At 65.0% G+C, this 227849-nt stretch carries 213 protein-coding genes and 1 tRNA gene (2 of these 214 only partly in view); 125 read left to right on the top strand and 89 right to left on the bottom strand.

Annotated features, from left to right (window positions below; translation table 11 throughout):
- The 8 genes from AC1DWU_RS01685 to odhB form a co-directional block, all read left to right on the top strand.
- Positions 1–528, top strand: partial view of an AprI/Inh family metalloprotease inhibitor gene (locus AC1DWU_RS01685; RefSeq protein ID WP_477148219.1) — the 3' portion only. It extends 78 nt beyond the left edge of the window; the window shows 528 of its 606 coding nt (coding positions 79–606); its start codon lies off the left edge, out of view; its stop codon occupies positions 526–528.
- A gap of 1 nt (position 529) precedes the next feature.
- On the top strand, positions 530–1678 hold the full coding sequence (gene zapE, locus AC1DWU_RS01680) for a cell division protein ZapE (RefSeq protein ID WP_477148218.1): 1149 nt from the start codon (positions 530–532) through the stop codon (positions 1676–1678).
- Between the two features lie 150 nt (positions 1679–1828).
- The gene (gene mdh / locus AC1DWU_RS01675) at positions 1829–2791 is read left to right on the top strand and encodes a malate dehydrogenase (protein ID WP_477148217.1); all 963 of its coding nucleotides are present in this window, start codon (positions 1829–1831) and stop codon (positions 2789–2791) included.
- Between the two features lie 154 nt (positions 2792–2945).
- The gene (gene sucC / locus AC1DWU_RS01670) at positions 2946–4139 is read left to right on the top strand and encodes an ADP-forming succinate--CoA ligase subunit beta (protein WP_477148216.1); all 1194 of its coding nucleotides are present in this window, start codon (positions 2946–2948) and stop codon (positions 4137–4139) included.
- A gap of 8 nt (positions 4140–4147) precedes the next feature.
- Positions 4148–4639 (top strand): DUF1579 family protein, encoded by a 492-nt coding sequence (locus AC1DWU_RS01665; RefSeq protein WP_477148215.1) that lies wholly within the window; start codon positions 4148–4150, stop codon positions 4637–4639.
- A gap of 9 nt (positions 4640–4648) precedes the next feature.
- Positions 4649–5557 (top strand): succinate--CoA ligase subunit alpha, encoded by a 909-nt coding sequence (gene sucD, locus AC1DWU_RS01660; RefSeq protein ID WP_477148214.1) that lies wholly within the window; start codon positions 4649–4651, stop codon positions 5555–5557.
- 160 nt (positions 5558–5717) lie between these two features.
- Positions 5718–8711, top strand: coding sequence for a 2-oxoglutarate dehydrogenase E1 component (locus AC1DWU_RS01655; RefSeq protein ID WP_477148213.1), 2994 nt, complete (start codon positions 5718–5720; stop codon positions 8709–8711).
- Between the two features lie 55 nt (positions 8712–8766).
- On the top strand, positions 8767–10131 hold the full coding sequence (gene odhB, locus AC1DWU_RS01650; protein WP_477148212.1) for a 2-oxoglutarate dehydrogenase complex dihydrolipoyllysine-residue succinyltransferase: 1365 nt from the start codon (positions 8767–8769) through the stop codon (positions 10129–10131).
- 101 nt (positions 10132–10232) lie between these two features.
- Here the strand turns inward: odhB and AC1DWU_RS01645 are convergent, their stop codons facing one another.
- Both AC1DWU_RS01645 and AC1DWU_RS01640 read right to left on the bottom strand, forming a co-directional pair.
- Positions 10233–10622: a hypothetical protein gene (locus AC1DWU_RS01645; protein ID WP_477148211.1), complete on the bottom strand. Its 390-nt coding sequence runs from the start codon at positions 10620–10622 to the stop codon at positions 10233–10235.
- 320 nt (positions 10623–10942) lie between these two features.
- Positions 10943–11164 carry a hypothetical protein gene (locus AC1DWU_RS01640; RefSeq protein ID WP_477148210.1) on the bottom strand — a complete coding sequence of 74 codons (222 nt, stop codon included), beginning with the start codon at positions 11162–11164 and terminating at the stop codon, positions 10943–10945.
- A 200-nt stretch (positions 11165–11364) separates the two neighbouring features.
- Between AC1DWU_RS01640 and AC1DWU_RS01635 the strand changes: the two genes are divergently transcribed.
- Both AC1DWU_RS01635 and lpdA read left to right on the top strand, forming a co-directional pair.
- Positions 11365–12123: an SDR family oxidoreductase gene (locus AC1DWU_RS01635; protein WP_477148209.1), complete on the top strand. Its 759-nt coding sequence runs from the start codon at positions 11365–11367 to the stop codon at positions 12121–12123.
- A 164-nt stretch (positions 12124–12287) separates the two neighbouring features.
- On the top strand, positions 12288–13694 hold the full coding sequence (lpdA, locus tag AC1DWU_RS01630) for a dihydrolipoyl dehydrogenase (protein ID WP_477148208.1): 1407 nt from the start codon (positions 12288–12290) through the stop codon (positions 13692–13694).
- A gap of 168 nt (positions 13695–13862) precedes the next feature.
- Here lpdA and AC1DWU_RS01625 read toward each other — a convergent pair whose 3' ends face one another.
- Together AC1DWU_RS01625 and AC1DWU_RS01620 are read right to left on the bottom strand one after the other, a co-directional pair.
- Complete coding sequence (locus AC1DWU_RS01625) at positions 13863–14855, bottom strand: DMT family transporter (protein ID WP_477148207.1); 993 nt, start codon at positions 14853–14855, stop codon at positions 13863–13865.
- A gap of 221 nt (positions 14856–15076) precedes the next feature.
- Positions 15077–16003 carry a tyrosine recombinase XerC gene (locus AC1DWU_RS01620; protein ID WP_477148206.1) on the bottom strand — a complete coding sequence of 309 codons (927 nt, stop codon included), beginning with the start codon at positions 16001–16003 and terminating at the stop codon, positions 15077–15079.
- Between the two features lie 178 nt (positions 16004–16181).
- Between AC1DWU_RS01620 and AC1DWU_RS01615 the strand changes: the two genes are divergently transcribed.
- The 3 genes from AC1DWU_RS01615 (at position 16182) to AC1DWU_RS01605 (ending at position 18356) form a co-directional block, all read left to right on the top strand.
- Entirely contained in the window at positions 16182–17168 is a 987-nt protein-coding gene (locus AC1DWU_RS01615; protein WP_477148205.1) for an omptin family outer membrane protease, read from the top strand.
- A 99-nt stretch (positions 17169–17267) separates the two neighbouring features.
- The gene (locus AC1DWU_RS01610; protein ID WP_477148204.1) at positions 17268–17621 is read left to right on the top strand and encodes a hypothetical protein; all 354 of its coding nucleotides are present in this window, start codon (positions 17268–17270) and stop codon (positions 17619–17621) included.
- 69 nt (positions 17622–17690) lie between these two features.
- On the top strand, positions 17691–18356 hold the full coding sequence (locus AC1DWU_RS01605; RefSeq protein WP_477148203.1) for a L,D-transpeptidase: 666 nt from the start codon (positions 17691–17693) through the stop codon (positions 18354–18356).
- Positions 18357–18416: 60 nt separating this feature from the next.
- Here AC1DWU_RS01605 and AC1DWU_RS01600 read toward each other — a convergent pair whose 3' ends face one another.
- Positions 18417–18899 carry a VOC family protein gene (locus AC1DWU_RS01600; protein WP_477148202.1) on the bottom strand — a complete coding sequence of 161 codons (483 nt, stop codon included), beginning with the start codon at positions 18897–18899 and terminating at the stop codon, positions 18417–18419.
- 127 nt (positions 18900–19026) lie between these two features.
- Here AC1DWU_RS01600 and AC1DWU_RS01595 point away from each other — a divergent pair, with 127 nt between their 5' ends.
- From AC1DWU_RS01595 to AC1DWU_RS01540, 12 genes are all read left to right on the top strand, one after another.
- Positions 19027–21195 carry a primosomal protein N' gene (locus tag AC1DWU_RS01595; RefSeq protein ID WP_477148201.1) on the top strand — a complete coding sequence of 723 codons (2169 nt, stop codon included), beginning with the start codon at positions 19027–19029 and terminating at the stop codon, positions 21193–21195.
- A 117-nt stretch (positions 21196–21312) separates the two neighbouring features.
- Entirely contained in the window at positions 21313–21774 is a 462-nt protein-coding gene (locus AC1DWU_RS01590) for a hypothetical protein (RefSeq protein WP_477148200.1), read from the top strand.
- A gap of 256 nt (positions 21775–22030) precedes the next feature.
- Positions 22031–22591 carry a F0F1 ATP synthase subunit delta gene (locus AC1DWU_RS01585; RefSeq protein WP_477148199.1) on the top strand — a complete coding sequence of 187 codons (561 nt, stop codon included), beginning with the start codon at positions 22031–22033 and terminating at the stop codon, positions 22589–22591.
- Positions 22591–24126, top strand: a complete 1536-nt coding sequence (gene atpA, locus AC1DWU_RS01580) for a F0F1 ATP synthase subunit alpha (RefSeq protein ID WP_477148198.1) — start codon at positions 22591–22593, stop codon at positions 24124–24126. Before AC1DWU_RS01585 ends, atpA begins: the two co-directional genes overlap by 1 nt.
- A 54-nt stretch (positions 24127–24180) precedes the next feature.
- On the top strand, positions 24181–25059 hold the full coding sequence (locus AC1DWU_RS01575; RefSeq protein WP_477148197.1) for a F0F1 ATP synthase subunit gamma: 879 nt from the start codon (positions 24181–24183) through the stop codon (positions 25057–25059).
- Positions 25060–25076: 17 nt separating this feature from the next.
- Positions 25077–26615 carry a F0F1 ATP synthase subunit beta gene (gene atpD, locus AC1DWU_RS01570; protein ID WP_477148196.1) on the top strand — a complete coding sequence of 513 codons (1539 nt, stop codon included), beginning with the start codon at positions 25077–25079 and terminating at the stop codon, positions 26613–26615.
- A gap of 61 nt (positions 26616–26676) precedes the next feature.
- The gene (locus tag AC1DWU_RS01565) at positions 26677–27099 is read left to right on the top strand and encodes a F0F1 ATP synthase subunit epsilon (RefSeq protein WP_477148195.1); all 423 of its coding nucleotides are present in this window, start codon (positions 26677–26679) and stop codon (positions 27097–27099) included.
- Positions 27100–27443: 344 nt separating this feature from the next.
- The gene (locus AC1DWU_RS01560; RefSeq protein ID WP_477148194.1) at positions 27444–29462 is read left to right on the top strand and encodes a methyl-accepting chemotaxis protein; all 2019 of its coding nucleotides are present in this window, start codon (positions 27444–27446) and stop codon (positions 29460–29462) included.
- A gap of 129 nt (positions 29463–29591) precedes the next feature.
- Positions 29592–31643 carry a methyl-accepting chemotaxis protein gene (locus AC1DWU_RS01555; RefSeq protein WP_477148193.1) on the top strand — a complete coding sequence of 684 codons (2052 nt, stop codon included), beginning with the start codon at positions 29592–29594 and terminating at the stop codon, positions 31641–31643.
- A gap of 254 nt (positions 31644–31897) precedes the next feature.
- The gene (locus tag AC1DWU_RS01550; RefSeq protein ID WP_477148192.1) at positions 31898–33709 is read left to right on the top strand and encodes a methyl-accepting chemotaxis protein; all 1812 of its coding nucleotides are present in this window, start codon (positions 31898–31900) and stop codon (positions 33707–33709) included.
- Between the two features lie 195 nt (positions 33710–33904).
- The gene (locus AC1DWU_RS01545) at positions 33905–36217 is read left to right on the top strand and encodes a methyl-accepting chemotaxis protein (protein WP_477148191.1); all 2313 of its coding nucleotides are present in this window, start codon (positions 33905–33907) and stop codon (positions 36215–36217) included.
- Between the two features lie 112 nt (positions 36218–36329).
- Positions 36330–38711 (top strand): methyl-accepting chemotaxis protein, encoded by a 2382-nt coding sequence (locus tag AC1DWU_RS01540; RefSeq protein ID WP_477148190.1) that lies wholly within the window; start codon positions 36330–36332, stop codon positions 38709–38711.
- 209 nt (positions 38712–38920) lie between these two features.
- On the opposite strand, the gene AC1DWU_RS01535 is transcribed toward AC1DWU_RS01540, so the two are convergent.
- The 17 genes from AC1DWU_RS01535 to AC1DWU_RS01455 form a co-directional block, all read right to left on the bottom strand.
- Positions 38921–39607, bottom strand: coding sequence for an aspartate/glutamate racemase family protein (locus tag AC1DWU_RS01535; protein WP_477148189.1), 687 nt, complete (start codon positions 39605–39607; stop codon positions 38921–38923).
- A gap of 54 nt (positions 39608–39661) precedes the next feature.
- Positions 39662–40186, bottom strand: a complete 525-nt coding sequence (locus tag AC1DWU_RS01530; RefSeq protein WP_477148188.1) for an RNA pyrophosphohydrolase — start codon at positions 40184–40186, stop codon at positions 39662–39664.
- On the bottom strand, positions 40186–41334 hold the full coding sequence (locus AC1DWU_RS01525; RefSeq protein WP_477148187.1) for a divergent polysaccharide deacetylase family protein: 1149 nt from the start codon (positions 41332–41334) through the stop codon (positions 40186–40188). Before AC1DWU_RS01525 ends, AC1DWU_RS01530 begins: the two co-directional genes overlap by 1 nt.
- A gap of 126 nt (positions 41335–41460) precedes the next feature.
- Complete coding sequence (locus tag AC1DWU_RS01520; RefSeq protein ID WP_477148186.1) at positions 41461–42819, bottom strand: S41 family peptidase; 1359 nt, start codon at positions 42817–42819, stop codon at positions 41461–41463.
- Positions 42820–42825: 6 nt separating this feature from the next.
- Positions 42826–44289 (bottom strand): murein hydrolase activator EnvC family protein, encoded by a 1464-nt coding sequence (locus AC1DWU_RS01515; RefSeq protein ID WP_477148185.1) that lies wholly within the window; start codon positions 44287–44289, stop codon positions 42826–42828.
- A 123-nt stretch (positions 44290–44412) separates the two neighbouring features.
- Positions 44413–44892: a 23S rRNA (pseudouridine(1915)-N(3))-methyltransferase RlmH gene (rlmH, locus tag AC1DWU_RS01510; protein ID WP_477148184.1), complete on the bottom strand. Its 480-nt coding sequence runs from the start codon at positions 44890–44892 to the stop codon at positions 44413–44415.
- Positions 44893–44910: 18 nt separating this feature from the next.
- Positions 44911–45237: a ribosome silencing factor gene (gene rsfS, locus AC1DWU_RS01505; protein ID WP_477148502.1), complete on the bottom strand. Its 327-nt coding sequence runs from the start codon at positions 45235–45237 to the stop codon at positions 44911–44913.
- A gap of 244 nt (positions 45238–45481) precedes the next feature.
- Positions 45482–46126, bottom strand: coding sequence for a nicotinate-nucleotide adenylyltransferase (locus tag AC1DWU_RS01500; RefSeq protein WP_477148183.1), 645 nt, complete (start codon positions 46124–46126; stop codon positions 45482–45484).
- A complete protein-coding gene (locus tag AC1DWU_RS01495; RefSeq protein WP_477148182.1) occupies positions 46123–47406 on the bottom strand; it encodes a glutamate-5-semialdehyde dehydrogenase in 1284 nt (427 codons plus the stop codon). The genes AC1DWU_RS01500 and AC1DWU_RS01495 overlap by 4 nt, the downstream gene beginning before the upstream one ends.
- Complete coding sequence (proB, locus tag AC1DWU_RS01490) at positions 47406–48542, bottom strand: glutamate 5-kinase (protein ID WP_477148181.1); 1137 nt, start codon at positions 48540–48542, stop codon at positions 47406–47408. Before proB ends, AC1DWU_RS01495 begins: the two co-directional genes overlap by 1 nt.
- Positions 48542–49585 (bottom strand): GTPase ObgE, encoded by a 1044-nt coding sequence (gene obgE, locus AC1DWU_RS01485; protein WP_477148180.1) that lies wholly within the window; start codon positions 49583–49585, stop codon positions 48542–48544. Before obgE ends, proB begins: the two co-directional genes overlap by 1 nt.
- On the bottom strand, positions 49582–50139 hold the full coding sequence (locus tag AC1DWU_RS01480; protein WP_477148179.1) for a GNAT family N-acetyltransferase: 558 nt from the start codon (positions 50137–50139) through the stop codon (positions 49582–49584). Before AC1DWU_RS01480 ends, obgE begins: the two co-directional genes overlap by 4 nt.
- A gap of 6 nt (positions 50140–50145) precedes the next feature.
- Entirely contained in the window at positions 50146–50790 is a 645-nt protein-coding gene (locus tag AC1DWU_RS01475; RefSeq protein ID WP_477148178.1) for a GNAT family N-acetyltransferase, read from the bottom strand.
- Positions 50790–51458, bottom strand: coding sequence for a Type 1 glutamine amidotransferase-like domain-containing protein (locus AC1DWU_RS01470; protein ID WP_477148177.1), 669 nt, complete (start codon positions 51456–51458; stop codon positions 50790–50792). The genes AC1DWU_RS01475 and AC1DWU_RS01470 overlap by 1 nt, the downstream gene beginning before the upstream one ends.
- Before the next feature lie 136 nt (positions 51459–51594).
- Complete coding sequence (rpmA, locus tag AC1DWU_RS01465) at positions 51595–51864, bottom strand: 50S ribosomal protein L27 (protein WP_477148176.1); 270 nt, start codon at positions 51862–51864, stop codon at positions 51595–51597.
- 12 nt (positions 51865–51876) lie between these two features.
- Positions 51877–52500 (bottom strand): 50S ribosomal protein L21, encoded by a 624-nt coding sequence (gene rplU / locus AC1DWU_RS01460; RefSeq protein ID WP_477148175.1) that lies wholly within the window; start codon positions 52498–52500, stop codon positions 51877–51879.
- 225 nt (positions 52501–52725) lie between these two features.
- Complete coding sequence (locus AC1DWU_RS01455) at positions 52726–53175, bottom strand: gamma-glutamylcyclotransferase family protein (RefSeq protein WP_477148174.1); 450 nt, start codon at positions 53173–53175, stop codon at positions 52726–52728.
- Between the two features lie 96 nt (positions 53176–53271).
- Here AC1DWU_RS01455 and AC1DWU_RS01450 point away from each other — a divergent pair.
- From AC1DWU_RS01450 to AC1DWU_RS01430, 5 genes are all read left to right on the top strand, one after another.
- Positions 53272–53361 (top strand) — tRNA-Ser (locus AC1DWU_RS01450).
- Between the two features lie 446 nt (positions 53362–53807).
- Entirely contained in the window at positions 53808–54797 is a 990-nt protein-coding gene (locus AC1DWU_RS01445) for a BMP family protein (protein WP_477148173.1), read from the top strand.
- A gap of 7 nt (positions 54798–54804) precedes the next feature.
- Complete coding sequence (locus tag AC1DWU_RS01440; protein ID WP_477148172.1) at positions 54805–56331, top strand: ABC transporter ATP-binding protein; 1527 nt, start codon at positions 54805–54807, stop codon at positions 56329–56331.
- The gene (locus tag AC1DWU_RS01435; RefSeq protein WP_477148171.1) at positions 56328–57407 is read left to right on the top strand and encodes an ABC transporter permease; all 1080 of its coding nucleotides are present in this window, start codon (positions 56328–56330) and stop codon (positions 57405–57407) included. The genes AC1DWU_RS01440 and AC1DWU_RS01435 overlap by 4 nt, the downstream gene beginning before the upstream one ends.
- A gap of 1 nt (position 57408) precedes the next feature.
- Complete coding sequence (locus AC1DWU_RS01430; RefSeq protein ID WP_477148170.1) at positions 57409–58347, top strand: ABC transporter permease; 939 nt, start codon at positions 57409–57411, stop codon at positions 58345–58347.
- A 684-nt stretch (positions 58348–59031) separates the two neighbouring features.
- On the opposite strand, the gene AC1DWU_RS01425 is transcribed toward AC1DWU_RS01430, so the two are convergent.
- From AC1DWU_RS01425 to AC1DWU_RS01390, 8 genes are all read right to left on the bottom strand, one after another.
- A complete protein-coding gene (locus tag AC1DWU_RS01425) occupies positions 59032–59238 on the bottom strand; it encodes a LacI family DNA-binding transcriptional regulator (RefSeq protein ID WP_477148169.1) in 207 nt (68 codons plus the stop codon).
- 11 nt (positions 59239–59249) lie between these two features.
- On the bottom strand, positions 59250–60185 hold the full coding sequence (locus AC1DWU_RS01420; RefSeq protein ID WP_477148168.1) for a TIM barrel protein: 936 nt from the start codon (positions 60183–60185) through the stop codon (positions 59250–59252).
- Between the two features lie 25 nt (positions 60186–60210).
- The gene (locus AC1DWU_RS01415; RefSeq protein WP_477148167.1) at positions 60211–61152 is read right to left on the bottom strand and encodes a sugar phosphate isomerase/epimerase family protein; all 942 of its coding nucleotides are present in this window, start codon (positions 61150–61152) and stop codon (positions 60211–60213) included.
- A gap of 56 nt (positions 61153–61208) precedes the next feature.
- Positions 61209–62381 (bottom strand): Gfo/Idh/MocA family protein, encoded by a 1173-nt coding sequence (locus AC1DWU_RS01410; protein WP_477148501.1) that lies wholly within the window; start codon positions 62379–62381, stop codon positions 61209–61211.
- Between the two features lie 94 nt (positions 62382–62475).
- Positions 62476–63381 carry a sugar phosphate isomerase/epimerase family protein gene (locus AC1DWU_RS01405; protein ID WP_477148166.1) on the bottom strand — a complete coding sequence of 302 codons (906 nt, stop codon included), beginning with the start codon at positions 63379–63381 and terminating at the stop codon, positions 62476–62478.
- Positions 63382–63413: 32 nt separating this feature from the next.
- Complete coding sequence (locus tag AC1DWU_RS01400; RefSeq protein ID WP_477148165.1) at positions 63414–64232, bottom strand: ATP-binding cassette domain-containing protein; 819 nt, start codon at positions 64230–64232, stop codon at positions 63414–63416.
- Positions 64232–65239, bottom strand: coding sequence for an ABC transporter permease (locus AC1DWU_RS01395; RefSeq protein WP_477148164.1), 1008 nt, complete (start codon positions 65237–65239; stop codon positions 64232–64234). The genes AC1DWU_RS01400 and AC1DWU_RS01395 overlap by 1 nt, the downstream gene beginning before the upstream one ends.
- A gap of 120 nt (positions 65240–65359) precedes the next feature.
- Complete coding sequence (locus AC1DWU_RS01390; protein ID WP_477148500.1) at positions 65360–66277, bottom strand: substrate-binding domain-containing protein; 918 nt, start codon at positions 66275–66277, stop codon at positions 65360–65362.
- A 195-nt stretch (positions 66278–66472) separates the two neighbouring features.
- Here AC1DWU_RS01390 and AC1DWU_RS01385 point away from each other — a divergent pair, with 195 nt between their 5' ends.
- Positions 66473–67501 (top strand): LacI family DNA-binding transcriptional regulator, encoded by a 1029-nt coding sequence (locus AC1DWU_RS01385; protein WP_477148163.1) that lies wholly within the window; start codon positions 66473–66475, stop codon positions 67499–67501.
- Positions 67502–68075: 574 nt separating this feature from the next.
- Here the strand turns inward: AC1DWU_RS01385 and AC1DWU_RS01380 are convergent.
- The 6 genes from AC1DWU_RS01380 to AC1DWU_RS01355 all read right to left on the bottom strand — a co-directional run bounded on the left by AC1DWU_RS01380 (position 68076) and on the right by AC1DWU_RS01355 (position 73497).
- Positions 68076–68456 carry a cupin domain-containing protein gene (locus tag AC1DWU_RS01380; RefSeq protein WP_477148162.1) on the bottom strand — a complete coding sequence of 127 codons (381 nt, stop codon included), beginning with the start codon at positions 68454–68456 and terminating at the stop codon, positions 68076–68078.
- Between the two features lie 18 nt (positions 68457–68474).
- The gene (locus tag AC1DWU_RS01375; RefSeq protein ID WP_477148161.1) at positions 68475–69566 is read right to left on the bottom strand and encodes a Gfo/Idh/MocA family protein; all 1092 of its coding nucleotides are present in this window, start codon (positions 69564–69566) and stop codon (positions 68475–68477) included.
- A gap of 3 nt (positions 69567–69569) precedes the next feature.
- Complete coding sequence (locus AC1DWU_RS01370) at positions 69570–70397, bottom strand: carbohydrate ABC transporter permease (RefSeq protein WP_477148160.1); 828 nt, start codon at positions 70395–70397, stop codon at positions 69570–69572.
- Positions 70394–71293, bottom strand: a complete 900-nt coding sequence (locus AC1DWU_RS01365; protein ID WP_477148159.1) for a carbohydrate ABC transporter permease — start codon at positions 71291–71293, stop codon at positions 70394–70396. The genes AC1DWU_RS01370 and AC1DWU_RS01365 overlap by 4 nt, the downstream gene beginning before the upstream one ends.
- 210 nt (positions 71294–71503) lie before the next feature.
- Positions 71504–72757 (bottom strand): ABC transporter substrate-binding protein, encoded by a 1254-nt coding sequence (locus AC1DWU_RS01360; RefSeq protein WP_477148158.1) that lies wholly within the window; start codon positions 72755–72757, stop codon positions 71504–71506.
- Between the two features lie 71 nt (positions 72758–72828).
- Positions 72829–73497, bottom strand: coding sequence for a GntR family transcriptional regulator (locus AC1DWU_RS01355; RefSeq protein ID WP_477148157.1), 669 nt, complete (start codon positions 73495–73497; stop codon positions 72829–72831).
- A gap of 154 nt (positions 73498–73651) precedes the next feature.
- Between AC1DWU_RS01355 and AC1DWU_RS01350 the strand changes: the two genes are divergently transcribed.
- A complete protein-coding gene (locus AC1DWU_RS01350; protein ID WP_477148156.1) occupies positions 73652–74851 on the top strand; it encodes a Tm-1-like ATP-binding domain-containing protein in 1200 nt (399 codons plus the stop codon).
- 9 nt (positions 74852–74860) lie between these two features.
- The gene (locus tag AC1DWU_RS01345) at positions 74861–75694 is read left to right on the top strand and encodes a phosphoenolpyruvate hydrolase family protein (protein ID WP_477148155.1); all 834 of its coding nucleotides are present in this window, start codon (positions 74861–74863) and stop codon (positions 75692–75694) included.
- A gap of 605 nt (positions 75695–76299) precedes the next feature.
- Here AC1DWU_RS01345 and AC1DWU_RS01340 read toward each other — a convergent pair.
- Positions 76300–77634: a dicarboxylate/amino acid:cation symporter gene (locus AC1DWU_RS01340; protein ID WP_477148154.1), complete on the bottom strand. Its 1335-nt coding sequence runs from the start codon at positions 77632–77634 to the stop codon at positions 76300–76302.
- A gap of 203 nt (positions 77635–77837) precedes the next feature.
- On the opposite strand from AC1DWU_RS01340, the gene AC1DWU_RS01335 reads away from it, so the two are divergent.
- On the top strand, positions 77838–78893 hold the full coding sequence (locus AC1DWU_RS01335; protein WP_477148153.1) for a cache domain-containing protein: 1056 nt from the start codon (positions 77838–77840) through the stop codon (positions 78891–78893).
- On the opposite strand, the gene AC1DWU_RS01330 is transcribed toward AC1DWU_RS01335, so the two are convergent.
- The 5 genes from AC1DWU_RS01330 to AC1DWU_RS01310 form a co-directional block, all read right to left on the bottom strand.
- Positions 78827–79426 (bottom strand): TIM barrel protein, encoded by a 600-nt coding sequence (locus AC1DWU_RS01330; RefSeq protein ID WP_477148152.1) that lies wholly within the window; start codon positions 79424–79426, stop codon positions 78827–78829. The genes AC1DWU_RS01335 and AC1DWU_RS01330 overlap by 67 nt on opposite strands.
- Positions 79423–80349 (bottom strand): sugar phosphate isomerase/epimerase family protein, encoded by a 927-nt coding sequence (locus tag AC1DWU_RS01325; protein ID WP_477148151.1) that lies wholly within the window; start codon positions 80347–80349, stop codon positions 79423–79425. Before AC1DWU_RS01325 ends, AC1DWU_RS01330 begins: the two co-directional genes overlap by 4 nt.
- A 47-nt stretch (positions 80350–80396) precedes the next feature.
- On the bottom strand, positions 80397–81227 hold the full coding sequence (locus AC1DWU_RS01320) for a carbohydrate ABC transporter permease (protein ID WP_477148150.1): 831 nt from the start codon (positions 81225–81227) through the stop codon (positions 80397–80399).
- Positions 81224–82048: a carbohydrate ABC transporter permease gene (locus AC1DWU_RS01315; RefSeq protein ID WP_477148149.1), complete on the bottom strand. Its 825-nt coding sequence runs from the start codon at positions 82046–82048 to the stop codon at positions 81224–81226. The genes AC1DWU_RS01320 and AC1DWU_RS01315 overlap by 4 nt, the downstream gene beginning before the upstream one ends.
- A gap of 174 nt (positions 82049–82222) precedes the next feature.
- Positions 82223–83488: an extracellular solute-binding protein gene (locus AC1DWU_RS01310; protein ID WP_477148148.1), complete on the bottom strand. Its 1266-nt coding sequence runs from the start codon at positions 83486–83488 to the stop codon at positions 82223–82225.
- 253 nt (positions 83489–83741) lie between these two features.
- Here AC1DWU_RS01310 and AC1DWU_RS01305 point away from each other — a divergent pair, with 253 nt between their 5' ends.
- Both AC1DWU_RS01305 and AC1DWU_RS01300 read left to right on the top strand, forming a co-directional pair.
- On the top strand, positions 83742–84794 hold the full coding sequence (locus AC1DWU_RS01305) for a LacI family DNA-binding transcriptional regulator (protein ID WP_477148147.1): 1053 nt from the start codon (positions 83742–83744) through the stop codon (positions 84792–84794).
- A 103-nt stretch (positions 84795–84897) separates the two neighbouring features.
- The gene (locus AC1DWU_RS01300; protein WP_477148146.1) at positions 84898–86553 is read left to right on the top strand and encodes a GMC oxidoreductase; all 1656 of its coding nucleotides are present in this window, start codon (positions 84898–84900) and stop codon (positions 86551–86553) included.
- A 22-nt stretch (positions 86554–86575) separates the two neighbouring features.
- Here AC1DWU_RS01300 and AC1DWU_RS01295 read toward each other — a convergent pair whose 3' ends face one another.
- From AC1DWU_RS01295 to AC1DWU_RS01270, 6 genes are all read right to left on the bottom strand, one after another.
- A complete protein-coding gene (locus AC1DWU_RS01295) occupies positions 86576–87418 on the bottom strand; it encodes a GNAT family N-acetyltransferase (protein WP_477148145.1) in 843 nt (280 codons plus the stop codon).
- Positions 87415–88107, bottom strand: a complete 693-nt coding sequence (locus AC1DWU_RS01290; protein WP_477148144.1) for an aspartate/glutamate racemase family protein — start codon at positions 88105–88107, stop codon at positions 87415–87417. Before AC1DWU_RS01290 ends, AC1DWU_RS01295 begins: the two co-directional genes overlap by 4 nt.
- Positions 88108–88932 carry an ABC transporter permease gene (locus tag AC1DWU_RS01285; RefSeq protein WP_477148143.1) on the bottom strand — a complete coding sequence of 275 codons (825 nt, stop codon included), beginning with the start codon at positions 88930–88932 and terminating at the stop codon, positions 88108–88110. It lies immediately after the preceding gene.
- A gap of 1 nt (position 88933) precedes the next feature.
- A complete protein-coding gene (locus tag AC1DWU_RS01280) occupies positions 88934–89791 on the bottom strand; it encodes an ABC transporter permease (protein WP_477148499.1) in 858 nt (285 codons plus the stop codon).
- A 232-nt stretch (positions 89792–90023) separates the two neighbouring features.
- Positions 90024–91319, bottom strand: coding sequence for an ABC transporter substrate-binding protein (locus AC1DWU_RS01275; protein ID WP_477148142.1), 1296 nt, complete (start codon positions 91317–91319; stop codon positions 90024–90026).
- A 26-nt stretch (positions 91320–91345) separates the two neighbouring features.
- On the bottom strand, positions 91346–92431 hold the full coding sequence (locus AC1DWU_RS01270) for an ABC transporter ATP-binding protein (protein ID WP_477148141.1): 1086 nt from the start codon (positions 92429–92431) through the stop codon (positions 91346–91348).
- Between the two features lie 268 nt (positions 92432–92699).
- Here AC1DWU_RS01270 and AC1DWU_RS01265 point away from each other — a divergent pair, with 268 nt between their 5' ends.
- Positions 92700–93428, top strand: a complete 729-nt coding sequence (locus AC1DWU_RS01265) for a GntR family transcriptional regulator (RefSeq protein WP_477148140.1) — start codon at positions 92700–92702, stop codon at positions 93426–93428.
- Between the two features lie 284 nt (positions 93429–93712).
- On the opposite strand, the gene AC1DWU_RS01260 is transcribed toward AC1DWU_RS01265, so the two are convergent.
- The 11 genes from AC1DWU_RS01260 to AC1DWU_RS01210 form a co-directional block, all read right to left on the bottom strand.
- Positions 93713–94648, bottom strand: a complete 936-nt coding sequence (locus AC1DWU_RS01260; RefSeq protein ID WP_477148139.1) for a hypothetical protein — start codon at positions 94646–94648, stop codon at positions 93713–93715.
- Positions 94649–94652: 4 nt separating this feature from the next.
- Complete coding sequence (locus AC1DWU_RS01255; protein WP_477148138.1) at positions 94653–95387, bottom strand: hypothetical protein; 735 nt, start codon at positions 95385–95387, stop codon at positions 94653–94655.
- A gap of 3 nt (positions 95388–95390) precedes the next feature.
- Positions 95391–96233, bottom strand: coding sequence for an N-acetylmuramoyl-L-alanine amidase (locus AC1DWU_RS01250; RefSeq protein ID WP_477148137.1), 843 nt, complete (start codon positions 96231–96233; stop codon positions 95391–95393).
- A gap of 345 nt (positions 96234–96578) precedes the next feature.
- Entirely contained in the window at positions 96579–98081 is a 1503-nt protein-coding gene (locus AC1DWU_RS01245; protein WP_477148136.1) for a DUF5060 domain-containing protein, read from the bottom strand.
- Positions 98082–98091: 10 nt separating this feature from the next.
- Positions 98092–99690, bottom strand: a complete 1599-nt coding sequence (locus AC1DWU_RS01240; protein ID WP_477148135.1) for a DUF5060 domain-containing protein — start codon at positions 99688–99690, stop codon at positions 98092–98094.
- Positions 99691–99751: 61 nt separating this feature from the next.
- Positions 99752–100573: an ABC transporter ATP-binding protein gene (locus AC1DWU_RS01235; protein WP_477148134.1), complete on the bottom strand. Its 822-nt coding sequence runs from the start codon at positions 100571–100573 to the stop codon at positions 99752–99754.
- Entirely contained in the window at positions 100570–101481 is a 912-nt protein-coding gene (locus AC1DWU_RS01230; RefSeq protein ID WP_477148133.1) for an ABC transporter ATP-binding protein, read from the bottom strand. The genes AC1DWU_RS01235 and AC1DWU_RS01230 overlap by 4 nt, the downstream gene beginning before the upstream one ends.
- Positions 101478–102392 carry an ABC transporter permease gene (locus tag AC1DWU_RS01225; protein WP_477148132.1) on the bottom strand — a complete coding sequence of 305 codons (915 nt, stop codon included), beginning with the start codon at positions 102390–102392 and terminating at the stop codon, positions 101478–101480. Before AC1DWU_RS01225 ends, AC1DWU_RS01230 begins: the two co-directional genes overlap by 4 nt.
- On the bottom strand, positions 102389–103390 hold the full coding sequence (locus tag AC1DWU_RS01220; protein ID WP_477148131.1) for an ABC transporter permease: 1002 nt from the start codon (positions 103388–103390) through the stop codon (positions 102389–102391). Before AC1DWU_RS01220 ends, AC1DWU_RS01225 begins: the two co-directional genes overlap by 4 nt.
- A 144-nt stretch (positions 103391–103534) precedes the next feature.
- Complete coding sequence (locus AC1DWU_RS01215; protein ID WP_477148130.1) at positions 103535–105442, bottom strand: ABC transporter substrate-binding protein; 1908 nt, start codon at positions 105440–105442, stop codon at positions 103535–103537.
- 379 nt (positions 105443–105821) lie between these two features.
- A complete protein-coding gene (locus AC1DWU_RS01210) occupies positions 105822–106664 on the bottom strand; it encodes a DeoR/GlpR family DNA-binding transcription regulator (RefSeq protein ID WP_477148129.1) in 843 nt (280 codons plus the stop codon).
- Between the two features lie 309 nt (positions 106665–106973).
- On the opposite strand from AC1DWU_RS01210, the gene AC1DWU_RS01205 reads away from it, so the two are divergent.
- From AC1DWU_RS01205 to AC1DWU_RS01190, 4 genes are read left to right on the top strand one after another with little or no spacing between them, the layout of a single operon-like run.
- Positions 106974–107726, top strand: a complete 753-nt coding sequence (locus tag AC1DWU_RS01205; protein WP_477148498.1) for a transketolase — start codon at positions 106974–106976, stop codon at positions 107724–107726.
- Entirely contained in the window at positions 107726–108694 is a 969-nt protein-coding gene (locus AC1DWU_RS01200) for a transketolase family protein (RefSeq protein ID WP_477148128.1), read from the top strand. Before AC1DWU_RS01205 ends, AC1DWU_RS01200 begins: the two co-directional genes overlap by 1 nt.
- On the top strand, positions 108691–110169 hold the full coding sequence (locus tag AC1DWU_RS01195) for an FGGY family carbohydrate kinase (RefSeq protein WP_477148127.1): 1479 nt from the start codon (positions 108691–108693) through the stop codon (positions 110167–110169). The genes AC1DWU_RS01200 and AC1DWU_RS01195 overlap by 4 nt, the downstream gene beginning before the upstream one ends.
- Positions 110170–110220: 51 nt before the next feature.
- Positions 110221–111201: a TIM barrel protein gene (locus AC1DWU_RS01190; protein WP_477148126.1), complete on the top strand. Its 981-nt coding sequence runs from the start codon at positions 110221–110223 to the stop codon at positions 111199–111201.
- Positions 111202–111259: 58 nt separating this feature from the next.
- On the opposite strand, the gene AC1DWU_RS01185 is transcribed toward AC1DWU_RS01190, so the two are convergent.
- Positions 111260–112096, bottom strand: coding sequence for a phytanoyl-CoA dioxygenase family protein (locus AC1DWU_RS01185; RefSeq protein ID WP_477148125.1), 837 nt, complete (start codon positions 112094–112096; stop codon positions 111260–111262).
- A gap of 89 nt (positions 112097–112185) precedes the next feature.
- On the opposite strand from AC1DWU_RS01185, the gene AC1DWU_RS01180 reads away from it, so the two are divergent.
- The 7 genes from AC1DWU_RS01180 to AC1DWU_RS01150 all read left to right on the top strand — a co-directional run bounded on the left by AC1DWU_RS01180 (position 112186) and on the right by AC1DWU_RS01150 (position 121049).
- Positions 112186–113019, top strand: a complete 834-nt coding sequence (locus AC1DWU_RS01180) for an AraC family transcriptional regulator (RefSeq protein ID WP_477148124.1) — start codon at positions 112186–112188, stop codon at positions 113017–113019.
- Positions 113020–113094: 75 nt separating this feature from the next.
- Positions 113095–114108 (top strand): LacI family DNA-binding transcriptional regulator, encoded by a 1014-nt coding sequence (locus AC1DWU_RS01175; protein WP_477148123.1) that lies wholly within the window; start codon positions 113095–113097, stop codon positions 114106–114108.
- A gap of 323 nt (positions 114109–114431) precedes the next feature.
- A complete protein-coding gene (locus AC1DWU_RS01170) occupies positions 114432–115352 on the top strand; it encodes an ABC transporter permease (protein WP_477148122.1) in 921 nt (306 codons plus the stop codon).
- Positions 115352–116314 (top strand): carbohydrate ABC transporter permease, encoded by a 963-nt coding sequence (locus AC1DWU_RS01165; protein WP_477148121.1) that lies wholly within the window; start codon positions 115352–115354, stop codon positions 116312–116314. The genes AC1DWU_RS01170 and AC1DWU_RS01165 overlap by 1 nt, the downstream gene beginning before the upstream one ends.
- A 77-nt stretch (positions 116315–116391) precedes the next feature.
- Positions 116392–117939 (top strand): DUF3502 domain-containing protein, encoded by a 1548-nt coding sequence (locus AC1DWU_RS01160; RefSeq protein ID WP_477148120.1) that lies wholly within the window; start codon positions 116392–116394, stop codon positions 117937–117939.
- A 70-nt stretch (positions 117940–118009) separates the two neighbouring features.
- A complete protein-coding gene (locus tag AC1DWU_RS01155) occupies positions 118010–118657 on the top strand; it encodes a YesL family protein (protein WP_477148119.1) in 648 nt (215 codons plus the stop codon).
- A 13-nt stretch (positions 118658–118670) separates the two neighbouring features.
- Positions 118671–121049 (top strand): glycoside hydrolase family 2 TIM barrel-domain containing protein, encoded by a 2379-nt coding sequence (locus tag AC1DWU_RS01150; RefSeq protein WP_477148118.1) that lies wholly within the window; start codon positions 118671–118673, stop codon positions 121047–121049.
- A gap of 24 nt (positions 121050–121073) precedes the next feature.
- On the opposite strand, the gene AC1DWU_RS01145 is transcribed toward AC1DWU_RS01150, so the two are convergent.
- A complete protein-coding gene (locus tag AC1DWU_RS01145; protein ID WP_477148117.1) occupies positions 121074–121961 on the bottom strand; it encodes a LysR family transcriptional regulator in 888 nt (295 codons plus the stop codon).
- 111 nt (positions 121962–122072) lie between these two features.
- Between AC1DWU_RS01145 and AC1DWU_RS01140 the strand changes: the two genes are divergently transcribed.
- From AC1DWU_RS01140 to AC1DWU_RS01130, 3 genes are read left to right on the top strand one after another with little or no spacing between them, the layout of a single operon-like run.
- Positions 122073–123263 (top strand): MFS transporter, encoded by a 1191-nt coding sequence (locus AC1DWU_RS01140; RefSeq protein WP_477148116.1) that lies wholly within the window; start codon positions 122073–122075, stop codon positions 123261–123263.
- Complete coding sequence (locus AC1DWU_RS01135; protein ID WP_477148497.1) at positions 123203–123634, top strand: cyclophilin-like fold protein; 432 nt, start codon at positions 123203–123205, stop codon at positions 123632–123634. The genes AC1DWU_RS01140 and AC1DWU_RS01135 overlap by 61 nt, the downstream gene beginning before the upstream one ends.
- An 18-nt stretch (positions 123635–123652) precedes the next feature.
- On the top strand, positions 123653–124669 hold the full coding sequence (locus AC1DWU_RS01130) for a zinc-dependent alcohol dehydrogenase family protein (protein ID WP_477148115.1): 1017 nt from the start codon (positions 123653–123655) through the stop codon (positions 124667–124669).
- Positions 124670–124738: 69 nt separating this feature from the next.
- Here AC1DWU_RS01130 and AC1DWU_RS01125 read toward each other — a convergent pair whose 3' ends face one another.
- Positions 124739–125428 (bottom strand): GntR family transcriptional regulator, encoded by a 690-nt coding sequence (locus AC1DWU_RS01125; RefSeq protein ID WP_477148114.1) that lies wholly within the window; start codon positions 125426–125428, stop codon positions 124739–124741.
- Between the two features lie 82 nt (positions 125429–125510).
- On the opposite strand from AC1DWU_RS01125, the gene AC1DWU_RS01120 reads away from it, so the two are divergent.
- The 11 genes from AC1DWU_RS01120 to AC1DWU_RS01070 all read left to right on the top strand — a co-directional run bounded on the left by AC1DWU_RS01120 (position 125511) and on the right by AC1DWU_RS01070 (position 135922).
- Positions 125511–126665, top strand: coding sequence for a mandelate racemase/muconate lactonizing enzyme family protein (locus tag AC1DWU_RS01120; RefSeq protein WP_477148113.1), 1155 nt, complete (start codon positions 125511–125513; stop codon positions 126663–126665).
- Positions 126666–126694: 29 nt separating this feature from the next.
- Positions 126695–127960 carry an ABC transporter substrate-binding protein gene (locus AC1DWU_RS01115; protein ID WP_477148112.1) on the top strand — a complete coding sequence of 422 codons (1266 nt, stop codon included), beginning with the start codon at positions 126695–126697 and terminating at the stop codon, positions 127958–127960.
- 28 nt (positions 127961–127988) lie between these two features.
- A complete protein-coding gene (locus AC1DWU_RS01110) occupies positions 127989–128924 on the top strand; it encodes a carbohydrate ABC transporter permease (protein ID WP_477148111.1) in 936 nt (311 codons plus the stop codon).
- Positions 128911–129825, top strand: a complete 915-nt coding sequence (locus AC1DWU_RS01105; RefSeq protein ID WP_477148110.1) for a carbohydrate ABC transporter permease — start codon at positions 128911–128913, stop codon at positions 129823–129825. Before AC1DWU_RS01110 ends, AC1DWU_RS01105 begins: the two co-directional genes overlap by 14 nt.
- A gap of 3 nt (positions 129826–129828) precedes the next feature.
- On the top strand, positions 129829–130161 hold the full coding sequence (locus tag AC1DWU_RS01100) for an L-rhamnose mutarotase (RefSeq protein ID WP_477148109.1): 333 nt from the start codon (positions 129829–129831) through the stop codon (positions 130159–130161).
- 9 nt (positions 130162–130170) lie between these two features.
- Positions 130171–131352: an aldose 1-epimerase family protein gene (locus AC1DWU_RS01095; protein ID WP_477148108.1), complete on the top strand. Its 1182-nt coding sequence runs from the start codon at positions 130171–130173 to the stop codon at positions 131350–131352.
- On the top strand, positions 131349–132113 hold the full coding sequence (locus AC1DWU_RS01090; protein ID WP_477148107.1) for an SDR family NAD(P)-dependent oxidoreductase: 765 nt from the start codon (positions 131349–131351) through the stop codon (positions 132111–132113). The genes AC1DWU_RS01095 and AC1DWU_RS01090 overlap by 4 nt, the downstream gene beginning before the upstream one ends.
- Before the next feature lie 17 nt (positions 132114–132130).
- The gene (locus AC1DWU_RS01085; RefSeq protein ID WP_477148106.1) at positions 132131–133324 is read left to right on the top strand and encodes a CaiB/BaiF CoA transferase family protein; all 1194 of its coding nucleotides are present in this window, start codon (positions 132131–132133) and stop codon (positions 133322–133324) included.
- A gap of 4 nt (positions 133325–133328) precedes the next feature.
- The gene (locus AC1DWU_RS01080) at positions 133329–134099 is read left to right on the top strand and encodes an enoyl-CoA hydratase/isomerase family protein (RefSeq protein ID WP_477148105.1); all 771 of its coding nucleotides are present in this window, start codon (positions 133329–133331) and stop codon (positions 134097–134099) included.
- Between the two features lie 69 nt (positions 134100–134168).
- Positions 134169–135185 (top strand): class I SAM-dependent methyltransferase, encoded by a 1017-nt coding sequence (locus AC1DWU_RS01075; protein WP_477148104.1) that lies wholly within the window; start codon positions 134169–134171, stop codon positions 135183–135185.
- A 68-nt stretch (positions 135186–135253) separates the two neighbouring features.
- Positions 135254–135922, top strand: coding sequence for a phosphatase PAP2 family protein (locus tag AC1DWU_RS01070; RefSeq protein WP_477148103.1), 669 nt, complete (start codon positions 135254–135256; stop codon positions 135920–135922).
- Position 135923: 1 nt separating this feature from the next.
- Here the strand turns inward: AC1DWU_RS01070 and AC1DWU_RS01065 are convergent, their stop codons facing one another.
- The 5 genes from AC1DWU_RS01065 to AC1DWU_RS01045 all read right to left on the bottom strand — a co-directional run bounded on the left by AC1DWU_RS01065 (position 135924) and on the right by AC1DWU_RS01045 (position 141797).
- Positions 135924–137390 carry a M81 family metallopeptidase gene (locus AC1DWU_RS01065; RefSeq protein ID WP_477148102.1) on the bottom strand — a complete coding sequence of 489 codons (1467 nt, stop codon included), beginning with the start codon at positions 137388–137390 and terminating at the stop codon, positions 135924–135926.
- 93 nt (positions 137391–137483) lie between these two features.
- Entirely contained in the window at positions 137484–139034 is a 1551-nt protein-coding gene (locus AC1DWU_RS01060; RefSeq protein WP_477148101.1) for an alkaline phosphatase family protein, read from the bottom strand.
- A 34-nt stretch (positions 139035–139068) separates the two neighbouring features.
- Complete coding sequence (locus AC1DWU_RS01055) at positions 139069–139410, bottom strand: hypothetical protein (RefSeq protein WP_477148100.1); 342 nt, start codon at positions 139408–139410, stop codon at positions 139069–139071.
- Entirely contained in the window at positions 139410–140801 is a 1392-nt protein-coding gene (locus tag AC1DWU_RS01050) for an L-serine ammonia-lyase (protein ID WP_477148099.1), read from the bottom strand. The genes AC1DWU_RS01055 and AC1DWU_RS01050 overlap by 1 nt, the downstream gene beginning before the upstream one ends.
- A gap of 51 nt (positions 140802–140852) precedes the next feature.
- Complete coding sequence (locus AC1DWU_RS01045; protein ID WP_477148098.1) at positions 140853–141797, bottom strand: MurR/RpiR family transcriptional regulator; 945 nt, start codon at positions 141795–141797, stop codon at positions 140853–140855.
- A gap of 233 nt (positions 141798–142030) precedes the next feature.
- On the opposite strand from AC1DWU_RS01045, the gene AC1DWU_RS01040 reads away from it, so the two are divergent.
- The 4 genes from AC1DWU_RS01040 to AC1DWU_RS01025 are packed head-to-tail and all read left to right on the top strand — an operon-like array spanning position 142031 to position 145371.
- Positions 142031–142378: a hypothetical protein gene (locus AC1DWU_RS01040; RefSeq protein ID WP_477148097.1), complete on the top strand. Its 348-nt coding sequence runs from the start codon at positions 142031–142033 to the stop codon at positions 142376–142378.
- The gene (locus AC1DWU_RS01035) at positions 142375–143553 is read left to right on the top strand and encodes a hypothetical protein (RefSeq protein ID WP_477148096.1); all 1179 of its coding nucleotides are present in this window, start codon (positions 142375–142377) and stop codon (positions 143551–143553) included. The genes AC1DWU_RS01040 and AC1DWU_RS01035 overlap by 4 nt, the downstream gene beginning before the upstream one ends.
- Positions 143550–144329, top strand: coding sequence for an SDR family oxidoreductase (locus AC1DWU_RS01030; protein ID WP_477148095.1), 780 nt, complete (start codon positions 143550–143552; stop codon positions 144327–144329). Before AC1DWU_RS01035 ends, AC1DWU_RS01030 begins: the two co-directional genes overlap by 4 nt.
- A gap of 40 nt (positions 144330–144369) precedes the next feature.
- Complete coding sequence (locus AC1DWU_RS01025; protein ID WP_477148094.1) at positions 144370–145371, top strand: Gfo/Idh/MocA family protein; 1002 nt, start codon at positions 144370–144372, stop codon at positions 145369–145371.
- A gap of 53 nt (positions 145372–145424) precedes the next feature.
- Here the strand turns inward: AC1DWU_RS01025 and AC1DWU_RS01020 are convergent, their stop codons facing one another.
- The 6 genes from AC1DWU_RS01020 to AC1DWU_RS00995 form a co-directional block, all read right to left on the bottom strand.
- On the bottom strand, positions 145425–145970 hold the full coding sequence (locus tag AC1DWU_RS01020; protein ID WP_477148093.1) for an AAA family ATPase: 546 nt from the start codon (positions 145968–145970) through the stop codon (positions 145425–145427).
- Between the two features lie 125 nt (positions 145971–146095).
- Positions 146096–147307: an amidohydrolase/deacetylase family metallohydrolase gene (locus tag AC1DWU_RS01015; protein WP_477148092.1), complete on the bottom strand. Its 1212-nt coding sequence runs from the start codon at positions 147305–147307 to the stop codon at positions 146096–146098.
- 81 nt (positions 147308–147388) lie between these two features.
- Positions 147389–148468: a Gfo/Idh/MocA family protein gene (locus tag AC1DWU_RS01010; protein ID WP_477148091.1), complete on the bottom strand. Its 1080-nt coding sequence runs from the start codon at positions 148466–148468 to the stop codon at positions 147389–147391.
- Between the two features lie 205 nt (positions 148469–148673).
- Positions 148674–149837, bottom strand: a complete 1164-nt coding sequence (locus AC1DWU_RS01005) for an ABC transporter substrate-binding protein (protein WP_477148090.1) — start codon at positions 149835–149837, stop codon at positions 148674–148676.
- A gap of 77 nt (positions 149838–149914) precedes the next feature.
- Positions 149915–150760 carry an ABC transporter permease gene (locus tag AC1DWU_RS01000; RefSeq protein ID WP_477148089.1) on the bottom strand — a complete coding sequence of 282 codons (846 nt, stop codon included), beginning with the start codon at positions 150758–150760 and terminating at the stop codon, positions 149915–149917.
- A gap of 7 nt (positions 150761–150767) precedes the next feature.
- Positions 150768–151586, bottom strand: coding sequence for an ABC transporter ATP-binding protein (locus tag AC1DWU_RS00995; RefSeq protein ID WP_477148088.1), 819 nt, complete (start codon positions 151584–151586; stop codon positions 150768–150770).
- A gap of 299 nt (positions 151587–151885) precedes the next feature.
- On the opposite strand from AC1DWU_RS00995, the gene AC1DWU_RS00990 reads away from it, so the two are divergent.
- From AC1DWU_RS00990 to AC1DWU_RS00950, 9 genes are all read left to right on the top strand, one after another.
- Positions 151886–152812, top strand: a complete 927-nt coding sequence (locus AC1DWU_RS00990; RefSeq protein WP_477148087.1) for a MurR/RpiR family transcriptional regulator — start codon at positions 151886–151888, stop codon at positions 152810–152812.
- A gap of 139 nt (positions 152813–152951) precedes the next feature.
- Complete coding sequence (locus tag AC1DWU_RS00985) at positions 152952–153341, top strand: hypothetical protein (protein ID WP_477148086.1); 390 nt, start codon at positions 152952–152954, stop codon at positions 153339–153341.
- Positions 153342–153606: 265 nt separating this feature from the next.
- Entirely contained in the window at positions 153607–154947 is a 1341-nt protein-coding gene (locus AC1DWU_RS00980) for an extracellular solute-binding protein (protein ID WP_477148085.1), read from the top strand.
- 66 nt (positions 154948–155013) lie between these two features.
- Entirely contained in the window at positions 155014–155898 is an 885-nt protein-coding gene (locus AC1DWU_RS00975; protein ID WP_477148084.1) for an ABC transporter permease subunit, read from the top strand.
- Between the two features lie 9 nt (positions 155899–155907).
- A complete protein-coding gene (locus AC1DWU_RS00970) occupies positions 155908–156825 on the top strand; it encodes an ABC transporter permease subunit (RefSeq protein ID WP_477148083.1) in 918 nt (305 codons plus the stop codon).
- 11 nt (positions 156826–156836) lie between these two features.
- Entirely contained in the window at positions 156837–157913 is a 1077-nt protein-coding gene (locus AC1DWU_RS00965) for an ABC transporter ATP-binding protein (protein WP_477148082.1), read from the top strand.
- 26 nt (positions 157914–157939) lie between these two features.
- Positions 157940–158854 carry a TIM barrel protein gene (locus AC1DWU_RS00960; RefSeq protein WP_477148081.1) on the top strand — a complete coding sequence of 305 codons (915 nt, stop codon included), beginning with the start codon at positions 157940–157942 and terminating at the stop codon, positions 158852–158854.
- Positions 158855–159080: 226 nt separating this feature from the next.
- On the top strand, positions 159081–159992 hold the full coding sequence (locus tag AC1DWU_RS00955) for a dihydrodipicolinate synthase family protein (protein ID WP_477148080.1): 912 nt from the start codon (positions 159081–159083) through the stop codon (positions 159990–159992).
- 330 nt (positions 159993–160322) lie between these two features.
- Complete coding sequence (locus AC1DWU_RS00950) at positions 160323–161438, top strand: NAD(P)-binding domain-containing protein (RefSeq protein WP_477148079.1); 1116 nt, start codon at positions 160323–160325, stop codon at positions 161436–161438.
- 69 nt (positions 161439–161507) lie between these two features.
- Here the strand turns inward: AC1DWU_RS00950 and AC1DWU_RS00945 are convergent, their stop codons facing one another.
- Positions 161508–162497: a substrate-binding domain-containing protein gene (locus tag AC1DWU_RS00945; RefSeq protein ID WP_477148078.1), complete on the bottom strand. Its 990-nt coding sequence runs from the start codon at positions 162495–162497 to the stop codon at positions 161508–161510.
- 446 nt (positions 162498–162943) lie between these two features.
- On the opposite strand from AC1DWU_RS00945, the gene AC1DWU_RS00940 reads away from it, so the two are divergent.
- From AC1DWU_RS00940 to AC1DWU_RS00920, 5 genes are all read left to right on the top strand, one after another.
- A complete protein-coding gene (locus tag AC1DWU_RS00940; protein ID WP_477148077.1) occupies positions 162944–163741 on the top strand; it encodes an ATP-binding cassette domain-containing protein in 798 nt (265 codons plus the stop codon).
- A 13-nt stretch (positions 163742–163754) separates the two neighbouring features.
- Positions 163755–164771 carry an ABC transporter permease gene (locus tag AC1DWU_RS00935; RefSeq protein WP_477148076.1) on the top strand — a complete coding sequence of 339 codons (1017 nt, stop codon included), beginning with the start codon at positions 163755–163757 and terminating at the stop codon, positions 164769–164771.
- Positions 164772–164953: 182 nt separating this feature from the next.
- The gene (locus AC1DWU_RS00930; RefSeq protein ID WP_477148075.1) at positions 164954–165907 is read left to right on the top strand and encodes a sugar-binding protein; all 954 of its coding nucleotides are present in this window, start codon (positions 164954–164956) and stop codon (positions 165905–165907) included.
- 89 nt (positions 165908–165996) lie between these two features.
- Positions 165997–167538: a sugar ABC transporter ATP-binding protein gene (locus AC1DWU_RS00925; protein WP_477148074.1), complete on the top strand. Its 1542-nt coding sequence runs from the start codon at positions 165997–165999 to the stop codon at positions 167536–167538.
- A 10-nt stretch (positions 167539–167548) separates the two neighbouring features.
- A complete protein-coding gene (locus AC1DWU_RS00920) occupies positions 167549–168547 on the top strand; it encodes an ABC transporter permease (RefSeq protein WP_477148073.1) in 999 nt (332 codons plus the stop codon).
- On the opposite strand, the gene AC1DWU_RS00915 is transcribed toward AC1DWU_RS00920, so the two are convergent.
- From AC1DWU_RS00915 to AC1DWU_RS00890, 6 genes are read right to left on the bottom strand one after another with little or no spacing between them, the layout of a single operon-like run.
- Positions 168548–169300 (bottom strand): SDR family NAD(P)-dependent oxidoreductase, encoded by a 753-nt coding sequence (locus AC1DWU_RS00915; protein WP_477148072.1) that lies wholly within the window; start codon positions 169298–169300, stop codon positions 168548–168550. It abuts the gene before it with no gap.
- The gene (locus AC1DWU_RS00910; protein WP_477148071.1) at positions 169297–170109 is read right to left on the bottom strand and encodes an SDR family NAD(P)-dependent oxidoreductase; all 813 of its coding nucleotides are present in this window, start codon (positions 170107–170109) and stop codon (positions 169297–169299) included. Before AC1DWU_RS00910 ends, AC1DWU_RS00915 begins: the two co-directional genes overlap by 4 nt.
- The gene (locus AC1DWU_RS00905; protein ID WP_477148070.1) at positions 170106–170924 is read right to left on the bottom strand and encodes a sugar phosphate isomerase/epimerase family protein; all 819 of its coding nucleotides are present in this window, start codon (positions 170922–170924) and stop codon (positions 170106–170108) included. Before AC1DWU_RS00905 ends, AC1DWU_RS00910 begins: the two co-directional genes overlap by 4 nt.
- Entirely contained in the window at positions 170921–171967 is a 1047-nt protein-coding gene (locus AC1DWU_RS00900; protein ID WP_477148069.1) for a Gfo/Idh/MocA family protein, read from the bottom strand. The genes AC1DWU_RS00905 and AC1DWU_RS00900 overlap by 4 nt, the downstream gene beginning before the upstream one ends.
- A 23-nt stretch (positions 171968–171990) precedes the next feature.
- Positions 171991–172773 carry an acetoacetate decarboxylase family protein gene (locus AC1DWU_RS00895; RefSeq protein WP_477148068.1) on the bottom strand — a complete coding sequence of 261 codons (783 nt, stop codon included), beginning with the start codon at positions 172771–172773 and terminating at the stop codon, positions 171991–171993.
- Positions 172770–173495, bottom strand: coding sequence for a FadR/GntR family transcriptional regulator (locus AC1DWU_RS00890; RefSeq protein ID WP_477148067.1), 726 nt, complete (start codon positions 173493–173495; stop codon positions 172770–172772). The genes AC1DWU_RS00895 and AC1DWU_RS00890 overlap by 4 nt, the downstream gene beginning before the upstream one ends.
- A gap of 156 nt (positions 173496–173651) precedes the next feature.
- Here AC1DWU_RS00890 and AC1DWU_RS00885 point away from each other — a divergent pair, with 156 nt between their 5' ends.
- On the top strand, positions 173652–174779 hold the full coding sequence (locus AC1DWU_RS00885) for a mandelate racemase/muconate lactonizing enzyme family protein (protein ID WP_477148066.1): 1128 nt from the start codon (positions 173652–173654) through the stop codon (positions 174777–174779).
- Here AC1DWU_RS00885 and AC1DWU_RS00880 read toward each other — a convergent pair.
- Complete coding sequence (locus AC1DWU_RS00880) at positions 174766–175446, bottom strand: SGNH/GDSL hydrolase family protein (protein ID WP_477148065.1); 681 nt, start codon at positions 175444–175446, stop codon at positions 174766–174768. The genes AC1DWU_RS00885 and AC1DWU_RS00880 overlap by 14 nt on opposite strands.
- 153 nt (positions 175447–175599) lie before the next feature.
- On the opposite strand from AC1DWU_RS00880, the gene AC1DWU_RS00875 reads away from it, so the two are divergent.
- Genes AC1DWU_RS00875 through AC1DWU_RS00840 form a run of 8 tightly spaced genes read left to right on the top strand, consistent with a single transcriptional unit; the run spans position 175600 to position 183164 of the window.
- On the top strand, positions 175600–176787 hold the full coding sequence (locus AC1DWU_RS00875; protein ID WP_477148064.1) for a sugar ABC transporter substrate-binding protein: 1188 nt from the start codon (positions 175600–175602) through the stop codon (positions 176785–176787).
- 60 nt (positions 176788–176847) lie between these two features.
- A complete protein-coding gene (locus AC1DWU_RS00870; protein WP_477148063.1) occupies positions 176848–178362 on the top strand; it encodes a sugar ABC transporter ATP-binding protein in 1515 nt (504 codons plus the stop codon).
- Between the two features lie 9 nt (positions 178363–178371).
- The gene (locus AC1DWU_RS00865) at positions 178372–179364 is read left to right on the top strand and encodes an ABC transporter permease (RefSeq protein ID WP_477148062.1); all 993 of its coding nucleotides are present in this window, start codon (positions 178372–178374) and stop codon (positions 179362–179364) included.
- Positions 179361–180089 (top strand): FadR/GntR family transcriptional regulator, encoded by a 729-nt coding sequence (locus AC1DWU_RS00860; protein ID WP_477148061.1) that lies wholly within the window; start codon positions 179361–179363, stop codon positions 180087–180089. The genes AC1DWU_RS00865 and AC1DWU_RS00860 overlap by 4 nt, the downstream gene beginning before the upstream one ends.
- Before the next feature lies 1 nt (position 180090).
- Positions 180091–180873: an SDR family NAD(P)-dependent oxidoreductase gene (locus AC1DWU_RS00855; RefSeq protein ID WP_477148060.1), complete on the top strand. Its 783-nt coding sequence runs from the start codon at positions 180091–180093 to the stop codon at positions 180871–180873.
- Positions 180874–180882: 9 nt separating this feature from the next.
- Positions 180883–181200, top strand: a complete 318-nt coding sequence (gene rhaM, locus AC1DWU_RS00850) for an L-rhamnose mutarotase (RefSeq protein ID WP_477148059.1) — start codon at positions 180883–180885, stop codon at positions 181198–181200.
- A gap of 21 nt (positions 181201–181221) precedes the next feature.
- Entirely contained in the window at positions 181222–182400 is a 1179-nt protein-coding gene (gene rhmD / locus AC1DWU_RS00845) for an L-rhamnonate dehydratase (RefSeq protein WP_477148058.1), read from the top strand.
- 17 nt (positions 182401–182417) lie between these two features.
- Entirely contained in the window at positions 182418–183164 is a 747-nt protein-coding gene (locus AC1DWU_RS00840) for an SDR family NAD(P)-dependent oxidoreductase (RefSeq protein ID WP_477148057.1), read from the top strand.
- A 35-nt stretch (positions 183165–183199) separates the two neighbouring features.
- On the opposite strand, the gene AC1DWU_RS00835 is transcribed toward AC1DWU_RS00840, so the two are convergent.
- Positions 183200–184666 carry a xylulokinase gene (locus AC1DWU_RS00835; RefSeq protein ID WP_477148056.1) on the bottom strand — a complete coding sequence of 489 codons (1467 nt, stop codon included), beginning with the start codon at positions 184664–184666 and terminating at the stop codon, positions 183200–183202.
- Between the two features lie 189 nt (positions 184667–184855).
- On the opposite strand from AC1DWU_RS00835, the gene AC1DWU_RS00830 reads away from it, so the two are divergent.
- Positions 184856–186148: a Gfo/Idh/MocA family protein gene (locus tag AC1DWU_RS00830; RefSeq protein ID WP_477148055.1), complete on the top strand. Its 1293-nt coding sequence runs from the start codon at positions 184856–184858 to the stop codon at positions 186146–186148.
- 51 nt (positions 186149–186199) lie between these two features.
- Here AC1DWU_RS00830 and AC1DWU_RS00825 read toward each other — a convergent pair whose 3' ends face one another.
- Both AC1DWU_RS00825 and phnF read right to left on the bottom strand, forming a co-directional pair.
- On the bottom strand, positions 186200–186349 hold the full coding sequence (locus AC1DWU_RS00825) for a hypothetical protein (protein WP_477148054.1): 150 nt from the start codon (positions 186347–186349) through the stop codon (positions 186200–186202).
- 25 nt (positions 186350–186374) lie between these two features.
- Positions 186375–187112 (bottom strand): phosphonate metabolism transcriptional regulator PhnF, encoded by a 738-nt coding sequence (gene phnF / locus AC1DWU_RS00820; protein WP_477148053.1) that lies wholly within the window; start codon positions 187110–187112, stop codon positions 186375–186377.
- Between the two features lie 81 nt (positions 187113–187193).
- Between phnF and phnG the strand changes: the two genes are divergently transcribed.
- The 12 genes from phnG (at position 187194) to AC1DWU_RS00760 (ending at position 197881) form a co-directional block, all read left to right on the top strand.
- Positions 187194–187643 (top strand): phosphonate C-P lyase system protein PhnG, encoded by a 450-nt coding sequence (gene phnG / locus AC1DWU_RS00815; RefSeq protein WP_477148052.1) that lies wholly within the window; start codon positions 187194–187196, stop codon positions 187641–187643.
- On the top strand, positions 187643–188233 hold the full coding sequence (gene phnH / locus AC1DWU_RS00810; RefSeq protein WP_477148051.1) for a phosphonate C-P lyase system protein PhnH: 591 nt from the start codon (positions 187643–187645) through the stop codon (positions 188231–188233). The genes phnG and phnH overlap by 1 nt, the downstream gene beginning before the upstream one ends.
- A gap of 3 nt (positions 188234–188236) precedes the next feature.
- A complete protein-coding gene (locus AC1DWU_RS00805) occupies positions 188237–189337 on the top strand; it encodes a carbon-phosphorus lyase complex subunit (protein ID WP_477148050.1) in 1101 nt (366 codons plus the stop codon).
- Entirely contained in the window at positions 189334–190212 is an 879-nt protein-coding gene (locus tag AC1DWU_RS00800) for an alpha-D-ribose 1-methylphosphonate 5-phosphate C-P-lyase PhnJ (RefSeq protein ID WP_477148049.1), read from the top strand. Before AC1DWU_RS00805 ends, AC1DWU_RS00800 begins: the two co-directional genes overlap by 4 nt.
- A complete protein-coding gene (gene phnK, locus AC1DWU_RS00795; protein WP_477148048.1) occupies positions 190209–191000 on the top strand; it encodes a phosphonate C-P lyase system protein PhnK in 792 nt (263 codons plus the stop codon). Before AC1DWU_RS00800 ends, phnK begins: the two co-directional genes overlap by 4 nt.
- A gap of 2 nt (positions 191001–191002) precedes the next feature.
- Complete coding sequence (gene phnL / locus AC1DWU_RS00790; protein ID WP_477148047.1) at positions 191003–191707, top strand: phosphonate C-P lyase system protein PhnL; 705 nt, start codon at positions 191003–191005, stop codon at positions 191705–191707.
- Entirely contained in the window at positions 191704–192315 is a 612-nt protein-coding gene (locus tag AC1DWU_RS00785; RefSeq protein WP_477148046.1) for a DapH/DapD/GlmU-related protein, read from the top strand. The genes phnL and AC1DWU_RS00785 overlap by 4 nt, the downstream gene beginning before the upstream one ends.
- A gap of 182 nt (positions 192316–192497) precedes the next feature.
- Positions 192498–193334 carry a phosphonate ABC transporter ATP-binding protein gene (gene phnC / locus AC1DWU_RS00780; protein WP_477148045.1) on the top strand — a complete coding sequence of 279 codons (837 nt, stop codon included), beginning with the start codon at positions 192498–192500 and terminating at the stop codon, positions 193332–193334.
- Between the two features lie 71 nt (positions 193335–193405).
- Complete coding sequence (phnD, locus tag AC1DWU_RS00775) at positions 193406–194320, top strand: phosphonate ABC transporter substrate-binding protein (protein ID WP_477148044.1); 915 nt, start codon at positions 193406–193408, stop codon at positions 194318–194320.
- A gap of 74 nt (positions 194321–194394) precedes the next feature.
- Positions 194395–195354 (top strand): phosphonate ABC transporter, permease protein PhnE, encoded by a 960-nt coding sequence (gene phnE, locus AC1DWU_RS00770; protein WP_477148043.1) that lies wholly within the window; start codon positions 194395–194397, stop codon positions 195352–195354.
- 12 nt (positions 195355–195366) lie between these two features.
- Positions 195367–196683, top strand: coding sequence for a phosphonate ABC transporter, permease protein PhnE (gene phnE, locus AC1DWU_RS00765; RefSeq protein WP_477148042.1), 1317 nt, complete (start codon positions 195367–195369; stop codon positions 196681–196683).
- Between the two features lie 70 nt (positions 196684–196753).
- Positions 196754–197881: an alpha-D-ribose 1-methylphosphonate 5-triphosphate diphosphatase gene (locus tag AC1DWU_RS00760; protein WP_477148041.1), complete on the top strand. Its 1128-nt coding sequence runs from the start codon at positions 196754–196756 to the stop codon at positions 197879–197881.
- 57 nt (positions 197882–197938) lie between these two features.
- On the opposite strand, the gene AC1DWU_RS00755 is transcribed toward AC1DWU_RS00760, so the two are convergent.
- A complete protein-coding gene (locus AC1DWU_RS00755) occupies positions 197939–198979 on the bottom strand; it encodes an ABC transporter ATP-binding protein (RefSeq protein ID WP_477148040.1) in 1041 nt (346 codons plus the stop codon).
- Between the two features lie 203 nt (positions 198980–199182).
- On the opposite strand from AC1DWU_RS00755, the gene kynU reads away from it, so the two are divergent.
- Complete coding sequence (gene kynU / locus AC1DWU_RS00750; RefSeq protein WP_477148039.1) at positions 199183–200403, top strand: kynureninase; 1221 nt, start codon at positions 199183–199185, stop codon at positions 200401–200403.
- A 61-nt stretch (positions 200404–200464) separates the two neighbouring features.
- Here kynU and AC1DWU_RS00745 read toward each other — a convergent pair whose 3' ends face one another.
- Positions 200465–200818: a hypothetical protein gene (locus tag AC1DWU_RS00745; RefSeq protein WP_477148038.1), complete on the bottom strand. Its 354-nt coding sequence runs from the start codon at positions 200816–200818 to the stop codon at positions 200465–200467.
- Between the two features lie 238 nt (positions 200819–201056).
- Here AC1DWU_RS00745 and AC1DWU_RS00740 point away from each other — a divergent pair, with 238 nt between their 5' ends.
- From AC1DWU_RS00740 to AC1DWU_RS00660, 17 genes are all read left to right on the top strand, one after another.
- On the top strand, positions 201057–201578 hold the full coding sequence (locus AC1DWU_RS00740) for a chemotaxis protein CheD (protein ID WP_477148037.1): 522 nt from the start codon (positions 201057–201059) through the stop codon (positions 201576–201578).
- A gap of 115 nt (positions 201579–201693) precedes the next feature.
- Entirely contained in the window at positions 201694–203208 is a 1515-nt protein-coding gene (locus AC1DWU_RS00735) for a methyl-accepting chemotaxis protein (RefSeq protein ID WP_477148036.1), read from the top strand.
- 20 nt (positions 203209–203228) lie between these two features.
- Positions 203229–204092 (top strand): CheR family methyltransferase, encoded by an 864-nt coding sequence (locus tag AC1DWU_RS00730; protein ID WP_477148035.1) that lies wholly within the window; start codon positions 203229–203231, stop codon positions 204090–204092.
- On the top strand, positions 204089–205135 hold the full coding sequence (locus AC1DWU_RS00725; RefSeq protein WP_477148034.1) for a protein-glutamate methylesterase/protein-glutamine glutaminase: 1047 nt from the start codon (positions 204089–204091) through the stop codon (positions 205133–205135). Before AC1DWU_RS00730 ends, AC1DWU_RS00725 begins: the two co-directional genes overlap by 4 nt.
- A 98-nt stretch (positions 205136–205233) precedes the next feature.
- A complete protein-coding gene (locus tag AC1DWU_RS00720) occupies positions 205234–205623 on the top strand; it encodes a response regulator (RefSeq protein ID WP_055046571.1) in 390 nt (129 codons plus the stop codon).
- Between the two features lie 262 nt (positions 205624–205885).
- The gene (locus AC1DWU_RS00715; RefSeq protein ID WP_477148033.1) at positions 205886–208408 is read left to right on the top strand and encodes a methyl-accepting chemotaxis protein; all 2523 of its coding nucleotides are present in this window, start codon (positions 205886–205888) and stop codon (positions 208406–208408) included.
- Positions 208409–208452: 44 nt separating this feature from the next.
- Positions 208453–211359, top strand: a complete 2907-nt coding sequence (locus AC1DWU_RS00710) for a methyl-accepting chemotaxis protein (RefSeq protein ID WP_477148032.1) — start codon at positions 208453–208455, stop codon at positions 211357–211359.
- 162 nt (positions 211360–211521) lie between these two features.
- A complete protein-coding gene (locus tag AC1DWU_RS00705) occupies positions 211522–213945 on the top strand; it encodes a methyl-accepting chemotaxis protein (protein WP_477148031.1) in 2424 nt (807 codons plus the stop codon).
- Positions 213946–214029: 84 nt separating this feature from the next.
- The gene (locus AC1DWU_RS00700) at positions 214030–214329 is read left to right on the top strand and encodes an antibiotic biosynthesis monooxygenase family protein (protein WP_477148030.1); all 300 of its coding nucleotides are present in this window, start codon (positions 214030–214032) and stop codon (positions 214327–214329) included.
- Between the two features lies 1 nt (position 214330).
- Positions 214331–214678, top strand: coding sequence for a DUF1801 domain-containing protein (locus AC1DWU_RS00695; RefSeq protein WP_477148029.1), 348 nt, complete (start codon positions 214331–214333; stop codon positions 214676–214678).
- A gap of 41 nt (positions 214679–214719) precedes the next feature.
- On the top strand, positions 214720–215082 hold the full coding sequence (locus AC1DWU_RS00690; protein WP_477148028.1) for a methylglyoxal synthase: 363 nt from the start codon (positions 214720–214722) through the stop codon (positions 215080–215082).
- Between the two features lie 146 nt (positions 215083–215228).
- On the top strand, positions 215229–216011 hold the full coding sequence (locus AC1DWU_RS00685) for an ABC transporter ATP-binding protein (RefSeq protein ID WP_477148027.1): 783 nt from the start codon (positions 215229–215231) through the stop codon (positions 216009–216011).
- Entirely contained in the window at positions 216011–216715 is a 705-nt protein-coding gene (locus AC1DWU_RS00680; RefSeq protein WP_477148026.1) for an ABC transporter ATP-binding protein, read from the top strand. The genes AC1DWU_RS00685 and AC1DWU_RS00680 overlap by 1 nt, the downstream gene beginning before the upstream one ends.
- Positions 216716–216722: 7 nt before the next feature.
- Entirely contained in the window at positions 216723–217724 is a 1002-nt protein-coding gene (locus AC1DWU_RS00675) for a branched-chain amino acid ABC transporter permease (RefSeq protein WP_477148025.1), read from the top strand.
- A complete protein-coding gene (locus AC1DWU_RS00670) occupies positions 217721–219013 on the top strand; it encodes a branched-chain amino acid ABC transporter permease (RefSeq protein WP_477148024.1) in 1293 nt (430 codons plus the stop codon). The genes AC1DWU_RS00675 and AC1DWU_RS00670 overlap by 4 nt, the downstream gene beginning before the upstream one ends.
- Positions 219014–219084: 71 nt before the next feature.
- Positions 219085–219627, top strand: a complete 543-nt coding sequence (locus tag AC1DWU_RS00665) for an MbcA/ParS/Xre antitoxin family protein (protein ID WP_477148023.1) — start codon at positions 219085–219087, stop codon at positions 219625–219627.
- On the top strand, positions 219624–220280 hold the full coding sequence (locus AC1DWU_RS00660) for an RES family NAD+ phosphorylase (protein WP_477148496.1): 657 nt from the start codon (positions 219624–219626) through the stop codon (positions 220278–220280). The genes AC1DWU_RS00665 and AC1DWU_RS00660 overlap by 4 nt, the downstream gene beginning before the upstream one ends.
- Here the strand turns inward: AC1DWU_RS00660 and AC1DWU_RS00655 are convergent.
- The 3 genes from AC1DWU_RS00655 to AC1DWU_RS00645 form a co-directional block, all read right to left on the bottom strand.
- Complete coding sequence (locus tag AC1DWU_RS00655) at positions 220277–220924, bottom strand: TetR/AcrR family transcriptional regulator (protein WP_477148022.1); 648 nt, start codon at positions 220922–220924, stop codon at positions 220277–220279. The genes AC1DWU_RS00660 and AC1DWU_RS00655 overlap by 4 nt on opposite strands.
- A gap of 31 nt (positions 220925–220955) precedes the next feature.
- A complete protein-coding gene (locus AC1DWU_RS00650) occupies positions 220956–221891 on the bottom strand; it encodes an SDR family oxidoreductase (RefSeq protein ID WP_477148021.1) in 936 nt (311 codons plus the stop codon).
- A 138-nt stretch (positions 221892–222029) separates the two neighbouring features.
- Complete coding sequence (locus AC1DWU_RS00645) at positions 222030–223238, bottom strand: ABC transporter substrate-binding protein (protein ID WP_477148020.1); 1209 nt, start codon at positions 223236–223238, stop codon at positions 222030–222032.
- Positions 223239–223464: 226 nt separating this feature from the next.
- Between AC1DWU_RS00645 and AC1DWU_RS00640 the strand changes: the two genes are divergently transcribed.
- The 5 genes from AC1DWU_RS00640 to pyc all read left to right on the top strand — a co-directional run.
- Positions 223465–224535 carry a glycine betaine ABC transporter substrate-binding protein gene (locus tag AC1DWU_RS00640; protein ID WP_477148019.1) on the top strand — a complete coding sequence of 357 codons (1071 nt, stop codon included), beginning with the start codon at positions 223465–223467 and terminating at the stop codon, positions 224533–224535.
- Positions 224536–224759: 224 nt separating this feature from the next.
- On the top strand, positions 224760–226268 hold the full coding sequence (locus AC1DWU_RS00635; protein WP_477148018.1) for a putative bifunctional diguanylate cyclase/phosphodiesterase: 1509 nt from the start codon (positions 224760–224762) through the stop codon (positions 226266–226268).
- Positions 226269–226287: 19 nt separating this feature from the next.
- Positions 226288–226737 carry a GNAT family N-acetyltransferase gene (locus AC1DWU_RS00630; RefSeq protein WP_477148017.1) on the top strand — a complete coding sequence of 150 codons (450 nt, stop codon included), beginning with the start codon at positions 226288–226290 and terminating at the stop codon, positions 226735–226737.
- 134 nt (positions 226738–226871) lie between these two features.
- A complete protein-coding gene (locus AC1DWU_RS00625; protein WP_477148016.1) occupies positions 226872–227282 on the top strand; it encodes a protein tyrosine phosphatase family protein in 411 nt (136 codons plus the stop codon).
- 85 nt (positions 227283–227367) lie between these two features.
- Positions 227368–227849: the start of a pyruvate carboxylase gene (gene pyc / locus AC1DWU_RS00620; protein WP_477148015.1), read on the top strand. 2959 nt of this gene lie beyond the right edge of the window; the window shows 482 of its 3441 coding nt (coding positions 1–482); its start codon is at positions 227368–227370; the stop codon falls past the right edge of the window.

Genomic DNA, 227849 nt, shown 5'->3' with positions numbered 1-227849 from the left:
AGCGGCGTAACCACGAGCAGCATCGCCTCGGCCGAGACTATCACCCCGATCCAGAACACGCCGGTGGCGAGTTCGGACCTTAACGCGCTGCCGGGCACTACCGTCCAGCCGGGCGCGATTGCCCAGCCGGCGCCGCTTGGTGCGCCGGGGCAGATCGGGCAGCCGGCGCAGGTGGCGAGTGCCGATGGTTCGTTCGCGACGCTGGGCTCGGTGCCGCAGGCGCCGGGGCGGGATCTCTCGACCGGGCTGACCGTCGAGAAGCTGCTGGGCGGCTGGACCGTGGTTTCGGGCGCCGAGCAGTGCAAGCTCAACCTTACGCAGACGGCGAAATCGGGCACGTCGCGCTATCGCGCCTCGACGCCGGGTTGCGCTCTCGCCGGCCTGAAAGTGGTGGCGAGCTGGCAGCTGGTGGGCAGCCAGGTGCAGCTGTTCGACGAGGCCGGTGACATCATCGCCTCGCTGATCCTCAGCGGTAGCCAGTTCATCGGCACTCTGGCCGGCGGCCAGGGCATCACGATGGTCGGCTAGCTTGGCTAGCCGGCGGCGGGGGCCTGCAGGCACACCAATCACCGACAAACTGAACGCGCTGACCAGGGGCGGCGCGCTCACTCCCGATCCATTGCAGTTCAAGGCAGCGGCGGCGCTCGATCGCGTGGCGGTAGAGTTTGCCGCCCAGAACGGCTCGCGCGGATTTCTCGGCGGGCTGTTCGGCGGGCCGGAGCCGGTGCGCGGGGTGTATCTCGTCGGGCAGGTCGGGCGTGGCAAGACCATGCTGATGGACTTGTTCTTCTCGCTGGCGCCGACGACAGAAAAGCGGCGGGTGCATTTCCATGAGTTCATGGACGAGATGCACGAGGCGATCGCGAAATTCCGCAAATCGGCGAAGGGCAAGGCGGATAGCGCCGACCCGGTCGCGGCGGTGGTGAAGCCGTTGCTGGACGAGGTGCGGTTGCTGTGTCTCGACGAGTTTCAGGTGCAGGACATCACCAACGCGATGCTGCTGGGGCGGCTGTTCGACAAGCTGTTCGCGGGCGGGGTGACGATCGTTGCGACCTCGAACACGCGGCCGGACGATCTTTACGAGAACGGGCTTAACCGGCAACTGGTGCTGCCGTTCATCGCGGAGTTGAAGCAGCACGCGGAGATCGTCGAGCTCGATGGGCCGACGGATTATCGGCGGCTGAAGTTCGAGGGCGAGGCGGTCTATCACTATGGGGGGGGGGCCGAGGTCGATGCGGCGATGGACCGGCTGTGGCTGAAGCTGACCGGTGGCGCCGAGGGTGAGCCGGCGGAGCTGCATTCGCTGGGGCGAGTGATACCGGTGCCGCGGGCGGCGATGGGGGCGGCGCGGTTTACATTCGCCGAGCTTTGCGAAGCGCCGCTTGGCGCGCGCGACTATCTGAAGCTCAGCCACGCCTACGAGGCGGTGATGATCGATCATGTGCCGCAGTTCGACCGGTTGAAATCGAACGCGGCGAAGCGGTTCATTCTGCTGGTGGACACGCTCTACGATCGTGGGGCGAAGCTGGCGGCGAGCTTTGCGGTGCCGCTCGATGAGCTTGGACAGGACGACAAGACGAAAGCCGAGTTCGCGCGCTGCGTATCGCGGCTAATCGAGATGCAGTCGGCGGAGTATCTAGCGGCGCCGCATCGCGGGGATGGGGCGGCGCTGCACTAAGTGTCGGACTCGTCAACTTGCCCAAGGAATGGGCAATTTCCGATGTGATGAAAACTCAGCCGGTAGGACGTACGGCTGACTTGCCCCCGTCACCCTCTAGGGTTAATAGGAGCGCGCAATTTCCAGCATAAGCAAAACGGGGTTCGGTGGATGGCGCGCAAGAAGATCGCTCTGATCGGTGCGGGACAGATTGGTGGCACTCTGGCTCTGTTGGCCGCGACCAAGGAGCTGGGCGATGTGATCCTGTTCGACGTGGTCGACGGCGTGCCGCAGGGCAAGGCCCTGGATCTCAGCCAGTCCGGCCCGGTCGAAGGCTTCAACGCCACCCTCAAGGGGACCTCGGAATACAAGGACATCGTCGGCGCCGACGTGGTGATCGTCACCGCTGGCGTGCCGCGCAAGCCCGGCATGAGCCGCGACGACCTGCTCGAGATCAACCTCAAGGTGATGGAGCAGGTGGGTGCGGGCATCGCGAAGTACGCGCCTGAGGCGTTCGTCATCTGCATCACCAATCCGCTCGATGCGATGGTGTGGGCGCTGCAGAAGTTCTCCGGGCTGCCGGCGAACCGGGTGGTCGGCATGGCGGGCGTGCTCGACTCGTCGCGCTTCCGCCACTTCATCGCCGATGAGCTCAAGGTTTCGGTGCAGGACGTGAACGCGTTCGTGCTCGGCGGCCATGGTGACACGATGGTGCCGCTGGCGCGCTACTCGACCGTTGCGGGCATTCCGCTGCCGGACATCGTGAAGATGGGCTGGATGAGCAAGGAAAAGCTCGAGCAGATCATCCAGCGCACCCGCGATGGCGGCGCCGAGATCGTCGGGTTGCTGAAGACCGGTTCGGCGTTCTATGCGCCGGCGACGTCGGCGATCGAGATGGCCGAGAGCTACCTTAAGGACAAGAAGCGCATCCTGCCGTGCGCCGCCTATCTCAAGGGCGAATACGGCGTGAAGGGCACCTATGTCGGCGTGCCGGTGATCCTGGGTGCCGGTGGCGTCGAGAAGGTCGTCGAGATCTCGCTGTCGGGCTCCGAGCAGAAGGCGTTCGATAAGTCAGTCGCGGCCGTGAACGGCCTCGTCGAAGCGTGCAAAAAGATCGCGCCAAAGCTGGCGTAGATTGTGCGGGGCCGGCTCAGTCGGCCCCCACCTGGTCCTCCCTGCAATGGCGCGGGGACTTCCGTTGAAAATCCACTCCACCATTGCGAGCATCCCGCGAAGCGGGGACGACCCGGCGGGTGGGAGAGCTTCCGACACAAGGCGGTAGGTAGACATGAACATCCACGAACACCAGGCCAAGGCGCTGCTGAAGACCTACGGGTTGCCGGTGGCCGATGGGGTGGCGATCTTTACGCCGCACGAGGCCGAGGCTGCGGCGCTGGAGCTGCCGGGTCCCCTCTATGTGGTGAAGTCGCAGATCCACGCCGGTGGGCGCGGCAAGGGCAAGTTCAAGGAACTTCCCGCCGATGCCAAGGGCGGCGTGCGGCTGGCGAAGTCGGCGGCGGAAGTCGCTGCCAATGCCCAGGAAATGCTTGGGCATACGCTGGTGACCAAGCAGACTGGCCCGGCCGGCAAGCAGGTCAACCGGCTCTACATCGAAGACGGCGCCGACATTGCGCGCGAGCTCTACTGCTCGCTGCTGGTCGATCGCTCCACCGGTCGGGTGTCGTTCGTGGTCTCCACCGAAGGCGGCATGGACATCGAGGCGGTTGCGCATGACACGCCGGAAAAGATCATCGCGGTCGATATCGACCCGACGGTCGGCGTCACGGCCAAGGACGTCGCTGAGATCGTTGCGGCGCTGAAGCTGGATGGGGCGGCCGCAGAGGATGCGAAGTCGGTATTCCCGGCGCTCTACAAGGCGTTCGTCGAGACCGACATGTCGCTGCTCGAAGTGAACCCGCTGATCGTGATGGCGAACGGGCACCTGCGCGTCCTCGACGCCAAGGTGAGCTTCGACAACAACGCCGCGTTCCGGCATGCCGAACTGGCGCCGCTGCGCGACCTCACCGAAGAGGATGCCAAGGAGATCGAGGCGTCGAAGTTCGACCTCGCCTACGTGGCGCTCGACGGCAATATCGGCTGCATGGTCAACGGCGCCGGCCTCGCCATGGCGACGATGGACATCATCAAGCTCTATGGCGCCGAGCCCGCCAACTTCCTCGACGTCGGCGGCGGCGCATCGAAGGAGAAGGTGACGGCGGCGTTCAAGATCATCACTGCTGACCCTGCCGTCAAAGGCATCCTGGTCAACATCTTCGGCGGCATCATGCGCTGCGATATCATCGCCGAAGGCGTGATCGCCGCGGTGAAGGAAGTGGGCCTCAAGGTGCCGCTGGTGGTGCGTCTCGAAGGCACCAACGTCAAGGAAGGCAAGGCGATCCTCAATTCGTCCGGCCTCAACGTGATCTCGGCCGACGACCTCGACGATGCCGCGCAGAAGATCGTCGCGGCGGTCAAGGGCTGAGCATCGCCATGAGCGCTTCCACGGCTTCCCTTGCCACAGGCCACGAGCGTCTCCAGGCGCTGGTTGGTGCATGGCAGGGCGAGGAGGAGATGTCTGCAACGCAGTGGGCACCGGCCGGCCTCGCGACCGCCGAGTTGGTGACCGAGCCGGATTGCGGCGGCCTTTACATCGTGCAGCGCTATCGCCAGGCGCGCGACGGCAAGCCGTCGTTCGCGTCCCACAACGTCTTCGCCTTCGACCGGACGGACGGGTCCTACAAGCTCTACCAGTTCGACTCGATGGGCTTCATGCCGGTGCCGGCTTCCGGTGCGTGGACGGGTGACGAACTCGTCATGGTGCGCACTTCCGAGCGCGGCTCGGCGCGCGTCAGCTACTTCTTTGACAGCCAGGACAGCTACCGCACGCGGCTTGAGTTCCGACCCGCTGGCGCCGCGGACTGGCAAGACATGGCGAAAGGCACGTTCCGGCGTGTTTCGCCTTCCTCTCTAACCATCTCGTAAAGGGCCGCAATGTCCATTCTCGTCAACAAAGACACCCGCGTTCTGGTGCAGGGGCTGACCGGCAAGACCGGGACGTTCCATACCGAGCAGGCGCTGGCCTATTACGGCACCAAGATGGTGGGGGGCGTGAACCCCAAGAAGGCCGGCGAGGTGTGGACCAGCGGGCTCGACGGCTCGGCGACACTGCCGGTGTTCGCGACCGTTGCCGAAGGCAAGGAGCGCACCGGGGCGACCGCATCGGTAGTTTATGTGCCGCCTCCGGGTGCAGCCGACGCCATCATCGAGGCGATCGACGCCGAGATCCCGCTGATCGTCTGTATCACCGAGGGCATTCCGGTGCTCGACATGGTGCGGGTGAAAGCGCGGCTCGACAAGTCGAAGTCGCGGCTGCTCGGGCCGAACTGCCCCGGCGTTCTGACGCCGGAAGAATGCAAGATCGGCATCATGCCGGGCTCGATCTTTTCGAAGGGCTCGGTGGGCATTGTTTCGCGCTCGGGTACGCTTACCTATGAGGCGGTGTTCCAGACCACCAATGCCGGGCTCGGCCAGACCACCGCGGTCGGCATCGGCGGTGATCCGGTCAAGGGCACCGAATTCATCGATATGCTCGAGATGTTCCTCGCCGACGAAGAGACCAAGTCCATCATCATGATCGGCGAAATCGGCGGTTCGGCCGAGGAAGACGCCGCGCAGTTCCTGATCGACGAAGCCAAGCGCGGCCGCAAGAAGCCGATGGCCGGGTTCATCGCCGGTCGTACTGCTCCGGCGGGCCGGACCATGGGCCATGCCGGCGCCGTGATCTCCGGCGGCAAGGGCGGCGCCGAGGACAAGATCTCGGCAATGGAACGTGCGGGCATAAAGGTGTCGCAGTCGCCTGCGAGGATTGGCCAAACCCTCGCGGAAGTTCTAAAAGGCTAACCCGAGGGCGACAAACCGATGATTGGGCGCGGGCAAAACCCCGCGCCTTAACGTCAAACAAAGGACTACACGGGCATCTAGGCCCGTGCTCGCGAGCCCGGTCGAGACCTCCCGGGCATTTGAGAAGGATGGCGGGGTCAAACGCCCCGCGACGCTGGATATGACCCGACAAGAAAAGAACGAACAGTTCTTGCTCTCTTCTTTCCTTTATGGCGGCAACGCCGATTACATCGAAGGGCTGTACGCCCGCTACAAGGCCGATCCGGCCTCGATCGATCCGACCTGGGCGTCGTATTTCGATCGGCTCGAGGATGCTCCCGCCGACATCGACAAGAATGCCGAAGGCCCGAGCTGGCAGCGCCGCGACTGGCCGCAGGCAGCGAACGGCGAGCTGGTCTCGGCGCTCGACGGCAACTGGGGCGAGATCCAGGTCAAGGTGCAGAAGGCATTGGTCGAAAAGGCCAAGGTCGAAGCGGCGCCGGCACCGACTCCGGTCGACGTGCTGCAGGCGACGCGCGACTCGATCCGCGCCATCATGATGATCCGCGCCTACCGCATGCGTGGGCACCTGCACGCCGATCTCGATCCGCTGAAGCTGAAGACCGACGATCCGGCGCCGGAACTGGAGCCGGCGGCATATGGGTTCAACCCGCACGACTATGCGCGCAAGATCTTCATCGACAACTATCTGGGGCTCGAATACGCGACCGTGCCGCAGATGCTGGAAATCCTCCGGCGGACCTATTGCTCGACCGTCGGCGTCGAGTTCATGCACATCTCCGATCCCGAAGCCAAGCAGTGGATCCAGGAGCGCATGGAAGGGCCGGACAAGGAGATCAAGTTCACGCCCGAGGGCAAGAAGGCGATCCTCAACAAGCTGGTCGAAGCCGAGGGTTTCGAGAAGTTCCTCGACGTCAAGTTCACCGGCACCAAGCGGTTCGGCCTCGATGGCTCGGAGGCGCTGATCCCGGCGCTCGAGCAGATCATCAAGCGCGGCGGCTCGCTCGGCGTGAAGGACATCGTGCTCGGCATGGCGCATCGCGGCCGGCTGAACGTCCTGACCCAGGTGCTGGCAAAGCCCCACCGGGCGCTGTTCCACGAGTTCAAGGGCGGGGCGTTCTACCCCGAGGAAGTCGAAGGCTCGGGTGACGTGAAGTACCACCTCGGTGCTTCGGCCGACCGTGAGTTCGACGGCAACAATGTGCACCTGTCGCTGACCGCCAATCCGTCGCACCTCGAGATCGTCGATCCGGTGGTGCTGGGCAAGGCGCGCGCCAAGCAGGACCAGCGTTCGGCGGTCGACGGGCGGTTCATCGCCGATACGCGCCAGACCGATCGCTCGGTGGTGCTGCCGCTGCTGCTGCATGGTGACGCCGCGTTTGCCGGCCAGGGCGTGATCGCCGAGTGCCTGGGGCTTTCCGGCCTCAAGGGGCACCGGACCGGCGGTTCGATCCACGTAGTGATCAACAACCAGATCGGCTTCACTACGGCGCCGATGTACTCGCGTTCTTCGCCGTATCCCACCGACGTCGCCAAGATGATCGAGGCGCCGGTGTTCCATGTGAATGGCGACGACCCGGAAGCAGTGGTCTATGTCGCCAAGGTCGCGACCGAGTTCCGGCAGCGCTTCGGCCGCCCGGTGGTCATCGACATCTTCTGCTATCGCCGCTTCGGCCATAACGAAGGCGACGAGCCGAGCTTCACGCAGCCGCTGATGTACTCGAAGATCCGCAGCCACGAGACGACGCTCGACATCTATTCCAAGCGTCTCGTCGGCGAGGGCGTGCTCTCGGGCGACGAAGTCGACAAGATGAAGGCGGACTGGCGCGCGCATCTCGAGCACGAGTTCGAGGCCGGGCAGGATTTCCGTCCGAACAAGACCGACTGGCTCGACGGCGTGTGGAAGGACCTGAAGCGCGCCGACGTAGAAGGCCCGCGCCGCGGCGACACCGGGGTGGATGTCCCCGATCTGGTCAAGCTGGGCCAGAAGCTGTCGACAGTTCCGGCCGGCTTCAACGCCCACAAGACGGTGAAGCGGTTCATGGACAACCGGCTCGCTTCGATCGAGTCGGGCGAAGGCATCGACTGGGCGACCGGCGAAGCGCTGGCGTTCGCGAGCCTGCTCGAGGAGGGCCACCCGGTCCGCCTGTCGGGCCAGGACGTCGAGCGCGGCACCTTCAGCCAGCGGCACTCGGTGCTGTACGACCAGGAGAAGGAAGAGACCTACACTCCACTCAACAACATCGCGGAACTGCAGGCGCGCTACGAGGTCATCAACTCGATGCTCTCGGAAGAGGCGGTGCTGGGCTTTGAGTACGGCTACTCGCTGGCCGAGCCGAAGACGCTGACGCTGTGGGAAGCGCAGTTCGGCGATTTCGCCAACGGCGCGCAGGTGGTGGTCGACCAGTTCATCTCGTCGGGCGAGCGCAAGTGGTTCCGCATGAGCGGTCTCGTGATGCTGCTGCCGCATGGCTATGAAGGCCAGGGGCCGGAGCACTCGTCGGCACGTCTCGAGCGCTATCTGCAGAGCTGCGCTGAAGACAATATGCAGGTCGCCAACTGCACGACGCCGGCGAACTACTTCCACATCCTGCGCCGGCAGATGAAGCGCGATTTCCGCAAGCCCTTGGTGCTGATGACGCCGAAGTCGCTGCTGCGCCACAAGAAGGCGGTGTCGGGGCTGGTCGAGTTCGGGCCGGAATCGACGTTCCATCGCCTGCTGTGGGACGACGCGGAAGCGCCGGGCGTGCCCAAGACCACGATCAAGCTGAAGCCGGATGCGGAAATCCGCCGTGTCGTCCTCTGCACGGGCAAGGTCTACTACGACCTGCTCGAGGACCGCGAGAAGCGCGGCATCGACGATGTGTACCTGCTGCGGCTGGAGCAGCTTTATCCGTTCCCGGCCAAGGCGCTGCTCGACGAGCTCAACCGCTTCCCGAACGCCGAGATTTTCTGGTGCCAGGAAGAGCCCAAGAACATGGGTGCGTGGGCATTCGTGCAGCCGTATATCGATTGGGTGATGGACCAGATGGGGCGTCCGGGCGACCGGCCGCACTATGTCGGCCGCGCCGCTTCGGCGGCAACGGCGACCGGGCTGATGCGCACGCATCTGCAGCAGCTGCAAGCCTTCCTCGAAGAAGCATTCGCCAAGTAGACTCGGCAAACAAACTCGCCAGACAAGCGGCAAAGAAAACTGAAGGACCAAACTGATGGCGACTGACATCCGGGTGCCCACGCTGGGCGAGAGCGTCACCGAGGCGACGATCGGCCAATGGTTCAAGAAGGTCGGCGACACCGTCGCGGCCGATGAACCGGTGGTGGAGCTCGAGACCGACAAGGTAACGATCGAAGTGCCGGCTCCGGCGGCCGGTGTGCTCGAGGCGATCACCGCCAACCCGGGCGACACGGTCAATGTCGGGGCGCTGATCGGCGCCATCGGCGCGGCTGGTGCGGCCGCCGCCGCGGCTCCGGCCGCTGCTGCCAAGCCCGCCGAAGTGCCGCAGCCGGCGGCGGTTGCCGCCGAGCCGGCACTGAAGGCCGGCAACGGCAGTGGTTCGATGGCTCCGGCCCCGAGCGCGCAGAAGCTGATGGCCGAAAGCGGCCTGTCGGAAACCGATGTCAGCGGCTCGGGCAAGCGCGGCCAGATCCTCAAAGAAGACGTGCTGGCGGCGATCGCCAAGCCCGCTGCTGCGGGTGCGACGGCGAGCGTCATCGCGATGCCGACGGCGGTCAGCGGTTCGGCGGCAGCGCCGATCCCGGCAGCGAAGCCCGCGCCGGCCCCGGTGGCTGCTCCGGCACCCGCCCCGGTGGCGAAGGCGGCTGAGCCCGCAGCAGCTCCGGCCCAGGTCCGTGGCCCGGTCAACGCCAGTGACGACGTGCGCGAGGAGCGGGTGAAGATGACCCGCCTGCGCCAGACGATCGCCCGGCGCCTCAAGGAAGCGCAGAACACGGCGGCCATGCTCACCACCTTCAACGAGGTGGACATGAAGCCGGTGATGGACCTGCGCAATTCCTACAAGGAGCTGTTCGAGAAGAAGCACGGCGTGAAGCTCGGCTTCATGGGCTTTTTCACCAAGGCGGTGACGCACGCGCTGAAGGAGATCCCGGCGGTCAATGCCGAGATCGATGGCGAGGAGCTGATCTACAAGAACTACGCCCATATCGGCGTGGCCGTGGGGACCGAGAAGGGCCTCGTGGTGCCGGTGGTGCGCGATGCGGACCAGATGTCGATCGCCGAGATCGAGAAGGACATCGCCCGGCTGGGCAAGCTTGCCCGTGACGGGCAGCTGTCGATGGCCGACATGCAGGGTGGTACGTTCACGATCTCGAACGGCGGTGTTTACGGCTCGCTGATGTCGACGCCGATCCTCAATGCGCCACAGTCGGGCATTCTGGGCATGCACAAGATCCAGGAGCGGCCGGTGGTCGTCGGCGGTGAGATCGTCATCCGCCCGATGATGTACCTGGCGCTGAGCTACGACCACCGCATCGTCGACGGCAAGGAAGCCGTGACGTTCCTGGTGCGGGTGAAGGAAAGCCTCGAAGCGCCGGAGCGGCTGGTGCTGGATCTCTGATCCGGCCTAGCAGGCAGTAAAGACAGCAAAGGGCTCGCCAATGGCGAGCCCTTCTGCTTTTGCCGACCGGCAGACGGCATCGGTCGCTTCTGCATGTTCGGTCAGGGATGGGCAGCCTGCAGCTTGGCGATGGTGGTCTTTTTGCCATCGAGGATGAAGGGCGCCTTGGTGCGCTTGGAGATGCCGAAGATGTCGCCCTGCTCGATACCGACGGCCTCGCGGACGAACTGCTTGACGTCGACGCATACCCTGACGAGCACTTTGGTGCCGCGTACCCCCGGCACGCGACCGGACGCTTCGGCAAGGCAAAGGATGGATTTGCCGGGCTCGGTAACGATGGTCCAGCGGGACTTCTCGACCCGCGACGAGCCGGTGCCCAACAGGTAGAGACTGCCGTTGCTGCGGAAATAGGCGATGGCGGTGCCGCCGCGACGGTCATAGTGCATCGCTGTCTTGCCAGCGAAATATTGCTGCAGCTGGTCGGCGCTCATTTTGTTGAGCGGTAACGCCTGACCCGCCAAGGCGGCGCCAGAAAGTACAATTAGAAAAAGTGCTGCGAGAAATGTTCTCATGATGGGACGCTTCCAAGCCTTGTTGTTTGATCATTGTTTTCGGCGGCGGCGTCATTACAGACCTCTCGGCCCGGGCAGAACCTATTGGTTCTCGGCAGTGGGTCAACGGGATGGTTAGCAAAGAGTAAACGGATCGGTGTTGCAGGCTCGCGCCAGATAAATCAGCAACGAGAAAGGGCTCACCTTGCGATGAGCCCTACGGAAGGAGCTTGCCTTTGCAGGCAGGCAGATCAGTCGCCTTACTTGACGTTCCACCACCAGGGCAGAGTGTCCTTTTCGCCGGCGGCCTGGGACTTGTTTTCGCCGACCTGCTCGCAGTAGCCGCCGGGGCGCTTGTAGGCTTCCGGGGCGTCGGGGCCGCAGAGCGCCGAAATCTGGGTGTCGACGGCGAAGGCCGGGGTGGCAATCGAGGCCGCGGAGATGACGGTGCCGAGCAGGGCCAGTGCGATGATCTTCTTCATTTATTTCGTTCCTGGGTGGGGCCATCCGAACGGACGGACCGGGGGTGGGAGGTTGCGTCTGCAACTGATGGCGGGCTTCTAGGGGCGGGCATTTGAACCGAGTTCGAACCGCGCGTTCAGAGGTGGTTCAGCCGAGTCGGGGTGGCGGCCGGGTGGCTTTTCGGGCCGCCCTCGCTAGAGTGGCGGCAACGGAGGAGACTATGGCGGACAAGGTTATCGTAGTGACTGGCGGCAGCCGCGGGATCGGGGCTGCGGTGTGCCGGTTGGCGGCGGCGCGGGGCTATGGCGTGGTGGTGAACTATGTCGGCAATGTCGCGGCGGCAGAAGCGGTGTGCGCCGATATCCATGCGGCCGGTGGCGAAGCGGTGGCCGTGCGTGGCGATGTCAGCAGCGCCGAGGACGTCGAGCATATCTTCAGCGCGGCGGACCGGATGGGGCGGCTGGCGGCGCTGGTCAACAATGCCGGGACGATTGCGATGTCGGCGCGCGTCGATGCAATGGACGCGGAGCGGATCAACCGGATCTTTGCGATCAACGTGACAGGATCGATGCTCTGCGCCGGTGCGGCGGTGCGGCGGATGTCCACCATGCATGGCGGGGCCGGCGGCGGCATCGTCAATGTCAGCTCGGCGGCGGCAAAGCTCGGGGCGCCGGGGGTGTATGTCGACTATGCGGCGAGCAAGGGGGCGATCGACACGTTCACCGTCGGGCTGGCGCTGGAAGTGGCGGCCGAGGGCATCCGGGTCAACGGGGTGCGGCCGGGGGTGATCGATACCGAATTCCACGCGACTGGCGGTGTGCCGGACCGGGCCCACCAGCTGGCGCCGAGCGTGCCGCTGGCGCGGGTGGGCACGGCCGAGGAGGTGGCGAGCGCCATCATGTGGCTGCTGTCGGACGATGCGGGGTATGTGACGGGGACGACGCTGGCGGTGACGGGGGGACGGGCGGCCTTTGCTTGAGGCGAGAGTGCAGTTTCGCCCGCATCGATTCATGCGCATTTCGCATAGGTCGGTCGTGTCGGGGGTTCCCTCCCCAACGCGGGTAGTTTAACCCGTTTGTCAGTCCTATATCGGCAGCGCGGGCGCCACTCCCTCAGGCGCCGCTTGAGCCTCTCGGAGACATCATGGCGGACACTTTCGACCTCACCGTAATCGGTTCCGGCCCGGGCGGGTACGTGGCGGCAATTCGGGCGGCGCAGCTCGGGATGAAGGTCGCGGTGGTGGAGAAGTGGCCGACCTTCGGCGGCACCTGCCTCAATATCGGCTGCATCCCCTCCAAGGCGCTGCTCCATGCATCGGAGCTGTTCGAGGAAGCGGGACACCAGTTCCGCCAGTTCGGCATCGATGTGACGCCGCAGCTGAATTTGAGGCAGATGCTAGTGCACAAGGACGATACCGTCACTGCCAACGTCTCGGGCATCGAGTTCCTGTTCAAGAAGAACAAGATCACCACCTTCCGCGGCACCGGCTCGATCCCCGCCGAGGGCAAGGTGCTGGTGACGCCGGAAAGCGGTGCGCCGCAGACCATTGAAACCAAGAACATCCTGATCGCCACCGGCTCGGTGCCGATCAGCCTGCCGGGCATCACCATCGACGAGAACAAGGTGGTGTCGTCGACCGGTGCGCTGACCCTTCAGGAAGTGCCCAAGCGTCTGCTGGTGATCGGTGGCGGCATTATCGGGCTGGAACTGGGTTCGGTGTGGGGCCGGTTGGGTTCCAAGGTGCAGGTGGTCGAGTTCCTCGACCGGATCCTGCCTGGGCTCGACAGCGAGGCGGCGCGGCAGACGCAGCGGAACCTGCAGAAGCAGGGCATGGAGTTCAAGCTTTCGACCAAGGTGACGGCGATCGAAAAGCAGGGCGACGGCTCGCTGCGCGCCAAGCTGGAGCCGGCGGCCGGTGGCGAGGCGACGTTCGCCGAGGCCGATGCGGTGCTGGTGGCGGTGGGGAGGAAGCCGTTCACCGAAGGGCTGGGGCTCGAGGGCGCCGGCGTGGCGCTCGACGAGCGCGGCCGGGTGCGCACCGACGCGCAGTTCAAGACCAATGTGCCGGGCATTTATGCGATCGGCGACGTGGTGGCCGGCGCCATGCTGGCGCACAAGGCGATGGACGAGGGCCATGCGGTGGCAGAGATCATCGCCGGGCAGCACCCGCATGTAAACTATGGCACCATCCCGTCGGTGATGTACACCAGCCCGGAAGTTGCGTGGGTCGGCAAGTCCGAGGACGAGCTGAAGGCGGCCGGGATCGAGTACAAGGCAGGCAAGTTCCCCTTCACCGCCAACGGCCGCGCCAAGGCGATGCTGGCGACGCAGGGCTATGTGAAGATCCTCGCCGACGTGAACACCGACCGGGTGCTCGGCGCGCAGATCATCGCCAAGAACGCCGGCGAGATGATCCACGAAATCGTGGTGCTGATGGAGTTCTCGGGCAGCGCCGAGGACCTGGGGCGCACGACGCACGCGCACCCGACGCTATCGGAGGCGGTAAAGGAAGCCGCGCTGATGTGCGGGGACGGCGCGATACATATCTAGGCCTCACGCGCCATGCCGCTGCGGGCTGGCCCGGTGGGCCAGTCCTCGCTGGTTCCCATGGGGCGCGCGCCGCGCGGGGTCCTCGCTTCGCTCGTCCGGCGCCAGTGCGTCGGTGAGTGCCTTCTCCCCTTGTGGGAGAAGGCAGGTCGGAGAGATTGGGGCCTAGCCTCAGGCCGTATTCTCCTCCAGCACTTTCACCCTCGGCTTTTCCTTCCTCGTGAACAGGAACACGCCGCCCAGTACCAGGGCGGTGCCGATGGCGTGGTAGAGGGTGAAGGCTTCGCCGAGGATGGAGATGGCGAGGCCAACCGTCACCACGGGCGAGACGTTGCCGATGATGGCGGTGCGTTCCGGGCCGATGAGGCCGATGGCGCCCGAGATGCAGTAGGCCGGCAGCACGGTTGAGACGGTGCCGATGGCGAGCATCAGGAGGAAGCCATTGCCGGTGACCGCCAGGTCGCTCACCGGGTGGGTGAAGAGGAAGTGCAGGATCACCGCCGGGCCGGCGCCGCTCATGGCGATCGAGGTGAAGAGCTGCGGGCCGAGCTTGTCGATCAGGGGCTTGGCCATGATCTGGTAGGCCGCGTAGGCGATGGCCGAGCCGAAGACGAGCGCCGCGCCGAGCAGCACGTTGTCGCCTTCGATCCTGAGGTCATGCCAGAAGATGACGCCGATGCCGAGGTAGGAAACGAGCAGGGCGACAACCATCGGCAGGGTGATCTTGCGCTTGAAGAAGATGGCGCCGAACAGCACGACGAAGAACGGATAGGTGAGGAGGATCAGCCGGTCGAACTGGGCGGTGATGTACTCGAGCGCCGAGAAATCGAGGAAGCTCGCGACGTAATAGCCGATGACGCCGACGCCGAGGGTCTGCGCCAGCACCGGCCAGGTGAGGACGGGCGGCGCGCCGGCCGGAGTGGCCGCGAGCGTCTTGCGATAGGTGATGATACCGACGGTCAAAAAGATCGGCACGGCGACGATCATGCGCCAGGTGAGCGTGGTGACGGAATCGATGCCTTCGAGCAGCGCCAGCTTGATGACGATGCCCTTGGTGGCGAAAAAGGCGGCGCCGGCCAGCGCCAGCACGATGCCGGCCCAGGCCATCTGCTTGAAGGCAGGGCGCGGGGCAATGGATGGGTTAGGCGCAGTGTCGGAAGACATTTGGCGGGTCCAGTTCTGGCCCTGCCATCAGATCACCGGAGAACCCGCGCCTGATGGCGGGGCCGGTGAGCATCGAGGGTCAAACAGCCGTCGCGTCCCGGTCCCCGGAGGGGATGAGGCAGGTTTTGCCAATAATTAGGATGCAAGCGGTCATGAGCGGATAGGTACGCGCTGGCCAGAGGACTGTAAAGTGGGCGGTTGGGTGAACGGTGCGTTCGCTGTCAGGCCCGCGGATGGGCCGCTCGATAGCTCTCCAGCAGGCGCTCCGTATCCACCGCCGTGTAGATCTGCGTGGTCGAGAGCGAGGCGTGGCCCAATAGTTCCTGGATGGCGCGGAGGTCGCCGCCGCGGCCGAGGAGGTGGGTGGCGAAGCTGTGGCGGAGGGCGTGCGGGGTGGCCGAGGGCGGGAGGCCGAGCGCGCCGCGCAGTTGCTGCATGCGCAGCTGGATGAGGCGGGGGGAGAGCGGGCCGCCTTTCTTGCCGCGGAAGACCGGTTCGTTCGGGCCGGGGTGAAACGGGGTCAGGCCGAGATAGGTGTCGATGGTCTGGCGCACGGGGGCGATGAGCGGGACGAGGCGGGTCTTGCCGCCCTTGCCGGTGACGCGCAACGCGCTCGATTCGAGATCGGCGGGGGTGAGGCCGAGGGCTTCGGAAATGCGGAGGCCGGCGCCGTAGCAGAGGGAGATCACTGCCATGTCGCGGGCCGCGACCCACGGGGTGTCCTCGAGCTCGTCGGTGGTGGTGATGGTGGCTTTCGCTTCGAGCACAGTAAGTGCCTTGGGCAGCGATCGCGGTTGCTTGGGGGTGCGGATGGTGTTGAGGGCTTCGGTGGCGAGGACGCCTTCGTGCTCGAGGAAGCCGAAGAAGCTCTTGATGGCAGACAGGGCGCGGGCGAGGGAGCGCGAGCCGAGGCTGTCGTTGCGGCGGGCGGCGAGGAAGGCGCGGATGTCGGCGGCGCGGAGATCGCGGAGCGTGGCGAGGGTCACCTCACCGCCGGTGTGGGCGGCGAGGAAGGTGACGAACTGGCCGAGGTCGCGGAGATAGGCTTCGAGGGTGAGCGGGGCGAGGCGGCGGACGGCGCCGAGGTCGCGTTGCCAGTTGGCGATGTGGGTCGCGAGGGCGGCATCGGTGAGGAGGGCGTGGGACATTGCCGAACTCTGTGCCGAAGCGGTTAGGATTCAGCAAACAACTTCGGCGTTAGTACTGCATTAAGTATAATTTGTCAGGTTGGCGCGGGTTCGACAGTAGATCGAATCTCGGGGCAATTAACGCATTTCACCTCCGACTTCGTGGGTCGGATTTTTGGATTTTCAGGGGGCATTTCAAATGAATACTCGCAATGGATTGCGGGGGCTGGCGCTTGCACTATCGCTGGGCGTGGCGCTGCCCGTCTTGGCGGCGGATCTCGGTGCCGAGGAGACGCTGATCGTCGACGAGCAGGGCATCGTGACGCTGTCGGGCGGTATTGGCATCGTATCGCTCGAAGCGAACGAATATGTCTACGCCGGACCTACTACCGACGTCCGGCTGAGTCACCTGATCTGGCAGAGCACCGCTCCAATGCTAACGGCGGGACTCGACGTGGCGTTACCGGAGGGCTGGACCTTCTCTGCGCAGGCGCAGGTTGCCATGGGCGGTGACAGCTACATGGAAGACTACGATTGGATCTTCCCCTGGGCGACCGGTACTGGCGACGACGACTGGTCGGATCGCTCGCAGCATGATGCGACTGACCTCGAGTGGTACTTCAATGGCTCGGTCCTGCTTGGCCACGACTTCGCCGTCAGCGACAATGTCATCGTCAATGTCAATGGCGGCCTCAAGTATACCGATGTCCAATGGTCCGCCTATGGCGGCGACTTTGTCTACAGCAGCGGTGGCTTCCGAAATGACATCTTCAGCGAAGCCGACAGCACGAAGATGATTACATATCGCCAGACTTTCCCGGCGTTGGTGGCTGGCATCGACGCTGAGGTGGTGGAGGGGGCCTGGACGTTGGGAGCGTCAGCCCACGCCGGACTCACGTTCTACAGCAAGGCTGACGACCAGCACTACCAGACCCTCGTTCCCACGCAGTTCATTGACCATCTTGGGTCGGCACCCTTGGTGTCGGTCGGTGCTTCGGCCACATATCAAATCGCCGATGGCCTCAACGTCTTCGTCTCCGGAACAGCTGAGAAGATCTTCACCGGGCGCGGCAATGAGTATGTCTACGATATGACTGACGGCAGCCTGGATCTGATCGCCCCAGACATGGGCGGTGGCGATCTGTTCGCTGCCACCCTGTCGGCAGGCCTCAAGGGCACGTTCTGATCTGACCAACCCCGTGGCGCAGGTCGACTGTTGCCGATCTGCACCACCACATCCTCGAACCCGCCCGTGCCCAACACACGGGCGTGAGGTGCCCTTTGCGTGCCGTATTTGCGGGGCTATCCGGACGGCATGCATCGGTTCACGGCCTTTTTGACGCTCTGCGTCGCGCTGCTCGCGCTGTTGAGCCCCAGCTTTGCGGCCGGGGTTTGCATCGCCAATGGCGGGCTGCCGTCGGTGAGCACCAGCCATGATGGCGGGCCGACGCAGTTGCCGAACCCATGCGAGATGCAGGGCGGCAAGCGGGTGATGCCAGTGCAGCCGGATTTCGGCAGTCACGCGCAGGTCGAAGTGCCGCGCGCGACGTCGGCGCAATGGGCCCTGGGTCTAGCCGACCAGCCGATGCGGCAGGGGCGGGCGACGCTGGCGGAACTGCCGCCGCCGCGACTGGGCTAAGCCCTTCCGACACCGTCACCTCCCTTTATGCCAACGCGGCCCCTCTCCGGCCGCCAACGAGATTTTGCCATGACTGAACTTATTATCGGCCGCCGGGCGCTGCTCGCCGGGGTGGCGAGCTTTGCGGCTCTTGCTCTGGCTGGCTGTGCCACCTCCGGCAGCCCGCGGCTCGAAGCCGAAACCACGCAGGTTCCAGCCGACGTGCTGGCAACCTATGCGGCGCTGCCGAACGAGCGCTTCCCCATCCCGGCGGCGCGAATCGACCTGGTCGATCCGCAATACTGGCGGCAGGTGGTGGGCGATCCGACCGGCGAACGGCCGGGCACCATCGTCGTCGATACCTCGACGCGCTTCCTCTACCTGGTGCTCGAGGGGGGCAAGGCGATGCGCTATGGCGTCGGCATCGGGCGCGACGGCTTCGCGTGGTCGGGCCGCGCCTATGTCGGCTACAAGCGCGAATGGCCGACCTGGACGCCGCCATCCGAGATGATCGCGCGGCAGCCGGAGCTGGAGCAGTATCGACACGGCATGGCGCCGGGGTTCGAGAACCCGCTCGGGGCGCGGGCGCTGTACATCTTCCAGGGCGGCAAGGACACGATCTATCGGCTGCACGGCAACCCGGATGCGACCTCGATCGGCAAGGCAGTGTCGTCGGGCTGCGTGCGGCTGCTGAACCAGGACGTGATTGACCTCTATGAGCGGGCGCCGTCGGGATCGCCGATTTTGGTGATCTGAGGCGGGGGTGACGCCGGTGGGCTGGGCGAGAAGGTGCGGGACCGGTAGGTCCCGCACACCTCAATGCTTCAGCGCTTCGACCAACGAGTGCTGGACGTAGTTCATCGGCTCGGACCAGCGCGGGTCGCTCCAGCGCTCCTGCATCTCTGTCTCCGAAACCTCTTCGACGCGCTGCTGCAGCCACCAGATGTTGCCGAGAGGGTCGCGGACGCGGGCGACGCGGTCTCCGAAGGCCAGAAGCGTCGGCTTCGTGACCTCGGTGGCGCCGGCTTCGAGGGCCTTGGCGAAGCCCTTCCGCGCATCGTCGACGAAGAGGCGGATGAAAGCGGGCATCGGGTCGATGCCGGCGGGGGCGTCGAAGGCCATCACCACGGCATCGCCGATGCGGATTTCGGCATGGCCGATGCTGCCATCCTCGTTCGGCACACGCGCCAGTTCGGTGCCATCGAAGGCAGCGACAAGGAAATCGATCAGTTGCGGGGTGTCGGCAGAAATGATCCACGGCGTGACGGTGGTGTAGCCTTCGGGAATCGTGCTGGGCATGGGACGCTCCTCATGTGGTTGGGCACGTATCGTATGAACCGAGACTGCTGACAGAACGCGGCAGGAGCCAAAGAGTTGGGGAATGGTCTTGCAATTCCCATCTCAGCCGTGAACAAAGCAGGCACAGATGGAAAAGTCCCCCGACATCGTGGCGGTGATGGTGAGCGTGTCGGTCGACGGACCGTACAGCTATCGCGTGCCGTATGGGATGGAGGTGCAGCGCGGCTCGATCGTGGCGGTGCCGCTGGTCGGGCGGTTGACGCTGGGGGTGGTCTGGGGGCCGCCCAAGGACAATTATGCGCACAACCGGCTGAAGGACATCGCGCAGGTCTACGACACGCCGCCGCTTTCGGAAGAGCTGCTGAAGACGGTCGACTGGGTGTCGAAATACACGCTGGCGGCGCCGGGGCTGGTGCTACGGAGCGTGCTGCGCTCGACCGAGGCGCTGGAGCCGGAGCGGCAGATCACGGCATTCCGGCTGGCTGGGGTGGAGCCGGAGAAGCTCACCAAATCGCGCGAGAAGGTGCTCGACCTGCTGATGGATGGGCAGGCCTGGGCCAAAGCGGCGATTATCGGGGCGGCGGGCGTTTCGGCTTCGGTCGTCGAGGGGCTCGAGAGGGCCGGGGCGCTGGAGCGGATCGAGATGCCGCCACCGCCGATCGCGCTGCCGCCCGATCCGGATGCCGATCCGCCGGTGCTCAGCGAGGAGCAGGCGGCGGCGCTCAAGCAGATCCGTGAGATCGATACGGCCACGTTCGGGGTGGCGCTGCTCGATGGGGTGACCGGCGGCGGCAAGACCGAGGTGTTCTTCGAGGCGGTGGCCGATACACTTAGGGCGGGGCGGCAGGCGCTGGTGCTGTTGCCCGAGATTGCGCTGACCAACACGTTCGTCGAGCGCTTCACCAAGCGGTTCGGCACGCGGCCGGCCGAGTGGCACTCGGACATGACGCCGGCGCAGCGGGCGCGGACATGGCGCAGCGTGCTCAGCGGCGACGTGCGGGTGGTGCTGGGGGCGCGTTCGGCGCTGTTTCTGCCGTTCCGCGAACTCGGGCTGGTGGTGCTCGACGAGGAGCATGACGGGGCGTTCAAGCAATATGACGGGGTGAACTACCACGCCCGCGACATGGCGGTGGTGCGGGCGCGGCTGGCCGATGCGCGGGTGATCCTCAGTTCGGCAACGCCGTCGGTGGAGAGCCGGAACAATGCCAATCTGGGGCGCTACAAGCATGTGCTGCTGACCTCGCGTTTCGCCGAGGCGGTGCTGCCGGACATCGTACCGATCGATATGCGCGAGGACCCGCCGGACAAGGGGCAGTGGATCGCGCCGCAGCTGGCACGCGAAGTGTTCGCGACGCTCGACCGGGGCGAGCAGGCGCTGCTGTTCCTCAATCGGCGGGGCTACGCGCCGCTGACGCTGTGCAAGGCGTGCGGGCATCAGTACCAGTGCCCGGATTGCTCGGCCTGGCTGGTCGAGCATCGGTTCCGCGGCGTCTTGATGTGCCATCATTGCGGACATGAGCAGCGGGTGCCGAAGAGCTGCGGTGCCTGCGGGGCGGTCGATTCGCTGACGCCGATCGGGCCGGGGATCGAGCGGGTGGCGGAGGAAGCGGCGGAGCGCTTTCCGGGCGCGCGGATGGTGATCCTCTCGTCCGACATGGGCTCGAACCAGCAGCTCAAGGAGCGGTTCGCCGAGATCGAGCGCGGCGAGTACGACCTGGTGGTCGGCACGCAGCTGGTGGCCAAGGGACACCATTTCGAGAAACTGACACTGGTCGGAGTGCTCGACGCCGATCTCGGGCTCGATCGCGGTGATCCGCGGGCGGCGGAGCGGACGTTCCAGATTTTGACGCAGGTGACGGGCCGGGCTGGGCGCGCCAACCGGGCGGGAAAGGCGTTCCTCCAGACCTATCATCCGGATCATCCGGTGATGAAGGCGATGGTCAGGGGTGACCGCGAAGCGTTCTACAAGCACGAGCTGCTGGCGCGCGAGGCGGGCGGGTTGCCGCCGTTCGGGCGGCTGGCGGCACTGATCGTTTCGGCCAACGAGCATGACCCGGCCTTCGCCTACGCCAAGCAACTGCTCAGCGTGGCGCCATTGGCCGAGGGGCTGAAGTTGTTCGGGCCGGCCGATGCGCCGATCTCGATGATCCGCGGCCGGCATCGGGTGCGGCTGCTGGTGCAATCGGGCAAGGATTTCGACCTCTCGGGCTATGTGCGGTTCTGGCTGGAGCAGGGGCCCAAGACGACGGGGAACCTCAGGGTGCAGGTCGATATCGATCCGCAGAGCTTTCTCTAGACCATCCCGTTGCGGCTTCTACTGATCAGGTGAAGCCCTGATTGTGTTGCCGTTCCGACCGGCCTCCTAGTCATCGTCCCGGATCGGGCGATCCGGAAGTGATTGGGGGATATCGGCATGGACTGGCTGAGCGGAAGCGCGCCTTTCGTGATGTGGGGCGCAATCATCGTATTCAACATCGCAATCATCCAACTGCTGCGGACGTGCCTGGTCGGCATCGATATCCAGGCGGCACTGAGCGAAAAGGGGCCGGTGGCGGTCGTCCAGACCAGCATGACGAAGCAGACCGTGCCAACCGATGCCGGTGGCCAGTTGCAGACGGAGGAAAAGAAGGAGAAGCAATCGACGCCCGGGCCGAGTGGCGAGACGAGCTACAGCCGCGTCTCGGGCATGGTTGGGGCTGTGGTTCTGGCCTGCTTCATCTGGGCGTTGGGGAACGTCGTGCTGTTCAAGGCCTTCACCGCGCCCGCCGAGGTCGGCACGATGCTGCAGGGATTGAGTGGTTTCTTCCTCGCTGGAGCGTCGCTGTTCGCACCCTATGCGTTCAACCAGCTGAGCGCTGCTTTCAAGCCTAACTAGCCCAAAGCGACGAGCCCTCGGACAAGGCGCACGCCGACCGCAATCGCAGCGGCCGGCGCTCGTGCTTTTCCCCTGCGACAAAACTCCCCGAAAGACTCGTGTCCCGGTGCCTTGCGATGCCCAAGATCGCATGTTAGAGGGGGCGCGAAATCCGGGGGGCTATCCGCTTTTCCCCGGCGAACAATCATAAGCGACAGCAGCCTCCGGCGCCTCTACTGGCCGGGTCCGGGTTGCGCAGCACGAGGGTGTCGGGGCATTGGCAGCGCAGAATTCAGTGCTTACCCAGATCGCGCGGCCGTATGCGTCGGCGCTCTACGATCTCGCCGCAGCCGACGGTTCCGTCGCAGCGGTTGAGCAAGGGCTGGTGAACCTGCTGGCACTGGCCGAGGAAAGCCCTGATTTTTCCAGGTTCCTCCGCTCGCCGGTGATCAATACCGAGGAAAAGGCGCAGGCGATCCACGCTGTGCTGGAGCGCGCCAAGGCGCACAGCACGGTGGGCAATTTCGTCAAGGTCGTGGCCCGCAACGGCCGGCTGTTTGCGCTGCCCGAGATCATCAAGGCTTTCCGCGAGCGCGCTGCTGATGCGCGCGGCGAAGTAACTGCAGATGTGACTTCGGCGACGGCGCTCAGCGCTGCGCAGATCAAGACGCTGGCCGATACGCTCAAGGCGAAGATCGGCAAGTCCGTCACGCTCAACCAACATGTCGATCCCAGCCTGATCGGTGGCCTCGTGGTCAAGGTCGGTAGCCAGATGATCGACAGCTCACTCAAAACCAAGCTCACGGCGATGAAGATCGCGATGAAAGAGGTCGGATAATGGATATCAAAGCCGCGGAAATCTCTGCGATCCTCAAGGAGCAGATTCAGAATTTCGGCCAGGAAGCGGAAGTTTCCGAAGTTGGTCAGGTTCTGTCGGTTGGCGACGGTATCGCCCGTGTCTATGGCCTCGACAACGTGCAGGCCGGTGAGCTCGTCGAGTTCCCGGGCGGCATCAAGGGCATGGCGCTGAACCTCGAAACCGACAATGTCGGCGTCGTGCTGTTCGGCAATGACCGCGGCATCAAGGAAGGCGACGTCGCAAAGCGTACCGGCGCCATCGTTGATACCCCGGTGGGCAAGGAGCTGCTCGGCCGCGTGGTCGACGCGCTCGGCAACCCGATCGACGGCAAGGGCCCGCTGAAGGCCAAGGAACGCCGCCGCGTTGACGTGAAGGCCCCGGGCATCCTGCCGCGGAAGTCCGTGCATGAGCCGATGTCGACCGGCCTCAAGGCCATCGACGCGCTGATCCCGATCGGCCGTGGCCAGCGCGAGCTGATCATTGGCGACCGCCAGACCGGCAAGACCGCCGTTATTCTCGACACCTTCCTGAACCAGAAGCCGGCGCACGCTTCCAACGCTCCCGAGAGCGAGAAGCTGTACTGCATCTACGTCGCCGTCGGTCAGAAGCGCTCGACCGTGGCGCAGTTCGTCAAGGTGCTGGAAGATGCCGGCGCGCTGGAATACTCGATCGTCATCGCGGCGACCGCTTCCGATCCGGCCCCGATGCAGTTCCTCGCGCCGATGACCGGCGCCGCCATCGGTGAGTATTTCCGCGACAACGGCATGCACGCCGTGATCGCCTATGACGATCTGACCAAGCAGGCCGTCGCCTACCGCCAGATGTCACTGCTGCTGCGCCGTCCGCCGGGCCGCGAAGCCTATCCGGGCGACGTGTTCTACCTGCACTCGCGCCTGCTCGAGCGCGCCGCCAAGCTCAACGAAGAGCATGGCTCGGGTTCGCTCACCGCGCTGCCGGTTATCGAAACCCAGGCGAACGACGTGTCGGCCTACATTCCGACCAACGTGATTTCGATCACCGACGGCCAGATCTTCCTCGAGACCAACCTGTTCTTCCAGGGCATTCGCCCGGCGGTGAACGTCGGTATCTCGGTGAGCCGCGTGGGTGGTAACGCCCAGATCAAGGCGATGAAGCAGGTTGCCGGCTCGCTCAAGGGCGAGCTGTCGCAGTACCGCGAGATGGCCGCGTTCGCGCAGTTCGGTTCCGATCTCGACGCTGCCACGCAGCGCCTGCTGAACCGCGGTGCCCGCCTGACGGAACTGCTGAAGCAGCCGCAGTTCTCGCCGCTGAAGCCGGAAGAAGAAGTCGCGGTGATCTTTGCCGGTGGCCAGGGCTACCTGGACGACCTGCCGGTCTCGGCGGTCGGTGCGTTCGAAGCGGGCCTCCTCGGTGCGCTCCGTTCGAAGCATGCCGACGTGCTGACGGCGATCGCCAAGGAGAAGGCGCTGTCGGATGATCTCCGCGCCAAGCTCAAGTCGGCGATCGACGGCTTCAAGAAGACGTTCCAGGCCTAAGGCCAATACTGGCGCGCGACCGTTCCGGTCGCGCATGGGGAGTAAAGTGGCCCGATGGCTTCGCTAAAGGACCTCAAGAACCGGATCGCCTCGGTCAAGTCGACCCAGAAGATCACCAAGGCCATGCAGATGGTGGCAGCGGCGAAGCTTCGCCGCGCACAGGAAGCAGCCGAGGCGGCGCGTCCCTATGCCGAGCGCATGGGGAACGTGCTGGCGGCGCTCGGCGCAGCCTATGCCGGCCGCGAGGACGCTCCGGCGCTGCTCGCCGGGACCGGCAAGGACCAGGTGCACCTGCTGGTCGTGGCGACGGGCGAGCGTGGTCTGGCCGGTGGTTTCAACTCGTCGATTGCGCGCCTGGCGCGTGAAACGGCGCAGAAGCTGCTCGGTGAAGGCAAGACGGTGAAGATCCTCACCGTCGGCCGCAAGGGCAACGACATCCTGAAGCGGACGCTCGGCGACAAGATCGTCGAGGCGGTCTCGTTCCGCGAAGTGCGGACGCTCGGCTATGCCAACGCTGCGACGGTCGGCGAGAAGGTCCTCGCCATGTATGCGGCGGGCGAGTTCGACGTGGCGACGCTGTTCTACGCGCGCTTCAAGTCGGTGATCGCGCAGATCCCGACTGCGCACCAGCTGATCCCGGCGAAGTTCGAGGCTCCGGCCGAGGGTGCCGCCGAGACGCTGAGCTACGAGTACGAGCCGGACGAGGAAGCGATCCTCGAGGACCTGCTGCCGCGCAACATCTCGGTGCAGATCTTCCGGGCGCTGCTCGAAAACAACGCATCGTTCTTTGGGGCGCAGATGAGCGCCATGGACAACGCGACGCGCAATGCCGGCGACATGATCAAGCGGCTGACACTGGTCTACAACCGGCAGCGCCAGGCCCAGATCACCAAAGAACTCATCGAAATCATTTCGGGCGCGGAAGCGCTCTAGCAGGAACGAGGTAAATCATGGCCCGCGCAGCGACTGCAGCAAAAGCCCCGGCGACCGACAAGGCTCCCGCCGCCAAGAAAGCCCCGGCCCGCAAGGCCGCTTCGACCACCGTGGTCTCGACCTCCGGCAAGCCGGTGGGCAAAGTCTCGCAGGTGATCGGCGCCGTGGTGGACGTGACCTTCGAGGGTCACCTGCCGGCGATCCTGAACGCGCTGGAAGTCGACAATAACGGCAGCCGGCTGGTGCTCGAAGTTGCGCAGCACCTCGGCGAAAACGCCGTGCGCACCATCGCGATGGACACGACCGAAGGTCTGGTTCGCGGCGCGCCCGTGGCCGATACCGGCGAGCCGATCTCGGTGCCGGTGGGCGACGAGACGCTGGGCCGCATCATGAACGTCATCGGCGAGCCGGTGGACGAAGCCGGCCCGGTGGTCACCAAGGCCCGTCGCGCCATCCACCAGGAAGCGCCGAGCTTCGTCGAGCAGGCTTCGGAAGCGCAGATCCTCGTCACCGGCATCAAGGTGGTGGACCTTTTGGCCCCGTACGCACGCGGCGGCAAGATCGGCCTGTTCGGCGGCGCCGGCGTGGGCAAGACGGTGCTGATCCAGGAACTGATCAACAACGTCGCCAAGGCGCACGGTGGTTATTCGGTGTTCGCCGGCGTGGGTGAGCGTACCCGCGAGGGCAATGACCTCTACCACGAAATGATCGAGTCCGGCGTGAACAAGGACCCGCACGAGAACAACGGCTCGACCGCCGGTTCGAAGTGCGCCCTGGTGTTCGGCCAGATGAACGAGCCGCCGGGCGCCCGTGCCCGCGTCGCGCTTTCGGGCCTGACCGTCGCCGAGCACTTCCGCGACCAGGGCCAGGACGTGCTGTTCTTCATCGACAACATCTTCCGCTTCACCCAGGCAGGCTCGGAAATGTCGGCTCTGCTCGGCCGTATTCCTTCCGCCGTGGGTTATCAGCCGACGCTCGCCACCGACATGGGCGCGCTGCAGGAACGCATCACCACGACCAACAAGGGCTCGATCACTTCGGTGCAGGCGATTTACGTGCCGGCCGACGACTTGACCGACCCGGCGCCGGCGACCTCGTTCGCGCACCTTGACGCGCAGACCGTGCTGAACCGCGCGATCTCCGAAAAGGGCATCTACCCGGCCGTGGATCCGCTCGACTCCAACTCGCGCATGCTCTCGGCCAACATCGTCGGCGAGGAGCACTACAACGTCGCCCGCCGCGTGCAGGAAATCCTCCAGCGCTACAAGTCGCTGCAGGACATCATCGCGATCCTGGGCATGGACGAGCTTTCCGAAGAGGACAAGCTGACCGTGGCGCGCGCCCGCAAGATCGAGCGCTTCATGAGCCAGCCGTTCTTCGTGGCCGAGGCGTTCACCGGTACGCCGGGCATCTTCGTGGCGCTCGAAGACACCATCAAGGGCTTCAAGGGCCTCGTCGATGGCCAGTACGACCACCTCCCGGAAGCCGCCTTCTACATGGTCGGCACCATCGAGGACGCGGTCAAGAAGGCCCAGAAGCTGGCTGCCGCAGCCTAAGCTTCACTGACGCACTCGGGTTCGCCTTCGGGCGGACCCTGATCATCGCAAAGGCAGGACCATGGCCGAAGGCACCAAACTCGAAATCGTCTCGCCCGAGCGGCTGCTGCTCTCGGAGACCGTGAAGTCGGTGACCGTGCCGGGCGCCGACGGCTATTTCACCGTGCTGGGCGACCACGCGCCGCTGATGACGACGCTGAAGCCGGGCTTCGTGACGGTGGTCCGCAATGACGGGATCAGCCACGTCTACTACGTGCGCGGCGGCTTCGCGGACGTCTCGCCGGAAGGGCTGACCATTCTCGCCGAAGAAGCGCAGGATATCGCCGAATTCGACCGCGCCAAGATCGAAGGGCTGATCGCCGCCGGGCTCACCGCCCAGCAGGCTGCGACCACCGCCGAGGACGAGATGCGGCTGCAGGCAGAAATCGATGGCTGGCGGAACCTCCTGCTCGACGCCTCGGTCGGGACCAGCACCGCGCACTGAGCGGACGGCAGATACCGAATTCAAACGGGCGTCCTCAGGGGCGCCCGTTTTGCTTTGCGGGCGGCCGCGACGACACCTCCGAGGAGGGGGCGCCCTCCAAATATGACTTCCCCTGTCCTAAATGCGCGTTCGGAATCTATTCACCAACCCTTAAGGCAAACTGCGTAATTGTCGGCATCGGGAATGCAGCAAGACTAACCGCGCCGGGGCCAGGACAGCCACGGCTAGTAGTGGAGCCGCGCCCAATTGATCACCAGTCCTAAGCCGTTCAGCGGAAGCGATTCCGAACGCGCTCAGTCGTGCCCCGTCGTCGTCCACTCCAGAATCAGAGCGAGCGCAGCAGAATGAAGATCCGGACCCGCCTTTTCCTTATCGTCGCCGTCATGGGCCTGGTTGTTTCAGTCATCGGCGGGCTCGCCCTGTTCGTGACGACGTCGTTCACCGAGCGCACGCAGCAGCTCGAGGCGGCGTCGCAGCGGGCGTTCAACGGCGAGCATCTCAATCGGCTGGTGACGGCCGTGGTGATGGACGCGCGCGGCATCTATGCATCGCCCAACGTCGAGAAGGCGGCGCCGTTCGCCGAGGGGCTGCTGAAGTCGCTCGACAAGATCGACGCGCACCTCGCCGAGTGGCAGCCGCTGGTGCCGGCGGCCGACCGGGCGGCGTTCGACCAGGTGGTGGCCCGCACGGCGGAGTTCCGCCAGTTCCGTGCCGAAACCGCGCGCCTTGCGACGATCGATCCGGCGCAGGCCAACGCGCAGGGCAACAACGACGCCAACCGCGCCAACCGCAAGGCCTACCAGGGCGAGATTGACGCCGTGGTGGAGAATGACCAGGCGCAGTTCGACGCGATCAAGGCCGATATCGGCAGCTTCGAGGCGCTGATCCTGCCGGTGGTGGCTGGCGCAACGATCCTCGGGCTACTCGCCGGTGTGGGCGCAGCGATCTATGTCGGCACGCGCTATGTGTCGCGGCCGCTGACGCGGGTTACCGAGACGATGGCACGGCTGGCCGGCGGTGACCTCAGCGTAGACGTGCCCTATGCCGGCGAGAAGAACGAAATCGGCCAGATGGCGGCCGCGGTGCAGGTGTTCAAGGAGAACGGCATCCGCGTTGCCGAATTGAACGAGGACGAGCGGACGCGGCATGAGAAGGCGGCCGAGCGCGCCGCGATGATGATGAGCTTCCAGAACGCCTTTGACGGGGTGGTGGCGGCGACGCTAAAGGGCGACCTGAAGCACCGCATCGACGCGCACTTCGCCGATGCCGACATCGAACGCATCGCCAAGAACTTCAATGGGCTGATGGACACCGTCGCGAGCGGTCTCAATGAAGCGGGTGACGTGCTCGAAGCGCTCGCTGACGCCGACCTGACCCGGCGCATGGACGGCAATTACGAAGGCGAGTTCGCGCGGCTGAAGCACAACACCAACACGGTGGCGGAGAAGCTGACCGATATCGTGACGCAGCTGAAAAAGACCTCGTTCGACCTGAAGACCGCGACCGGTGAGATACTGTCGGGCGCCAACGACCTCAGCGAGCGCACCACCAAGCAGGCGGCGACGATCGAGGAAACCTCGGCGGCGATGGAGCAACTCGCGACCACAGTGCTGGCCAATGCGCAGCGCGCAGCCGGAGCGTCGGAGAATGCCGGGCAGGTGACGACGACGGCGGAAGCCGGCGGGGCGGTGATGCTGAGCGCCAATGCGGCGATGGGGCGGATCACCGAGAGTTCGGCGAAGATCTCGAACATCATCGGGCTGATCGACGACATCGCGTTTCAGACCAACCTGCTGGCGCTTAACGCTTCGGTGGAAGCGGCGCGGGCCGGTGATGCGGGCAAGGGCTTCGCAGTCGTGGCGGTGGAAGTGCGTCGGCTGGCGCAGTCGGCGGCCAGCGCCTCGAGCGAGGTGAAGGCGCTGATCGAGCAATCGGCCAACGAGGTGCAGGGCGGCTCGCGGCTCGTGGCCGAGGCAGCGGCCAAGCTCGAGCAGATGCTGGTGGCGGTGCGCGGCAATCGCGAACTGCTCGAGGGTATTGCGCAGGACAGCCGGGAGCAGGCCTCGGCGATCGAGGAGGTCAATACCGCGGTCCGCCAGATGGACGAGATGACCCAGCACAACGCGGCGCTTGTCGAAGAAACGAACGCCGCGATCGAGCAGACCGAGGCGCAGGCCAGCGAGCTCGACCGGATCGTTGCGGTGTTCACCGTGGACGCCCAGGCCGAGGCGGTGGCGCCAGTGGTGGAACTGCAGCCGGCCCGCGGCGTCAAGGCGCTGGAGCAGCGCGTGAAGGCGGCGGCGAAGACCTATCTCAGCCGCGGCAACACCGCGATCAAGACCGACGACTGGGCAGAATTTTAGCCCCCGCCGGGGATTTCAACTACGCATTAACCGCTAGAGCGCACCTTTCGTTAACGACGGGACGCGCGCCGGCCGCGTGCGTTTTCCGGGCCGCCAGAAGGCGGTGGCGTCGGCCGACGGAACTTCAGAATGAAGAACAAGGGTACTGCCGGCGCGAAGACGACGACGCCGGAATACGGCGCGCCGACAAAGCCGCCAAACGGGGTCCGGCTCAGGACCCTGGTGTTCGGCCTGTCGGCTACGCTGATGCTGATCGGTGTCGTGGTGGCCGGAGCGAGCTTCTACGTCTCCGCCGAATTCAAGCAATCGGGGAAGACCTCCGAGACGATGATGACGTCGATGCGGGCGCATATGACCGCCGACATGCTGCATGACAGCATGCGCGGCATCGTGTTCCGCGGACTCTATGCCGGCGTCAGCGGCGACGTTGAGATGGCCAGGGACGCTTACAGCGAGGTGATGAGCTACGGCGCTTCGTTCCGGCAGGCGATCGACTCGCAGAACGCACTGGATCTGCCCGAGAGCATCAAGAACGCGCTCGATGAGGTGAAGGCGCCGCTCGATGCGTACATCAACGCGGCCACCGCACTGGTCGGCAAGGTCAACAAGCTCGACGTAGCCGGCGCCACGGCCGATCTCGCGGCGTTCGATGAGAGCTTCGAGACCTTGGAAGGCCAGATGTCGGCAATCTCGGATGCGATCGAGGCGGCCAATATCGCGCAGTTGCGCGCCGCGGAGCGCAATGCGCTGTTCTCGGACATCGCCACCTGGGGCGGCCTGGTGCTGATCCTCGGGCTGGCACTTGCCACGATGCTGCTGGCGCAGCGCTTCGTCGCCAAGCCGCTGGCGAACATGACCGACGGCTTCCGCCGCCTTTCCGAGGGCGATCTCGAGGTGACGGTGGACGCGAGCCATAGGGTTGCCGAGGTGAACGGGCTCGGCAAGGTGCTCGGGGTGTTCCGCGAAGCTCTGCGCAATCGCGACCTGCTGGCAGGCGAGGCGGCTGCGACAGCAAAGGTCAGCGTGGCGCGGGCCGATGCGGCTGCAGCACTGAACCGGGAGATCGGCGACGCTGTCGGCGCCGCCCTCGACGGCGACTTCAGCCGCCGGGTGAGTGACGAGTTTGCCGATGAGGACCTGAGGACGCTGGCGCACAGCGTGAACCAGCTGATCGAAACTGTGGATTCTTCGATCGGCGAGACCGGGCAGGTGCTTGGGGCGCTGGCGCAGGCCGACCTGACGCGGCGCATGGAAGGCAGTTATTCGGGATCGCTGAAGAAGCTGATGGACGACACCAATGCGGTGGGCGACCGGCTGACCGAGGTGGTGACGAACCTGCGCTCGACCTCGCGCTCGCTGAAAGTGGCGACGGGCGAAATCCTGTCGGGCGCCAACGACCTCTCGGAACGCACCACCAAGCAGGCGGCGACGATCGAGGAGACCTCGGCGGCGATGGAGCAGCTGGCGGTGACGGTGCTGGAGAATGCCAAGCGCGCGGAATCGGCGAGCAGCAACGCCGCCGATGTGTCGCGTACCGCGGAGCAGGGCGGCGAGGTGATGCGGGAGGCGACGGCGGCGATGGAGCGGATCACGCAATCGTCGGCGAAGATCTCCAACATCATCGGGTTGATCGACGATATCGCGTTCCAGACCAACCTGTTGGCCCTCAATGCCTCGGTGGAAGCGGCGCGGGCGGGTGATGCGGGCAAGGGCTTTGCCGTTGTCGCCGTGGAAGTGCGGCGGCTGGCGCAATCTGCCGCCAGTGCCTCGAGCGAGGTAAAGGTGCTGATCGAACAATCGGGGACGGAAGTCGCCGGCGGTTCGAAGCTGGTGGCCGAGGCGGCGGCCAAGCTCGGGGTGATGCTGGAGGGCGCGCGCACCAATTACGAGCTGCTGCAGGGCATTGCCGGCGAAAGCCGGGCCCAGGCCTCCTCGATCGAGGAGGTGAGCGTTGCCGTGCGGACGCTGGACGAGATGACGCAGCACAACGCGGCGCTGGTGGAACAGACCAATGCGGCGATCGAGCAGACGGAATCGCAGGCGGGCGAACTCGACCGCATCGTCGACGTCTTCACGGTGAGCGAAGCGAGCGTGGCGGCGCCGGTACCCCGGGCGACGGTGCGGCGCGCCTACCTCACCCAGGGCACCGCAGCGATCAAGGCGGACTGGGACGAGTTCTAGTGGCCCAATGAGCCTCGATAGTCGATGAAAGAGCGCCTTCCGGCGCTCTTTTTCGTCGAGCGGCGGAATATCACCCGACAGGCCGTCAAAGTACGCATTGGCCCGTATCTGAGCGATAACTGCTCTCCCTCCCCCGATAGGTAAACCTCATGGTGTACCGCGGGTTAATGCGCACCACCGGCTTGGAGGTTCTTCAAGCGGATTACGGTTGAAATCGCATCGATCGCAGAAGCGGTTTTTGGGGGCAGAAAGTCATGGGTCAATCAATTTTCGCCGGATTTTCCGGCGGTTCGCATTCGGACTACCGCAGCAAGGTCGACGCGATCATGCGAAGCCAGGCGGTGATCGAGTTCATGCTCGATGGCACCATCGTTACGGCGAACAGCAACTTCCTCGGCGCGGTGGGCTATTCGCTGGAAGAGGTGCGGGGCAAGCATCACCGGATGTTCGTCGATCCGGCGTTCTCGCAGACGGCGGAGTATGCTGAGTTCTGGCGGGCGCTGGGCGCCGGGCAGTTCCAGTCGGGCGAGTATCGCCGCTTCGGCAAGGGCGGCAGGGAGATCTGGCTGCAGGCCACTTACAACCCGATCCTCGACAAGGCAGGCAAGCCGGTCCGGGTGATCAAGTTCGCCGCCGACATCACCGAGCAGAAGAACCGGGCGGCCGACATGGCCGGGCAGGTGGCGGCGATCGGCCGGGCGCAGGCGGTAATCGAATTCAAGCTCGATGGCACCGTCATCACCGCCAACGAGAATTTCCTTGGTGCGCTGGGCTACCGGCTCGAGGAAATCCAGGGGCGGCACCACCGGATGTTCGTCGATCCGGGCTACGGCGCGAGCGCCGAGTACGATCAGTTCTGGGCGCGGCTGCGCGGCGGCGAGTTCATCTCGTCGGAGTTCAAGCGGCTGGGCAAGGGCGGTAAGGAGGTCTGGATCATGGCCTCGTACAACCCGGTATTCGATGCGGCGGGCAAGCCGATGAAGGTGGTGAAGTTCGCCTCCGACATCACCGAGCGAAAGCGGTCCGAGGCGATCATCGAGTTGCTCAAGACCTCGTTGGCGCGGATGGCCGAGGGCGACCTGGGCGGACGGGTGGATACCCAGTTCACCGGGCAATACGAGGGCCTGCGGCAGGCTTTCAACGCTTCGCTGGAGCGGATCACCGAGATCATCACCTCGCTGCAAACGACGTCGCGGGCACTGAAGACGGCGACGGGAGAGATCCTCTCGGGGGCTAACGATCTCAGCGAGCGCACCACCAAGCAGGCGGCGACGATCGAGGAGACGTCGGCCTCGATGGAGCAACTGGCGTCCACCGTCACCGAGAATGCCAAGCGTGCGGCCGATGCCTCGAACAAGGCGCAGGATGTCAGCAGGACGGCGACCGAGGGCGGCGCGGTGATGGAGAAGGCGACGGCGGCGATGGAGCGCATCACCACCTCGTCGGGCAAGATCTCCAACATCATCGGCATGATCGACGACATCGCATTCCAGACCAACCTGTTGGCACTGAACGCATCGGTGGAAGCGGCGCGGGCCGGCGACGCCGGCAAGGGGTTCGCCGTGGTGGCGGTGGAAGTGCGGCGGCTGGCGCAATCGGCGGCGAGTGCCTCGAGCGAAGTGAAGGCGCTGATCGAGCAGTCGGGCGCCGAAGTCGCCGGTGGCTCGAAGCTGGTGGCGGAGGCGGCGCAGAAGCTGGTTGCAATGCTGGAGACGGCGCGCGAAAGCTCGGCCTTGATCGAGGGCATCGCCACGGCGAGCCGCGAGCAGGCCGGCGCCATCGACGAGGTGAGCTCGGCGGTGCGGGCGCTCGACGAGATGACGCAGCAAAACGCGGCGCTGGTGGAACAGACCAATGCAGCGATCGAGCAGACCGAGGGCCAGGCCAACGAGCTCGACAGGATCGTCGACGTGTTCTCGATCGACGATGCCGGCGGCGCCATGGCGCCGGTGGAGATGCCGCGCGGTGGCTCGGTCAAGGCCCTGCAGCACAAGGTGAAGGCGGCGGCCAAGAGCTATCTCAGCAATGGTAACGCCGCGATCGCCAAGGACTGGGCCGAATTCTGATCGGTACAATGCCGGTCGCGGAGCGGCGCCCTCGTTGATCCATGATGACCCCGACCACGCAGGTGGCCGGGGTTGTGCTTTGTGGGCCGAGTTCCTCTGCCTATTTTTGCAGCAGATGCCATCGTGCTTGACCGTTCCTTAACGGCGCACCGCGTTCAATGCAGTAGAAGCACTACTCGGCAGGAGCCGTTCCGCATGCGCATTCGTTCCTTGTCCCTCAAAGTGGCTCTGATGGGGGGCGCCGCGCTTGCGGCGGTCTTCGCCATCGGCATGACCGTGCTGGTGCTGCAAGTCGGCGGCACGATCGAAACGCAGACCCGCCAGCTGCAGGCCCAGACGACTACCGGCATTGCCGGCGAGGTGAAGGCCGAGCTGATGCGCGGCGAACGGGCGGCCGAGGGGATCATCACGGCGCTCGAAGGGATGCATGCGGCCGGGGTCGTGGACCGCGCGGTCTACGATGCGACCATCCGCCAGTTCCTCGAGAACAACACGAACCTGCTCGGTGCGTGGTCGGGCTGGGAGCCCAATGCGCTCGACGGCAACGATGCGGCGGCGGTCGGCAAGCCGGGGCACGACGCGACCGGGCGCTACATCCCTTACTGGAACCGCGGGTCGGGGCAGATCGTCCTCGAGGCGCTGACCGGCTACGACCAGCCGGGCGCCGGCGACTACTACCTGAAGCCCAAGGAGCTGAACCGCGTCGTCGCCATCGAGCCCTACACCTACACGGTCGCCGGCAAGGACATGCTGATCATGTCGTTCGGCGGGCCGATCACATCGGGCGGCAAGTATATGGGCACCGGCGGCGTCGACCTGGCGCTGGGCGACATCAACACGCGCATGACCGACATCAAGCCGTTCGGCACCGGTCACATCATCATCGTCTCGGCGACGGGCATCGTTGTTGCGCATCCGGACGCGACGATGATCGGCAAGACTCTCGATCCGGCGGACCCGGTCAGCGTGATCTTTGCCAGCGCACTGGCAGACAATGCGGTCAAGGATGCGGACAGCACTGGCGCCGATGGCGTAGCGCTGCGCCAGACGGCGGTGCCGTTCAGTGTCGGTGGCACGGATGACCGCTGGGTGGTGATCGCCAGCGTGCCGATTGCGACGCTGGAAGCGGCGGCGACCGAAGGGCGCAACACCATTCTCGTGCTGTCGGCGCTCTGCGTCATCGTCGCCTGCACGATCCTGTTCCTGCTGCTCCGCATGCTGGTCGGCGGGCCGCTCGGCGCAATGGGCCGGACGGTCAAGACCATGGCGGAGGGCAACTACTCGGTCACGGTGCCGGAGACGGCGCGTGTCGACGAAGTGGGTACGCTCGCTCGCGCTGTCGAGGTGTTCCGCCAGAATGGCATGAAGGTCGCCGAGATGACTGAGGCCGAGGCGGTGCGCATCGTCCGCGACCAGGAGGCGCGCGTGCAGATGATGGCGGAGCTCCAGGGTGCGTTCGGCGACGTGGTGGATGCTGCGATCGACGGCGATTTCTCGAGGCGGGTCGCCGCGGAGTTCCCCGATGCCGAGCTCAACGCCTTGGCAGGGAGCGTCAACCAACTGGTCGAGACGGTGGATCGCGGGCTGAGCGAGACCGGCGAAGTGCTATCGGCGCTGGCACAGACCGACCTGACGCAGCGGGTCAACGGGCAGTACGGCGGCGCCTTCGCTCGTCTGAAGGATGATACCAATGCGGTGGCCGAGCGGCTCACCGAGATCGTCGGGCAGCTGAAGGGGACGTCGCGCGGGCTGAAGACGGCTACGGGCGAAATCCTCTCGGGCGCCAACGACCTCAGCGAGCGCACCACCAAGCAGGCGGCGACGATCGAGGAGACGTCGGCGGCGATGGAACAGCTGGCGTCGACTGTCACCGCCAATGCGCAGAACGCCCAGCAGGCCAGCGAGGCGGCGGGACGGGTGACGCTGGCGGCCGAGCAGGGCGGCGGCGTGATGCAGCAGGCGAACGCTGCGATGGAGCGGATCACCTCGTCGTCGGGCAAGATTTCCAACATCATCGGTATGATCGACGACATTGCGTTCCAGACGAACCTCCTGGCCCTCAACGCTTCCGTCGAAGCGGCGCGGGCCGGCGACGCCGGCAAGGGCTTCGCGGTGGTGGCGGTGGAGGTGCGGCGGCTGGCCCAGTCGGCGGCCGGCGCCTCGTCCGAAGTGAAGGCGCTGATCGAGCAGTCGGGGACCGAGGTCAGCACCGGGTCGCGGCTGGTGGCCGAGGCAGCGGACAAGCTCGAAGCCATCCTCGGGGCGGCGCGCTCGTCGAACCAGCTGATGGAAAAGATCGCGCGCGACAGCCACGAGCAGGCCTCGGCGATCGAAGAGGTGAACACCGCCGTCAGGACGATGGATGAAATGACCCAGCACAACGCGGCGCTGGTCGAACAGACCAATGCGGCGATCGAACAGACCGAAGCGCAGGCGTCGGAGCTCGATCGGATCGTCGAGGTGTTCAACGTGGCGGACGCCAGTCGGGGGATGCGGCGGGCGGCCTGAGGCCGGCCGTTGCATGTTTAACGCGCCCTTAAATTCGGATCCCTAAGGTATGGCTCGCGCAGCAGAAGGCGCGGGCCGCCTGGCGGTCAGGACAGAAGACCTCGGGGAAAAGATGAAGGCATTCACGATCTCGCGGAAGCTGCCGCTGGTGCTGCTGGCCTCGGCTCTGTTGGTGGGCGCTGGGGTTGGCTCGGCGAGCTATCTGATCGGCTCGAGCGCGCTGGGCACGCAGGCGCGACAGAACCTCTCGACGCTGGCTTTCGAGCGCGCCAACCAGCTTGGCGCTTACATGAAGTCGGTCGAGGCCGATCTGGTCGCCACGGCGAGCGCCGATGCGACGATCCAGGCGTTGAGGGATTTCGCTGGCGCGTGGCTGCAGATCAAGGATCCTGATCCGGCGGGTGCGCTGAAGAAGGTCTACGTGTCCGATAATCCGAACGCGGCCGACAAGCGGCTGCTGCTCGACACGCCCCAGACGACGCTGACCTACGCAACCCCGCACACCAAGGTGCAGCCGCATTTCCGCGAGCAGATCCTCGCGGCCGGCTATGGTGACCTTTATCTCTTCGATACCAAGGGGCTGTTGGTCTATTCGACCGCCAAGCAGGACGATTTCGCGACGAGCTTCGTCGACGGGCCCTATGCCACGACGGGCCTCGGCGATGCCGCCCGCAAGGCGCTGGAAATCGAGTCGCCGACGGAGACGGCATTCGCAGATTTCGCCAGCTATCCCGGCGCGGCCGAGGCGATGGCGTTCTTCGCCAAGCCGGTGTTCAACGCGCAGGGCCGCAAGATCGGCGCGGTGGCCTTTCAGCTGCCGGCCAGCCGGCTTGCCCCAGTCATTGACAACCGCACCGGGCTCGGGGCCAGCGGAGAGACGCTGATCGTCGGGGCGGATGGGTTCGTGCGGTCCGATTCTGCCTTCACGGCGGAGAGCGACGTTTTGACGGCGACAATCGACAGTCCAGCCATTACTGCGGCCCTCGGCGGCACCGCGTCGTCGGGCGAACTCAAGGGTTATCGCGGCGGCACGTTCCTCGTCGCGGCGGCGCCGGTCGAGGCGCCGGGGCTCGACTGGGCACTGGCGGCGGCGATGGACGAGAACGAGGTGTTCGCGCCGATCGCCGAGATGCGGAACATGATGCTGGAGGTGGCGGCGGGGCTGCTGCTGCTGGTCGCGGCGGCGGGCTTCGTGTTCGCGCGGACAATCACCCGGCCGATCACCCTGCTGACCCAGACCATGGAGCGGCTGGCCGAAGGCAAGCTCGACACTGAGGTCGCGGGTGTCGGGCGTGGCGACGAGCTGGGCGCCATGGCCAAGGCGGTTGAGATCTTCAAGGAGAATGCGCTGAAGGTCAGCCAGATGACCGAAGCCGAGGCGGTGCGCATCGTCCGCGACCAGGAGGCGCGGGTGAAGATGATGGCCGAGCTGCAGCAGGCGTTCGGCGATGTGGTCGATGCGGCGATCGACGGCGATTTCACCAGGCGCGTGGCGGCCGAGTTCCCGGATGCGGAGCTCAACACGCTGGCTGGCAGCGTCAACCAGCTGGTCGAGACGGTGGATCGCGGGTTGGGCGAGACCGGCGAGGTGCTGTCGGCACTGGCGCAGACTGACCTGACGCAGCGGGTGAACGGCGAGTATGGCGGGGCTTTCGCGCGGCTGAAGGACGATACCAATGCGGTGGCCGAGCGGCTCACCGAGATCGTCGGCCAGTTGAAGGGCACGTCGCGGTCGCTGAAGACGGCGACGGGCGAGATCCTGTCGGGGGCCAATGATCTGAGCGAGCGCACGACCCGGCAGGCGGCGACCATCGAGGAGACGTCGGCGGCGATGGAGCAGCTGGCGGCGACGGTGAGCGCCAATTCCCAGAACGCGCAACAGGCGAGCCAGGCGGCGGGGCGGGTGACGCTGGCGGCAGAGCAGGGCGGCGTGGTGATGCAGGATGCCAACACGGCGATGGAGCGGATCACCACCTCGTCGGGCAAGATCTCCAACATCATCGGCATGATCGACGATATCGCGTTCCAGACCAACCTGTTGGCGTTGAACGCGTCGGTGGAAGCGGCACGGGCGGGGGATGCCGGCAAGGGCTTTGCCGTGGTTGCGGTGGAAGTGCGGCGGCTGGCGCAATCGGCGGCGGGCGCCTCGAGCGAGGTAAAGGCGCTGATCGAGCAATCGGGCAGCGAGGTGAAGGCCGGCTCGCGCCTGGTGGCCGAGGCGGCGGAAAAGCTCGGGGCGATCCTCGTAGCGGCGCGCTCGTCCAATCAGCTGATGGAGAAGATCGCGCGCGACAGCCACGAGCAGGCCTCGGCGATCGACGAGGTCAACACCGCCGTGCGGACGATGGATGAGATGACCCAGCACAACGCAGCGCTGGTCGAGGAGACCAACGCGGCGATCGAACAGACCGAGGCGCAGGCCAGCGAGCTGGATCGGATCGTCGAGGTGTTCCAGGTGGTGGAGCAGACCGGCGGGATGCGGCGGGCGGCTTGATCCGAGTCCGGGTCGGTGTGACCTATCCCACCCACCGCCGTCATCCCGGCGAAAGCCGGGTCCCACCGCTCAGTTGGTGGGTCTGACGGAGATCGTGCCGGTCTTTCGCTGAAGGATCGGCACTGCTAGCGTGCGCTGATCGGCCCGCGCATTGGGTCCCGGCTTTCGCCGGGATGAGGATCGAGGTTGTGGCGCTGTGGTGCCCGGTCTCAGCCCAAAGCCGCAGCCACCAACGCCTTGGCGTGCAAATCCGTCGTGTCATAGGTCGGGAGCGGGCTGACGCTGTCGTCGATCAGCATGCAGATCTCAGTGCAGCCGAGGATCACCGCTTCGGCGCCGCGGCCCTGCAGGCGGGTGATGGCGTCGACATAGGTGCGGCGCGACTCGTCGCGGACGATGCCGAGGCAGAGCTCCTCGTAGATGATGCCGTTGAGGTTGGTGATGCCGACATCGGGCACCAGCACCTCGAGCCCGCGTGCCTCCAGTCCTTCAATGTAGAAGCGCTTTTCCATGGTGAAGCGGGTGCCGAGCAGCCCGACCTTCTCGATACCGTCGGCGATGAGCGCATCCGCGGTGGGGGCCGAAATGTGGACGAAGGGCACGGTGAGCGCCGCGACGATCTGCGGGGCGCAGATGTGCATGGTGTTGGTGGCGAGGCCGATGACGCCGGCGCCCTGCGCTTCAAGCGATTTCCCGATGCTGGCGAGGATGGCGCCCGCGCCGTCCCAGTTACCGGCCCGCTGCATCGCCTCGATGGGGGCGAAATCGACCGAGTGGACGATGACGGGGGCGGAGTGGAGGCCGCCGAGCCGGGCCGCCGTCTCGCGGTTGAGGATGGCGTAGTAGTGAGCCGTGGATTCCCAGCTCATGCCGCCGATGAGGCCGATGGTTTTCATGATCCACAGATGGCGCGGATTGGCGGGGGAGGCAAGGGTGGCCGTCTGCCTCAGCTAGCCCCTGATCCCCGCTGGCACGTCCTTGAACGCTTCGACGATCTTGAGATACGCCTCGCGCTTGAACGGGACGATCAGGTCGGGGAGCGTTTCGAGCTTTTCCCAGCGCCACTTGTCGAACTCGGCGGGATGCGCGCCGCCACCGGGGTTGAGGACGTCGATGTCGCTGTCCTTGCCGGTGAAGCGGAAGGCGAACCAGCGCTGGCGCTGGCCGCGGTACTTACCCTTGAGCGCGATGCCGAGCGCCTCGTCGGGGAGATCGTAATAGATCCACTCGGGGGCTTCGGCGATCAGCTCGACCGAACGGATCGAGGTTTCCTCGAACAGTTCGCGATAGGCGGTGTCTACAGGCTTTTCGCCCTTGTCGATGCCGCCCTGCGGCATCTGCCAAGGAGAATCGGCCTCGGATGTGACCTCCGGGTTGCCGGCGGGCATGCGGCGGCCAACGAAAACCAAGCCTTCGGCGTTGAACACGGCAGTGCCGACGCAGTCGCGATAGGGTAGCTCTTCGCGCTTGGGCATTACTTGTCTCCCATCAGGGCGCTGGCCGGCACGATCTCGAAACCGCGCTCGGCGAGGCCGGCGGCCCACTCGGTAACGGCTTCGACGGAGACCGGCAAGGCCGAGACGATGCCGATGGCGGAGCCGTTGTCGCGCGCCTGCTTTTCTAGCGCGGTGAGGGCGGCGAGAATGGGGCCGCGGGCGGGATTGGCGTCGATCATGGCGTCGACGCGGTTGAACGGCACGCGGTTGGCGCGCGCCAGTTGCGGGGCAAGTGAGCGGTTGGAGGAGCCGTCGTCGAGATAACCGAGGCCGCGGGCGCCGAGCTCTTCCATCATCGGGCCGAAATCGGCGCCGGAGGCGGTAAAGCGGGCGCCCATGTTGTTGATCAGCCCGACATAGCCGGAGAAGCTGCTCATTACCTTGAACAGCTTGGTGAGGTTGTCGCGCGGCGCCTGCCCGGTGAGCAGGGTATCCGGGCCCGGATCGTTCTCGGGGTAATCGAAAGGCTCGAGCGGCACTTCGAGGAAGATCTCGTGACCGTCGGCACGGGCTTCGCCGACCGTGCGTTCGAGGGTCTTGCCATAGGGGGCGAAGGCCAGCGTCACGTCTTCGGGCAGCTTGGCGATGGCGTCGAGCGTACCGTCGAGGTTGAGACCGAGGCCGGAGACGACGATGGCGATCTGCGGCTTGCCGCCTGAGGTGGCCGGTGTGTCGGATGGACGCGAGTAGGCGTCGAACGGCCGAATACCCGTGCCGGAGACACGGGGGATGGGGCCGAACTCGGTGTCCTCGAGCAGCTCCGGATCGGTCGTGGCGGGATCGGCGATCGCCATCTCGGCGGGATCGGCCGGCGCGGTGACGGTTTCGGCCGGGAACATCTCGGGGTCGGCGGTGATGGTCACTTCGCTCGGGCCGGCGACGGCGCCGGCGACACTGTTGGAAGGGGTGGCGCCGGCGATATCGACGGTGGCGCTCGGGCGGCCGCCATCAGGGTCGTCGACCAGCATGATGCGGGCGGTGACGCCAAGGCCGATCAGCGCGACGAGGCCGATGGCGATGCGGGTGACGGGGATGTGGCGCCGGAGCAGCGCACCGCCGGTGGCGGCCTGGGCGGCCTTGGCTTGCCTGGCCTTGCGGCGAACGAGGGGCGCGCTGAGGTCGCTCATATGGTCGGGGCCTTCATCCCAGATCACGGGAATCGAACGGGGCGGCGAATCGGGCCGCCCCGGGTCAGGCTCATTGTGTGTCGGGCAAAGGGTAAGGAAGCGTTAACCCTGTTGCGGAGTTTGCTGTCAGCCGGCGGACTTGGGCGGGAAGGCGGCGTTGGTCTCGAGGCCGTCGATCAGCTTGATGGCGTACTGCAGCTGGTTGTCCTTGTCCTTTTCGGCAGGGACATAGACGGAGGAGCCGACGGTTGCCTTCTCCTCGGTGCCACCGCCGATTTCGCCAGGCAGCGCCGCTTCGCCGATGATCTCGTCGCGGCCCTTGAACTCCTCGGGGACGTCCTGGGTGATCAGGATGTCGGGCTGGATGCCGGAGGCCTGGATCGAGCGATTGTTCGGGGTGTAGTAGCGGGCCGTGGTCAGGCGCATCGCACCATCGGCACCAAGTGGGATGATAGACTGCACCGAACCCTTGCCGAACGAGCGGGTGCCCACCAGGGTCGCCCGCTTGTGGTCCTGCAGCGCGCCGGCAACGATCTCGGCCGCCGAGGCCGAGCCGCCATTGATCAGCACCACCATCGGCACATCGGCGAGCTTCTTGTCGAGCGCGTCGGGCTTGGCGTCGTAGCGCGAGCTTTCGCTGTCGATGCGGCCACGGGTCAGCACCACGGCGCCCTGCGGCAGGAAGGCATCGGAGACGAACACGGCCTGGTCGACGAGGCCGCCCGGGTTGTTGCGCAAATCGAGGATGATGCCCTTGGGGGGCTTGCCGTCACGCGCCTTGTAGATGTCGTCGACGGCCTTCTGGATGCCGACGAAGGCCTGCTCGGAGAAGCGGGCGAGGCGGATGACGCCGACATCGCCTTCCATGGTCATGCGGGCGGCGCGGGTGGCGATGATGTCGCGGGTGAGCTCGAACTTCAGGGGCTCGGTGACGCCTTCGCGGACCACCGTGACGGTGATCTTCGAACCAACCTGGCCGCGCATCTTCTCGACTGCCTGGTCGAGCGTCAGGCCCTGGACCTGGGTGCCGTCGAGCTCGACGATGAAGTCGTTGGCGAGGATGCCGGCCTTGGCCGCGGGAGTGTCATCGATGGGCGAGACCACCTTGATGACCCCGTCTTCCATCTGCACTTCGATGCCGAGACCGCCGAACTGGCCGGTAGTGTCTTCCTGCACGTCGGAATACTCGACCGGCTCCATGTAGCCCGAATGCGGGTCGAGCGAGGTGAGCATGCCCTGGAGCGCCGCGTGGATGAGCTTTCGCTCATCGGGCGCTTCGACATATTCGGCGCGGATGCGGTCGAACACTTCGCCGAACAGGTCGAGATCGGAGTAAACCTCGTCGGAGGTGCGCGGCGCACTGGCGGGAACGGCTGCGTCGGCTGCCGGCGGCGTCTGGTCCTGCGCAATCAGTGGAGCACAGGCGAGCCCGAGCGTGAACACGGCAGCCATCGAAGCGACTATGCGGAGGGGCGTCAAACGCATCAAATTCTATCCACTCTGGGTTGGAACCGAAGCCACCGACCACCATCCCGTGGGGTCGACGGGTTCATTGTTCTTTCGCATTTCAATATAGAGGGTCGGGCGGGAGACACCAGCACTGGTCGCGACGGTACGGCCAATTGTCTGTGATCCCATAGAGCCGACGGGTTCTCCCATCATCACGAACTGGCCGATCTGCACATCGACCTTGTCCAGTCCGGCCAAAAGGATGGTGTAGTCCTGTCCTGCATTGAGGATGACGATTTGGCCATAATTGAGGTAGTCGCCCTGGAACAGCACCCAGCCATCGGCGGGTGAGACCACCTGGGCGTCGGCGCGAGTGACCACGGAGAGGCCGCGCGAAATGCCGCCGAAGCCGTCGCCGGCGCCATAATCGATCACCGTGACGCCGCTCGAGGGCATTGTGAGGAAGCCCTTGGCCTGGGCGAACGGCACCGCCGGCTCGGTCCGGTTGGTGTTGGCGAGAGCGAGGCGGACCGTGTCCTGGTCGAGCGTCGGCGTGCTGCCGCCGGCATTGGCGGTAGCGGTGGCCTCGGCAGCGGTAGCGACGGCAGCGGCGCGCTTCTGCAGGTCGTCGATCAGCTGCTTGAGCGAGGTTGCCTTGTCAGCCAGGGCCTGGGCCTCGGCCTCTTCGGCGGCGAGCGCCGTGGTGGCGCGGTTTTCGTTTTCCTTGCGGGCGGCAATCAGCGTGCCGATCCGCAGCTGCTCTTCCTCGAGGATTTCGAGGTTGGCTTCGAGCTTGCCCTGCTGTTCGAGGGCATCGGCCTTGATCTGGCCGAGCTTGGTCAGGTCGGCCATCACGGTGTCGGCCTTCTTCTGCAGCTCGGGCAGGATGGCAGAGATGAGGATCGCCGAGCGGGCGGAACCCAGCGCGTCGGACGGGTTGACGATCAGCGCCGGAGGCGGGTTGCGGGAGATGCGCTCGAGCGCCGCCAGCACGTTGGAGATGTTGTTGTCGGCGCCATCGAGCCGGCCACGGACTTCGAGTTCCTGGACGATCAGGTCGCCGAGCTTGTCCTCGAGCGCCGCAATGTCGGTTTCGGCCCGCTTCACCCGTTCGGCGGCGGCGATCAGGGCGGCATTCTGCTTATTGCGATCGCCCTGCATGTCGGCGATCTCTTTTTTCAGCGCGTCGGCCCGCTCCTTGGTGACCGAGATCGAGGCCTCGATCTCGGTGAGCGCCTTCTGCTGCTCGGCCATTGCCGGATCGACTGGCGGGGCCAGCGGCTCGACACTATCGACGGAAGGGCGGAGGTTGAGGTCGGTGGTGGATGGCGTAGCCCCCTGCGGCGTAGCGTCGGGGGCGGCCGGTGTTGCGGCGGCGGGAGCTGCATCGGGCGCGGTAGTGGGCGCTTCCGGCGTCGCCTGTTGGGCGAGCGCGGCGGTGGCAAGCGCCAGCGCCAGAACGGCGCCTCCGGCGATTGCACGTCTCGACCAGCCCTTTGCCGGCATCAAACTTCCACGTCCACCCGAATCATGATCACGCGACCATAGCGCAGAGGCCGATAGTCCGGGGGTTTGTCTTTTGAATGGCGACGAATGTCGTGGTCCGGGGCCACAGCCTCGATGTGGGGCTCACTCCCGGTGGTACGGGTGGCCCGACAATATCGTGGTGGTCCGATAGAGCTGCTCGGCCAGCATGATGCGGACCAGCTGGTGCGGCCAGGTGAGGGGGGAGAAGCTCAGCGTCAGGTCGGCTTCGCGCACGAAGGCGGGATCGAGACCGTCAGCGCCGCCGATGATGAAGCTGACCGCTGTGCGGCCGTCGTCGCGCCAGCGGGCAAGCTGCTGCGCAAAGGCCGGCGACGGCATGGTCCTGCCGTGCTCGTCGAGGGCGATGCGGATCCCTTCTGGGAGGGCGGCGCGGAGAGTTGCGGCCTCGTCGGCTTTGCGGCCGTCGCTGGTGGTGGCGCGGGATTCAGCGAATTCGAGCACGTCGAAACCGGTCAGCGCGAGAGGCTTTCCCGATGCCTTGGCGCGATCGAGATAGCGCGCGACGAGTTCACGCTCGGGGCCCTGCTTCATCCGGCCGATGGCGGCAATCGCGATGCGCAAGGCGAGGACGCCGACGGACTAGCGACCGTCGGCGGCGAAATCGACCGCCCACATCTTCTCGATGTTGTAGAACTCGCGCACTTCGGGCCGGAAGATATGGACGATGACGTCACCGGCATCGACCAGCACCCAGTCGGCGTGCGGCAGTCCCTCGATCCGCGGCTTGCCAAAGCCACCTTCGCGGAGCGCTTTCACCAGCTGGTCGGCAACGGCGCCGACATGGCGGTTCGAGCGGCCCGACGTCACCACCATATGGTCGGTGAGCGACGACTTGCCGGTGATGTCGATAGCAACGGTCTGCTCGGCCTTGGCGTCGTCAAGGCTATGCAGCACCAGATCGATCATGCGGGGTTCAACGGCGACCTCGGTCACCGGGGCGGGTTCGGTCTTCTTCTTGGGCGATGCCATCAAATGGCCTCAGCCCATGCAAGACAAGCACGGGTCATGCGTGTTTCAGCTGTCCTTGGTTGTGGGGTCGAAAGGCTCGCAAAAGCGCAGCTATCGTTGTTGTCCCATCCTGAGTGGCGAATAACCACTACTCCTTCAATATGACGCTTCGTTTGGAGTTCTGCAAGGCAGCGGGGTGCAATCAATTTGCCGGATCGCTCTGCCGAGCTTGCCGCCGCGCCCGGATGGCGCTCGAAGACTGTGGTGAAGTGATGCCGTGGAGGTAGACCCAGGCCGGCGGTTTGCTGTTCGCAAGGGTCTCGGCGGCCGCCTCGGGGAGGCGATGTTTCTTCAGCGCGATGGCTGCCTTCGACACGGTGGCGCGGAAGGTGGAGCCGGGGCGCGCGTAGACGGCGATCGGCATCAGCGCAGCGATATCCTGCCAGCGCTCCCAGCGATCGAACTGGGAAAGGTTGTCGGCGCCCATGATCCAGACGAAGCGGGTATCGGGGCAGGCGGCGACCAGCCATTCGAGCGTATCGACGGTGTACTGGAAGCGGTGCAGGGCTTCGACGCCGGTGACGTGGATGCGCGGGTTGGCGGTGAGGTCGCGGGCGGCGCGGACGCGAGCCTCGAGCGGCGCGAGTTCGGAATGGTCTTTTAACGGGTTACCCGGCGAGACCAGTAGCCACACGGCATCGAGGTCGAGGCGCTTGAGGCACTGCTCCGCCACGAGGCGGTGGCCGTCGTGGATCGGGTTGAAGCTACCGCCGAACAGCCCGACGCGCAGGCCGGAGCCGGACGGGGGGAGGGCGGTGATGTCGGGCGCGAGGCTCGTTTGGATCAAGGCCGCGTCTGCCCGTTGCCTTCGACGAGATATTTGAAGCTCGTCAACTGCTCGACGCCGACCGGGCCGCGGGCGTGGAATTTTCCCGTGGCGATGCCGATTTCGCCGCCGAAGCCGAACTCGCCGCCGTCGGCGAACTGGGTCGAGGCGTTGTGGAGCAGGATGGCGCTGTCGATCTCGTTGAAGAAGCGGGCGACCGAGCTGGCGTCCTCGGTGATGATCGCCTCCGTGTGGTGCGACGAGTATTTGCCGATATGGGCGATGGCCTCGCCGACGTCGGCCACGATTTTCACCGAGATGATCGCGTCCTCGTATTCGGTGTGCCAGTCCGCTTCGGTCGCGGCGACGGCCTCGGGGATCAGCGACATGACGGTCGCATCGCCGCGGATCTCGCAGCCCTTGGCGACGAGCGCGGCGATCACCGGCGTCAGGTGCGTAGCGACGACATCGCGGTGCACCAGCAGCGTCTCGGTGGCGCCGCAGACGCCGGTGCGGCGCATCTTGGCGTTGAGGGTAACATCGATGGCCATCTGCAGCTGGGCAGAGGCGTCGATGAAGGTGTGGCAGATGCCCTCGAGGTGGGCGAAGACCGGTACCCGCGCTTCGGACTGGACGCGGGCGACCAAGGTCTTGCCGCCGCGCGGCACGATGACGTCGATGGTGCCGCCGAGTCCGCCCAGCATCTCGCCGACGGCGGCGCGATCGGTGGTGGGGACGATCTGGATGGCGTCGGCGGGGAGGCCAGCGGCCTTCAGGCCCTCGACCAGGCAGGCGTGAATGGTGCGGGTAGAGTTCACGCTGTCGGAGCCGCCGCGAAGGATCACCGCATTGCCGGCCTTCAGCGTCAGCGCTCCGGCGTCGGCGGTGACGTTGGGGCGGCTTTCGAAGATGACGCCGATGACGCCGAGCGGGGTCGAAACACGGCGGATGGTCATGCCGTTGGGGCGGGTCCATTCGGCCAGCTCGCGGCCGACCGGATCGGGCAGGTCGGCGATGGTGCGAAGGCCCTCGATCATGCCGTCGATGCGCTTGTAGGTAAGCTGCAGGCGATCGAGGAAGGCCTTGGAGATACCCTTGCCCTCGGCGGCGCGCATGTCGAGCGCATTGGCCGAAAGGATATCGTCGCGGCGGGTGTCGATGGCGTCGGCGGCGGCGTGCAGCGCCGTGACCTTGCTCCCGGGCGTCGCAAAAGCCAGCACGCCAGCGGCGACGCGGGCGCGACGGCCGATCGCGAGCATCACGGTGGAGAGGTCGTTGGCGACTGCCTCAGCTGCGCTCATCAGACTTTGGCCTCCTGGCCCATCAGCACCACCATGTTATCACGGTGGATGAGTTCCGACCGCGTGCCGATACCGAGCAGCTCGGAGACACGCGCCGAGTTCTTGCCCTTCACCAGGTCGGCCTCCTCGCGACCCATGCCGGCAAGGCCGCGGGCGATCTCGCGTCCGTCGGGGCCGAGGATGGCAACCGCATCGCCGCGGCCGAATTCGCCGGTGACGCGGGTGACGCCGATCGGCAGCAGGCTCTTGCCATCGAGCAGCGCGCGGGCGGCGCCGGCGTCGACATGGATGGCGCCGAGCAATTCGAGATGGCCCATGATCCAGCGCTTGCGGGCCTGGGCACGGGATTCGGCGGGGGCGAACAGCGTATGACGTGCGCCTTCGGTGAGGGCGCGGAGCGGATGGCTCTCGGTGCCCTTGGCGATGATCATCGCGGTGCCGGCCTGCGTCGCGATCTTCCCCGCCTCGACCTTGGTGGTCATGCCGCCGCGGCTCAGGTGGCTGGCGGCGCCGCCGGCCATGGCGTCGATCTCGGGCGTGATGGCAGCGACGAAAGGCAGGTGCTCGGCGTTCGGGTCCTTGGCCGGCGGGGCGGTGTAGAGCCCGTCGACATCGGAGAGAAGGATCAGGCAGTCGGCCTCGATCATGGTCGCGACGCGGGCCGACAGGCGATCATTGTCGCCGTAGCGGATCTCAGCGGTGGCGACGGAATCATTCTCGTTGATGATCGGGATGGCGCCGAGGCCCAGCAGCGTCGAGATGGTGGTGCGGGCGTTGAGGAAGTAGCGGCGTTCCTCGGTGATGTTGGGCGTGAGCAGAATCTGGCCCGTGACGATGCCGTGCTCGGCGAGCGCCGCGGACCAGGCCTGCGATAGGGCGATCTGGCCGGCGCTGGCGGCGGCCTGGCTCTGCTCGAGCGGCAGCGCCTTGGCATCGAGGTTCAGCAGCCGGCGGCCGAGCGCGATGGCGCCTGACGAGACGATGACCAGCGATACGCCCGCTGCCTTAAGCGCAGCGAGATCGGCGGCGAGCGAGGCGAGCCATTCGGCGCGCAACTTCCCGGTCTTGCCGTCGACGAGAAGGGCGGAGCCGATCTTGATGGTCAGGCGCCGGTAGGGCGCGAGGGCGTTGGCCATCAGGGCACCCAGGTGGGCTCGGCCTTGCGGCGTTCGAGTTCCTCGCGCTCGGCCTTGTCGGCGTCCATCTGCGCGACGATGCGGTAGAGCACCTTGTCGACGCCTTCGCCGGTGACGCCCGAGCAGGTGAAGACCTCGGCCTTGCTGGCGCGCTTCAGCACCTTCACCTTTTCCTTCACCTCGTCGGGATCGATCGCGTCGATCTTGTTGAGGACGACGATCTCCGGCTTTTCGGCCAGCTCCTCGGCATAGGCAGCGAGTTCGCCGCGGATGGTCTTGTAGGCGGTCTTCACATCCTCCTGCGTGCCGTCGATCAGGTGCACGAGAATGGCGCAGCGCTCGACATGGCCGAGGAAACGGTCGCCCAGCCCCTGACCCTCATGCGCGCCCTCGATCAGGCCGGGAATATCGGCCAGCACCAGGTCGCGCTCGCCGATGCTGACGACGCCGAGATTGGGGTGGAGCGTGGTGAAGGGATAGTCGGCGATCTTGGGCTTCGCCGCAGAGACGGCGGCGAGGAACGTCGACTTGCCGGCATTGGGCAGGCCGACCAGGCCGGCATCGGCGATCAGCTTCAGCCGCAGCCAGATCCATTTCTCGGTGCCGAGGAGACCGGGATTGGCGCGGCGAGGTGCCTGGTTGGCGCTGGTCTTGAAGTGGGCGTTGCCGAAGCCGCCATTGCCGCCGGAGAGCAAGGTGATTTCCTGGCCGACCTCGGTGAAGTCGACGATCAGCGTTTCGCCGTCCTCCTCGAACACCTGGGTGCCGACCGGGACCTTGAGGATGGTGTCCTCGCCCTTGGCGCCGTGGCGGTCCTTGCCCATGCCGTGGGTGCCCGTGGCGGCCTTGAAGTGCTGCTGGAAGCGGTAGTCGATCAGTGTGTTGAGGCCATCGACGCAGCGGATGATCACATCACCGCCGCGGCCGCCATTGCCGCCGTTCGGACCGCCGAACTCGACGAATTTCTCGCGCAGGAACGACACCGCGCCGGCACCGCCATTGCCGGAGCGTACGAAGACCTTCGCTTGGTCGAGGAATTTCATCTGATACTTTCTCTGGTGACCTGCCGGTGGGCCATCCAGGCGGTGCGTGTCAATTCCGTGTCGATATGGCGCACCTCCTCTCCGCGCGCAAGGCAAAGGCGCGTGGAGGTGCCGATCTCGACGAATCCGACCTTCTTCTGGATGGCGAGCGAGGCCTTGTTGAAGTGGAACACGCCGGAGGCGAGGGTGGGAGCGCTGGTGGTCTCGAAATACCAGTCGAGGCTGGCGCGTACCGCCTCGCTCATCAGTCCGCGGTTCCAGAACGGCTGGGCCAGCCAATAGCCGATGACGGTCCCCTCGATATCGCGGTGAAAGCCGACATTGCCGATCACCCCCTCGCCATCGAGGTCGATCATGAAGCCGGTCTCGCCGGCCGGGGTGTCGGGCCGCCAGGTGCGCAGCCACGCCTTGGCGTCGGCGAGTCGATAGGGGTAGGGCACGCGGCTGAGATTGCCGGCCACGGCGAAGTTGTCGAGGAACCGGGCGATGCGCGAGGCATCGTCGAGCACCGGCTGGCGGAGGGTCAGACGGGCAGTGCGGAGCGTTACGTCCATATCAGGTCAGCTCCACTTGGGCTGTTCGAGTTCGAAGAATACCACCGGCTTGCCCTGGTTGGTGCCTGAGGGGCCGGGGCCTTCGCCGGTGCGGATGAAGCCGGCCTTGCTGAGGACATTCTGCGAGGCGTCGTTGCTGACCAGCGCCCGGGCCTTGATGCGCGGGAACAGGTGTGTGGCGAAGGCGGCCTCGATCAGGCCCTTCACCGCCTCGCTCATGATGCCCTTGCCCCAGTGGGGCTCACCCAGCCAGTAGCCGAGTTCGGGTAGCTCGCCAGGGTGGAAGGTGAACCCTACCACGCCGATGAACTGGTCGTTGAGCGTGATGGCATAGGGCCGTTCATCGGGCCGCTGCGCGATGATCTCGATGAAGCCGATGGCGTCGGCCCTCGTATAGGGATGCGGCAGGCGCGACAGCTTTTCGGCGATCGCCTTGTTGTCGGCGAGCTTCACCAGGTCGGGTACGTCCCCGCGGATCGGGGCGCGCAGCACCAGCCGGGGCGTCTCGATGCGGTGCGGCAGGGCATCGCGCTGGCGGCGGGCCGCCAGCTTCGCCGTCGCCTCGGCGAGCGCTTTCGCCTGGGCGGCGGGGCCCATCAGCTGGGGCCGCCGCTTGGGGACAAAGTCCTCGTCGTCCTCGAACTTCTTCATCACGCAATCCTCCGCGTCGGATCGATCGACGCCGTCCGATCCTCGGTCCACACGATCACCTCGCCGTCGCGCAGGGCACGATAGCGGAGCCCACGGCCGCACAGATGCCGCACCGCGCGTTCTGCCGACGTGGTCTCGGGGTGTGGCGAGCGGTAATGCGGGACGATCGCGTGGTCGATCAGCCCGAGGCCGTCCCAGACGATCTCGCGGTCGTAGCCAGGCGGCGCCTCGTCGGGATCATCCATCAGATGGATGCCCTCGAGGCTCGGCGCCGCCACCACGGCACCTGCCGAAAAGCCGCCATAGACGATCTCGTCATTGTCGAGCATGTCGACAATCACGTCATCGAATCCCGACTGCTTCATGGCGCGGCGCAGCACAAACGCGTTGCCGCCGGTGACCCAGACCAGGTCGAACTGGCTGAGCCGGGTTCGCAGCCCTTCGGGGTCGCCGAAATGGTCGCGCAGGTCGAGGGGGGTGGCGGCGATGCCGAGCGAGCCCAGCTCCGAGACCGGGTCATAGGCCTCGTTGCGATAGAGCTCGCGCGCCGCGGGCGAGATGTTGTCGAGAGCGTTCTCGATGATGGCGGCGCGCTTGCCACCACCCAGGAGCGCGAGAAGCGAACCGGCGCGGTCGCCGATCCGATAGGAGCTCAGGTACAGTCTCATTTTCAGCCGCCCTCACGACGAAAAAGACAAAAGGGGAACCGGATTCCGGCTCCCCTTGGATCTTGTCGCGCGGCGGACTGCCTAGTCGCCTTGCCGGGGAGCTGGTCTCCGGCAGGGGTTGTTAGGCCTCACCGGGTTATTCTGCTGCTTCTGCTGCCGGGAGTACCGACACGTAGACTTTGGCGTTGGCGCGGGTTTTGAACGCCACGTGGCCGGGGATAAGGGCGTAAATGGTATGGTCGATGCCCATACCGACGCCGGTGCCCGGATGCCATTTCGTGCCGCGTTGGCGGATGATGATGTTGCCACCGATCACAGCTTCGCCGCCGAACTTCTTGACGCCAAGACGTCGGCCAGCCGTATCGCGACCATTGCGGGAGGAACCGCCTGCCTTCTTATGTGCCATCGGTTACTCTCCTTATTCCTTGGTCGCCTTGGGAGCGGCCTTCTTGGCCGCCGGCTTCTTCTCAGTCGCGGGCTTCTCAGCCTTGGGCGCAGCTTCCTTGGTCTCAGCCTTCTTGGGAGCGGCAGCCTTCTTGGCGGGAGCCTTGGTCTCGGTCGCGTCAGCAGCCGGAGCCGCCTTCTTCGCCGGGGCCTTCTTCACGGCGGCCGGCTTGGCGGCAGCCTTCGGGGCCTCGGTCACGGTGGCCGAAGCAGCGGCGGCGGCAGCGCGCTTTTCGGCGCGGGCCTTGGCGATCTCGTCGACCTTGGTGGTCGGCTTGGCGCCGCCGGTCAGGATCTCGGTGATGCGCACGGTCGACAGGCGCTGACGATGGCCGTTACGGCGATCGTAGTGCTGGCGGCGCTCCTTCTTCAGGATGATGACGGTGCGCTCTTTCTCGGTGGCGATGAACTGGCCAGCAACGAGGGCACCCGCAACCAGCGGCGCGCCAACGGTGACCGCGTCACCCTCGCCAACCATCAGGACCTGGTCGAAGGTGACCACGTCGCCGGGCTGGGCGTCGAGCTTCTCGATCTTCACCACGTCATTGGCGGCAACCTTGTATTGCTTGCCGCCGGTCTTGATCACTGCAAACGTCATAGCTTTGCCGGGATATCCCGGACCTCTTCGTTATCGCGCCCTGTGGCGCCGCAGGCGATGCCTGTTCCTGCGGGCTTCGAGATAGGCTGCCAATCGAATTGGCGGCGGCCTCGGACAGCGGTTGAACAAAATCAAAAATGCGCGCGGCAGATGCCGCACGCAATTCGAGCGGCCTTATCGGGGCAAATTCAAGCGGAGTCAAGGTCGGCGACGCAGCAAATCCGGCTAGTTCGGGCGCACCGCAATCAGCTTGGCACGAATGTCGGCCGCACTCGCCGCCTCGGCGCCGAGAACCCGCGGCTTATGTTCGGCCTGCCAGCGGCCGAGCGACCAGTCGAGGCCCTCGTTCGGAACAGCAATCGCCGGCAAATACGCGTCGGCCTCGAACAGGTCCTCCTCGACCATCGCGGCCACCGGCGTGCGCCGATATTCCTCGCCCTCGAAGGCGTCCAGCAGGTCGCGCTCGAACGGGCTGAGATCGATCAGCAGCAGTCCTTCCGCGGCGGCCCCCGGCACTCGGATCAATGCGGGGTAGATGCGCCCGGGATAGTGCACGGCGCGAAAGCCAGGCGCGCGAGCGATGTGCTGACCACCCGGCCGCAGCGCGCGGCCCAGCACGGCGGCCAGGAGATCAGGGTCGCGCAGCGTGCCATAAACAAAGAGCGGAAGGGTCATGCGCGTGGGCGAGCCAAAGAGTGTTGCAGCGTCCATCATGCTATGCCATAAGCCCGCCCGTCTCGACCAGCCGCGGCAACGCGTCATCGACCTCGCGGAGAGGTGGCAGAGTGGTCGATTGCACCGCACTCGAAATGCGGCATGGGGGCAACTCCATCGGGGGTTCAAATCCCTCCCTCTCCGCCATTAACTCGTTGATATTAAACGTGTTTTTTGTCTCCTCAAGGCGCCTTGGATAACCCACGGAAAGGTCGCGTCTATTCGCCCTGGCAGCCACGCGAACCCAACTGGAGACGCCTAATTCGGAGCCCGAAATCGCGATGCACTCGCGTCATTCTCTAATGGCCAGTTTTGCACTTGGCATTGGGGCGCTTCACTCCATCACTCGTTCGCGGACCGACTACAAGGCAGGGACGCAGTCCACGCTCGTTTGGGATCATCACGCTGGTTTCATCGGTGCATGGGCAGCTAGCCATGCACCCAAGGTAGGGGGTACCTGCGCCTCCGGTCGGGCATGAAACGATTGACGACAACCCCAGCTGTCATACGATCCGCTGTCGCGCTGCGATCCCGAATGTGAGGACGCTGGGGCCTGCCCACGCCTCGCGCGGCGCGTGACCCAGGAGAAACGAATGGCATCCTTGATGACTCTTTCCCGCCGGCGCTTCGCGCAGGCGGCGCTGTTGCTCGTCGCCTCGACGGCGCTGACCCCGGCTCTGGCCGCCGACCCGCTTAAGATCGCGATGATCCTGCCCGGTCCGATCACCGACAATGACTGGAACTCGGTCGGCTACAATGGCCTGCAGGCCGCCGGCAAGGCGCTGGGGGTCGAGACGGCCTATGTCGAGAATGTCACCGACGCCGATGCCGAGCGGCTGCTGCGCGACTTCGCCGAGCGCGGCTATGGGCTGATCTTCGCGCACAGCTTTTCGTTCGGCGATGCCGCGCTGAACGCGGCCGAGGATTTCCCCACCACCATCTTCATGGCCGGCACCGCGGCGTCACTGGCGCCGAACCTTGGCACCTATTCGAACCCTGACTATCAGGGCGCCTATCTGGCGGGCATGCTCGCTGCGGGTGCCAGCAAAACCGGCTCGGTCGGCTGGGTCGGCGGTATGCCGGCGCCCAACATGCTGGCGAACCTCCACGCCTACGAAGCCGGCGCAAAGGAAATCAAGCCCGAGATCAAGGTGCTCCATACCTTTATCGGCTCATGGTTCGATCCGCCCAAGGCCAAGGAAGCGGCGATCGCGCAGGTCGAGCAGGGCGCCGACGTGCTGAGCGCGCAGGGCGTCGGCGTGATCGACGCGGCCCTGTCGAAGAAGGTGTTGGCGCTCGGCGCGATGACCGACCAGAACCACCTGGGGCCCGAAGTGGTGCTGACCAGCGTCACCTGGGACCTCGGGCCGCTCGTGACGGCGGTCGGCCAGGCGGTGATCGACGGCACCTGGAAGAGCGAGAACTGGTCGTATGGCGTTGCCGCCGGCTCGGTCGGGCTCGCTGATTTCCACGGGCTCGACAAGAACGTCGATCCGGCGGTGCTGAGCGCGGTCAGCGACAAGATCGAGGCGATCAAGGCCGGCACGTTCGAGGTGCCGCTCGATACGACCGAAGTGCAATGATCCCGACGTGACGACCACTGACGAGGACACACCGGCGGTTGCGATGCGGGGTATCCGCGTCGCCTTCGGCCCGGTGGTGGCCAATGACGATGTGAGCTTCGCAGTAGCGCCAGGCGAGATCCACGCGCTGCTGGGCGAAAACGGGGCCGGCAAGACCACGCTGATGCGAGTGCTGGCCGGCCTGCTGCAGCCCGAGGCCGGGACGGTCGAGGTCGGCGGCGTGGTGGTGCGGATCGACGGCCCACTCGCGGCGCGGCGGCTCGGCATCGGCATGGTGCACCAGCATTTCATGCTGGTGCCGACGCTGACCGTGGCCGAGAACATTGCGCTCGGGCTGAAGGAGGTGCGGACCTGGTTTCCGCGGCTCGATCACTTGGCCGACGAGATCGATGCGCTGGGGGCTCGCTTCGGGCTGGCGGTCAACGCACGAGCGCTCGCGGGCGAACTCTCGGTCGCCAGCCAGCAGCGGGTCGAGATCGTCAAGGCGCTGTATCGCGGCGCGAAGATACTGGTGCTCGACGAGCCGACGGCGGTGCTGACACCACAGGAGAGCGCGGCGCTGTTTCCTGTGCTGAGGTCGCTAGCTGAGGGCGGCACCGCGATCGTCTTCATCTCGCACAAGCTTAACGAAGTGATGGCGGTGACCGACCGGATCACCGTGCTCAGGCGTGGCAGGGTAGCGGGGACGCTGCGGACGGCTGAGACGAAGCCGCGCGAGATTGCGCGGATGATGGTCGGCGGTGAGGTAGCGCTGCCGCATCTCGAGGGCACGGTGGCCGACAGCCAGCCCGTGCTCGAAGTCGAAGGGCTGGGGCTAACCGACGTGCGCGGCGTACGACGGCTAGAGGGTGTGAGCCTGACGGTGGGGGCCGGTGAGATCGTGGCGGTGGCGGGGGTCGACGGCAACGGGCAGCAGGAGCTGGCCGAGGCCATCGTTGGGCTGCAGCGGCCCGGTGCGGGGCGGGTGCTGATCGACGGGGTCGAGATGACGCATCGACCGGTGAGCGAGCGGATCGCGGCGGGGCTGGCGCACATTCCGGAGGATAGGCATCGCACGGCGATATTCGAGCGGATGTCGGTCACCGACAATGCGGTGGCGGAGGAGGCTGGGCGGCCGCAGTTCTCTCGCTGGGGCATTCGGCGGCGGCGCGAGACTCGGCGCTTTGCCGAGGCGCTGGTTTCCGATTTCGACGTGCGGCTGGGGAGCGTCGAGCAGAGCATCGGCTCGCTCTCAGGCGGCAACCAGCAGAAGGTCGTGCTCGGCCGGGCGCTGAGCCGCGATCCGCGGCTGATCATTGCGGTGCAGCCGACACGCGGGCTCGATATCGGCGCGACGGCGTTCCTGCAGAGCCGGTTACTGGAGCGGCGGGCGGCGGGAGCTGCGGTGCTGTTGATTTCGACCGAACTCGACGAGGTGCTAGCGCTGAGCGACCGGATCGTGGTGCTGTTCAAAGGGCAGGTGACGGGGGTGGTGGAGCGTGCGCAGTTCAGCGTCGAGAAGCTGGGGCTGATGATGGCCGGGAGGGCGGCGTGAGCGAGACGGCGTCCGAGGCCGCTGCCAGGCTGGTGCGGCGGTACCTCTTGCCACGCTCGGTGTTTTCGGGCGTGGCGAGCGTGGTGATCGCGTTCGCAGTCGGGGCGATGCTCATCGCGCTGATCGGGCGGAATCCACTGCTCGCTTTCGCTAGCCTGTTCGAGGCGTCGCTGGGGAGCACGAACGGGCTGGCCGAGACAGCGATCCGCACGGTGCCGCTGGCGCTTTGCGGCATCGGCATCGCCCTGGCGTTCCGGGCGGGCGTGTTCAATGTCGGGGCCGAGGGGCAACTGTTCATCGGCGGCACCGCGGCGGCGTGGGTGGGGCTGCAGCTCGCCGGCCAGCCGCAATGGCTTGTTCTGCCGGCGATGGGGATCGCGGCGGCGATTGCCGGGGCGGCGTGGTCGGCTATCGCCGGAGTGCTGAAGCTCAGGCTGCGAGCGGACGAGCTGATCACCACCATCATGCTCAACTACATCGCCATCTATTTCGTCGGCTACCTGCTGCACGGGCCGTTGCAGGATCCGGGTTCGCCGCTGGCGCGGACGGCACGGCTCGGCGCCGAGGCGCGGCTGCCGATGCTGCTCGAGGGGACGCGGCTCCATGCCGGGCTGCTGATCGTCATCCTGGTGGCGATCGTCGCGCAGGTGTTTCTGTGGCGGTCGGTTGCGGGGTTCCGGCTACGGGCCGTGGGCTATAATCCGCGGGCGGCGGAGAATACCGGCATGAACGTCAAGGCGGCGCTGTGGACCGGGTTCCTGGTGTGCGGCGCGCTGGCTGGGCTCGCCGGGTTCTCGGAGGTCGCGGGCGTGCAGCGGCGGATGATCGAGAACCTGTCGCCGGGGTTCGGCTACACGGCCATCATCGTTGCGCTGCTCGGGCAGACCAATCCGCTCGGCGTGCTGGCGGCGGCGGTGCTGTTCGCGGCTTTGCAGATCGGTTCGACGACGATGGAATCCGCGGCCGGGGTACCGAGCGCGCTGACCACGGTGATCCAGGCGCTGGTGGTGCTGCTGCTGATCGGGCAGAACGCGATGCCACGGCTGTTGCGCAAGCGCGCCGCGGCGGGAGGCTGAGATGGGGTGGCTCGCCGATCCGGTGCTTGCCGGATTCATCGCCGCCAGCGTGCGGCTGTCAATCCCGATCCTTCTCGCGGCGCTGGGCGGCATGTTCGCCGAGAAGTCCGGGGTGCTGAATATCGGGCTCGAGGGGATGATGCTGATCGGCTGCTTTGTCGGCTTCATCACCGTCCACTGGAGCGGCAACCTGTGGCTCGGGGCCGGGGCGGCGTTGCTGGTCGGGGCGATCGCCGGGTTAGGGCTGGCGTTCTACGCGGTGACGCTCAGGGCCAACCAGGTGGTGGTGGGGATCGCCTTCAACCTGCTGATGCTGGGGGTCTCGGCGTATTTCTTCCGGCTGGCCTTCGGCAACGGCACCAGTTCGCCGCGGGTCACGCCGTTCGCGCCGGTGGATTTCGGGGCGCTGGCCGAGATCCCGATCCTCGGGCCGCTGCTGTTCCAGCATGATCCGCTGACCTACCTTTCGCTCGGCCTGGTCGCCGCCGCCTGGCTGGTGATGCACCGCTCTACCATAGGGCTCTCGATCAAGGCGGTGGGCGAGCACCCCGAGGCGGCCGAGACGCTTGGGCTCGACCCGATCGCCATCCGCTATGCGGCGGTGGCGGTAAGCGGGGCGCTGGCCGGACTCGGTGGCGGGTTCCTCTCGATCAGTGCGACGGGGGTGTTCCTCGACAACATGACGGCCGGTCGCGGCTATATCGCGCTCGCCATTCTTATCCTCGGGCGTCGGCATCCATTCGGAGTGCTTGTCGCGGCACTGTTGTTCGGCGCGGCGGAGGCGCTGCAGCTTCGCGCGCAGCTGCTGCCTAGCGGGGTACCTCTGCAGTTTCTGATCATGCTGCCCTATGTGCTGACCATCGTGGTGCTCGCGGTTTCGGCGAGCCGAAGCGGTGCGCCGGCGGCGTTGGGGCAACCTTACGAGAAGGGGCGGGCCTAACGGATACTCTCGCGAGACTCACTTTGCTGGCCACCTCGCATGAAACGAACCGTCTGCTTATCAAAGCCTAGAGTCTGCCTGTGGCACCAAACGGCTCAATGGCAGCTTCTGCTCAAGGCGGACATTTGAGAGGCTACCGCGTGGAGGGAGGGACCTGCTCAAAACCAGTGGTGGAGTTTAGTCGCAAACTAGCTACCAATCGGTTCGATAAGCTAACGCAATCAATAACTTAGAGACTGACCCCCGCTCGAAATTCCTTAGACATTACGAGGGTTAGCCAAGATCACCTCCATCGCCATTTCGTGTTCCTCCCCCCGCCATTAACTAATTGATATTGCTGGTGTTTTTGGTTTTTCAAGGGGTCGCCGGCTAACCCTCGGGAAAGTCGAGTCTATTCGCCTTGGCAGCCGCGCGAACCAAACTGGAGACGGCGAATTCGGAGCCCGAATTCGCGATGCAGTCCGACCGTTCTCTAATGGGCCATTTCGCACTTGGCATTAGGGCGCTTCATTCCACCACCAGTTCGCTGAACCGACTCGTTGGCAGGCAGTAGCGGCGTAGAAGGTCCACTTTTGCGCCAATAGCGGACGTTCGCTGCACGAAATCGCCCCGCGGTGTGCGCTGCGCAATTGCTCAGACCATCGCCCCCGTGGCGGCGACGCGGACGGCCTCAAACGTGATCGGCTAGAGATCGCGGTTCACGCCCTCTACCAGGCGGATTTTTCGGGCGTTGATCTCCCATACGGCGGAGATAACCCGCCCACGCGTTCGCTTGCTCACGTTGTGCTGGCCCTTCAGAGCGCGGTGTACCGTGCTCTCCGCGACACCGGCGAGGGTCGAGATTTCCTTGATGGTGCCGAGACGCTCAATGCCGAGAGCGGGTTCAAACATCTCTAGCCCTCCTAGTTGGTAAATCCGACTTCCCGGAGGAAGCTCCGGCTCGCTGCCAGGTCATCGAGGATGCTGCCGGTGTTTCGCGGATCGCGTTCCTGCTCGATGGTGATGTAGCCCGCGTAGCCCCGCGACTTGAGCAGGTCGTAGACGGCACCGTAGTCGATCGAGCCGCGGCCGATGGGACACATCACCCCCTTGGCGCAAGCATCGAAGAAGCGGATGCGCTCCTGCATGACCGCGTCGAACACGACCGGGTCTATGTCCTTGAAATGGATATAGTCGATGCGGTCCCAGTAGCGGCGGAGCGTCTCGACAGGGTCCATGCCGGCATAGGCGGTGTGCCCGGTGTCGATGCAGAGGCCGGCAATCTCTGCCGGGACGTCCTCGACGATCCGCTCGATCTCGTCGGCGAACTCGATGTGGCCGCCGGCGTGCGGGTGAATGACGGCACGGACGCCGAAGCCGTCTCGTGCGCGCTCGGCGATGGCGCGGATGTTTCCGATCATGCCCGCCCAGGCTTCGCGGTCGAGGCGAACCGCGCGGTCGGAATGCCCGGCGGCATAGTCCCGCGCGTCGTGCCCCCAGTCCATGACGGTGAGATACGGCGCTTCGAAACGCTGGTGGACATGGTTGGCCGGCTTGGGCAGGCGGGTGATGAGGGCGCAGATTTCCTCGGTCTGGCGCAGCAGGTTGCCGCGATTCCGGGGATCGACGAGGTTGTCGAAGATCGTGCCCGCGACGATGCGGAGCTGGCGCCGGTCCAGCGCAGCTGAAACCCGGTCCACATCAAGCGGCAGGTAGCCGTAGGGGCCGAGTTCCAACCCGTCGAAGCCGGCAGCGCGGGCTTCGTCAAGCACGTGCTCCCAGGGCGGCAGATGCGGGTTCTTGACGTCGTCGACGCCCCAGCAGCACGGGGCGCAGGTGATGGTGATAGGAACGCTCACGCCATTGCCTCGTTTCTGCCCGATCTCAGCGGCTGATCGTCGCCTTGAGGGCATCGATCGAAGACTGGATGCCGGCCTCGACGGACATGGTGAAGTCCTCCATCTCGAGGCTCACCCAGCCGTTGTAGCCCTGCATGCGGACGACCGAGAAAAACTCCTTCCACCACTGCAGATCGTGTCCGGCGCCGACCGCCACGTAGTTCCAGGTGCGGTTGGCGACGTCCGTCACCTCACGAAGTTCGAGCAGCCCGTCGACATCCGCCCGCCCACGCTCGATGCGGGTGTCCTTGCCGTGGCAATGGTGGATGGCGTTGCCGAGGGCGCGGGCTGAGGCGATCGGGTCGGCGCCCATCCACATCAGGTGGCTTGGGTCGAGATTCATGCCCACCTTGGGGCCTACTGCGTTGCGCAGCCGGAACAGGGTCTCCGGATTCCACACCAGCATGGCGGAGAAGTTCTCGAGCGCGTACTTCTCGACACCAACCTCGTCGGCCAGCCTGACGAGGTCGTGCCACAGCGGGAAGGCGCGGTCTTCCCACTGGTAGCGGTCGCGCTCCGGCATCTCGTTGGGCCAGGACTTGGTGTAGACCAGCCAGTTCGGCACCATGTCGCCCGGAGCGGCTTCGGGCAGGCCGGACATGGTCACGACCGTCTTGACGCCGATGGCGCCGGCGAGACGGATGGTGTCCTCCATCTCCTTGCGATGGCGCTTGCCCATCTCGCCCGGATCGAGGGGATTTGCCGAGCAGTTCAGCGCCGCGATGTGGAGGCCGCGAGCCTCGATCTCTTTCAGCTTGGACTTGAGCAGCGCCCCGTCGGCCAGCAGTTCGTCGGCGCGGAAATGCGGCGCTGGAGACCAGCCACCGCCGGTCATTTCGACGCCCTCGACGCCCAGTGCCACGCACTTGTCGAGCATCTGGGTGAACGGCAGGTTGCCCATGACGTCGGTGCAGATAGAGAGTTTCATCGTCGTTCCGTCCAAAGAAGGGGCGCGCCGAAGCGCGCCCCAGTGGGGAGAAGGGATTATTGGAACTCGACCCAGGCCGAGCCGGCGTCGGCGGAGCGCACGCAGTTCTCGAGCCAGCGCACGCCTTCGGTGCCGGCCTTGATGCCGGGGTAGTGATGGGTCGCGAGGAAGGCCTCGTCGCCACGGTTGCTGGCGTCGATGGCCTCTGCGATCCACAGGTAGATGTTGGACCAGCTGTCACCGAGCCCTTCGGTGTGCAGCGCACCCATGCGGTCGACGGCGAGGCTTTCCTCCTCGAGGTACGGCATGCCGTGGTGCAGAATGCGGTTCGGCTCGCCCTGCACGTCGTAGAGCAGCTGGTCGGGATGGGAATCGGACCATTCGAGGGAGGCTTTCGAGCCGACGAAGCGGTAGCGCTGGGACCCCATGTTTCCGGCGTTCACCGAGGATACCCAGAGCCGGCCGCGGGCCCCGTTGTCATAGTGGGTCAGCACTGTCGCGTGGTCTTCGAGCGGCGCACGTGTCGCAATGAAGGCCTTGCGGTCGCAGAGCAGCTTCTCGATCCTCATGTGCGGCAGCACGATCTCGGACAGGTAGTAGAGGTGCGTGCCGATATCGCCCAGAACGAAGGTCGGACCAGCGGTTCTGGGATTGGTGCGCCACTTCACCGCCTCGCCCGCGCCGACATCGTCGCCCGCGTTGAAGCCGTGGGTATATTGCAGGTCGACGATGCGGATGTCGCCCAGCAGGCCCTTCCTGACCATGGCCGCCATCTGGTGGACCAGCGGGTGGCCGGTGAAGCCGTAGGTGACGCCGACGATCAGGCCCTTTTCAACGGCCAGCTTCTCGATCTCGCGGCACTCGGCAACGCTGAAGAACAGCGGCTTTTCGCAGATGACGTGGAGGCCGGCTTCGAGGCAGGCCTTGGTGATTTCGTAGTGCGTGAAGTTGGGTGTGGCGATGGAAACCACCTCGACGCCGTCCTCGCGCCCGGCCTCCCCGGCAATCAGTTCCTTGTAGCCGGCGTAGCAGCGCCCGGCATCGACGCCGATATTGACGCCGAAATCCCGGCCGCGTTCGGCATCCAGATCGAAAGCGCCACAGACGAGCCGATAGGTGCCGTCGCGCAGCGCGCCGGTGCGGTGCTTGTAGCCCACCTGTCCGGTCCGACCGCCGCCGACCATGCCCCAGCGAAGCGGGGCCTTGATGGATCTTTCGCCATTCAACATCTTGATTGCCTTCATAGTTATTCGAAACGTGGAGTCGGGCCCGCGGACAGCAGGAGCCAGTGCCGCGGGCGCTAGAGCGGCGACAGGATCGCAGTCATTTCGCGGGCCAGTACTGGTCGATGTAGCGCTGCATTTCCTGGCGCATGAACCGGCCCGACTCGTCCGCGCGTTCTTCCCAGGCGAAGACGCAGGCGGTCATGATCCCATCGAAGCTGATTTCGGCCAGCGTGCCGAAGAAGTCGTCCCACGGCACTTCGCCCTGGCCGATGTTGAGATGCTGATGCACGCGGGCGGTGGAGCCCGGCGGGTTGATGATGTAGCGCAGGCCTGAACTGGCCTTGTGGTTGAACGTGTCCCCTACATGCACATGCGCGAGCACATCAGCGCATTGGCGGAGCATCGTCTTGGTGTCGTCGCCGAAATAGAAGGTGTGCGGCGCGCAGTAGAGGAACTTCACGTTCTTGCTGTTCACCGTGCGGATGATGTCGACGGCAGGCTGGATCGTTTCCACCCAGTCCTCCGGATGCGGCTCGATGTGGAGGGTGATCCCCTCCTTTTCGAGGATCGGAACCAGTTCCTCCATCGAGCGCCACCAGGCGTCCTCGCACGCTTCGATCATCGAACCGGTGTGGCAGCAGTAGCAGGTGCCCTTGTCCGGGTGCGGCCCGCGCCCGAACTCGGAATTCATGACGTCGACTTCCATCTCGACGGCGATCTCGATGGCGCGCTTCCAGTGACGGACGGCGGCCTGCCGCTCATCCTCGTCGTTGGAGGCCCAGCGGTACATCGGCAGCAGCGAGGCGATCCCCACCCCCTGCTCCTTGAGCGCGCGCTTGAAGGACTTCACCCGCTCGGGAAAGACGCGCGGCGCCTTGAACCACTCGAGGAAGTCGCCACGTGGCGACAGCTCGATCCAGTCGTAGCCAAGTTCCTTCACCTTCGCCGGGAGGTCCTCGAGCGACAAGTGGCGGTGCATGAACGGGTCAAGTGCGATCTTCATCGGTGTCTTCCTGGTGCGAAGGGAGCGAACTGCTACGGCGTGGCGCCAGAAGGCGCGCCGGCGTCGGAATTCCTGTGGCTTTCGATTTCGGCTTCCAGCGCGGCCATGGCCTCGCCGCCGGCCATCAGGTCGGTGATTTGCTCACGGGTCATCTCGCCCTTCCTGAAATCGGCTGCCTTGGCGCCGCGAATGAGCACCGCGAAGTGATCTCCGACGGTCATGGCGTGCATGACCTGGTGGGTGATGAAGATCACCGCCAGACCGCGCTTGCGGGCCTCGAGAACGATGCGCAGGACGTGCGCCGCCTCTTTGACACCCAGCGCAGCGGTCGGTTCATCGAGGATGAGCACTCGGGCACCGAAGTGCACGGCGCGGGCAATCGCCAGCGCCTGGCGCTCGCCACCCGACAGGCCACCGACGAGGCGATCACCATCGTCTATGCGGGTGATGCCGAAGCCTTGCACGGCCTTGACCGCGATCTCGTTGGCGGTTCTTCGGTCGTAGATGTTGAGCGGACCGAATTTCCGCGTCGGCTCTACCCCGACAAAGAACGAGCGGCCGATGCTCATCAGCGGAAACGTGCCGCCGAACTGGTGCACTGTCGCGATGCCGCGGTTGGCTGCATCGCGCGGCCCGGTGAACTCGACCACCTCGCCATCCATCTCGATGGTGCCCGAGCTGGGCTTGAACACCCCCGCGAGGGTCTTGATGACGGTCGATTTCCCGGCGCCGTTGTCGCCGAGCAGGCACAGCACCTCGCCCGCGTTCACTTCCAGCGAGATGTCGTGCAGCACGTCGATGGGACCGAAATGCTTGCTGATGTTCGAGAGCTTCAGGATCGGGCTTGCCATCACTTGGCTCCCTTGGCTTTGGGTGCGTAGGAGAGGGCTGCCCGGCGGAAGGTGTTGTTCATCAGCACGGCAAGGAGCAGCAGCACGCCGATGATCAGGCTGGACCAGTTGCGGTCGAAGTCAGTGTAGTAGATGCCCTGGGTCACGATGGCGAAGGTGATGGTTCCGAAGAAGATACCGATCACCGAGCCGAACCCGCCGGTCAGCAGCACGCCGCCGACGACGACCGAGATGATCGAGTTGAAGATGAAGGACTGGCCGCCCGCGACCTGCGCGGAATTGTAGAGGATCGCCTGGCACATGCCGACGAAGGCAGCGCTGGTGGACGACAGGACGAACAGCGTGATGGTCAGCCGTTCGGTCGGGATCCCGGCGTTGCGCGCGGAAACCTTGTCGCCGCCCATGGCGAAGACCCAGTTCCCGAACTTCGAGAAGTGGATGAAGTAGACATAGGCCGCCGTCGCCAGCACCCACCAGATGACCATCACCTGCAACTGGCCGAAGACGAAATCGCCGAACAGCATCTTGGCGATGCCCTCAGTCTTGAGCGCGACACTGGTCGACTTGGTGATGAAGACCGACAGGCCCAGCACCATGCCTTGAACGGCAAACAGGCTGCCGAGCGTGACGATGAGCGAGGGCACCGCCGTCCGCACCACCATCAGGCCGTTGATCAGGCCCACGACGACGCCAAGGCCCAGCGTGGCGGCAATGCCGACCCAGATCGGCAGGCCGAAATGCCCGGAGATGATGGACACCGTCATCGCACCGGCGGGGACCATGGCGCCGACCGAGATATCGAGTTCGCCCGCGATCATCAGCAGGCCGACCGGAATGGCGATGACGCCCAGGGTGGCCGCAACGTTGAGCCAGCTCGACATGCCGGCGATCTTCAGGAACGAGGTCCCGCCGAAGATCGAGAAAAACACCAGCACGGCCACGAGGCCAAGCAAGGCGCCCGCCTCGGGGCGGCGCAATAGCCCGCCAAGCGAGAGGCTACGGTTCATGGGACTCTCCCCGAATTCAAGAACAGAGGTGTCGTGAGGTGGATGGCCGAACGCGCCCATCGCTCTTCGACGAGATGGCCCGCCGCACTCGGCGGCAGGCCTGAGGTCGTCAGGACTCGATCAGCGCGCGCCCTTCGATACGCCCGCCAGCGTCGCATCGATGTTCGATGCATCGACGATGCCCGGGCCGGTCAGAACCGGGAAAGTGGGCAGGTCGGTGCCGAAGTCGATGGCGGAGGCCAGCAAGGTTGTCGCGAGGAAGCCCTGCAGGTAGGGCTGCTGGTCGATGGCGAACAGCTGCGTGCCGCCCTTCACACGGTCGAGGCCGGCCTGGTTGAGGTCGAACGTGCCGAGCATGGTCGTCGCCGTCTTGTCGGCCTGGCTGATGCCGATGGCCGCCGAGTCTGCATCGCCCGCCGAAATCGTGATCACGCCGTCGATGGTTTCGTCCTGCAGCAGCGTCGCCTTGATGGCTTCCGCAACCGCGGTGGCATCGCCGAAGGAGGTCGAAGGCAGCGGCAGTTGCGCACCCTTGCCGCCCTTGGCGGTGATGCCGTCGATCACGCCCTTGCAGCGCGCTTCGATATTGGCAGTGCCCGGCAGCGTGTTGATGCAGAGCACGTTCTTCTGGCCGTGCGCGGCGAAGTACTCGCCGCCCGCCGTGCCGGCCACGTATTCGTCCGAGCCCACATAGTTGATGGCGCCCAGTTCACGGGCCTTGTCCGCCCCGCCAGCGTTCATCAGGATCACCTTGATGCCGGCCGCGACCGCGTCCTTGATCGCCGGGTCCTCGGCTTCCGTCACCCAGTCAGGGATCACCAGCCCATCGACGTCCATCGAGATCGCGGTGCGGATCAGCTGCACCACGTCAGGCGCGAAATTGTCGTAGTTGACGAGGCGCAGGTAGTTGACCGAGCCGCCATTGGCGACGATCCCGGGCGTCGCGTCGTCGAGGCCCTTCTTGATGATGTTCCAGAACGCGTCGTCGTTCGACCCGCCGACGACCGCGATGTTCGCCGCCATGGCGCTCGAGGCCATCAGAGACGCCGCTACCAGTGCCGTAAGAAGATACTTCGCTTGTTTCACATTTCCCTCCCTGGAGCATTCGCCCCTTATGGCGGCGATACTCAACAGCTCAGGATGAGAGTCAACGAAAGCTGAACTGGCTCATTGATTTCATTCCATCCATGTCATACGGTCTCATTCAATGATACGAAATGACACGAGATCGACGTGGCGCGCCCGACAATTCGTGACCTCGCTGAAGCAGCAGGGGTGTCCATCTCCACGGTGAACCGGGTGCTGGCCGGCGCCGAAAACGTCCGCGACGCCACCATGAGGCAGGTCCGCGACGCGGCAGAGCGGATCGGCTTCTACGGGCTGGGGACCATTCAATCGAGCGTCGCCGCGCGTCGGGCCAAGCACCGCTTCGGCTTCCTGTTGCTGCAGCCAACCCGCCTCTTCTACAGGAACGTGGCGGCTGCCCTGGAGGCGGCCGCGCGAGGCCTCGAGGGCCACGACATCGAACTCGAGATCGAGTTTGCCGAAGACCTGGCGCCACAAACCACGGCGTCCAAACTGCTCGCACTGGGGCAGACCTGCGACGCGATCGGGGTCGTGGCGCCGGTGCACGCCCTGGTCGCCGGCGCCATCGGCGAACTGGAGCAGCGGGGGGTGCCGGTCTTCGCGCTGATCTCGCAGAGCTCACCCACCGGTCAGCTGCGCTATGTCGGGCTGGACAACTGGAAGGTGGGCCGGACGGCGGCCTGGGCGGTCGCCCATGCGTGCAAGGAGCCGGGCAAGGTCGCGATCCTCGTCGGCAGTCACCGATTCCGCAGCCAGGAAATGAACGAAAGCGGCTTCCGCTCATACTTCCGCGAGCATGCCCCCCACTTCACCGTTCTCGAGGCGCTCTCGACCTTCGAGACGAGCAGCGTGTCGCAGGAGATCACCGAGAAGCTCCTGTACCAGCACCCCGACCTCGCCGCCATCTACGTGGCCGGCGGCGGCATCACCGGAGTGCTGTCGGCGCTACGCAACGCCGACAAGGCGGGCGAGATCGTCATCATCGCCCACGACCTGATGGACGTGACGCGCACGGCGCTGCTCGATCATTCGGTGACCGTGGTGCTGGCCCATCCATTGGAGCGCCTCGCGACCGAGATCGTCTCGAACATGGTGCGCGCGACATCAAACCTGGAGGACTCTCGCAACCAGACAAGCATCCTGCCCTTTGATATTTTCACGTCAGAGAATGTGTAGCCGCGCGACCTTCGAGCGCTGCTTGGAACTTGGGGAATCTGAGACGGACCCCATTCCGGGTGGGGAGATCCAGTCAGCGGGTGCCTAAACGCCAGCGTCCGCCTTGGGCCAAGAGCGGTCATCTTGCGACATCCCCAAGCCCGTCGGAAACGGCTGTGATGCTAAGATTATCACTCTCTAACAGGCATTTAGCGAGATTGTGTCGGAAATTCCCTCGACATTTCCGAGGGTTGGCGGGGCAATTCCATCGAGGTTTCGAGCCCCTCTCTCCCCGCCACTAACTCATTGATATTACTGGTTTTTATGGTCTCCGGCAGGTGCCTCGGCTAACCCTCGGGAAGGGCGTTTCTATTCGCCCTGGCGGTCGTGCGAACCCAACTGGAGACCGCTAGTTCGCCGCCTGAATTCGCGATGCGGTCGGGCCATTCTCCAGTGGCCAGTTTCGCACTTGGCATTAGGGCGCTTCATTCCATCGCCAGTTCGCTGGCCGATTTGATGGCAGCCAGCTAGACATTAGGTGCACTCGTCAGAAATGCTGGAACGACCGCTTCTGGCCCAAAGCGGACGTTTCCGCTCACGCTACCCCACCGCCTTCGTGGTCCACCGCCTGGCGCTTGCCCGTCGAGAACATGATCAGCGCGAATACCGGCTCGGTGCCGATCGCCCGGGCCCAGTGGCGGACATCGCGCGGGATGCGGATGATGTCGCCGGCGCCGAGCATCACGGTGTCCTCACCCAGCCGGTGCTCGCATGAGCCGGAGACGACGTAGAGGAACTCCTCGCAGTTCGGGTGCGAGTGTAGCGGGTTGCGCTCGCCCGGCTTGATGAAACAGGTGCCGAAGGTCATCTCGGTCCCTGCCATCGATTGGTCGGTGATCTTCCAGTTGAGCTCGCCCCAGCTGGTACTGACCCGCTCACCATCCTCAGCGCGGGAAACGAATGTCTCGATCGTCATCAAAATTGGTCCTCGCGCTCAAATGGCGGCCGACACGCCGTGGGGCGTTGCGGCGTAAAAGTCGTACAGCTTCATGATCTCGAGCGCGGTCTGTAGCGTGCCCTTGGTGATGATCCGCCCCTCCAGCACCGCCTCGCAGAAGTGCAGCACCTCCGGCACGTAGCCGAGCGTGAACATGTTGCTGTTGTAGAGTTGGCCGAGCGAGAACTCGGGCTCGTACAGGACCGTGGCGCTCTCCTCGGGCTGGATCCAGCTCGACGCGCGGCCATAGCTGGGGAGCGCGGCCTTCCTGTAGTGCGTCAGCTTCACGCCGTTCTCGACCACGGCGTGGCTGCCCTCGCCGATCGCCTCGATGCGCTCGAGCGGGCCGGCCCAACTCTGGCCGGCGGTCATGTGGAGTGCGCCGACCCCGCCCGACTTGAAGCGGATGGAGGTGATGGTGGCGCCGTTGACCGGCTCCCACTCGAAGCTGGCGCGATCGATCTCCCCACCAAGGAAGTAGAGGATCGCGCCCGGGTGGTAGATGTGGTCGATGAAGTGCTGCATGGCGACCAGGTCGCCGCGTTTGTCGGGCGCCGGCAGGCCCTGCGGGTAGCGCACGGTGAGCGAGGTCAGCCGCCCGAACTCGGGGGCGGTGACGATATCCTTGAGCTTCTCGACGGCGGGGAAGAAGGTCTTCTTCAGCCCGGTCACGATGTTCCTGCCGGTGCGAGCCGAAACCGCGATCAGCTCCTCGACTTCCGCCCGGCTCGCCGCCGTCGGCTTTTCCATCCACACATGGGCGCCCGCCTCGACGCAGTCGCGTGCCAGTGCCGTCGCCCGCACGTGGCCGTCCTCGGTGTAGTTGGTGACGATGAAGACCACGTCCGGCTTCTCGGCCGTCAGCATCGCCTTGTGGTCGGTGTAGGTGCGCTCCGCCCCGAACACTTTCGCGAAACCCTCGGCCCGCTCCTCGGACAGATCGCAGATGGCCGCGAGATCGACCGGCGCGTAGCGGAAGGTCGGGTAGACGTTGCGGTAGGCGTGGCCACCGGCGCCGATGAAGCAGGCCTTGAGCCGCCGCTCGTACTCGAAATTGTAGCGGATCTCCCGCGGGACGTGGTGCGGCATAAATCAGCCTTTCAATGCGCCTTGCGTGAGGCCTTCGGTGAAGCGCCTCTGGGTCAGGATGTAGAGGAGGATCACCGGCAGGAAGGTGATCACGGTGCCCGAGAACACCAGCCGGAAATCGGTGGAATAGGTGGACGCGAAGCGGACGAGGCCGAGCGGCAGCGTCTGCACTTCGGAGCTGATCAGCACTACCAGCGGCAGGAAGAAATCGTTCCAGGTCGAGAGCGCCGAGATGATCACCAGCGCCTGCAGCGCCGGGGCGGCGAGGGGGAGCATCACCTTGCGCAGGATCTGGAAGTGGCTGGCGCCATCGATCCGGGCGGCTTCGACCAGTTCATCAGGCACCCCGGCAAAAAAGCTCCGCATCAGGAAGATGCCGAACGGGATGCCGTTGCTCACCTGCGCCAGCGTTATGCCGGCGAGCGAGTTGATCAGCCCCAGGTTGAACAGCACCTCGTAGAGCGGGATGACGATAGCCTGCACCGGGATCGTGAGCCCGATGATGACGAGGTAGAACACCCACTCCCGGCCGGGGAATTTCAGCTTGGCAAAGACATAGCCGGCGGGGGCGCAGGCTACGAGGGTGAGGGCGACGACGCCGGCGAGGTTCAGCAGGCTGTTGGCGAGGAGGTCGCCGAAGCCGCCGATCTGCCATGCGTCAACGTAGTTCTGCCACATGGCCTGCTTGGGCAGGGCGAAGGGGTTGGCCTGGCCGATCTCGGCTTCGCTCTTGAGGCTCGAAGCGAGCAGCCAGAGGAAGGGTCCGAGCACCAGGGCGAGGACGGGGAGCAGCGCTAGGGCCGCCGGCCATTCGGACTTGCGGTGGCTCATTTGGCGAACCTCGCGCGCCAGCGGTTGAAGGCGACGGTGATGCCGATGGCAAGCGCGCTCAGCAGCACGCAGAGCACTGCGGCAAGTCCATGATCCTGCATCGAAAAGGCCAGCCTGTAGATGTAAGTGGTGATGAGCTCGCTCTGGTAGAACGGGCCGCCATCGGTCATTACGAAGACGGTGGCGAAGCCCTTGAGGCCGTTGATCATGGCCAGGGAGACGACGAAGGTCATCACTTCGGCGAGGCCGGGGAGGGTGACGTGCCAGAGCTGCTGCCAGCCATTGGCGCCATCGATCTCGGCTGCTTCGTAGAGCGAATGATCGATGTTCTGCAGGCCCGCGATGAACAGGAGCATGTAGAGGCCAAAGCCCTGCCACGAGCTCGCGACGTTGACAGAGAAGAGGACGAGCAGCGGGTCGGACAGCCAGCCTTGCGTGAGCGCGCCGAGCCCGATCTGCTCGAGGCCGGTGTTCAGCAGGCCATAGAACGGGTCGTAGATATTGGCCCAGATGACGCCGACGACCGCCAGCGAGACGAGGTGGGGCAGGAAGAAGGCGGTGCGGAAGAACACGCGGGTCAGCCTCAGCCGGCTGATCAGCAGGGCGAGGACGAGACCCAGCCCGCCGGCCATCAGCAGGTGCCCGAGCAGCCACTGGAAGGTGTGGACGAGGCTTTGCCAGACGATCGGATCGACGGCAGCGCGGCCGTAGTTGGCAAAACCGACGAAGTTGGCCTCGGTGTTGAGGCCGCGGGAGTCGGTGAAGCTCAGCCAGAACGTGGCGAGGATCGGGAGCAGGCTGAACAGGGCGTAGACGGCGAGGGCAGGAAGCAGGAGCGGGATCGCGGAGGCGAGGGCCTCGCGGTGGGTGCGGCGGGACCTGATCGTGGCGCCCATCGGCGCGTCTCCGACTCTCTCAGCAGTGGTGGCTAGTCTGGTCATTTTTAGAAGTCTCGTTGAGACAGACGGCCCCCTCCTGACCTCCCCCATCATGGGGGAGGTGAAGAGGCGAGGGTGTAGCGCGATCGTGCCACACGAACCGGTGAGGCACCTCCCCCATCATGGGGGAGGATGGGAGGGGGCCGTCTGCTCCGGCCAGCACTAGCCCTACTGCACCTCGGCCATCTTGGCCTCGATCTGCGCCATGGCGTCCTCGCCGGTGATCTGGGCGCTGATGATGCCCTGGATCACCTGGAAGTAGGTGTCCACCACACCGGCCGGCAGGTAGACGCTTGGATTGTAGCCCACGCCATTGGCCGCGGCGGCAAAGATGTCGCCGAGGATCGCGGTCGGCGGGTTCACGCCGTCGAGGGCACGCGGGTAGATCATGGTGCTCGCCGCATTCTCGGCCCGCTTCTTCATCACCGCGTCCGAGAGGATGAAGTCGATCCACTTCATCGCCAGTTCCGGCTGCTTGGAATTGGCGGGAACCAGCCAGCTCCAGCCGACGCCACCGGTCGGCTTGCCCGGCCCGAGGTCCGACGGCATCGGCGAATAGCCGGCATTGGCGAGGTCGTACTCAGCCTTGCGGGCGTTGGCGGTGAACCAGGGGCCGGCGACGAACATGGCCGCCCGCTTGTTGAACCATAGCCGCGCTGCGCCATCGAGATCGAGCGCCGCCATTTCCTTGTCGATATAGCCCTTGTCGACCAGCTCGCGCAGCCGCGCCGCGCCAGTGACCATGGACGGGTCGGTCCAGCTGAGTTCGCCCGAAACCGCTTTGCCGACAGCCTCGCTGCCGCTCGCCGACTGCAGCATGTTGCCGAAGAGGTGCCCGGCGCTGCCGGCCGTCCGTGGCCCGATGGCGATCGGCATGATGCCCTTGTCCTTGATCTTTCCGAGCAGATCGAGGAACTCGGCATAGGTCGCGGGCATGGTCCAGCCGTTCTCGGCGAACATGTCCTTGTGGTACCAGACCGCCAGCGCATCGAGCCCATCCGGCACTTCGTAGATTTCGCCGCCGCGCTGCCGCTTCAGCTCTTCGTAGAGCCAGGGGTAGATCTGCTTGTCCCAGCCGCGCTCGGTATAGGCGGCGGTGAGCGGGGATACGAGCTGGGCGTCGACCACCGTGGTCACCCGCGCGATACCCGAATTGGTGAGGATCACGTCCGGCCCGGCATTGGACTGGATCGCGGCCTGCACCGCGCCGTTCGAAATCGTGCCGGTGGGCGGCATGAACTCGACGGTGACGCCGGGATTGGCGGCTTCGAACTCGGCCCTGAGGCCGTTCCACAGTCCCGCGACGAGCGGTTCGGTGATCTGCTCGGGGCCCCACATGACGAGCTTCTGAGCCTGGGCTCCGCTTGCCAATCCGGCGACCGCGAGGGCGGCGGCCGAGGCCAATAGGGTACGTCTCAACATGGTGGTCCTCCTCATTGGGCGCGCCGGTTGACCGGCGTCGTCTTGGTTCGCGGAATACCCGCGGATATGGCCTAGCGTTTGGCCGGTTTGGGGTCCTCGAAGCGTGCCAGCACGGTGCGCTGGACGTCGGAAATGTGGGCGTGCATCAGCTTGACGGCGGCCTTGATGTCGCGCTTGCGGAAGGCGGCGAGGATGTCGTCGCGCTCCTTTGCGGCGTCCTCGGCGAAGGTGTGGCTCTCGTTGGCGATGGTGCGGCCGATCTGGATCTGCAGCGCCAGCCGGCTCAGCGTCTCGATCAGCGCTGCATTGCCGGACAGCTCGGCGATGGTCTCGTGGAACTCGCGGTCGGCGAGGCCGTAGGCCACCATGTCATCGGCCTTTAGTGCGGCGACGGCCTCGTCGAGGATGCGCTCGAAATTGGCGATGTGCCGGTCGCTCATCTGCGGCACGGCAAGTTCGACGGCGAAGCACTCGAGGGTCTTTCGGAGTTCGTAGAGGTCCTCGGTTTCCCTCCTGGTGAAGCTGCGCACGAAGAAGCCCCGATACGGCTTGATCTCGATCAGCCCCTCTTTGCTCAGCGTGCCCAGCGCCTCGCGGAACGGCGTGCGGCTTACCTGCAGCTTCTCGGTCAGCGCCTTCTCGTCGAGCGGCGCGCCCGAGGGCAGTTCGCCCGAAACGATCATCCGCACGATCTCCTCGTAGATGCGTTCGCGCAGCGTCAGGTGGCGAATTTCGTTCATTGCTGTTCCGTCGCGGCCTCGTTGTCCGATATGCATTTGTATACAATCACTGCAAGAATATACAATATGAAAAATGCACGCTATGCCTATTGCATACGAAGCAACGGCGGCAAGCCGCGCAAACAGGCCCGAAATGGTCGGAAAGAGGGAGGAAATGGCAAAGGTCTACGTGGTCGGAACCATGGACACGAAGGGGCCGGAGTTGCGCTACGCCGCCGAGCGGGTGCGTGCCGCGGGCGCCGAATCCGTGCTGGTCGATGTCGGCACGCAGGGTACGGGGACGGGCGCCGATGTGGCGGCCACCGTGGTCGCGACCCACCATCCGGAGGGGTCTGGGGCCGTGCTCGGCCTCACCGATCGCGGCAAGGCGGTCTCCGCCATGGCGAAGGCGCTGACCTGCTATCTCGCTGGTCGTACCGATATCGGTGCGGTGCTGGGCCTCGGCGGCACTGGCAACACCGCCCTCGTCACCGAGGCGATGCGTGCGCTCCCGATCGGCACTCCCAAGCTGATGGTCTCGACCGTCGCCTCGGGCAACACCGCGCCCTATGTCGGCCCCAACGACCTCACCATGATGTACTCGGTGGTCGACATCGCCGGGCTCAACGCCATCTCGCGCAAGGTCATCGGCAACGCCGCGCACGCCGCCGCTGGCATGGCGCTCACCGCCGCGCCAACCTCAGGCGCCGACAAGCCCGGCCTCGGCATGACCATGTTCGGCGTCACCACCCAATGCGTCACCATGGTCCGCGAGGCGATGGAGGCGACGCACGAGGTCTACACCTTCCATGCCACCGGCACCGGCGGGCAATCGATGGAAAAGCTCGCCGATTCCGGCCTCGTCGCTGGCCTCATCGACGTCACCACCACCGAGGTCCCCGACCTCCTCGTCGGCGGCGTGTTTCCGGCGACCGAAGACCGCTTCGGCTCGGTGATCCGCACCCGGCTCCCCTATGTCGGCTCGGTCGGCGCCGTCGACATGGTCAATTTCGGCGCCAGGGAAACCGTCCCGCCCCAGTTCCGCGACCGCAAGCTCCATGTCCACAACGCCCAGGTCACCTTGATGCGCACCACCCCCAACGAGAACCGCCAGATCGGCGAATTCATCGTCAGCTGCCTCAACCGCATGGCGGGGCCGGTGCGCTTCCTGCTGCCGCTCAAGGGCGTCTCGGCCATCGATGCCCCGGGCCAGCCGTTCCACGACCCGCAAGCCGACGCCGCCCTGTTCGATGCCATTCGCTCCGGCTGGCACGCCGCACCCAACCGCCAACTGGTCGAACTCGACCTCCACATCAACGATCCCAAGTTCGCCGCCGCGCTGGTGGCAAACTTCCATGAACTTTCCCCGTCCTAAGGCCAAACCATGACCAGACTTTCCCGCGAAGATATCCTCCTCAACCTGCGGAAGAAGATCGCCGCCGGCCGCCCCATCATCGGCGGCGGCGCCGGCACGGGGCTCAGCGCCAAAGCCGAGGAAGCCGGCGGCATCGACCTGATTGTGATATACAATTCAGGGCGTTACCGCATGGCCGGCCGCGGCTCCCTCGCCGGCCTCATGGCCTATGGCAACGCCAACGACATCGTCGTCGAGATGGCCCATGAAGTCCTCCCCGTGGTCCGCAAAACCCCGGTCCTCGCGGGCGTAAACGGCACCGACCCGTTTTTGATCCCCGACAAATTCCTCAACGAGTTGAAAGAGCTGGGCTTCGCCGGCATCCAGAATTTCCCGACCGTCGGCCTCATCGACGGCACCTTCCGCGCCAACCTCGACGAAACCGGCATGAGCTACGCGCTCGAGGTCGAGATCATCGATCGCGCCGCGAAAAAGGACATGCTGACAACGCCTTACGTCTTCTCCAGCGACGATGCCGTGGCCATGGCAAAGGCCGGCGCCGATATCATCGTCTGCCATCTCGGCCTCACCACCGGCGGCTCCATCGGCGCCGAAACCGCGCTCACCCTCGACGTTTGCATCGCAAAGATCGACGAGTGGTCCGCCGCCGCCCGTGCCGTGCGCGACGACATCATCATTCTCTGCCACGGCGGCCCGATCGCCATGCCCGAAGACGCAAGCTACGTTCTTGCCCGCACCCAAGCCTGCCACGGCTTCTACGGCGCGAGCTCGATGGAGCGGCTGCCGACAGAGCTTGCGATCGCCAGCCAGGTCGCGATGTTCACGACGCTCGGAGGCCGATGACCGCTAGTGGCGCAATGCGGACATAGGAGCCCACTGCCTGGAGGGAGGGACCAGTCGCGAACTGGTGTTGGAGCACGTCCGCGGCCAAGGTGCCAGAATGGTAAATAAGCCAGCGCGATCAATAACTTATAGAATGATTGCGCTGGAAATTCCTTAGACATTTCCGAGGGTTAGCAAGATCAACTCCATCGGCATTTCGAGCCCCTCCCTGTCCGCTATTAACTCCTTGATATTAATGGTGTTTTTGGCCTCGCGAGGGGTCGGAGGCTAACCCTCGGGAAGGTCGCGTCTATTTGCCCGGGCGGTCGCGCGAACCCAACTAGAGACGGCTAATTCGGAGCCCGAATTCGCGATGCAGTCGCGCCATTCTCTAATGGGCTATCTCGCACTTAGGGCGCTTTATTCCACCAAGCGGTTCGCTGGGCGACTCTATGGCAGCCAGTGGGACATTGCGCGCCCGTTACAAATGCAGGGACGACCGCTTCTGGTCCAAAGCGGAAGTACCGCGAGTATCGCGCCGATCTCCCGGTATCCGATGGGTCGCGGCGCGCGAGAGAATTTTCGAGGTCGCGGGCTAGCCGCGACCTCGAGTGTCAATTTGCGCACTACTCCGCCGGCACCGCGGTCGGCACGGTCGCGTAGTTGGGCTCACGCCTGCCTGACAGGGCTGGTGCGAGTTGCTCCTTGTCGAGTTCGTTCTCCCAGCGGGCGACGACGATGGTGGCGACGGCGTTGCCGATCAGGTTGGTCAGCGCCCGGCATTCCGACATGAAGCGATCGATCCCAAGGATCAGCGCCATCCCGGCGACGGGCACTGCCGGCACGACCGACAGAGTGGCCGCGAGCGTGATAAAGCCCGCCCCGGTTATCCCCGCCGCACCCTTCGAGCTCAGCATGGCAACCAGCAGCAGGATGATCTGATCACCCAGCGATAGATCGATGTTGGTCGCCTGGGCGATGAAGAGCGCCGCCAGCGTCATGTAGATGTTGGTGCCATCGAGGTTGAACGAATAGCCGGTCGGGATGACGAGGCCGACAACGGACTTCTTGCAGCCCGCCTTCTCCATCTTCTCCATCAGGCTCGGCAACGCGGCCTCGGAGGAACTGGTCCCGAGCACCAGCAACAGCTCTTCCTTGATGTAGCGGATGAGCGCGAGGATCGAGAAGCCGTTGAAGCGGGCAACGGCACCGAGGACGACGGCGACGAAGAGGAAGGCGGTCAGGTAGAAGGTGCCGACCAGCATGGCAAGGTTGGCGACCGAGCCGAGGCCGTATTTGCCGATGGTGAAGGCCATCGCGCCGAAGGCGCCGATCGGGGCGGCCTTCATCAGGATCGCAACCAGCTTGAAGATCGGCGTGGTGAGCGACTGCAGGATGTTGAGGACCGGCTCGCCCTTCTTGCCGACCAGCGCCAGCGCGACGCCGAACAGCACCGAGAAGAACAGGACCTGGAGGATGTTGCCATCCGCAAAGGCGCCGACGACGGTGGTCGGGATGATGCCCTGGAGGAAACCGACGATGGTCTGCTCATGGGCCTTCTCGGCATAGTCGGCCACCGCGGTGGCGTCGAGCGTGGCTGGATCGATGTTGAAGCCGGCGCCGGGCTGGACGACGTTGCCGACGATGAGGCCGATGATCAGCGCCAGGGTGGAGAAGACGAGGAAGTAGAGCATCGCCTTGCCGGCGACCTTGCCCACTTTCTTGAGGTCGCTCATCCCGGCAATGCCGGTTGTGACGGTGAGGAAGATGACCGGCGCGATGATCATCTTCACCAGCTTGATGAAGGCATCGCCCAACGGTTTCAGGCTGGCGCCGATATCGGGATAGAAATGCCCGAGTGCGATGCCGATGGCGATGGCGACGAGCACCTGGAAATAGAGGTGCCGGTAGAAGGGTAGCTTGCGGGGCAGGGCTGCTGCCCCCGTGTCTTCGATGATCATGGTCTCTCCTCCACGCTGATCAGTGCACGGCGCGTGCCGTGGTGCCGATGGAGATTGCAACCGGTGTGCCAACCAGGGTGATGCCGGCTAAGCGATTGCACGGACAAGAGAAATCAGGACCAGCGTGGAGCCGGAGATCGGTGTGTGCGGATGGCCGCACAGTTCGGCTTGCGCCGTGTGCGAAATTACGCACAATCAGGATCATGTCCGTACCTGCCTCGGCTCAAACGCTGGAGCTGCCGGCGCCCGCCCTTCGGCGGCGCGCGTGGCTGATCTATCTGGCGCTCGCCGCGGCGACCATCTTTGCCACCCTGTGGGTGGCCGGCGATTTTGGCCGGACGCAAAGCCTCGAGGCGCTGCGGCAGCGGGCTATTGCATCCGCCAGCCTCAATACGACCGTGCTGCGGGCAGAACTCGACAAGCAGCGGTCGATGCCGCTGGTCGTGTCACTCGCAGGCGACGTCGTGCAGGCGGTGCTATCGAAGGATGAGGCAGCGCTGACGGCGCTCAACCAGAAGCTAGAGGCGCTGAACGCCGGGGCCCGGGCGAGCGTCATCTATGTGCTCGACAGAGACGGGCTGACGCTGGCGGCGAGCAACTGGCGGAGCGCCGACAGCTTCGTGGGCAACACCTATCAGTTCAGGCCTTACTACCGCGATGCGATGGCCGCGGGGAGCGCTGAGCACTACGCGCTGGGAACGGTCAGCCGCCGGCCGGGGCTCTACATTGCCCGCCGCATCGACACACCCACGGGGCCGATCGGGGTGGCGGTGGTGAAGGTCGAGTTCGATGCGGTGGAGGCGGCGTGGGCGAGCGCGGGCGAGCCGATCTATGTGACGGATGCTCGAGGCATCGTCTTGGTGACCGGGGTGCCTGAATGGCGGTTCCGCACGGACACGCCGATCGGTGACCCGGAGGCGCAGCAGATCAGGGAGAGCCTGCTGTTCGGCAATGCCTCGTTGCTGCCGCTGCCGATCGAGCCGTTGCAAACGGACGGGCCGTTGCAGCCGGTTCGGGTCACCCTGCCGGATAATGGGCGGCCGGAGCCGTATCTGCAGATTGCTTCGCCGGTACCATCGACGGATTGGACGCTGCACCAGTTGGTGCCGGTTACTGCGGCGGCTGCTGCGGGCGAGGCCGGCGCCCGGGCCTGGGCGCTGCTGATCGTTGTGCCCGTGCTCGCACTCGCCGCCTATCTCATCTGGCGCAGCGGGGCGGCGGCGCGGCTTGCCGCCAACAACGCGGCGGTGCAGCGGTAGCGGTCATACAGGAACTTGACGTTCGGGCGGTCCGTTAGCCGAACCACGTCCAGGGCAGCGGCGGAATCCCGGAGCAGGGCGTTCGGTCCTTCGAACTGCCGGTTGACGACCTCGACCACCAGCTCGAGATTCGAGGCCGAAACGGCGTCCGAAGCCCTTGCGAGGACATCGGCCACGGCTTGCCGTTGGGAGGCGATGTCGCGGTCCGCAATGACATCTCCGGCCAGAACGACCAGCTTGGGCGTACCAAGATCGACTGCAACGGCAGCCGAGCGTTCGACGCGGGCGATGAACTCGTCGTGCGACTGTGGATCGGCGAGTTGGCACTTGTCGCGCCATGTTTCGACGCACAGCGTATGGAGCTCGGTGTTCGAGGCCCTCAACGCCCGCCGCAGTTCGGGCAGCGGCTTGTCCCGCCAGTCCCAGATCTCGACAGCGGGAAACCCGGCGTCCGCCGCGGCCCGCACCCGGTCGGGCACGCTACGCCCGCCCTCGGTGAACGCCGTTTCGATGCAGACGCTGAAGTCGATCACCCCCCGATCCCCTCGGCGAACGTCCGGCCGGCTCGCAGCGCGGTGACGGGGTCAGTCGCGGCATCGAGCTCGATGAGGACGATCTCGCTGCCGGGGGTCTCGAGCATGGCGTCGGACCACCCTTTCCAGTCGACAACTCCGTCGCCGAGCCCGCACATGAAGCGCTGCTGCTGGGCGTAGATCGTGTGGTCGATGACCATCTTCTCGCTGATTGGCCCCACCGCGTCTTTCCAGTGCGCCAGCGCAATGCGCTGCGCGTGGCGCCGGGCAACCGCAACCGGGTCACCGCCGCCAAGCGCGATGTGGCAGGAATCCGGGCACAGCCAGACATAGTTGGGATCGGTGAACGACATGAACAGGTCGATGTCGCGCTCGAGCCACAGCGAGCTGTTGGATTCGGTGTGGATGGCGAGCTTCACACCCAGCCGGCTGACGGCCTCGCCAACCGTGTGGGCGATTTCGGCCATCCGGGTCATGTAGGGCGCGTCGACGAAGAACGCCGGCCGCTCGCCGTAGGTCCGCCGCATCGGCAGGCCGGTGACCAGCATGTCGGCGCCGACCTCGACGAGGAACGCAGCCCGCCGCTCGGCGTCGGCCACGATCACCCCGAGATCATCCGCCGTGCGCCAGTTCGGCAAGCTGGGGTCGGCGATGAAGGAACTGACGACCGACAGGCCGCGGGTGTCGAGTTCCCGCTTGAACGCCGCCCCGCTTCCGAAGGTGCGGATGACGTTCTCGATGCTGCCGGGCGCGAAGGTCAGCTCGACCCCCGGGACACCCGTTTCCGCGAGGACTCCCAGCACGGTTTCCCAGAACTTGTCCGGGTTGCCCGCTACCCACTCCTGCAGCTCCGCGTCGGTGTTGAGGCCCCAGAACTGCGGATGGTAGAACGTGATGATGTCTGTGGCATAGCGACGGGACATTGAGGTCTCCAGATAAGGGCTATTTGGGATTATGGGGGTCGATCGGGCTACTTCAGCCCGGTCACGGCAATGCCGCGGACAAAGTACTTCTGCAGGAAAATGAACAGCAGCAGGACCGGCAGCAGGACGACAACGGCGCCGGCCAGCAGCAGGCCGTAATCCGTCGAGTTTGCCGCCTGCGAGGCGATCGAGAGACCGACCGGAAGGGTGTAGGTCTCCTCGCTCTGCGCTACGATCAGCGGCCAGAGGAAGTAGTTCCACGAGTTGAGGAAGGTGATGATGGCGACCGTCGCCACCGCCGGCCCCAGCAGGGGGAGGAAGATGCCGAAGAAGATGCGGAACTCGCCTGCCCCGTCGAGGCGCGCTGCTTCGAGGAGGTCGTCGGGAATGGAGTCAGCGAACTGCCGCATGATGAACACCGCGATCGGCATGACGGCGATTGGCAGCACCATGGCGGTGAGCGTGTTGACCAGCCCCAACTGCACGATGACGAAGAACTGCGGGACGAACAGCGCGACATACGGGATCATCATCGCCATTAGGACAGAGGCGAAGACGAGACGCCGGCCCTTGAAGGGCAGCTTCGCCAGTGCGTATCCGGCCATCGAGCTGAACAGCACGTTCGCGACCACGGTGAAGACCGAGACGATGAACGAGTTGCGCATGAAGGTGCCGAACTGGCGGTGCTCGAACAGTTCGATGAAGTTGTCGAAATTGCCGAAGTTCCTCGGCAGCCAGGCACCCGGCGCCGACATGATCTCGGCCTGGGACTTGAATGCCCCGAACATCACCCAGACAAAGGGGATCAGCGTGATAACGGCGACGACCGTCAGCAAGGCGTAGAGCAGCGGCGTAGCCAAATGAAGCTTCGGGGTCATGACCGGGCCCTCAACATGCGAAGCTGGATGATCCCGAGCACCACGATGATGGCGAGCATGACGTAAGCACCGGCCATGGCGTTGGCGATGTTGCCGAAGCCGAACTGCTCGTAGACCCACAGCGCCACCGACTTGGTCGCGCCGAGCGGGCCTCCCTTCGTCACGAGGTACGGCTCATCGAAGATGTTCATGTACGACACCGTCATCAGCACGCTGACCAGCAGCGTCGTCGGCTGCAGCAACGGCAATGTCATCGAGATGAGACGTCGCCAGGCGCCTGCGCCATCGAGGGCGGCGGCTTCGTATACGTCGGATGGAATGGACTGCAGCCCGGCGAGGAACAGCACCATGCAGGTGCCGATGTTGCGCCAGACGGCCAGCATCACCACGGTGGTGAACGCCATATTGGGGCTACCCAGCCAATTGGGGCCGGCGATGCCGATCGAGGCGAGGAACGAGTTGGCGGGTCCGTTCAGCGTGAACGCGTACTGCCAGATGACGGCCGCGGCGACGACGTTGGTGATCACCGGCAGGTAGAAGGCTGCGCGGTACGTGGCCCTGAGGCGCTTGATGCCGCTGTTGAGCGCCAGCGCCAGGGCTAACCCGATCAGCATGGTCAGCGGCACGCCGGTGAGCACGAACAGCCCGGTCGTCGCCAGGGACTGCAGGAACCCGGCATTGGTCAGTACGCGGACGAAGGTGCCCAACGCCACGAAGTCGACGTCGAATGGGTGCCGCATGTCGGCGACGCCGATATTGGTGAAGCTGTAGACGAGGGCAATCAGCGCGGGGACCGCGGTGAAGACCGCGAACGTCGCCATGAACGGCGCGATGAAGGTCCACGCGGTTGTTGTCTGCCATGGAGTCGGCCGGGGTGCTTTCCCCAACGTGCTGCTCAACTGAATTCCCCTTGAAGACGATGGCATCCCGTAGCGGGCGTCCGTGGAGCGCGATGGTCAGCGCTCCACGGCATGTTGCTAGTCCGAGGGAAGGGCCTAGTTGCCCACCCCGACCGACTCGGCGAAGGCCTGCGCGTCGTCCAGCACCTGCTGGGCAGTCGCCTGGCCGCGAGCGACCCGCTCCGTCTGCTGGCCGATATAGGTGCCGACCTGGCTCCAGGTGGGGACCTGCGGAATATCGACGGCCGTCTCGAGTGCCTTGCGCTCGGCATCGAGCAGCTTGTTGCCGGCGATTGCCGGATCATCCCAGGCGGCCTTCACCGAGGGCAGGCTGCCGAACAGCTTGTACCAGGCGATCTGCGTGGCCGGCTGCGTCAGGTAGCGGGCGAGCTTCCAGGCTGCGACCTGGTTCTTGCCGTCCTTGAGCACGGCGATGCTGCCCGAGCCGAGCGCCGAGGCGGTGCCCACCGGTCCGGCCGGCATTTCGGCTGTCGCGAGGTTCGCATCGACCCACTCACGGCCGTTGGCGTCGACCGCCCACTGCTCGAACCAGGGGCCGATGTCCTTGCTGGCGATCTCGCCCGAGGTGAACCACGGCACGGTGTCGAGGAACTTCGGGCCATCGGGAGACGCGAGGCCCTCGGAGAACAGCGAACCCCAGAACTCCAGCGCCTTGACGTTCTCGGCGGAGTTGATGGTCCACTTCGTCCCGTCGGCACTGATGAGGCTGCCGCCGTTCTGGTGGATGAATTCGTTGAGGCCCTGGGCGTTGTAGATGTCGTAGCCGACATCCATGCCGATGCCCCACTTGGAGCCCTGCGCCTGCATGGCCTTGGCGAAGGCCTTCAGTTCGTCCCAGGTCTTGGGAGCGCCAAGGCCGGCCTTTTTGGCCAGGTCTTTGCGGTACTGGAACATCGTTGCGTAGACGTCGACCGGGATGCCGTAGGCGACGCCGGCCTTCACGTTGGTGTTGTAGGCGTTGGTGAAGAAGTCGTCCGGATTGGCGACGCCGGCGGGCACCGGTGCGAAGGCACCCGTCGCCATGAGGCTCGCCTGGCTCTGCGAGTAGAGGCGAACGAGGTCGGGGACCGTGCCGGCGGCGATGGCGGTGAGGAGCTTGGCGTCGAACTGGTCCGACGGGATCTGCGTCACTTCAACTTTGACGCCGGGGTTCTGCGCCTCGAACTCGGCGAGGAAGCCGGGCATCTTCTCGCCTTCGGCGCCGCCGATCCAGACCTGGATCGTGCCCTCAGCAGGCGAATTGTCGATCACGTCCTCCCCTCGGCCGTAGCCGGTGAGAGCCAGCGCAGCCGCCGCCGATGTGGCGGTGAGGATGAGCGCGCGGCGGGTAAACCACTTCATAGGCATCATGCTTCCCTTTCTCGAACTGAGAGGAAATCGGCGCTTCGGAGGGGCCTTTCCCTGGCACTGGAAAAGTCTGCGAGTTGATCTTGCTGGGAAAGACAACCTACTTGGCAATCGATTGCCAACGCGATATTGATTGCATATGCTGTTTTGGTGCGCAAGCGCCTATTTTGCCCACTGAATAGGCAGCGGTAAGTGTTTGACGCCCTGAGAAAATTCCGGCGAAAAGAGGGACGAGGATGATTCAGCGATGACGAGAACATCGGATGATCGTGCGGCCGGTCCTTCGATCGCGGACGTGGCCCGAGAGGCCGGTGTCGCGACATCGACGGTCAGCCGCGCCTTGACCATGCCCGGCCGCATCGCCGAGCCCACCCGGCTCAAGGTCGAGGCGGCGGCCCGCAAGCTCGGCTACACCGCCAACCAGACGGCCCGGAGCCTCCGCGTCGGGCGGACCCGCACAATCATGATCGTGCTCCCCGAGGAGCTCTATATCGGTGCCTCGCAGACGGTCATCGAAGTGCTGCGGTCCGCCGGCAAGGCCCTGAAGGAGCGCGGTTTTTCCCTGCTCATCGCCAACGTGTCGCGCGAAGCCGAAACCGACGAACATATCCTCACCGTCGCCCTGGGCGGGACGGTATCCGGCGTGCTGCTGATGGCGAGCGCCATGCCCGGCGCCAATGGGCGAAGCCTCACCGATACGGGACTGCCGATCGTCTCGCTGCATTTCGACATGAGCGCCGAGGGCATCCCAAGCGTCGTCAGTAACGACCACGATGCCATCAGCGCCGCCGTGTCCGAGCTCATCGGGCTGGGGCACCGGGGCTTCCTCTATGTGCGCGGTCGCGAGGGCAACTACCACGATATCGAGCGCTTGCGCGGCGTGCGCACCGCACTCGCCACCCACGGGCTGCCGGAAGCGGCGCTGCAACTCTACCGGGGCGACTTCAACTTCGGCGGCGGCGTCAGGGCCGGGGCGCACTTCCTCGAACAGCCATCGAGCGAGCGGCCCAGCGCGATCGTCTGCGCCAACGATGACACGGCGATCGGCTTCATCAAGACCGTTGTCGATGGCGGCCTGCGGGTGCCGGACGACGTGTCGGTCATCGGCTTCGACGGCGCCGAGGTCGGAGCGTTCATGCTGCCGGCCCTCTCGACCATCCAGCAGGCCACCTCCGAGCTGGGCCAGCGTGCGGCCGACCTGGTGATGGACCTGGTCCTTGGCGAAACCGACCTCGAGCGCCGCATCGAGGTGCCTTGCTCGATCGTACTTCGCGAGAGCGTCAAGGCCGTCACGGCGTAGCGACCCGCACTGGTCGTCGCCTTTGTCCCCGCGCCAGCCCGATATCGGGCGGAGCCCCCACACCCTGGTCTTTCTGCAAGGCCCGTATCACTAGGAGCAAATCATGCCTGACGTCGTTTTCGACGCCCTGATCGTTGGAGCTGGCGCGGCAGGGATGTTCGCCGCCAGGGAGCTCACCGCCCAGGGCCTGAAGGTCGTGCAGCTCGAGGCCGGACCGGAAATCGGCCCCGACGACTTCGATGCCAACCACAAGCCGCGCCAGTCGGACATCAACATCCTGCAGCGCGCCAAGGCCACCCTGGGTGGTCAGTGGGTGCAAGCACGTGCGGCCTTCTTCGATAGCCGGCAGCGCAAGCTCTTCACCAGCGACCGCAAGAACCCGTACTCGACGCCGCCAGACGCCCCCTTCGTCTGGATCCGCAGCCGCCAGGCCGGCGGCCGGACGCATGTCTTCGGCCGTGTGCTGCTGCGCTGGACGGATGACGATTTCAAGAGCAACTCCCGCACCGGTCGCGGCGTCGATTGGCCCATCGCCTACGACGATATCGTCCCCTATTACGAGGAAGTCGAACGCTCGCTGGAGCTCTACGGCCAGCCCGACGGCGTCCCGACGCTTCCCGATAGCATCTACACGCACGAAGCCCGGATGACCGAGGCGGAGACCCTGTTCAAGACGGAGGTCGAGAGCCGCTGGCCGGAACGGAAGGTCGTGACCTGGCGCTATATCGGGCCCGAGCCCACACGCGTCCTAAGGCCGATGCGCGAGGCCATCGCCAGCGGTAATCTCGATATCCGCTACAACACCATCGCCCGCCGCATCCTGACCGACGACGAGACCGGCCGGGCGATCGGCGCCGAGGTGATCGACAGCCGCACCGGCCGGGTAACTGTGATCAAGGCGAGATCCGTGGTGCTTTGCGCGTCGCCGATCGAAAGCGTCCGGCTCATGCTGAACTCCAGCTCACCGCGCCACCCCAACGGCCTCGGCAACAGCTCGGGGACACTCGGGCGCTACTTCATGGACCAGCTGCCCTGCATTGCCGCGGGCACCTTCCCCAAGGCAAAGGGCTGGGCCAGGGCTGACACCGCTCCACCCGATCCCTTCTATGGGCCATCCGGTGGCATCTTCCTGCCGCGCTTCATCGGCAAGGATGGCAGCTCGGCAGCGAACGACTTCGACTTCCAGGGCAGCGTCGGCCGATCCCGCACCGGCGCGACCAGCGACGCAAGGCTGAGCTTTTTCGGCTATGGGGTGATGCAGCCAAACCCGGACAACCGGATCACCATCGACCCCCGACGCAAGGACGCGTGGGGCATCCCGGTTCCGCACATCCGCTGCCAGATCGGGCCCGATGACAAAGCCACCCTGACCCGTCAGCTCGATACATTGGCCGAGACGATCGAGGGGGCGGGGGGCGAGTTGGAGTTCATCGGCTCGCCGCTCGGCCTCGAGGAAAAAGGTCGTGGCGCCTACCCGGATTCCGACCCGCTCAGCCGCTTCCTGTTCCGCCGGATGTTCAGCCGAACCATGGTGATGGGGGCAGCCATCCACGAGGCCGGCGGCGCGAGGATGGGCGAGCGTCCCGAGGACTCCGTGCTCAACAACTGGAGCCAGAGCTGGGACGTCCCCAACCTCCTCGTCACCGACGCCAGCGCTTTTGCCACCAGCGGCGTCACGGGTACGACACTCACGATCATGGCCTTGACGATACGCGCCTGCCGACACCTCGCGCAGGAGTTCAGGGCGGGGCGGATCTAGCTGGAGAGCCCATTGGAGAGGCTCAGCCGAGCTCCAGCGTGGTGATGCCGAATATCTCGTCGAGCGGAAGATCGGGTGCGGGACCGAGATACATGCGCGCGGTTTCGAAAGCGGGTGTGAGGCCGAGGCGGCGGGCCATTTCGACGGCGGCGTGATTGGGCTCGGGGATGTCGATGAAGATCATGTCGGTGGCCGCCGGGGTCACCAGCGTCGCGAGCAGGGTCTCGGCGATCGCCGGAGTATCGGCGAAGAGCGGACCGATCTTCCAGCCATCGACGCAGCGGCGAATGGTGCCGTAGCCGCGGAGCGTGCCGTCTTCGAAATAGCCCTCGGTCTGGCGCGACGGCGACGGGGCGAGCCAGGCCTTGAGGAAGTCCGTGCGCTCGGCGGCGACGTGCTGGCGATCGTAGGCGAGGACGGCGACCAGGTCGTCGCCGGCGATCGGCCGGACGAAGGAGCGGGTGGTGACCAGGCCGCGAAGCGATCCGCCCCAGCGCGCGCTCTTGTGGGCGAAGGCGAAGTCGGACTTCCGGTAGTTGCCCTGCTGGGCCACGACGCCGTCGAGGCCGATGCTGCGGCCCGCTGCGCTTGCAATGCCGGCGTCCCAGATGGCCTTGCCGTAGCCCTTACCGCGATGCGCGGGGTGAACGATGTAGAGGCCGAGGAAGGCGAAGTCCGACCCGTATTTGACGACCGAGATACAGCCGACGCGCACGGTGCCGATCCAACCCATCAGGAAGCCGCTGGGGTCCTGCGCGTAGAAGGCGCCGGCGTCGTCGAGGCCGGGGTTCCAGCCCTCATCGCGAGCCCAGCCGAGCGCCACGTCGAGATCGGCGCGGGTCATCGGTTTGATGCTGAGGTTCATGCGGCCAGCGTACGCGCGAACGGCCCCGATTGCGACGTGCCCAACTTCAGCGCCACGAGTCCCTCAGCGAGCTTCACCGCAGCAGCGACCCCATCGATCACCGGCACGCCGTGCCTCGCAGCGAGGTCCGCAGCGAGATCGGCCATGCCTGCACAGCCCAGCACGATGGCGTCGGAGCCATCGTGCAGCAAGGCGCTGGCGATCTCGTCGGAAATGGTCTCGCGAGCGGTTGAACCGGGGCGCTCAAGCTCGAGCACCGGGACGTTCGACGCGCGCACCTTGCCACAGCGGGCGCTGAGCCCATAGCGCAGGATGTTTTCCTCGATGATCGGGATCGACACCGAGAGCGTGGTCACGACGGAGAAGCGGTCGGCGATCAGCATGGCGGTGTGGTAGGCCGCCTCGCCGATGCCGATCACCGGAACGCCGGTCCGCCGCCGGGCCTCGTAAAGCCCGGTGTCGTCGAAGCAGGCGATGACGATGGCATCGAACCCCTGCGCCTTGTCGATCTCGGCAAAGAGGCCGGGGAGTGCTGCGTCGCCGTCCTCGACGCCCTGGATCGAAGCGGGGCCGGTGGCCGGATTGCGCGCCACGATCTCGGTGTCTTCGGCCGCGACGTCGCGCGCCGCAGCGCCGATCTTTTCAGTCATCGAGGCGGTGGTGTTGGGGTTGATCAGCAATAGTCGCATTTAGGCCCGAGCCCGCTTTCGGCCGATGAGAAGGATGATGCCGAGGGTGACGAGGATCACGGCGAACGAGAAGAGCGTCGTTACGGTACCCAGCGCGTAAAGCACCGGTGTCGTGACGTTGGTGGTCATGCCGTAGATTTCGAGCGGCAGCGTGTTGAAGCTGCCGGCGGTCATCAGCGTGCGCGCGAACTCGTCGTAGGAGAGGCTGAAGCCGAACAGGCCGACGCCGATCAGGCTGGGCGCGATCATCGGCAGCAGCACGTGGCGGAACGTCTGCCACGGCGAGGCGCCGAGGTCGCGCGCCGCCTCCTCGTAGGACGGCGAGAAGCGGTTGAAGACGGCGAACATGATCAGCACGCCGAAGGGCAGCGTCCAGGTCAGATGCGCTCCGAAGCCCGATGTCCACCACGACGGGCGGAAGCCGATCTGCTGGAACAATACGCCGATGCCGAGGCTGACGATGATCGACGGCACCACCAGGCTGGCGATGGTCAGGTAGAACAGCGGCGTGCCGCCGATGAACTTGCGGCGGAAGGCGAGGCCGGCGAGCAGCGCTACCAGGACGGTCGAGACCATCACCATCAGCCCGAGCAGCAGCGAGCGCGTGAAGCTGGCGCCGAAATCACCCACCGCCTGTTTCTCGAAGAGATTGCCGAACCAGTGGAACGAGACGCCGTTGAGCGGGAAGGTAAGCCCGCCGTTGGGACCCTGGAACGACAGGATGAAGATCGCTGACATCGGGCCATAGAGGAACAGCACGAAGAGCCCGAAAAAGGCGGCGAGGACGTAGAAGCTGAGCGGGCGCTTTTCGCGGTGCTTTGCCATCTCAGAGTTCCTTCCGGATATCGACGATGCGGAGGATGCCGCCGACAAGCAGCAGCACCAGCACCAGCAGCACGACAGCGTTGGCCGCAGCGGCCGGATATTGCAGCAGCGACATCTGGTTCTTCATCATCAGCGCCACCGAGGCGCTTTGCCCGCCGCTCATCACCTGCACGGTGGAGAAATCGGCCATGACAAGGGTCACAACGAAGATGGTGCCGATCGCCATGCCGGGCTTGGCCAGCGGCAGGATGACGTTCCACATGATCTGCCAGGCACTGGCACCGGCATCGCGCGCCGCTTCGATCAGGGAGCGGTCGATACGCATCAGCGTGTTGAAGATCGGAGTGACCATGAACAGCGTGAAGAGGTGCACCATGGCGAGCACCACGGCAAAATCGGAGTAGAGCAGCCACTCGATCGGCTGTTGGATGACGCCCATCTCGACCAGCGTGGAATTGACCAGGCCATTGCGGCCCAGCACCGGAATCCACGAGATCATGCGGATGATGTTGGAGGTGAGGAACGGCACGGTGCAGACGAGGAACAGCACCATCTGCGTGGTCGCCGACTTGACGTGGAAGGCGAGGAAATAGGCGACCCAGAAGCCGATGAAGAGCGTCAGCACCCAGACGATCGCCGCGAATTTCAGCGTGTTGAGATAGGTCTTCCAGGTGACCCAGGAGCCGAGCGTGTCGACATAATTGGTGAGCACGAAGCCCGGATACATCCGCGCAAAATCGTAGTCCCAGAAGCTGACGAAGACGAGCAGCAGGATCGGCAGGAGGAGGAAGAAGCCGAGGATCAGCCAGAGCGGGATCGACTGGATGTATGAGGCGAGCCGGCCGAGGGACAGCGGCATTTTCCGCGTCTTCGGCTTGGCGGCGGGCACGGCGATGATCTGATCGGCGACGGCCATTTTTGCTCCTGGCTATCAGTCGGGGTCACCCTCCCCCTTGCGGGGAGGGGACAGGGGTGGGGGGCGCCGCACGCTCGGAGCAAGCCTCTCCCCCCACCCTAGTTCCGCTACGGACCTGGCGGTCCAAGCTGCGCTACCCTCCCCGAGAGGGGGGAGGGTGAACGCCGGTGGCTCATCAGGCCGCGATGAACTCGTTCCAGCGGGTGACCATGTAGCGGTCTTCGTCCATCACCGAGTTCCAGCAGGCAACATGGCCCATGCGCTCGAGGAAGGAGCCGCCATCGCGCACGGCGCCGGCCTTCTCCATCACCGCGCCATCGGGCGACAGGATGTCTCCGACGGCTGCCTTGCCCTCGATCCAGAAGCCCCATTCGTCTTCCGACATATACTCCTTGGCGGTGTCCATGGCCGCCGAGTAGTAGCCCTGGCGGTTGAGATAGCCGCCGACCCAGCCGGAGGTGTACCAGTTGATGTACTCGTAGGCCGCGTCGAGCTGGGCGCCCGAGAGATGCGCGGCAAGGCCGAGACCACCGCCCCACGAGCGGTAGCCTTCCTTGAGCGGCTGATACTTGCAGGCGATGCCCTTGGAGCGCACGGCGGCGACGGCCGGCGACCACATCGACTGGATCACCACTTCGCCCGAGGCCATCAGGTTGACGCTCTCGTCGAAGCTCTTCCAGAAGGCGCGGAACTGGCCGTCCTGCTTGGCCTTGATCAGGAAATCGATGGTCGCATCGATCTCCGCCTTGGTCATGTTGCCCTTGTCGGCATATTTGATGTTGCCCATCGCTTCCATGATCATGGCCGCGTCCATGATGCCGATCGACGGGATGTTGAGGATCGAGGTCTTGCCCTTGAAGGCCGGGTCCATGATATCGGCCCAGGTGGTGATCTCGCGGCCGACGAGGTCGGGGCGAATGCCCAGCGTGTCGGCGTTGTAGATGGTCGGGACCATGGTGAAGTAGCCGGTTTCGCCCTTGGCGAATTCCTTGGAATCCGGCGCATCGACATAGCCGACGGTATGCGGCGCGGTGCCCTGGGCGATGACGCTGTCGGGGGTCAGCTTCCCGGTTTTGAACAGCGGCACGATCTTGTCGTAGTACTTGAGCTTGGTCACATCCATCGGCTGGATCACGCCGGTCGGATAGACCTTCTTCAAAATCCAGTACTCGATGTCGGCGATGTCGTAGCTGTCAGGTTGGGTGACGGCGCGCTGCGCGGCGGCGTCGGAATCGGTCGCCGTCATTTCAAGCGTGATGCCGAGATCGGCTTTGCACTTTTCGGCGATGGCGTTGAGGTTCGACACACCGGTGCCGAACTGGCGCAGCGTGATCGGGTTTTGCGCCCAGACGGTGGGGAAACCACCGAGGGCCCCGGAGCCCGCGGCAGCGCCGGCCAGCGCGGCGGCTCCCTTGAGCATGCTGCGGCGGGAAATCATGGCCGCTTTGGCCGTCTTGCTGGATTCACTCATAGCCTAAAACCCCTGTTTCTGATGGCTTACGAATTGGGGCGGCCGAGGATGATCGCATCCTCGGCATCCCAATGCAGTGGCACCGCGTCACCGACTGCGACCGGCTTCGAAAAGAAGCTCTTGTCGTCGACGATGGCGGTGAAATCCTCGATCCCGGCCCCATCGACCGAGAGCTTCACCGAAGCGCCGCGATACTCGATGTTCGAGACGATGCCGGTGAACCCCAGCCCCGCGGCCTTCGGCGGCCCCAGCCGCACATGGTCGGTGCGGATGCCCGCATCGACCGGCGCGCCGGGTTCCAGCGGCGCGCCCGAGGCGGCAAAACTGCTGCCGCCGGGGACCTGGAAGGTGACGACGCCGTCGGCTGCCGATTTGGCGCTACCGGTGACGACGTTGTGGTCGCCCATGAAGCGAGCGACGAAGGCCGTGGCGGGCCGTTCGAACACCTGGCGGGGCGTTGCCGCCTGCTCGATCCGGCCATTGTTCATCACCACGATCAGGTCGGCGAGCGCCATGGCCTCCTCCTGGCTGTGGGTGACGTGGACGAACGTGATGCCGAGCCGCGTCTGCAGCTTCTTCAACTCGGCGCGCATGCGGATCTTGAGGAACGGGTCGAGCGCCGAGAGCGGCTCGTCGAGCAACAGCGCTTCGGGATCGGTGATGAGCGCGCGGGCCAGCGCCACCCGCTGCTGCTGGCCGCCTGAGAGCTGGGCGGGCCGCCGCGTGGCGTAGGCCTCCATCTGCATCAGTTTGAGCATCTCGAGCGCCTTGGCCTGGCGCGGCGCTTTCTCGATGCCTTTCATCTTGAGGCTGAAGGCGACGTTGTCGATGAGGTCCAGATGCGGGAACAGCGCGTAGGACTGAAACATCATCGCCGTGCCGCGCTTGGCCGGCGGCAGATCGGTGACATTGGTGGACGAGAGGATGATGTCGCCGTCGCTCGCGTCCTCGTGCCCCGCCACCATGCGGAGGGTCGAGGTCTTGCCGCAGCCCGATGGCCCGAGCAGGCAGCAATAGGTGCCGGCGGGCACTTTGAGATCGATTGAGTCTACCGCAAGCGCATCGCCGTAGCGCTTCGTCAGCTTCACAACTTCCAGGTCGCCCTGCGCCATGCACCGCCCCGTTGGCCACCTCTTGGCCGTCGGTTAGTGAACTGCAAGACCCGTGCCAGCGGCCGGCGCGACGTCGTTTTCGTCGTATCTCTTTGAATCCGCGAATAAGTTCCAACGTCGAATGATCGCACACTCGTGCTGCATGAATCACACGCAATGCCTAATGCTTGAGCATGTGAACGCAATGTGGGCAGATTTTGTATACGAAACCCCCGTAGCGATGTGTTCAGTTCTGGGCTAGATTCGGATTGGGTTTTGGGAGTTCGGCATGTCAGCAGGCGACGAGATCGATGAGCCGGAGGGGCGCCCCGCGGTGCGACGCTCAGGCGTCTATCTCGGGCTGCGCAACGCCATCCTCGGTCATGGCATCGACCCAGGCACCAAGCTGCCTGAAGACGAACTGGGCGCGATCTACTCAGTAAGCCGGACGGTGGTGCGGGCGGCTCTGCAGGCGCTGGCGCATGACCGGCTGGTGCGGCTCGAGCCCAATCGCGGTGCCTTCGTCGCCAAGCCGACGCGGATGGAAGCCCGCGAAGTGTTCGAGGCGCGGGCGCTGGTCGAGCCCAAGGTCGCGGCCCTGGCGGCGGGCATCGCGACGCATGCCGACGTCGAGCGGCTGCACCGGCACCTCGACGAAGAACACAAGGCGGTGCATGCCGGCAAGGACGGCGAGGCGGTGATGCTGTCGGCGCAGTTCCACGTCGCCATCGCCGAGATCGCCGGCCAGTCGATCTTCACCGAAATGGTGCGCGACCTCTGCTCACGCTCGTCGCTGATCATCTCGCTCTACTGGCGGCGACGCGACACGACCTGCGAAAGCCACGCCCACCATGCTCTGGTCGATGCCATCGCCAAGCGCAGCGCGCTCGACGCGTCGGAACTGATGACCAGCCACCTGGTAGACCTGCTCTCCGGCCTAGACCTTTCCGAGCGCGAGAGCTCGGGCAAGAAGCTGATGGAGATTCTAGCAGGGCGCCCGCCGGCAAGAGAATCCTAACCTCTCTCTGACGGCAGCCTCTCTAGTCCGGGCTATTGCTACAGTGACCGGCTGCTTCGCCCTGCCTCCGCACACCTAACCCGCCACCCCTTGCGCACTTCCGTACGGGGACGCGCAGTAGCAAGCCGAGTTTGGCGGCTGCGGTGGCGAAAGCCAGCACCAGAAATTGGGGGTGAAGCATACGCTTCCCGGATAGTGAGGGGGCACCTGGGCACGTGCCGACGCCGAGGCGCCGATGATTGCCAATGCGACCAGGGCACCAAGGCCAAATCCTAGGAGCTTCCTCATAGCTCGCCTCCAGAATGGGTTTCGGCGACGGGGCACGCGTCCGTGATCGCCGTCTTCAAGTTGGCTATCTGCACGTTAGGGTCGGGCACTCGGTGGAGTTGCGCACCCATAGGCTTTGCCGCGTGGCCCTTCTCCACATAGTCGAGCAGGAGCTGCGCCATGTCGCACCGGCGATTGTCGAGCATGACCACGGTCAGCATGCGATCCTTCTCCAGCCAGAAGTCGGTTTCGTTGCGGAGAATGTTGTCGAAGAAGCGTTTGTCGAGGTTTGCCTTATTCTCTCTGGCGAAGGCGGTCCTGATGCGATTGGACATCTCTCCATCAAGGCGAAGTGGTGCGTGCTCTTCGACGGTCTGAGCATTCATGCTGTTGAATACGATGTCGAAGAGATCGCCCACCGTGCGCTTGGCGCGGTCGCCTGTGGGGCGGGTCTTTAGCCAGAACGCGGAAATCTGGCCAAGCAGGAGGACTTGCGACAGCCGTTGACGTGGTCCCATCGCCTCGATGTCCCGCAACTCTCGCTCGCCCGTACCAGGGATCAACAGCACCGGTACTTCATACTCCCGCGGGTCGTACATCGCGCGCACCCTGAAACTGAGGGTGCTCTCTGATGCGGGAATGTCGACAGTGAGGGCCCCTTCCTTCACACGCATAGGGACCTTGACGAGGAAGGTGGGTTCGGCGACCCACTCGGTCATCGGGAACGGCATGGTGGCCTTCCAGCCCCACCGCCCGGCGCTCAGTTCCTCCCTGGGCAGGTCGTGCCCAACGCTTCCCGGCTCCATGAAAAGCGTAACAACTACGGGCTTTTGCGCGTTCAGCCCGGTCTCGTCGATAAGCGTGATGGTGATCGCCCGATCCGGGTCTTCCTGCGCGAACGCAACATCGGCAAGGAGGAGGAATGATGCGACCAGCAACATGAATCTCAACATGATGCTATCCATTCGGAGCGTTGGGGGCAGGGGCAGCGTTGTCGTTCGCGTCGTCAGCCGGCGGCGGATCCTCTTTCTGCTGCTGGGCCGCTACATCGGCGGCCGGCGGGGTCGGAGCCTTGTCACCCCGGCGGCGCAGCATCAGATTGGCGTTGGTCTGCGCATCGTTGAACTTGATGCCGATGAGTGCGGCAAAGACAAAGGCGGCGAAGTTCCGCACGCTGCTGGAGAACGACTCGAGGACCTTGATTGCGTTGTCTACGTCGACGATGCCCTGGGCGTTCAGCTCTTCCCGAAGGCCTTCCGTATTCGGAACCGCGCCGTTCATCCCGAGGAACACGCTCATGTTCAAGTATAGGAAGTAGACGACACAGGATGCTGCCAGAACGATCAGCAACTGGGTGTTGCTCGCCTTGGCAGGTGCGGTGGCCGCGATGATGCCGCCAAGGACAGCCGGCACGAGCTCACCGATCAGCGGAATCTCGGGCAACACAAACGGCGCCGTAAGAACGATCTGCCGCATGAAATAGCCGGCGATCGACTCGCGTCCCATCTCGAACGCCACGACGATCGCGACATAGAGCACAGCCAGCACCACAAAGACGCCGTAGAACATGTAGCGCCGAACTGTCTCCTGGATCGGGGTGAAGACGTTTGTCGGCGCAGCAGGCGCGACCGCCGCCGCCTGTAGCGCAGGAGCAGGTGCTGCGGCGTTCGCTGGGGCGGGTTCCTGTGCCATCGCCTAAGCCGCCTTCAACCAGTCGCCGTGAACCCATCCCGTGAAGTCGGCCTGCCCGGCAGCATTGGGAACAGAGACGAAGCGCCACTTTCCCTCCGCCTCGTGCACCGTGACTTTGGTTCCGTCGGGTAGCGGTTTTTCCCGAACGAGAGGGTGTTCAGAGCCTGGTCCGCTGCGGATATTCAGTCCTGTTGGCGACCTGACCACCAAAGTTCCATCACCGGTGCCGTCCCGTCCAAGTACTCTCGATCGGAACGAGGCCATGTTCCACGCCGGGCCGGGATCTGACTTGCGGCCAGGTGAGATATCATCGTGACCAACGATCTCATCGATCTTGTAAGCGCTGCAGATTGCTCTTGCTGCGCTGATCGTTGTTTCGATCTGGGCTTCGGTGAATATCTCCCAACCGCAGTCAGGCGTGCCGAACTTATGCCTTGCAGCAATTCCCTTGCTTTGATCAACAGGTGAGCCAGTCCACGAAATCCAGCCCGCGCTGCCCTGCTGCAATGGCCCCCAGTTCTCGATCTCAATGCCGATCGCGTGCTTATTCAGGCCGGTATAGAGCTGGCCGTCACTTGCATGCCATCGACTGTCGCCTGCGTGCCATGCAACGACGTTGAAGGGAACGCACTGGCTGATCGTCCCGTCTCTTCGGACGACCAGATGTGCTGACACTTTGTGAGAAGCGTCGGCGAAGTACTTGGCAACGTTAGAGTTTGGCCCGCTGGCGGTATAGTGGATGACTAGGAATTTCGGTGTGAACTTACCGCCAACGTTTGGTGATTGCACAAACTCGACCGGGTCAGGGCCAATCGCAAGTCTATGACCAGTAACGACAAATTCCATCTGGCGCCCCAAAGGCCTCACGCCGACTGTGTATTCGTGTGTATGGAATAGAGTGGTAGTGATTGTTATCGCTGTCGGCAAAAGGAGTCAAATACTTAGATTATGACTCGTATGTAGACTCAACAACTGTCCATCTGGGGCAGCTATCCTCTGGGGTAGCGATCTGAGAACGGGCGTGTCTACATCGCGCTGGCGATTACTGGTGTTGTTGCAGCATGTTAGGATGCGGGCGGCAGCGACAACTACGTCGTGCCGGTCCATCGTTCGACATCAACGGCGCGCGGCCAGGAAGGCGGCAGCGACCATGCGGCTCAATCGAGCCTGCAGTGGGATTTCAGGCTGAACTCAGTCCAACTGCCGGACACGCAGCGCCAGATATGGCCGGCTCGGCAATTCGATGCCGAATGCCGCGTCCGGCTTGCCGCCGCGCACCACGTCGCCGTGGCGGGTGGGATGCGGGATCAGGGCTGGGATGCGCTTCGCCGGCTTCACCGTCATGTTCCACGTGTCGATCAGGTCGACCTCGTAGTTCCCGTCCTCCTTGGGCAGCCCCGTCGTCCACTGGTTGGGCTGGTGCTCGCCGAAATAGATGTAGCTGACCTTGCCGTCGCGAGCGCCGGAGATGCGGCTCCATGGCCATGACGCGTTGTGCCCCATCGGCGTCAGCCCGCCCCACACGTCCTCCTCGATGATGGCGCGTAGGAACCCGATGCGCTTCCAGGCCTCGCCGTGGAGCTTGCCGCCCTTGGCCCACCAGATCAGGTCTTCGGGGTCGGCATAGGTTTCGCCATGCCCGGCATAGCCGCCGCGCATCACCGTGGTCCAGAACCGGTGCGTCAGCTCCTGGGCCGTGATGTTGCCCCAGCTCGGCCAGATATTGCCCTCGTATTCCGGCTCGTCGTTGACCACCGGCTTGCCATAGGCCTCGCGCCACTCGGGCGTGCGCTTCACGTCCCAGTGCTGGATGCAGACATGGCTGATCCAGGCCTTGCGATGATCAAAGTTCATCGACTGGTCGCCGTTGTGGATCGACTTCAGGTGCCCGTACGGGTCGTTCTCCTCGAGGATGTGGAAGTAGCGGTCCCACTGCGCGACGGGTTTGGAGTCGAGCAGGAAATCGTACTCGTTGGCCAGCGACCACCAGACGTTGGAATAAGCCGCAAGCCGCGCCGCGAGATAGGCGACGTAACGGAAATCCTGCTCCGCCGACATGTTCGAATAGTTCCACCGGTCATAGGGGTGGAAGATGATGATATCCGCCTCGATGCCGAGCTCGCGCAGCTGGCCGATCTGCTGCTCGAAATGCTGGAACGCCTTGGGGTTGGGCCGGTCGAAATCCAGCTTGCCGTCGGCATTGGGCAGGTAGACGTCCATCAGCGGCTCGTTGGTGTTGAACGGATAGTCCTTGGGGAACACCCCCATCCGCAGCTTGTTGAACCGCGCCGCCTTGAGCGTCTCGAGCGTTTCCGCCTGCATGGCGAGCGGCTGGTGCGTCCAGGCGTAACAGGTCGTCCCGAACGGGAAATACGGCGTGCCGTCGGCATGGGCGAAGTGGAACCTGTTTGCTACCGCCACCGGCCCGTGCATGCCCGGCCGCGCTGCCGTCGCCGTGAACGAGTCGGTCCTGCCGTCGAGCGCCGCCGTCTTGCTGCGCGTGCGAAATGTCCACTCGCCCTCGGTGTCCGGCATGAAGCGGACGCGATAGGTGCCGTCCCCATCGTAGAACCCGCGCACCCGCACTTCGCGCGAGTGCTGCGAGAACACGGCGTCGAAGCTCACCTCGACATAGGGGTTGCCCGAGGACGGGCCGGTGAAGCTCGCTTCGAAGATGTCGTACTTGGCGGTCATGGTCTTGTCCTCAGTCGATCCGCTTGAACAGCAGCGCCAGATAGGGTCTTGGGGCGAAATGCAGCACGTCGCCGCGCACGACGCTCTCTGCCAGCGGCGTCTCGGTCATTTCCCAGGTGTCGATCAGCGTGGCGCTGTAGCGCTCGTCGGGCGGCACGGCGACCGTCGCCTCGCTCGGCTGGTTCTCGCCCATGTAGCTCAGGTAGTAGCGGTGCGGCTGCCCGGCCGTCGGCCACCAGGCCATCGCCGGCGCCCAGCCCTCCTCGCCCGCCGGCGGCACGAACAGCTGCTGCAGCACGACATTGTCGAGGCCGCCCTGCATCGCGATGCGATAGGCGCCGGTCGACTTGATCGGGTCCAGCCCTTCCTCTGGCCCCGCCTCCATGATGCGGCGGAGGAAGGCGATGCGCGGGATGCTCTCGCCGATCAGCTTGCCGCCCTTGGCCCACCAGATCGTGTCGGTCGCGCTGCCGAAGGTCTCGCCATGGGTGACGTAGCCGCCATTGACGACGCCGTCCCAGAACCGGCGCACCATCTTCTGGCCCGAGATGTTGCCCCAGAGCTCGGCGATCGTCCCCTCATAGCAGCACTCGTCGATCGACACGGGCTTTCCGTACTTCTCGCGCCACACCGCCGACATGTTGGCGGTCGAGCGCTGGATCGACGCGTGCGTGATCCGGGGATGGTTGTGGTCGTAGAACCTGAAGCAGTTGTGGACGCTCAACAGGTGCCCATGCGGATCGTTGTCCGACACCACATGGATGAAGCGATCCCAGTCCTGCGGGGTCTTCTGCGGCATCAGGTCGTATTCGTTGGCCATCGACCACCAGACGTTGGGGAACGCCGCGAGACGGGCGGTGAGATAGCGCAGGTAGGCGTCATCCTGCGCCGGGCTCATGCGCGAAAAGCCCCAGCGGTCATAAGGGTGGAAGATGATCAGGTCAGCCTCGACGCCGATCTCGGCCAGCTGGTTGATGCGCTGTTCGAGGTGCCGGAAGTACTCGGGCTCGAACCGGGTGAAATCGAACTTCCAGCCGTACTTGTCGGCTCCGGCAAAGCTGCCGTCCCACTTGCTCTTGCCCGCCGTCAGCAGCTTGAACGGATACCGCCCCGGCTCGTTCTCGTTGTAGCGGTAGTGCTTGGGAAACACGCACATGCGGATCTTGGTGAAGGGCGCCTCAGCGAGCGTTCTAAGCGTCTCTTCCTCGAGCGCGTCGCCTTGCAGGTTCCACACATAGGCTGTGGTGCCGATATTGATGTAGCGGGTGCCGTCGGCGTAGCGGAAATGGTGGCGGTTGGCGACGCGGACCGGACCGTGATGGTTCGGCTTCGCTGCGCCGACTTCGAACACGCCGCTGACGTCATCGAGCGCCGGAGCATTGCTCCGCGTCTCGTAGGACCAGGTTCCCGTCGCATCGGGCAGGAAGCGCAGCTTGTAGACTCCGTCACCATCGTAGAAGCCGTTGATCCGCACCTCGCGCTCGCCCTGCCGAAACACCGCTCGCAACTCGACATCGAGGAACGGATTGCCGGCGGAGGGGCCGACGAGACTCAGCTCGTACGTGGCCCACAGCGACGCGGCGCCGCTGGCTTTGGCGGTATTGGTCATCTGCAAGATCCTGTCGGTAGCAATGGAAGGTGCAGCCGCCTATCGGCGACCGCCGGAAATGTCAGGCTGCCGCCCGGCGTGGGCGCCAGCGGCTCTTGGTCGTCGGGATCGAGCTCAGCAGCAGCTTGGTATAGTCGTGCTGCGGGTCGCTCATCACCTGCCGCGCCTCGCCGAACTCCACCACCACGCCCTTGTTCATCACCGCCACGTAGTCCGAGATGTAATAGGCGGTGGCGAGGTCGTGCGTGATGTAGAGGAAGCTCCGTCCCGCCTCGTCGCGCAGCTTCTTGAACAGGTTGATGATGATCATCCGCCGCGACGCGTCGATCATCGACACCGGCTCATCGGCGACGATCAGCCTGGGCTGCGGAATGAGCGCCCGTGCCACCGAGATGCGCTGCAGCTCGCCGCCCGAGAACTGGTTGGTGTATTTGCCGCGCACCTCCGCGTATTTGAGGCCCACGCTCAAAAGAGCATCGGCCACCGCCGCCTCCGCCTGGTCGCCATCCATTCCGGCAACGCGCCGCGCTGTTTCGTGAAGGTAGGCGTCGACCGGCCGGTAGCGGCTGAAAGCCTCGAACGGGTTCTGGAAGATCGGCTGCACCAGCCCGAGGAACTCGTGCTTGGAGAGCGCTGCGCCTTTGCCGGTCACGACGGTGTCGTAGACGATCGCCCGGCCCGAGCTCGGTGTCTCCAGCCGCAGCAGGGTCTTTGCCAGGGTGGTCTTGCCGCTGCCCGACTCGCCGACGACGGCGATCACCACCGGCTTGTCGCCTTCAACGGTGATGTTGACGTCGTTCAAGGCCTTCACCTGCCGTGACCGGACGAGTCCGCCCTGCCGGTAGACCTTGTTCAGTCCCTCGGTCTTCAAGATGATCGTCATGCCGCGACCTCCACACCCTGGCTCGGTCGCGCGACGAAGTGGCCGGGCTTGACCTCGATCAGCTCCGGCTCCACCCGATAGGCCCGGTCGCCGCCGGCCCCGGCCGCACTCGCCAGCACACCGCGCATGCTGTCGTCGCCAATGGCCGGCAGCGAGTCGATCAGCATCCTGGTGTAGGCATGCTGGGGGTCAGCGAAGACGCTCTCGGTGTCTCCGTATTCCACCACGCGACCGGCATACATGATCAGCATCTTGTGGGTGACCTGGTAGTGGACGCCCATGTCGTGCGAGACGACGAGGATGGTGTTGCCCATCTGCTCCTGCACATCCATCAGCAGCGTCAGGATTTCCTTCTGCACTACTACGTCGAGCGCCGTTGTCGGCTCGTCGGCAATGATCAGCTCGGGCTGGAAGAACGTTGCGAGCGCGATCATCACGCGCTGCCGCATGCCGCCCGAAAGCTGGTGCGGATACGAATCCATCGCCTCCGCCGGCAGCCCGAGCTTGCCGATATAGGCGCGCGCCCGTTCGAGGACGCGCTTCTTGTTGCTGTCGGTACCGGGGAAATCGATGAACTGGTCGCGGATTCGGATCACCGGGTTCAATGAGTTCATCGAGCTCTGCGGAATGTAGGAGATGGATTTGAACCACTCCTTGCGGATGTTCTCGGTCGTCACCGGCCGCCCATCGCTGCCCTTCAACCCGTACTCGATACTGCCGCCCGAAAGGGACATGGGCGACTGGATGTCACCATAGATCGCCTTCATCAGGGTGGACTTGCCGCACCCCGATTCCCCCGCAATCCCGACGATACAGCCGTCGGGAATGGTCAGGGTCACGCCGTTGACGGCCTCGATGACCCGGTTGCCGATGCGATAGCTGATCTTGAGATCGGAAAGCCGGATCATGCGACACCCCGCTTGCTGGCGAATGCGGCATTGAAGCCGGTGGAGGCGAGGAACAGCCCCAAAAAGAGCAGGATCGATGCGATGATCGGCGCCACCAGCCAGGGGTAGTTGCCGGTGAACAGCGCGTTGTAGTTGAGCGCCCAGAAGATGATCGAGCCGAGCGTCGGCACCTCGACCTTCGACAGTCCGATCACCGCCAGCGTCGCCTCGGTGTTCACCGCGAACAGGATGGTGTTGATGAACCCCACCACCATGTAGGCCGAGACGTACGGGAATATCTCGCGCACGATGATGTTGAACGTGTTGGCGCCCGAGAACCGCGCCATGTTGATGAACTCGCGTTCTCGCAGCGACAGCGCCATCGAGCGGATGGTACGCGCACCCCAGGCCCAGCCGAAGACGACGATGATCAGGCCGACGGTCAGGAACGAGCTGTTGCCGCGGATCACCGCGCCGAGGATGATCAGGATCGGCAGCAGCGGAATAGTGATGAAGCTGTCGACAACCAGCATCACTACGCGCTCGTAGTTGCCGCCGATATAGCCGGCGCTGAGCCCCACCGCGGTCGAGATGACGGTCACCCCGATCCCCACCAGCACGCCGAGGATCAGCGAATTGCGGATGGCGAAGACGAGGAACCAGAAGATGTCCTGGCCCAGCGCGTTGGTGCCGAGCAGGTGCTCCGCCGACATCGGCATGTTCTTCAAATACGTCGCCTGAAGCGACGGATCGACCGGGCAGAAGAACGGCAGGATGAAGCTGCCGAGGACGAAGATCGTGATCAGGCCGAGCCCGATCGCGAGACGCGCATTCAGCAGCCAGAGCCAGCTTTCGCCACGCCGGGCGCCGGCGCGCGCCGGGGTCCGTTCGACGACGGCAGCGGGATCGATGAGGTTATCGGTGCTGCTCATTTGTGGCGGATCCGCGGGTCGAGGAGGGGATAGATGAGGTCGATGATCAGCCCCGCCGTGGCGACGGCGATGATCGAGATGGCGATGGCGCCGTAGAGCACGTTGTAGTCGCCGCCGCTCGCCGCCGTGCGCATGATCAGCCCGACGCCGGGGTAGGAGAACAGCATCTCCGTCAGCAGCGCGCCGTTGAACACGGTGCCGAGCGACAGCGCGAGCGCCGTCACCTGCGGCAGCATGGCGTTGCGGAATACGTAGCGCACCATGCGCGTCCAGTTCGAGGCGCCCTTCAGCCGCGCATAGGTGACGTAGGGCTCTTCGGTGGTGGCCACCGCCAGCGCCTTCATCGACAGGATGTTCCAGCCGAACCCGGCCAGCACCAGCGTCAGCGCCGGCAGCAGCGAGTTGTAGATGACCATCCCAACCTTGACCGGCGTCATCTGCCCGACCGGAAAGGTCGGCGAGAGCGGGAAGATCGGGAAGATGTAGGCGAGCAGCAGGATCACGCTGACCGCGAGGATGTAGTACGGGATCGGGTAGAGCAGGATGCCGACCACCTCGAGGATGGTCGCCGCCTTCTTGGTGTGGAAGTAGCCGGCGACCAGCCCCACCATGTTGCCGAGCAGCCAGGCGATGAAGGTCGAGATCAGCAGCAGCCCCAGCGTCCAGGGCAGCGCGTTGAAGATCATCTGCGAGACGGGCTGCGGGTAGTAAGTGAAGCTCGGCCCGAAATCGAAGTGCAGCACCACACGCTCGAGGTAGCTGAGGTACTGGCTGAACAGGTCGCCCTTCAGCCCGTAGAGCTGCTCGAGATTGGTGCGCAGCATGATGATATCGTCGGCGGTGAGCGCGCCGCTGGCCCGCGCCTGGATCTGGCCGATATAGCCGTCGATCGGGTTGGCCGGCATCAATCGCGGCAAAAGGAAAGTAATCGTCAGTCCGATGAACAGGACCGCGATGTAGAGGCCGACGCGCTTGGCCACATACTGGATAACGCCCATTCGGCCACCCAACTTTCCACTGCTTGACCTGGAAGAGTGCTGGACTCGCACCGGTCTTTTGCATCGATTTTCAGCGCAGCAAGCGCAAACAAACGAAAGGGGATGGGGCGGCCGGGAGGTTGCCGCCCCACCATCGACCGGCGACTACTTGCCGGTCGGTTCGATGTTGACGATCGTCTTCTTGAACGAGGACCACCACGTATAGGGCGCGGCGTAGAAGTTCGCCTGCTTGGGGTAGTTCTTCCAGTAGGTCGAGTTGGTCGGGATCGTCGTCGGGATGTTCATCAGGTTGATGAACTGCATCCCGCTGGTCAGCTTCTCGGCAATCGAGCGGCCGTTCGCGACGAACGGCTCCGAGCCGATCTCCAGCACCTTGCTGTCCTGCACGAGCTTGAAAATCTCCGGGTCGGTGACGCGGACGTAGTTGCCCTGCAGTGGCTCATTGGAGTCGGCCGGCTTGACGAAGGTGTCGCTGAACGAGTTCCAGCTGTTGAACCAGTTGGAGTTGTAGGTGCAGGTCATGTTCCAGTTGACCATCAGGTCGAGCTTGGCATTGGTGTTCTGCACCGTGGTGAACTCGCCATTGTCGGCTTGGCGTGCCGTGACGTTGAACCCGGCCTTCTTCCAGCTGTCGGCGATCGAGAAGCCGGTGCGCTGCATCACCTTGTTCCAGTCCGCCGGGATGACGAAGTCGAGCGTCCACGGCGAACCGTCCGGCTTGGTGTAGAAGCCGTCGGCACCCTTCTTGATCCCGACCGAACCCAGCAGCTTCTCGGCTTCCGCCGGGTCGTATTTCCACCAGCCCTGGCCGAAGCCCTGCTTGACCGCATCGCCGGTCGGCAGCTCGGCCTCGGGCGTGCCCTGCGCCTTGAGCGCCGCCACCATGCCGTCGCCGAAGCCCGCGTCGAACGGCTTGTAGCCATCCGAAAGCGTCAGCCCGTTGAGGAAGTCCAGCATCGGCTGGTAGTAGACGGGGTCGGTGATCGGCGTGTCGGCGAACGGCAGGGCCGCGGCCTTGAACTGCCCGCTCACCGCGCTGATGCCCACCTGCTGCAGGTTGACCGTCAGCGCCAGTGCCCAGCGCACTTCCGGCAGGTCGTACGGCGACTTCTGCTGGTTGAAGTAGACGCCGTAGGCACAGGCGTCGTTCATGTCGTGGTAGGGCAGCGTCGGCGAGAACGTCTCGATGGCCGGGTTGCGCGCCTTGGCGGCAGCAATCGAGTCCGGGCTCATGAACGTGTCGACGTCGTACTGGTTCTGGACGAATGCCAGCGTGCGCGTCTCTTCGGCGCCGAAGTCTTTGTAGAGCACGTATTTCGGCTTCGGCGTGCCCAGGTTCCCCCAGCCCGAACGCTGCCAGTCGTCACGCAGCTCCCACAGCTGCCAGAAGCCGTTGGGGTCGAACTCCTTGATCTTGTAGGGGCCAAGCGTCACGGCGTTGGTGTTCTTGAAGGTGACGACATTGTCGCCCTGCGCTTCGAAGATGTGCTTGGGAACGGGCACGAACAGGGAGCCCCAGGTGTAGACGCCCAGCACCGTCTGGAAATCGTAGGCGGGGCTCACCGTCTCGATGTCCATCGTGTAGTTGTCGACCTTGGTCCAGCTCGCCGGCTTTACGTAGTTCACCGTGCGGGCGACGAAGGTCAGTTTGTCCTTGTATTTGAAGGACGTATCGAGCGTGTAGATCAGGTCATCGACGGTGAACTCGACGCCGTCGCTCCAGAACACGCCGGGGCGGATCTTGATGCGGAACTTGGTGTGCTCGGGGTTGAGCACCTCCACTGGGCCCGCTGCGAGTTCTGGGTAGGACTCGCCCTTGGCGGTGTCCATTTCCCACAGGAAGCTCCAGCCCAACTCGCGGAAGCCGCGCCAAATCGCATACTGGTTCAGCGGGTTCTGTGCATCCGGGTTGGCGGATTTGCCATCGAAGGTCTGTACGATCAGCGTCTCGTTGCGGGGCGTGCCCACATCGGTCATTTCCTGCGCGTAGCTGGCGCCTGCCAGCAGCAGGCCCGCAAGCGGGGCCAGCACGTATCGGCCAAGCCGTACCATTGTCCGTGTCCTCCTCATTGTCCCGGAGCACCGCCGGCTTCGGCTCGCACGCCCGGATTGAACCTCTTGATGGTCGCCACCGCACAGCCGCAGCCGATCGGCCAGCTGTCGCCGGCCGGCAGACGCCGCCGAAATCGGAAAGCTCTCCACCCACTCCCCATGCGCAAGAGCGCACATCGCAACCAGACGAGTTTTGTCTGTTTCGCTTTGTTTGCGATTGCTGAGGATTACGAACGTATGAGGCGTGAGTCAATGCCGATTGATCGCAAGCAGCGCGAAATGCAACGGTTTCGGCCGCGGCAAGTGCGCACGCAGCCGATATCCGGCGACACGACCGAGTAGGCCGGTTGTCTTCAGGTTATTGTAGTTGCTGTGTGATTTAGCGCGCGACGATCAGTTCGATGCCGCGACGCTCGAACTCGCGGGCGTCTTCGTCGCGGATGCCGTCATCGGTGATAAACGAGTGAATCACGTCCAAAGTGCCAAGACGCGTGAACGAAGTGCGGTTGATCTTCGTCGAATCCGCAACCAGGTAGACGTGCTGGGCCGCCTTGATCATCGCCTGCTTGAGCTGCAGATCGGCAAAACTGGGATAGGTGAGCCCCGCCTCGAGCGACACCCCGGCGGTGGCAAGGAACAGCTTGCCGGCCAGGATATCGCGGAAGTACTCGACCGACTTGTCGCCGCTCAGCGACAGGGTCGGCGCCTTGAACTGGCCACCAGGCATATGCACCGCAAATCCGGGCACCGCGCCCAGGATCAGCGCGATGTTCAGCGCGTTGGTAATGACGGTCAGCTCCTGCCGGTTCAGCAGTCCATGTGCCACCTCGGTCGTCGTCGAGCCAGCATCGAGGATGATCGTCTCGCCATGCCCGACCAGGGCCGCAGCGCGCACCCCGATCTTGCGCTTTTTGTCCATGTTCTCAAGGTGTTGCAGCGACAGTGTCTCGACCTGCCGGGGCAGGGTCTTGAGATACGCGCCGCCGTGCTCGCGCGAGATGTAGCCATCGACCTCGAGCCGCTCGAGATCCTGCCGGATCGTCGCCTCGCTTACCTCGAAGGCGCCCGACAGGTCGCGCACGCGGGCGCTGCCCTCTTCCTGCAGCCACTCGAGAATCTTGCGCCGCCGCGGCTCGGCCAGCAGCCCGCTGAGCGTACCGCTCGCCTCCGGGGCGCTGCCGCCTTTGCGGTCCGCCCGCCGGATGGATTTCTGCTCGTTCATGCTCAGCGCCTGCAAATGCAATGTGTCTGCTGGGGTGGAAACTACCGTGGCGCCGGACTTTCCCGCAACCGGAACCTCCAGCTTTCCACCTCGAACGGCATCGAGTATATGCCAAACGAAACCATTCGCAAATTTTCGATAGTGACGAGCGACAAACAATCGGTTAGTTGTCGCTTCAAGAGGCAGGAGGAAGCGCCGGCCCGCGTTGAGGAGATAAACGTGACATCCGCCGTGTCCGCCGGTCTGGCAAACGACCCCGTCGCACGCATTGCCGACAAAGCGCTGTGGATTCGCCGGCGCAGTTTCCAGATGGTCTACGAAGCGCAGATGGGGCACCCGGGCGGCGATTTCAGTGCCGCTGATATCCTCGCGACGCTCTATTTCGGCGTCCTGCGCCACGATCCGCGCAACCCGCGCGATCCGGGCCGCGACCGCTTCGTCATGAGCAAGGGCCACTGCACTGGCGCCTTCTACTCCGTGCTCGCCGCGGCGGGCTTTTTCCCCGAGGGCGACCTCTCGACCTACATGCAGCCGCTGTCGAAACTCAATGGCCACCCCAACCGCAACTACCTGCCCGGCGTCGAGACCAATACCGGCCCACTCGGCCACGGCCTGCCGGTGGCGACCGGCATCGCCATTGCGGGGCAGATCGACGGTGCCGACTTCCGCACGTTCGTCCTCACCGGCGACGGCGAGCTGCAGGAAGGCAGCAACTGGGAGGCCGGCCTGACCGCGGGGCATCGGAAGCTCGAGAACCTCACGCTGATCATCGACCGCAACCGCCTGCAGCAGGGCGCCCGCACCGAGGACACGGCCACGCTCGACCCGCTCGACGACAAGTGGCGCGCCTTCGGCTGGCATGTGGAAGTGGTCGACGGCCACGACCACCGTGCCCTCTACGATACGCTGAGCGCCTCGCCCAAGGGGCGCGGCAAGCCGCTTTGCGTCATCGCCAACACTTTCAAGGGCAAGGGCGTCAGCTTCATGCACGACAACGTCGCCTGGCACCACGGCGTGCCGAACAAGGAACAGTACGAACAAGCCATGCGGGAACTCGCCTGATGAGCGCTGCTGCCCCCATCCCGAGCGGCTGGCACGACTGCCGCGACACCTTTTCGAAGACCGTCGAGGCGTTGGCTGAAGCCGACCCCCGCATCGTCACCGTGGTCAGCGATAGCGTCGGGTCGAGCAAGCTGGTCAATTTCGGCAAGCGCTGGCCCACCCGCATGGTCAATGTCGGCATTGCCGAGCAGACCGTGGTCGCGGTCGGCGCCGGCCTCGCCAATGGCGGCAAGATCCCGTTCGTCTCCGCGGCCTCGTGCTTTCTCACGGCCCGCGCCATGGAGCAGATCAAGGCCGACATCGCCTATTCGAACGTCAACGTTAAGCTGATCGGCCAGTCGAGCGGCGTCGCCTATGGCGAGCTCGGCCCGACCCACCATTCCATCGAGGACATGGCCTGGCTGCGGCTGCTCAACAACCTGACGCTGATCGTCCCCTCCGATCCGTGGGAGACCGAGCAGGCGATCCGCGCCGCGGCTTCGCTGGATGGTCCGGTGTTCATCCGTGTCAGCCGCATGCCGGTGCCGGCCCTGCCGCGCCAGAACCCGCATTTTGAGATCGGCAAGGCCGAGGTGCTGCGGGCCGGCGGCGATGTTGCTATCATCGCCAACGGCGTCATGGTGCACCGGGCCCTTGCGGCCGCCGAGGCGCTGGCGGCCGAGGGCATCGCAGCCCGGGTGATCAACATGTCGACGGTCAATCCGCTCGACGAGGCAACCATCCTCGATGCGGCGAAGACCGGCGCCATCGTCACCGTCGAGGAACACTCGGTCCGCGGCGGGCTGGGCGGCGCGGTCGCCGAGGTCGTCGCCACCAACCAGCCGGTGCCGATGCGCATTCTCGGCTTTCCCGGTTTCGTGCCGACCGGCTCGGCCGACTGGCTGCTCGAGCATTTCAACCTCAATGCCGCCGGCATCGCCGATGCCGCGCGCCAAGTCCTCTCGCGCAACGTGTTGCAGCGCAAATGAGCAACGGCCTGATCCTCGCGATCGATCAGGGCACGACCAACACCAAGGCTCTGGCCTTCGATGCCGAAGGCCGCGTCGTCGCCAGCGCGTCAGTGCCGATGGCGGTGGCTTATCCGCAACCCGGCTGGGCTGAGCAATCTGCCATCGACATCTGGAACAGCGTTCGCGCGGTGATCGCCGACGTCGTTGCAACGACCGGACCGGATATGGATGCGCTGGCGCTTTCCAACCAGCGCGAGACCATCGTCGTCTGGGACGCGAGGACCGGCGCCCCGATCGCCCCGGCTATCCTCTGGCAATGCCGGCGTTCGGCGCCGTACTGCGCCACGATACGTGAAGCGGGCCATGCCCGCCTGATCGAGGACCGGACCGGCCTCGGTCTCGATCCGCTGTTCCCGGCCGCCAAGATCGCCTGGATCCTCGACCATGTCCCCGGCGCCCGCGACGCCGCCGAAGCCGGCCAGCTGCGGGCCGGCACCGTCGATTCCTGGCTGCTGTGGAACCTCACTGGCGGCGAGCACGCCACCGACCATTCCAACGCCTCGCGCACCCAACTGTTCAACACCGAAGCGCTGGCCTGGGACCCCGAACTCGGCCGCATCTTCAACGTCCCGCTCAAGCTGATGGCCGAGGTTCGCCCCTCGGACAGTGCCTTCGGCACCGTGGCGGCAGGCGTCAGCGCCCTTTCAGTCGGCACGCCGGTCCACGCAATGGTCGGCGATTCCCACGCCGCGCTTTACGGCCACGGCGTGCGCGAACCAGGCACGCTGAAAGCCACCTACGGCACCGGTTCGTCGCTGATGACGCTCACCACTGGCCGCATCGCCAGCCGCAGCGGCCTCTCCTCGACCATCGCCTGGAGCACCTCGGCCGGCGTTGCCTATGCGCTTGAGGGCAACATCTCGGTATCGGGGCAGGCGGTAGCCTTCATGGGCAGCCTGCTCGGCATTGCCGATCCGGCAGCGGTCGCCGAACTCGCGGCCACGGTGCCCAACAGCAACGGCGTCGTCTTCGTGCCCGCGCTGGTCGGGCTCGGCGCGCCGTACTGGGAGCCGGAGGCGCGTGGCATCGTTTCGGGCCTCGCACTTGGCACAACGCCGGCGCACCTCGCGCGCGCCGCGGTGGAATCGATCGCCTTCCAGGTCGCCGATGTCTTCACTGCCATGGAGACCGATCTCGGCCAGCGGCTGACGCGCCTCTCGGCTGACGGCGGCGCGGCGCGCAACGACATGCTGATGCAGTTCCAGGCCGATCTCATCGATCGCCCGGTTCTGCGCGGCAACCTGCCGGAAGTCAGCGCCGCCGGTGCCGCCATGCTTGCCGCGGCCGGCCTCGGCCGCAACTCGGCGCGCCCCACGACACAGCAGCGCGAGTTCAAGCCGGCCATGTCCGACGCAGATCGGGCCGCGCTGACGGGCGCCTGGCTCGCCGGTGTCGGCCGGGTCCTGCAATCGGACCGTGCCACCGGAAACTGAAATCAAGCGTCGGCTCACATAGGCCGGCCAAAGCAAAAGGGAGAAGACCTCATGAGCAAGCTGCGCTTCGGAGCCGGCATCTGGCACTTCGCGACCTATGTCGATCGCTACGCCACCGATGGCTATGGCGTGCCGCGCAGCGTCATCGACGCGATCGATCTCGCCGGCAAGGTGCGCGACCTCAGCGTCGTCGACATCAACTACCCGTTCTTCGGTGGCGAGTTCAGCAACGACCAGGTCAAGGCGGCGCTCGAGCGCAACAAGCTCAGCGTCATCGGCATCACCCCGGAGATCTACACCCGCGAGTTCGCCAAGGGCGCCTTCACCAACCCGGATCCCGGCGTTCGCCAGCGGGCACATGAGCTCATCACCGAAGCAGCCCAGGTGGTCCGGGACTTCAAGGCGGACTACGTCAAGCTGTGGCCGGGCCAGGACGGATGGGACTATCCGTTCCAGGTCGATCACGGCACGCTGTGGAAGAACTCGCTCGACGGCGTCGGCCGGCTGGCCAGCGAGAACCCGGACCTGAAATTCGTCATCGAGTACAAGCCGCGCGAGCCGCGGGTGCACATGAGCTTCGACTCGCTGGCACGCACCCTGCTCGGCATCGAGAAGATCGGCTTGCCCAATGTCGGCATCCTGCTCGATTTCGGCCATGCCATCTTCGGCGGCGAGTCGGCCGCCGACTCGGCGCAGATGGCCATCGACTACGGCCGGCTGTTCGGCATGGACGTGAACGACAATTACCGCTCCTGGGACGATGACCTCGTCGCCGGCAGCCTCCATCCGATCGAGCTGTTCGAGTTCTTCCACGTGCTGCGCAAGAACAAGTGGGACGGCGTGTGGCAGCTCGACCAGTTCCCCTTCCGCGAGGACAGCGTAGCGACCGCTGACCACGCGATCGACTTCCTCAAGGCCGTCGACCGCGGACTTGATGCCCTCGACCTGCCGGCACTGCGCAAGGCCCAGGACAACCACGACGCGATCACCGCGTTGCGCCTGGCACAGAAGGCCCTGTTCGGATCGTTCTGATGCGTCCTTGACGACCCAGTTAGTGGCGCCCCCTGTCGTGGGGCGCCATTGACATCAATCAGTGCGGGCCAGCCGGGAGGTCCTGCGTTGTGCCACACGGGCCGCCGTCCATATTGACCGCGATCTCCTGCCTCTCGCCGTCAAAGCTCAACGCCTCGTAGTAGTGGCTCATCTCCACCGTGCTGGCCGGGATGTAGTGGAAGATGAGCGAGCGGCGGAAGCGATCGGCGCTGGTGTTTGGCGTTGACCCGTGGATGACGCTGCCGTTGAAGAACAGCACATCTCCCGCCTTGAGCCGCATCATCCGAGGTTCGAGCCCCGGGGGCGGCTCGACATGCTCGGCCGTGAAGAAAAGCGCGGGGTCGGCTTTCTCGGGGCAGGCGATGTCGAGTGTCGCGGTCTGCGGCACGCACATCATGCCGCCATTGCCTTCGTCCGCGTCGTCGACGGCGACCCAGGCGGCCATGCAGGTTCCCGGCTTCACGCGGAGATAGAAGTTGTCCTGGTGCAGATCCTGCCCGCGCGCTCCCGGTGGCTTGAAGTAGAACATCGACTGGCAGGCGAACGGCTCCTCGCCGAACAGCTCCGCGAGGATCGGTCGCAACCGCGCGTCACGCATGTAGCGCGTCGCCAGCGGCCCCACCGGCTTATCCAGATGCTTATGCGGATGCATCATCCGCGGATAGAACGCGAGCGGGTCGGTCGACAGAGGCGGCGCCCCGTCGCGCACCTTCGGCGTATCGGAGAGACCGGCCACCGGCCCGTCCTTGGCGGTCTGCATGAACGTCTCGCGGATTTCGTCGATCTCGCCCGCGCTGAACAGGCCGCGCATCGCGAGGAAACCGTCGCGTTCAAACTGGGCGCGTTGAGCGTTCGAAAGCTGCATCGTGTTCATGCTGACCTCTCCCTGATGTGCCAGCAAGGATAGTGCCATCAGGCCGCTTGGCCATGGAACATCGTGTCCAAGGCATATAATATCCTGCTATGGCAAAGATCGAAGCATCACGTCCGTCATCCGTTCTCGAACTCCTGACCGGACACTTCCATGAAGGATCGGGCTATCGCATTGTCCGCCGCGATGGTGTCGGCGACTGGCTGCTCATCGCTACAGTCAGCGGCAAGGGCCGCTTCGGCCATGCCGAGGGCGAGCTTGTCGTCGAAGCGGGGGATTGGGTGCTCATCCGCCCCGGCACCCCGCATGACTATGGCGTCGAAGCTTCGTTGAAGCAGTGGGAGCTTCTGTGGGCCCATTTCCAGCCGCGTGCGCACTGGCTGCCATGGCTCAACTGGCCGGCGGTCGCGCCGGGTCTCATGAAGCTCGCTATTCGCGACGGCAGCACGATGGAACGCTTCAGTGAGGTCCACCGCCTTTTCACCGGCGATCTCCGGCGGCGCGAGGCCTTCGCCATGAATGCACTCGAGGTCTTGCTCCTCGAGTGCGACCGCCAGAACCCGCTGGCCGCCACCACCGGCTATGACGATCGCATCCGCCGGGCGATGGATTTCCTTGAACGCAACCTGGGCCGGAAGATCACGCTCGCCGATATCGCCCGCGCGGTCGGCCTCTCTGCTTCACGGCTTGCGCACCTGTTTCGCGAGCAAACCGGCCAGACCCCGCAGCAGTACCTCGAAGCCCTCCGGATGCAGCGCGCGATCGAGCTGCTGCAGAGGACCGGATTCAGCATCAAGCAGATCGCCGACACCGTCGGTTTCGATAGCCAGTTCTATTTTTCCCAGCGCTTCAAGGCGCGGACGAAGCAGAGTCCAAGCAGCTTCCGTGCCGCTGCGTCGCCTTCCGCACAAGGTCCCGCCCGCTGACCTTCTTGTTCTTTGCCGCTTGCCTAGGCCCGCTCTTCTTGCCTAAGCAAGACTCTGTGTTGGTGCGGAGCAGTCGTGGTCACGCTCAAGGAAATCGCGAAGGCCGTGGGCGTCTCGTCGGCGACGGTGTCGCGCGTGCTCAATTTCGACCAGACGCTTTCGGTGACTGCCAAGACGAGGCAGGCGATCATCGAAACTGCCGAGGCGATGAAATATGAGACGCCCCGGGCGCGCAATCGCGCCTATCAGCAGGGGCTAAGCAAAGTCGCGCTGGTGCACTATCTCAGGCCCGAGCAGGAGCTTGTCGATCCCTACTATGTCGGGCTGCGCCTGGGGATCGAGAGCCGCTGCCACGCCCTCAAGATCGAGACCATCAAGGTCTATCACACCGACAGGCTGCCGGAGGCCTCACTGCTGCGGGGCGCCTCCGGGATCATTGCCATCGGCCGGCACGACGAGAGCGAGATTGCCTGGCTTAGACAGCACAACCGCAATCTGGTCTTTGCCGATTTCAGCCCACCGACCGACGAATTCGATTCCGTCGAATCGGACCTGATGCTCGCGACCAGGAAGCTCCTGCAATCGTTGTCGCGGGCAGGATACCGCAGAATCGCGTTCGCCGGGTGGGTCGATGTCTACGACGGCCTTGCGCCCACTCAGCCGGAGCGGCGGTGTCGCGCCTACATGCAGTGGGCAAAGGAAGCCGGCGTCTTCGACGAGCGCATCTGTATGACCGGGAGCAAGACGGAAGAGAGCGGCTACGAGCTGACGCGCAAGATTCTGTCGGAGAGGGACCGGCCGGACGCGCTCATCACCGCCAACGACAACATGGCGGTTGGCGCCTACCGTGCCATCCACGAGATGGGCCTCAGCATTCCCGACGACATTGCAGTCGCCAGCTTCAACGACATCTCGGTCGCCCAGTTCATGAGTCCGCCGCTCACCACCGTGCACCTCCCCGCCGAGGAGATTGGCGAGAGCGCGGTCGAGCTCCTGCTCGAGCGGATCGGCGGGCGCGAACTGCCCAAGCGCGTCACGCTCGCCACCAGTTTGCGCTGGCGCGGCAGCACCCGGGCCTTGCCTTCCTGACCCCGAACTAAATATTTACTGAAAACTTGCGCACCGCATCTGCCGCCGCTAACAATGTCTCAGCGGCGAGGGAAGAGGCCGCTTGGTGTGGAGGACATCATGATGCATTTTTCGACCCCGCATGAGCCGAGGCGACTGGCGTTGCTGGCTCTTCGCTGAGCCAATCCTGGCGTTTCGATAACGTCGTCGACTTCGCCGACTGGCTTCGGGCGTACCGAAGCGCTGCTGGCATCGACGGTCAGTCCTAGCCCCAGTGGCAGTGCGTCCTGAAGGACGCCGCACCGGTGGCAGAGAGGGGGAAGATGTCGGGAACGGATACGCCCTTGCGGCGAAAGTCCCTGCTAAGGCAACTCGCGGACAGCAAGATCCTCTTGCTCATGTGCGTTCCGGCGATCGTATTCTTCGTCATCTTCAACTACTGCCCGCTCCCCGGAGCGTGGATCGCATTCACGAACTTCAACTACCGCGACGGGATTTTCGGCAGCCCGTTCGTCGGGTTCAAGAACTTCGAATTCCTCATCAAATCCGGGCAGCTCTGGATGCTGACGCGGAACACGATCCTCTACAACCTCGCCTTCATCGTGTTCGGCAACATCCTGCAGATCGCCATCGCGATCATGCTCAACGAGATCCGGTCGACCTTCTTCAAGAAGATCAGCCAGGCGGCGATGTTCCTGCCGTTCTTCATCTCGGCCGTGCTCGTCGGCGTCATTGCCTTCAACCTCCTCAACTACGACACCGGCGCGCTGAACGCCCTGATCAAGCAGACGGGCGGCGACCCGATCAAGATCTACAGCGTCGCTGGCGCGTGGCCGCTCATCATCATCATGGTGCACCTGTGGCAGTCGACCGGCTACGGCTCGATCGTCTACTTCGCAGCGATCATGGGCATCGACCGAAGCCTCTACGAGGCGGCCACGGTCGACGGCGCCTCCGCCTGGCAGCGCATCCGCTACGTGACGCTGCCGAGCCTCAAGCCGACCTTCATCATCCTGGTGCTGTTCTCGCTGGGCAGCATCATGCACGGCAATTTCGGGCTGTTCTGGAACCTGATCGGCAACAACGCCTCGCTGTTCAAGATGACCGACATCATCGAGACCTCGGTCTACCGGATGGTGCTGTCGCAGAACAACTTCACCACGTCCACGGCCGTCGGCCTCTACCAGTCGCTGTTCGGTTTCGCTCTCGTCATGACCGCGAACTGGATCGTGCGCAGGATCAACAAGGACTACGCGCTGTTCTGATGACCGATCAAGCCAGCAACGACAGCATCATCGTGGGGTCAGAGGGCGTCGGTATCGGGCCGGCGAAACCTCGGGCGATCAAGCTCGACAGTAGCGACTACGTGCTCCAGACGATCTCCTACGTCACGATCACACTGTTCGCGCTGTTCTGCCTCGTGCCATTCGTCCTGATCGTTTCGGCCTCGTTCTCGACCGAGTCGACGATCATGAAGACCGGCTTCGGCCTGTTGCCGAAGGACTTCACCTTCGCGGCCTACGAGTGGATCTTCAAGGCGCCCCGGCAGATCATCGGCTCGTATGTCGTCACCATCACGATGACCGTGTTCGGCACGGCGATCGGCCTCTTCGTCATCGCGATGACGGGATACGCGCTCAACCGGAAGGACTTCCCCTTCCGCAACCACATCTCGTTCTTCATCTACTTCACGACGCTGTTCTCGGCCGGCCTTGCGCCGACCTTCCTGTGGATCGCGCGCGATCTCGGCCTCCGTGGCAACTACCTCGCGGTCTTCCTGCAGCTGCTGATGAGCCCCTGGCTCATCATCCTGATGAAGAGCTTCATGCGAACCGTGCCCTACGAGATCATCGAATCCGGCAAGGTCGACGGCGCCGGCGATTTCCGGATTTTTGCCCAGCTGTGCCTGCCAATGATGAAGCCGGCGCTGGCGACGATCGGCCTCTTCCTCGCGCTCAGCTACTGGAACGAGTGGTACCTGTCGTCGCTCTATCTGGGCAGCACGGTCGAGTTCAAACCGCTGCAGTACCACCTCTACAATGTCATCAACACGGCCAACGCACTGAAGAATTCGGTGGCCGGCTCCAATGTCAGTGTCACCGACCTGCCCAGCAACACCCTGAAGATGGCGAGCGCCGTCGTGGCCATCGGCCCGATCCTGCTGCTCTACCCCTTCATCCAGAAATACTTCGTCAGCGGCATCACCATCGGCGCAGTGAAGGGATGACCGCCTGACCAAGTTACGCGGCCGAGGGAACTGACCGCGAAAAACGCAAAGCAACGAATTCAGAGGAGGAGCCTGAAATGAAAAGAAGGAATGTCGTACGGGTCGGGGCGGCGCTGCTGGCCCTCGGCATCTGCGCGCCGGCGCTGACGGCGAGCGTGCTTGCCCAGGATGCGCCCACCGAAATCACAATGCTGACCATGGGTAACAAGCCCACCAACGGCCGCATGGAGGCGATGCTCGAAAAGCTCAACGAGCTGCTGGTGAAGAAGGCCAACGCCAAGCTCGACATGTTCTTCGTCGAATGGGCCGACTGGCAGACGCAGTACAACGTGCAGCTGCTCTCGGGCGACGACAATGTCGACCTCATCGGCACCGCCACCGACTGGCTCTATGCGTGGGAGAATTCGGAGAAGGGCGCGTTCCTGCCACTTTCACCCGAGATGCTCCAGGCCAATGCCCCCAAGACCTGGGCACAGGTCGACGCCGATGGCCACTGGGACCTCACCAAGCTCGCCGACGGCAACATCTACTTCATGCCCGAGGACAACTATACCCAGTACACCAACCACGGTTTCTTCTACCGCGGCGACTGGGCCAAGGAAGCCGGCTTCGAGAACGGCGAGATCACCAAGTTCGAGGACTTCACCAAGTATTTCGAGTGGGTGAAGGCCAACAAGCCCGACGCCTATCCGTGGGACGTCGCGCGCGCCAACGAGGCGGCCCTGACCGGCTACATCCAGGGCCACACCGACTTCCAGACGCTCCAGGGAATCAGCGCCGGCAATTACGCCCCGTTCCACACCAAGGCGTCGGACCCCTACACTGTCACCTCATGGTACATGGAGGGTGACGCCCTGATCGAAGCGGCCAACATCGCCAAGAAGTGGAACGAGATCGGCGTCTGGCGCGAGGACGCGTTGAACTTCGATGGCGAGCCGCGTGAGCTCTTTTATGCCGGCCTCTCGGGCGCCGACCAGCACCACACGCAGACGTTCGTCAACGACATCGTCTACAACATGAACACCAAGCAGCCTGGCTCCGACCCGAAATTCTTCTACTGGGGCAAGGAGAACGGCAACTTCTTCAAGGACATCTTCACGCACGGCGCCATGGCGGTCAGTGCGCACTCCAAGAACCCGGAGAAGGCCCTTCAGGTCTATGACCTGATCCGCAACGACAAAGAGATCTACATGCTGTTCAACTACGGCATCGAGGGGGTCGACTACACCATCAACGCCGACGGTGTGCTGGAACGCCCGGCGGACTGGGACTCCTCGACGATGGCTCTCGGCACCGATTATTGGTGGGGCCGCACGGACGAATTCGAGCCGAAGCTGGCCACGCAGGCGCCTAACAAGGACGCTATCATCGCTGAACTTGCCGCCACAGCGAAGGACTACCCGTATTCGACGCTGCTCATCAATAAGCAGAACATCGATCCGACGCTCGCGGCGATGGCCGGTGTGCTCTCCGAGTACATCCCGCAGCTGCAATACGGCAAGTTCGACGATCCCGCCGCGGCTGTCGCCGAGATGCGCCAGAAGCTGATGGACGCCGGCTACGAAGACGCGCGCGCCTCCATCCAGGCCGACATGGACGCCTGGAAGGCGGCCCGCGGCCTCTAGGCGCCTGACCAGAGGCCGGGCGGTATGCGCTAGCGCGCAGGCCCGCCCGGCCTTCTCGGAGGATAGACGAGTGGACAGCTTGTTTTCGGCGGACTCCGCACTCATGCGCGGCCTGACCAGGCTCGCCGACGTGATCATCCTCAACCTGCTGTTCATCGCCACCTCGATCCCGGTCGTGACGCTGGGCGCCTCGCTGACCGCCCTGAACTTCACCGCCATGCGGATCGGTACCGGCGAGTGCAACTCCGTCACGGACGACTATTTCCGCTCCTTCCGGCGCAACTTCCGTCAGGCAACCGTAATCGGGCTGGTGCTCGCGCTCCTCATAGGCGTGCTCGCCGCTTGGTACGTCGTCGTCACCAACCTCGCCTTCGGTGCCATGATTGAGCTGGTGCTGCTGGCAATCTGGTACGTGCTCGCCTTCACCCTCGCGGCGGCGGCGCTCTTCGTGTTCCCGTATCTCGCGAACTTCGAAGGCCGCACGCGCGACGTGCTCCGCAACGCGCGACTGCTGTCGTGGAAGCACCCGCTGACGGCACTGGCCGCGCTGGCGCTCATCGCGCTCTGCGTCACGATCACAGTCTTCTACCCGCAGGTGACCGGGTACGGCCTCTTCTGGCTCCTGGTCGGCTTCGCCGGCATCGCCGTGGTCAACGGCTTTCTCTTCACCCGCATCTTCAGCAAGTACATCGCCGCATCGGCATCCAACCAGACATAGGGGCCGACGGCTCATGCATAGCTACGACATCCGCCAGTGGAACTTCCTCCTCGCGGACCAGCCCGACGCGTGGGCCAAGGGGTTCGACGACTCCACCTGGCGCAAACTCACCGTGCCGCACGACTGGAGCGTCGAGCAGGAGTTCTCGCCATCCCATTCGAGCGGCACCGGCTACCTGCCGGGTGGTATCGGCTGGTACCGGGCGCATGTCTCGCTGCGCGAGGTGGGCGATTTCGCCGGCAAGCACGTCCGGCTGGTGTTCCACGGCGTCTACAAGAACGCCCGGGTCTGGGTGAACGGCTACAATGTCGGCGGCCGGCCCTCGGGCTATGCCCGGTTCTCGTTCGATTTGACCGAGATCCTCTCCTACGCCAACAGCGACGACCTCGTCGTGAGCGTCCGGGTCGAGCACACCGACATCTCGGATTCCCGCTGGTACAACGGCACCGGCATCAACCGCCGGGTCGAACTTGAAGTGCATGAGGCCGTGCGGGTTGCCGAATATGGCACCGCCTTTACCACCGTCGCTGCGGATACCTCCAAGGCCACCGTCCGGATCGCCCAATCGCTCTGCAACGACACTTCCGCGGCCGTGACCGTCGACGTGCGGCACGAGCTACGGTCGCTGACCACCGATCGGGTGCACGCGTTCACCGCGCAGGCCAGGGTGCCTGCCGAAGGATCGGCCGACGTCGACGTCACGGGTGAGGTTCCACAGCCGGAGCTTTGGAGCGACACCAGTCCGAGCCTCTATCGTCTCACCACCACGCTGACCTGGCCGAATGGGAGCGCCACCTACGAGGAGACGGTCGGCATCCGCACCTTCCGCTTCGACCCCGACCACGGCTTCTTCATCAACGGCGAACCGCGGAAGCTCAAGGGCGTGTGCCTGCACGAGGATGCCGGTCCCTTTGGCACGGCGGTGCCCACCGAGGTCTGGCTGCGCCGGCTGCTGACGCTCAAGCACATGGGCTGCAACGGCGTGCGCATGGCCCACAATTCCCACGCGCCGGAACTCTACGGGCTCTGCGATGCGCTCGGCTTCTTCGTCATCGATGAAGCGTTCGACGAGTGGGAGAACCCCAAGAACAAATGGTGGCAGGGTCACAACGTCTATCCGCCGCGCCACCAAGGCTACGCCAACGACTTCCACGAGTGGCACGAGCGCGACCTGGCCAACATGGTCGACGTCCATCGCAACCATCCCTCGATCATCGCCTGGAGCATCGGCAACGAGATCGACTACCCTAACGATCCCTACGCCAGCGCCCGGTTCGAGGCGATGACGGGCAACAACGACGCCAATAAGTCGGCCAAGCAACGCGCCTACGACCCAAATCGGCCCGACGCCCGGCGCCTTGCGACGATCGCGCGCCGGCTCACCGACATCGTCAAGCGGAAGGATTCCACGCGGCCCGTGACGGTCGGCTCGGCCTTCCCCGAACTCTCCCGCCATACCGGCTTCCTCGAGCCGCTGGACCTGGTGGGCTACAACTACAAGGAACACCTGTACGAGGCGGATCACCGCCAGTTCCCCAACCAGCCGATGCTCGGCAGCGAGAACTGGCACCGTTACTCCGACTGGCTGGCGGTCGTCCGCAACGACTACATCGCTGGCCAGTTCCTGTGGACCGGCATCGACTACCTGGGGGAGACGGGCGGGTGGCCCTGGCATGGCTCCACCGCGGGCCTGCTGACGGTCGCAGGCTTCGGCAAGCACACTTTCCACCTCCGCCGCAGTTGGTGGTCCGACGAGCCCATGGCCTACATCGTGACCCGTCCGCATAAAGGGCAGGCAGAGCAGCAGAACCTCTGGTCGCACCCAGCCCTGTCGCGCCTCTGGGACGGCACTGCCGGGCCAGCCGTCGAGGTCCTCTGCTTCAGCAACGGAGAACCCAGACTGACCTGCGGGGGCGTGGAGCTTCCGCTCACCCGCAACGAGGAGAACGGCTACTGGGTCGCCGTAACCGAGCCGCGCCCCTTCCTGCTGCTCGAGACACGCCGCGACGGCGAGGTTGTCGCCACGGACGAGCTCGGGCCGCGGGGCGATGCGGTCAGGCTCGAGGCCATCGCATGGCAGGCACCTGCCGACGCCGAGCGCCGCTGCGCCGACGCCGGCCTCACACCCGAGGGCATCATTCAGATCGAGTGTACGCTCCGCGACGAGCGCGGCGAGGTGGCTCGCAACGAGAAGGTCGTGACGGCCGAAGTGGACAACGGTGCGCTGCTGGGGCTCGAGAACGGCGACCTCAGTGACGTCACCCCGTACGCCGCGCAGCATCGGCAAACGCTGGACGGCCGGATCATCGTGTTCGTCCGGCCCAACGGCCGAGCAACTCTGCGACTGAGCGCTCCGGGCATCCCGGACGTTCGGGTGGAGTGCGGGACCTAAACAGGCCGGCCGTCGCGTCCTTGATCAGGCCCGTAAGGCCTCCATCACCACCGAGAAAGCCGGCGAGTTCTGGCGCCGGCTCGGGTAGTACAGGTAGTAGCCGGCGAACATCGGGGACCAATCGTCGAGGACCTGAACCAGTTGTCCCTCCGCGATCTGGCGTTCCACGAGGTTTTCCGGCACGTACGCGATGCCATACCCCTGCAGCGCCGCGTCGATCATTGGGTATGAGGTGTTGAAGGTCAGCTGGCCATCCACTCGCACCCGCAACGCACGGCCGTCCTTCTCGAACTCCCAGGCATAGAGGCTCCCGGATGTGTCGTAGCGCATGCCTATGCAGGTATGAGCGACAAGGTCCTGGGGCGCCTGGGGGATGGGGTGCGTCTCGAAATAGGCGGGAGACGCCACTGCCACCTGACGCCAATCGGGACCGATGCGCACTGCGATCATGTCCTTGTCGAGGCTTTCACCCAGTCGCACGCCGGCATCGAAGCGCTCTTCGACGATGTTTCGAAAGCCATTGTCGCGGCGGAGTTCGAGCTTGATGTCCGGATAATCCTTGAGCACCGGCCCCAGCTTCGGCCAGACGACGCTCTCGAAGGCATGGTCGGACACAGTGATCCTCACGGTGCCGGACGGCTTGTCGCGGAACGACATCAGGCCGTCGATCTCGCCCTCTATCTCCCGGATGCGCGGCGACAGTGAGCGCAGAAGGCGTTCTCCTGCTTCAGTGGGAGAAACGCTTCGGGTGGTCCGGGTCAGAAGCCGCAGTCCCAGGCGCGCCTCGAGCTTGCGGATCGTGTGGCTGACCGTCGACTGCGAGGTCCCCAGTTTCGCCGCGGCCCTGGTGAAGCTCCGCTCCTCGGCGACGGTCATGAACCAGAGCATGTCGGCCAGCTCTTGTCTGCGCATCGGTCGATCTCCCCGCTCGATTTATATCACAGATCGATAGGTCCATGCGAATTCCCATGGCTAATCCGCTGAGCGGCGTCGACCTATGTTGGTGTCCGGAGATCGAAGCTCATGGACGCCACTTACGAGAACAAGCTCGCACGCTCCCCCGCCGCCTGGGGTGCAGTGGTCTCGATGGCATTGTGCGTTGCGGTGCTCATCGCGTCGGAATTCATGCCGGTAAGCCTGCTTTCGCCGATTGCGGCCGATCTCGGCATCACCGAAGGCCAGACGGGCCAGGCGATCTCCATCTCGGGACTATTCGCTGTCATCACGAGCCTGTTCGTCGCTCACGTGACCCGCAAAATCGATCGGCGCATCGTCGTGCTGTCGTTCTCGGCCCTGCTGATCGTGTCCGGGGCCATGGTCGCCTTCGCCCCCAACTATGCGTGGCTGACGGGGGGCAGGGCCCTGCTTGGCCTTGCCATCGGCGGCTTCTGGTCGATGTCGACCGCCATCATCATGCGCCTCGTTCCTGACGGTGACGTGCCGAAGGGACTCGCGATGCTCAACGCCGGCAATGCGATCGCAGCGACGATCTCGGCGCCGTTGGGTAGCCTGCTGGGCGATGCGATCGGTTGGCGCGGCGCCTTCTTCTTCGTTGTTCCCTTAGCCGCGCTTGCCCTCGTCTGGCAGTGGATGGTGCTCCCTTCGCTGCCGCCCCGCGGTGTGGAGGGCGAGGGCAACGTATTCCGGCTGCTGAAGCGACCGCCCGTCGCCCTGGGGATGGGGGCAATCATGCTGCTGTTCATGGGCCAGTTCGCCCTTTTCACCTACCTGCGGCCCTATCTCGAAACGGTGACCGGTGTTTCGGTGGCGACCCTCTCCACTATCCTGCTGGTCATGGGATTGGCGGGGGTGGCCGGGACCTGGGTGATCAGCCGCCTCCTCGAGCGGCGCCTGTTCAGCATCGTCGTCGCCATCCCCACGGTGATGGCCGTCCTCGCGGTTGCACTCATCCTCTGCAGCGGGATGCCGATCGCAGTCGCGGGCCTGCTGCTGGCCTGGGGCTTTTTCGGAACCGCAGCGCCGGTAGGCTGGGGCGCCTGGCTGGCGAAGACGCTGCCGGACGACGCCGAAGCCGGCGGTGGATTGCAGGTCGCGATCATCCAGTTCGCCATCACCATGGGCGCCGGAGCGGGAGGGCTGCTGTTCGACTCGGCCGGCTGGTGGAGCCCCTTCGCCCTGGGCGCCGCACTTCTCTGCGGATCTTCGCTGCTGGCCTTCGTGGCGTGGCGCTCGACCCGGCGGATGAACCCATGACTGAGACCAAGGTCCGCCTCGTGTTCAACGGCCAGATCACGAGCGCCGCGCTCCACGACAATCCTTCGGCGCGCGACTTCCATTCCATGCTGCCGCTCGACCTCACCATCGACAACTATGCCGACAACGAGAAGATCGCCTACCTTCCGCGAAAGCTCACCGAGGCGGGCAGCGGGCCCTTCGGCAACGAGCAGCCAGGTGACCTCTGTTACTACGCGCCCTGGGGCAACCTCGCGCTGTTTTACGCCGGATATCGCTGGTCGCGCGGCCTTATCCGCCTCGGTCGCCTCGAGAGCGGGTTCGAGCCGCTGCTCGTTCGCGGCCGATTTCCGCTGCGGATCGAGCGTGTGGACACCGGTTCCACCACCTAGAATTCAAGGAGAATACCCATGCTCGCAACAGTCCTCCATGCCCCCGGCGACGTTCGCTACGAAGATGTCGCCGAACCGAAAATCCTCAAATCCACCGACGCCATTATCCGGCTGTCCTACACCTGCATTTGCGGCTCGGATCTCTGGCCCTATAGGGGTCTCGCAGCCATCACCAGCCCGCAGCACATGGGGCACGAGTATTGCGGCGTGGTGGTCGAGGTCGGCAGCGACGTGAAGACCGTCAGGCCGGGCCAGTTCGTCGTCGGCTCATTCGCCACGTCGGACAATACATGTCCGCATTGCAAGTATGGCTTCCAGTCGTCCTGCGAACAGCGCGAATTCATGAGTGGCGCGCAGGCGCCGCTGGCTCGCGTGCCTCTGGCTGACGGCACCCTCCTGGCGACGGCCGACATCCCCTCGGATGATCTCATTCCGAGTTTGCTGGCGGTGTCCGATGTTCTGGGGACCGGCTGGTACGCGGCCGATGCCGCACGGGTGCAGCCGGGCTCGAGGGTTGCCGTCGTCGGCGATGGCGCGGTTGGCCTCATGGGTGTGCTTGCCGCAAAGCAAATGGGCGCCGAGCAGATCATCGCAATGAGCCGCCACAAGTCCCGGCAGGATCTCGCGCTCGAATATGGGGCGACGCACATCGTCACGGAGCGCGGCGATGAGGGCGTCGGTCGCATCAGGGAGTTGACCGGCGGCGTCGGCGCGGACTCGGTGCTCGAATGCGTCGGCACGAACGAGTCGATGCTGCAGGCGATCAACGCGGCACGACCGGGTGGCTCGATCGGCTTCGTGGGCGTACCGCATGGCGTCGAACTCGATGGCCAGTTCCTGTTCTTCTCCCAGAAGAACCTGCTGGGCGGGCCGGCGCCGGTGCGCCGCTTTCTGCCCCACCTGATGGATCTCGTGCTCACGCGCAAGATCAACCCGGGCAAGGTGTTCGATCTCGAACTGCCGATCGCGGACGTGGCGGAAGGCTACCGCGCCATGGACGAGCGACGCGCCATCAAGACCCTGTTGCACGTCTAGCTTTCGACAAGGGGACGTCAGATGGAAATTCCGGCGAACGCAGTCGGAATGGCGTGGCGCGTCCTCCACCTAGTACAGTCCCATGTGCCGCTGCAGCGCTGCCGTGAAATGGGCTGAGAGCGCAGCGACCGCCTTCTCCGGGTCGCGCTGGCGGCAGGCGAGGATGATTTCCATGTGCTCCTTCAGCGACCGCAGGGCGAGCGGGGCGGTCAGCTTGCGATCGAGGCGCACGAGGCGCAGGTAGTTGTGCATGCGCTTGTAGCTGGTGTCGATCAGCGGGTTGTTGAGGCTGCCGATGATGGCGTTGTGGAGGATGCGTTCGAGGCTCTCCAGTTCCTCCTTGTTCGCCTCGGTTAAGCCGGCCGCCTCGATCGCCGCGATTGCCGCACGGTGACGTTGCTCCATCTCAGCGAGTTCGCCGTCATCCGCCGTCTCGGCATAAACGGCCACCGCTGCCCGCTCGAGAATGCCGCGATACTGGTACGTGGAGCGGGTAAGCTCGAGCCCCGGCTTTACGAACTGGATGCCCGATCGTGGATGCACGGTGAGCACCCCTTCGGTTTCGAGCACCTTGAGCGCGTCGCGCAGCGGTCCGACAGGAATGCCGAGCAGCTTGACCAGATCGTTCTGCGACAGGAACGCGCCGGCAGGAATCTTCCGGTCGAACAGCGTTTCGAGGATGCGGGTGTAAGCCAGGTCGCTCAGTCGGCCCGCGCCGCCGGTTTCCGCCGTTGCCATCGTCTGTTCGTATCGGGCCACTTGCCTCGCCCCCTGATCTGGTCTATTAGCGTCGCCGTCTGATAAATCAGATGGCTCAATTAGTCTATTAGAGACCGATCGCATGCGCATTGTCGAGTTCCGCATCACCCGCTTCCAGTTTGCCCGCGATCGCGTCATCGGCGACAGCCAAGTCCGCGCCGACGACGTGAATATAGCGGCGCTCGAACTGATTGCCGATACCGGCGCGGTCGGGCTGGGGTTTATCCAGACCTTGTTTCATCCGCTACCCGATCAGGCGGAGATCGAGCGTGTATTCCGCTCGGAAGCCTGGCCAAGTCTCGAAGGCCAGCCGCCGGCGGCGCTCGTCCATCGCGTCAGCCGCCCGCGCGGCGGCAACCAGCGTGCATACACGCTGCCCTTTCATGAAGCGCTGCAGGTTGCGCTGTGGGATCTGGCGGCCAAGGAAGTCGGCTTGCCGCTGCACAAGCTGCTCGGCAGCCGCCGCGACCGCGTCGAAGCCTATGCCAGCGGGCTTGATTTCCACCTGAGCGACGAAGAGTTCGCCCGCTTCTTTGCCCACGCCGACGCGATCGGCTACCGTGCCTTCAAGATCAAGGTCGGCAGTCCGGATTTCGACTGGGACCTCAACCGGCTGAAGATCCTCAAGGACGTCGTCCGCAAGGATGCTCTCGTCATGGTCGATGCCAACGAAGCATGGGGCGCTAAGGAAGCGCTGGTGAAGCTCACCGCCATCCGCGACGCCGGCCACGAGCTGCTCTGGGTCGAGGATCCGATCCTTCGCGACGATTTCGTCGGCCTCAAGATGCTCAAGGACGCGGCCAGCTGGACGCTGATCAATTCGGGCGAATACCTCGATGCCCGCGGCAAGCGGCTGTTGATGGAGGCCGGTGGCACCGACATCCTGAACGTCCACGGCCAGGTTACCGACGTCATGCGCATCGGCTGGCTTGCCGCCGATCGCGGCGTTCCGGTGAGCCTCGGCAACACCTTCCTCGAAGTCGGCATCCACGCGGCCTGCGCGCTGCCGGAGGTGCAGTGGCTCGAATACTCGTTCCAGAACTTCGACCACCTGGTCGACCAGCCCGTCGAAATCCGTGACGGCTGGGCCTACGCGCCGGACCGGCCGGGCCACGGCCTCGTGCTCAACGAGACCGCTCGCCGCGACTGGGGACGCCCAACGCTTTTGCCGCGCACCGAACTCGGCGAGGCCCCGCATAACCCGCGTGTCAGCAACAGCCAGCGCGCGGCCGAATAACCACAACGCTCTAAGTGGAGGAGACCACCATGAAGCTTCTGCGCATTACTGTTGCGCTTTCGGCGATGTTCGCCGCGAGCGCCGCACTCGCCCAGGAAATCACCGTCTGGGCCGACGCAACCCGCCAGCCGGCCGTCGAGGCGTTCATCGCCGCGCATCCGGAAGTGAAGGTGAACCTCGTCGTCGACGATGGTTCGTCAGGCGCCTCGGGCACCTTCCAGACCAAGATCGGCCTTGCCGATCAGGCCGGCGAAGGCTGGCCGGACGTGGTGTTCTCGACCCAGAACAACGACGCCGCCTGGGTCTCGCGTGAGACCAATGGCGTGCAGCCCTTCGCGCAGGTGCTGAACGAGGGCTTCCTCGACCAGGCCTTCCTCGATGGCTTTACGCCGGGCGCGCTCGACCCCGTCACCATCGACGGCAAGGTCTACGGCCTCCGCAATGACCTCGCGCCGGTGCTGTTCTGGTACAACCAGGCCCTGCTCAAGGAATTCGGCTACGACGCCCCCAAGACCTGGGAAGACTATCAGGCGCTGGGCGACAAGCTCGCCGCCGATCACCCGGGCTATTTCCTCGGCGGCATCGGTGATGCCTTCGAAGGCCCCTACATCTACTACTGGTCCGGCCAGGCGCCGATCTTCCAGGTCGAAGGCGAGACCTTCAAGTCGGACACGTCCGCGCCGAACTCGGTCAAGGTGAGCGCGCTCATCGACCACATGGTCGCCAACAAGACCCTGACGCTTGACAGCGTCTTTGGTGCCAACTTCGTCGCCACCGCCGACAAGCTCGTCGCCATCCCGGGCCCGGCCTGGTATGCAGGCGCGCTCTTCCAGAACCCGGGCGGCGTCAATGCCAAGGCCGGCGACTGGGTGGCTGCCGAGCCGCTCTCCTGGACGGACGGCGACAAGGTGACCGGCAACGTGGGCGGCGGCGTCTGGTATGCCTCCAGCCACACGACCCAGCCCGACGCGGTCAAGACCTTCCTGCAGTTCATCGTCTCCGACGAGAAGACGGCTGGCACCGGCGGTCTGCCGGCCTACAAGTCGGCTGCCGAGAAGTGGCTCGATGCGCAGGCGGCCAGCGGCTTCTACTCCGGCGACTTCAAGGCGGCGATCTCGGCAGCGGCGTCCAGCGTGTGGAACGGATGGGGCTACCCGAACTTCTCGCCTGAAACCGCATGGGCCAAGGTCATCACGCCCGGCCTCGCCGCCGGCAAGACCATGACGGACCTCGCTGCCGACTGGCAGCAGGAAATGAAGAACGAAGCTCAGGTCGTCGGCTACACCGTCGAGTAATCGAGCAAGGGTCCCGGAGTCTGCCAACTTGACTAGTCTCGACCAATCCGCTGTCCGCCCGCTAGAGGGCGGGCAGCGGCCCAGAGCGCGAAACGGCAGTGTTGAACGGGCGCAGCGCCGTATCGGCGTTGCGTTCGCCGGGCCCTACACGCTCTTCCTGCTGTTCTTCGGCATCATGCCGGCGCTCTATGCCGTCTATCTGGCCTTCACCAAGAAGGGCGCCTTTGTCGGCTTCGCCAATTTCGCCAAGGTTTTCAAGGACTACCGCTTCCTGCCCGCGGTCGAGCATGTCGGCATCTTCCTCGTCGTCTGGCTGATCCTGCTGGTGGTCCTCGTCGTGGTGCTGGCGCTGCTGGTCCATTCGATCGGCATCCGCTGGCTCTCGGGCAGCATGCGCTTCGTCTACTACATTCCCGGAGCCCTCGCGGGCGCCTCGAGCGTCATGCTGTGGCTCTTCGTGCTCGACCCGACGGTCAGCCCCGTCTCGTTCCTGCTGGAGGGGTTGGGCATCACTTCGCTGGTGGGCGCCGTCGAGGCCACCCGGCTGCCCTTCGTCCTCGCAGTCATCGCCTTCTGGACGGGGGCCGGCGGCTGGATCGTCGTGATGTACGGCGCGCTCAACAACATCAGCAAGGATGTCATCGAGGCCGCCCGCGTCGATGGTGCCGGCGCCATCCGCATCGCCTGGTCGATCCAGATCCCGCTGATGCGCAAATGGATCGCCTATATGGTGATCCTGTCCTTCGCCGGCGGCACCCAGCTCTTCGTCGAGCCGCGCGTCCTTTCCCAGGCGAGCCGGGGCGTGGTTCCCCTGGACTATTCGCTCAACCAGCTCGCGTTCCTTTACGCGTTCAAACAAAACGACTTCAACGGCTCGGCGGCGATCTCGCTGGTGCTGCTGGCTGTCGCGCTGGTGCTTTCCATCGTCTTCGTCTTCAAGGGTGGTCTCTTTGAGCGCGCCTAGTTCGGATTTCGTCGGCGGGCGCGCCCAGGATCTGTCGCCGGGAGCGTGGCTGGGCCGCGTCTTCGGCATCCTGCTGCTCATTGTCTTCGCCCTGTTCTTCATCGTGCCACTGCTGTGGCTGCTGGTCGCCCCAACCAAGACCGACCGACAACTGCTGCTCGAAGCGCCGTTCGCCATCGGCGATCTCGGCACGCTCTTCGCCAACTGGCAGAGCCTCGTCTCCTTCCAGGGCGGCCTGATCTGGACCTGGATCGGCAACTCGGCGTTCTACTGCATCGCGGCGCTGGTCATCACGCTGCTCATCTCGATCCCGGCCGGCTACGCCATGGCGCTCACCGAGTTCCGCGGCCGCAGGGCTTTGCTGGCGACGACGCTCGTCGTCATGCTGGTGCCGAGCACCGCGCTGGTGCTGCCGATCTTTCTCGAGTTGAGCGCGGTGCGGCTGATCGGCAATCCGCTTGCCGCGATCCTGCCGTTCTCGTTCTTCCCGTTCGGCGTCTACCTCACCTACATCTACTTCTCGACGGCGGTGTCGCGCGACCTTCTCGACGCGGCACGCATTGACGGCGCCAACGAGTTCCAGGTGTTCATGAAGATCGCCATGCCGCTGGCGACGCCGGTCATCGCGCTGGTCGGCTTCTTCAACTTCACCGGCAACTGGAACAACTACTTCCTGCCCTACGTGACGCTACCGGGCCGCAAGGCGCCGATCCAGGTTGGCCTCGCCGAACTGCTGTCGAACGTGCCGTCGTTCAACCCGACCAATGCCGCGTCCACGACGATCTCGCTCTCGGCGCTGGCGCTTGCCACCTTGATCGCCATCGCCCCGGTGATGATCGTGTTCCTCTTTGCCCAGCGCTACCTGGTCTCGGGCATGACCGCCGGCGGCACCAAGGAGTAGGCAATGGTTGAACGCATGGGCATGGTGATCGGCGTCAAGCCGGAGAAGCTTGCCGAGTACAAGCAGCTGCACGCCGAGCCGTGGCCGGAGATGAATGCGGCGCTTTCTGCCGCCAACATCCGGAATTACTCGATCTACCTGCGCGAGCCAGAAAACTTGCTCTTCGGCTACTGGGAATATGCCGGCACCGATTATGCGGCCGACATGAAGATCCTCGGCGAGCTTGCGGTGACCAAGCGCTGGCTGGCGCTGACCGATCCCTGCCAGGCCCGCCTCGCCTCTGCCCCCGACACCGAGTGGTGGAGCATGATGCCGGAAGTCTATCACCTCGATTAGGAGGCCCTGTTGGTCGATCTCTACCAGGAGACGCTCACGCGCCGCGCCGTCGCTGAACGTTCGGGCATGCTCTCGCAGTTCGCAGGCGTCCGCCTGATGACACTCGAGGATGGCGTCGAGCGCGGCATCCGCCTGCTCGAGTTCCGCACCGGCTCGGGCCTGCGCTTCACCGTGCTGGTCGATCGCGCCATGGACATCGCCGATTGCGAGCACAATGGTCGGGCCATCGGCTGGCACTCCCCCGCGGGGTTCCGCCATCCGGGCCTCCACGAGTACGAAGGGGAGGGCGGGCTCGCTTGGGCGCGCTCGTTCTCGGGGCTACTGGTCACCTGCGGCCTCGACCACATCCTGTTCATGAACGAGGTGTCGGCCGAGACCTACGTCTATTCGCCGAAGCAGACCGTGAAGCACTCGCTGCATGGCCGCGTCGGCACCATTCCCGCGCGCCTGACCGGCTATGGCGAGCGCTGGGAGGGTGAGCGCTGCATCCTCTGGGCCGAGGGCGTCGTGCAGCAATCCGCCGTGTTCGGCGAGGACCTGCACCTGATCCGCCGCATCGAGGCCGATGTTGGCGGCAACGAGATCCGCCTCAGTGACCACGTCGCCAATCACGGCTTCTACAAGACGCCGCACATGTACTGCTACCACATCAACGTCGCCCACCCGGTGCTCGATGAGGGCTCGCGCTACCTCGCGCCAATCAAGGACGTGGTCTGGGCCGCCCACGCCGGGGACAGCTACCGCAAGCAGGGCGTCGGCTATCGCACCCTGCCGGCACCGCAGCACGATTTCCACGAACAGGTGTGGCAGCACGAGCTCGGCGCCGATGCCAATGGCGAGCAGCACGTGGCGCTGGTCAACGACCGGATAGGCCTCGGCTTCGAAGTGACCACCCGCAAGGACCAGTTCCCCTGCCTCTATGAGTGGCAGAACCTGCAAGCCGGCCAGTATGCGCTCGGCATTGAGCCCTCGACCCACCACGTGCTCGGCAACCAGGCGGCCCGAGATCGCGGCGAGATGATCTGGCTGCAGCATGGCGACGAGCGTCGCTACGACACGACGTTCCGCGTCCTGCCCGATGCTGCCGCCATCGCCGCCTCGGAAGCCCGCATCCGCGCTATCTCCGGCCAGCCGGACGACGACTACCCGACGCCGTCCAACAACCACCTGCTGATAGCGGGGCGGTCATGAGTGGCGATCACTTCGGCTCCATTGCCGGCAAGACCATTCTCTACACTGGCGCCGCCGGCGGCCTCGGGCTGCAGACCACGGTCAATTTCCTCAAGACCGGTGCCCGGGTCGTCGCCATCGACAACAATGCCGAGAAGGTGGCAGCGCTGCGGGAAGCAGCGGCCGGCCTCGATGGCCTCACCGTCGGCACACTCGATCTCTCCGATCTCGCGGGCCTTCGCGCCGGCCTCGAGAAGCTCTCCGCCGAAGTCGGCGGCTTCGACATCGTCATCAACAACGCCGCGATCTATCCGTCAAAACCGTTCGAGCAGTACATGATCGAAGAGATGCAGCTGGTCCAGCGCATCAATGTCGATGCCGGTATTGTCTGCGTGCAGGTGGCGTTGCCGCACATGAAAGCCACCGGCCGTGGCCGCATCATCAACATCGCCTCGGTCACCCTCTCGGGCGGCTGGTCCGATCTCACACCTTACGTGCAGTCGAAGGCGGCGCTGGTCGGGCTCGCCCGCTCATGGGCCCGCGAGTTCGGCAAATACGGCATTACCGCCAATGCCGTCTCGCCCGGCGCCTTCCCGACCGATGCTGAAAAGATCCACCCCGATCTCGCCGCCTACGAGAAGCGCATCTACGACCACCAGGCGATCCAGCGCCGCGGCACGCCCGAGGATATCTCGAACATCCTGATGTTCCTCGCCTCCGACGCCTCCTCGTTCATCACCGGCCAGACCATCAACGTCGATGGTGGCTGGGTCATGCACTAACACCGAAAGACCACGTCATGGGTATCCTCAGCGGCTATCGCGTCCTAGATTGCTCCATCGCCATGGCCGGCCCGTTTGCGGCACAGCGTCTGGGCGATCTCGGCGCCGATGTGGTGAAGGTCGAGCCGGTGACCGGCGAGTGGCAGCGCCACACCGCTGCCGGCGGCGCCCGCGGCAACAAGGTCAACGTCTCGTTCCTCTCGCTCAATCGCAACAAGCGCTCGCTTGCCGTGGACCTCAAGGACCCCGATGGCAAGGCCGTGTTGCTTGAACTGGTGAAGACCGCCGACGTGTTCCTGCAGAACTATCGCCCAGGCGTCGCCAAGCGCCTCGGCGTCGACTACGAAACGCTGTCGAAGATCAACCCGCGTCTCGTCTACGTCTCGATCTCCGGCTACGGCGAGGATGGCCCCTACCTCAACCGCCCTGGGCAGGACCTGGTGCTGCAGGGCATGTCCGGCGCCATGCTGTCGGCCGGCCGCGAGGGCGAGCCGCCCAACGCGGCGGGCCAGTATCTGGTCGACGGCATCACCGCCTACACCGCCTTCGAGGGCGCGCTTGCTGCACTGCTGCATCGCGAGCGGACCGGCGAGGGCCAGTTGGTGCAGGTCAACATGCTCGACGCCATCACCACCATCCAGATGCAGGAACTGTCGGTCTTCACCGTCGGCAACAAGCCGCAGGTCCGCTCCGCCGAGCCGCACGCCCATGTCTATATCCGCGCGCCCTACGGCGCCTTCGCCACTTCGGACGGCTTCATCATCGTCGCCTTCCCCAAGCTCGCCAATCTCGGCCAGACCATCGGCGAGCCGAGCTTCCTCGATATGGACGACGAGGTGGACACCTGGACCCGTCGCGACGAGATCTTTTCGAAGACCCGCGACCGGCTGAAGACCAAGACCAGCGCCGAGTGGCTGGAACTGCTGCGTGCCGCCGACATCTGGTGCGGCCCGGTCTACGGCTATGCCGACCTCGTCGAAGACGAGCAGATCAAGCACAACGGCACCTTCGTCGAGTACGACCACCCGACCGAGGGTCATGTGAAGACCCCGGGCTTCCCAATCCGGTTCTCCAAGACCCCGAGCAAGGTAGAGCGTGGCGCGCCGGTCACCGGCCAGCACAGCCGCGACGTGCTGCTCGAGGCCGGTTACGACGACGCCACCATCGAGCGGCTACTAGCCAAGGGCGCGGTGGCAGAGAACGGAGCATGAGCGCATGAGCGACAACATCCTCGTCGAGCGCGACGGTCACATCGGCATCATCACCATCAGCCGGCCCGAAAAGCTCAACTCCATGACGCCCGAGATGGCCAATGCGCTGGTTGCTGCCGTCAATGCGTTCAACATCGACGACCAGATCCGCTGCGTCATCCTGACCGGGGCCGGCGAGAAGGCCTTCTGCGCCGGCTCCGACATCCGCACCCTCGACGACTACGAGACGCCGTGGGCGTTCCGCAATCGCCCAGACTATTGCGATGCCATTCGCGCCCTGCTGAAGCCCTCGATCGCCGCGGTCAACGGCTACGCCTTCGGCGGTGGCCTCGAAACCGCCATGACCTGCGATATCCGCATCGCTTCGGAGAACGCCAGCTTTGCCGCCCCCGAGATCAAGCTCGGCTGGATCGGCGGCGGCGGCATGGCGGTCAACCTCGCCCACGCAGTGGGTCCCTCCAATGCCGCGCTGATGATCATGACCGGCGACCCGATCGATGCTGCAACCGCCGAGCGCTGGGGCCTCGTCAGCCGCGTCGTCCCGCAGGCCGATCTCCTCACCGAGGCCAGGAAGATCGCCGCTGCCATCGCTGCTCGCGCGCCCATCGCCGCAGAGACAGCCAAGCTCAACCTGCGCGCCGCGTGGGAAATGTCGATCGCCGACGCCATCACTTACGAGCGCGACCTTCAGACCATCTGCTTTGCCACCGAAGACGCCCGCGAGGGCCGCGCCGCCTTCAAGGAAAAGCGCACCCCGGTATTCAACCGGCGGTAATGGTCATCGGCCCGACCGATATGTATGTTCCGCGCATGTCCGCTTTGGCGGCGGCCAAGTGGAAGCGGGATGAGCCAGAGCGTTTTCGACGTACTTACCATCCCCTTTCAGGATGGCCTGATTGAGCCGAAGAACGCCTTCGTGCTTCGGGGCGATTTCAGTGCATCGCTGAAGCAGACGTTCGGCCAGGAGCTGGTCGGGGAACAAACCTACAAGCCGGCCTACGAGCGCATGCGGAGTGGCGGCCTCAGGGTGACGACCCGGCTAGAGGGCACCTATGAGGTCGGGCTTTGCGTGCTGACGCCGCACCGGCTGGAAAACTACGCTAACATCGCTCGCGGCCACTCCCATCTCGCTCCGGGCGGAACCCTCGTCTGCGCCGGGCAGAATACCATCGGAGCCGCCACCTACGAAAAGGCGGTCGCCAGGCTTACCGAGATCCGGGGGCGCGTCTCCAAGGCCAAGTGCCGAGTCTTCTGGATGACGCGAAGCGCCGATGGCGACCGCGACCAGACCTGGACCGAATGGTTGTCACTCGGCGAGCCGAAGCCGATCGCCGGCGGTGCGTTCAAGTCAGTTCCGGGCATCTTCAGCTGGGACCGGATCGATCCCGGATCGGACTTTCTTCTCGCCAACCTGCCGCGAGGCATCGAGGGGGTGGTTGCCGATCTGGGGGCAGGGTGGGGATACCTCAGCGCGTCGCTGCTGAGCCGCTATGATCGTATCCGGCAGCTCGATATGTTCGAGGCGGAAAAGCTGGCGCTGGACCTTGCCGAAGACAATCTGGCGGCAGCGGCGGCCGGACGCTCGGTCGGCTATCACTGGTCCGATGTCCGCGATGGCGTCGGCCGCGGCAAGTATGATTGGGTGGTCACCAATCCGCCGTTCCATCGGGAAGGCGCGCAGGATGTCGATCTGGGGGTCAGGTTCCTGAGCGTCGCCGCCGAGGCACTTCGCACTGGCGGCCATCTCGTCTGCGTGGCGAACCGGCACCTGCCCTACGAGCGGGAGTTGCGATCATCCTTCTCGACTACGTCCGTCCTGGCCGAGAACGGCAGCTTCAAGGTTCTTCTCGCCAGGAAGTAGCGGCTGGCATGCGGCTGGCCGCAACACCACCTGTTGGCTAGTCTGCAGCTGCTTCGCACAGGGAACCCATGCACAAGACGCCCTCCACCGTTTATGCCGGCGCGCTCGCCGTTGCAGCGCTGCTCGGCGGGTTCGGCCTGCTTGCCGACGAGGTGGTGGAAGGCGATACGCTCGACCTCGACAACGCGGTGCTGATGGCGTTGCGTACGCCCGGCGATCCGGCCGATCCGATCGGGCCAGCATGGTTCGAGGAAGCGGTGCGCGATGTGACCTCGCTCGGCAGCTTCTCGGTACTGGGCATTATCGTCCTCGTCGTGTTTGCCTATCTGCTGCTGGTGGGCAAGCACCGCACCGGCTGGTTCATGGTGTTCGCCGTGGTCGGCGGCACCGTCATCAGCACCGTGCTGAAGGCGCTGTTCGACCGGCCGCGGCCAGACCTCACCGGGGTGGCCCAGGTGTTCACCGCCAGTTTTCCGAGCGGCCACGCCACCGTCTCGGCGGTAGTGTTCCTGACCATCGGCGCCATGCTAGCCGAAGCAACGCCCGAGCGGTGGCTGAAGCTGTTCTACATCGCCACCGCGATCCTCCTCACCGTGCTGGTAGGAGTGAGCCGCATCTATCTCGGCGTGCACTACCCCACCGACGTGCTGGCCGGCTGGTCGCTGGGCGCGGCCTGGGCGCTGCTCTGCACCACCGCCGCGCACTTCGTCAGGGAACGGGCCAAGGAGCGCGGCTAGTTCAGTCCAATCCCAGCGGGTCCGCGTCCAGCGGCCAGATCGGCCGGGTGAGGCGCTTGAACGGCAGCTCATGCCAGTTCGGGTTGCTCGTCCCCGGCGTCGCGACGAACAGTTGGCCCCGCGTGTTGGTCACGAACAGGTCCTTGTGCTTGTAGAGGTTCTTGATCGAGACGACCTGCTTGTCGTCGAACGCAATGCCGTGCAGCGAGAACAAGCTCAGCGAATAGAGGTTCGTGCGCAGCGTCGTCAGCAGCACCTCGATGCCCTCGACCCGCACCACCGCGACGTCGCCGATCTCGATGCGCTCGCCGGGCAGGTGGTCCTGGTGGGCGTGGCGCTTGAGGAACAGCACCTCGGCCTCGGCATCGAGGGGTGGGCCGGAATGCGGCTCGAACTTGCCGCCGATCCTGAGCTTCAGCTTCGCGCCAACGCCAACCTGGAAGCAGATCTTGACCGCCGAGGGATCCCACAGCGGCGCCACCACGGCGTTGCGGATGCCGGCGTCGATGAAGGCCTTCAGCACATGGGTGGTGTCACCCGGCGCGCCGCTGCCGATCTGGTCGGAGGTGTCGGCGATCAGCAGCGGCTTGTCGCCCTTGATCGTGGCCTGCTCGATCGCCTCCTTAAATGAGGTGAAGGGCAGCGTCGCCGAGGCCCGTATGCGGTAGAAGGCCTCGCCATACTGTTTCGCCGCGCGGTCGGCGATGGCCTGGTCGCGGTCGGCAACGGCCAGCATCTTGGCGCCGGCCAGTGGCACGTCGGCCCAGGGGAAGCCGTGGTTCAGCGATAGCGACAGCACGCCGTCCTTGCCTTCGCCGTCATAGAGCGACTGGGTGAAGGCGATCATCGGGCCGTCCATGGTCGTCGGGAAGAGGCCCATGGTCTTGCAGTCGAACAGCGCCATCTTAGGTTCGATCTCGCCCTTGAGCGTGCGCTCCATCAGGGCGAACAGGTCCTCGGCGCGCTCGGCGTGGTCGATATGCGGGTAGGTCTTGTAGATGACGATGATGTCGGCGTTGTCGACGAGGGTGTTGTCGATATGGCCATGCAGGTCGAGCTCGATGCCGATGCGGGTGTCCTTGCCCACCAGCTCGCGGGTGCGCTTCACCAGGTCGCCCTCGCAGTCGTCGTAGCCGTCGGCGATCATCGCGCCGTGCAGGTAATAGAGCACCGCATCCACCGGGCCGGCGGCGCGGAGGTCATCGAGGATGCGGTCGCGCATCGCCTCGTAGTCGGCCTTGATGGTCGGCCCGGCCGGGTTTGCGAAGGCGAAGAGGCTCTGGATCACCTCCCAGCCGCGCTCGAGGCCGCGACGGCGCCAGATCTGTCCTGGCGCGGACCAGGGTGAGGTCGGCACGGTCTCGATATTGCCATCGGCCCAGAAGCACTCCTTGAAGTCGTCGATGCCGGTCGGGAACGAGGCGAAGGTGCTGGTCTCGGTGCCGAGGGTGGCGATGAACAGGCGCATGGGAATGGCGACTCCTGCGGAACGGGTCGCCCTAACCTTGGAAGCCCGCTGCCACAGGGTCAATCGCCGCCGGTTCCGCCGCGCGGAACATCGCTACTTGCGGACGAACAACCCGCCAGCTCCCACCGACATATTGGTCAGTTCCCGCTCGCCCGAACTCAGCCGCCAGTCGAGCATGCGGCGGGCATAATAGAGCGCCACATCGGTGTAGGCCGGATCATCGGCGAGGTTCACCTGCTCATGCGGATCCTTGGCGATGTCGAACAGCAGTGGCGGCAGCGCCGCGAAGTGCACGTACTTGAACTTCTCGTCGCGGATCGCCGCGTAGGCGCACTGGTCGGACACAATGCCCAGCGCGGTCTCGGGCTTCTGCGTGCGGACGTCGCGGAAATCGTGCTCGAAGTACACCGCGTCGCGCCAGTCCCGTGGGGTCTCGCCACGGAGGAATGGCGCTAGCGAGGCGCCATCGCAACTGCGCGGAATGTCGAGGCCGAGCCAGTCGAGCACCGTGGGCATCACGTCGATCGCCTGGGTGAACTCGGTGACGCGCCGGCCGCGAGCCGCATCGGCCGCGGGCCGCGGATCGCGGATCACCAGCGGCAGGTGGAAGGCCGGATCGAAGTAGATCTCCTTGCCCCACACGTAGTGCTCGCCCAGCACTTCGCCGTGGTCGGAGGTGACGACAATCAGCGTGCGGTCGTACTGGTCGGTGTCCTTGAGGTGCTGGATGATCCGCCCCAGTTGCGCATCCACCTCGGCGATCAGCCCGTAATAGGTCGCTCGCATCTGGCGGATCTCGAGCTCGTCGGCAGCGACGAGATCCTGCGGGTTGTGCTCGTCATAAGTGCTGGGCTGGCGTAGCGTTTCGATGACGAAATCGAGCAGCGAATGCTGTCGCCCTTCCTCAGCCGGCGTGGCGGCGCGCACCGGGAACTCGACGTCATCCGGGTGCACCATGGCGTTGTACGGCTCGGGCGCGATCAGCGGCGGGTGCGGACGGTAGAACACGAAATGCGCGAACCACGGCTTATCGCGCCGCACCAGCAGCCACTTGAGGAACTCGTCAGTGAGGAAGGCGGTCTCGCTTTCGTCGGCCTTGAACACGGGGGGGATGAAACGGAAGCCGCGATCCGCCGGCTTCTCGAACCCTTTTCGCGGGCGGAACACATCGTGCCGGCCGTTCGGTAGGTCGTAGCCTTTTGAGATCAGGTCGGAGACCCACTGGTCCATGTCCTCGGGCAGGTGCAGCGGGGTCGAGAACCCCGGCATCACCCCTTCGTCATAGGCAGTGAGCGCCGGGTCGTTGGGATGCAGCCCACGCGGATCGGGGGTGGTGTCGGTGTAGCCGAACAGGGCGGGATCGTAGCCGGCTTTGCGCGCCTCGAGCGCGATATTGGTGTGGCGCCGGTCGAGCGGCGTGCCGTTTCGCCCCGAGCGGTGGTTCATCAGGTACTGCCCGGTGAGGAGGCTGGTGCGCGACGGGCCGCAGGGCGTGCACTGGCCGAAATGCCGCGTGAAGGTCACCGCGTCGGCCATCAGCGCATCGAGGTTCGGGGTTTTCGCATTCGGGTGCCCGAGCGCCGAGACGCAGTCGCCGCGCCACTGGTCGGCGCAGATCAGGAGGATGTTGGGGCGGTCGGTCATTCGGGCTCTCGCGAAACTCGCGGGCATTGATGCCCTAAAGTCGGTGTTTCGGGGAGTAGGGGCTATCGGGATTGACGTCGAAATCGACGTCGCGGACGCAGGACTGCGAGGCCGAATGGCTACCGCCGGTGAGCCACGGGCCATCGCGGAGCTCGACCTCGCTGACCATGCTCAGCGTCAGGCAGCGCCACTCGCCCTCCGACGGCAATCGGGAATTGCTCTCGCCGGCAAACTGGTAGGAGAGCGCCTTTTCTTCCCCGTCTGTGTGGCCGAGGATCACCGGGCAGACCTCTCGTCGACGTCCGCGATACACGCAGACGACCTGCTTCTTGCCGGCCATCGCCTCGCGAAACAGCTCGTAGGTTGGGCTCGGCATCAGCAGGCCGGCACGTTGACGGCGAGGCCGCCCTGGCTGGTTTCCTTGTAGCGCTCGGACATGTCCTGGCCGGTCTGGCGCATGGTTTCGACGCAGACATCGAGCGACACCTTATGCGTGCCGTCGCCCTTCATCGCCAAGGAGGCAGCGGTCACTGCCTTCACCGCACCAAAGGCGTTGCGCTCGATGCAGGGGATCTGCACTAGCCCGGCGACCGGGTCGCAGGTCATGCCGAGATGGTGCTCGAGCGCGATCTCGGCGGCATTCTCCACCTGCGCGGGGGTGCCGCCCATCGCGGCGCAGAGCGCTGCCGCGGCCATCGCCGAGGCCGACCCCACCTCGCCCTGGCAGCCGACTTCGGCGCCCGAGATGGAGGCATTGTGCTTGATGATGCCACCAACTGCGGCGGCGGTCAGGAGCATGTCGTGGATGCTGGCGCGCGAGGCGCCGGCTTCGAACTGCTGGTGGTACTTGAGCACCGAGGGGATGACGCCGGCCGCGCCATTGGTGGGCGCCGTCACCACGCGGCTGCCGGCGGCGTTCTCCTCGTTCACCGCCATGGCGAAAACGCTGAGCCAGTCATTGCCGGCGAGCGGCCCGAGTTCGTTGCGCTGCCAGGCGTCCTGCAATTGCTGGTGGATCGCCTTGGCGCGCCGGCTGACGTTGAGACCGCCCGGCATGATGCCGTCGGTGCGTAGCCCACGCTCGATGCAGCCATCCATCGCCGACCACAGCCGGTCGAGCCCCTGCTCGAGGGCGCGGCGGCCAATCCGCGCCTCCTCGTTGGCGCGCTTCATCTGGGCGATCGAGAGGCCGGAGTCGCGGGCCATGGCCAGCATCTCCTCGGCATCGCCGAACGGGTAGGGCACCGCGACCGCATCGGCCTTCACCTCGCCGCGCGCCAGCTCGGCCTCGCTGACGACGAAGCCACCGCCGATAGAGTAGTAGACCCGCCGCAGCAGCAGCGTGCCGTCGGCGTCGTAGGCATAGAACTGCAGCCCGTTGGTGTGCCCGGGCAGCCGCTCCTTCTTGTCGTAGATCAGGTCCTGCGCCGGGCGGAAACGATAGGCCGGGTGCCCCTCGGGGTGCACCATGCCCTCGGCCTCGACCTCAGCGACGATCGCATCGATCCTGTCGGGATCGACGGTGTCGGGTGCGAGGCCGCAAAGCCCCAGCACCACGGCGCGGCCGGTACCATGGCCGACGCCGGTGAAGGCCAGTGAGCCATGGAGACTCGCCTTCAGCGAAGTCACCACGGCGGTGCGCGGGCGCGGCCAGTCGCCGGTCCGGAGTTCGTCGAGGAACCGGTTGGCGGCCGTCATCGGCCCCATGGTGTGCGAGCTCGATGGCCCGATGCCGATCTTGAAGACGTCGAAAACCGAGAGGAACATCAGGCCTCACATATGGTGCGGGCGCACCATAGCGACAACGATCGCGAGCCGCTACTCGTGCGGCTTCAGTGTCTGCATCAGCTTGGTCGGGTCGGTCGAGGGCGTCGGAATGGCGACGCCGATCGAGGTGAGGGTGTAACGCACCCGGCGCAGCGCCTCGCGGCCGCGGGCTCCAAGTTTCTGCGCGACGCCCGAGGCGATCGTGTCGATCACCGCCATGTGGGCGTAGCGCGAGGTGGTCGGCATCAGCACGTTGTCGTCCTCGGCGATGACGATGGGGATGACGATGCCGGCGGCCTTGGCCAGCGGCGTGCCGGGGCGGGTTAGCGCGATGGTGGTGGCGCCGAACGAGGCGGCGATCTGGATCGCCTCGACCACCGCCTTCGACTGGCCGCTGTTGGAGATGGCGAAGGCCACGTCGCCGGGCTGCAGGGTGGAGGCCGACATGCGCTGCTGGTGGCCATCGGTATAGGCAGCGACCGGGATGCCGAGCCGAAACAGCCGGAGCTTGGCGTCCTCGGCCATCACCGCCGAGCCGCCGCCCTGGCCGTAGATGTCGAGCCGCCGCCCCTCGGCGATGGCGTCGATGGCGCGGCCAACCGAGGCGGTGTCGAGCTGGTCGAGGCAGGCGCGCACCGCGTTGGCGGCGCGCAGCATCACCGATTGGGCGAGCTGGCCGACATCGTCGGAAAACACCCGATCGGAGCGCAGGTACACCGCCGCTACGGTCATGGTGCTGGCGAGGCGGATCTTGAAATCGTTGAACGAGACGCAGCCGACCGAGCGGCAGAAGCGGGTGACGGTGGGCTGGCTGACGCCGGCCTTGTTCGCCAGATCGGCGATGGTCAGCCGGGTCGCCGCCTCGAAATCGAGCTGTACTGCCGCCGCCACCTGCCGCTCGGCGGGCGACAGCTCGTGCTCGACCCGCTGGATACGCGAGACGATGTCGATGGCGGGCTCATCGATTTCGGTCCTCGTGGCGCGGCGTTTGGCCATGCTGAGCTGCTCCAGTCCTGAAATTGAATTACATCATTGCATCGGATGTGGCCAGCCCGGTGACCGATCGGTCCACAGTGTGGAACGGCGGCTGTCTGTCCGAAACGTGCCAACGGCGCAGCAAAGCCCGTTCTGTTTCAGACTTTTGGCTGGCAGTGCAGAATCCGGTTGCGACCCCTTAGGTTCTGTAACATGATTTCAGGATTGGGGAGTTAGGGCAGGGGAGCAGCGTCATGGCGACATTCGAGTTCGACCATGTGGGGATCACGACGACAGTGCCGCAGCCTAGCGAGGACTGGGTTGAGGCGAGCCGCATCTGGGTCACCAATCCGCGCCACCACCCCGAGCATATCGAGTTCCTGCGCTACGAGCCGGACAGCACCGTGCCGGCGGCAGTGCGCGACAACCCGCACGTCGCCTATCGGGTCGACGACCTCGCGCCGCACCTCGCGGAGCCCGGCGTCGAAGTGCTGATCCCGCCGTTCATCGTCGGCGATTTCCTCGAGGTGGTGTTCGTCAAAAAGCACGGCATGGTGTTCGAGTATATGCGCTACCTCAAGGACGGGTGGTTCGGGAATTGAGCTACAGGGCGATCTACACCTACGCCTGGGATCTCGCCGAGGCCGGCGTTCCCGCTGCGATCGACGAGTTCCGCGGGCTGGGGCTCGACACCGTCACCATTGCGGGCAGCTACCATGCCGGCAAGTTCCTCCGTCCGCATGGCATCAACGGCAAGGTGGCGATGCTCGAGGACGGTACGGTGTATTTCAACGCCGACCCCAGCCGCTATGGCGCCATCAAGCCGATCGCCAACTCGATCCTCAGCCAGACCGATATCCTGCGCCAGCTGACGGCGCGCAAGGATGTCGCCACCAATGTCTGGCTGGTGCTGCTGCACAATTCGCAGCTCGGCGCGGCACACCCGGACAACGTGGTGCGCAACGCCTTTGGCGATCCGTACATCTACAACCTCTGCCCCTCGGCGCCGGAAGCGCGGGCCTATGCCATCGGTCTCGCGACCGATGTCAGCACGCGCTACGACGTGTCGGGGCTGTCGCTGGAAGCGCCAGGGTTCGCCCCCTATGCGCACGGCTATCACCATGAGTTCGCGTTGCTGCAGTCGAACCTCTGGCTCGAGAACATGCTCGGGCTCTGCTTCTGCGAGCACTGCGTCGCCGGGGCGGAGAATGCGGGGATCGATGCGAAGCGGCTCAAGGCGCAGGTTGCGGCCGATATCACGCGTTATCTCGATAGCGACATCGACTTTCCGCCCGATATGGCCGAGGCGTTCTGGCGGGCCGATATCGTCGCCGCCGGCGATCTCAACCGCTACCTGCATTTCCGCGCCGGCGTCGTCACCTCGCTGGTTGCCGAAATCCGCGCTGCCGTCCGCAAGGAAGTGCCGATCGCGGTGATCCCATCGGTCGCCCGCCCCACCGGGGGCGCCTGGTACGAGGGTAGCGACCTCGCGGCGCTGGCCGAGGCGACCGGCATCATCGAGGCCTGCTTCTATGAGCCGAGCACCATGCGCGTGAAGGCCGACCTGTTCGACATCCGCCGGCGCCTGCCAGCGAGCGCGGCGCTGCGCGGCATTCTGCGGCCCTCGCATCCGGATCTCGGCAACAAGGCCGAGTTCCTCGCCGCTGTCGCGGCGCTCCGGGCCGGAGGGGTCGACGAACTGGCGTTCTACAACTGGGGCCATCTGCGCCGGGCCAATCTCGGCTGGATCGGCGAGGCATTGAGGGAGTTCACATGAGCGGCGCATTTTCCGGCAAGACCATCGCGATCACCGGCGCGGCGGGCGGCATCGGCCAGTGGCTTTGCCGCTTCTTCGGCGAGGAGGGCGCGACCATCGCGGCGCTCGATCGCAACGACAAGGTGCACGCGCTGGCCGAAACGCTGGGCAAGGACGGCATCACGGTGCAGCCGGCGGTGGCCGATGTCGCCGACGCTGCCTCGGTCGCTGCGGCCTTCAAGAGCTTCGGCGAGGTGCATGTGCTCGTCAACAATGCCGGCATCTCGCGCCACGCCACCTTCGCCAAGACCGACCCGGCGGGCTGGGACGAGGACATGGCGGCGAACGCCGGCGGCGCCTACGCCTGCGCCCACGCGGTGCTGCCGCAGATGGTCGAGCGGCGCTCGGGCAACATTGTCAATGTCGGCTCGGTCAACGGCGTCGCGGCGCTGGGCGACCCGGCCTACAGCGCGTCGAAGGCGGCGATGATCTCGCTCACCCGCTCGCTGGCGCAGGAATATGGCCGCTACGGCATCCGCGCCAACATCGTGCTGCCGGGCACGGTGCGCACCCCGATCTGGGACGAGCGCAAGGCCAAGGATCCGAACGTTCTGAAGACGCTGGAGCGCTGGTATCCGCTCGGCCGCATCGTCGAGCCCTACGAGGTGGCGCGGGTGATCGCCTTCCTCGCCTCGGACGCCGCGAGCGCCGTCACCGGCGCGGCGATCCCGGTCGATTGCGGGCTGACCTCGGGCAACATCGTCATGTCCCGCGAGCTGACGCTCGAAGATTTCTGATCTGGCATTTTTCAGCACTGGCATTTTGGAGGGGATAGTTTTGGACAAGCTGCGTATCGGCATCATCGGGCTCGGCTGGTTCGGCGAAATCCACGCCGAGACCATCGTGGGCGTGCCCAACCTGGAACTGGCGGCGCTCTGCACCCGCACCGAGGATCGCCTCCAGGCGATGGGCGAGAAGTTCGGGGTGAAGAAGCTCTATCGCGACTATCACGACATGCTCGCCGACCCCGAGATCGATGCGGTCTCGATCTGCACCATGTGGGACCAGCACACGGAGCCGGCGATCGCCGCGCTGAAGGCCGGCAAGCACGTGTTCCTCGAAAAGCCGATCGCCTCGACGGTGGAGGACGCCAACAAGATCATCGCCGCCTCCAAGGGCGCCAAGGGTATCCTGTTCATCGGCCATATCGTGCGCTTCAACCCGCGCTATCGCATGGCCAAGCAGGCGATCGCCGAGGGCCGCATCGGCAAGGTGGTGGCGCTGTCGTCGCGCCGGAACATCCCGGCGGCGTGGACCCCGACCATCCTCAACAAGATCGGCCCGATCGTCGGCGACGCCATCCACGATACCGACATCATGCTCTGGCTCACCGGCGACAGGATCGTTTCGGCCTATGCGCAGACCGTCGACGTGCGCGGGCTGAAGCACCCCGATATCGGCCAGACCATGTTCCGCTTCGCCGGCGGCGCTACGGCGACGCTCGAAACGGTGTGGTGCATGCCGACGCAGACGCCGTTCGATATCGACGAGCGCATGTCGATCATCGGCACCGAGGGCATCATCCACGTGCAGGACACGTTCCCGCCGCTCGGCATCGTCGACGCGAACAAGCTGCACTCGCCGGATATCACTTACTGGCCGATGTTCGACGGAGTGCGCGGCGGAGCGCTGCGCGAGGAGTTCAACTATTTTGCGGGCTGCGCGCTGACCGGTACGACGCCGAAGATCGGCGTGCCGGAGGACGCCGCGGCCGCGCTACAGGCGACGCTGGCGGCCGAGGAGTCGGCACGGACGGGGAATGTGGTTCGGGTCGGCTAACCCTGGCACATCGCCGAAACTGCAAACGGGAGGCATCATGCCTCCCGTTTTGCTCAGGCGCCGAGGCCCGCCAACTGCGCAACCCGCTCGGACCTCGTACCGGTGACCTCGATGACCGACGGTCCCTTTGCCAACAGCCCGAGATCATCGTCGCGCAGGATGGCCTTGAGCCGCGCATCCACCCGACGGCGAAGCTTTGGATACTCGATGGCGACGGTGATCTCGTCGGGCACCCTAAGTGGAACGAAGACGATCAGGTCAAGCAGCGACAAGGCCCGGCCGATCCGTCCCAGCAACTTGCCGTCCGGCATCCACTCGGTGCCCTCGGCGGCGGCCACCACGTCGAGATAGGCGATCAGGTCGAGCGGACAGCGGTCGAACACCACATCCTTGCCCTCAATGCCAGAAATCAGTTCGCAGCTCTGGCGGAGCTGGTCTTCGAGGTCGGCGATGTTGGGGCCGTCGGCGAACACGACGCCCTGCTGCACAAGCTGCCAGTAGGGCTCGCCGACACTCTGGTAGTGGCTGTACGATGCAACGAAATCGTCCGCCAGCGTGGACTTGCCACTGCCATGCGTCCCGGTAACAGCAAACCGCATCGTCCTCTCCCAGCCTTGGCCGGTCCTTAGCAGCAGCCGCAGGAAAATGGGAGGGATCGGGGGTGCTCGCTCAATGCCGGGGCAAATCGGTTTCCCCTCTCCCCCTGAGGGAACGGCGACAAGCCTCAGTGCGCATGCCCATGATGCCCGCCGATGAGGAAGCTTTCCTCGAACGGCCGGCGGCTGACTTCCATCGATTTGCCGCCCAGATACACCGACACTGGCTGCAGCAGGCTCGAGCCCTGGCGGCGTTTGCCGACGACGTCTTCGAACACGTAGTTGCTGTCGTACTGCTTGAGCACGGTGATGTCGGCCACTGCGCCGACGCCGAGGTGGCCGAGGTCGGGCTTCTGGATCGCCAGCGCTGGACGGTTGGCGGACATGCCGATCACCTCGGGCAGCGACAGCCCACAGTTGAGCAGCTTGCTCATCGTGTGCAGCAGGTCATACCCCGGCCCCTCGACGGCGATGACGTGGACGTCCGACGAGATCAGGTCCGGCGCAAAACCGTCCTTCAGCGCCGCCTCGGCACTTTCATAGCCGAAGGCGCCCATGCCGTGGGCGATGTCGAACAGCACGCCGCGCTCGCGCGCCTTCAGCACCGCGTCGATCACCTTGCCGTCGGGGCCGATGGCCGAATTCGGGTCGGGGCGGTAGCAGTGCGTGAGGATGTCGCCGGGCCGCAGCATGTCGACCACGTCGGCATAGCTCGGCGGGGCGGTGCCGATATGGGTCATCAGCGGCAGGTTCAGCGCATTGGCGGCTTCCAGCGCCAGTTCCAGCGCACCGAGCCCGAGCTCGCCGGTCACCGGGCCGCCGATGCGGACCTTCACGCCGATGATGCGGTCGCGATTGGCCTCGACCTTGGCGACGCATTTGTCGACCGGCAGCATCGAGCGCAGCGTCGCCTCGCCGATCGAGACACCCTTGTCGAAGCCGAAAATGCCGGGGAACGAGATGTTGAGGAAGGCGAAGATCCGGTACGGCGAGTGGATCATAACGTAGTCGCGGAAGCCGTCGTAGTTGCCCGCCCCCGCGCTGCCGGCATCGACCAGCGTGGTGCAGGCGGAGCGGCGGGCGATGAAGCCGGGGTCGACGCTGAGCGAGGTCGCCTTGTGGTAGACGTGGGTGTGAATGTCGATCAGCCCCGGCGCGACGATGCTGCCGGTGACGTCCTCGACCCTGGCGCCTGATGTCGCGAGGTCCTTGCCCACCGCGGCAATCTTCCCCGCCTTGATTGCGACATCGAGCAGCCCATCGACGCCGTTGCGCTCGTCGAGGACGCGGCCGCCCTTGAGCACGATATCGAAGCCCTGTCCGGCTGCCGGTGAAGTCATCGATGGTCTCCGGTTCGTGTACGGCGCGGCCCGCGGCGGGCAACCTGCCCGCCGGGGTCGTTACGCCTTGAGTTGGTTCGGCTAAGCGAGCTCGACGACGCGTTTCTCGTTGATCGATTGTTCCGCCGCAAGCACGATCCTGAGGCTGTTCACCGCCGCATCCATCGACTCCGTGAGGTCGAGGTCTTCCTGGATCGCCTTGAGGAAGAAGGCCTGCTCGCGGTCGCAGAGCTCCTGGTGGTTGGGCTCGTCCGTCATGGTGAAGATCTCGTCCTTGCGAACAAAGCTCTTGTCGCCGGGCGCCACCTCGGCGTGGTGATACTGGATGGCGTCGGTCTTGGTGTGCTGGTCGATATCGGAAGAGTCCGACACGCCTTCCTTGTGCGCCTTAGGGTTGGGGACGATCGAGACGGCGCCCTTGGGGCCAACCACGTCCTTCACGAAATAGGCGACCTCGCTCATCATCGGGCCCCAGCCGGCTTCGTACCAGCCGACCGAGCCATCATCGAACTCGACATGCAGGTGCCCGTAGTTCTGCTTGTCAGCCTCGGCCCAGAGCTTGGCGCCGATGCCGTGTACGCGCACCGGCTTCGCCTTGGTCATCTGGCACATCACGTCGACATAGTGGACGCCGCAATCGACGATCGGGATCAGCGAGTCGATCAGGTTCTTGTGCCAGTCATAGGTCGGGCCGCCCGACTGCTGGTTGAGGTTGAGCCGCATGACGAGAGGCTTGCCCAGCGTCTGCGCCAGCTCGGTGAACTTCATCCAGCTGGGGTGAACGCGGAGGATGTAGCCCAGCACCAGCTTCTTCTTCTTCTCGCGCGCCAGCTTCACCACCGCTTCGGCGTCGGCGATGTTGGTGGCGAGCGGCTTTTCCATGAACACATGGGCGCCGGCGTTGATCGCCTTGATGGCGTATTCGGCGTGGCTGTTGGGCCACGAGTTGATCGAGACGGCGTCGGGCTTGGCCACCCGCAGCGCCTCGTCATAGTCCTCGAACAGCGGATAGCCCGCGAGCTCGTCCGGAATGGGCTTCGTCTTGATCGAGCGGCTCATCAGCCCAACGATCTCGAAGCCCGGATTGCGGTGATAGGCGCTCGCATGCGAGGCGCCCATGTTGCCGAGCCCGACGACCAGGACTTTTACCGTGTTGGCCATCCGGCCCTCCCATTCGCTTATGTTTCCGGCCGCAAGGCCGTGAAATCCCTGAACCACCGGCGTCATCCCCGCTAAGGCGGGGACCCAGTGGGATTCTCGGCCTCCACAGGCGTTGCCCCCATCCCGCTAGGTTCCCGCCTTAGCGGGAATGACGCCGGGGAGGAGGTGCGGACGGCGTGACACCGCCCGCACCAATCACGCCAGATCAGGCCGGCACGGCCTGATCGAACAGATGTGCCTTCACCTTTTCGATGTCGACCGCCGCCAGGTCGGCCGGCAACTGGTAAGCCCCGGCGTCGGCCTTGACCTTGTCGTGGTCGAAATCGTTGGCCGGCCCGACGCAGTCATTGGTGCAGACGTCCTCGGCCTTGATCGGCTTGGTTATCTGCTTGAGGTCGTAGATCTTGTCGAAGAAGGTCTGCCATGCGGCCATGTCGTGGTCGCCCCAGCCCTTGCGCTTCGCCATGTCGCCGCGAACGACATTGATCTGCTGCAGGATCGAGGTAGCACCCAGCTCCGGACCGATATTGCTGGCCAGCGTCGGGAACTGCTCGAATACCGCGTGCACGGCCGCCATCGGGTTGTGGTAGGCGAACTCGAGGCCCATCGACCAGGCGCGCAGGTACTTGTCGAGGAAGGCCTTCTTGTCCGGGTCCTCAAGGTCGGCGGCGCGGACGACGTAGGTGTTGGCAAACAGCGGCGAGCGCTGCACGCCGAGCCAGTACTCGAAATCGAGCTTCGAGCCGATCCACTCGGCCCGGAGGCCCTCCCATGCGAGGGCGGCGTCGCCCTGGCCGGCAGCGAGCGCCGTTCCCCAGGTGGGCCAGCCGGCTTCGACATATTTGACCTTGCTGATATCGACGCCGTGGACGGCCAGCATCGGATCGACGATCGACTGCCAGGCGGCAGAGCCGAGCAGGATTGTCTTGCCCTCGAGGGTCTTCAGGTCATTGGTGCCTTCGCCCTTGCGGAAAGCGAGGCTGAACGTATCGAGTGCGCCCCAGTGGAAGGCGGACTTCAGCTTCATGCCGTTCTCGAGCGCGAACGAGAAAATACCTGGTGACGGAAAGCCCATGTCGGCCTGGCCGACATCGACGAACTTGACCGTCGCAGTGCCGTCCGACGGGCCGGGCTGCAGCTCGGTCTCGACGCCCAGATCGGCGAAATAGCCCATCTTCTTGCCGATCCAGTAGCCGAAGTCGTCGAGCACTTCGAGCGTGCCGCGCGGCGAGATCCAGGTGAACTTGGAGTAGGGCGCGGCAGTGGCGCGGCCAATGCCGCCAAGCGCGGTGGCGGTGACGACGCCGGCTGCGGAAACCTGGAGGAATGTGCGGCGGCTTATGCCGCCCGGAAACGAAAACTTGGTCATCGGAAATACCCCTGTTGATGGAACGTCCCTTAGTCCCTTATTTCCTGCCGCCATTCCCTCCGGCGGCAGGCCGTGCCTCAGGCCTCCCAGCTCGCGTACCTCTTCCCCAACAGGAAGAAGAGCACGTAGATCAGGATGCCCAGGATGGAGAGGATCAAGACCACCGCGAAAAACTGCGGCATCTGGATCATGGATGAGTAGGAGGTGAGCCGGTTGCCCAGCCCGAAGCCACCGCCAACCATCTCGGCGCCGACCGCGGTCAAGAGCCCGAAGATCGAGCCGACCATCAGGCCGACGAAGATCATTGGCAGCGCCATCGGCGCGCGCACTTTCCAGAAAATCTGTAGCGTCGAGGCGCCATAGGAGCGGGCCAGCGCGATCTTGCCGCGATCGACACGGCGGAAGCCGGTGGCGGCGTTGATCATCACCATCGGGCCGGCAGCGAGCGCCACGGCGATGATGCGCGGCTCGTAGCCGAAGCCGAAGCGCAGGATCAAGAGCGGCACCAGCGCCAGCATCGGCGTCGTCACCAGCAAGAGGATGTACGGCGTGATGATCTTTTCGGCGAACGGGAACTGCGTGATCACCGCCGCGAGGATCAGCCCGACCACTGCGCCGATGCCGAAGCCAACAAACAGCTCTACCAGCGTGTGGCCGAGGTGCGGCGCGATGAACGGGAAGTCGGTGAACAAGGCCACCGCGATCTCGCTGGGCTTCGGGAGCACATATTGCGGCACGGCGAAGAGGTTCAGCAGCAGCTCGGTGCCGCCGATGATCACCACCGCGACCAGGACGATCGCCAGCACCTCGCCCATCGACTTGATGCCGGGGCCGGAGGTGAGGGCGGACATGTTGGTGATGCCGACCTCGCCGGCGCCGCCGGCGGACTTCTTGAATTCGGGAATGGCGTCGGTTTCGCTCATCTGATCCTCACGCCACCTGAGCCGGCTGGGCTGCGTCTCTCGGGAAGCGGCTCTGCTGCGTCCCGACGATTTCCGCCTTGATGGCATTGGTGAGGTCGAAAACCTCCTTGGTCGACATGATCTCGAGCGAGCGCGGCCGCGGGAACGGCACCTCGTGGATATTGGCGACGCGGCCCGGGCGCGGACTCATCACCACGACGCGGTCGGAGAGGAAGATGGCCTCCTCGATCGAGTGGGTGATGAGGACGATGGTGGTTTTGGTATCGAGCCAGATTTCCTCGACCAGCCGGTTCATCTCCTCGCGGGTGAAGGCGTCGAGCGCGCCGAACGGCTCGTCCATCAGCAGCACCGAGGGCTTGTAGCTCAGCGCGCGCACCAGCGCGGCACGCTGCTGCATGCCGCCTGACAGCTCGCGCGGGAAGCGCCCGCCAAAACCCTCAAGGCCGACGCGGTTCAACAGCTCGTTGATCCAGACGCGATCGGGCTTGGTGCCCTTGATCTCGAAGGGGAAATTGATGTTGGCGTCGAGGTTGCGCCACGGCAGGAGGTTGGCCTCCTGGAACACCATGCCGATCTCGGGATTGGGGCCGGTGATCGGCTTGCCATCGAGCAGCACCTCGCCGGAGGTGAGGCCGTGGAGCCCCGACATAGACCACAGCAGCGTGGTCTTGCCGCAGCCGGATGGGCCGACGATCGAAACGATCTCGCCGTCCATCACCTCGAGCGAGCAGCGATCGATCGCCAGGAGGTCGCCCGAGCGGGTGTTGTACAGCTTGGTCGCGCCCTTCACCTGCAGTTTCGGTTGCTTGGAATCCCCAGCCGTCATCGCCCCTCGCGCTGCCCTGTACCAGATCGTGGAACGGGTTCCAGGCGGCCCCTGAACCGCTCTATCCCCCTCCAGGCGGCAGTGTGTAACTATCCTACATTACGAGTCAAGCGGCAGAGGTTGAGCTTTCGTATGTCAGCCGGACTGCCGCATTTGCAGGTGTCTCGGCACTTGCATCGTGTGTAAGTTTCCTACATTTTGGACGCAGAGCACCTAAGAGAACGTCGTTCCGGCGGTAGGGCATTGGCTGGCCAGAAATGATAGAAGTCGGGTCGGACCCCACAGGCAGAAGGCCGGACATGCGGAAGCACAAGCGCGACGAGCCGAGCGGCGAAGGCTACGCCAAGCCGATCCCCGACATCCTGTCGCAGATCAAGGACTCCTACAGCGAGCTCAGGCCGGCCGAGCGCCGCGTCGCCGACGTGGTGCTGGCCGATGTCACCTTCTCGGTCGACGCCTCGAACGCCGAGATTGCGAGGCGCGCCGAGGTGAGTGAGCCGACGGTCACCCGCTTCTGCCGGGCCATCGGCTGCGACGGCGTGCGCGACTTCAAGTTGAAGCTGGCGCAGAGCGTCGTGGTTGGGCGGCTCTATCTCTCGCCCGCCCCGCCGACTGAGCCGAGCGCCAATGCCTCACCGCTCTGGACCGAAGTGTTTGGCGAAGCGCGGAACGCGCTCAACATCGTCGAGCGGCAGATCGACCCGGTCGATATCATCGCGGCGGCCGAACTGGTGGCGAGTGCGCATCAGGTACTGGTTTTCGGGCTGGGTGGCAGTTCGACCGCGCTGGCGCAGGAAACGCAGAACCGGCTGTTCCGCTACGGCGTGGTGGTCACCGCCCATTCTGACCCGTACGTGATGAAGATGACGGCCTCGACGCTGAAGCCGAACGACCTGGTGATCGCAATCTCCGGCACCGGGCGCACCCGCGAAGTGGTGGAGGCGGTGCAGCTCGCCAAGCACTACCGTGCCAAGGCGCTCTGCATCACCGCGCCGGATACCGATCTCGCCGCCACCGCCGATGTGGCGCTCACCGTCGATATCCCGGAATTCCCCGACCCGCTGAAGCCCACCGCTTCACGCTACGCCTTCCTCGCCATCATCGACCTCGTTTCGAGCGCAGTCGGCACAAGGCTCGATCCCGATGCGCGCGAGACACTGCGCCGGATCAAGTACACCGTGCTGAACCACAGGAAAGGCAAGGTGCTGGAGCCGCTGGGCGACTGAGCGGGAGTGATGCCAGTACACGGTGCCCACTGTAAGAGGCCTGTTAACCGGCCCGGGCAAGCGACGGGAATATTGACCGCACGCGTGTTACTTTTGGCTGCCGCCAACGTTTGTGTGTCAGATGCCATGGAGATCGGAAATGAAACACCTGCTCCTCCTTGTGACCACCACTCTTACAATCCTGTCCGCCGCCCCGGTTGCAGCGCAGCCGATCAACATCATCGTGCGCGGCGGCACGCCCACCATCCTGCCTACGCCGCTGCCCAGTGGCGGCGACTACGTCTACGGCTTCCCGGCCAATACCAACTACCCGAATTTCGACCCGGCAGCGGCGGCCATCAACGCCGAACTGGCGATCCATCCGAGGTCGCGCCTGCGGCCGCCCAATCTGTGGCTGGCAACGCGGCTGGCGGTAACGTCGGGTTCCTGGGCCGAGCACCAGGAAGCCTGCCAGGCCGGTTTCGCCACTTACGACCCCGTCAGCGACACCTATCTGGCGGGCGGTCTGCCCCAGCGTTGCCCGCTGTAGGGTAGAGTGGAGCGGGGTCGCGACGGCGATCCCGCTGTCCTTAACCCGGTTATGCACAGCGAACTGGCCCCAGAGGGCTGCAGCGCTGGACCGCCATACAGTCGACTGCGCCTGATCCGCCAATGGCTTGGCTGTGCTGACACCAGATCGTCATCGAGGTGTCACGGCTCGTTCATCGCGCTGAAATCCAACCGTCGTGGTCTCCGACTAGGAGTGCGCCGCTCGAGAAATCGACCGGCATTCCCTTTCTTCGGAGACATTTGAGATGAAATCCAACTGGCTGCTCAGCGCGGCTCTGGCCGCGACCGCCCTGACCTTCGTAGCGTCGCCCGCCGCCGCTGCGACCAAGTTCGAGTTCTGGTATGGCCTGTCGGGCGACCTGTCCGAACGCATTCAGGACATGTGCAAGACGTTCAACGCCTCGCAGACCGACTATGAGATCGTCTGCGTCAGCCAGGACAACTACGACAACAACCTGCAGAACACGATCGCCGCGTTCCGCGCCAACAAGCAGCCGACCGTCACCCAGATCTTCGACGCCGGCACGCTCGACCTGATGCTGTCCGACGCCTACGTCCCGGTGCGTCAGCTGATGGAAGAGAACGGCTACCAGATCGACTGGAAGAACTATTTCTCGGGCATCGCCTCGTACTACTCGACGTCGACCGGTGAGCTGCTGTCGATGCCGTTCAACTCCTCGACCGCGCAGATCTATTTCAACACCGATGCGCTGGCCAAGGTCGGCTTCACCGGCGTGCCGCAGACCTGGGAAGAAGTCGAAGACGTCGCCCGCAAGATGAAGACCGCCGGCTACGAGTGCCCGGTGGCGTTCGACCCGGCCGGTGCCTGGCAGTGGTTCGAGCAGTTCTCGGCCGTCCACAACCAGCCGATCGCCACCAAGGGTAACGGCTTCGAAGGCCTCGACGCCGAGATGGTGGTGTCGAAGGGCAAGTTCGTCGACCAGCTGACCTGGATCAAGAAAATGTATGACGAAGGTCTCTTCGTTCATAAGTCCAAGGACGCCGGCGAAACCGCCAACGACGCTTTCGTCAACGGCAAGTGCCAGATCACCTCGTCGTCGGTTGCCGATCACGGCACCTTCTCCAAGCAGGCCAAGGAAGGCGTGCACTGGACCAACGCGATGATCCCGGTCTGGGCCGGCACCGAGCGCACCAACAGCCTCGTGGGCGGCGCTTCGCTCTGGACCCTCAAGGGCAAGTCGCCTGAGGAGTACAAGGGCGCCGCGGCGTTCTTCGCCTTCCTCGCCACGCCCGAGCAGGCCGAATGGTGGTCGACGGTTACCGGCTACATCCCGGTCACCAACACCGGCTTTGAAGCCATGAAGGCCAAGGGCTTCTACGACGCCGCCCCGTACAAGGGCCGCGAGCTCGCCATCCAGTCGCTGACCTTCACCCCGCCGACCGAAAACACCCGCGGCATCCGCCTCGGCAACTACGCCTCAATCCGCGCCGAAATGGTCAAGACCATCCAGTCGGTGCTGTTCAACAACGTGCCGGCCAAGGAAGCCCTCGAGGCCTTCGATGCCAAGGGCAACGAAATCCTTCGCCGCTTCGAAGCGACCTACGCCGGCAAGAACCTGCTCTGATCTCTGCCTGACTTCAGCACGGGCGGCCCCGGCCGTCCGTGCATTCTATTTTGGTGGAAGGTCCCCATGGAACGCCGCGCCTATTACCGCAACGGATGGATGCCCTGGCTGCTGCTGTCGCCGCAGCTGATCCTGGTCCTCGTTTTCTTCTACTGGCCGACCACGCAGGCGCTCTACTGGGCGTTCTCGCTCGAGCAGCCCTGGGGCGGCGGCAACACCTGGGTCGGGTTCGACAACTTCCTCGCCATCTTCCGTGACCGCGAATACTGGACGACGGTGCTGCGCAGCGCGTTCTACGCCATCGTCTCAACCGGCCTGTCGATGGCCGTGGCGCTCACCCTCGCGGCGTTCGTCGATCGCTCGCTGAAGGGCACCCGCATCTTCCAGTCGATCTTCGTCTGGCCCTATGCCATCGCGGCACCGGCGGCCGGCGTGGCCTTCCGCTTCATCTTCGCGCCAGAATCGGGGCTGATCGGCTCGATCAACCAGATCTGGCCGGGCATCTGGGATCCGGCGACCAATGGCTGGCACGCGCTGGCAATGGTCATCATCTGCCATGCCTGGCTTGGCATCGGCTACAACTTCATCTTCTTCCTCGCAGCGCTCCAGATGATCCCGCGCTCGATTTCGGAAGCGGGCGCCATGGATGGCGCGCGGCCGTTCCAGCGCCTCATCGACCTGCAGCTGCCGCTGATCGCCCCGACAGCATTCTTCCTGCTCATCATGAACCTGATCTCCAGCTTCACCGACAGCTTCGGGCTGATCGACGTGATGACCGAGGGCGGCCCGATCGGGCAGACCGAAGTCATGGTCTACAAGATCTATTTCGACGGGTTCAAAGGCCTCGACTACTCGGGCGCCGCTGCTCAGTCGATCGTCCTCATGCTGCTCGTCATCGGCCTCACGTTCGTCCAGTTCAAATGGGTCGAACGGCGCGTCCACTACAACTGAGGTGAAGCCGTGATCGAGCGTTCCCCCTTCTTCGATTTCATCACCTACGTCGCCATGGCGTTCGGTGCCCTCTTGGTGGTGATCCCGTTCTGGATCACCTTGGTGGCCGGCTCGCAGTCGCTGCAGGAAGTCAGCCAGGTGCCGATCAGCCTGCTGCCGTCCTCGCACCTGTTCGAGAACCTCGCGTCGGCGTGGACCCGTGGCGACCTCGGCCCCAAGCTGATCAACAGCCTGATCGTCGCCGTCGGCGTCACGGTGGGCAAGATCATCCTCGCCTCCCTCTCCGCCTTCGCCATCGTGTTCTTCAGCTTCAAGGCCCGGATGATCTGCTTCTGGCTGATCTTCATCACGCTGATGCTGCCGCTCGAAGTGCGCATCGTGCCGACCTACTCGATCGCCGCCAATGCGCTGCTGCCGTTCCAGGTGATCCTCGATACGCTCGGGATTACCGGGCTGGTGCAGGCGATGAGCGGGGTGCAGATCGCACTCAACTGGAACCTGCTCAACTCGTACACCGGCCTGATCCTGCCGCTGGTCGCCACCGCAACCGGCACCTTTCTCTATCGGCAGTTCTTCATGACCATCCCGGACGAGCTGGTGGAAGCCAGCAAGATGGACGGCGCGCATCCGCTCGAGTTCTTCTGGGATGTGCTCTTGCCGCTGAGCCGCACCAACATGCTGGCGCTTGCCACCATCATGTTCGTCTCGAGCTGGAACCAGTACCTCTGGCCGCTGCTGATCACCACCGACCGCGAGCATTTCGGCACTGTGGTGATGCAGCTCAAGGCGCTGATCCCGGCCCAGAACGGCACGCCCGACTGGAACGTCACCATGGCCGGCGCCCTCATCATCATGCTGCCGCCACTGCTGGTCGTTGCCTTCATGCAGCGCTGGTTCGTGCGTGGCCTCATTTCCCGCGACAAATGATTGGACAGAACATGGCTCAGATCACCATCAAGGGCGTGAAGAAGAACTACGCCAAGACCGCCGTGATCCACGGCGTCGACGTCAACATCGAAGCGGGTGAGTTCGTCGTTATCCTCGGGCCATCGGGCTGCGGCAAGTCCACGTTGCTGCGGATGATCGCGGGACTCGAGGAAATCACTGAGGGCGAGATCTCCATCGCCGGCACGGTCGTCAACAAGCTCGAGCCACGCGAGCGCGGCTGCGCCATGGTGTTCCAGAACTACGCGCTCTACCCGCACATGACGGTGCGCAAGAACATCGGCTACGCGCTGAAGGTGGCGAAGGTCCCCAAGGCCGAACGCGATGCACGGGTAATGAAGGTTGCCGAGTCCGTGTCGCTCGTGCCGTTCCTCGATCGCCGCCCGGGCGAACTCTCCGGTGGGCAGCGGCAGCGCGTCGCCATGGGACGCGCCATGGTGCGAGAGCCCAAGGTGTTCCTGTTCGACGAGCCGTTCTCCAATCTCGATGCGAAGCTCCGCGTCGCCATGCGCTCGGAAGTGCGGCGCCTGCATCGCGATCTCGGCGTCACCTCGGTGTTTGTCACCCACGACCAGACCGAGGCCATGACGCTCGCTGACAAGCTGATCATCATGAATGCCGGCCGGGTCGAGCAGATCGGCAGGCCGACCGAGGTCTACAACAACCCCGCCAGCCGCTTCGTCGCCGACTTCATCGGTTCGCCCGCGATGAACTTGTTCGAAGGCGAGTTCGACGCCGAAGGGCATTTCGTGCATGGCAGCGGCGGGCGGCTCAACGTCAGCCAACTCAACGGCATCCGCGTGCCGGGCCGCAAGGTCGTGCTCGGCGTGCGCCCGGAAGGGGTGCGCCGCACCGGTGCTGAGACGCACGGCGCGATTTCGGCCGTCGTCGACTATGTTGAGGAACTCGGCGCGTCACGCCTGATCCACGCCGATGCCAATGGCAGCCGCATCGTCGCGCTCGATACCGACAGCTCTGAGCTTCTGTCCGGCACGCCGGTGCATCTCAGCCTCGCCGACAGCGCCTTGCACCTGTTCTCGCTCGAGGACGGGCGCCGCATTCAGCACTGAACCATCCTGACCAACGGAGAAATTTCATGAGCAACATCATTGCGACCGGCTTCAACGTCGGTTCGGACGACGGCGAGTTCGCCAGCCTCGAAGCCGATATGCGCGCGCTGGCCGAGATGGGCGTCGATACCGTCGAGATCGGCGTCACCAGCCTCGACCTGGTCGCCGGTGGCAAGATCATTCGGGAGCGTCACGAGGCGCTGCTCGACCTCACCAAGCAGTTCGACTTCCGCTACACCGTGCATGGCCTCGTTTCGTCCAACTTCATGGACCCGGTGACGCAGCGCTATCAGATCGATGCCGCGAAGGCGTTGGTCGAGGTCTGCAACAGCATCGGTGCCGGCATCCTGGTGCAGCACGGCGGGAACCTCCGCGCTGAAGCCATTTCCGACTGGGCCGGTGCCGACGTGCGCGAGCGTGAAGCGCTCACCGAGCTCGCCGATTTCGCCCGCCCGCATGGCGTCCGCATCGCGCTCGAGAACATCTTCACCACCGAACTCGGTCAGTACCGCCAGACTCCGACAGAAGTCGCCGAGACGGTCAAAGCCGTTAACCACTCGAACGTCGTGGCGCTGATCGATTTCAGCCACGCCTATATCGAGTCGACGTTCAAGGGCCTCGATTTCCGCGCCGAGATCCGCGCCATGGCGCCTGTCGCCGGGCATCTCCACCTCCACGATTCCTTCGGCCGGCCGCAGGGCTTCTTCAAGCCGTTCCACCCGCAGGAAAACACCGCGATGGGCATTGGCGACCTGCACATGCCGCTCGGCTGGGGCGACATCGCCTGGGAAGAGATCTTCGCCGAACTCAGCTTCCTGCCCGATACCGTGGCAATGATGGAAATCGGCCGCCGTTATCGCCGCGAGCAGCCGGAGAGCCTCGCGCGCGCCAAGGCACTGTCGGGTCTGGACGACGCTCGGACTGCAGTCGCGGCGGAGTAATCCGTAAGCCGGTGCGTGGGGCCGCCCCCTCCACCCAGTCCCCCTCCCCCGTTGCACGGGGGAGGATCCGCTGTGGCACGATCTCTCCTTGATCCTCCCCCGCGKGGCGGGGGAGGGGGACCATGCGAAGCATGGTGGAGGGGGCGGCCCACGCCTAGCTGCCCGCAACTTGCCTTGCCCTCATCCGTTCGTGCACCATGCCGCCAACGGGGTGGGGAGCGACAGCATGGGTTTCGGCATTTCGGGCGTCTATTGTGCGGCGGTCACGCCCCTCAACGCCGACCTCAGTCCTGACCTGAAACGGCTCGGCGAGCACTGCCTCAGCCTCCTCGCCGATGGCTGCCACGGCATCGCGCTGCTCGGCACCACGGGCGAGGCGAATTCGTTTTCGGTCAGTGAGCGCAAGGCCATCCTCGAAGCTGCGCTCAAGGCCGGCGTCACTCCTGACCAACTCGCACCCGGCGTCGGCGTCGCGGCCATCCCGGATACGGTGGACCTCACCCGCCACGCGCTGAGTCTCGGTATCACCCGCGTCGTGATGTTGCCTCCGTTCTACTACAAGGGCGTCAGCGACGACGGCATCTTCGCTGCCTATGCGCGGATCATCGAGGCGGTGGCCGATCCGCGGCTCAAGGTCATCCTCTACCACATCCCCCAGACCTCGGCGGTGCCGCTCAGCCGGCCGCTGGTCACGCGGCTGATCAAGGCGTTTCCGGGTACTGTCGTCGGTCTCAAAGACTCGTCGGGCGACTACGGCAACATGCAGGGGCTGGTCGAGGACAATCCCGGCTTCGCGGTGATGGTCGGCGCTGATCCGCTGCTACTGCCGTTCCTCAAGATCGGCGGCGCCGGCTGTATCACCGCCACCTGCAACCTCGTCGCCCCGGCACTGCGCACCATCTACGACCACCACGCCGACCCGGTCCGGGCAGTCGATGTCGATGCGGCGCAGGCGCGGATCGAGGCGGCGCGGGCGATGCTCAACAGCTACGGCCAGATTCCCACCATCAAGGCGATTCTCGCGGATCGTCCGGATGGTGAAGGCTGGAGCCGCGTCCGGCCGCCGCTCATGCCGTTCGCCGCGGATAAGCTCGGCGAGCTGCGCGAACGCGTGGCCGCCCTGCCCGGAGGCGTGTGACAACTGCCGAAACGGGGCGAAAATCCCGTTCATCTGTTGCTCATCTTCGCCCAAACCGTCGAATTTCGAACGTCAGCCAGGCTGACGTATCAAGGCATAAAAGCAGGTCGCGGCCCGCTCGTACCGCGCTGAACTGTCCGGAAAACCAACCAGGTCGCCGCCCTTATCCCCGCCACTCGCCACCATGCGACACTGCCGGTCGTGCTCAGAAGCGAGGGGGAAAATAATGGTGCGCGCAGAACTGAACGAAACGCGTTCAAACCGTTCAAACGTGCACGGTTGCGCCGACGGTGGCGCCACCCTACCTCTGGGGCAATAACAGGACCCACCATGGACGCCGAAACCCTCGCCACTCCCAGCGCTCCGCCGACGGGCGTCGCCATCAAGACCGAGATCGTCGTTATCGGCGCGGGGCAGGCGGGGCTGTCATCGGCCTACAACCTCAAGCATCGCGGCCTCGACGTGGGCCGCGGCTTCGTCGTCCTCGACCAATCCCCGCAAGCCGGGGGCGCGTGGCAGTTCCGCTGGCCGTCGCTGACGCTCAGCACCGTGAACCGGGTGCACGACCTGCCGGGCATGCAGTTTTCCGAGGCGGTCGACACCAGCAACGAGTCGGTCGAGGCCGCCGTGGCGGTGCCGAGCTATTTCGCGGCCTACGAGCAGCGCTTCGGGCTCAACGTATATCGTCCGGTCAAGGTGAAGGTGGTTTGCCCGCGCGGCGATCGCTTCCGCATCGAGACGGATCGCGAGACCTTCTCGGCGCGCGGCATCATCAACGCCACAGGAACCTGGGAGACGCCGTTCATCCCGGAGTATCCGGGGCGTGAGCGCTTCAAGGGGCGGCAGCTCCACACCCGCGATTATCGAACCGCTGCGGAATTCGCCGGCCAGCACGTGGTGATCGTCGGGGGCGGCATCTCCGCCATCCAGCTGCTCAACGAGATTTCGCTGCTCACCAGCACCACCTGGGTGACCCGGCGGCCGCTGCAGTTCCGCGAAGGCCCGTTCGATCAGGAAGCGGGCCGCGCCGCCGTGAAGCTGGTTGAAGACCGGGTGCGGCAGGGTCTGCCGCCCAACTCGGTGGTGTCGGTTACCGGCTTGCCGCGCACGCCGCTGATCGAGGCGATGGACGCCCGCGGCGCGCTGAACCGTCTGCCGATGTTCGCCGAGATCACCGAAACCGGGGTGCGCTGGGCCGACGGCACCGAGCAGCGGGCCGACGTGATCCTCTGGTGCACGGGCTTCCGCTCCTCGCTTGATCACCTCGCGCCGCTGATGCTGCGCGAGCCCTCCGGCGGCATCCTGATGGGCGGGCGGCTCGCCACCCAGGTGGTCAAGGAGCCGCGCATCCACCTCGTCGGCTACGGGCCGTCGGCCTCCACCATCGGCGCCAACCGCGCCGGCTCCGCAGCAGCCGCCGAGTTGTTGGCGACGCTGGGCTTGTAGCGCGCCCGACCAAAGCAAAAGGGGCACGCCGAAGCGTGCCCCAATCGTCCGCCGTCTTTTGGCGTCAGCTTACTTTGCGCAGATACCCGGATCTTCGAGCGTGCAGAGGTCGAGACCGGTGAACTTCGGATCCTCGACGGTCTCGCCCTTGATCAGGCTGATCAGGATATCGGGCGCCTCGTTGCCCATCTGGTACGGCCGCTGGCCGATCTGGAAGTGGCTGCGGCCCTCACGGAACGCCTGGGTCTGCGGCGGCAGCGTGTCGCCGGCGATGATCACCAGGTCCTTGGACTTCAGCCGATCCATGACCTGGTCGGTGTTCTGGGCGTAGGCCTGCGGCCCGAACTGAGCCCAGCCGCCGACGAGCACGAAGGCATCGAGATCCGGCTGTGCGGTGAACACGTCGGCCATCTGTTGGTTGGCCGTTGGGATGTCGTCGTTGGTATAGGTCGGGCAGCCCTCGGCCTCGGTCCAGCCGTTGGTGTTGTTGAGCTTTTCGGTGCCCTTGGCGCCGGCAATGGTGTCGCGGAAACCAGCGGCACGCTCGTTGATGTTGGCCGCCGCGACGTTGCCGAGCTGCAGGCACACGGTGCCGCCTTCCGGCTTGAGCTTCATCAGCTCCTTGGCCATGCCGACACCCATGTCGTAGTTGTTGGTGCCGAAATAGGTCTTGCGCAGGGCAGCGTCAGCCGGAAGCAGGTCGGCGTCGACGGTGATGATCGGCATGGTCGGTGCAGCGGCCTTCAGCATGTTGGCCATGGCCGGAGCGTTGGACGGCGAGATCGCGATGCCGGCGACGCCCTTACTGATCAGATCCTGCACGATCTGCACTTCGCCGGCTTCATCCGAGCTGAGCGCCGGGCCGGTGTAGAGGCAGGTGTATTCGCTGTCGGCATGCGCAGTGTTCCAATCGGCGCAGCCCTGGCCCATCACCGTGAAGAACGGATTGTCGAGGCCTTTGACGACCACGGCCAGGATCTTCTTATCCTGCGCCACGGCGCCGCCCGCGAGCGCAACGGCAATAGCCGCGCCGGCGAGCACAAACATAGTCTTACGCATAGTTCTCCTCCCTAGGGTTCAGTCCCGGCCCGCTTTATCGAGCCTCCCGATCAAGTGCGGCTGGAGCGTGAAAATGCGGGTGGTCCCTAGCCGCCCGCTGCCGCTCCATATCGCCTCGATGAGCTCCTCAGTCCCTCCACAGGCGTGCGGCCTGAGCCTCTGTCGGGCTTTGACGGGCCGCGGCGCACCGCATATCGGGGCGGATACTGGGGCGGCGTCGAACAATAGTCAATCGCGCTGATGCACGTGCACATTCAAGCCGTCCAAGTTGTCAGACATCTTGCAGAAGACGCCGGAAAGACTGGCCAAATAGCAAACGGACGGGTGTCTTTGCCGTCGTCTGCGGCGATGTTCGAAGTCGATTGACGGTGGGCGCGCCATCGCTCATAGATTTGCCAACGACATCTGCGGGAGGGCAAAGCCTTCCAGCCTTGGGAGGGGCAACGATGGCGGTTCTCGAGCTGGCGAACATCGCCAAGCACTACGGTGCTATCACTGCGCTGACCGATATCTCGCTGACACTAAACGCCGGCGAAGTGGTTGGGCTGGTGGGCGATAACGGCGCCGGCAAGACCACTTTGGTCAAGATCATCGCCGGCAATTTCCATCCATCGGAAGGCAGCATCAGCCTCGATGGGCACGTGGTGCAGTTGCACGGCCCGAAGGACGCGCGCTCCAAGGGCATCGAGATCGTCTACCAGGACCTGGCGCTCGCAGATAACCTCACCGCCGCCGCCAACATCTTCCTCGGCCGCGAGCTGACGACCATCTCGCGGACCCCGGCGGAGGCCGAACTGCCGTTCTGGCAGCGCCGCCGCGGCTGGCGGTTGTTCATGCCGGAAATCCTGGACTACCGCGGCATGTACAAGAAGGCCGGCGAGTTGTTCGCCGAGCTGAAGTCGGAAACCCGGCCGCGCGACCTGGTGCGCCGCATGTCGGGCGGCCAGCGGCAGGCGGTGGCCATCGCCCGCACGCGGCTCTCCAACCCCAAGATCGTGCTGATGGACGAGCCGACAGCAGCGATCAGCGTGCGGCAGGTGGCCGAGGTGCTGAACCTCATCCGCCGGCTAAAGGAGCAGGGCATCGCGGTGGTGCTGATCAGCCACCGTATTCCCGACGTATTCGCCGTCTGCGATCGCCTGGTGGTGCTGCGGCGCGGCCGCAAGGTCGCCGACAAGCGGGTTGCCGATTCCTCGCCCGAGGAAGTGACCGGGTTGATCACCGGCGCGCTGCAGAGCGCTTGAGGAGCTTGCCGACATGACGACCGACACTTCTCTCAGGGACGCCATCGACCAGCAGACGCATCAGGGCTTTCTGCCCTGGCTTATCAGCCGGCAAATCTTCTGGATTCTGCTCGCGGTGGTCATCGCCATCATCGCCATGATGCTGCTGACCAAGACCTTCGCGACGCCGCAGAACCTGTTCAACGTCACCCGCAATTTTGCCTTCGTCGGCATTGTCGGGCTCGGCATGACCGCGGTGATCGTCACCGGAGGCATCGATTTGTCCGTCGGCGCCACGGTGCTGATCTCGGCCATGGTGACGACGCTGATCATGCACGCGGGCCTGCCGATCACTCTGGCATTGCCAGCGGCAATCGGCGCTTCGCTGCTGGTTGGCCTCATCAACGGCATGCTCATCGCGGTCGCCGGCATGCCAGCGTTCGTGGTGACGCTTGGCATGATGTCGGTCGCCCGCTCGATCGGCATGGTGATGTCGAACAATGCACTGATTTACGAGTTCGGCCCGGATCAACCGATTCTCTTCGCCATCGGCGGCGGCTCGGTGATCGTCGGTGGCTTGCCGATCCCGAACCCGCTCATCGTCATGGTCATCCTGGCCTTGATCACCGGCTTCGCGCTGCGCTGGACCCGCTGGGGCCGGCACCTCTACGCCATCGGCGGCAACGAGAAAGCCGCAGTCCTCACCGGTGTGCCGGTGAAGGCGGTGAAGGTCTCGGTCTACATGTTCGTCGCCTTCTGCGCCGGCATTACCGGCTTCCTCGAAACTGGCTGGCTGGGTTCGGTGACCACCGGGCTCGGCACCGGGCTCGAACTCACGGTCATTGCTGCGGCGGTCATCGGCGGCGCCAATCTCGCCGGCGGCTCCGGTACGGCGCTTGGCGCCGTGGTCGGCGCGGCGCTCATTGAAATCATCCGCAATTCGCTGACGCTGCTCGGCATCAGCACGTTCTGGCAGGGGACGTTCGTAGGGGCGTTCATTGTGCTCGCCGTCGCCTTCGACCGGCTGCGCAACAAGGAAATCGGGGAGTAACCCCGCGACACGGAATTCCCGCCGCCGGTCGCGGCGGCGGGATGGCACCGTCTCTCTTGGTGCCGGGTTGAGATACGTACCTCAGCTTCGACGGAAGCGGACACGACCCGGAACAGGGCCGGGGAGAGAGGGGTGCGAGACGAAGCCAATGGTGCCGCCGTCACGGCGGCCAGGGAGGAATGATGAAGAGCCTAGTCAGTATCGCGGCCATCGTTGCCGCTGGTTTCATGCTCGTCGGCGGCGCTGTCGCCCAAGAGAAGCAGCAGCTCGCCTTCGTCGTGAATGCCTCGTCGGACTTCTGGAAGCTGGCGGAAGCCGGCGTGAAGAAGGCGCAGGCGGAACTACCCAACTACGAACTGCAGTTCCGCTATCCCGCCCAGGGCACGGCGGCGCTGCAGAACGCGCTGATGGATGACCTCGTGGCCGCCGGCACCGATGCCATCATGATCTCGTCGGCCGATCCGAAGAACTCGATCGACGCGTTCAACCGCATCGCGGCGCAGGTGCCGCTGTTCACCACCGACTCCGATGCTCCGGCATCGAACCGCATCGCCTATCTCGGTTCGTCCAATACCCTTGCTGGCGTCCAGGCGGGCGAGGAAATGGTCAAGGCCATGGCCGGCAAGGAAGGCAAGTGCATGGGCTTTGTCGGCTTCCTCGGCGCCGATAACGCCGTCGAGCGTATCGCCGGCTTCCGCCAGGCGATCGAGGGCAAGGGCATCGAGCTGGTCGACGTGCGCGGCGACGACGTGGACTTCACCAAGGCCCGCACCAATGTCGACGACGTGCTGGTGGCCAACCCCGAGATCAACTGCATGGTCGGGTTCTATTCGTACAACCCGCCCAAGATCTACGAGGCGCTGCAGGCCGCCGGCAAGCTCGGCGCGATCACCGTGGTGGCGTTTGACGAAGACCCGGTGACGCTGGGCGCAGTGAAGGAAGGCTCGTTCGCCGCCACCGTGGTGCAGCAGCCGTTCGAGTGGGGCTACCAGGGCATGAAGCTGATGGCCAAGTACCTCGAGGGCGACAAGTCGGGCATCCCGGCTGACGGCCTGATCATCGTGCCGACGGCCGTGATCAACAAGGACAATGTCGACGCGTTCTCGGCCGACCTGAAGGCCAAGATCGCCGGCTGACAACGGACGGCACGGCGCGGGCGGCAGGGGGGCTGTCGTCCGCGCCGCGCTATTGGTAGCGTTCGGGCGGGAACGTGCGGGGAGGTGCGATGCTCGATAGCCTCGATCAAGAAGCGCCGGTGCGGCCCTTCCTGAAGCTCTCAGCCGTTCGCAAGACTTATCCGGGTGTCGTGGCGCTCAGCGGTTTCGACATGGTGGTCGCGCCGGGCGAGGTCATCGGCCTCGTCGGCGAGAACGGCGCCGGCAAGTCGACGCTGATGAAGATCCTCGGCGGCGTCACCGCGCCGGATAGCGGCACCATCGAAATCGATGGCGCGCCCTATGCGGGCCTCAGCGTCGGCGGCTCGATGAAGGCGGGGATCGCCTTCGTCCACCAGGAACTCAACCTGTTCGACAATCTCGACGTCGCCGCCAACGTCTATATCGGGCGCGAACCACGCCGCGGCGGGGTGTTGAACCTCGTCGACGAGAAGCAGATGCGCGCCGATGTGCTGCCCTATCTTAAGCGGCTTGGCGCGAACTTTTCGCCCAACACGCCGGTAGCAAAGCTGTCGCTGGCGCAGCAGCAGATGGTGGAGATCGCCAAGGCGCTCTCCGTCAACGCGCGCCTCGTCATCCTCGATGAGCCGACCTCGTCGCTGCCGCTGGCCGAAACCGACAAGCTGCTCGAGGTGATTGCCGGGCTGAGGGCCGAAGGCATCGCCGTGATCTTCATCTCGCACCGGCTGCACGAAATCGAGCGCGCCTGCGATCGAGTGCTAGTGCTGCGCGATGGCGTGCTGGTGGGCGAGCTGCCGAAGGCCGAGATCGACCACGACCGCATGGTCAAGCTGATGATCGGCCGCGACCTCAAGGTCGCCTACGCCGCGCCGAAAATCGCCAAGGGCGAGGTGGTGCTGGCCGCCCGCGGCGTCCGCACGGCGACCTACCCCACGCACGAGATCAACATCGAACTGCATGCCGGTGAAATCCTCGGCCTCGCCGGTCTCGTCGGCTCCGGCCGCACCGAACTGGCGCGCGCGTTGTTCGGGGTGGATCATCGCTATGGTGGTGCCATCACCCTCAATGGCCAGCCGATCACGTTGCGGAACGCCTCGGACGCGGTGGCGCGCGGCATCTTCCTCATCCCCGAGGATCGCAAGGGCGAGGGCATCCTGCTCGACATGTCGATCGCCGAGAATATCAGCCTGCCCAACCTCACGGTCTATGCACCGGGTGGCCTGGTGTCGCCGGCGCTGGAGCGGGCGCAGGCTGAACTGAGCCGCACCGAACTCGGGATCAAGGCGCCGACGGTCACCACCCGCACCGGCAGCCTCTCCGGCGGCAACCAGCAGAAGGTGGTGCTGGCCAAATGGCTGGCCATGCAGCCCAAGGTGCTGATCTTCGACGAGCCGACGCGCGGCATCGATGTCGGCGCCAAGGCGGAGATTTACCGGCTGATGCGCGGGCTCGCTGACGCCGGCGTCGCGGTGCTGATGATCTCGTCAGACATGGAAGAAGTGATCGGGGTGTCGGACCGGATCGCGGTGATGCATGAGGGCCGGATTTCCGGCCTCATCGAGCGCGTCGATTTCAGTGAAGAGAACGTGCTGCGGCTCGCCGTCGGCAAACCGATGGCCAAGGCCGGGTGAGGGGGAACGCATGAACAAGAAGGATCTCGGTCTCCTGGTCCTCATCCTCGTCGTTGGACTCGGGGTCTATCTCAAGAACCCGCTGTTCCTGTCGCCGAACAACCTCGCCAACACCGCCAACCTAATCGGCCTGTTCGGGCTGTTTGCCATCGGGCAGGGCTTCGTCATCATCACCGGCGGCATCGAGCTTTCGGCTGGCTCGATGATCGCGCTGCTCGGCGTGCTGTTCGTCGATCTGGTCGGCGCCAAGGGCGTGCCATGGCCGATCGCCGCCGCTATCGTGATTATCCTCGGACTGGCACTGGGGCTGGCCCACGGCCTGCTCATCACGAAGCTGAAGATGCAGCCATTCGTGGTGACGCTCTGCGGCCTATTGATCTATCGCGGCGTGGCGCGCGGCTATACCGCCGATGCCACCGCGGGCTTCCCATTCGGCAGCGAGTATCCCGGCCTCGATTTCTTCGTCGCCCGCATCGGCGGCATCCCGGTCTCGGTCTATGTGCTCGCCGTCGTCGCGGTGATCGCCTGGTTCACGCTGCACCGCTCGGTGTTCGGTCGCTACCTGTTCGCCATCGGCAAGAACGAGGAGGCGGCGCGCTTCTCCGGCATCCGGACCGATGTGGTGGTCACCTCGGCCTATGTGATCTGCGCGGGGCTGACGGCGCTCGCGGCGATCTTTTTCGCCATGTACACCCGCTCGGTGCAGCCCTCGTCGCAGGGCAATTTCTACGAGCTCTACGCCATCGCGGCGGCGGTGCTGGGCGGCTTCTCGCTGCGCGGCGGCGAGGGTTCGATCGTCGGGGTGATCCTCGGCACGATCCTGCTGCAGGAGTTGCAGAACCTCGTGAACCTCCTCGGAATTCCCTCGTCGCTCAACTTCGCGGTGATGGGCGGGGTGATCCTAATCGGCGTCCTGGTCGACCAGCAATGGGGCGCCTTCCGGGCGCGCCGGCGCATCGCCGAAGCGGCACGCAGCAGCGAGGAGTTGGCGGTCAAGCCGGGCGAGTGATCAGCCCTCGACCCGGGCCAGCAGGCCTTCCTGGCGGATATCGACATACTGCCCGGCGAGGTCGTCCGCCGCGCCGCTCGCCAGCCAGGCGATAACCTTGGCGGGCCGCTCCGGCGGCTGCAGGTTCTCGCGCGGTACGTCGGAGATCTGGTTGATCTTGGCCGCGCGGATCGAGGCCTGCATATCGGTGTCGACCAGACCCGGCGCGAAGGCGAAGCCGCGGAGCCCGATATCGGCGCCCTCCAGTTGGATCGATCGGGTCAGCATCAGCAGTGCCGACTTGCCTGCGCAGTACGCGGCCCAACCGGTCATGGCGTGGTTCGCCGCGCCGCTCACCACATTGATGACGCGAGCCCCCTTGAGCGATGGCCACAGTGCGGCGACCAGTGCTGCGGGGCCGCTGACGTTGATCGTAAGGGACTGGTCGAAGGCCAGCGGGTCGAGTTCGCTGAGCTTCGCCATTGGGGCGATAGTCGCGGCATTGTTGACGAGGATATCGATGCGGCCGTGCAGCGCGAGGGCTGCCGCGGCACGGGCGGGGATGGTGGCGAGGTCGGAAACGTCGAGCGCGAAGTCTGTCGCCGTGCCACCCTTGGCGATGACCGCTGCGACGACGTCGCCACAGTCGCCGGCCTTACGACCGGTGGCGATGATGGTTGCGCCGAGTTCTGCCAGCGCCAGCACCGTAGCAGCACCGAGCCCGGCGCGGGCACCGGTCACCAGCGCGACCTTGCCCTGCAGCGATCCGCTCATTTTGCCGGGCCCCGCTTTGCTGCATCGCGGACGGAGTCCGCGCTCGGCGTCGAGGCATAGGCCTGGAAGCCGCCGGTGATGTTGATCAGTTCGCCGGTGACGAAACTGGTGTCGGGGCCCATCAGCCAGGCGACGCCGCCGGCCACGTCCTCGGGGGTGCACCAGCGGTGCAGCGGGATGGTCGAGACTACGTCGGCCTCGAAATCGTCCCAGCTCTTGCCGAGCTTTTTGGCCTTGGCGCGGAACGCCTTCTCCATCCCGGTGCCGGGTCCGACATGGCCGGGCGCAATGGCGTTCACCCGCACGCCGCTCGAGGCCATCTCGATGGCGAGGCACTGGGTCAGGCCCCATATGGCGTTCTTCGAGGCGAGATAGGCCGACGAGAACGGGTTGCCGAAGCCGAGCTTGGTGATGATGTTGACAATCTGGCCGGTGCCCTGCGCCGCCATGATCCGCGCCGCCTCCCGGCACATCAGGAAGGTGCCGCGGCTGTTGACCGAGAAGATCCGGTCCCAGTCCTCGACCGCGGTCTCCACCACCAACGCCTGCATGTGGATGCCGGCATTGTTGACGACCCCGAACAGCCCGCCGTGGCGCTCGGCCACCGCCTTCACCCCGGCAACGACTGAAGCCTCGTCGCCGATATCGATGATCTCGATGTCGCAGCCGATCGCCCTGGCAGCGTCCTCGGCGATGGTGCGATCGCGGTCGGCGATGACCACCCGGTGGTGGTCTGCGACCAGCCGCTCGGCGATGGCCCGGCCGATGCCGCCGCCTCCGCCGGTAACGATAATGGCTCCAGCGCTCATCGGGCACTCCACGCGCGGAACAGGTCGCGCAGCTTCACGGTCTCGGTCAGCACGTCATCGTGCAGCGTATCGAAATAGCCCTGGTGCACGACCTCGGCGGCGATCCAACCATCGTAGCCGGCATCGCGTAGCGTCGCGAACATGGCGGGGAAGTTGAGCGTCCCCTGGTCGAGCTTCGCCTGCAGCGCACCCGGCCTCGCCTGCCGCAGATGGACGTGGCCGGCCCAGCGGGCGAGCGCATCGATCTCGTCCTGCCGGTAGCCGGCGACGGCGAAATGCGCGTAGTCGAGCGCCAGCTTCACCCCGGGCGCGCGTTCGCACAGCTCGGCGGTGATGGCAGGGCTTTCGAGGTACGAGTGGACGTGCGGTTCGACGCAGACGGTCACGCCCGTCTTCGCCGCGAGATCGAGCAGCGGCTTCAGTGACTCGACGGTCTCGGTCAGTGCAAGTGCCCGGCTCTGCGCACCATTGATCACGCCGGGCAGGATGAACACCGTGGGCGATCCAGCCGCTGCGCAGAACGTCAGCACGGCAGCAAAATCGGCAGTGTTCGCAGCGCGGTTCGCCGGGTCGGCGAGGTTGCGGTCGGCGACCGAGTTGCCGAACAGGTGGTAGAGGTTCGACACCGGTAGCGGCAGGCGCCTTCGCACCTCGTCCGCATAGGCCGCGGGCGCTGCCAGCAATCGCGTCCGGTCGAGCGCCGAGCGATAGAAGTAGCCGACATCGACGCCTTCGAGGCCGAGCACCCTCGCCAGCCCGCCGACCTCGTCGAGTGTCAGCTCGGGGAACGACCAACTGGTGACGCTCAGCTTCACAGCACGTCCTCCATGCGCCCCGATTTGGCCGAGCGGTACATCGCGTCGAGCAGCACGCTGGAGCGCATGCCGACGACGCCGTCGGCTGGGTTGGGTACCTTCTGGCCGCGGGCGAGATCGACCAGCAGGGTGATCGGCGCTACCTGCTCGTAGGCGCCGGCATTGGGCCCGAGATCGGCGATGTGGGTTTTGCCGTCGTGGCGGATCACCTCAACGCGGGCTCGCTCGATGTCGAACAGCATCATGCCTTCGGTGCCGAAGATGCGGATGTCGATCTGGTAGCCGCGCGACTTCGGCACCGTCGCCGAACCCGACAGCGCCATGGTGGCGCCATTGGTAAACTCCACCACAGCCGCGTCGTAGAAATCGACACCGGCGGGGGAGAGCCCGGTCTTCGCGAACACCCGCGCCGGGTCGAGATCGACAATGCGGAACAGCGCTCCGAGCCCGTGGGTCAGCTGCCCCCACCCGTAGCCGCCGGATTTCTTCGGGTCGGCCCAGGTGGAAACCGGCGGGCGGAACAGGTGCTCCTTGGTTTCGACCATCGGCTCGCCGCCGAACAGGTCGGCCAGCGCCGAAGCCATCTGCGCCACCACGTGGCGAACCTCGCCGACCCAGCCATCGGCTACCAACTGGTGCGCGGTTTCGACGATCGGGCGGAAGTTCCAGCCGTAGGGCAGGATGATCTGGGTATTGTTGGCGTTCGCTGTTGCCAGCAGGGCACGCGCGTCTGCGGCGCTGGTCGCCATCGGCTTTTCGATCAGCGTCGGCAGGCCGCGCGACAGCGCCAGTTGCGCATGCTCGGCATGGAGGACATGCGGCGACGCCACCACAACGCCGTGCAGCGTTTCATTCGCCAGCATCTCCGCCGCGTCGAAGTAGGGCTTCACGCCGGGGAAGCTCGCGACCACCTTCTCCATGCCCTCAGCATCCGGCCGGTTCACCGCGACCAGCCCGACATGCGGGTTGGCGCGCAAAGCGGGGATGTGGCTGAGGGTCGCCCACCAGCCGGCGCCGATGACGCCGATATTGACCTTGCTCAAACTGTCCTCCCAGTGGCCGGCGCTTATGCGCTCTTGGCCAGGTAGTCGTGGATGATCTCGCCGGTGACGAGGGTGAAATCGGCGCGCCAGTAGAAGGCCTCGAGCGGCTCGACCACGGGCAGGCGGAACACCGGGGCCTGAGCGTTGGGCCGCAGCTCCACCGTCGCCGGGCCGCGCCAGCACTCATGCACTTTCACATCAGTCAACTTGCGCGAGGTGATCTGCCGGATCGCCGGGGTGCCGTCGATGTGGTTGATCGCCTTGAGATTGAGGTTGGTGCCGTAGTCGAAATGCGCCCGCATCAAAGCCGGATCGACCGCCTGCTGCTTGTAGGGTGTGGTCACGGTGATCACGTCGATGCCGTTGCGCTCGACCCCGCCGACCATCAGGTCGCCGCGGAACTCGAGGAACGGGTTGGCGAGCTTCTTGGGCTGGCCATGCACCTCGCGCCCATGCGCGACACCGCCATCCGAGGCGAGGAACAGGTAGGGCGAGTAGGCGCCGGCGCGACCGTTCGGCAGCTTCGCGCCGAACATCACGTTGGCCTCGTGATAGGGCCCGATCCAGCTGGTGTCGTTCATCTTGTAGATGTGGACGCAAACCACGTCGCCGGTGGCTTCGACCGGCGGCGGGGCGAGGAACTGCATGGCCTTGGGGTCGGTGCGCCAGAACACCGTCAGCACTTCGGCATTGCGGAAGGTGAAGGGGAAGGGCGGGATGAACGGCGCGTCCCACGGGGTGGAGAAGCCGCCCGCAAGGATGTCGGCCTCGGTGACCTTGTCGAGGCCCCAGCGTCTTTCGGTCATTCGTTCTTCGCCTTCATCGCCGCCTCGGTGGATTGCAGCACGTGGTCCATGTGGGTGATCATCGCCTGCCGCGCCGCCGCAGCATCGCGCCGCCGGATCGCCGCGACAATGATGCGATGGTCGGCAATAGAGGTCGAAATGACGTTGGCGGTCTCGGACGCGGTCTTGCGAAACTCCTGGCCGAGCACGTTGAGGCTCTGCGCCGCCCGCGACAGGAACTCGTTGCCGGAGAGGTCGCCCAGCCGGAGGTGGAACGCCGCGTCGACATCGCGATAGCGCGCCGGCTCGAGCTTCGCCTCCTCCTGCGCCGCGATCAGGGCATCGAGTTCATCGAAGGCCGCCTCGTCGCCGCGCGTTGCGGCCAGCGCCGCAATCTCACCCTCGATCAGCCGGCGCGCTTCGTAGAGCTTTTCGACCTCGGAAGCGCGCAGCGTCAGGAAAAAGGTCAGCGGCGCCAATAGGTCCGAGGCTTCGAGCTGCGAGACAAAGACGCCGCCGCCATGCCGCACTTCGATTACACCGAGCACCGCCAGGGCGCGCAGCGCCTCACGCAGCGTCGGCCGCGACACATCGAAGGTTTCGGCGAGCTTCCGCTCGGGGGGCAACTGGTCGCCGGGCTTCAGATTACCGGTGGTGACGAGGCCGAGCAGGCGCGCCACCAACATCTCGGTCAGCCCCGAGCGCCGCAAGGGCACTTCGCCGCTGAGATCGCTGACTGGCACTGGTTTCGCTCCCGTTTTGCGCACGCGGCTTCTAGGTAGTCTTGTCGAAAGTGGCCAAGTGGTCTGACCATTTCTTGACCTAGCAGCGGTGCCGGTGCTAGTCAACGCCACGCAATGCCGAGGCCGGCCAACGTGTCGTCGAGGGAGGATGCCGCCATGCGCGTGGGCCAGATCCAGAGCCACGTGATCCGCTATGCCGACACCAACGACCACGGAAACCTGCGCCAGACGGTGCTGGTGCGGGTCGAAACGGTGGATGGCGTGGTCGGCTGGGGCGAGGGCATCGCCATGTGGCCGGAGGCCTGCTGGGCCACCAAGACGCTGATCGATACCGGCTTCGGCCCGCTGCTGAAGGATGCCGGCGGAATCACCGTCGCCGAGGCCTGGGAGAAGATGCGGGCGCACGCCTGGTGGTACGGCGAGGGCGGCATCGCCTGCTTCGCCTACTCGGCGCTCGACATGGCGCTGTGGGACATCGAGGGGAAGGTGCAGGGCAAGCCGCTCTACGAGTTGCTGGGCGGCAAGGTGCGCGAGAGCCTCCCGGCCTATTCCTCCAGCCACGTCAACAAGGCGACCCGGGCGCTCTGCGTCGAGGAAATCGTCGGCTACAAGGCCGAGGGCTATCGCGGTGCCAAGCTCGGCTTCGGCAAGCGGGGCCTCTCCAATATCGGGCAGGACCCGGACAACGACGTCGCCTTTGTGCGCGAGCTGCGGGAGGCGCTGGGCGACGATTTCGAGATCATCGTCGATATCGGCAACGGCGTGAAATGGGACCGCGACACCGGCATTGCCACCACCCGCCGGATGGCCGAGTACGATATCGGCTGGATCGAGGAGCCGTTCTACCCGACTCGCATCGACGACTACCGGGCGCTGAAACAGGCGCTGCCCAACATGCAGATCGGCACTGGCGAGCGCGAGTTCACCGTCACCGGCTACCAGCGGCTGATCGAGACCGGCACCGTCGACGTGCTCGGCGTCGACCCATCGAGGGCCGAAGGCGTCACTGGCTTCTCGAAGATCGACAAGCTCTGCGGCGCGGCTGGCATCACCATCAACGCCCACGCCTGGAGCACGGCGATCCTCAGCGCGGCGAGCCTCCATCTGTCGATCGCCTCTCCCAACGCCCGGCTGTTCGAGTTCAAGCCCATCCCGGTGGTGGTGCAGACCGACCTCGTCGACCAGTCGATCCGCCAGCAGGACGGGCTCGCCTTTGCCCCGACCCGCCCCGGCCTCGGCATCGAGGTGGACGAGCAGGTGGTGAAGGCCCTCAGCCTTGGCTAGGCGCGAACTCCAGGATGCGGCGAACCTCCCCGGCCAGCGCCAGGCCGAGCGTCTGGTGCGCGCTCGCATCGAGATGGATGCCGTCATCATCGCTCGAAGAGATGACGCTGCCCGCATCGAAGAAGTGCACGTCGTAAGCTCGGGCGACGCGGGCGTACTCGGCGGCGAAGTTCTGCGACTTGGGGCTGCCGCCTTCGAACATCTCGGTGAGCCAGGTGAGCTTCGCCAACGGCGCGGGCGACACCAGCAGCACTTCTGGCGGCAGGCCTTCCGGCCCGGCGATCGAGCGGCGCACCGTGTCAGCGAGTTTGCCCGCGCCGTCGGCGATGTCGCCGGCAGTCATCGACAGCCGCGCCTTCAGGTCGTTGGTGCCCAGCATGATGATCACCAGGTCGAGCGGCATGTGGGTGATCAGCGAAACGGGCAGATAGCGCTCGCCGTTGCGGATCTTGCCCTCGATCGGGTCATCGACGCAGGTGGTGCGGCCGTTGAGCCCTTCCTCGAACACATTCACGCCCACCCCGAGCGCCGCCTGCATGATGCGGGTCCAGCGCTGAGTGACGCCGAAGCGTCCACCGGCGCCGCGGTAGGGCTGGGGCACGGCGCCCCAGGTGTTGGAATCGCCATAAGCCAGCACCGACAGCGGTACGGACGCCTGATCTGCCATTCGAACCTCCCGTTTTCAGCAGGGGTACGGTCGGGAGCAGCGATCGGTCAACGAGCAATTGGTCTGACCAAATAGCCATTGCGCCCCAAAATCGGACGCGATATGAGTCCGGATAATTGGACTGACCAATTGTCCAAGAATGGGAGAGAGAACATGCGACTGAAGAGCTTGCGCCTGGCGGCGATCGCCGGGCTGACGGCGGCGCTTATGTCGGGCGCCGCTTACGCCGAGGATTTCCACGGCTTCGACCCCGCCAATTTCGACGGCAACGCGCTCAGCGCCGACCAGTTGGCCGCCATGGTGGTCGACGCTATCGCCGCCCACGCGCCCCGCAACGGCCAGAAGCTGACCATCGGCTTTGCCAACCTGCAGCGCGACATCTCGTTCTGCCTCAAGGTGGAGCAGGGCATCGTCGCCAATGCCGAAGCCGCCGGCATCGACCTGCAGATCACCGACAACCGGCTCGATGGCGCCACGGCGCTCGCCAACGCCGAGAGCTACCTGCAGCGCAACGTCGACTTCGTGATCGAATTCCAGACCGACGCAAATTTCGGCGCGACGATCATGCAGAAGATGAATGACGCGCAGACCAAGGTCATCGCCATCGACATCCCGATGCCGGGCGCCACCTTCTTCGGCGCCAACAACCCGAAGTCGGGCTTCATGGGCGGCGCCTATCTCGGCCAGGCGGCAATCCAGAAGTTCGGCGCAGACAAGGTCAAGACCGGCTATCTGGTGGTCGGCGAGTTGCCGCAGTCGGGCGCGGTACCGGCCATGCGTACCAACGGCCAGGTGGCCGGCTTCAAGGGCGCGGTCGGTGAGTTCCCTGATGCGCAGATCATCAAGATCGATACCAAGAACACGCTCGAAGAGAGCTTCACCCAGATGAACAACGTCATCGGGCGCATCCCCGAGGGCGTGCCGATCATGGTGACGGCGATCAACGACCAGGCGTCGAGCGGCATGCTGCGTGCCGTCAAGCAGGCGGGCCGCGAGGCCGACCTCATCGTCGTGGGCATGGGCGCCGACGAAATCCAGACGATGATCGACGAGCCGGCCTTCGTTGCCTCGGTGGGCTATTTCCCCGAGCGCTACGGCAACTTCCTCGTGCCGCTGACGCTGATGGAGCTGGCCGGCAAGGAGGTCCCGGACACCGTGCTGATGACCCACTACATGGTCACCGACGGCAATGTCTGCGAGTACTACAAGGACTTCGCGTGCTCGGCGACGCCCGATCCGATCACCTTCGAGTTGCCCGAGGCCGCCTACAAGGCCCACCTCGAAGAGATCCGCAAGCTCCCGGAGCTGCAGGACTCGCTCAACCTGATTCCGACCAACTGACCCTGATCCGGGGCGGTGGCAGCTGCCATCGTCCCGGTCTTTTCTGGTAGGTTACTAGGCATGTCCAGCACTCCCCGGCTTTCGATGCGCGGCATCGACAAGTCCTTCGGCGGCGTCCCGGTCCTCACGAACGTCGACCTGGCGCTCGACGTCGGCGAGGTCGTCGCGCTGCTCGGCTCGAACGGCGCCGGCAAGTCGACGCTGGTGAAGATCCTGACCGGGCTCTACACGCGCGACGCCGGCATCGTCGAAGTCGACGGCCAGGCGGTGGTGTTCCACCAGCCGGCCGATGCCATCCATGCCGGCGTGAAGCTGCTGCCCCAGGAAATCTCGGTTATGCCCGACCTCAGCGTCGGCGAGAATATCCTCCTCGGCGATATCCCGATGAAGCCGGGCTTCATCTTCAAGCAGGTCGACTACAAGACCATCCACCTCCGCGCCACCGAACTGCTCGCCCAATTGGGCTTCGAGACGCTCGACACGCGCCAGGACGTCAAACGCCTCTCCGTTGCCGAGCAGCGCATCGTCGAGATCGCGCGCGCCATTGCCGGCCAGGCGCGCATCCTGATCATGGACGAGCCGACCGCGGCGCTCACCGAGCAGGAAGCCGAACTGCTGTTCGCCATCATCCGCCGGCTCAAGGAGCAGCGCGTCTCGGTGATCTACATCTCGCACTACATGAGCGAGGTGTTCGAGATTTCCGACCGCATCGTGGTGCTGCGCGACGGGCGCAACGCCGGCGATTTCATCACGGCGAACACCAGCAAGGCCGAAGTGCTGGCCGCCATGCTTGGCGCCACAGCTGGCGATCTCTATCCGGTCGACGCGCCGCCCCCGCCGGGCACCGACGTGCTGAAGGTCGATGGCTTCAACGTGCGCGGCAAGATCGCCGACGTGAGCTTCGCCGTCCGCTCGGGCGAGATCCTCGGCATCTTCGGCCTCGTCGGGTCCGGCGTCGAGGTGCTGGGCCGCGCGCTCTATGGCGCGGTCCATAGTGAGCGCGGCGCCAGCGTCACCCTCGATGGCCGCCCCTATCGGCCGTCGACGCCACAGAACGGCAAGGAGGCCGGCATCGGCTTCGTCGCCGCCGAGCGGAAGACCGAAGGCATCATCGCCGACTTGACGGTGCGCGAGAACATCGCACTGCCGTTCCAGAACCGCTTCACCCGCGGCCTGTTCGTTTCCACCGAGGCCGAAAGCGGCCATGCGCAGAACTGGATCCGCGATCTCGGCATCCGCACCCGCGGACCGGAGCAGAAGCTCAGGACGCTGTCCGGCGGCAACCAGCAGAAGGTGTGCCTGGCGCGCTGGCTGGTCGAAGGCGTGAAGCTCCTGATCCTCGAAGAGCCGACCCGCGGCGTCGATATCGGGGCCCGGCGCGAGATTTACGGCAAGCTCCGCGAACTCACCGCCAAGGGTTATGCGGTGATCATCCTCTCGTCCGACGTCGAGGAAGTCGCCGGCATTTCCGACCGCTCGCTGGTGCTTGATCGCGGCCGCATCGTCCAGGAATTCCCGCGCGGGGTCACCCCCGCTGCGCTGATGGCCGCCACGGCCGAAACCCAAACTGCCTGAAGGATCGCCATGGCCACCACCGTCGAGACTGCACCCCCGTCCCTCAAGCGCCGCTTCATGGAGCTGCTCGCGAAGCCCTGGTCGGGCGTTGCCATGCTGCTGGTGTTCTACCTGATCCTGATCGCGGTGTTCTCGATCCTGTCGCCGTTCTTCTTCAATGCGCGCAACATGCTGCAGATCGGGCTCAACGTCGCCTACATCGGGCTGATGGCGGCGGCCGGTACCCCGCTGATCATCGCCGGCGGGCTCGACCTGTCAGTGGCGGCGATCGCTGGCCTCACGGGGGTGATGATCTCGCTGCTGGTCGGGCTCGGCGTGCCGGTCTGGGTGGCGGTCGGGCTGGCGCTGGCACTCGCTGCGGCGATCGGCGTGGTCAACGGGCTGTTCACCACCCGGCTGAAGCTCAATCCGCTGATCACCACGCTGGGTATGATGAGCATCGTCTCGGGCATCGCGCTGGTGCTGACCGGCGGCCTCACCCGGCCGCTGATGATCCCCGGTTTCAACTGGATCGGCAGCGATCGCCTGTTCGCCATCCCGATCCCGCTGATCATCATGGTGATCACCTTCTTCGCGCTGTGGCTGGTGATGACACGCACCAAGTTCGGCCGCTTCATCTACGCGGCGGGCGGCAACGCCGAGGCCTCGCGACTGATCGGCATCCCGGTCGAGCGCACGGTGATCGTGCTGTATGTCATCTCGGCCCTGGCCGGGGCGGTCGCCGGCACCATCCTCGGCGCCATGCTCGGCGCCGCCGGTCCGAACGCCGCCGGGTCGCAGTTGCTCACCGTCATCGCCGCCATCATCCTTGGTGGCACCAGCCTCAACGGTGGGCGCGGCAGCGTCTGGGGCACGCTCCTGGCGGTGCTGATTTTGGGCACGCTCAACAACGGCTTGACCCTGCTCAACGTCTCAAGCTTCTGGCAGGATGTGACGCGCGGCGTCGTCCTGATGCTTGCGGTGAGTCTGGATCAGTTGCGCAATCGCGCCCTGGGTGAATGATGATCGCAGTGGAGGCTTACGCCCCGATAGAACGGAGCAGCTCCGTCGCCGAGCAGGTGGCCAAGCGCCTGCTCGAGATGGTACGGACCAAGAGCCTAAAGCCGGGCGACCAGTTGCCGCCGGAGCGTGAGCTTGCGACCTATATGCAGGTCAGCCGGCCGAGCCTGCGTGAAGCGCTGCGCGGGCTGCAGATCCTCGGCGTCCTCAAGATGCGGCAGGGCGGCGGCATCTATGTCACCGGGCTCGAGGCCTCCGACCTGCTCGGGCCGCTGCAGTTCCTCATCACCCTCGACAGCAAGAACCTCGGCTCGCTCTACGAGAGCCGGCGCATGATCGATGGCGCGATCGCCCGGATGGCCACTGGGCTCATCACCGACGCACAGATCGCCAAGCTGCATAAGCTGGTCGAGGCGCAGACGCACCTGACCAACGATTCCCTTGGCTTCCGCTTGGCCGATACCGAGTTCCACGAGACGATCGCATCGGCGACCGGCAACCCATTCCTCGTCACCATCTCGCACTCGCTCTATGTGCTGGGGATGGAGTATCGCCGCATTGCCGCGGAGACGCCGCAGGTGCTGGCGCGCTCGCTTGCCGAGCACAAGGTGATCGTCGCCGCACTCGAGAGCCGCGATCCGGCCGCTACCGAGGCAGCGATGCAGGCGCACCTCCTCAGCGTGCATCGTTCGACCCTCGAAGTGATGCAGGCGAAAGGCGCGGACTGACATGCTGCTCGAAGGCAAGCGCGCCATCGTCACCGGCGGCTCCCGCGGCATCGGCCGAGGCATCTCGGTGGAGCTCGCCCGGCAGGGCGCCGACGTAGTGATCAACTATTTTGCCGGCGCCGACCACGGCTTTGCCGGCGACACCGCGCATGACGAGACGGTCGCCGAGATCGAGGCGCTGGGCCGTCGCGCCATCGCGGTCGAAGGCGATATTGCCGATCCGCAGGTCAGCACCGACCTGGTGCAGGCTGCGGTCGATGCGTTTGGGGGCGTTGACATCCTCGCCTCGAACGCCGGCATCTGCCCATTCCACGCCTTCCTCGACATGCCGCCGGCGCTGCTGCAGCAGGTGGTCGGCGTCAACCTCAACGGCGCATTCTTCGCGGTGCAGGCGGCGGCGAACCGGATGAAGGACCAGGGCAAGGGCGGCGCGATCGTCGCCACGTCGTCGATCTCGGCGTTGGTCGGCGGCGCCATGCAGACTCACTACACGCCCACCAAGGCGGGCGTGCATTCGCTGATGCAGTCAGTCGCCATCGCGCTCGGTCCTTACGGGATTCGCTGCAACTCGGTTATGCCGGGGGCCATCGCCACCGACATAAACAAGGACGACTGGTCCGACCCCAAGAAGCGCGAGTACCTTAACAACCGCATCCCGCTGGGCCGTTTTGGCGAGCCCGAGGATGTGGCCAAGGTCGTCGCCTTCCTCGCCTCCGACATGGCCTCCTACGTCACCGGCGCGGCGCTGCTGGTCGATGGCGGGCTCTACGTCAACCTGCAATAGGAGAACCCTATGTCCGAGCGCATCGCCTTCCGCATGAAGGTGCATCCCGGCAAGATCGCCGAGTACAAGAAACGGCACGACGAGATCTGGCCCGAGCTCAGCCAGGCGCTGCGCGACGCCGGCGTCTCCGACTATTCGATCTGGCACGATCCGGAGACCAACGAGCTGTTCGCGACGCTGGTCCGCACCGCCGATCACACCATGGCCGATCTCCCAAAGACCGAGATCAACAAGCGCTGGTGGAAGTTCATGGACGACATCATGGACTACAACGACGACGGCACCCCGCATGCCGTGAACCTGAACCAGGTCTTTCATCTCCCCTGACTCCGACTGATCGGCCTCCCCATGTCCGACTTCACCATCAAGGCCGTGCGCGTTTCGCTCGTCGAGAGCGAGGGGGATGGCGGCGACTATTTCCAGCAGGGCCGCGGCCACTGGCTGATCGATACGCTGATCGCCAACCCGATGTCGGGCTACGCGCAGTACAAGGCATCGCGTCAGTCGTGGGGCATCGGCGTGATGGGCTCGATCGTCGTCGAGATCGAGAGCGAAAGCGGTGTCACCGGCGTCGCCACCGGCTTTGGCGGCTATCCGGCGGCTTGGCTGGTCGCCAACCACTTCAGCCGCTTCCTCGTCGGCGAAGACGCGCGCAACACCTCGAAGATCTGGGACCAGATGTTCCGCGCCTCGATGCCCTATGGCCGCAAGGGCATGCCGATCGCCACCATCTCAGTGGTCGACTTGGCGCTATGGGACCTCATCGGCAAGCTCCGCGGCGAGCCGGTCTACAACCTGATCGGCGGCAAATGCCACGACGAGATCAGCTTTTACTGCACCGGCCCCGCGCCCGATGCGGTGAAGGCGCTCGGCTTCTGGGGCGCCAAGGTGCCGCTGCCCTACAGCCATTTCGACGGCGAAGATGGGCTGATCAAAAACATCGAGTTCCTCACCGCGCATCGCGAAGCGGTGGGGCCGGACTACCCGCTGATGGTCGATTGCTACATGGCGCTGACCGTCCCCTACGCCATCCGCCTCGCCGAAAGGACCAAGCACCTCAACATCTACTGGTGGGAAGAGGTGCTGCACCCCGATGACATCGAGGGGTTCCGGCTGCTGAAGCAGGCGCACCCGACGATCAAGTGGACCACCGGCGAGCACGAATACACCCGCTACGGCTTCCGCCGGCTGATCGAAGAGCGCACCATCGACGTGCTGCAGCCCGACGTGATGTGGGTGGGCGGGCTCACGGCGCTCTTACAGATCGCGGCACAAGCGGCCGCCTACGACATCCCGGTGATTCCGCACGGCTCGGGGCCGTACTCGTACCAGTTCATTGCCAGCCAGCCGTCGCAGTCGCTGTGCGAGTATGTGGCGGCCAGTCCGGATGGGCGGTCGATCCGTCCGATCTTCGGCAAGCTGTTCACCGGTGAAGACCTGCCGCAGAACGGTCGACTAAAGGTCAGTAGCGCGCCGGGCTTCGGCATGGAAATAGCTGATCGTAGCCTGCTTAAGCCATTCGCCTGACCCGGGAAGAAAATTTCATGAACCAGATTGATCTCAACGGCCAGGTGGCCGTCATCACCGGCGGTGCGCAGGGCATCGGCTTCGCCATCGCCAAGCGCCTGGTCGCCTCGGGCGCCAAGGTCAGCCTTTGGGACATGAACGCCGAACTGCTCGCCAGCGCCAAGGCCGAGCTCGGCGCCGCTGCGTCGACCATTGCTGTGAACATCACCTCCTACGAGGCGATCGCCGCCGCCGTCGCGGAAGTCGAAAAGAGCCTCGGCAAGCTAGACATCCTCGTCAATTCCGCAGGGATCGCCGGCAAGAACGCCCCGCTCGACGAGTACGATCTCGACGAATGGCACCGCGTCATCGACATCGATCTCAACGGCGCGTTCTATGTCAACCGTGCCGTGCTGCCGGGCATGAAGGCTCGCAATTACGGCCGCATCGTCAACATCGCCTCGATCGCTGGCAAGGAAGGCAACCCGAACGCCTCCGCCTACGCCGCGGCCAAGGCCGGCGTCATCGGCATGACCAAGGCGGTCGGCAAGGAAGTGGCGAAATACGACATCGCCATCAACGCCATCACCCCGGCCACCGCCAAGACCCGCATCCTCGACGAGCTGAAGCCCGAGTTCATCGACTACATGCTGAGCCGCATCCCCCGCGGGAGGTTCCTCGAAGTCGAGGAAGCCGCCAACATGGTGACCTGGCTGGTCAGCAAGGAAAACAGTTTTACGACGGCGTCGGTGTTCGATCTGAGCGGCGGCCGCGCCACTTACTGATTGCCTCGAGGCCGCCCTACCGGGCGGTCTTGTTCTTAGAGCCGATCCAGTGCCCCATACAGCGGCGTCATCGCCGCTTCGATCTGCCCGAACAGCGGCATCATCCGCGCGTAGGTCTCGGCCCACTCGGGCACCGGCGCCACCTCGCGCTCGATCGACACTATCTGCGCTATCGCCTCGGCGATGCTCACCCCCGCCGTCGCATGCTGCGCCAGGATCGCCCCACCGATCACGCCGCATTCCAGCACGCGCGGCACGAGGATCGGCGTCCCATAGACGCTGGCCTTGATCTTCAGCCACAGGTCTGACCGCCCGCCACCGCCTGCCGCAATGAACCGCTCCGGCCGTCCGGTATGCGCGGTGATCCGCTCGAACTGCCGGCCCAGCGCCATCGCCACGCCCTCGAGCACTGCGCGGTTCAGCTCCGCCTTGCCATGCGTCGCCGTCAGCCCGAAGAACTGCGCCCGCGAGTTCCGCGCCGGCCCTAGCCGCTCGCCCGAGAGGAACGGCAGGAAGAACAGCCCGTCCGATCCCGCCACAGCCGCTTCCGCCGAAGTCTCCGTCGTCCCGTTGCCGATCGCGTTCGCCGCCCAGCGGATGGCGTCGCCGCCGGCATCGACCAGCGTGAACGCCCCCCACAGTCCGTCCGGCACCGCCACATTGGCGACCAGCGGATCATGCAGCGGCTCGCCCCGCAGCAGCGTCGCGATCGACGAGGTGCCGGCGATATCCGACGCCATGCCGGCCTGTGCCGCCCCGGAGCCAAGCAGCGCCAGCGGCAGGTCGCCGCCACCGGCCAGCACCGGCGTGCCCTCGCGCAACCCGGTCTCGCGGGCCGCACCAGCGGTGACAGCTCCGATAATGTCAGCAGCCGCATGGATCGGCGGCAGCAACTCGCGGTTCAACCCCAGCTTCGAGACCAGCTCGTCCGCCCAGGTGCCCGATCGCGCATCGGCCAGGAAGCTCGCCGAGGCCTCAGTCCAATCGGTAGCGCGCACCCCAGTCAGCCGAAGGTTGATGAAATCCTTGGGCGTCAGCACCGTCTCCGCCGCGTCATAGGCCTCGGGCGCATGGTCGCGCAGCCATTGCAGCTTGAACGCCGGCCAGGCCGGGGTCGCCGGGTTGGCGGTGAGGTAGGCGTAGGATTCGTACGCCCGCGACCGCTCCCACGCCTCGACCTCCGGCGTCGAGCGCTTGTCGTTCCACAGCAGCACGCTGTCGCTGGCCAGTCCATCGCCTGCCCCGATCAGTACCGTGCCGTGCATCTGCCCGCAGACGCAAACCGCACCGATCCGCCGGTCCGACTTGCCGGCCACCTCGCGGATGGCGTCTGCCGCCGCGGTCCACCAGGCGGTGGCGCTTTGCTCGGCCCAGGCGAAACGGGGGATGGTCTGCGCGAAGCCGCGGCCGGCGAATGCGGTGATGGTGCCGCGCCGGTCGACCAATGCGGCGCGGACGCTCGAAGTGCCGAGGTCGACGCTGAGGGTGAGATCGTCCGTCATCGCGCGGGGTGTTGTCCGTTCTAATCGCGGCCCGTTGTGTCGGCCGGAGTAGAGACCATCCGCCCCCGGCTAAGCAAGCCACCCACCCCGACCAAGCGCCGACTTGACTAAGTAACCAGACGGTGAATTATGCGTGGGCGGCCTGCGGGAGGAATCCGGGCCGTATCCATCCGGACGAGGACTACCCAATTGAAATACGCGATAGTTGGCGTCGGTGGGCGCCACGCCATGTTCCGCAAAGCGATTGCCGAGACGCATGCGGTGGGCAACGACCTGGTCGCGCTCTGCGACGTGAACGAGACACGGCTCGCCCTCTCCGCCGGCAAGATCCCGAAGCAGGGCAACGGCATCGCCACTTACGAGGCGGCCGATTTCGAGCGCATGATCGTCGAGCAGCAGCCCGACACGGTGATCGTCACGACGCCGGATTACCTGCATCACGAGTACATTGTCGCGGCGCTGAAGGCCGGGCGCAACGTGATGACCGAAAAGCCGATGACGGTCGATCTGCAGAAGCTCCGCGCCGTGCTCGAGGCGCAGCGGCAGAGCGGCAAGAAGCTCACCGTCACCTTCAACTATCGCTACACGCCGGCCCGCACGCAGCTCAAAGACCTGCTGATGTCGGGCGTCATCGGCGACATCACCGCGGTGGATTTCCGCTGGTATCTCGACCGCGTGCACGGCGCCGACTATTTCCGCCGCTGGCACCGCTACAAGGAGAAATCCGGAGGGCTGTTGGTGCACAAATCCACGCACCATTTCGACCTGATGAACTGGTGGGTCGCCTCGACCCCCAAGACCGTCAGCGCCAACGGCAAGCGGGTGTTCTACACGCCGGAGATGGCCGAGGAGCTCGGGCTCGGCGGCCATGGCGAGCGCTGCCACGGCTGCCCGGTATTCGACCAATGCGACTACCGGCTCGACCTCGCCGGCGATCCGGCGCTACGCGAACTCTATCTCGATGCCGAGGATGACGACGGGTACCTGCGCGACAAGTGCGTGTTCGCCGACGACATCACCATCGAAGACACCATGCAGGTGCAGGTGAAATACGCCAACGACGTGTTCCTCAACTATACGCTCTGCGCCTACAGCCCTTGGGAAGGCCTTGAGATCAAGTTCCACGGCACCAAGGGCGAGCTGACGCACCGGCATGTCGAAGTGCACGGCGTGTTCGGCGGCGTCCGCGACAAGGCGCAGGAAGACGCGATGAGCACGACGCTGCACCTCGCCGGCGGTTTGCCGGAGGCTGTCGACGTGTGGGCCGGCCACGGCGACCACGGCGGCGCCGACCCGGTCATGCTGGGCTACCTGTTCGAGCCCGAGAGCATGGAACCGGATCGCTACAACCGCGCCTCGACGCACAAGGAAGGCGCCTGGTCGATCCTCACCGGCATCGCGGCGAACGCGTCGATTGCGTCGGGGCGGACCGTGGATGTGGACAAGATGCTGGCGGAGGCGGGGATCAATCTGGCGCGGTAGTGCGTGGGGCCACCCCCACCCTTGATCCCTCCCCACAAGGGGGAGGGAGACCTAAGGCCAGAGCACCAGGCTTCGCCCAACCTCCAGCAGCATGATCCCTACAGCCGATAGCGTCGTCAGGACGGCCAGCGTTCGTTCAAACCAGTGCAGGCGGTGCCGGTGGGTTACGCGATGACCGTCGTGATTGGCATTGGCTTCCATTTTCCCCTCCATTTGTCCGTAAGAGCTAAACCACCAGTTCCATCCGGTCCGCCGGAAACCGCGTCAACATCGCGTGGATCGGCACCCCGTCTGCATCCAGATCCACTGCGTCCGACACCAGCACCACCGACCCCGGCGCCAGCTTCAGCGCCTGCGCCTCATCGGTCGTGGCGTGCCGCGCCGAAATCCGCGTCGAGCCGCGTGAATAGTCCTCGATGCCGTAGCGCTTCAGCGCCGCCGTAACCGACCCGGCCTCCACGTAAGCCGCATCGAACCCGGCGAACCGCGCTTCCGGCAGCCAGCCCGTCGCGCGTGCCAGCGGCCGGCCATCGGCGAATGATACGGTCTCCTGCCGGATCAGCCGCGTCCCCAGCTTCACCGCCAACGCCTCCGCCAGCCGCGCCGTCGCCCGCTCGATCTTCGATGACAGCAACTGGCTGCTGCGCTGCCGCACCTGTCCCGCCAAGCCCTCGGAAAACCGCGTGCGCCGCCCGATCGGATAGCTCAGCCGTCGTGCCTCGGCGACGAAGGTCCCGCGGCCGTGTTCAGCCCGCAGCACGCCTTCCTCTTCCAGCACGGCGAGTGCCCGCCGCACCGTGTGCCGGTTGACGCCGAAGCGGTCCGCCAGCGTCAGCTCGCCATCCAGCTTGTCGCCGCTCTCGAGCTTGCCACCGATGATTTCGAGGCGGATGGCGTCGGCGATCTGGCGCCACAGCGCCACCCCTCCGGCAGGGGCGATTTCGGTTCGGCTCAAGATTGTCATTGCATCTTCACACGGTCGGCCTATAGCGGGGCGAAACGACATCACTTGTCTATTTTACTATACAAGTTGGAGCAAGAGCCAATGCAACAGGCGCCTGCGAATAACCCCCGGCAGGAGGCGATGGCGGTGTTGAGCCACGCCACGCCGAAGCGGCTCGGCGAGCTCTGGGCCGCCTGGTCCGACAAGCCCGCCTATCACAAGGTGCGTGGTCCAGAGACCGGGCTAGTGATGGTGCGCGGCCGCGCCGGTGGCGGCGGCAACGCCTTCAACCTCGGCGAAGCGACGGTGACCCGCGCCACGGTGCGGCTCGAAACCGGCGAGGTCGGGCACGCCTATTGCCTCGGCCGCGACGGCGACAAGGCGGTGCAGTCGGCGCTGTTCGACGCGCTGCTGCAGCGCAATGCCGAGGCGGTCGAAACGCTGGTCCTGAAGCCGCTGCGCGAAGAGCAGGCGGCGGCGGATGCGAAGCTCCGCGACGAAACGGCGGCCACCAAGGTCGACTTCTTCACCATGGTCCGGGGAGACGATTGATGGACACCACGATCGAAGGCGGCTTCGCCGACCTGGTGCTGGGCGCGCAGAACGTTTTCCGCGCCGTGATGGATGCGCTGGCCCGTCCGGGCACGGTGCAATCGATCGCGTCGGACGCCGCTCCGCCGGCGCCGCTGACCCCCGAACTCGGGGCAGTAGCGCTGACCCTCTGCGATCACGACACACTGGTCTGGCTCGATCCGGTGCTCGCCGCCAACGAGGCGGTAACCTCGTGGCTGGCCTTCCACTGCGGCGCGCCGCTGACATCAGATGTCGGCGAGGCAGCGTTCGCCCTCGTCATCGATGCGAGCCAGTTGCCACGCCTCGATGCCTTCGGGCAGGGGACCGATGAGTATCCGGATCGCTCGACCACCGTCGTGCTGGCTGTCGGCACGTCCAGGCAGGCGGTGACGCTCAAGGGGCCCGGGATCAAGGACCAGTTCACCACCGAGCTGCCGCTCCCCGCTGGCGATTTCCTCGACCAGTGGGCGGAGAACCGCACCCGCTTTCCGCGTGGCGTCGACCTGCTGCTTGTTCGCGACGGCACGGTTGTCGGCCTGCCGCGCACCACCCGCATTTCGGAGGCTTGAGCGATGTATGTTGCCGTCAAGGGCGGCGAGGCCGCCATTGCCAATGCCCACCGGCTGCTCGCCGATCGCCGTCGCGGCGATCGCTCGGTGCCGGCTTTGCGCCTCGACCAGATCATCGAACAGCTCGGCCTCGCGGTCGATCGCGCCATGGGCGAGGGCTCGCTCTATGACCGCGAGCTTGCGGCGCTCGCCATCATCCAGTCGCGCGGCGACCTGATCGAGGCGATCTTCCTGGTGCGCGCCTATCGCACCACGTTGCCGCGCTTTGGCTATTCGAAGCCGATCGACACGGCGGCGATGAAGATCGAGCGGCGCGTCTCGGCGACCTTCAAGGATTTGCCGGGCGGCCAGCTGCTCGGCCCCACCTTCGACTACACGCACCGACTGCTCGATCCCGCGATTGCAGAGGGTGCCGAAGTCGATGAAGCGGTGGCCCGTGCCAGCGAAGACGAGCACGCGCCGCGTGTCACCGACTTGCTCGACCATCAGGGGCTGATCGAGCCCGATGTGTCCGAAGAGCAGGATGAGATCGGCGATCTCACCCGCGAGCCGCTGGAGTTTCCGCTCAACCGCGACCGGCGGCTGCAGGCGCTGGCCCGCGGCGACGAGGGTTTTCTCCTCGCCCTCGGCTACTCCACCCAGCGCGGCTATGGCCGCTCGCACCCGTTCGTCGGCGAAATCCGCATCGGCGAAGTCGAGGTCGAACTCGATATCCCCGAGCTCGGCTTTGTCGTGAACCTCGGGCGCATCCGGGTCACCGAGTGCCAGATGGTCAACAAGTTCAAAGGCAACGCCAAGGTTCCGCCGCAGTTCACCCGCGGCTACGGCCTCGTCTTCGGTCAAGCCGAGCGCAAGGCGATGGCGATGTCGCTGGTCGACCGCTCGCTGCGGGGGCGTGAACTGGGCGAGGATGTGAACCATCCGGCCCAGGACGAGGAATTCGTCATCTCCCACTCCGACAACGTGCAGTCGACCGGCTTCGTCGAGCACCTGAAGCTGCCGCACTACGTCGATTTCCAGGGCGAACTCGGCCTGCTGCGCGAGATGCGCGCCGAGCACGACGTTGCCGACGAAGCAGAAGCCTATCCGGAGGCGGCAGAATGAACATCGCCAAGTACAACTTCGCCTATCTCGACGAGCAGACCAAGCGGATGATCCGGCGGGCGATCCTCAAGGGCATCGCCATCCCCGGCTACCAGGTGCCGTTCGCTTCCCGCGAAATGCCGATGCCCTATGGCTGGGGCACCGGCGGCGTGCAGGTCACCGCGGCGATCATCGGGCCGGATGATGTGCTCAAGGTCATCGACCAGGGCGCCGACGACACGACGAACGCGGTCTCGATCCGCGCCTTCTTCGCCAAGGTCGCCAATGTCGCGGTGACCACGCACACCGAGGAAGCGACCATCATCCAGACGCGTCACCGCATCCCGGAGGCCAAGCTCACCGAGGGCCAGGTCCTGGTCTACCAGGTGCCGATCCCCGAGCCCTTGCGCTACCTCGAGCCGCGCGAAACCGAGACGCGCAAGATGCATGCGCTCGAGGAATACGGGCTGATGCACGTCAAGCTCTACGAGGACATCGCCAAGCACGGCCGCATCGCCACGACCTATGCCTACCCGGTGAAGGTTGAGGGCCGCTACGTGATGGACCCCTCGCCGACGCCGAAGTTCGATAACCCGAAGATGCACATGTCGGAGGCGCTACAGCTGTTCGGCGCCGGCCGCGAGAAGCGCATCTACGCCGTGCCGCCCTATACCGAAGTCGTGAGCCTCGATTTCGAGGACCACCCGTTCGAGATCCAGCATTTCGACGATCCGTGCGCGCTGTGCGGTGCCACCGGCGTCTATCTCGACGAGGTCATCCTCGACGATCACGGCGGGCACATGTTCGTCTGCTCGGACACCGACAACTGCGAGGACCGCCGCGAGCATGGCCATCGCGGCAAGCTCGCCGGCCACGCCCTGGAGGCAGCAGAATGAGCCCGGCAATTTCCGCTACCGAACCGCTGCTGCGGGTCGACCAGCTCACCAAGTTCTATGGCAGCCGGATGGGTTGCGCCGACGTATCGTTCGAACTGTGGCCCAGCGAAGTGCTGGCCATTGTCGGCGAATCCGGCTCGGGCAAGACCACCTTGCTCAACTGCCTCTCGACCCGGCTGGAGCCCACCTCCGGCCTCGCCGAGTACCGGATGCGCGACGAAATCTGGCGCAATCTCTATGACTTAAGCGAAGCCGAGCGCCGCTTCCTGATGCGCACCGACTGGGGGTTCGTGCACCAGAACCCCGCCGATGGCCTCCGCATGACCGTCTCGGCCGGCGCCAATGTCGGCGAGCGGATGATGGCGGTGGGCGACCGGCACTATGGCAAGATCCGCTCCACCGCCATCGAGTGGCTCGGCCGCGTCGAGATCGCCGAGGATCGCGTCGACGACGAGCCGCGCGCCTTCTCCGGCGGCATGAGGCAGCGGCTGCAGATCGCCCGCAACCTCGTCACCCATCCTCGACTCGTGTTCATGGATGAGCCGACCGGCGGGCTCGACGTGTCGGTGCAGGCGCGCCTGCTCGACCTGATCCGCGGGCTCGTCTCTGATCTCGGGCTCTCGGCCATCATCGTCACCCACGATCTGGCGGTGGCGCGGCTGCTGTCGCACCGGATGATGGTGATGAAGGACGGCTACGTGATCGAGCAGGGGCTCACCGACCGGGTGCTCGACGATCCGCGCGAGCCCTACACCCAACTTCTCGTTTCCTCGATCCTGCAGGTGTGACGATGACCGCACTTATGACTGTTCGCGACGTCGCCAAGAGTTTCACGATGCACCTGCGGGATGGTGTTGTATTGCCGGTGGTCAACGGCGTCGATTTTGAGGTCCGTGCAGGCGAATGCGTCGTCCTCGGCGGCCCCTCGGGCGCCGGCAAGTCGTCGCTGCTCAAGATGGTCTACGGCAATTACGGCGTCGATGCCGGCTCGATCTCGCTGATCCATCACGGCCAGCCTGTCGACCTCGCGACAGCCAGCCCGCGCACCGTGCTCGACCTGCGCCGCGACACCATCGGCTATGTCAGCCAGTTCCTCCGCACCGTGCCGCGCGTCTCTACGCTCGATGTGGTGGCCGAGCCGTTGGTCGGCCGCGGCACGCCACGCGACGAAGCCACTGAAAAGGCTCGCGAATTGCTCGCGCGGCTCAACCTGCCGGAGCGGCTGTGGTCGCTGCCGCCCGCCACCTTTTCCGGTGGCGAGCAGCAGCGGGTGAACATTGCCCGCGGCTTCATCACCCCGCATCCGGTGCTGCTGCTGGACGAGCCGACGGCCTCGCTCGATGCCACCAATCGCGCCGTCGTGGTCGAGATGATTGCCGAAAAGAAACGCGCCGGCGTTGCTCTCCTGGGCATCTTCCACGACGAGGAAGTCCGCGCCCAGGTCGCCGACCGCATCGTCGATGTCACCCTGTTCGCCCCAAGGAAAGCCGCGTGAAGCTCTCGGAAACGCCTGTGATTCACCCGACCGCGACGGTTCGGGATTCCGTCCTCGGCAAATACACCGAGATCGGCGCCAACTGCGACGTTCACCGCTCGACGCTGGGGGACTATTCGTACCTCGTCGACGGTACCCAGGTCGCCTATGCCGAGATCGGCAAGTTCGCCAACATCGCAGCGAACGTCCGCATCTATGCATCCAAGCACCCGATGCAGCGCGCCTCGCTGCATCACTTCACCTACCGCTCGAGCTGGTACTTTGAGGGCGAGGTGGACGACGCGGCGTTCTTCGACTGGCGCGCCGATCACGGTATCAGCATCGGCCACGACACCTGGATCGGCCACGGCGCGGTGATCATGCCGGGCGTAAGGGTCGGCCACGGCGCGATCATTGGTTCGAACGCGGTGGTCACCAAGGACGTCGCGGATTTCGCCATCGCTGTCGGCGTCCCCGCCAAACCGATCCGCCAACGCTTCCCCGGCTCCATCGCCGACCGACTGCTGGCGCTCGGCTGGTGGGATTGGGAGCACGAGAAACTGCACCGGGCGTTGCCGGATTTCCGCGCACTGGAGATCGAAGCCTTCCTCGAGAAGTACGAAAACTAGCGTCCAAGCCGCGCTGCCGCGACTATCGATCTATTGAGGGCGCAGCGAAAAGGCTGCGCCCTCAATGCTTTATCGAGTGTGACTCCGGCCTTTTCCACTGTCATGAACACGTCACCGAACCTTCATCCGTGCTTCGCGTTGCGGCCTTAGGTGTCAGTCCCGTTGCTTAGCGGGGTCCACGCATGCTGAAGATTTCCAAGGTGTCGCGACGGTTCGGCGCAAAGACAGCGGTCGACAACGTCAATCTGGAAATCCCCGAAGGCCAGATGGTCGGGATCATCGGCCGCTCCGGCGCCGGCAAGTCGACGCTGCTGCGGATGATCAACCGGCTCACCGACACCTCGGATGGCACTATCGCTTTCGGCAGCCGTGACGTCACCACGCTGGGCGGCGCGGCGCTGCGCGAATGGCGCTCCGACTGCGCCATGATCTTCCAACAGTTCAACCTGGTGCCGCGCATCGACGTGCTCACCAATGTGCTGCTCGGCCGGCTCAACGGCCGCTCGACGCTGATGAGCCTGTTCAACGTCTTCACCCACCAGGAGCGCGTCGATGCCATCAAGGCGCTCGACCGGCTCGACATCGCCCAGGTAGCTCTGCAGCGGGCCGGCACCCTTTCGGGCGGCCAGCAGCAGCGCGTCGCCATCGCCCGGGCGCTGATGCAGACGCCAAAGATGGTCCTCGCCGACGAGCCGATCGCCTCGCTCGATCCGCGCAATGCGCAGGTGGTCATGGACTCGCTGAAGGCCATCAACGAGCAGCAGAAGATCACCGTCATCACCAACCTCCACACCCTCGATACCGCCCGCAACTACTGCGAGCGGATCATCGGCATGGCGCAGGGCCGCGTCGTCTTCGACGGCACGGCGGACGAACTGACCGAGGCCGCGGCGCGCGAGATCTACGGTGCCGATGGCCTGAAGGAGGCCTTCTCGGAGGCCATTACCTCGACTTCGATCCGGGGCTTCACGCCGCCGCCGGTCACTCAAATCCGCGCCGAACCCGTACTCGTCAACTGACGGCGGCGCGTAGCGACTTTCCCAATCCCGCACATGCAAGGCGGGGCGGAAACCTTCAACAGGAGAGATTTATGCTGAAGAACATTCTTCTGAGCACCGTGGCGCTCGTCGCCATGGGCGCCTCTGCGACCACCACCTTCGCCCAGGAAATCAAGGAATTCCGCATCGGCATCCTTGGCGGCGAAAACGAAGCCGACCGGCTGCGCAACTACCAGTGCCTCGCCGACCACCTCAAGGAAACCTTTGGTTTCGAGAAGGTCTCGCTGTTCCCGGCCGCCGACTATGATGGCGTGATCCAGGGCCTGCTCGGCGGTACCCTCGACGTCGCCGGTCTCGGCGCCTCGGGCTATGCCAAGATCTTCCTCGCCGACCCCAAGGCCGTGGTGCCGATGTTCACCACCCAGCAGACTGACGGCTCGACCGGCTATCACTCGATCGCGCTGGCTCGCAAGGACTCGGGCATCACCGACATCATGTCCGCCAAAGGCAAGAAGCTCGGTTACGCCGATCCGGACTCGACCTCGGGCTACCTGATCCCGCTGACCCAGATCCCGACCACCACGGGCGAGGCCAACGACAAGTTCTTCGCTGCGACCTCGTTCAATGGCGGTCATGAGAACAACGTGCTCGCCATGCTCGACGGCAAGGTCGACGTGGCCGTTGACGACGCCTCGGGCGTTGGCGAGTTCACCGACGGCTGGACCTCGGGCACCGCGCACAAGATGGTCGCCAAGGGCATGCTCGACATGAACGACGTCGTCGAAGTGTGGCGCTCGCCGCTGATCCCGAATGGCCCGACCGTCGCCCGCACCGCGCTCGGCGATGAGTGGATCAAGAAGATAAACGACTTCTACATGAACCTGCCGAAGACCGACGTTGCCTGCTTCAACGCCATCGAAGGCGGCGACTTCACCGGTTACGTCCCGGTGAAGCCGGAATTCTACCAGCCCATCATCGACGCCCGCAAAGCGTCGATCGGCGGCTGATCCAGTGATCGTTTTGGGGCGGGTGCGACAAGCATCCGCCCCAAGTCTATCCAGCGACAGGCCAGACCCAGCACATGACCCTCACCGCACCCGACGCCGGCTCGGACGTCGTTCATCACGTCGACAGCGCCTGGCGCAAGCTCAGCGCGCAGCGCCGGCTCTACAGCCTCATCGGGCTGGGTCTGCTCGCCGTCGTGTTGTTCTTCTCCTTGAAGCTCGCCGACGAGAGCAATGCGGGCCATTTCGTTGAGCGCCTGCCGCACCTGTTCGATTTCACCTCGTGGCTGATCCCGCAGGACTGGAACGACGTCTGGCGTGCTTTGCTCGACCTGCCGACGCCGAACGACACCGGGACCTTCGAGACCAACTTCCCCGATGGACGGCTGCAGATAACCCCCGACTTCTACATCCCCGAGTACCTGCACCTGATGGTCATCACCATCAACGTGGCGCTGGTCTCGACGATGATCGGCTTCATCGGTGCTCTGGGCCTGGCGTTTCTCGCCGCCCGCAACATGATGCCGATCGCACCGGTGCGCTTCTTCGTGCGCCGCTTCATGGAAATTCTCCGCGCCTTCCCCGAGATCGTGGTCGCCGGGTTCTTTGCGGCGGTCCTTTCCCTTGGCCCGATCGCGGCGATCTTTGCGGTGGGCATGCACACGATCGGCGCGCTCGGGAAACTGTTCTACGAGGTGATCGAGAACATCGACATGAAGCCCGATGAGGGGCTGAAGGCGGCCGGCGGCAACTGGCTGGAGCGGGTGCGCTTCGGGGCGATGCCGCAGGTCACACCGAACTTCACCTCCTATGCGCTGCTGCGTTTCGAGATCAATGTGCGCGCCTCCACCATCATCGGTGCGGTAGGCGGCGGCGGTATCGGCGAAGAGCTGAAGCTCTCGATCTCGCGCGGCTTCGGCGCCAAGACTTTGGCGCTGATCGCACTGCTGTTCATCACCATCTTCGTCATCGACCAGTTCTCCGGCTGGCTTCGCAAGAAGCTCGTCGGCGACCAGGCGTTCCTCGTTTCGGCCTGAGGTGAACTTGAAATGACCGACCTCAGCATCGAACAACGCTTTCCTGCCGTATTCCGGCAATCGCTGGCCAAGCGCTTCCTGCCGCTGGTCCTGCTCATTGGAGTGGTGCTCTACTTCGCCTATGCGGTGTGGTTCTTCGCGCTGCCGAGCGTCCTGGCTGACGCCAAGTGGGATCGTGCCGGCAACATGCTGGCGCAGTGGATCAGCTACGACATCTCCACCGAGTTCCGGCTCGACGGCGCCACCATCGAGCCGAAATGGCCGCGCTTCGGACCGCTGGGCAACGACCCCAATCCGGACTGGATCATCGCCGAGGGCAATGGCGCGACGACGGTCGAGATTGCCGGGCCGGGCACGGCGACGACGTTCTCCAAGGCCAATGTGAGCGTAACCTACGAAGGCCAGACGGTGGTGATCCATCGCGGCGAGGTGCCGCGCATCGAGGGCGCGCAACCCGACTGGCTCGCCATCAAGGGGAGCGACGTGGTGGCCGATTTCGGCTTTGCCGGCAATGTTCGCGTGTCGCCGGAGCGGGTCAAGATCAACAAGCGCGTGCTCGGTTGGGCCAATTTCATCTTCGATACGAACTCGCCCTATTTCGGCAAATCGGCTGGCGAGGTGTGGGCGCTGTTGTGGAGCCCCGAGCGGCTCGACCCCAATCATAGCAATCTCGAACTGGCCTTCGACAACATTTGGAACAACGGCTCCTGGCAGCACGGCGACGTGTGGGTCAAGTTGCTGCAGACCATCGTCATGGCGCTGGTCGGCACGCTGTTCGCGTCGCTGATCGCCTTCCCGCTGGCGTTCTTCGCAGCGCGCAACATCACACCGTCTGGCTTTGCCAATCACGGGGTGAAGCGGTTCTTCGACTTCCTGCGCTCGGTCGATATGCTGATCTGGGCGCTGTTTTTCACCCGCGCTTTCGGGCCGGGGCCGCTCGCCGGCATCGGCGCGATCTTCCTCACCGAGGTCGGAACGCTTGGCAAGCTCTACTCCGAAGGGCTCGAGAACATCGACGACAAGGAGCGCGAGGGCATCAAGTCGGTGGGCGCCAGCCCGACCCAGGTGCAGCGCTATGGCGTGGTGCCGCAGGTGCTGCCGGTGATGATCTCGCAGACGCTATACCAGTGGGAATCGAACACCCGTTCGGCGACCATCATCGGTGCAGTAGGCGCCGGTGGTATCGGGCTGAAGCTCTGGGAGGCGATGCGCACCAATTCGAACTGGGCCAACGTCTTCTACATGGTGATTCTGATCCTCATCGTGGTGTTCGTGTTCGACAACATCTCGAATGCGCTGCGCTCACGGCTGATCGGCCGGCAGCAGTAGCTTTCGCCTCGCCTTCTTTCGGCTGTCACAATTGTTCGCTAGGCGCGGGGCCTAACGGGAGCGACCTCCAATGACCGACGAACTGATCCTCACCAATGCCCGCATCGTGCTTGCCGACGAGGTGATCCTCGGCTCGGTGAAGGTCACCGATGGTCGCATCACCGATGTCGGCGCGCCGTTCGCCGGTGGCATCGATCTCGACGGCGACTACCTGATGCCGGGCTTCGTCGAGCTCCATACCGACCACATGGAAGGTCACTACGCGCCGCGCCCCGGCGTGCGCTGGAACCCGATCGCATCGGTGCAGGCGCATGACGCGCAGGTCGCGGCTTCCGGCATCACCACGGTGTTCGACGCACTGCGTGTCGGGCTCAATGATGACAGCGGCATGCAGGCGGAGGATTTCCTGAAGCTCGGCGCGGCGATTCATGCCGGCGTCGATGCCGGGTGGCTGCGTGCCGACCACTACATCCACCTGCGCTGCGAAGTGGCGGCGCCTGATTGCCTTGAGTCTTTCGCCGCCTTCGAGGGCGACCGGCTCGTGAAGCTCGCTTCGCTGATGGACCATTCGCCAGGGCAGCGCCAGTTCGCTTCGGTCGAGGCCTATCGCAACTACTACCAGAAGAAAAAGCGCATGTCGGACGCCGAGTTCGAAGCCTTCGCCGAGCGGCGGACGCGTGAATCGGCCGAGTTCGCATTGCCGCATCGCGACGCGATTTCCGGCAAAGCACGAGAGATGGGCATCGTCCTCGCCAGCCACGACGACGCGACGGTCGAGCAGGTTGCGGACGCCACCGCGCGCGGCATCAGGATTGCTGAGTTCCCCACCAGCCTCGAAGCGGCGCAGGCGTCACGCGATGGCGGCATGTCGATCCTGATGGGGGCGCCGAACGTCGTGCGTGGCGGCTCGCACTCGGGGAACGTGTCGGCTCGCCAGCTGGCCGAGGCCGGGCTGCTCGACATCCTGTCGTCGGATTATGTGCCGTTTAGCCTGATGCAGGCGGTGTTCTCGCTGGAAGATACCATCACGCTGCCCGAGGCAGTGGCGATGGTGACGCGGCATCCGGCCGGTGCCGCCGGCTTCGAGGATCGCGGCGAGATCGCCGTCGGCAAGCGCGCCGACCTGGTGCAGGTCGCCAGCCTCGAGGGTGTCCCTGTAGTGCGCACAGTTTGGCGCGAAGGGCGGCGGGTGCTCTAGAAACAGTGAGACCGCCGCAGTTCCCTGCGGCGGTCTCACTCAATTCTACGCTGAACCTCAGTTCACGCGCTTGCCGTCCTTGTTGAACAAGTGGACGACCGAGAGGTCCGGCGCCACCTTGATCTTCGAGCCCGGCTGCGCGGTGATGCGCTCGCGGAAGATGCCGTTGATCGACTGCGTGCCGATGCGGCCGATGACCTGGGTTTCCGAACCGGTCGGCTCCAGCACGATGACCTCGATCTCGATGCCGTTCGGATCGAGGTGCAGGTGCTCGGGGCGGATGCCGTAGATGGCGGCGTCGGTGGCGCCCGGAATGGTCGGGAGCAGGATGCCGTCGGTGGTCTTGAAGCCCTCGGGTGTGGTCTGGCCGTTGATGAAGTTCATCGACGGGGAGCCGATGAAGCCGGCGACGAAGGTGTTGAGCGGACGATCATACAGGTCGAGCGGGGTGCCCATCTGCTCGATGACGCCGTCGCGCATGACCACGATCTTGTCGGCCATGGTCATGGCTTCGACCTGGTCGTGGGTCACGTAGATGGTGGTGGTCTTCAGCCGCTGGTGCAGTTCCTTGATCTCGGAGCGCATCTGCACGCGGAGCTTCGCGTCGAGGTTGGACAGCGGCTCGTCGAACAGGAAGACCTGCGGATCGCGCACGATGGCGCGGCCCATGGCGACACGCTGGCGCTGGCCGCCCGAGAGCTGGCGCGGCTGGCGGTCGAGAAGCTTTTCGAGGCCGAGGATCTGCGCGGCGCGATCGACCTTGGCCTTGATCTCGGTCTTGGGCACGCCCTTGAGCTTCAACGAGAAGCCCATGTTCTGCGCGACCGTCATGTGCGGGTAGAGCGCGTAGTTCTGGAACACCATGGCGATGTCGCGTTCCTTGGGCGGCAGGTCGTTGACCACGCGATTGCCGATGCCGATCTCGCCCGAGGTGATTTCCTCGAGGCCGGCGATCATGCGCAGCAGGGTAGACTTGCCGCATCCCGACGGGCCGACCAGCACGACGAATTCGCCGTCGGAAATGTCGACCGACACGCCCTTCAGCGCTTCAAAGCCGCCGTAGTGCTTGCCGGCCTTGTTGATGGTTACAGGTGCCATGAGGTTCCTCGTCCCTAGCGCGGGGAGTGTGCCCGCTTTCCCCCGCACCTTCGGCGACAGGTTCGGCCAGCGTCAAGGCGGGTTCGTACGGCATAATACCAAAGTCTAAGAAAACTCTAATACTAAAGTAGCATACCGTATGGCGAAGAGACCTGTTGGCGGGCTGGCTTGCCCTTCCCGTTCGAGCCGCTATTGATCAAGGCATGACCGACATCACCGCTCTCGACGCCGCAGACCCGTTCGCCCGCACCCGGGCGCTGTTCGACCTCCCGGATGGCATCATCTACCTCGATGGCAACTCGCTGGGGGCGCTTCCGCGGGCGGTGAAGGCGCGAGTCAACGACGTCGTCGCCACGCAATGGGGCGAGGGGTTGATCCGGAGCTGGAACACCCACGACTGGATCGACCTGCCGGGCCGGGTCGGCGAGCGCATCGCCAGGCTGATCGGAGCGGCGCCAGGGACGGCGATGGTAGCCGACTCCACCTCGGTGAACCTGTTCAAGGCGCTGGTGACGGCGCTGCGGCTGCGGCCGGGGCGCAAGGTGATCCTCTCCGAGCGGCACAACTTTCCAACCGACGCCTACATCGCGGCGGGTGTGGCCGAACTCTTGGGGCAGGGGCACGAACTGCGGTTGGTGGAAGCCGGAGACATCGCCGGAGCGCTAAGCGACGACGTGGCCCTGCTGTTGCTGACCGAGGTCAACTACCGCACTGGGGCGCGGCTCGACATGGTCGGGCTGACTGCCGCGGCGCACGCTGCCGGGGCGCTAACAGTGTGGGACCTGGCGCATTCCGCAGGAGCGTTCCCCGTCGATCTCAGCCGCGCCGACGCCGATTTCGCAGTTGGGTGCGGCTACAAATATCTCAATGGCGGGCCGGGCGCGCCGGCATTCATTTACGCGGCGCCGCGGCATCTCGATGGCTTGCGGCAACCGCTGACCGGGTGGCTCGGCCATGCAGCGCCGTTCAGCTTTGCCGAGACCTATCGGCCGGCCGAAGGCATCGGCGCGATGCGTGTGGGTACGCCGCCGGTGTTGTCGATGTCGGCACTGGATGCGGCGCTCGATGTGTTCGACGGCGTCGATCTCACGGCGCTGCGCGCCAAGGCGGATGCACTGTTCGAGCTGTTCACCAATGAGGTTGCGCGGCTTGCGCCGGAACTGCAACTTGCGACGCCGACCGATCGGGCTCGGCGCGGCACGCAGGTTTCACTGCGGCATCCCGAGGCATATGCGGTGATGCAGGCGCTGATCGCTGCCGGGGTGATCGGCGATTTCCGCGAGCCGGATATTCTGCGCTTCGGGCTGACGCCGCTCTATCTCAGCTTCGCCGATGTGCAGAGGGCGGCGGGCATTCTGGGGGAGGTGATGAGAACCGGAGCGTGGGACCGGCCGCAGTACAAACTACGAGCCAAGGTCGTCTGACGCCAAGGGCGTTCATTGCTGTTCATCGTTGCGGCGATCGGGCGGCGCCGGCGCGGCAATCTCAGAACAGTTCGGCTTCGCCGTGCACACCATGAGCGGCGCTACCCGACAGGGTAGGCACGCGCAACTCGTCGAGCACCAGGCTCGACCAGATTTCTTCGTAGACCGAATCCGGCGCGGTCGGCGGCAGCAGGGCGAACTGGCGCACGGCCAGTGCCATGTTCTGGCAGCGCTGCTCGATCCGGTCCTGGCCCTGGAGCGCGTTGACGATGATCCGGGCCGCCTCGCGTCGCGCTTCGTCAGCGGACATCGACCTGTCGGCGAGGAGTTCGAGGGCCTGTGTGACGCCTTCCACCATGCCGGCGGTCTGGCGTGCGGTTTCATCGAGCTCGCGGGCGAGCCTTTGGAGAGACATGTAGAGCTAAACCCCCGTAGTACGTCTCGACCATAGCGCGGATTTCTGAATGGCTCCTTGCGAATGCGGCGGGTCAGGGTCAACGCGAGCGGTTTGGTTAGCGCTTCACTAACGAATTGACGGTAACGATGACATACTAGGTTTTCTCGGGTCGAACGTTACTATGGTCTTGTCGAGTTCACTGCCTCCCGAGTTCGATCGTGGTGTGGTGACGACCGTACATCAGGGTGATTGCCTGGTGTCGAACGAGCCCGACCTCACCTTCTCCACCGTGCTGGGCAGTTGCATTTCGGCCTGCGTCCGCGACCGCGTCGCGAACGTCGGCGGGATGAACCACTTCCTACTCGCCGAACAGTCGGCGTCGGCGGCCGATCGCTACGGCGCCTCGGCGCGCTATGGCGCGTTCGCCATGGAACAACTGATCAACAAGGTGCTGACGCGCGGCTCGGGCCGTAAGGCCAACCTCGAGATCAAGGTGTTCGGGGGCGGCAAGATCAACGGTGCGCTCGACGATATCGGGCTCAAGAACATCGAGTTCGTGCGGGAGTTCCTCGCTAATGAAGGCTACGAGATGGCCAAGGAAGATCTCGGCGGCACCTACGCGCGCCGCGTGATGTTCAAGCCTTACTCGGGCAGGGCGTTCATCAAGCGGCTCGACAACACCGCCAACGCCTCGATCGCCAAGGAAGAATTGGCGGTTGCCGCCAGCCGCCGCAGCATCATCACCAAGCCGGTGGTCGACGACATCGAACTGTTCTGAGTGGGCAGCCTTACCAAGTCGTTACGCGTAGGCTGCGCAGTATAGGTTTGATTAACCATTCCGGTTTTAGGGTCGCGGCGAGGGCCTGGGGAGGCCCGTCGGGGCTCGGTGATTCGTGCGGCGCTTCAGCGTAGCGCTCATCGCTAATCTTTGCTGGCTTGCCGCCGCGCTGATCGCGCTCGGCGGCGTGTTGCTGTTCGGCGTCGGTCTAGCCAGCGCGGCGCTGGCGGTTCTGGCGACAGTTGGCGCAATGGCCGGGTCGATGACCGTGGCGTTGCGCGCTGACCGTGCATTTGCTGGGCGACTTGCGGCAATCGGGCAAGCGGTAGGCGTGCGGACCGGCGAGGCCACCAGCCTCGAGGCAATCGTCCAAAGCCTCTGCACCCGGCTGGATCGGGCTTACAACTTCAAGTCAGCGTTCTCCAGCATGCGGCAGCCAGCGGCGCTGGTCGATGCCGATGGCGAGGTGCTTGGGGTCAGCAATGGCCTGGCGCTGGTGGAGCCGAGGGCGGAGGAGGGCGGGCTGATTTCGGATGTGCTGGGCGGTGGCGTGCTGCTCGAGGACATGGCCGAGGAGAGTATCGCCGTGGTGGGTGACCGGCGTTACGTGGCTGAGCGGCGGGAATTGGGAGGCGGCCGCTCGATCATCGAGTTTACCCCGGCGGGCCATCACATTGCCGACGATGACTTCGACGCATTCGTCACGGCGCTCAGCAACGGCCGAACGGGTTTCAGGTTCGACGACTGGGGCATGCAGCATTCGCCCGCACTGAAGGCGCTGGGCGGCGCGCTGGAACAGCTCGATCGCGGCGTAAAGGCGATCGGGCAGTTGCTGGCAGGGGAAGAGGTCGACGCGCTGTTGCTGATGGGCTCGGGTGGCCTAGCGCCGGAGGTGCGGCGCTTCGGTACGATGCTCGAAGCCATCCTCGACGAGCGCGATGAGGCGGTGGCGGCCAAGGAACAGCTCGAAGCCAAGATGGAAGCGATCCTCCGAGCCATCGACCGCTATCGCGCCAGCGTCAGTAGTCTCGCGGAACTCGCTGACCAGAGCCGGGCAGGGCTCACTGTCGCGTCGAGCGCCATCGAGAAGGGGCGGGTCAAGGCGCAATCGGTGCGCACTCTGGAGCGACAGGCCGTGGCCCTGGCGGCAGATGCGGCGCTGGCGGTGCAGCGCACCAGCGTGTCGGTGGGTGGCGTTGAGAGCACGACGGCCGAGATCGACCGCATGGTCAACAATATCGAGGATGTGAGCTTCCGTACTAATCTGCTGGCACTTAACGCAGCGGTCGAAGCGGCGCGGGCCGGAGAGAAGGGCGCAGGCTTCGCCGTGGTTGCCGCTGAAGTCCGGACGCTGGCGCAGGCGACGCAGAAGGCGGCCCGGGAGATCAAGTCGCTGGTCGGCGTGTCGCGGCGCGAGGCGAGTGCGTCGGTGGCGGAGACCGCATCGCTCAAAAAAATACTGTCCGGGCTCGGCGGGCATTTAGAGAATCTAAGCAATGAGACGGACATGATCGCCGGTGCACTGGATGAGGGCAGCGGCGCCATCGCCCGGCTGGACGGCAGCGTAGCTGCGGTCGGGTCGGAGGCGGCAAGAGCCCTGCAACTCCCGGCGCGCAGACGACAGGCCTAGAACGGGCCGCAGGGGGCAGTATGGAACAGGGCGAATTTGCCCTCAGTGACCGCGAGTTCAATCGGGTCAAGGCACGCGTCTATCAGGAAGCCGGGATATCGCTGTCGGAGGCCAAGCGCACGCTCGTCGTGTCGCGGCTCGGCAAGCTGGTGCGCACGCTGCGGCTCAACTCGTTCGATGCCTATCTCGACTATCTCGAGCAGCGGGGAACACCGGCCGAAGCGCAGGATTTCGTCAACGCGTTGACAACTAACCTGACGCGGTTCTGGCGTGAGGATCACCATTTCGAGCATCTCGAAAATTACGTGCGCCAGTTGATGGCGCAGCGGCCACGGATGGGGGCGAATGGGCGCCCGAAGCTCCGGATCTGGTCGGCAGGTTGCTCCACGGGGCAGGAGCCCTACACCATCGCGCTGGGCCTGCTCGCTGCCCTTCCCGAGCTCAAGCGCTGGGACTTCCGCATCCTCGCGACCGACATCGATACCAATGTCGTGGCGAAGGCGGCCGGCGGGGTCTACCCCGAGGCAGAGCTCAACGGGCTATCGCGGGAACGAAGTGCCCTGTTCGAGCGAGCGGGTGCCGGACAGGTGCAGATCCCTACGGCGGTGCGCGAGCTGATCTCGTTCAAGCCGCTCAACCTGATGAACAACCCCTGGCCGATGCGGGGCCCGTTCGACGCGGTGTTCTGCCGGAACGTGGCGATCTATTTCGACAAGAAGACACAGGGCGAACTGTTCTCGCGGCTCGGGGCGATCCTCGTGCCGGAAGGGTTCCTCTATATCGGGCACTCGGAGAACCTGGGTGCCGGCGGCAGCAACTTCCGGCTGGTGGGCAAGACCATTTACCAGGCCCGGACACAGCAGAAGGCTAGGGACGCAGCATGAGCATCAAGGTGCTGGTCGTCGACGATTCCGCACTCATTCGCGAGGTGCTGAGCCGCACCTTGGGCAAGGACGGCGACATCGTAGTGGTGGGCACGGCCGAAGATCCGATCGAGGCGCGCAGCAAGGTCAAGGATCTCAACCCGGACGTGGTGACGCTCGATATCGAGATGCCCAACATGAATGGGTTGCAGTTCCTGGACAAGTTGATGCGGCTCCATCCCCTGCCGGTAGTGATGGTTTCGACCCTGACCACCAAGGGTGCGAGCGAGACGCTGCTGGCGCTGGAACTGGGCGCGGTGGATTTCGTCGCCAAGCCCAATGCCACGCTGTCGGGTGGGCTCGATGCGTTTGGCGAGAACCTGCGCCAGAAGGTGCGGGCGGCAGCCAATTCCGACGTGAAGGGCCGCGCCTTGAAGGCACCGCCGGCCAAGGTGCCGGTGCGCACGGCTGCCGCGCCGAACGGTGCGCTGATCGCCATCGGCGCGTCAACCGGCGGGGTCGAAGCGATCCGCGTGGTGCTGAGCCAGATGCCGCCGGACTGTCCGCCGATCGTCATCGCGCAGCATATGCCGGCGGGGTTCACGACACGCTTTGCCGGCAGGCTCGACGAACTGACCGAATTGACGGTGGTCGAAGCCGAGGACCGGATGCCACTGCTGCCGGGGCATGCCTACGTGGCGCGGGGCGATTTCCACCTGCGGGTCGAGCGCAGCTCGGGCCAGTTGAAGTGCCGGGTCACACAGGACGAACTGGCGTCGGGACACCGGCCGAGCGTCGATGTGCTGTTCGAATCCGTGGCCAAGACCGTCGGCTCGATGGCGGTGGGCGCGATCCTCACCGGCATGGGCCGCGATGGGGCGCGCGGGCTGAAGCTGATGCGCGATGCCGGCGCCTACACGGTGGGGCAGAGCCAGGCCTCCGCGCTGGTCTACGGCATGCCGCGCGTGGCGTTCGAAGAGGGCGCGGTGATCGAACAGGCGCCCGTCGAGAGTATCGCGGCCCGGCTGGCGGCGGCACTGACGCGGCTCAAATCCGCAGCATAACGCGGCTATCGATTGAAGGTTTGGTAACGGAAAGTGCCTAGGGTTTTTCGATACGCGACCCGTGCGTTTCCCGGGCAGCTAGAAGGCGCAGCGTAACTATGCCGAAGGCAAGTGCAGTCAGCGTGATGATCGTGGATGACCAGCAGTCGATGCGGGGCATCTGCAAATACATCCTCACCCAGCTGGGTTTCACCAACATCGTCGAAGCCAAATCGGGACGCGATGCGCTCGGCAAGCTCGAAAAGAGCAGTGTCGACCTGATCATTTCCGATTGGAACATGGACGATATCGACGGGCTGACGCTGCTGCGCGTCATCCGCAAACACCCCAAGACGCAGGCGATGCCCTTTATCATGGCCACCGGCCGCTCCGACAAGGAGCAGGTCAAGGAGGCGATTTCCTCGGGCGTGAACAACTACATCATCAAGCCGTTCGATGCCTCGACGATGAAGAAGCGCATCGAGGCGGTGATCGGGGTGTTGTCCTAGGGCGTTCGCCTAGCGCCGAAACCGCCAAGGCCGCCTTCCGGGCGGCCTTTGTTTTTGCGCCCGATGTAATCGACTACACGCCCGGAAACGCTGGGGCGGCTACGCATCGTTCCGTAACACGAAATTAATCCGCCGTGCCTAGTCTTTGCGCAGTCGTGCATGGGCCTTGGGGGATGAGGTCGACGTAGTGGCGGGCGGACGATTCCGGCCTGCCTTCAACGTTTCCACCCCTCAGCAGGCCGCCACTCTGGGGGAGGATGGCATGGGTTGGCTTCCGAAGTTCAAGATCGCGCAAAAGTTGCCGCTGGCGCTGGTCGGGTCGGCGCTGCTGGTCAGCGCGGGGGTCGGTATCGCCAGCTATCTCATCGGCTCGAGCACGGTCGACCGGATGAGCATCCGGCAGATGCAGATGGTGGCCGATGACCGGGCGAAATCGTTCGAGACCTACCTCGAGACCATCCAGTCCGACCTGGTGAACCAGGCGGCGGCGGAGAGCGTGCAGACGACACTGCGCGACTTTGCCATCGGCTGGGGTCAGTTCGCGACCTCGAAGCCGGCGGTTGATCCAATCGCCACGTTGCGCGGCAACTATATCGACAACAACCCGAACGCCGCCGGGGCTCGGCAGGCGCTCGATACGCCGGTGCAGGCGCCGGGCGCCAAGAAGTGGAACTATGATTTCCTCCACTCCAAGGTGCACCCGAATTTCCGCCGCCAGCTCGAAGCGCGCGGCTATTCGGACCTGTTCCTCCTCGATCCCAAGGGGAACCTCGTCTACTCGGTGATGAAGAACGACGATTTCGCCCGAAACTTCGGTGAAGGTGGTGATCTCGCCGATAGCGGTCTCGGCCGGGCATTCCGCGCCGCGGCGGCATTCACCGAGCCGGGCAAGGTCGCCTTCGAGGATCTGAGCCTTTACGCAGTGGCCGGCATGCCTGCGAGCTTTCTCGCGACGCCCGTGTTCGATCCGCGCAACAAACTGGTCGGGGTGATGGCGATCGAGATGCCGATCGCGTCGATCAATGCCATGATGCAGGACAATGCCAACCTCGGGCAGACCGGCGAGAGCTTCCTCGTCGGCGCCGACAAGCTGTTGCGCTCGGACTCGGTATTTTCGGAGGGCGACGACACGCTCACCGCGAGCTATGACGGCCCGGTGGTGGACGCGGCGCTCGCCGGCGCCGATGGCAACGGCGTTACCACCAACTACCGCGGCATGCGGATGCTGGCAACGGCCACGCCGGTGACGTTCAACGGCACCAGTTGGGCCATGGTGACCACGATGGGCGAGGACGAAGTGTTCACGCCGGTGGTCGAGATGCGCAACACGATGCTGCTGGTGGGTGCCGGGCTGCTCGCAGCGGCGGCGCTGCTGGGGTTCCTGTTCTCGCGCAGCATTTCGAAGCCGATCAGCCGGCTGACCGATACGATGGGCGCGCTGGCCCAGGGTAACCTCGAGGTCGAGGTGAAGGGCGCTGAACGCAGCGACGAGATCGGCGACATGGCCAAGGCCGTGCAGGTGTTCAAGGAGAATGCGCTGAAGGTCACCGAGATGACCGAGGGCGAGCGGACGGCATCGGTGCAGCGCCGGGTGGAGCGCACTTCGATGATGCAGACGCTGCAGAAGGCGTTCGGCGAAGTGGTGGACGCGGCGATCGCCGGCGATTTCTCTAAGCGGGTGGAGGCCGAGTTCCCCGATGCCGAGCTCAACGCGCTGGCACATGGCGTCAATGAGTTGGTGTCGACGGTCGATCGCGGCGTCAGCGAGACTGGCGAGGTGCTTGCCGCACTGGCGAAGACCGACCTGACCCACCGGGTGCAGGGCGACTACCAGGGGGCGTTCCTGCGGCTTAAGACCGATACCAATGCAGTGGCTGAAAAGCTCGGCGAGATTGTCACCGGGCTCAAGCAGACTTCGCGCTCGCTGAAGACGGCGACGGGTGAGATTCTGTCCGGTGCCAATGATCTTTCCGAGCGCACCACCAAGCAGGCGGCGACGATCGAAGAAACGTCGGCGGCGATGGAGCAGCTTTCGGGCACCGTGCTGGCCAATGCCGAGCGCGCCAAGGATGCCTCAAATGTCGCGGCGACTGTGACCCGCACCGCGGAAGACGGTGGGCAAGTGATGCGTCAGGCGACCGAGGCGATGGAACGGATCACCAACTCGTCGGGCAAGATCTCGAACATCATCGGCATGATCGACGACATCGCCTTCCAGACCAACCTGCTGGCGCTCAACGCATCGGTGGAAGCGGCTCGTGCCGGCGATGCCGGCAAGGGCTTTGCTGTGGTGGCGGTGGAAGTGCGGCGGCTGGCGCAGTCGGCAGCCGGTGCGTCGAATGAGGTCAAGGCGCTGATCGAGCAATCGGGCAGCGAGGTGAAGGGCGGCTCGAAGCTGGTCGCGGAAGCCGCCGCCAAGCTTGAAGCTATGCTTGTCGCAGCGCGGTCGTCGAACGAGCTGATGGACTCGATCGCGCGGGCCAGCCAGGAGCAGGCCTCCGCGATCGAAGAGGTCAACGCCGCTGTTCGCACCATGGACGAGATGACCCAGCACAACGCGGCGCTGGTCGAAGAAACCAATGCCGCGATCGAGCAGACCGAGGCGCAAGCGACTGAACTCGACCGGATCGTCGAGGTGTTCCGCACCGGCGATGCCAGCGCGCCGGTCCGCGCCACTGAGCCTGCCAAGGGCATCCGTGCCCTGCAGGACAAGGTGCGCTCGGCGGCCAAATCCTATCTCAGCCACGGCAACGCTGCCGTCGACAAGGACTGGTCCGAGTTCTGACCAACACGCCAGAAGGCCCCGCGACAAGTCCAGAAAGGACGACCATGCGCAAGTTGCACCGGATCATCGCCGCCACCGTAATCGGGGCGTTGCCCCTTGCCGGCGGCGCCTATCTCGGGGCGCAGGTCAGCCGCGAGGCCGCTGCGGCGCAACGGGAAGCCGCGGGGATGCACTATGCTGGCCTGGTCTTGCCGGAGCTGGTGAGTCTCGCGCGCGATGGCGCCGCCCCGGCGGGGAACCCGGCACTGGCCGAGGCGGCCCGCACCGGCGACGCGACGTTTGGCACGAGCGCGCTGTCTCAAGCCTATGACGAGCTGAAAGCAGAACTGGCGTCCGGGGCGCATCCGGCGGCGGCACGCAACGCCGCAGCGATGCTGGTGGCGCGCATCCACGAGAGTTCCGGACTGCTGGCGGAACCCGATGGGGCGGCGACGCAACTGACGCAGGTGCCGCAGGCGGCCAATGCTGCGCCACTGTCGCCGGCGCTGATGAATGCGACGCGCTATGCCGTTGCGGTGTTGCCGGCAGAGATCAAGCGGCTCGAAGAAGTGCTGGCCGAGTTCCGCGCCGCCACTGCGAACGCCGGTGCGACGCCCGAGGGCAAGGCCTATGCGGCAGCGGCAACGGCGCTGGCAGACCGAGTAGCGGCCGGCATCGCGGTGATCCCCGATACCAAGGCGCGCCTGGCGTTCGATTGGACCGGTCTCGATACCGCACATGACACATTCCAGGATGCAGCACTGGCGCTAGGCCGCGTGTCACAGGCGGCGATGCAGCAAGCGCTCGATCAGCGGATCTCGGTGTCCAGCTCGAGCCTGACCTGGATTGGTGCGGCGAGCGCGGTACTCGCACTGCTCTTCGGCGCCGCTGCCTATCTGGGGCTGGGTCGGATCGGTCAACCTGCGATTAAGGAACCTTCCCTATCGTTTGCGGCGGGGAAGAGCGGAGCAGCCGGGCACGAAAGCCCCGGCGACATGGGGGCTAGAATGGCCACGACCTCTGCGCACGCCAAAGGCGGGCTGAAGCTCACCACGGCAATTTCGGCAACAGTGTTTCTCGCGGTGACAGCTGCCATCGCGGCAGTGCTGTTCGCGGTGTGGACGATGCTCGCGGCCAACACGCGGGATACGGCCGACCAGCGGCTAGCAGCGGACTTGCGGATCGCGGCGGCGATCCTTGAGGTGAACCTGCCGAACTCCGACATCTTCTGGAGCGAGGACGGTCAGCTCGAAAAGATCGAGGCAAAGGCGATGCCGAAGTTCCGTAACCACGATCTGATCGACACGATCGGGCGGGTGACGGGCGACACCGCGACGCTGTTCGTGTTCGATCCCGAGAGTCAGGACTTCATCCGCAAGTCGACCACCATCCTCGACGACAAGGGCGAGCGCATCCTCGAGACGCCGCTGGCGCGCGAGGGCGCGGCCTATCCGGTGGTGGTGGCAGGCGGCACCTATCAGGGCGAAGCGAACGTGCTGGGGACGCCCTATTATGCAATCTATCGGCCGATCCTGAACCTCAACAACGAGGTGATCGGGCTGGTCTATGTCGGCATTCCGAAGGCAGAGATCGACGCGGTGGCGACGGATGGCCTGAAGCTGCTCGGGCTGGTGGGCGCGGTGGCGGTACTGGTGATGGGGGCGCTGTCGGTGTTCGCGGTGTCGCGGATGATGCGGCCGGTGCCGCGGCTGTCGAAACGCATGCAGTTGTTGGCCGAAGGTGACCTCGAAAGCCAGATTCCATACATCGGCCTCAGGAACGAAATCGGCGAGATGGCGCGCAACGTCGAAGTGTTCCGCGCCAATGCGCTGAAGGTTCAGGAGATGACCGAGGACGAGCGGCTGGCGCTGGCGCAGCGTCGGGCCGAGCGGACCGAAATGATGCAGTCGCTGCAGCAGAGTTTCGGCGAAGTGGTCGACGCAGCGACCGCGGGCGATTTCTCGCGGCGGGTGGAAACGCAGTTCGCCGATGACGAGCTCAATCGCCTGGCGGGCAGCGTCAACACGCTGGTGGGGACGGTGGAGCGGATCATTGGCGACACGGGTGCGGCGCTGGCCGCATTGGCCGATACCGACCTGACGCACCGCATCGAGGGCGGCTACGAGGGTGCGCTCGGGCAGTTGCGCGACGATGCCAATGAGGTGGCCGAGAAGCTGAGCGCCATCGTGATGACGCTGAAGCACACCTCGCGGTCGCTGAAGACGGCGACCGGCGAAATCCTCTCGGGTGCCAACGACCTTTCCGAACGGACGACGCGGCAGGCGGCAACGATCGAGGAAACCAGCGCGGCGATGACGCTGCTCGCCGACACTGTGCGGGCCAATGCCGAAAAGGCCGAGGATGCGCGGCATGTCGCCGAAGAGGTGAGCCGCACGGCCGAAGCCGGAGGCTCGGTGATGCAGCAGGCCAACGTAGCGATGGAGCGGATCACCCAGTCGTCGGCCAAGATCTCCAACATCATCGGCATGATCGACGACATCGCCTTCCAGACCAACCTGCTGGCACTGAACGCTTCGGTCGAAGCGGCGCGTGCCGGTGAGGCCGGCAAGGGCTTTGCCGTGGTGGCGGTCGAAGTGCGCCGGCTGGCGCAGTCGGCGGCGCAGGCTTCGTCCGAGGTGAAAGTGCTCATCGAGCAGAGCGGCGCCGAGGTCAAGGGCGGGACCAAGCTCGTTGCGGAGGCGGCGGACAAGCTCGAAACCATGCTGGCGGCCGCGCGGCGCTCCAATACGCTAATGGCGGCGATTGCTGAGGACAGCCGGCAGCAGGCTGGATCGATCGACGAGGTCAACGCAGCGGTGCGGCAGCTCGACGAGATGACGCAGCACAACGCGGCGCTGGTCGAGGAGATCAACGCGGCGATCGAGCAGACCGAGGCGCAGGCCGGCGAGGTCGACGGTATCGCCGAGATCTTCACCGTCGACGACGCCGCACCAGGCCGCCGAGCTGCCTGATCAGGGTCGGCCGGGCCACCCGTCCGGCCGCCGTTTTTCCGACCAAAGTCTAGCCGCCGGGTCGGTCCGTTTGACCGGATGTTAACGCTGCCATGCTGTGATCGTCGAGAGACGCAGAACGCATTTCCAGCTGTCGACACTCCAGAAGGACAACGACTCTCCATGCCGGCCAAAACCATTTTCAAGCTGCCGACGCTCAAGCTTCGGGGCTCAATCATTCTCGCCGCTGCCGCAATCTTCACCGTGGCAATCGGCTCATCGCTCTACTACGTCGTCTCCAGCAATCGTGCGCAGGACCTGGCGCAGGCCGACGAAGTCGTCGGTGGCCTGGCAGTGACGGAAGCACAGAAGATCAATGCGTTCCTCAGTGAGTACGCCACAGCGGCGAACTCCACTGCACAAACCGCCAGCGCATTGCTCGCCAACCCAGCGACCTCGCCCGATATCTACGGTGCGGTGGTGACCAAGCAGCTCGAGACGCTCGAGAATGCGCTCGGCGTCTACATGATGTTCGCGCCGGAATCGCAGCTGGCGAGTGCGCCGGCGTTCGCGGGTTCGGCTTTCGCCTACAAGGACCAGCATGTCGGCGTCTATGCGGCGCGTGGCGCCGACGGCAAGCCGGCGTTCCAGTCGCTGGAACAGGCCGGCGGTGGCTACGACACGTGGTTCACCAATCCGCTGAAGGCGGGCAAGGCCGAGATCGCGGGGCCCGATAATTACGACGGCGTGCTCTACACCACCTTCAGCGACATCATTCACGACGCTGCCGGCAAAGCCGTTGGCATGACCGGCGTATCGTTCAACGGCAACGCGCTGGCGACGCTGATCGGTGGGACCGTGCCGATGGGCACCGGTTTCATGGGCGTGATCAACCAGAAGAACGTATGGGTGGTGAACCCGGATCCCAAAATCGTTGGCACCGAAGTTACCGAGCCGTGGGCGCTTGAAGCGACCACCGCGATGCAGAGCGCCGAGACGTTCAGCTCGACGGGTGAGGCTGCTGGCCAGACCTGGAAGATGACGGCGCAGAAGGTCAACCTTCCCGGTACCGATCAGTCATGGACCGTGATTGTCGCCGTGCCGCAGTCGACGCTGCTCGCCGATTCCGAGGCGCAACTGCTCAGCCTGCTGATCGGCGGCGCAATAATCCTCGTGCTTGGCCTCGTGGCCTTCGCCTGGCTCGGCACGTCGATCGCCCGGCCGGTGAACAAGATGACCGGCGTGATGCGCAAGATCGCCGACGGCGACTACCAGGTCGAAGTGCCGTACGGCGCTCGCCGGGACGAGATCGGCGACATGGCCAAGGCAGTCGAGGTGTTCCGCGAGAACGGCCTCAAGGTCGCCGAGATGACCGAAGCGGATGCGGCGCGGATCATCCGCGACCAGCAGGCGCGCACCGCGATGATGGCCGAACTGCAGAAGGCGTTCGGGCAGGTGGTGGACGCGGCAGTTGCCGGCGACTTCTCGCAGCGTGTCGAGACGGAGTTCCCGGATGCCGAACTCAACGCCATTGCCGGGAGCATCAACAACCTGGTCGCGACAGTCGATCGCGGCCTCGGCGAGACGGGCGAGGTTCTGGCGGCGCTGGCCGACACCAATCTCACCAAGCGCATGGAGGGCCAGTACGAAGGCGCCTTCGCTCGGCTGCGTGACGACACCAATGCGGTGGGCGACAAGCTGAGCAGCATTGTTGGTCAGCTCAAGGAGACCTCGCGTTCGCTGAAGACGGCGACCGGCGAGATTCTTTCCGGTGCCAACGACCTCTCCGAACGCACCACCAAGCAGGCGGCGACGATCGAGGAAACCTCGGCGGCGATGGAACAGCTCTCGACCACCGTGCTGCAGAACGCGGAACGGGCCCGCGAGGCGAGCGAAGTGGCGAGCACCGTCACCCGCACCGCCGAAGAGGGCGGCCAGGTCATGGGCGATGCGAACTCGGCCATGGAGCGGATCACCCAGTCGTCGGCGAAGATCTCCAACATCATCGGGTTGATCGACGACATCGCCTTCCAGACGAACCTCCTGGCGCTCAACGCCTCGGTGGAAGCGGCACGGGCCGGCGATGCCGGCAAAGGCTTCGCGGTGGTTGCCGTGGAAGTACGTCGCCTTGCGCAGTCGGCCGCCAGCGCGTCGAGCGAAGTGAAGGCGCTGATCGAGCAGTCGGGCAGCGAAGTGAAAGCCGGCTCGAAGCTGGTTGCGGACGCAGCAGCTCGTCTCGCCGCGATGCTGGAAGCGGCGCGTTCGAGTAACGCGCTGATGGACGGCATCGCCCGCGACAGCCGCGAGCAGGCCTCGGCGATCGAAGAGGTGAACACCGCAGTGCGCCAACTCGACGAGATGACGCAGCACAACGCAGCGCTGGTCGAGGAGACCAACGCGGCGATCGAGCAGACCGATGGGCAGGTGAACGAACTCGACCGGATCGTCGACATCTTCACCATTTCCGGTGCGTCGCACACCAAGGTGGTCCAGGTTGCTCCGCCCTCCCGTGGCATCAAGGGCCTGCAGGAGCGGGTCAAGAAGGCCGCGAGTTCGTACTTGAGCCACGGCAACACCGCGATCGACAAGGACTGGGCGGAATTCTGACCGGCCTGAAAATAACCCTGACACTCGGTGTCAGGTGACTCATGCGAAACCCTCTCCGTCGTCACTATGGAGAGGGTTTTCTTCATGCCCCAGACACTCGAACTCGTCACCTTTCGGCTCGCCCGCGGCACCGGCCAGCAATTCGTCGATGCCAACGCGGCAGTCAGCGACTGGCTGAAGCGGCAGCCGGGGTTCGTGTCCCGCCACCTCGCCGAGCGCGACGACGGCAGCTTCGTCGACATCGTGTTCTGGCAGACGCACGAAGCGGCACTGGCGGCGAGCGGCAAAATGATGGAAGAGATGGCCCAGAGCGAGGCCATGACCATGATCGATCCCATGGGCCTCGAGATGAGCCATGGCAATATCCGACTCTCGGTCGACTGAAATGGTCGCCGATCTTCTACAAATCGTCCGGTCCTTCCCGCAGCCGATCGCCGACCTGGCGCAGAACCTCGCCTTGACGCTGCTGTCGGTGCGCCCGGACCTCGATGCCAAGGCGCGGCTCGGCTGGGGTTCGGTGAACTATCGGCACCCGAAGGCGGGGTTCGTGTGCGCGATCTTCCCGATGGAAGATCACGTCTCGCTGGTGTTCGAGCATGGAAGATTGCTGAGCTCCTCGCTGCTTGAGGGCGACGGCAAGCAGGTGCGCTACATCCGGTTCGAGCCGGGTGCCAAGATCCCCGAAGACGAGATCGCCATCCTCTTGGCCGAGGCCATTGCGCTCAAGGCGTGAGCCGTGCAGAAAACCGGGAGACCCTCTAGGAGATATCCCGCATGGCGCGCATCGGCCTCGTGGCGCACGACGACAAGAAGGACGAACTGGTCGCCTGGGCCAAGCTCAATCGGGACAAGCTCGCGCTGCACGAACTCTGGGGCACCGGCACGACCGGTGGCCGCGTCACTGATGGCACTGGCCTGCCGGTTACGCGGCTGTTGAGCGGGCCGCTCGGCGGCGACGCGCAACTGGGTGCGATGATCGCCGAGGGGCGGCTCGATGCGCTGATCTTCTTCCAGGATCCGCTGACGGCCATGCCGCATGACGTCGACATCAAGTCGCTGACCCGGCTGGCGACTCTGTACAACATTCTGTTCGCGCCGAACCACAAGACCGCCGACGCGGTACTCGCCGCGCTTTGACCATCTGGTCAAAGCCCGTGCAAAGCTATAGAAGCCGCCCCCAATCGAAGCGCGGTGTTGGTTGACCGGTGTTTGTGCATATGCGCAGATGACCGCAAAACCGGCATAAGCCGCGAATAAGAACTATTCATCAGGACGGGGGCGGGGTGTCCTTCGACGCAGTCATCGACGTGCAGAACGTCAGCAAGCGCTTTGGCGGCTTGCGCGCAGTCAACGATTGTTCGCTACGGGTCGAGCGTGGCTCGATTACCGGGCTGATCGGCCCGAACGGCGCCGGCAAATCGACGCTGTTCAATCTCGTGGCCGGCAATATCGTGCCCGACAGCGGCAGGATCATCTTTGATGGCCAGGATGTTACCGGGTTGAAACCGCATCAGCTGTTTCATCGCGGCATGCTGCGCACCTTCCAGATCGCGCATGAATTCTCCAACATGACGGCGCTCGAGAATCTGATGATGGTGCCCTCGAGGCAGGCCGGTGAGAACCTCGTCAGCACCTGGCTGATGCCGGGCGCGGTGAAAGCCAGCGAACATCATGTCCGGCAGAAGGCGCTCGATGTCATCGACTTCCTCAAGCTCGGGCACGTGAAGTACGAGCTCGCGGGGAACCTTTCGGGCGGGCAGAAGAAGCTGCTGGAACTCGGTCGCACAATGATGGTCGACGCCAAGGTGGTGCTGCTCGACGAAGTCGCGGCCGGCGTCAACCGCACACTGCTGCAGGATCTCGCCGCCAATATCGAACGGATGAACCAGGAGCTCGGCTACACCTTCTTCGTCATCGAGCACGATATGGATCTGATCGGGCGGCTTTGCGACCCGGTGATCGTCATGGCGCAGGGCGAGAAGATCGCCGAGGGTCCGATGAGCGAGATCCGCGCCAACCCAGAGATTATCGAGGCCTATTTCGGCTCTCCGGTGGGGGCCGCGTAATGGCACTTCTCGACATCAAGGACGTCGTCGGCGGGTACGGCGGCGCGCCGATCCTTAACGGCGTCAACATCGCAATCGAGCAGTCCGATATCGGGGTGATTGTCGGACCGAACGGGGCCGGCAAATCGACAACGCTGAAGGCGATCTTCGGGCTGTTGAAGGTCACCGAAGGCGCTATCCTGTTCCACGGCGAGGAGATCCAGAACTCGCTGCCGGATCGGCTGGTGCCGAAGGGGCTGAGCTTCGTGCCGCAGGAAAAGAACGTATTCACCTCGATGACCGTCGAGGAGAACCTCGAAATGGGGGCGTTCACCCGGGCTGACGATTTCAAGCCGACGATGGAATGGGTCTACGACATGTTCCCGGTGCTGCGCGAGAAGCGTCGGCAGCCGGCCGGTGAGCTGTCGGGCGGGCAGCGCCAGATGGTGGCGATGGGCCGTGCGCTGATGAGCCAACCGAAACTCTTGCTGCTCGACGAGCCGTCGGCGGGCCTCTCGCCGCGCTACGTGCTCGAGATCTTCGAGCAGATCGTCAAGGTCAACAAGGCGGGCGTCGCTATCCTGATGGTCGAGCAGAACGCACGGCAGGCGTTGGCCTTCGCGTCACGCGGGTTTGTGCTCGCGACCGGCAAGAACCGTTTCACCGGCACGGGCGCCGAACTGATCGCCGATCCCGAAGTCGCCAAGAGCTTCTTGGGGGGCTGAGGGGCAAATGAACGAACTGATCTTCTTCTTCAACAACGTCATCGTCGCTGGCGTCGTGCTGGGTTCGATCTATGCTGTCGGCGCCATCGGCGTGACGCTGATCTTCGGCATCCTCCGCTTCGCGCATTTCGCCCATGGCGACATGATGACCATGGGGGCGTTCATCGCCTTCCTCCTCGCCATGGCGGCGACGGCGCTCGGCATCACCACGCCGATCGTCCCCACCGGGTTTCTGGTGCTGCCAATCGCGATGATCCTTGCCGCGATCATCGCGCTGGGACTCGACAAGGGCTTTTACGCGCCGCTGCGCAAGCGCGGCGCGCGGCCGGTGACCATGCTGATCGCCTCGATCGGCGTGACGCTGATCATCCAAGGTGTGATCCGGCTGTTTTTCGGCTCGGGCACCTATTCGTTCTTCGAGACCGAGCAGAAGCAGTTGATCCGCATCCCGGTGCCGCTCGAAGGCGTGACCCGGACGATCAACTTCACCCAGCCGCAGTTGCTGATGATCCTCTGCACGGCGGCTGCGGTGATTGCACTGCACCTGTTCCTGACCCGCTCGCGGCTGGGCAAGGCGATGCGCGCCATGGCCGACAATGCCGACCTAGCGCAGGTCTCGGGCATCAACACCAAGCTGGTGGTGCGGGTGACCTGGATCATCGCCGGCTCGCTCGCGGCGATGGCCGGTACCATGCTGGCGCTCGACGTGAACCTGAAGCCGGACCTGGCGTTCAACATCGTGCTGCCGATCTTCGCAGCGGCGATCGTCGGTGGGCTCGGGCAATCCTACGGTGCCATCGCCGGCGGCTTCCTCATCGGTTTCGCCGAGACGATGGCGATCTTCAACTGGTCGGTGCTGCTGCGGCCGATTTCCGGGATCATTCCCTTCGAGATTCCCGCGACGCTGGCGATCGTGCCGACTGAGTACAAACTCACCGTGGCGTTCGTCATCCTCGTGGTGGTGCTGCTCTGGCGCCCGACCGGTATCTTCAAGGGAGCCTCGACATGATCGCCCGTCGCTCTCTCATGATGTTTGCCGGCCTGTTCGTGCTCTTCACGCTGATCGGCTGGTTCCTCGGCGCTGCCAACATCTCGCTGCTCCTGGTGCAGAGCTTCGCCTATGCGCTGATCGCGCTGGGGCTCAACATCCAGTGGGGCTATGGCGGGCTGTTCAACTTCGGCATCATGGGCATGCTGATGCTGGGTGGCGCGGCCGTCACCTTCATCTCCTATCCCATCAACGCGCAGTTCTGGGGCTCCGACGGGCCGCTGATGCTGGGCAAGGCGTTGATGGCGTTCCTCGCCGGGTTCCTCTTGGTCTGGGGCGCGCGGCATGCCGACCGCTTCGGCATCCGCGGGCGCTGGAAGACTGCGCTGATCGTCCTCGCGTGGATTGTCGCCTATTGCGTCTATCGCAGCCAGATCGACCCCGCGGCCGCCTATATCGAAGACAAGGCGCATGGCGGCTGGGTGGGTGGACTTGGGCTCCATCCGGTGCTCGGCTGGCTGTTCGGCGGCATTCTTGCTGCTGGCGTCGCCTATGTCGTCGGCAAGATCTGCCTCGGGCTCAGGACCGACTATCTCGCGATCGCCACCATCGGCATCTCGGAGATCATCCGGGCGCTGCTCAAGAACATGGATTGGCTGACCCGCGGCACGCTGACCGTATCGCCGATTCCCTGGCCGACGCCGATCCCGCAGAACCTGCAGGCGCAGGGCGTGTCGATCTCGGACTCGTTCATCTATGCGCGCCTGGGCTTCCTGGCGCTGGTCATCGCCATACTCGCCGTGGCGTTCTTCCTCATCCAGCGCGCCTATGGCGGGCCGTGGGGCCGGATGATGCGAGCGATCCGCGACAACCACATCGCCGCGGCCTCGATGGGCAAGAACGTCACCCGCCGGCAGCTCGAGATCTTCGTGCTCGGCTCGGTGCTGATGGGCATCGGTGGCGCGATGCTGGTGAGCTTCCAACAGATCTACGATCCAGGCTCTTACCAGCCGATCAATCACACGTTCCTGATCTGGGTGATGGTGATCGTGGGCGGCGCGGGCAACAACTGGGGTGCGGTGTTCGGGGCGCTGCTCATCTATATCACTTGGATGATCTCCGATCCGGTGTCGCAGTGGCTGTTCAACGGCATCTCGAACTGGTCGACCGATATGGGCTGGGGCGCCATCCCCGAGATCCAGTCGCGGGCCAGCCAGATGCGCGTGTTCGTGCTTGGCGTTGTGATCACCATCGCCCTGCGCTACGCGCCGCGTGGCCTGATCCCCGAAGTGGTAAAGCGCGAAGTCTAGTCCAAATCTGGACGCGCTATTGCATGTTGTCTGGATTTAGACTATGTCTTGATCCGGACAAGGAGCGCATCATGCAGTTCGGTTTCCGTGAAAAGCCTCAGGCTGGTTTTGAGCCTGCCAGCCCGGCTGGTGAGAACATCATCGATCTCGGTCAGTTCTCGGCAACCAACCGGCGTCGCCTGAGCGGCCCGGCGCTCCGCACCTTCCTCGCCATTGCCGAGCAATGGGGACTCAACGAGGAGCAGCGCCGGTTGGTGCTGGGCTACCCGTCGCGCTCGACCTATCACCATTGGGCCAAGCTGGCCCGCGAACAGCACCCCTTCACGCTCGATCTCGATGCGCTGCTGCGGATTTCGGCGGTGTTCGGCATCCATCAGGCGCTGGGTGTGCTTTTTGCCGATGACGCAGATGGGGTGCGCTGGTTGAAGGGGCCGCACATGGCGCCGCTGTTCGGCGGGCAGCCGCCGCTGGCGCTGGTCACCTCGGGCACGCAGGATGGGCTGATGGCGGTGCGGCGCTTCCTCGATGCGGCGCGCGGGGGGCTCTACATGCCGCCCAACGCACTCGATGCGGCGTTCACCCCGTACGAAGACAGCGACATCGTCATCCGCTGATGCAGTCACCCGCCCCGCAGCCGAGTTACCGGCTGATCCCGTCGCGGTTCCCGCCGATCGGCCTGTTCGACACCGTCGCTACCACTGCCGATGCCGAGGCAGTGATGGAACTGGCCGGCTGGACCAATGACCGGCTGGTGAAGCAGCGGTTGGCGCGGCTGCCTCAGGACGAGTGGGTGTTCGGCCGGGCCAATTCCAGCATCGTCATGGCAGCGTTCCTGCATGCGGCACCGAGTGGCGGGCGGTTCAACGGACCGGACCTCGGGGCGTGGTACGCTGCGGCATCGGTGACGACCGCTATCGCCGAAGTGGGGCACCACCTCCGACGCGAGACGCTGGCGCGCGGGCTCGAGGGGATGCAGCGGGACTTTCGCAGCTATTCGGCCCGGCTCGACGGCAGCTATCGCGATATCCGCGGGAGCGAGCCGGAACTGCACGCATCCGACAGCTATGCCGCCGGACAGGCGTTCGGCGAGGGCTTGCGGGCGTCCGGTGAGGACGGCGTGCTTTACGACAGTGTCCGCCACCGCGGCGGCAGCAATGTTTGCGCCTACCGGCCGAGCAAGGTGCTCGACGTGGCGCAAGCCGAGCATTTCCGGGTGAGCGTCAGTGTCGGCGAGCGACGTATCGAGGCGAAGCGGCTCGGCGGCTAGGCGATGCTGGCGAGGAGGGCTCGAACGGCCCTCGGCAGGTCGCGCTCGATGTTGGGGCGGTGCGGGGCAAATTCGGGTTGCGACAGCACGCGCTCCGCCGCCGGCGCCGGGTGCGCGCCCGGCCACATGCCGGCAACCAGTGCGCCGATCATGGTAACGGCCCAGAACGCATCCTCGGCCGACGCGCGCGGGAGCCGAGTCCGCAGCGCCGCAGCGATCTCGCCGGCCATGCCGCCCATGGTGCGCTTCACCACGATGATGGTGTCTTCCGAGACATTGGCTTCGAGCGTGCTCGAAAGGATCGAGGTGAGTTGCCCGAGCCGCCGGCGGGACGCGAACTCCGTCGCTACTGCCTGAGCCAGGGCATCGAGATCATTCTCGGGCGTTGCGGCGACGGCGGCCGCGAGGGCCGGCACGAGTTGGTTCATCTCATCGAGGAACAGGTTCAGCAGCACCTCTTCGCGGCTCTCGAAGTAGCGGTAGACGTTGGACTTGGTGAAGCCGGCCCGGGCGGCGATGGCGTTGAGGCCGGCGCCGAGGGGGCCTTCCGCGTCGAACAGTTCGGCTGCCGCCGCGAGAAGCGTTTCGCGGCGGGCCTGGATTTCCTCGGGCTTGCGGGCCCGCTGGAACGTCGTGCTGGTCATGCCGATGTGGTGCGGCGCTCTGCTGCTGCTGTCAAGCAGCGACGGTCGCCAGCGCCGGGAAACGGACGCCGGTCAGTTGCTCGGAGATCTCCCACAGCCTGCGGGCAACTGTGAGATCGAGTGACTGGGCGGGCACCGACGCTTCGCCGGGATAGCCGCGGATTTCGAACATGCCTTGCGGACCATAGTAGGCACCGCGTTTGGCGTGCGGGTCGGTTGCTGCCATGAGCGTCGGCAGCGCTGCTTGCGGCACCGGCTGGAACAGGAACGAGAGATAGCGCCGTGCCAGGCCCGCCGGGCTGCTGTCGCCCATGCCGTTGACGACAAGCTCGGTTCGCGCCACGCCGGGATGCGCCGCAATGCTGGCGATCCCCCAGCCATTGGCATCGCTTCGCCGCTGCAATTCGAACCCGAACATCAGGCAGGCAAGCTTGGTCTGGCTGTAGGCGACCATCGGCTTGTAGTCGTGCTCCGACTGCAGGTTGGTGAAGTCGATCTTGCCCTGCCGCGCTGCCACGCTGGCGAGCGGCACCACGCGCGCCGCAGGGGCCGCCATCAGCAGTGGCAGCAGGCGTGCTGTCAGCGCGAAATGCGACAGATAGTTGGTGGCTAGCTGCAGTTCGAAGCCATCGCGGGTCTGCTCGCGCTGCGGCGGTGCCATGACACCGGCATTGTTGACGAGGATATCGAGGTGGTCATGCTCCGCGGCGAAATGCTCGGCGAAGGCGGCGACGTTGGCCAGGGCCGAGAGGTCGAGGGTCTCGTACGAGATCTTGGCGCGCGGGACTTCGGCGCGGATGCGGGCGAGGGCGGTGGCGCCCTTCTCGGCGTTGCGACCGGTGAGCATCACGTCGGCGCCGGCACGGGCCAAAGCCAGTGCGGTCTCGTAGCCGAGCCCGCCGGTGGCGCCGGTGATGAGGGCGAGCTTGCCCGATTGATCCGGAATGTCCTTGGTCGACCAGCCCATGGCTGCACCTCAATAAGAGAACGATGGTCTGCAATTAAGAGACCGTCGGTCTGCTGTCAAGGTGCGGCCAAAGAAAAAGGCCCGGGATTGCTCCCGGGCCTTCGAACCATAAGAGGCGGAGGCCTCCGGGCGCGGTGCTTACTTCACCGGGCCGATTTCGACGAACTTGCCGTCCTGCACGGCGACTTCGACGATGATGCCGTCGACATCGCCGGCCTTGTCGAAGTCGGCGGGGCCGCCGGCGCCGTCATAGTCGATGTCAGTACCGGCCTTGATCAGCTCGAGAGCCTTGCTCCACTCGCCGGGCAGGATCTTCTCGCCGGGAGCCGAAGCGATCTCACGCAGAGCGGCCGAGAGGCCTTCGCGCTTAGCCGAACCGTTCTTCTCGACCGCGAGGGCGAGGAGGAACGCGGCGTCATAGGCCTGCGGGGCATAGGTCGCCGCCGGGTCCTGGCCGGCATCGGTCGCCAGCTTCTTGTAGGCGTCGGCCGAGGCGCCGGTATAGGCACCGGCACGGGTGGCTATGATCTTGCCGTTGACGGCAGCCGGATCGAGGCCAGCCACCAGGTCGTCGCCGATCATGCCGTCGCCGCCGACGAACGCGGTGAACTCGCCGCCTTCGATGGCCTGCTGCAGCACGGTCTTGCCCGAGCCCGAAGCGTAGGCGAGGATCACGAGGTTCTGCGAGCCGCCCGAGGACAGCTGGCCGAGCTCGGCGCGATAGTCGGCCTTGCCGTCTTCATGCGCGACGTTGGCCGACACAGTGCCGCCATTGGCGGTGAACTGGGCGACGAACACGTCGGCGAGGCCCTTGCCGTAGTCGTTGTTCACGTAGGTGACGGCAACGTCCTTGATCCCCTTGGAGATCAGCAGGTCAGCCAGCTTCACGCCCTGGAACGCATCCGACGGGGTCGTGCGGAAGACCAGGTCGTTGTCTTCGAGCGTGGTCAGCGCCGGAGCCGAAGCCGACGGCGAGATCTGCACGACGCCGCCCGGGATGCCGGCAGCGGTGGCAGCGCCGATGGTGGCGCCGGTGCAGAAGGCACCAACGATGGCGGTCACCTGGTCGGTGTTGACGAGCTTGTCGGCGGCCGGACCGGCGACCGACGGATCGCAAGCAGAGTCACCGGTGACGGAGACGACCTTGCCGCCGCCGAGAATGCCGCCCTGGGCGTTCACCTCGTCGAAGGCCAACTGGGCGCCGGCAACGATCGGCGGAGCCAGGCTTTCGATCGGGCCGGTCAGATCGCCGAGAATGCCGATCTTGACGTCTTCGGCGAGCGCCGGAACTGCGAGACCGAGCACGGTCGCGGCAACGGCGAGGCCAAGGATGCTAAATTTGTTCATGATGTCCCTCTGTACAGTCGCTCCGCCGTGCGGCGTTGTTACCGGCCGTCTCCGTCGAAGCAACAATCAACGGGGGCACAACCCGTGCCCCGCTGCGGGCGATATTGCATAAATTGCGAAGGCGAGTCATCCGCTTTTGATCAGACGGTAAAAGCCTTAGGGCATTTGTCTTCGCCGCTTCCCGCCCTATAAGTTCGACCAGCAAATCCGCCCTCGCTCCGGTCCGATGACAAAGCTCGTTCGTTGCCTCACAGTTCTCGTCTTCGCGCTGCTCCTCGGCAACGCCGTGGCACAGGAGTCGGTCCAGACGCTGGAGACACCGGCGGAGGGCGCTGCTGCAGACCCGGCGATCGGCGAAGCGCCGCCGCCACCGCCGTGCGGCACCCAGCAGGTGGCGATCGCACGGATGGGCTGGCCATCGGCGGCCCTGCTGGCCGAGATCCATTCGCGGCTGCTGACCGCCAGCTTTCTCTGCAACGTCGCGGTGCAGGACGGCGATCTCGCAGCCACGGGCTCATCTATGGGCGCGACCGGCCAGCCGGCAGTCGCGCCGGAGCTGTGGATCGGGCGGATTGCCGACATCTGGAATGCTGCGATGAAGGGCCAGAAGGTGCGACAGGCCGGTGCGCCCTATGCCGATGCGGTGTTCGAGGGCTGGTTCGTGCCGGATTACGCTGCGGCGCAGTGGCCGGAGGTAACGACCGTGGATGGACTCAAGGCACATGCCGCCGATTTCGGCGACGGCAATGGGCGCGGCAAGTTCATCTCCTGCCCGGTCGACTGGGGCTGTGCGGTGGTGAACCGCAACATGCTGAAGGCTTATGGGCTCGACCAGAGCTTCGACATCGTCGAGCCGGCCAACCGCTTCGAGCTCGATACGTTGATCGCCGAGGCGGTGGGGCGGAAGGAACCGATCCTGTTCTACTACTGGCAGCCCAACGCCGTGCTCGCGCAGTTCGCTTTCAAGCCAGTGACGCTCGCCCCCTACGACCGCGACGCGTTCCTCTGCATGGGACGCACCGCCTGCGCCACACCGACCCCAACCGGCTTTGCCCCCGATCCGGTGGTGGTGGCGCTGGCGGAGTGGGTCTATCTCGATGCTCCGCAGGTAGCGGGTTATTTCGGTCGGGCGCGGATGCCGTTCGACGAGATGAACAAGCTGCTGCTGGAACTGGGCGAGGCCGGCGCCACGGTCGAAAGCGTGGCTGACCGGTTCGTCGCCGAGCGCGGCGAAATCTGGCGCCCCTGGGTGGGACTGCCCTCGGCCGAGAAGCCGCCGGAAGCGGCGCCGCAATAACGCTAGGATTTCGTTAGCCACGTTGGTGGCCCGTGGCGCCGCTGTTACGCGAGTGTCACGAACCGGTCCTAGCGTCGCTTGCGGCGTGGCATGGCTGATGGCTCCTAGTAGCTTGTATTCATTGTCGTAATGGTGGCCGTTAGGGCTTCTGAAAGACTATTGGGCGAGGTTGCGGTCCGGCCAGCGCGGCGGATCGTGCCGGCCGGGAGCCAGGAGGCCAACCGTTGCAACGTCAAGCCTCATTGCACCACGTCATCGGCACCTACCGCATGGTCTTCACCGGGGTGGCAGCGCTCGTGCTGGTGACCGGACTGATCGCGCTGCTGGGCTATTTCACCGACCCGCGGGCCATAGAGATGGTCGTGGTGCGGGTGCTGGCGGGGGCCAGCCTCCTGCTGCTGTTGCGCTGGGGTTATGTACGGCTGAAGCAGGAGTTGGAGGCCGCTGCCGATGAACAGCGCCAGCTCCTCGACCTCGCCTATCGCGATGCGCTGACCGGGGCGCACACCCGCTCGTATTTCTTCAGCGCGCTGAAGGAGAGCCTGCATGGTGGCGACCGACCCGTCGCCTACATGCAGATCGACATGGATAACCTCAAGGTGCTCAACGACTCGCATGGCCATGGCGCCGGCGATGCGGCATTGGTGCACCTGGTCAAGACGCTGAAGGCGCTGATGCCGGACGCGTTGATCGGGCGCCTGGGCGGCGACGAGTTCGGCATTGTCCTCGTGGGACAAGACAGCAAGCCCGCGCTGGTGCGGTTGGGCGACCAGATTCTTGCGACGCTCGGACAACCGACCAGCATGGAAGGCCGGCCGATCCGTCTGTCCGCCACCATCGGCGTGGCGCTATGGCCCCAGGATGCGGCCGAGGCGGATGAACTGATCTCGAAGGCCGACCTGGCGCTCTACAAGGGCAAGAAGCAGGGACGGGCGACGACGGTGACGTTCGAGGCGGAGCTGATGGCCGACGAGCGGCACAAGCGTTTCGTCGAGCGGGACCTGCGAGCAGCCATCCTGCTCAATGAACTCGAGCTGCACTACCAGCCGATTTTCGCTGCCGACGGTGTGACCCGGCTCACCTACGAAGCGCTGGTGCGCTGGCAGCATCCGGTGCGTGGGCAGGTGCCACCGTGCGATTTTATTGGCATCGCCGAGCAATCCGACCTGATCGACAAGCTGGGCGACTGGGTGCTGCGCCGCGCCTGTGCCGATCTCAGGCGCCTGGGCACACCCAATGTCGGGATCAACGTCTCGGTCGTGCAGCTGCGACGCGGCGACTTCGCTGAGCGCTTCACGGTCATCCTCGCAGAGAGCGGGATCAGAGGCAGCCAGATCGTCATCGAGATCACCGAGTCGCTGCCGTTACAGGCCGGCACGGTGGAACTGCGCAATATCGAGACGCTGCGGGCGCTGGGCGTGCGCGTCGCGATCGACGATTTCGGCACCGGCTTCGCGAGCCTCGAGTATCTGCGCGGCTTCCCGTTCGACATCATCAAGATCGATCGCTCCTATGTGATGAACCTGCCGGGAAGCCGGATCGACGGGCTGATCGTTTCGGCGATCGCCAAGATCGCCCGCTCGCTGAAGGTCGAAGTGATCGCCGAAGGCGTCGAGACCACAGAACAACTGGAGTTCCTGCAGCGGGCCGGCGTCACGGCGCTGCAGGGCTATCTACTGGCGCGACCGGAACCGCTACAAGCCTTGGCGCCGCGGTTGGCTTCGGCCGCCTGAGCCGCGGCTGGAGCAAGCAATGACCATCGAGATACGGCCCGCCCAGCAGCGGGAGGCGGAGAGCATCCGCAGCATCGTCCGAGTCGCCTATGCCAAGTGGGTGCCGCTGATCGGTCGCGAGCCGATGCCGATGCGGGCGGATTACGAGCGGGCGCTGACCACGCACCGGTTCGACCTGGCTGTCGAAGGCACCGAGATCCGCGGCCTGATCGAGACGCTCACCCACGATGATCACATCTGGATCGAGAACGTCGCCGTGGCGCCCGAGGCGCAGGGGCAGGGGATCGGGCAACTGCTGTTCGCACATATCGAGCAACGGGCCATCCAGGCCGGCCTGCCGCAGTTACGGCTGCTGACCAACGGGGCGTTCGAGGCCAATCTGACGCTCTACAAGCGGCTCGGCTTCGTCACCGACCGGGTCGAGGAATTCATGGGCGGCACCGCCGTTTACATGAGCAAGACTCTCTAGGAGCCTTGGAGCGCCTAACCCAAAGTCATGAGACTTAGGGCGGGCGATGGCGCGCCTTGCCTCTCGGATGCAGCGATGTCTATAAAGGCTTCCGGGAAGACCCAGGCATATCTATCGGAGTATGTGATTTGGACGTGAAGCGGATCAACGACCACGTGAGCGTGTCCCCGCAGATCAACCCCGAGGATGTTGCGGCTATCAAGGCCCAGGGTTTCGTCGCCATCATCAATAACCGGCCGGACGGGGAATCCCCGGACCAGGCTACCAGCGCGACGATCGCGCAAGCGGCGCACGACGCCGGCCTCGCCTATCATTACATTCCGCTCGGTCGTGAGGGGGTCAGCTCCCAGATGATCGAGGAGACCAAACAGGTGCTCGAGGGGAGCACCGGTCCCGTGTTCTGCTATTGCCGTTCCGGCACGCGTTCGACGACCCTGTGGGCGTTGAGCCAGGCCGGCAAGGCGCCTGCTTCCGAGATCATCTCGGCGGCGGCAAATGCGGGTTACGACATGTCCCACCTCGCGGGACATCTGAGCCAGAAATAGGGGCGGCGGCCCTTCGGGGCCAGTGCCCTGAGACTACCCTTGCCGGCACTAGCGTGCCTCGCCCCCTCCTGCTCGGGTTAAATCGATGCCGATCAAGAAGATCCTCGTCGCCAATCGCAGCGAAATCGCCATCCGGGTGTTTCGCGCCGCCAATGAACTGAACATCAAGACCGTTGCCTGCTATGCCGAAGAGGACAAGCTGGCGCTGCACCGGTTCAAGGCCGACGAGGCCTACCTGATCGGCAAGGGCAAGGGCCCGGTCGAAGCCTACCTGCAGATCGACGAGTACATCCGGATCGCCCGCATCTCGGGCGCCGATGCGATCCACCCGGGCTATGGCCTCTTATCGGAATCGCCGGAATTCGCCGACGCCTGCGAGGACGCGGGGATCATTTTCATCGGGCCCAAGGCGCAGACGATGCGCGACCTCGGCAACAAGGTCGCGGCGCGCAACATGGCGATTGCGTCGAAGGTGCCGGTGGTACCGGCGACTGACGCGCTGCCCGACGACATGAACGAAGTGAAGCGGATGGCCGCCGAGATCGGCTATCCGCTGATGCTGAAGGC

This window comes from Devosia sp. P2_G7 (assembly GCF_056403495.1).
Note: the sequence above shows the minus strand (reverse complement) of the source record. Positions and strands in the feature narration are given on the sequence as shown.

Coding starts and splice junctions, on each gene's coding strand:
- mdh (WP_477148217.1), top strand. CDS start 1,829: ATGGCGCGCAAGAAGATCGCTCTGATCGGTGCGGGACAGATTGGTGGC.
- sucC (WP_477148216.1), top strand. CDS start 2,946: ATGAACATCCACGAACACCAGGCCAAGGCGCTGCTGAAGACCTACGGG.
- AC1DWU_RS01665 (WP_477148215.1), top strand. CDS start 4,148: ATGAGCGCTTCCACGGCTTCCCTTGCCACAGGCCACGAGCGTCTCCAG.
- sucD (WP_477148214.1), top strand. CDS start 4,649: ATGTCCATTCTCGTCAACAAAGACACCCGCGTTCTGGTGCAGGGGCTG.
- AC1DWU_RS01655 (WP_477148213.1), top strand. CDS start 5,718: ATGACCCGACAAGAAAAGAACGAACAGTTCTTGCTCTCTTCTTTCCTT.
- odhB (WP_477148212.1), top strand. CDS start 8,767: ATGGCGACTGACATCCGGGTGCCCACGCTGGGCGAGAGCGTCACCGAG.
- AC1DWU_RS01645 (WP_477148211.1), bottom strand. CDS start 10,622: ATGAGCGCCGACCAGCTGCAGCAATATTTCGCTGGCAAGACAGCGATG.
- AC1DWU_RS01640 (WP_477148210.1), bottom strand. CDS start 11,164: ATGAAGAAGATCATCGCACTGGCCCTGCTCGGCACCGTCATCTCCGCG.
- AC1DWU_RS01635 (WP_477148209.1), top strand. CDS start 11,365: ATGGCGGACAAGGTTATCGTAGTGACTGGCGGCAGCCGCGGGATCGGG.
- lpdA (WP_477148208.1), top strand. CDS start 12,288: ATGGCGGACACTTTCGACCTCACCGTAATCGGTTCCGGCCCGGGCGGG.
- AC1DWU_RS01625 (WP_477148207.1), bottom strand. CDS start 14,855: ATGTCTTCCGACACTGCGCCTAACCCATCCATTGCCCCGCGCCCTGCC.
- AC1DWU_RS01620 (WP_477148206.1), bottom strand. CDS start 16,003: ATGTCCCACGCCCTCCTCACCGATGCCGCCCTCGCGACCCACATCGCC.
- AC1DWU_RS01615 (WP_477148205.1), top strand. CDS start 16,182: ATGAATACTCGCAATGGATTGCGGGGGCTGGCGCTTGCACTATCGCTG.
- AC1DWU_RS01605 (WP_477148203.1), top strand. CDS start 17,691: ATGACTGAACTTATTATCGGCCGCCGGGCGCTGCTCGCCGGGGTGGCG.
- AC1DWU_RS01600 (WP_477148202.1), bottom strand. CDS start 18,899: ATGCCCAGCACGATTCCCGAAGGCTACACCACCGTCACGCCGTGGATC.
- AC1DWU_RS01595 (WP_477148201.1), top strand. CDS start 19,027: ATGGAAAAGTCCCCCGACATCGTGGCGGTGATGGTGAGCGTGTCGGTC.
- AC1DWU_RS01590 (WP_477148200.1), top strand. CDS start 21,313: ATGGACTGGCTGAGCGGAAGCGCGCCTTTCGTGATGTGGGGCGCAATC.
- atpA (WP_477148198.1), top strand. CDS start 22,591: ATGGATATCAAAGCCGCGGAAATCTCTGCGATCCTCAAGGAGCAGATT.
- AC1DWU_RS01575 (WP_477148197.1), top strand. CDS start 24,181: ATGGCTTCGCTAAAGGACCTCAAGAACCGGATCGCCTCGGTCAAGTCG.
- atpD (WP_477148196.1), top strand. CDS start 25,077: ATGGCCCGCGCAGCGACTGCAGCAAAAGCCCCGGCGACCGACAAGGCT.
- AC1DWU_RS01565 (WP_477148195.1), top strand. CDS start 26,677: ATGGCCGAAGGCACCAAACTCGAAATCGTCTCGCCCGAGCGGCTGCTG.
- AC1DWU_RS01560 (WP_477148194.1), top strand. CDS start 27,444: ATGAAGATCCGGACCCGCCTTTTCCTTATCGTCGCCGTCATGGGCCTG.
- AC1DWU_RS01555 (WP_477148193.1), top strand. CDS start 29,592: ATGAAGAACAAGGGTACTGCCGGCGCGAAGACGACGACGCCGGAATAC.
- AC1DWU_RS01550 (WP_477148192.1), top strand. CDS start 31,898: ATGGGTCAATCAATTTTCGCCGGATTTTCCGGCGGTTCGCATTCGGAC.
- AC1DWU_RS01545 (WP_477148191.1), top strand. CDS start 33,905: ATGCGCATTCGTTCCTTGTCCCTCAAAGTGGCTCTGATGGGGGGCGCC.
- AC1DWU_RS01540 (WP_477148190.1), top strand. CDS start 36,330: ATGAAGGCATTCACGATCTCGCGGAAGCTGCCGCTGGTGCTGCTGGCC.
- AC1DWU_RS01535 (WP_477148189.1), bottom strand. CDS start 39,607: ATGAAAACCATCGGCCTCATCGGCGGCATGAGCTGGGAATCCACGGCT.
- AC1DWU_RS01530 (WP_477148188.1), bottom strand. CDS start 40,186: ATGCCCAAGCGCGAAGAGCTACCCTATCGCGACTGCGTCGGCACTGCC.
- AC1DWU_RS01525 (WP_477148187.1), bottom strand. CDS start 41,334: ATGAGCGACCTCAGCGCGCCCCTCGTTCGCCGCAAGGCCAGGCAAGCC.
- AC1DWU_RS01520 (WP_477148186.1), bottom strand. CDS start 42,819: ATGCGTTTGACGCCCCTCCGCATAGTCGCTTCGATGGCTGCCGTGTTC.
- AC1DWU_RS01515 (WP_477148185.1), bottom strand. CDS start 44,289: ATGCCGGCAAAGGGCTGGTCGAGACGTGCAATCGCCGGAGGCGCCGTT.
- rsfS (WP_477148502.1), bottom strand. CDS start 45,237: ATGATCGATCTGGTGCTGCATAGCCTTGACGACGCCAAGGCCGAGCAG.
- AC1DWU_RS01495 (WP_477148182.1), bottom strand. CDS start 47,406: ATGAGCGCAGCTGAGGCAGTCGCCAACGACCTCTCCACCGTGATGCTC.
- proB (WP_477148181.1), bottom strand. CDS start 48,542: ATGGCCAACGCCCTCGCGCCCTACCGGCGCCTGACCATCAAGATCGGC.
- obgE (WP_477148180.1), bottom strand. CDS start 49,585: ATGAAATTCCTCGACCAAGCGAAGGTCTTCGTACGCTCCGGCAATGGC.
- AC1DWU_RS01480 (WP_477148179.1), bottom strand. CDS start 50,139: ATGGACGTAACGCTCCGCACTGCCCGTCTGACCCTCCGCCAGCCGGTG.
- AC1DWU_RS01475 (WP_477148178.1), bottom strand. CDS start 50,790: ATGAAGAAGTTCGAGGACGACGAGGACTTTGTCCCCAAGCGGCGGCCC.
- AC1DWU_RS01470 (WP_477148177.1), bottom strand. CDS start 51,458: ATGAGACTGTACCTGAGCTCCTATCGGATCGGCGACCGCGCCGGTTCG.
- rpmA (WP_477148176.1), bottom strand. CDS start 51,864: ATGGCACATAAGAAGGCAGGCGGTTCCTCCCGCAATGGTCGCGATACG.
- rplU (WP_477148175.1), bottom strand. CDS start 52,500: ATGACGTTTGCAGTGATCAAGACCGGCGGCAAGCAATACAAGGTTGCC.
- AC1DWU_RS01455 (WP_477148174.1), bottom strand. CDS start 53,175: ATGACCCTTCCGCTCTTTGTTTATGGCACGCTGCGCGACCCTGATCTC.
- AC1DWU_RS01445 (WP_477148173.1), top strand. CDS start 53,808: ATGGCATCCTTGATGACTCTTTCCCGCCGGCGCTTCGCGCAGGCGGCG.
- AC1DWU_RS01430 (WP_477148170.1), top strand. CDS start 57,409: ATGGGGTGGCTCGCCGATCCGGTGCTTGCCGGATTCATCGCCGCCAGC.
- AC1DWU_RS01425 (WP_477148169.1), bottom strand. CDS start 59,238: ATGTTTGAACCCGCTCTCGGCATTGAGCGTCTCGGCACCATCAAGGAA.
- AC1DWU_RS01415 (WP_477148167.1), bottom strand. CDS start 61,152: ATGAAACTCTCTATCTGCACCGACGTCATGGGCAACCTGCCGTTCACC.
- AC1DWU_RS01410 (WP_477148501.1), bottom strand. CDS start 62,381: ATGTTGAATGGCGAAAGATCCATCAAGGCCCCGCTTCGCTGGGGCATG.
- AC1DWU_RS01405 (WP_477148166.1), bottom strand. CDS start 63,381: ATGAAGATCGCACTTGACCCGTTCATGCACCGCCACTTGTCGCTCGAG.
- AC1DWU_RS01400 (WP_477148165.1), bottom strand. CDS start 64,232: ATGGCAAGCCCGATCCTGAAGCTCTCGAACATCAGCAAGCATTTCGGT.
- AC1DWU_RS01395 (WP_477148164.1), bottom strand. CDS start 65,239: ATGAACCGTAGCCTCTCGCTTGGCGGGCTATTGCGCCGCCCCGAGGCG.
- AC1DWU_RS01390 (WP_477148500.1), bottom strand. CDS start 66,277: ATGGCCTCGAGCGCCATGGCGGCGAACATCGCGGTCGTCGGCGGGTCG.
- AC1DWU_RS01380 (WP_477148162.1), bottom strand. CDS start 68,456: ATGACGATCGAGACATTCGTTTCCCGCGCTGAGGATGGTGAGCGGGTC.
- AC1DWU_RS01375 (WP_477148161.1), bottom strand. CDS start 69,566: ATGCCGCACCACGTCCCGCGGGAGATCCGCTACAATTTCGAGTACGAG.
- AC1DWU_RS01370 (WP_477148160.1), bottom strand. CDS start 70,397: ATGAGCCACCGCAAGTCCGAATGGCCGGCGGCCCTAGCGCTGCTCCCC.
- AC1DWU_RS01365 (WP_477148159.1), bottom strand. CDS start 71,293: ATGGGCGCCACGATCAGGTCCCGCCGCACCCACCGCGAGGCCCTCGCC.
- AC1DWU_RS01360 (WP_477148158.1), bottom strand. CDS start 72,757: ATGTTGAGACGTACCCTATTGGCCTCGGCCGCCGCCCTCGCGGTCGCC.
- AC1DWU_RS01355 (WP_477148157.1), bottom strand. CDS start 73,497: ATGAACGAAATTCGCCACCTGACGCTGCGCGAACGCATCTACGAGGAG.
- AC1DWU_RS01350 (WP_477148156.1), top strand. CDS start 73,652: ATGGCAAAGGTCTACGTGGTCGGAACCATGGACACGAAGGGGCCGGAG.
- AC1DWU_RS01345 (WP_477148155.1), top strand. CDS start 74,861: ATGACCAGACTTTCCCGCGAAGATATCCTCCTCAACCTGCGGAAGAAG.
- AC1DWU_RS01340 (WP_477148154.1), bottom strand. CDS start 77,634: ATGATCATCGAAGACACGGGGGCAGCAGCCCTGCCCCGCAAGCTACCC.
- AC1DWU_RS01335 (WP_477148153.1), top strand. CDS start 77,838: ATGTCCGTACCTGCCTCGGCTCAAACGCTGGAGCTGCCGGCGCCCGCC.
- AC1DWU_RS01325 (WP_477148151.1), bottom strand. CDS start 80,349: ATGTCCCGTCGCTATGCCACAGACATCATCACGTTCTACCATCCGCAG.
- AC1DWU_RS01320 (WP_477148150.1), bottom strand. CDS start 81,227: ATGACCCCGAAGCTTCATTTGGCTACGCCGCTGCTCTACGCCTTGCTG.
- AC1DWU_RS01315 (WP_477148149.1), bottom strand. CDS start 82,048: ATGGCGACGTTCGCGGTCTTCACCGCGGTCCCCGCGCTGATTGCCCTC.
- AC1DWU_RS01310 (WP_477148148.1), bottom strand. CDS start 83,488: ATGAAGTGGTTTACCCGCCGCGCGCTCATCCTCACCGCCACATCGGCG.
- AC1DWU_RS01305 (WP_477148147.1), top strand. CDS start 83,742: ATGACGAGAACATCGGATGATCGTGCGGCCGGTCCTTCGATCGCGGAC.
- AC1DWU_RS01300 (WP_477148146.1), top strand. CDS start 84,898: ATGCCTGACGTCGTTTTCGACGCCCTGATCGTTGGAGCTGGCGCGGCA.
- AC1DWU_RS01295 (WP_477148145.1), bottom strand. CDS start 87,418: ATGAACCTCAGCATCAAACCGATGACCCGCGCCGATCTCGACGTGGCG.
- AC1DWU_RS01290 (WP_477148144.1), bottom strand. CDS start 88,107: ATGCGACTATTGCTGATCAACCCCAACACCACCGCCTCGATGACTGAA.
- AC1DWU_RS01285 (WP_477148143.1), bottom strand. CDS start 88,932: ATGGCAAAGCACCGCGAAAAGCGCCCGCTCAGCTTCTACGTCCTCGCC.
- AC1DWU_RS01280 (WP_477148499.1), bottom strand. CDS start 89,791: ATGCCGCTGTCCCTCGGCCGGCTCGCCTCATACATCCAGTCGATCCCG.
- AC1DWU_RS01275 (WP_477148142.1), bottom strand. CDS start 91,319: ATGAGTGAATCCAGCAAGACGGCCAAAGCGGCCATGATTTCCCGCCGC.
- AC1DWU_RS01270 (WP_477148141.1), bottom strand. CDS start 92,431: ATGGCGCAGGGCGACCTGGAAGTTGTGAAGCTGACGAAGCGCTACGGC.
- AC1DWU_RS01265 (WP_477148140.1), top strand. CDS start 92,700: ATGTCAGCAGGCGACGAGATCGATGAGCCGGAGGGGCGCCCCGCGGTG.
- AC1DWU_RS01260 (WP_477148139.1), bottom strand. CDS start 94,648: ATGTTGAGATTCATGTTGCTGGTCGCATCATTCCTCCTCCTTGCCGAT.
- AC1DWU_RS01255 (WP_477148138.1), bottom strand. CDS start 95,387: ATGGCACAGGAACCCGCCCCAGCGAACGCCGCAGCACCTGCTCCTGCG.
- AC1DWU_RS01250 (WP_477148137.1), bottom strand. CDS start 96,233: ATGGAATTTGTCGTTACTGGTCATAGACTTGCGATTGGCCCTGACCCG.
- AC1DWU_RS01245 (WP_477148136.1), bottom strand. CDS start 98,081: ATGACCGCCAAGTACGACATCTTCGAAGCGAGCTTCACCGGCCCGTCC.
- AC1DWU_RS01240 (WP_477148135.1), bottom strand. CDS start 99,690: ATGACCAATACCGCCAAAGCCAGCGGCGCCGCGTCGCTGTGGGCCACG.
- AC1DWU_RS01235 (WP_477148134.1), bottom strand. CDS start 100,573: ATGACGATCATCTTGAAGACCGAGGGACTGAACAAGGTCTACCGGCAG.
- AC1DWU_RS01230 (WP_477148133.1), bottom strand. CDS start 101,481: ATGATCCGGCTTTCCGATCTCAAGATCAGCTATCGCATCGGCAACCGG.
- AC1DWU_RS01225 (WP_477148132.1), bottom strand. CDS start 102,392: ATGAGCAGCACCGATAACCTCATCGATCCCGCTGCCGTCGTCGAACGG.
- AC1DWU_RS01220 (WP_477148131.1), bottom strand. CDS start 103,390: ATGGGCGTTATCCAGTATGTGGCCAAGCGCGTCGGCCTCTACATCGCG.
- AC1DWU_RS01215 (WP_477148130.1), bottom strand. CDS start 105,442: ATGGTACGGCTTGGCCGATACGTGCTGGCCCCGCTTGCGGGCCTGCTG.
- AC1DWU_RS01210 (WP_477148129.1), bottom strand. CDS start 106,664: ATGAACGAGCAGAAATCCATCCGGCGGGCGGACCGCAAAGGCGGCAGC.
- AC1DWU_RS01205 (WP_477148498.1), top strand. CDS start 106,974: ATGGTCTACGAAGCGCAGATGGGGCACCCGGGCGGCGATTTCAGTGCC.
- AC1DWU_RS01200 (WP_477148128.1), top strand. CDS start 107,726: ATGAGCGCTGCTGCCCCCATCCCGAGCGGCTGGCACGACTGCCGCGAC.
- AC1DWU_RS01195 (WP_477148127.1), top strand. CDS start 108,691: ATGAGCAACGGCCTGATCCTCGCGATCGATCAGGGCACGACCAACACC.
- AC1DWU_RS01190 (WP_477148126.1), top strand. CDS start 110,221: ATGAGCAAGCTGCGCTTCGGAGCCGGCATCTGGCACTTCGCGACCTAT.
- AC1DWU_RS01185 (WP_477148125.1), bottom strand. CDS start 112,096: ATGAACACGATGCAGCTTTCGAACGCTCAACGCGCCCAGTTTGAACGC.
- AC1DWU_RS01180 (WP_477148124.1), top strand. CDS start 112,186: ATGGCAAAGATCGAAGCATCACGTCCGTCATCCGTTCTCGAACTCCTG.
- AC1DWU_RS01165 (WP_477148121.1), top strand. CDS start 115,352: ATGACCGATCAAGCCAGCAACGACAGCATCATCGTGGGGTCAGAGGGC.
- AC1DWU_RS01160 (WP_477148120.1), top strand. CDS start 116,392: ATGAAAAGAAGGAATGTCGTACGGGTCGGGGCGGCGCTGCTGGCCCTC.
- AC1DWU_RS01150 (WP_477148118.1), top strand. CDS start 118,671: ATGCATAGCTACGACATCCGCCAGTGGAACTTCCTCCTCGCGGACCAG.
- AC1DWU_RS01145 (WP_477148117.1), bottom strand. CDS start 121,961: ATGCGCAGACAAGAGCTGGCCGACATGCTCTGGTTCATGACCGTCGCC.
- AC1DWU_RS01140 (WP_477148116.1), top strand. CDS start 122,073: ATGGACGCCACTTACGAGAACAAGCTCGCACGCTCCCCCGCCGCCTGG.
- AC1DWU_RS01130 (WP_477148115.1), top strand. CDS start 123,653: ATGCTCGCAACAGTCCTCCATGCCCCCGGCGACGTTCGCTACGAAGAT.
- AC1DWU_RS01120 (WP_477148113.1), top strand. CDS start 125,511: ATGCGCATTGTCGAGTTCCGCATCACCCGCTTCCAGTTTGCCCGCGAT.
- AC1DWU_RS01115 (WP_477148112.1), top strand. CDS start 126,695: ATGAAGCTTCTGCGCATTACTGTTGCGCTTTCGGCGATGTTCGCCGCG.
- AC1DWU_RS01100 (WP_477148109.1), top strand. CDS start 129,829: ATGGTTGAACGCATGGGCATGGTGATCGGCGTCAAGCCGGAGAAGCTT.
- AC1DWU_RS01090 (WP_477148107.1), top strand. CDS start 131,349: ATGAGTGGCGATCACTTCGGCTCCATTGCCGGCAAGACCATTCTCTAC.
- AC1DWU_RS01085 (WP_477148106.1), top strand. CDS start 132,131: ATGGGTATCCTCAGCGGCTATCGCGTCCTAGATTGCTCCATCGCCATG.
- AC1DWU_RS01080 (WP_477148105.1), top strand. CDS start 133,329: ATGAGCGACAACATCCTCGTCGAGCGCGACGGTCACATCGGCATCATC.
- AC1DWU_RS01075 (WP_477148104.1), top strand. CDS start 134,169: ATGAGCCAGAGCGTTTTCGACGTACTTACCATCCCCTTTCAGGATGGC.
- AC1DWU_RS01070 (WP_477148103.1), top strand. CDS start 135,254: ATGCACAAGACGCCCTCCACCGTTTATGCCGGCGCGCTCGCCGTTGCA.
- AC1DWU_RS01065 (WP_477148102.1), bottom strand. CDS start 137,390: ATGCGCCTGTTCATCGCCACCCTCGGCACCGAGACCAGCACCTTCGCC.
- AC1DWU_RS01060 (WP_477148101.1), bottom strand. CDS start 139,034: ATGACCGACCGCCCCAACATCCTCCTGATCTGCGCCGACCAGTGGCGC.
- AC1DWU_RS01055 (WP_477148100.1), bottom strand. CDS start 139,410: ATGCCGAGCCCAACCTACGAGCTGTTTCGCGAGGCGATGGCCGGCAAG.
- AC1DWU_RS01050 (WP_477148099.1), bottom strand. CDS start 140,801: ATGTTCCTCTCGGTTTTCGACGTCTTCAAGATCGGCATCGGGCCATCG.
- AC1DWU_RS01045 (WP_477148098.1), bottom strand. CDS start 141,797: ATGGCCAAACGCCGCGCCACGAGGACCGAAATCGATGAGCCCGCCATC.
- AC1DWU_RS01040 (WP_477148097.1), top strand. CDS start 142,031: ATGGCGACATTCGAGTTCGACCATGTGGGGATCACGACGACAGTGCCG.
- AC1DWU_RS01030 (WP_477148095.1), top strand. CDS start 143,550: ATGAGCGGCGCATTTTCCGGCAAGACCATCGCGATCACCGGCGCGGCG.
- AC1DWU_RS01020 (WP_477148093.1), bottom strand. CDS start 145,970: ATGCGGTTTGCTGTTACCGGGACGCATGGCAGTGGCAAGTCCACGCTG.
- AC1DWU_RS01015 (WP_477148092.1), bottom strand. CDS start 147,307: ATGACTTCACCGGCAGCCGGACAGGGCTTCGATATCGTGCTCAAGGGC.
- AC1DWU_RS01010 (WP_477148091.1), bottom strand. CDS start 148,468: ATGGCCAACACGGTAAAAGTCCTGGTCGTCGGGCTCGGCAACATGGGC.
- AC1DWU_RS01005 (WP_477148090.1), bottom strand. CDS start 149,837: ATGACCAAGTTTTCGTTTCCGGGCGGCATAAGCCGCCGCACATTCCTC.
- AC1DWU_RS01000 (WP_477148089.1), bottom strand. CDS start 150,760: ATGAGCGAAACCGACGCCATTCCCGAATTCAAGAAGTCCGCCGGCGGC.
- AC1DWU_RS00995 (WP_477148088.1), bottom strand. CDS start 151,586: ATGACGGCTGGGGATTCCAAGCAACCGAAACTGCAGGTGAAGGGCGCG.
- AC1DWU_RS00990 (WP_477148087.1), top strand. CDS start 151,886: ATGCGGAAGCACAAGCGCGACGAGCCGAGCGGCGAAGGCTACGCCAAG.
- AC1DWU_RS00985 (WP_477148086.1), top strand. CDS start 152,952: ATGAAACACCTGCTCCTCCTTGTGACCACCACTCTTACAATCCTGTCC.
- AC1DWU_RS00980 (WP_477148085.1), top strand. CDS start 153,607: ATGAAATCCAACTGGCTGCTCAGCGCGGCTCTGGCCGCGACCGCCCTG.
- AC1DWU_RS00975 (WP_477148084.1), top strand. CDS start 155,014: ATGGAACGCCGCGCCTATTACCGCAACGGATGGATGCCCTGGCTGCTG.
- AC1DWU_RS00965 (WP_477148082.1), top strand. CDS start 156,837: ATGGCTCAGATCACCATCAAGGGCGTGAAGAAGAACTACGCCAAGACC.
- AC1DWU_RS00960 (WP_477148081.1), top strand. CDS start 157,940: ATGAGCAACATCATTGCGACCGGCTTCAACGTCGGTTCGGACGACGGC.
- AC1DWU_RS00955 (WP_477148080.1), top strand. CDS start 159,081: ATGGGTTTCGGCATTTCGGGCGTCTATTGTGCGGCGGTCACGCCCCTC.
- AC1DWU_RS00950 (WP_477148079.1), top strand. CDS start 160,323: ATGGACGCCGAAACCCTCGCCACTCCCAGCGCTCCGCCGACGGGCGTC.
- AC1DWU_RS00945 (WP_477148078.1), bottom strand. CDS start 162,497: ATGCGTAAGACTATGTTTGTGCTCGCCGGCGCGGCTATTGCCGTTGCG.
- AC1DWU_RS00940 (WP_477148077.1), top strand. CDS start 162,944: ATGGCGGTTCTCGAGCTGGCGAACATCGCCAAGCACTACGGTGCTATC.
- AC1DWU_RS00935 (WP_477148076.1), top strand. CDS start 163,755: ATGACGACCGACACTTCTCTCAGGGACGCCATCGACCAGCAGACGCAT.
- AC1DWU_RS00930 (WP_477148075.1), top strand. CDS start 164,954: ATGAAGAGCCTAGTCAGTATCGCGGCCATCGTTGCCGCTGGTTTCATG.
- AC1DWU_RS00925 (WP_477148074.1), top strand. CDS start 165,997: ATGCTCGATAGCCTCGATCAAGAAGCGCCGGTGCGGCCCTTCCTGAAG.
- AC1DWU_RS00920 (WP_477148073.1), top strand. CDS start 167,549: ATGAACAAGAAGGATCTCGGTCTCCTGGTCCTCATCCTCGTCGTTGGA.
- AC1DWU_RS00915 (WP_477148072.1), bottom strand. CDS start 169,300: ATGAGCGGATCGCTGCAGGGCAAGGTCGCGCTGGTGACCGGTGCCCGC.
- AC1DWU_RS00910 (WP_477148071.1), bottom strand. CDS start 170,109: ATGAGCGCTGGAGCCATTATCGTTACCGGCGGAGGCGGCGGCATCGGC.
- AC1DWU_RS00895 (WP_477148068.1), bottom strand. CDS start 172,773: ATGACCGAAAGACGCTGGGGCCTCGACAAGGTCACCGAGGCCGACATC.
- AC1DWU_RS00885 (WP_477148066.1), top strand. CDS start 173,652: ATGCGCGTGGGCCAGATCCAGAGCCACGTGATCCGCTATGCCGACACC.
- AC1DWU_RS00880 (WP_477148065.1), bottom strand. CDS start 175,446: ATGGCAGATCAGGCGTCCGTACCGCTGTCGGTGCTGGCTTATGGCGAT.
- AC1DWU_RS00875 (WP_477148064.1), top strand. CDS start 175,600: ATGCGACTGAAGAGCTTGCGCCTGGCGGCGATCGCCGGGCTGACGGCG.
- AC1DWU_RS00870 (WP_477148063.1), top strand. CDS start 176,848: ATGTCCAGCACTCCCCGGCTTTCGATGCGCGGCATCGACAAGTCCTTC.
- AC1DWU_RS00865 (WP_477148062.1), top strand. CDS start 178,372: ATGGCCACCACCGTCGAGACTGCACCCCCGTCCCTCAAGCGCCGCTTC.
- AC1DWU_RS00860 (WP_477148061.1), top strand. CDS start 179,361: ATGATGATCGCAGTGGAGGCTTACGCCCCGATAGAACGGAGCAGCTCC.
- AC1DWU_RS00855 (WP_477148060.1), top strand. CDS start 180,091: ATGCTGCTCGAAGGCAAGCGCGCCATCGTCACCGGCGGCTCCCGCGGC.
- rhaM (WP_477148059.1), top strand. CDS start 180,883: ATGTCCGAGCGCATCGCCTTCCGCATGAAGGTGCATCCCGGCAAGATC.
- rhmD (WP_477148058.1), top strand. CDS start 181,222: ATGTCCGACTTCACCATCAAGGCCGTGCGCGTTTCGCTCGTCGAGAGC.
- AC1DWU_RS00840 (WP_477148057.1), top strand. CDS start 182,418: ATGAACCAGATTGATCTCAACGGCCAGGTGGCCGTCATCACCGGCGGT.
- AC1DWU_RS00835 (WP_477148056.1), bottom strand. CDS start 184,666: ATGACGGACGATCTCACCCTCAGCGTCGACCTCGGCACTTCGAGCGTC.
- AC1DWU_RS00825 (WP_477148054.1), bottom strand. CDS start 186,349: ATGGAAGCCAATGCCAATCACGACGGTCATCGCGTAACCCACCGGCAC.
- phnF (WP_477148053.1), bottom strand. CDS start 187,112: ATGACAATCTTGAGCCGAACCGAAATCGCCCCTGCCGGAGGGGTGGCG.
- phnG (WP_477148052.1), top strand. CDS start 187,194: ATGCAACAGGCGCCTGCGAATAACCCCCGGCAGGAGGCGATGGCGGTG.
- phnH (WP_477148051.1), top strand. CDS start 187,643: ATGGACACCACGATCGAAGGCGGCTTCGCCGACCTGGTGCTGGGCGCG.
- AC1DWU_RS00805 (WP_477148050.1), top strand. CDS start 188,237: ATGTATGTTGCCGTCAAGGGCGGCGAGGCCGCCATTGCCAATGCCCAC.
- AC1DWU_RS00800 (WP_477148049.1), top strand. CDS start 189,334: ATGAACATCGCCAAGTACAACTTCGCCTATCTCGACGAGCAGACCAAG.
- phnK (WP_477148048.1), top strand. CDS start 190,209: ATGAGCCCGGCAATTTCCGCTACCGAACCGCTGCTGCGGGTCGACCAG.
- phnL (WP_477148047.1), top strand. CDS start 191,003: ATGACCGCACTTATGACTGTTCGCGACGTCGCCAAGAGTTTCACGATG.
- phnC (WP_477148045.1), top strand. CDS start 192,498: ATGCTGAAGATTTCCAAGGTGTCGCGACGGTTCGGCGCAAAGACAGCG.
- phnD (WP_477148044.1), top strand. CDS start 193,406: ATGCTGAAGAACATTCTTCTGAGCACCGTGGCGCTCGTCGCCATGGGC.
- phnE (WP_477148043.1), top strand. CDS start 194,395: ATGACCCTCACCGCACCCGACGCCGGCTCGGACGTCGTTCATCACGTC.
- phnE (WP_477148042.1), top strand. CDS start 195,367: ATGACCGACCTCAGCATCGAACAACGCTTTCCTGCCGTATTCCGGCAA.
- AC1DWU_RS00760 (WP_477148041.1), top strand. CDS start 196,754: ATGACCGACGAACTGATCCTCACCAATGCCCGCATCGTGCTTGCCGAC.
- AC1DWU_RS00755 (WP_477148040.1), bottom strand. CDS start 198,979: ATGGCACCTGTAACCATCAACAAGGCCGGCAAGCACTACGGCGGCTTT.
- kynU (WP_477148039.1), top strand. CDS start 199,183: ATGACCGACATCACCGCTCTCGACGCCGCAGACCCGTTCGCCCGCACC.
- AC1DWU_RS00745 (WP_477148038.1), bottom strand. CDS start 200,818: ATGTCTCTCCAAAGGCTCGCCCGCGAGCTCGATGAAACCGCACGCCAG.
- AC1DWU_RS00730 (WP_477148035.1), top strand. CDS start 203,229: ATGGAACAGGGCGAATTTGCCCTCAGTGACCGCGAGTTCAATCGGGTC.
- AC1DWU_RS00725 (WP_477148034.1), top strand. CDS start 204,089: ATGAGCATCAAGGTGCTGGTCGTCGACGATTCCGCACTCATTCGCGAG.
- AC1DWU_RS00720 (WP_055046571.1), top strand. CDS start 205,234: ATGCCGAAGGCAAGTGCAGTCAGCGTGATGATCGTGGATGACCAGCAG.
- AC1DWU_RS00715 (WP_477148033.1), top strand. CDS start 205,886: ATGGGTTGGCTTCCGAAGTTCAAGATCGCGCAAAAGTTGCCGCTGGCG.
- AC1DWU_RS00710 (WP_477148032.1), top strand. CDS start 208,453: ATGCGCAAGTTGCACCGGATCATCGCCGCCACCGTAATCGGGGCGTTG.
- AC1DWU_RS00705 (WP_477148031.1), top strand. CDS start 211,522: ATGCCGGCCAAAACCATTTTCAAGCTGCCGACGCTCAAGCTTCGGGGC.
- AC1DWU_RS00700 (WP_477148030.1), top strand. CDS start 214,030: ATGCCCCAGACACTCGAACTCGTCACCTTTCGGCTCGCCCGCGGCACC.
- AC1DWU_RS00695 (WP_477148029.1), top strand. CDS start 214,331: ATGGTCGCCGATCTTCTACAAATCGTCCGGTCCTTCCCGCAGCCGATC.
- AC1DWU_RS00690 (WP_477148028.1), top strand. CDS start 214,720: ATGGCGCGCATCGGCCTCGTGGCGCACGACGACAAGAAGGACGAACTG.
- AC1DWU_RS00680 (WP_477148026.1), top strand. CDS start 216,011: ATGGCACTTCTCGACATCAAGGACGTCGTCGGCGGGTACGGCGGCGCG.
- AC1DWU_RS00675 (WP_477148025.1), top strand. CDS start 216,723: ATGAACGAACTGATCTTCTTCTTCAACAACGTCATCGTCGCTGGCGTC.
- AC1DWU_RS00670 (WP_477148024.1), top strand. CDS start 217,721: ATGATCGCCCGTCGCTCTCTCATGATGTTTGCCGGCCTGTTCGTGCTC.
- AC1DWU_RS00665 (WP_477148023.1), top strand. CDS start 219,085: ATGCAGTTCGGTTTCCGTGAAAAGCCTCAGGCTGGTTTTGAGCCTGCC.
- AC1DWU_RS00655 (WP_477148022.1), bottom strand. CDS start 220,924: ATGACCAGCACGACGTTCCAGCGGGCCCGCAAGCCCGAGGAAATCCAG.
- AC1DWU_RS00650 (WP_477148021.1), bottom strand. CDS start 221,891: ATGGGCTGGTCGACCAAGGACATTCCGGATCAATCGGGCAAGCTCGCC.
- AC1DWU_RS00645 (WP_477148020.1), bottom strand. CDS start 223,238: ATGAACAAATTTAGCATCCTTGGCCTCGCCGTTGCCGCGACCGTGCTC.
- AC1DWU_RS00640 (WP_477148019.1), top strand. CDS start 223,465: ATGACAAAGCTCGTTCGTTGCCTCACAGTTCTCGTCTTCGCGCTGCTC.
- AC1DWU_RS00630 (WP_477148017.1), top strand. CDS start 226,288: ATGACCATCGAGATACGGCCCGCCCAGCAGCGGGAGGCGGAGAGCATC.